The organism is Halomonas piscis, assembly GCF_031886125.1.
In the GTDB taxonomy this organism is placed as follows: Bacteria; Pseudomonadota; Gammaproteobacteria; order Pseudomonadales; family Halomonadaceae; genus Vreelandella; species Vreelandella piscis.
The window spans coordinates 907,579-1,132,759 of the sequence record NZ_CP119391.1; the positions used below are offsets into that span (position 1 = coordinate 907,579).

Sequence of the window (225,181 nt, forward strand, 5' to 3'; positions counted from 1 at the left end):
ACGAAAAGCCGACGGCCGAACGCAAGCGCAAGGCGGCTGCCGCGGTCAAGCGCCACGCGAAAAAGCTTCAGCGTGAGCGCAAGCGGTTCGAACGGCTCTATTGATCCGTACCGGAAGGGTGGCAGGGCCGCTCTTCCTGGAAGGACGCCAAACGGCCGCCGTCCGGTGGCCGTTTGTTTTTTGTTCGTCAATAAGCGCCGGCGGGCTGCGGTGATGCCATAAACGACAAGGTGGCATCACCTCAGCCTGGCAGCATCCCAGGCCCGGCAGGCGCGGGCCGTAACGGTCGGAGGCAGAAGTCCATGGCTGGCCGTATTCCGCAGCATTTTATCGATGACCTGCTCGCCCGGGTGGACGTGGTGGAAGTCGTCGGCGCCCGGGTGCAGCTGAAAAAGACCGGCCGCAACCATTCGGGGCTCTGCCCCTTCCACCAGGAAAAGTCGCCGTCCTTTACCGTTAGCGCCGACAAGCAGTTTTACCACTGCTTCGGCTGCGGCGCCCACGGTAACGCCCTGCGTTTTTTGATGGAATACGAGCGGCTGGGCTTCCCTGACGCAGTGGAGCAGCTGGCATCGAGCCTTGGACTTGAGGTCGAGCGCGAAGGCGCCGACGACCCCCACGCCCGCCAGCGCGAAAAAAAGCGCAAGCAGGGCGCTAACCTGCTGGAGCTGGCCGCGAATTTCTACCGCGAGCGGCGGGTGATGCCCGAAGGCCGGGCGGCGCGTCGCTATCTGGAGCAGCGCGGGCTGTCGGCGGAGGTGATCGACACCTACGGCATCGGCTACGCCCCGGACAGCTGGGAGGCGCTCAAGCGCCACCTTGACGAGCGCGGCGTCAGCGAAGCGGTGCAGATCGAGTACGGCCTGCTGATCCACCGCGAAGACAGCGGGCGCACCTACGACCGCTTCCGCGACCGGGTGATGTTCCCTATTCGCGACGGCCGCGGGCGCACCGTGGCCTTCGGCGGCCGAGTGCTGGGGGATGCCAAGCCCAAGTATCTGAACTCGCCGGAAACCCCGGTGTTTCACAAGGGACGCGAACTTTACGGCCTTTACGAAGCGCGCCGGGCGCCTAAGCGCCCCGAGCAGCTGGTCATCGTCGAGGGCTACATGGACGTGGTGGCGCTGGCCCAGTTCGGCGTGCGCAACGCCGTGGCCACCCTGGGAACGGCCACCACCGAAGAGCACCTGAAGCGGCTGTTTCGCCTGGTCAGCCGGGTGGTTTTCTGCTTTGACGGCGACCGCGCCGGTCGCCAGGCCGCGCGCCGGGCGCTGGAAACGGCGCTGCCGCAGATGCTCGACGGGCGCGAGGCGCGCTTTCTGTTTCTGCCCGAAGGCGACGATCCGGATGACCTGGTCCGCCGGGAAGGCGCCCAGGCGTTTACCGACCGGGTGACCTGTGCGATGCCGCTGTCGGAGTTTCTGTTCGAGCAGGCAGCGGAAGGGCGCGACCTGCAGGCAGTGGAAGGGCGCGAACGGTTTGCCAGCGACGTGCTGGCAGCAGTGAACAAAATGCCCGACGGCATGCTCCAATCCATGCTGCTGGAAGAGCTTGCCGAGCGTAGCGGCCTGCGTCAGACGCAGCTGGAAACGCTGCTGGCCCGCCAGCAGGCCCGGTCCGAGCCCGCCGCCGAGCCGGCATCGTCTTCCCGGCCGCCGCAGGCGGCAGAGCCGGTCGAGGCGGTATCGACGGACACCCCGGCGCTCGAGGTGCTGTCGCCCGAGGAACGTGTGCTGCAGCTGCTCCTGCACGAGCCGCGCCTGGTAGAGGCGCTGCCCGAAACGCTGGAGTGGCTGCCGGAAAGCGCCGCGGGGCAGCTGTGCCGCGAGCTGGTTGCGCTGTTGCAGGCCGGGCGCTATCAAAGCCCCCAGGTGGTGCTGTCGCATTTTCAGGGCAGCGCCCAGGGCCGCACGCTCGGGGCGCTGGCCAGGCGGGAGCTATTGATTCCGCGCTCGGCGCGCCAGGCCGAGCTCGAAGGGCTGGTGGGGTACCTGCAGCGTACGCAGCGGACGCGCTCGCCGCGGGAAGAATACGAGGCCTTGCTGGCCCGGGAGCGGGCCGGAGAGAAGCTGGACAAGGCGCAGAAAGAGCGTCTGGCTAGCCTGCTGGTGGAGCTTGCCGGGACGCAGTAAAAAGGGCCGGCGAGGCGAGCGGCGGACTGCCGGGCGGGCACCGCAAAGTGCACCCGGGGTTGAATTTGCCGCCTTTTGCTACCACATAGTTGACCAATTGCCAGATGCTGGCTAAACCAAACAAGCTAACACACCTGAATAACGGCGCAAATAGACCGTGCTGGCAGCTGCTCGCAGCCGAGGCTATACTGTTCGGCTTTCCGGGCGCTTTGGGCACGTCGCTTGCGCGTCAGGTGCTTCATTCTTCTTCGTCGAGATAGGGTTTCTATGGCTGGAAATGCGCAGCAGCAGTCACGTCTGAAGGAGTTGATCGCGCGGGGTAAGGAGCAGGGCTATCTTACCTATGCCGAGGTCAACGATCATCTACCCGAGGATATCGCCGATCCCGATCAGGTGGAAGACATCATCGGTATGATCAACGATATGGGGATCAGCGTCGTCGAAGTCGCGCCTGACGAAGACACCCTGATGATGTCGGACCAGTCCACCGACGAGTCCGCCGCCGAGGAAGCGGTCGCGGCCCTTGCCGCCGTGGAAAGCGACGTGGGCCGCACCACCGATCCGGTGCGCATGTACATGCGCGAGATGGGCACGGTGGAGCTTTTGACCCGGGAAGGCGAGATCGAGATCGCCAAGCGCATCGAGGAAGGCACCCGCGCCGTGATGTCGGCGCTGGCCTACCTGCCCGGTGCGGTGAGCTCGATTCTTGACGCCTACGACGCCACCCAGGACGAAGAGGCCCCGGGCCGGCTGTCGGACCTGTTTTCCGGCTTCATCGACCCCGACGGCGGGATTCCCAACGTGGCCGAGCCCGAGGATATCGAGCCCGAGCTCAGCGACGATCCCGACGACGAGGAAGAAGAAACCACTGCCAACGAGGGCGGGCCGAACCCGGAAGAGGCCCGGGCGCGCTTCGAGCAGATCCGCGAGAAAAACGCTGCCGTCGAGGAGGCGTTCGAAAAATACGGCCGTGGCAGCGAAGAGCTCAAGGCGCGCCAGGCCCGGCTCGCCGAGCTGTTTTCGCCGATCAAGCTGGTGCCCAAGCACTTCGAGCGCTTGGTGGGCCAGGTGCGTGTCAGCGTGGAGCAGGTGCGCGCCCAGGAAAAGGCCATCATGCAGCTGTGTGTGAAAAAGGCCAAGGTGCCGCGCAAGACGTTCATCAAGACGTTCCCCGGCAACGAGTCGCGCAAGGGCTGGCTGGACGACTTCCAGGAAGCCGCGCCGCGCTACGCCGACCGTCTCGAACCGCTGCGCGCCGATATCCGCCGCCACCAGCGCAAGATTGCCTTCGAGGAAAACATGGTGCATCTGAGCGTTGGCGAGCTCAAGGAAGTCAACCGCAAGCTCTCCATCGGCGAGGCCAAGGCGCGCCGGGCGAAGAAGGAAATGGTCGAGGCCAACCTGCGCCTGGTGATTTCGATTGCCAAGAAGTACACCAACCGCGGCCTGCAGTTCCTGGACCTGATCCAGGAGGGCAACATCGGCCTGATGAAGGCGGTGGACAAGTTCGAATATCGCCGCGGCTACAAGTTCTCGACCTACGCCACCTGGTGGATTCGCCAGGCGATTACCCGCTCGATCGCCGATCAGGCGCGCACCATCCGCATTCCGGTGCACATGATCGAGACCATCAACAAGCTCAACCGGGTGTCGCGCCAGATGCTCCAGGAAATGGGCCGCGAGCCCACCCCGGAAGAGCTGGGCGAGCGCCTGGAAATGTCCGAGGACAAGGTGCGCAAGGTGCTCAAGATCGCCAAGGAGCCGATCTCCATGGAGACGCCCATCGGTGACGACGACGATTCCCACCTGGGCGACTTCATCGAGGACAGCACCATGATGCTGCCAGTTGATCTGGCCACCGGCGAAGGCCTGGTCGAGTCCACGCGCAACGTGCTGGGCGGGCTCACCGCGCGGGAAGCCAAGGTGCTGCGCATGCGCTTCGGTATCGACATGAACACCGACCATACCCTGGAAGAGGTGGGCAAGCAGTTCGACGTTACCCGGGAGCGCATTCGCCAGATCGAAGCCAAGGCGCTGCGCAAGCTGCGCCATCCGAGCCGCTCGGAGCCGCTGCGCTCCTTCCTTGACGAGTAGGGTGCCTTTAGCTCCCGCCTGGCCAACAGCAGAGCGCACGAAAAAGCCCGCCGTGAATTCACCGGCGGGCTTTTTTTACGACGTCCGCTGAGGACGGTGCAACCGCGTCAGCTGCCTGATGCGGCCTGCTGTCGGGCACGGTAAATACGCCGTGCCAGCAGCAAGAGCTCGATCATGGCAAACAGGATCAGGCTGTAGCCGAGCAGCTCCACGACTTCTTCCGCCATGCTTTTGATGTCGCCCAGGTAGCGGTCTTCCATGATGGCCTGCCAGAAGATCTTGCGCCCGTACAGCCGGGAAAAGGCGTAGGTGGTGAAAAGGCCGGCGGTAAACAGCCCCAGCGAAAAACTGTTGCCGTACTCGTAAAGCTCGTCGAGGAAACGCCGCCAGTGAATTCCGACCCACACCACAATGGGCAGAATGACAATGGTGACGAGTATCTTCCAGACGTGCCGGCCGGCGTAGTGGTCGAGCAGGGCGTCCTGCTCGCGGATCAGCGACGAGCCGATAAACGCCAGCAGCAGCAGCGTGACCATGGGCCATACCTTAAGCCGCTGGCGCACATAGAGCAGGATGCCGCAGGAGAGCGCCAGAAATATTGTCTGGTTGAGCTCGGTGAAGCCCAGCTCGGAAAACTGCAGCTTTTTGGGCAGATACAGGGCCTCCATATAGGCCCCCTGGGCAATGGCGCCGGTGACAAGGAGATACAGCGTGGCGCGCAGAAAGAGCGCGCCGGTATGGATGGGCCACGAAGATTGAGAATAGGGCATTATACGTCCTGAAACGCCCACCGGCGCAGGCCGGCGGATCCGGTCGGTGGTTAAACATGCAAAGATGTATGTGAGTATATCGCGTTGTGTTCTGACGCGCATCCAGCCAAGCTGGCAAATTTACCCGCTATCTCGGTGTGAAGGGAAGCGCCTGTAGTACGACTCTGAACGTTAGCCGAAGGCCTGGATAACATCATCGGTTAAAGGCAGGCTTTCGCGGGTAACGCCGGGGCAGGGTCCGTGCCGGTCGGATAAAAGACACCGGGGCCCGGTGCCAGCTGTGTTAGCGTGGTGCTGTGCGGCATGGCTGCAAAAACAGCAAGATGCTGTAATATATAAGGTATATCATGCGCTAATGCCCGGCTTGCAGGCCGTGCCGGGCGGTGCAATCGACGAGGAGACCGATCATGAAATCACGTGCTGCCGTGGCGCTGGAAGCCGGCAAGCCGCTGGAGCTTGCCGAGATCGACGTGGAAGGACCAAAGGAAGGCGAGGTGCTGGTGCGGCTGGCGGCGACCAGCGTGTGCCATACCGACGCCTATACGCTGTCCGGCGCCGACCCGGAAGGCAACTTTCCGTCGGTGCTGGGCCACGAGGGCGCAGGCGTTGTGGAAGACGTCGGCCCCGGGGTCAGCAGCGTCAGGCCCGGCGACCACGTTATTCCGCTGTATACCGCCGAGTGCGGCCAGTGCAAGTTCTGCCTGTCGGGCAAGACCAACCTGTGCGGTGCGGTGCGCGCCACCCAGGGCAAGGGGGTAATGCCCGACGGCACTTCGCGCTTTTCCCTGGACGGTAAAAAGCTCCATCACTACATGGGCTGCTCCACCTTCAGCGAGTATACGGTGGTACCGGAAGTCTCGCTGGCCGTGGTCTCCAAGGAAGCGCCCATGGACAAGATCTGCCTGCTGGGCTGCGGCGTGACCACCGGCATCGGCGCGGTGATGAACACCGCCAAGGTCGAGCCCGGGGCGACGGTGGCCGTGTTCGGCCTTGGCGCTATTGGCCTGGCCGTCATCCAGGGCGCGCTGATGGCCAAGGCCAGCCGCATCATCGCCATCGACGTCAATCCGGAGAAGTTCAAGCTGGCCGAGCAGTTCGGCGCGACCGACTTCGTCAATCCCAAGGACTACAGCGATTCGATCCAGGAAGTCATCGTCGAGCTCACCGACGGCGGCGTGGACTACTCCTTTGAATGTATCGGCAACGTCAACGTCATGCGCTCGGCGCTCGAGTGCTGCCACAAGGGCTGGGGCGAGTCGATCATCATTGGCGTCGCCGGCGCCGGCGAGGAAATCGCCACCCGGCCCTTCCAGCTGGTAACCGGGCGGGTCTGGAAAGGCTCGGCGTTCGGCGGCGTCAAGGGTCGCACCGAGCTTCCCGGCTATGTCGACCAGTACATGAAAGGCGAGATCAACATCGACGATTTCGTGACTCACGACATGCCGTTCGAAAAGATCAACGATGCCTTTGACCTGCTGCACGCCGGTGAAAGCATCCGCACCGTGCTGCACTATTGAGCGTGACGGCTGCCGTCACCCGCGCTTGGCACCAAGCGCCAGTTCCATTCGCGCGGCCGCGTGCCGCGCCTCGCGCATCGCTGCGCCAGGTATCAACAGGAGCCTGCCATGAGCATGAGTGAAACCTTGGAGTTAGTGTCGGAAAATCGTAGTTTCGGCGGCTGGCACAGGCGCTATCGCCACTACTCGAGGGCGCTTGATTGCGACATGATCTTTGCCGTCTATCTGCCGCCCCAGGCCGAGGAGGGCCGAGTGCCGCTTTTGTGGTGGCTGTCGGGGCTGACCTGCAACGACGAGAACTTCATGCAGAAAGCCGGCGCTCACCGGATGGCGGCGGAGCTTGGCGTGGCCATTGTCTGCCCGGACACCAGCCCGCGGGGCACCGACCTCCCCGGCGAGCATGACAGCTACGACCTGGGCTCGGGCGCCGGCTTTTACGTCAACGCCACCCAGCAGCCGTGGAAAGCCCACTATCACATGTATGATTACTTGGTGGAGGAGCTGCCGTCCGTGATGCGCCTGCAGTTCCCGGTGAACGGGCGCGAATCCATCAGCGGCCATTCCATGGGCGGGCACGGCGCCTTGATGCTGGCCCTGCGCCATCCCGGCCGCTTTTGCTCGGTCTCGGCGTTTTCGCCGATGGTCAACCCGATGGACTGCCCTTGGGGGCAAAAGGCATTTACCCACTACCTGGGCGATGACGTTTCACGCTGGCGCCAGTACGACGCCTGCGAACTGGTGGCCAACGGCGCTTCGCGCCAGCGGCTGTTCATCGATCAGGGCGAGGCCGACCAGTTTCTGGAAGAGCAGCTCAAGCCCGAGAACCTGGAAGCGGTGTGCCAAAAGCACGACCATCCGCTGACGCTGCGCCGCCAGCCGGGCTATGACCACAGCTACTTCTTCATTGCCTCGTTCATTGAAGACCACCTGCGCTACCACGCCGAGCAGCTGTATAAATAAACCTCGCAAAGCTCGCAAACCCCAGGCGCCCTCCGCGGCCAAAAAGCCCGGTCACAAGCGCCGCTCAGTGCCGCCGCGGAAAGGGGCAACGCCTCGCCGCGGCGGCGTCTTGCGTCGCCATTCAAAAGGGCTTTTGCGCCGCCTGTGGCGCCTTGCCTGGCGGCTGGCGCTGGCCGTGGTGCTGCTTTCGTTGGCGGCGGTGCTGGTGTTTCGCGTGGTGCCGCTGCCGGGCTCGATGGTGATGGTCGAGCGCAAGGTGCAAAGCTGGTTAGCGCACGAGCCGCTCTCCATCGACTACCGCTGGCGCGGCCGCAGCGCACTCAGCGATACGGCGCGCATCGCGGTGATCGCCGCCGAAGATCAGCGCTTTCCGCGCCACGGCGGGTTTGACTTTATCGAGCTGCGTCGGGCGCTGGCTGCCCGGCTCAACGGCGAGCGTCTGCGCGGTGCCAGCACCCTTAGCCAGCAGACCGCCAAGAACGTGTTTCTGTGGAGCGGGCGCAGCTGGCTGCGCAAAGGGCTCGAGGCCTGGTTTACTCTGCTCATCGAGCTTTTGTGGGGCAAGCAGCGCATTCTCGACGTCTATCTCAACGTCGCCGAATGGGACCGCGGCGTGTTCGGGCTGGAAGCCGCCGCGCAGCACTACTTCGGCGTGTCGGCAAGCCGGCTCGACGTCCGCCAGGCAAGCCTTTTGGCGGCGATTCTGCCAAGCCCGCTGACCCGCAGCGCGGCTACCCCCTCACCGGACGTGGCCCAGCGCAGCCGCTGGATTCGCCGGCAGATGGGCAATCTCGGCGGTACCGGCTATCTCGAGCGCCTGACCCAGCCGTAGCTTTCCCCCTGGTGCGTATGAGTCTGTGACTCGCCCTTGGCAGCGCGGCGGCCGGCTGTCGGGGTTAGCCGCGTTTGCCGGCGGCGGGTGCCGTGCGGGCTACCAGCACCACGCCGCCGATGGCAACGGCCATGCCCGCAAGGCCCGACCAGGGCAGGCGCTCGTCGAACAGCCACCAGGCTTCCAGCGCGGTCACCGGCGGGACCAGATAAAACAGGCTAGCCACCCGCGACGCGGCCCCTTTTTTGATCAGTGCGAGCAGCAGCAGGATCGCGGCGATGGATAAAATCAGCACCAGCCAGCCAAGGGTCAGGATGAAGGTGGGCGTCCAGGTGACCTGGCGCGTTTCGAACAGCCCAGCCCCCAGTGTGAAAAGGGCGCCCGCGGCCAGGTACTGGATGACCGCGCCCGAGAGCAGCGGCATGTGAGTGCAAAAGCGCTTCTGGTAAAGCGTGCCCAGGGAAATGCCCAGCAGCGCGACGGTGACGCTTGCCAGCGCGCCCAGACCAAAGCCCTGAAACAGCGAGTCGCTGAAGTCGAGCTTGCTGCCCAGCACCAGCGTGATACCGACCAGCCCCAGGGCCAGCCCCAGCCACTGCAGCCTGCCCAGCCGTTCGCCCAAAAGCGGCCCGGCGCAGGCCGCCGTCAGCAGCGGCTGCAGGCCCACCAGCAGGGCCGTGAGCCCGGCGGGCATGCCAAGCTCGATGCTGTAGAACACCCCGGCCAGATAGGCGCCGTGGACCAGCAGGCCGGAGACGGCGACGTGTCCCCAAAGCCCAGCGCCCGACGGCCAGGGCATGCGCATGACCAGCACCAGCGGCACCAGAGCAAGGAGCGTAAAGGCGCAGCGTAGCCACAGAAAGGTGAACGGCTCGGCGTAGGGCAGCCCGAACTTGGCGCCGATGAAGCCCGTGCTCCACAGCAGCACGAACAGTCCCGGCATGGCGGCCAGGCCAAGCGCGCCGGGCCGGCGCAGGGAAGGGTGGATCATGTCGCGCGTTGCTCCAGAATAAGAGGGGCCGGCGGCCGGCTTACGCCTGTCCGGCACGGTGATGAGCGGCTTTATTACATTTCGAAACATGAAAGTGGGAACCTGTGCGATAAAGCGCCGTCACAGGGACACATTCAACATGCATCCATGAGGTTTTGTTTCATGCCACGTTTTACTGCCTTGTTCTCCGCAGCCCTGCTTGCCACCGGTCTGATGGCGGGCACCGTCCAGGCGCAACAGTCCGCGGATACTGCCCAGAGCCAGGCGCCCAGCGCCGAAGCGCAGGCACAGAACTTCAGCGATCAGGAGCTGCAGCAGTTCGCCGATGCCTCCCAGGAAATCGCCGTTGTCTCCCAAGAGTATACCGAGCGTCTGCAGTCGGCTGAAGACGAAGAATCACAGCAGGAAGTTCGTGCTGAAGCCAACGAAAAAATGATCGAGATCGTCGAGAACAGCGGTCTGGACGTCGATACCTTCAACGCCATTGGCCAGGCGATCCAGCAGGATCCGGAAATGATGCAGCGCGTCCAGGAGATGGCCGGACAGTCCTGAGGCCTGCCGGCGCCTCGACGCGATTAGCCGGCTGCCACGTTACCACAGGCGACAAGTCGCCGGTACGTTAGCGCAGCGGCAAAGCTCAACCGGCGCCCCTCGCGCCGTGAAGGCCTCCCCCAAGGCTTTGCCTTCGGCAGGGCATGAACCGTCCCGGCGTTTTGCGCCGGGATTTTTTTGTGGGCTTTCCCCGCCGCGCTTTACCGGGGTCGAAAGGCGTTCCAGAATAAGCCCATGCCGTCATCGATAACGCTCAGGAGGCAGTATGGACGCCGAGCTGATGGAAATTCGCCAGCACATGAGCCAGTTCCCGCCCTTTGATGCGCTGAGCGAAGCCCTTCTGGAAGACCTGGCGGGGCACATCGAGGTGCGCTACTTCAAGACGGGCAGCGATATACTGCTGCTGAATGCCGACGTCGACGAGTTCTGCTATATACGCAGCGGCGCGGTCGAGGTCTATCGCCGTCAGGGCGATCTGTATAACCGCCTGGGCGAAGGCGACATCTTCGGCCACTTTCATCTGCTGCGCGATCACGTGGTGAGGTTTCCGGCCAGGGCCATTGAAGACACGCTGATCTATTTCATCCCCGACGCCGTCTTTCAGCGGCTGTGCGACGCCGATGAGCACTTTGCCGACTTTGTCGAGCTGGAGCGCCCGCGGCTCGAGACCGCGGCCGAAGAGCAGCGCGAAGCCAACGACATGATGGTCACCCGGATACGGCGCCTTTTGTCGCGCGCGCCGGTCATGGTCGGCGTGGAGACCAGCGTGCAAAACGCGGCTCTCAAGATGAGCGAGGATCAGGCGTCGGCGCTGCTGGTCACCGAGCCGTGCAGCGAAGACACGCAGCGCTGCTTTCACAACGGCCACGAGATGTGCCGGATTCGCGGCATCATGACCAACAGCGACTTTCGTACCCGCATCGTCGCGCAGGGGCTGCCGGCGCAGACGGCGATAGGCGACGTGGTCTCCCGGGCGCTGATCAGCGTGCAGGCGGACGTCTCGATCTACGAAGCCATGCTGGCCATGCTGCGCAACAACGTGCATCACCTGCCGGTGCTCCACCGCCAGCGGCCCCTGGGGATCGTCCATCTGTCCGACATCATCCGCTACGAAACCCACAGCGGGCTCTACCTGGTGAGCAACATTTTCAGCCGCCTGAGCGTGGAAGGGTTGGCGCGGCTGGCGCCGGACGTGCGCGCGGCCTTTGTGCGGATGGTGCGAGAGGGCGCCAATTCGCAGATGATCGGCACCGCGCTTTCCACCATCGGGCGCAGTTTCACCCGCCGGCTGTGCGAGCTGGCCGAAGAGTCGCTGGGCCCGCCGCCGGTGCCCTATGCGTTCATGGTCAACGGCTCCATGGCGCGCAACGAGCAGGGTATCGTCACCGATCAGGATAACGCCCTGGTGCTCGATAACGCCTTTGATCCGGAAGAGCACGACGACTACTTTCGCCGGCTGGCGACCTTCGTCAGCGACGGGCTGGACGCCTGCGGCTACACCTATTGCAAGGGCGATATCATGGCCACCAACGCCCGCTGGCGCCAGCCGCTGGACGTCTGGAAAGGCTATTTTCGGGAGTGGATCAACGAGCCCACGCCCGAGACCCTGCTGCACAGCTCGATCTTTTTCGACCTGGACAGCGCCTACGGCGAGGCGGGGCTGGTCGAGCAGCTGCAGGACCTGATAACGGAGCAGGCGCCGCGCTCGTCGCGGTTCCTCGCGGCCATGGCGCGCAACGCCCTGAACCGCACGCCGCCGCTGGGCTTTTTCCGCACGATCGTGATGGAGAAGGACGGCAAGCACAACAACTCCATCAACCTCAAGCGCCGCGGCACGGCGCCCATGGTGGATCTGATCCGCATCCACGCCCTGGCCTGCGGCTCAAGCGCCCAGAACACCTTCGAGCGGCTTGACGATATCCATCAGACTCGGCTTCTGGCCTCGGGCGTGAGCGACAAGCTGCGCTATGCCTTCGAGTTTCTGTGCATGTCGCGACTGCGCCATCAGGCCATCGACATTGACAAGAACCGCAACCCGGATAACAACATCGAGCCGGAAAACGTCGAAAGCAGCGAGCGCCACACGCTGAAAGACGCCTTCCAGGTGCTGAGCAACGCCCAGAAGTTTCTCAAGTTCCGCTATCCCATGGCCGGCGGGCAAACGGAGCGGCGCTGATGCTGCCGATTCGGCCGCGTCAGAAAACCGTTCGAGACGATTGGGCTGCCTACATGCGCGCCCGAGCCGATGCGGCCCGGGACGCCGCCGTCAAGCGCTATTTCGCCACGCCGCTGCCGTCGTGGGACACGCCGATAACCGACGTGCCGATGGCGGCGCTGGACATGGAAACCACCGGTCTGGACGAGCGCCGCCATGCCATTGTCAGCCTGGGCGTAGTGCCCTTTACGCTGGCGCGCATTACCCCGGCCCGGCGGCGCTACTGGGTGGTGAAACCGCCCCGGACGCTTTTTGCCTCGTCCATCACCCACCATCACATCACCCACTCGGAAATTGCCGGCGCGCCGGATTTCGACGCCATCATCAACGAACTTTTGTCGCTCATCGCCGGGCGAATCGTGGTGGTGCACTTTCGCAACATCGAACGCCCCTTTCTGGAGGCCGCCGTGCGCGCTCGCCGGGGGGAGGGGGTCATGTTTCCCATGATCGATACCATGTCGCTGGAGGCACGGCTGTACCGCCAGACCTGGTGGGCCCGTTTTCGCCGCTGGCTGGGCCGCTCGCCGGTGTCCATTCGGCTGAATGCCAGCCGCTCCCGCTACCATCTGCCCCTCTATCAGGGCCACCACGCGCTGGTGGATGCCCTGGCCACCGCCGAGCTGCTGCAAGCGCAGGTGGCCACCCACTATCGTCCGGAGACGCCGCTGGGCGATCTGTGGTGCTGACGCCGGCGCCGAGCCAACGGCCAGGCACAAAAAAGGCAGCTCTCAGGCTGTAATGCCAGTCAGTTAACGCTGACTGGCATTTTTCTTAGTGGGGTATTTCTGTGGTCGCCGCCTGACTGAGCGAGGATAAGATCGTTCGCGTCGTTCAGGCAGGACGAAGGAAGGTGCCATGTCCAGCATCGACTGAACCACGCCGGGCACGCGTCCTGGCGAGACCCAGGGCAGGATCGTTAACTCCTTGATGAGCCAGTGAGCAGCCTGATGGAAGCTGAGCTGATTGGGATGCACGGCATCCAGGCTATAGGCCATGCGAGCCATCTGGAAGCGGATCAGGTTATAGGCTAACAACGTGCCCCAGAGCTCCTGAAAGACCATCTCCGGGGTGCGGCTACGCAGTGTCAGGCGGTTACCCAGCAGAGATTGCTTCATTTCCCGGTAGCCCAGTTCGATTTCCCAGCGGTGGCTGTAGAGATCGACGATATCCGCCGCCGGAAAGCGCAGCGGGTCGGTCATCGAGGTCAGGATCTGCACTTCCTTGCCGTTCACCTTGCGGCGTAACAGCCGCGCCGTCATCGTCGGCGGCAAGGCTGGCCACTTCTTGCGCGCCTGAGGTGACGTCGACAGGGTCACCAGGCGATCCTGCCGGCCTAGTGAGCGCTCTTCCTGATACTGTGTTCCCTTCTTTAGAGGAATCAGCCAATGCCGCTGCTCGCCGGCGCTCTGCCAGGCATGCAGCAAACCCAGTGAGTAGAACCCACGATCAAACAGCGTCAGGGAGTGATCCGGGGTGCTGCCGATGAGCTGAGTGGTCAGCTCCATTTCACTGCTCGCGACACTGTCGAAGGCGGATCCCGTCAGCAGGTGGCTGGTCAGCTCCATCTGGCACACCATGCGAATCTGCGGATAGCTCGCCTCCCCCTGAGCATTGCGCGTGCGCGCAAAGGCTGCCTGATTCTCGGGAGAGTCAGGAGTACGCCAGACCACACCATCAACGCCCAGTAACGTCAGACCACTCCAGTGGGGGTGAGGGGTCTGCTGATGCCACAGGGCCTGGGTCTGCTCGAAGACGCGCTTGACGGGCTCCACTCCAAGCCGTTGACGTGCCTGCACCACGGCACTGGGCGCGACGAAGGGACGCTTGCCGGGCAGCATGATGTCGAGGTGATTGACGATCTGCCCCATCGGGATATGCCGAAACAAGGCCATCCCGACAACCGCCCAGACCACCATGTCCAACGGCAGGCGACGCTTGCGCAGTGTGGCCACGCCGGCTTCTTCAAGACAGGTGTCGATCAGTTCAGGGGAGAGCACCTCGGAGAGGCTGGAGAAATCGTCGGGTACCGACTTGGCGATGGCATCAATAGCGTCGCTGAAATGCATGGACCTTCCCGTGTCAGTGTGCCTGACACGGGAAGGTCTCATGATCAACTTATTGAGAACAGGCTTAACTGACTGGCATTAGCTCTCAGGCTGCCTTTTTTGCTTTCTTGCACGCTGCCTTGATTATACGGTGCGCGGCTCGCTCATCAGTGCCTTGATCAGGCCGTAGCAGCCGAACAGCAGCACCACGGTAAACGGCAGGCCGGTGGAAACCGACGCCGCCTGCAGCGCGCTCAGGCCGCCACCCAGCAGCAGCGCAATGGCAATGCCGCCCTCGATGATGGCCCAGAACATGCGCTGGGGCTTGGGCGCATCCACCTTGCCGCCGGCGGTGATCGAATCGATGACCAGCGAGCCGGAGTCCGACGAGGTCACGAAGAAGACGATGACAAGCACGATACCGACGAAGGACGTAATGGCGGACAGCGGCAGCTCGCCGAGCATGGCAAACAGCTGCAGGTCCAGTTCGGCGTCCTGCACGCTGGAGATACCCTGGGTAATGACCTGATCAATGGCCGTGCCGCCAAAGGCGGTCATCCACAGCACGGACACCAGCATGGGCACCAGCAGCACGGCGATCAGAAACTCGCGCACGCTGCGGCCGCGGCTGACCCGGGCGATAAACATGCCGACAAAGGGCGACCAGGAAATCCACCAGGCCCAGTAGAAGGCCGTCCAGCTGTGCACAAAGGCGGCGTCCTCACGGCCGAAGGGGTTGGCCAGCGCCGGCAGGTTCATCGCGTAAGCGCCGAGGTTGCTGAAAAAGCCGGTAGCAATGGCAAGGGTCGGCCCCACGACGATTACGAACACCAGCAGCAGGAAGGCCAGCGTCATGTTGAGCTGGGACAGGCGCTGTACGCCCTTGTCCACGCCGGCCACCACGGAGCCCAGCGCCACGGCGGTAATGCCGAGAATCAGCACCACCATGGTGGTGTTGGTGTTGGGGATATTGAAGAGGTAGTTAAGGCCGGTTGAGGCCTGGGTGGCGCCCAGCCCCAGCGAGGTGGCAAGCCCGAACAGCGTGGCAAACACGGCCAGCGTATCGATGATGTGGCCCGGCCAGCCCCAGATGCGCTCCCCGAGGATCGGGTAGAAGATCGAGCGCATGGTCAGCGGCAGCCCCTTGTTGAAGGCGAAGATGGCAAGGGACAGGCCGACGATGGCATAGGCACCCCAGGGGTGGAGGCCCCAGTGGTAGATGGTCGACGCCATGGCCAGCGTCGCCGAGGCCTCAGCGTTACCCTCGGCACCGCCCAGCGGGGCCGCGTCCGCGCCGCTCATCGCCGTGCCGAAGTGGGACAGCGGCTCGCCCACGCCGTAGAACATCAGGCCGATGCCCATGCCCGCGGCAAACAGCATGGCAAACCAGCCCGCATAGCTGAAGTCGGGCGTGGCCTTGGCACCGCCGATGCGCACCTTGCCCAGCGGCGACAGCACAAGCCCCAGGGCCACCAGGACAAAGACGTTGCCGCCAACCAGAAACACCCAGCTCAGGTTGCCGGTCAAATAGTCAAAGGTGCCGGTGAACATCGGCGCGACCTGATCCTGCAGCGCCAGGGTGATGATCACAAACAGCAAGATCACCAGCGAGGAGACGGTGAACACCACGCTGTGCAGGTCGATGGGGACACCAAACCGGCTGGTGGCAATGTTGTCCTGGCCGATCACATAATCGGTGTCGATCAGGTTAGCCGCCCCCTCCGGTGCGGGAATACCTTCCGAGGCGCTTTGCTCTGACGCCTCCGGCGTTTCTTTGTTGGCCATAAGCGATTTTCCTTCAAAGTGAACAGGAAGTGCGTCGCCCCAGTGCTCTATACGCAAGCGCTCCTTGCGAGAGCGTTACAAACGCCTCAGGCGCGACGATGGATATATCAATGCATGATGGTGCAGGCCCGGCAGTCGGGCAGCTGCTCCGCTCAGCCCTGGTCGTGGCGCAGCAGAAAGACCGATGCGGACGTGCGCGATGCCAGGGTGCCGCCGTGGGCCGGCAGAACGATATCCAGCGAGCGGGGCAGATGGGTGGCCATGATGACCAGATCCGCGCCGACGTCGTCAACGGCCTGGAGCAGCAGGTCATCCAGGTTGGCGATGGGGTCGGTGGAGCGGTAGACCTTCGCCGCGACCGGGCGGCCGTGAGCCGCGTGGCGCTTTTGGGCAAAGGCTTCGAGCTTTTGCTGGTATTCTTCCGGCGTGCGGGCCACGCTGTTGGGCGAGTTGGACGTCACGCCCACGTAGGTGATGGTGGCGTTGTAGTGGCGCGCCAGGTCGGCCACCTTGGCCAGCGCCGGTTCCAGGGTTTCCACGTACCCAAGGTCGATTGGCACCATGATGTGATCAAACATACACGACTCCTTTGCCGGCTTGAGAAAGATGCAAGGCATAAAAACAGCCACGTCGAGGCGTGGCTGTTTCAGCATCGGGCCCGACCTTAGTTGTCAAGCCATTCGTTGACCTTGTCCGGGTTGTTTTCTACCCACTCTTCAGCGGCCGCTGCGGGATCATTGCCTTCTTCCTGCATCAGCATGACTTCGTTCATGTCGTCCGAAGACCACTCGAACGCGTCCAGAATCGCATAGGCGCCGGGCATGTCGTCTTCAAGGCCCTGGCGGGCAATGGTGTGGATCTTTTCGGAGCCGCCGTAGGTTTCCTTGGGGTCGTCGAGGAACTTGAGGTCCCAGCGAGCCAGCATCCAGTGCGGCGTCCAGCCGGTCACGGCGATGTCCTCGTTGCTGTCGATGGCGGACTTGAGCGCGGCAGTCATGGTCGCGCCGCTGCCGCTGACCAGGTCGTAGTCCAGGTCGTATTCGTCGATGGTTTTTTCGGTCAGGCGCATGACGCCGGCGCCCGGATCGATGCCGGTGATCTTGCCGTTGAAGCTGTCGACGTGATCGTTCATGTCTTCGATGGAGTCGACGTCGCTGTATTCGGGCACCACCATGCCGAGCTTGGCGCCCTCAAGGTTGGGGCCGAGATCGTTTAGCTCATCCTCGAGCTCGGCGTAGTAGTCCTCGTGGGTGGCGGGCAGCCAGCCGGCGAGGAAAGCGTCGGTATCGCCGGTCGCAACGGACTGCCACATGGCCGCGGCAGACAGCGAGGAGGTTTCCACGTCGTAGCCGGCCTGCTCGAGGACGACCTTCATGACCTCGGTGGAGGCGACGGTAGAGGCCCACTCGACGTAGGACAGGTTGACCGTACCCTTGTCCTGGGCATGGACGGTGCTGCCGGCCGCCAGGCCTGCGCCGGCGAGCAGGGCAAGCGAAGTTACGCGAATGCGTTTTGTCAGCATTGATGTTGTCATTAGCGTTGCTCCCTTGGTGATAGTCAGGCGCCGCTCAGCGGCGCCCTGGATTTGTGATACAGCAGTGTGTTCGTTGCATCACTCCGGTACAGGATGGCAAGGCCGTCGCGACTTGGCAAGCCGGGGCGCATCGCCATCGATAACGCTTAGCGGCGCAGCGACTGGGTCAGGCGGTCCAGCAGCATGGCCAGAATCACCACGGCGATGCCGGCTTCGAAGCCGTCGCCCGGGCGCAGACGCTGGATCGCACGCCAGACTTCGCTACCCAGGCCGTCAGCGCCGATCATCGCGGCGATGACCACCATGGAAAGCGCCAGCATGATGGTCTGGTTGATACCCGCCATCAGCGTCGGCAGGGAAAGCGGTAGCTGCACCTTGACCAGCTTCTGACCGCGGGTGGCGCCGTAGGCATCGGCGGCTTCGATGAGGTCGCCCGGTACCTGGCGGATGCCCAGGGTGGTAAAGCGAATGGCCGGCGGCATGGAGAAAATCACCGTGGCAAAGATCGCCGAGACCGAGCCGATACCGAAAAACGGAATAGCCGGAATCAGGTAGACGAACGCCGGCATGGTCTGCATGAAGTCCAGCACCGGCATGAGCGCTCGGTAAAGCCGCTCGGAAAGCGCCGCGGCGATTCCCACCGGCACCGCGATGATCACCGCCACCAGGGTGGCGATCACCACCAGCGTCAGCGTTTCGATCATCGGGAACCAGAGCCCCATGTTCCAGATAAGCGCCAGGCCGACGGCCGCGCCGATGCCCAGGCGGATGGAAGAGGCGCGCCAGCACAGCAGCACGATGATCGCCATCAGCCCCCATTCGGGGAGCCACATCAGCGCATCGTTGAGACCGTCGATGCCGCTTTGGGTCACCCGGGAGATGCTCCGGGTGACCACGGAATATTCGCTGGTCAGCCAGTCCAGGCCGCCTTCGATCCAGTCCCCGAGGGGGATGCGTACGATATCCATCATTGATCTCCTGCCCGTGCGAGTTCATCCAGGACGGCGCCTTTCACCACAACGCCCAGCAGGCGCTGCTCGTCGTCTACCACGGCGATGGGAAAGCTCTTCTCGGTGAACAAGGCAAACAGGTTCTGCATCGGCTCGTCGGGCGTAACGCGACGGAAGTCCTGGGTCATGTAGTCAGCGATGGTGTCGGCGCCCTGGTCGACGGCCCGGCTGGCCTCATCGACCTCGAGCAGGCCAAGCAGCTTGCGGTTGCGATCGACGACGTAGATGGAATCGATGCTGTTTTCGCGCATCTTGTGCAGCGCCGTGCGCGGCCCGTCGCTGCTGCGAGCGGTGGAGCGAACCCGGCGCATGGCGCTTTCCGCGGTCAGAATGCGCGACATGTCCACGCCTTCGATAAAGCGGCGGACATAGTCATCTGCCGGGTTGGTAAGAATTTCTTCGGGAGTGCCGATCTGAACGATCTCGCCGCCCTTGAGCAACACGATGCGGTCACCGATGTTGAGCGCCTCGTCGAGGTCGTGGGTAATGAACACCGTGGTTTTCTGGGTTTCGGCCTGCAGCTGCATCAGCTCCTGCTGCATGTCCTTGCGGATCAGCGGGTCAAGCGCCGAGAAGGCTTCGTCCATCAGCAGAACGCTGGCGTCGTTGGCCAGCGCCCGGGCAAGGCCGACACGCTGCTGCATGCCGCCGGAAAGCTGATTGGGGTAGGCGTCTTCCCAGCCGTCTAGGCCGACCTGGTGTAGCGAGTTTCGTGCCAGCTTGTGTCGCTCGGATTTGCTGATGCCGCGAATTTCCAGGCCGAATTCGGCGTTTTTCTGCACCGTACGGTGGGGGAAGAGAGCAAAGTTCTGGAATACCATGGAAAAGTGTCGGCGGCGGCATTCCAGCAGCGCCTTGTCGCTAAGCTTGGGGATGTTTTCGTCGTCAATGACGACTTCCCCTTCGGTAATATCAATCAGGCGGTTGAGGCAGCGAATCAGGGTGGATTTACCCGAGCCCGAGAGCCCCATGATGACCAGCAGCTCACCTTCATACACGTCGAAGTCGATGTTGGAAAGCGCCAGCGTCTGGCCGGTTTTTTCGAGAATTTCGGGACGTCCGAAGCCTTGATCACGCAGTTCCAAGGCGCTTTTGGGGTGTTTGCCAAAAACCTTGCTTAACCCGCGCACCTTTATTTTGACGTCTTGTGTGTCGTCCATCAGCGATGCCTGGTTGGTGAAAAGACAACACGCCCTCATTAGGGCACGGCCCTAGCGCACCGCCCCGGAATCTACCGGACGGCCCGCCTGGCGCCGCGCACCATAATGAAAAAAGGCGTGCAATACATAAACAGTATTATCGTTTATTATACATGGGTGCCGCGACCCTGTCACAACGGCTGGCTAACGGTGGTTGGACGCTGCGCTTAGCGCCTGTCTCATCCCGGCCAGCCGTCGTGCATCTGACTCCAGGGCTAAAATTCAGGGCGGAGCGGTCGACTCGGCGACGCGAACCAATCGCGCATCCAGGGACACGGGAATGGCATTGCGTATATCGTCGTAGCCCAGCAGGGCCAGCACGCTGCGGCCCACTGGATCGCTGCGCACTTCCCGGGCATCCAGCGACAGCGGCTCGGCCTGAGTCACGCGAATGCTTTCCTCATCCAGCCGGCTGAAGCGTAGCCGCACCGGTGCCTGCTGCCCCTGGGCCTGAAACACCACGTTCTCCACCAGCTCGCTGCCCGGCGTCAGGGCATCCAGGCGGCTCGTGTCCACGTTGGCGGACAGTGTGAGTAGCGGCTTGTCCGCCAGCCCGGCAAGCCAGGCCGGCAGCTCGTCAAAGCGGTCCAGCACCTCAAGCTGGCTCAGCCGCAGCGGCAGGCGCAGCGTACCGTCATCGGCGATCTGGCCGTCAAGCCCGCGCAGCCGATGCCGGTGAGCCACCGTATCCGAAGCCGTACGCTCGGTGATCGTGACCCCGACCTGGGAGGCCGATGGCGCCAGCGCCCACTCTGCCTGAGCCGGCAGTACCATACTCATACAGGCGATACCCAGCAAGCAGGCCCGGCGATGACTGTGATGCCACATAGGCAGACTCCTGTGTCCGCTGTTTATCGGAGCGAGAATGACTAGCCTCACCCCACCGTATTCGGTATCATACGCCCCCGCGCAAAGGGCCTATAGCTCAGTGGTTAGAGCAGGGGACTCATAATCCCTTGGTCGCTGGTTCGAGTCCAGCTGGGCCCACCAATGAAATCAGCACCTTATGAATTTTGACTGGTGAGTCCCATAGTCCAAGGGTACAGTTTCGGTACAGTGCCGATCCTTCAGTCCCCTGGAGACTTTCATGGCCACCATCGTCAAGACCCCTGCCGGTAGCTGGAAAGCCGTCATTCGCAAGACCGGCTGGCCCACCACCGCCAAGACCTTCCGTACCAAGCGAGATGCCCAGGACTGGGCACGCCGCACCGAAGACGAAATGGTGCGCGGTGTCTATATCCAGCGCAGCGCCTCGGAGCGTATGACGCTCGAAGTCGCGCTCAAGCGCTACCTGGCCGACGTTACCCCTACCAAGAAGCCCAGCACCCAGAAGAGCGAACGCCACAAGGCCAACACGCTGATTGAGCACTTGGGCAAGTACTCCCTCGCGGCCCTGACGCCGGAGCTGATCGCCAACTTCCGTGACACCCGTCTGAACAGCATTGGCCATCGTGGTCAGCCTATCAGCCCCAACACCGTGCGCCTGGAGCTTGCCTTGCTGGGCCATCTCTACACCGTGGCCATCCAGGAATGGGGCCTGGGCTTGACCTACAACCCCGTCCAGAACATCCGCAAGCCCAGCCCCGGGGAAGGACGCGATCGGCGCCTGAGCCCCGACGAAGAGAAGCGGCTGTTCACGGTGCTGCGTCAGCACAGCAATCCCATGCTGGCCTGGATCGCCAGAATCGCCCTGGAGACGGGCATGCGCTCGTCGGAGATCCTGACCCTCACTCGCTCCCAGGTCGACGTGAAACGCCGCGTGGTGCTCCTCACGGACACCAAGAACAACGAAGCCCGCCTGGTGCCGCTGACCCAGTCCGCCACCGAGGTGTTCAAGCAGGCGCTGAACAATCCGGTGCGACCGCTTGAATGTGACCTGGTGTTCTTTGGCGAGCCTGGAAAGGATGGCAAACGCGGCCCCTGGTATGGATTGACCCGTCAAGGGGTCGGTTGACTCTGCTACGTGTGATTGTCCTCAATGCCTACGGATCAGGAAGCGAGGGGCTATCAGCGACGGTGGATCTCTCTGGTATTCGTGGGTTGGTTACCGACCTGTCATCACTTCGTCGCGGAGCTACCCTGGTCTACGAGCGAGGGTCACCCCGCCCCGCAGGGCGGGGGCCTCATAGGAGCGTCAGGGGTTCTCCCACCGGCCCGACGCTCCCTGAATCGTAGGCACTGAGGCGCGATCATCATGCGGTGGCCCGGCTGCCGTGCGGTTTGCCCATCGCTTCGCAGGCAATCGCCCACAGGAAGCCGGCCATTTCTCGCGCCACCGCCGTGGTGACTTGCTGCTTGGCCTTGCCCGTGGCAGCCAGGCGGCGGTAGCGCCCGCACAGTCGCTTCTGTGCCTCCCAGGCGATCGCCTGCACCGTTGGCGAGGTCTTCTCGGCGCGCTGCTCAATAATGCGCGTCTTGCGGGCCGGGAACCGGTAGCTCCAGGCCGCCTCCACCAGCACTCGTCGCACATGGCCGTTGCCGGTCTTGGTGATGCCGCCCTGGCGCCGACTGCCCCCGCTCGAGTGCTCGCTGGGCACCAGGCCCAGGTAGGCCATCAGCTGGCGGGGCGAGTCGAAGCGACTGATGTCACCCAGCTCGGCCAGCACCGTCATCGCCGTGATCAGGCTCACGCCCCGCATCGCCTGAACGGCCTCGACCACCGGAGCCAGTGACCAGTTTGGTAACACCGCTCTCATCTGTTTTTCGAGACCCGCCACACGGCGCTGGGCATCTTTCACGTTGTCGACGTACTCCTGCAACACAACCTGCTGAACCGGGGTGTCGAAGCGCACCGTCTCCAGCCAGCGGAAGTGTGCCGGTATCCACTTGCTCTTGCCGGGGTAGATCTTGCTGTGCCGCAACAAGAAGGCGTTGAGTCGCTGTCGGGCGCGGAGCTCAGCGGCTTTCATGTCTTCCCGGGCACGCGTCAGATCGCGAATCGCCTCCTGTTCCGGCGTTGGCACCCAGACCGGTGTCAGCTCTCCTGAGCGCGACAGGCGAGCCAGCATCTTGGCATCGCGACGGTCGGTCTTGATGCGATCCCCTGCGCGCTGAGGAATCAGCGTCGGGGCAACGACCTCGCAATCATGGCCGCTGGCCTGAATCTGGTGATAGACCCCGTAGCCACAGGGGCCAGCTTCGTAGCTGAATAACAGCGGCTGCCCATCGAAACGCTGACTCAACTGACGAACCAGCTTATCGATGGCCTGAGGCTCGTTCGGAATTTCGCCGCGGAACTCGGGAGCTTGGCGTCCGGCCTCGGCGATTGCCACGGAGATACTCGCCTTGTGCACGTCCAGGCCAATATAAGCGGCGTGGACGTTGCTGGCAGCACTAACCCGCTGGGCAACAGTGCGCTCGACAATAGCTGGCTGAGTTGCGTTAGACTGTTTCATGACCTGCCTCCCTCAATAGTGGCTCTGTGTTGTTGCCCTACCTCAACATAACCCACGACGTTGAGGTGGGGCAGGTCAATCCATGATGTCTACGCCTACACCAAGCTCTGGAACCAGGCGAAGAAGAAGGCCGGGCTCGATGACTTTCGGTTTCACGACCTACGCCATGAGGCTGTCAGCCGGTTGGTGGAGGCCGGATTGTCCGATCAGGAGGTCGCCGCGATCAGTGGCCACAAGTCGATGCAGATGCTGCGACGGTATACCCACCTGAGGGCGGAGGACTTGGTTATAAAACTGGATCGTATAAGGGATCATTAGTTACGAGTTTTCTAAATCTTGCATGGAGAGTGAAAAATGCTGGGTGTTTCATTAAACGATGGCTACCTAGGCGGTCTCAATGACCAAGTGCAACACATGACCCATCAGGTACGGTGTTGCCATGACTCATTGCTATCGCCATCTCACTGCTGAAGACCGAGCCGCCATCATGATGATGCGAGCGACTCATTCAATCCGATCCATCGCCACTCATCTGGGCCGTGCACCGAGCACCGTGTCGCGAGAACTCGCTCGCCACACGGTCGACCCCCTCAAGGGCTACGATGCCGGCTTGGCGGGCTACCGGGCTCGCCTGACGCGGCATCGGCCACGTCAGCGTCCCAAGCTGCATCCCGACGGGGAACTCTTCGAGGTGGTGGTCTACCTGCTGCGCAAGTACTGGTCACCGGAACAGATAGCCCGCACACTGAAGCGCATGTCTCCTAGGGTGTGTTAACAATCATTAGTTTCGTTTAAACTGATTTAGTATTCATAGATTTTGATGGGCCATGAGTCGGTTGAAGTTACGCGATGATCAGTGGGAGCGAATCGAGCACCTGCTCCCCGGCAAAGCCTCAGACTGTGGGGTAACTGCCAAGGACAATCGCCTGTTCGTGGAAGCCGTGCTCTGGATCGCTCGGACCGGCGCCCCGTGGCGTGATCTTCCCGAATCTTTTGGGCGCTGGCACACCGTCTACATGCGGTATAACCGTTGGTCACGAAAGGGCGTTTGGCAGCGTATTTTTGACACAGTAGCCGACGATCCCGATCTAGAGCAGCTGATGATCGACGGTAGCATCGTCAGGGTGCACCAGCATGGAGCGTCAAAAAAAACACGCAAGACGTCGAAGCCATGGGCAAATCTCGAGGCGGATTGAGCACCAAAATTCATGCCGCAGTCGATGCGTTAGGTAACCCAGTACGATTGGTTCTCACACCGGGCCAGGCGTCGGAGTATGGTGCTGCTCCCGCTCTACTGGAAGGTTTTTCCCCGCAAGCAGTGCTGGGCGACAAGGGGTATGACTCCACTGCTCTGCGGGACATGATTCAGGCCGCAGGTGCCGAGCCGGTGATTCCTCCGAAAAAGAATCGTTTGGCGCGCATTGAAGTAGACTGGCACTGTTACCAAGATCGCAATCTGGTGGAGAGGTTCTTTCAGAAAATCAAGAAGTTCCGGCGGTTATCTACACGCTATGAGCGACTGGCAAGAAACTACCAGTCACTCCTCTGCCTCGTGTCAGCCGCCATATGGCTGGCCTAATTGTTAACGCCCCCTAACGAATCACGTCGACAGGTCTCGCATGAGGCCATCTACAACGCGCTCTATGTGATGCCCCGTGGCAGCCTCAAGAAAGAGCTCATCGCCTGCCTGCGGCAGGGCAACGGCAAGCGTCGGCCACGTAGCCGTGGCAAGGATCGACGCCAGCAGATTCCCGAGCTCGTTAGCATCCATATGCGGCCGCCTGAGATCGAAGACCGCCTGATGCCTGGCCATTGGGAGGGCGATCTCATCATCGGTGCCAACAATCGCTCCGCCGTCGGTACGCTGGTGGAGCGCACCACGCGCTTGGTGATCCTGGCGAAGATGGATGGCACCACGGCCACCGCGGCGGCCGTTGGCTTCAGCGACAAGCTCAATGAGGTGCCGCGAGCTCTGCGCCTGTCCATGACGTACGACCAAGGCAGAGAGATGGTGAAGCATGCCGAGATCACTCAGAAAACCGGTACGGCGATCTACTTCGCTGACCCGCATAGCCCATGGCAGCGAGGCTCCAATGAGAATACCAACGGGCTGTTGCGGCAGTACCTGCCGAAGGGCACGGATCTGTCGGTCTACAGCCAGGAAGAACTCGACGAGATCGCTGACTCACTGAACACCCGGCCGCGCAAGACACTGGACTGGCGAACGCCGCTGGAAGTTTACGCCGAGGTGCTCAAGAAATCCGTCGCCGGTCCGAGCACCCTTCAATAGCGTTGCACTTGGAACTTGAGACCGCCCTACCTAAGGAGATGTACGTTTTCTTGGGAGCTGTTATCGGTGCGGTTGCCGCATACATAACGACAAAAATAACAGTTAGAAATCAGGTAAGGATTGCTGAGATTACTGCCCAAAAGGATGTTGCTCTTCAATCAGATAGATTGCTGCATGAGCGTGTTATGGCAGAAGTGGCCATTGAGAGAGAAGAGTTAAGAAAAATGCATGCGATATTGTCAAGAGTTTCGCTAGAGACATCTCTAACTATGAGTTATATGCAGTCTGATAATAACATGAAACTCCATGAGTTTCGGGATAGATATGTAGAGAGCTGTCATCGGCTTCATGAGGCTAAAGCCATTTCAGATATTTATTATCCTGAGATGAGTGATTCTGTCTGCAAGATTTATGGGCAAGCTAATGTTTTCTGGGGGCACCAAGAGAGCGTTTTGCGAACTGATATTAAAGATGAAAGAGGCGTATGGGAAACTAGTTTGTCCAAAGTGATTAAAACGGGAGATGAAATATCAAGCTATTCTCGCGTTCTTCAAGAAAAGATAGCTACTCGTGGAAAAGAGCTGAAGAATGCGGTGGGGGAGAAAATTGATTAACAGTTGGCTGAGGCTAAGGAAAGCGTGAAGTGACCTGGTGTTCTTCGGTGAACCTAGCGGAGACGGTAAGCGCGGCCCCTATGCCTACACCAAGCTCTGGAACCAGGCGAAGAAGAAGGCCGGACTCGATGACTTCCGCTTCCATGAGCTGCGCCATGAGGCCGTGAGTCGGTTGGTGGAAGCTGGGCTATCCGATCAGGAAGTCGCCGCGATCAGCGGTCACAAGTCGATGCAGATGTTGCGACGGTATACCCATCTGAGAGCAGAAGATCTTGTCTCGAAGCTAGACCGAATTCATATTCAATAGCCAAACTTCTTGACCATTGTTTGCTGCGCGGATGCCGGTGCTTTGTCACCGGTGGTAAAAGGAGTGTTGAGCACCCTGCCAAAAGGAGGATTTCTTTCAGAAATAATAAGAATAATAATGCTATTATTATTCTTATTATTGCTCCGCTTGAGCTCCTTGTCTTCGCGTCTGTGCAATTTGTTAAATTTTGTTATTTATTTAAGTTGCTGTAATGTCTCGTGTTTTTAGTGCGGCTTTTCTTCAAGATAATACACTTTGATCATCAATATCTAGTGCATTGATTGCTATGCAAGAGGCGCGTGCTTGAGCTTTGGCTTTGCTTGGTTAGCATTGATTACGTCGATATGTGATTGATGGAGTGCTAGCCATGAAAGTCGAAGACTATCTTGTTGGTCGGTTCGGCCTACTGATGAGCATAACAGACCTGGCGGATCTTCTTGGTCGTTCGCCCGATGGTGTGCGAGTTTCTCTTTATTCAGATACTGAGGTCTCTCGAAAGCTGAAGCCGACGATGGTGAAGGTAGGGCGTCGTGTCTATTTCCGGACGCTCCAAGTCAAAGACGCTCTGGATTTGGAGCCTTCTGAATATGGCGCGTGTTAGTCCCTCGGTAGTACAGAAGATCCTGGGTAGGGTAGTTGCTTATCATGCCGCATTCACGCTCCTTCCCGGCGTTTCAGTTCCTGGTGCAGTTTTCCTCAGCCAAGCATTTTACTGGACGCGTAACACCAAGGCGGAGGAAAGAGGCGGGTGGTTTTATAAAAATCAGCGTGGCAGAGATAGCTGGGAGTCAGAAACAGGACTGTCTCCAAAGCAGCAGGCTAATGCTAGGAAATCGCTAGTGGAAATTGGCGTATTGGAAGAGGAAAGAAGAGATGTACCTGCAAAAATGTGGTATAGGGTGAACTGCGAGCGCTTGCTTGAGCTTCTGGCGGAGCAATTCGACGACGAGCCTTCTGGAAGTGATTGTAATTCCCAGTTTTTCCCTTTGGTCGATTCTACTATCCCTTCTGGCCAATCTGGTGATCAGGATGGTCAAACCTTGATTCGACCAAAGGGCAAATCTATTACAGAGAATACAACACAGAGTACATCAAGAAATAAAAGCGAGGCGGCCAAGGCCAAGAGTTATCTTGGGTCCGAATCACAATTAACTCGGGCGGAGATGGCTGAGTTATTGGGCCAGCAAAGAGCAGACCTCATAGCCAGGAATTACGGCAGCGACAAGGTTGGAGCTCCTGCAGTAGAAGAAATGCGCAGAACCCTTCGCACATAGAACTCAAGCGGCGCGGAACGGGGGTGATGGCCCCGACCGCGCCTAACCACGACTGCCTGCATAGGAGGCATCCATGGCTAACAAACAGGGTATCACACCCGCCTACACCGATAGTGGGCTGTCGCGGCTGTACCGGTCACACGCGGTCGAACAGCATGCCATCCAGAGCGAGATTCGAGCTCTGGTGATCATCGCCGGCTACGCAAGCGATTTTCTGACCGAGGAGTTGGAAATCCTTCCCGAGGATTTCTTCACCTGCATCGAGGAGATGAAAGAGGTGATGGAGTCCATCGACTTGAAAAGCCTGGATTTTGAAAAACGGTCGCTCACGCTCCAGAGAACGAAGCGGCGTCTGGAGGCCAAGGCGACCCGCCAGAATCGTCAAAAGGAGGTTTGATCATGAGCATCACAATTTCGTGCGCACGAAAAATCGCTGGTGTCGCTCTCGCGGCCACCGTCGGTCTTTCGCAGCCAGCCATGGCGGGCGGGATTCCCGTGATCGACCTGTCGAGCCTGACTCAGCAGATTTTGCAGGTCGAGCACATGCTTAACCAAATCGAGCAACTGAAAAGCCAGCTCGAAACGGCCAACAAAGAGTTGGACAGCATGAGCGGGGTTCGTGGCCTGGGCAACGTCATCGACTCGGCCTATGACACTGCCGTGAACGTCGATCCTAACCAGATGCTGAGCGACGCCGGTATCAGGAGCGCCAACGAACACGGCCTGTCCGGTGACGTGGCGGACCTGTACGACAGCGGCAACCAGAACACGGCGACGTGGCTTGGCCAGTCCCAAAAGTCCCTGGAACAGGCTCAGGAGCGTTTCAGCGAGCTGACCGGCTTGGTGGCTGAGGTCAACAACAGCCCCGACCAGAAAGACGTTCTGGATCTCCAGGCCCGTATCGGCGCCGAACAAGTCATGCTGCAAAACGAGATGGCCAAGCTGTCCATGCTCCGTTCGCAGGCCGAGGCCAACCAGGCGCTTCGCGCTCAGCGGGTTCAGCAGATGCGTGTCGCGTCATCAGGGGAACCGTTCGAACTTGATTGGTAAGGAGGCCTTATGAGTACCAGAAAAATTTCGTGCGCACGAAATATTGCCGTTGTGGTTCTGGTCAGCGTTGCGCAGTCCGGGTGCTTTGATGACACCCCGGATACTGGCCCGGTGCAGACCGTAGACTGGTACAAAGTGCATGACGACGAGCGCAAGGTGACACTGGAGACGTGTGGCAACAACCCTGGCGAACTCCAGGAGGCGCCGAATTGCATTAATGCACTCCAAGCGGAGCGGGCACTGTCTAGCGGTGAGCCCTTCGAGCTCGATCTGTCTAGCCTAAAAAGCGAGGAAGACTCATGAACCTGTTTGAAGGCATGTTCTCCGTGGTTGATCAGGCACTGGACCAGTACATCGTCAAAACGGCTACTGACCTCATCGCTTACATCACGCCAATTTTTACCAGCATGTTGATCGTCTGGATTGCCATCTGGGGCTATTTGATGATGTTTGGCAAAGTCAGTGAGCCCTTGCAGGAGGGTGTTTTTCGCATCCTTCGCATCGGCTTCATCATGACATTGGGACTGACGGTCGGTACCTATATGGGCGTCGTGGTGGACGTGCTGGCTCACGGCCCGGAAAAGGTAGCAGCAGTCATCACGGGGTCCAATGGAGGTGCCGCGGCCATTTTGGACAGCCTGTTCTCCCGCGTTCTCGCCGTAGCTGATCAGGCCTGGGATAAAGCGGGAGTCATGAGTGGTGATTTCGGCATGTATTTAGTGGCAATTCTGATCATGGTGTTTGGTGGTGGTGTTGCCATCGTAGTGGCGTTCCTCTTACTGGCCAGCAAGGTCGCTACCACAGTGCTGCTGGCAATTGGTCCGCTCTTCATCATCGGCCTGCTGTTTAACAGCACCCAACGCTTTTTCGAGAGCTGGCTGGGCATGGTGATCAATTTCGGCATGCTGCTGGTTTTGGGTTCCGCCATTGGGCGCATGGTCATCGATGTCAGCGAAGCGTTCATGAACATCGTGGAATCCTCGGCAGGCAGCATGGCCAGTATGACCACAAGCGCCTATCTGATTGCTTTTTTTGCTCTTGGCATCCTCGTGCTTAAGCAGGTGCCGGGCATTGCTTCTGCATTGGGCGGTGGTGTGGCATTGGCAACTCAGGGCGCTCTGGGCTCTGCTATGTCCGCGATGCGTCCCTCAGCCATCCGCCGTCAGTATCGCGGCGTTCAACGTGATGCACGCTTAGCAGGCAGTGCGGCAACCTCTCCTTACCGTGGCGCCAAGTCTGCCTATCGTGCCTACCAGAAGCGTTTCGGTGCTGGCAACACGATGACAGGAGGCTAAGTCATGAATACCAATATCAAGTGGTTAGATACCTGTCGCGTCCGCTGGGCACGGATAAAGCGAGGCGGTGAGCTAGGACTCTCCGGGATGCTACTGGTGGTGGGTATCCTGCTGTCCGTGGCGTTGCTCCCTGAACTACCTGGCTTGGTCAGTGGCACCCTTGCTGGCGACGGTGATATTGCTAGAACCTTTTTTGTCTGTGCGACAGGTATCGCCGTGTGCGTGCTCCAATGGCGATGGCGCGCAGCGATATATCCCGGGCTCCGGCGTGCTACCCGACAGAAGGAGACACCGTGAGCTACCGACGCTTGACACCCGAGGAGATCGAAGAGCTGCGAGCCGAGATGCGTGCCGCCGGCCATTGGATGAAAGCTGAAATGGCCAGGCGTCGGCGCGTGCGTACTGAAACTGAAGCTTCACCACCGGGAGCCGGACCAACCGAGAGTGTTCAAAGTCCCTTCCCTATGTCTAATGGCAAAGCCTCTGACTCAGCCCCAGGCGACGAGCAGGTGTGAGACAGGTCCGTCCGTATTACTAATGGAGAAGCCCTGCGGGTTGAGGACGATAACGCAGCCTGGAGGGCATGCGGCTTTTCGTGCGCACGAAACGAAGTGGTTATAACGAGGCAAGTCCGGGAAGCTTGAGACAGGACCGTGCGTATTACTAACGGAGCAGCCTAGCACGTCCCCGAGATCTTTTTCGTGCGTACGAAAAGAATGAATGGGTTTAGAGCTAGGGCAGGATTCGCGAAGTGCCAGCACATGGTACCGCCGCCCTATTTGGAGCGTCGAGAGAGTACTGCTGAAGCCAAAATTTCGTGCGTACGAAAAACATAACCGATTCTGAGGCTAGGGCAGGATTCGCAAAGTGGTAGCAGTTGCCGGCAGCGTGCTGGCATTTGGTACCAGATTCGATGGGCAGTACCTGATGAAGGATGACGAAATGACAGAAACAGTAGTGGTCAAGACCAGGCTGAAACCAGCCGAGAAGGAAGCCTGGCAGCGCCTTTGTGATGCATCTGGCCGTTCGGAGTCAGACGTACTACGGGAGATGATTCAGCGCGTCTGCGGGGAGAGCATTGCCGAAGAAGGGCGAGACATGATGCGGGGCCCCAAGTCCTGCAAGTTATCGATTCGACTAACTCGCCAGGAGCAGGAGTTGATCGCAGAGCGAGCCGCCTATGAGGGGTTCCCAAATCGCACTCGTTGGTCTTCGGCACTGATTCGGGCCACGCTGCTACGCCAGCCAGTCATGAACGAGGAAGAGCTCTCGGCCCTGATCCAGGCCTCTCTTTCACTGACTGACGTGATTGAAAACTCGGGCGGCAGACGTTTGGGCTTACCTCGTATGCGGATCAAGGGTCAGAGTGAGGGAGAAATCAGCATCAAGGAGCTACAGGACAGAGTCTGGGAGGTTAACGAGCGCGTGATGGCACTGGTCTCCGGTGGACGAAAGCGTTGGAATCTGGTTTGAGCATAGGAGAATTGCAATGCCGCGATATAGTTTCAAGATCGATCCGTGCCCTCAAGAAGACGGCTATGGCTGGGTCCTGAGGTATTTTGAGGGTGATTGGGAGATCCCAGGATATGAGATCTTTGCTGTACCTCACGATGTTGAGTGGATGAAGAGAGTTGAATACGAAAATGCCAAGTTTTCCGGAGAGCTATGGGTCGAAGAGATGGTAGAAGGAGGAGTGAATGCAGTAGAAGCTCAGGCTGAGAGCGAGCCGGGCCCTAGTCAACTAAGCTTCAAGCTCGAAAGATAATTGAAAGTGTGTCCAAGCTCCCACATTGCTGCCAACTGGGATTGGCATATCAGTCTATGTCCCATAACTGCTTTAGGCGCGTCACTGTATGCTCCCATTTTGGTGTCGTGGGTTTGCAGACAGTGTTCTGATTGCCGAACAGGCCGACTTCGCTGAATGCCTGCGAGGCAGGAAATGAGGCGATCCAGCGGACCGGCACGAGATATTCCGCTGCCTCCTCGTCGTCTTCATCGGTCGCCCGGTGGATCTGCGGATACTCGGTGGCCGTAGTGAGATCCTGGAGTCGCTGACATGCCTGATCAGTTTGCACCGTGAAATGGTCGCCTCGGCAACGCTCTCCGGTCACCTCGGCCACGCCCACATAGCCGGTCTTGGGGATGTTGACCCAGACCCGGTCCCCCTCAGAGAGCATGGCGAGGGTCTTCGAATACCAGGCCGCACCACCGCCGGCAATGAAGCCGTAGCGTCGTGCCAGCTCCCAAGGGCGGTTATCGCCAAAGGAGGCGTAGAATTCGCCGTTCCAAGGCTCTTTACGTGCCTTGCGGGCGGCCGGCTGGGGTGGTTCGTCCGGGTCGATCATCCAGGCGCGGCTCAGGTAATGGTTGCCCTGGTCCTCGAAGGCGGCGAAGAACATGGCGTTGATCGAGAGCTGGGCATGCTCGTTGAGGTAATTGATGATCCGCTCGCTGCTGGCGTCGAGCTGGGTGGCCACGACGACCAGCTGGTGATTCTCGTTGAGGGTGACACTGTCCAGCGTGATGCCGAACTTGGCCTCGAAGGCGTCCTCGAGAGACGCGTGAGGGCGCTGATAGCGTTCGGCGAAGGCCTGGTAGATCTCAATCAGCTGGTAGTCGGCCAGGGTGACGACCCAGGAGGCATAGTCGATGGCCTGAGCCACCACGTCGCGGGGCGTCTTGTCGCGCTTGAGCTCGATGACGATGACCGTGCCGTTGGCGTCGATGGCCAGCAGGTCGATCAGCTTGTCGAAGCCGGTGCGTACCTGCCGACCGATCAGCAGCCAATCCCGGTTGAGGATCGAGACATCCTGCATGATCTGATCTTCCAGCTGCCCCTCGTCGGCGAGCCCAGTGGGCCGCAGCTTCTGCGGCAGCTCGCCCGTAGTACCTGCCAGCTTCCAGATTCCTTGCTCGATGGCCATCCAGGTGCCTCCTTGCGTTTGGTAGAGAAAAGCGTTGCCTCGCCCAGGGTGGTGCTCTATCATAGGTATCAACACGGCCCCCGCCTCTTGGCTCTCACGAGCTTACGCGGGGGTTCTTATTTGTGTTCTCACCGCCTCACTCGGTCCACCAGCGCTCCCAGCCCGGTGGAGCCCCCATGTCCTCCAGCGATAGCCTCCGCCTGGAATGCGGCACCGGGAAACGTTCCAGATGTGCCTGTAGGCGTCGATGCCACTCGGTATTGGGGCAGACCACCAGGGTCATGTGCCGCACGATACTCAATAGCAGGAAGGGGCGGGCGAGGCGCTTTGCGTCTCTGAACCCATCGCACCACGGTACCTCACCCTGCTTGGGCAGCATGGGCTGGTCGATGACGTTGCGATTCCAGAGTCGGCTGTGATGAGCGCAGACGTTACGCAGGTAGTTCAGCGACCTAAGCCAGGTCTGAAAGACCTCCCAGTCTTGCACGCCGTATTTATGCGCTATGTGGCTCTGGTCCGGCACCTTCATCATGGCAAACAGATGTGAGAGGGTGCCGAAGTCCCAAGTCTCGATAGCGACCCAGATCGGCAGTCGCGGCCCGTGCTTCTGCCGATAGTGCTTGACGAAGTCTTCTTTAGAGCGATCTTCTAGCCGTTTGGCATGCCCCTGCCAGCTTACAAAAGCTTCTATACGCTTCTTTCCGACAGGCTTTCGAGCAAAAGACTTGTGGAAAGTGCCTCGGTGAAGATGCGCGAAGGCGTCCCGCTCCCCCAGCCGATAGGCGATATCCACGCGCAGCGAGATCTCGATGCGCTCCAGGGCATCGGTCAGGCGAAGTCGAAGCTCCTTGTCGAAGAGATATAGCCGCACCGCGTCGACGAACTGGGTTTCAGGAACGAAGCTATCCGTTGCGTGGGTGATTGGCCGGTCATGTTGGTCATGACCTACCGTCTCGAAGACCCTGAAGGGGTACCAGTAAGCGCTTAGACGGTAGTAGCCGACGCGTTCCAGGTATTCCAAAGCGGCGCTTTCATCGCCGACCTGCATTCCGCGCTCCATGAGTAGGGCTAACTGCTCTTGAAACGACTTCCAAGGGCGATCGTAGGTCATCAGCTCACCGCCTGTTCCACTACCGTCTCGGCGAGCTGGGACCGGGTCTTGCCGCACTCGCTCAGGCGCGTTTTTAGCTGGTCGCAGAGGGCCATCAGCTCATTGACCTTTTCGACGATACGGTTTTGTTCATTCAATGGTGGAACAGGAATAGCGAGTGCTTCTACGTCACCTACCCTTAGGTGCTTTACTGTTGAACCAATTGCCTTTTCAGTAGCACGATTCAGAAGGTTGGGTTCAGTTAATGCGAGTAGTAAATACTCTTCATTGATGTGATTAAGCATGGGGCGAATCAGCATGGTTCTCTGCCCCAGGCACCACCTTTCGCCTTCTGGAATAATTGCGGCTTCACCCATCGGTGCTTCGCGAGTAAAGATTATGTCTTTTGGTTCGGGAGGGCAGCGCCGTGACCAGTATTCATAGGTCTCCTTGCTAACGTACTTTACGTCATTTAGTCGAAATTCTCTTTCCCTTATATTTGAGGTTCGAATGATAGGAATGCCGGACGGAGTATAAGGTGCGGTCTTGTTATGACAGTCAACAAGTATCTTGCATAGTTGGATTAAATGAGCAGCTGCCCAGCCTGAAGGGAGGTCGAAAGGCGGATTCGGCGAGCTAAGCTTCTTGAGCTTGCGAAGCATCGTTGCGCACTCAGGGTTTTTGTCTTTATTTTCTTCTAACCACGCTTGCCGCTCCTTACTCAATCGAGCCAGCAAGCTACTTGCAGATTCATCATCCGAATTTTGTTCCATCAGCCGCCCCATCACCGCCAGCTGAAGAATGGTCTGCTTAAGCTTTTCGATACTGGCTTCGGTGGTGAAGAGGGTATCGAAATGTTCGGCAACGCGGGCCCAGTTCTCAGCCAGCTCGGTGGCGTCCGACGAGCGAGTCAGGGCATCGAGCAAGGTGTCGACCAGCACCTCATGGGCTTCCAACTGGTTGCCGACCTGCTGCTCTAAGCGGTCGCAGAGGGTCATCAGCTCGTCGACCTTTTTGACGATGCGGTGTTGTTCTGGCAAAGGTGCGAAAGGAAGTGGATCTCCCGCAAAGAAGTCTTTAGGGACACGTTTCTGTCCTGCGGAGCCAGTCATTTTTCGTTCTCCGTTGCTCAGAAAGCGAGGAGATTTTAGACAGAGAAGCACATAGCGAGGGTTCAGTGTATTTCCAAAGGGACGAGCAACATGAAGTTCAGTGGTGCCAGCACCAATACCATTTTTTAAGCTGCTAAAGATTGCTGCCTTGCTGTTTTCGAAACAAGGAGTTATTTTTGCAATGGCAATGTCACCATCAGCAAAGTGTGTGTAGCCTTTTTTCATCTCCCTCCATGGGCGTGGCTCTTGGTCATGTTCGCCATTATATGAAGTCGATATCAGCGGCATGGGGATGAAAGATGCTTGTAAGTCATCTTCAGCATCGTTTCTTGGATTGATTTGACTTATATTGCCAAGCCGTATCCAGGACCAAGTCTCTGGTAATTCAAATGGCTTCTCTTCCTCCGAAATCTCCGGCAGTTTTCTAGGGCCTGTTGACGTTTCATGGCAGGGGTATTGGCAGGATAGGGGCAAGCTCGCAGAATAAAGGTTCCCACACCAACAAACTGCAAGCCTGCCATGCCCCGACAAATGCTCACGGATGAACACTGGTCGAAGCTGAAACCTATCCTGCTTCAACAAGGTATTTATGACAAGGCCGACTTGCGTACCACGATAGAAGGCATCCTTTATCGGATGCGCACCGGCTGCCCGTGGCGGGACCTACCGGAGACGTTTGGCCCCTGGAACACGGTCTACAAGCGTTTTAACGCCTGGTCAGCGAGTGGAAAGCTGATGAGGCTTTTCAGCTCTCTGGTGGAGGAGCCTGATGTTGAGTGGCTGTTCATTGATGGCTCCTACGTCAAGGCCCACCAGGACAGCACCGGAGCTGCCACGGAAGACGCAGAAGCCATTGGCAAAAGTCGTGCAGGCAATACCAGCAAGATCCACTTGACCGTAGATGCCTATGGGCTACCGATAACCTTCAGAATAACCGGGGGTGAGGTGCACGACAGCACGGAAGCCCGGGCATTGATTGACGATTTGCCAGCGGGTGATGCATTGGTGGCTGACAAGGGCTATGACAGCGAGCGTATCCGTGAACAGATCGAAGCCAAGGGCATGGCTGCCGTCATTCCACGCAAACGCAACTCAAAGAAAGGAAATGCCAATCTGGACAGAGGCTTATATCGCTATCGGCATCTGGTTGAGAATGCCTTTGCTCGATTGAAGCCGTATCGCGCCATCGCAACGCGTTACGACAAGCTCAAGCGAAACTACGAAAGCATGGTGGCCTTGGCCTGCGGCTTTTTATGGCTGCCCATGTGAAACGTCAACACGCCCTAGGCTTCTTGATCTTCCCTTCTTTGACCAACCGGGCCTTTTCCTCGGCGATACGGTCCAGTAGCGCGCTGGCGGGTTCGTCACTCGGGTCCTGCTGCACCAACTTGCCGCGCACAGCCAGCTCGAGGATCAGCTCGCGCAGCTTCTTGATGCCGGTGAGCTCGATTTTCCCGTGGTTGCCTCGCCCAGTGCCGCTTTTGTGCTTCACGGCGCCGGTCCAGAGGTCGAGGTGCTCGGTGATCATCTCCTGAGCGCTCATGCCGGCTCCTCCGCTTGCTGCGGTTTGGTCTGGTCTTGCGGCTCATGACTGAGCGCATCGCCGAGCACGGTCTTCAGCTGATCACGCAGCTCCTGGGTCTCGGCCTGCTGGCGAGCGTATTGCGCGAGCAGCTCGTCCGGGTCGTGGCTGACCTGCTCTTCCTGCCAGGGATTCTTGATGTCCAGGTTGTAGTTGCGTGCCTTGATCTCATCGATGCAGACCTTCCAGGCCTGCTCGGTTTCCTTGCGGCTGGCGAAGCCGTCGGCCTCATCGCCCCACCAGTCGATCTCGGTGGCGAACTCCTCGGCGCGCATGGGCTTGGTCTTGCTGTAGTTCTTGTAGCCCTCGGGGTAGGGGTGCTCGTAGTACCACACCTGTTCGGTGGGCTGCCCCTTGGTGAAGAACAGCAGGTTGGTCTTGATGCCGGTGTAGGGGTTGAACACGCCGTTGGGCAAGCGAACGATGGTGTGCAGGTTGCACTCGCTGAGCAGCTTTTCCTTGAGGCGCGTCTTCATGCCCTCGCCGAACAGGAAGCCGTCCGGCAGCACAACGGCGGCGCGGCCGTTATTTTTCAGCAGGCGAATGAACAGCGCCATGAACAGGTCGGCAGTCTCACGGGTGCGGAATTCCGCCGGGAAGTTGTTCTCGATACCGTCTTCCTCGGTGCCGCCGAACGGTGGGTTGGCAACGATCACATCGACCCGCTCCTTCGGGCCCCAGTCCCGGTAGGGACGGTTCAGGGTGTTGTCGTGACGAATCTGGCTGGGGACCTCGATGCCGTGCAGGATCATGTTGGTGGTGGCCAGCAGGTGCGGCAGCGGTTTCTTCTCCCAGCCGTAGATGCTGAGTTGCAGCGTCTGCTCGTCGGCGGGCGTCCGCACATAGTGGTTGCGCTTGTGCTCGATTGCACAGGTGAGGAAGCCGCCGGTGCCGCAGGCCGGGTCCATCACGCTCTCGGCAAGCTTGGGATCGACGCGGTTGACCATGAACTCGGTCACGGCGCGCGGCGTGTAGAACTCACCGGCATTACCGGCGCTTTGCAGGTCCTTGAGGAGCTGCTCGTACATGTCGCCGAAAGCGTGACGCTGCTGAGAGGCGTTGAAGTCGATGCCTTCTTGAATGCGGTTGATCACCTGGCGCAGCAGATGGCCGGACTTCATGTAGTTGTAGGCATCCTCGAACACGCTGCGGATGACGGCGGCGCGGGCGTCGCCGCCGGCATCCAGCTGTTGCAGCCCGGGAAAGAGGGTGTTGTCGATGAAGCTCTTCAGGCCCTCGCCCGTCAGCCCCTCTGGATCGGCGGCCCAGCTGCTCCAGCGCAGATGTTCGGGGATGGGGCTGACGTAGTCGTCGTAGTCCAGCTCCCACTCCTTCTCGCGGTCATCGTAGATCTTCAGAAAAAGCATCCAGACCAGCTGGCCTATGCGCTGGGCGTCGCCGTCGACGCCGACGTCCTTGCGCATGATGTCCTGAATGCTCTTGATGGTGGTGCTGATGCTCATGGGAATCCCGTCTCGATAACCGAAAGCGCGCCGGCATGGCTGCCGGCGCGCAGAATGCGACGTATTGTACCTAGCTGTGTCAGCCGGCTGTAGCGGCGTCGGCGTAGAGGGTTTCCTCGAGGGCTCTCACGGCCTCGCGATAGCCGGCTTTGCCGCCGAAGGCCTTGGCGAGCTCCACGGGGGTACCGAGCCGGTCCAGTGGTGCCAGCTTCAATACCTTGGTGTCCTCGATGGTGGCCACGCCGTTGTCGGCGTACTTGTCGAGCAGGGCGTCCAGCACGGCGCGGGCCTGGCCCTCGTAGCGAGTGAAATAGTCCGACTGTCGGGCCTTGGCCGCGCGCTGGCGACGGGTGAGTGCAGGCTGGCCGTAGACGATGTGCACGATGGCATCGAAGGGGTCCGGTGTATCGCCGAGTGTCTTTTCGACCTCGCTGGTGAGGTCTTCCCAGAACACGCCTTGTTCAGCCAGCTCATCCAGCACGGCCTGCTTGCGGTCGCTGGCCTCCCAACGGCGCAGGAAGTCCTTCAGGGTGGCGTAGTGGGCGCGTACCGTCTTGCGAGTGTAGTCGGTCAGCTCTTCGGTGATCAGCTTGCCGTCCGGCCCCAGGTACTGCACGCGCCGGCCGATGACCGCCACGGTGACGTCATCGACGACGTATCGCTTGGGCGGCTCGCCGATGCCGCCGTCTTCGTCATCCTCCCAGCCCCCTTCGGGGGGCAAGGCGGGATCGCTCGGTGACTCGTCGTCGGGGGATGCGCCGTCTTCGTCAGCGGGCGCGTTTCCATCGACGCTGTCCTCGGTTTCATCGTCGTCGTCCGGTAGTAGCGGGTCGCCTTCGCCGGGTACGTAGACCTTTTCTGGTTCGCCGTCGAAGGCGGGGTCGGCGAAAAGCTCCGTGGCCTTGCGGAAATCGAGGATGGTGAACCAGAACTTGTTGTGGTCGGCGTCAATCCGCGTGCCGCGTCCGATGATCTGCTTGAACTCGGTCATCGACTGGATGCGCTGGTCGAGCACGATCAGCTTGCAGGTCTTGGCGTCGACGCCGGTGGTCATCAGCTTGCTGGTGACGGCGATGACGGGGTAGGGCTCTTCGGGGTCGATGAAGTGGTCGAGCTCGGCCTTTCCCTCGAGCTCGTCGCCGGTGATGCGCATCACGTACTTGCGGTTCTTGGCCACGTGCTGAGGGTTGAGATTGACCAGCGCCTGGCGCATCCGCTCCGCATGATCGATATTCTCGCAGAAGACGATGGTCTTCTGCATCGGGTCGGTCTGGGTCAGATAATCGGTGACGGTTCGAGCGACCAGCTTGGTGCGTTGCGTCAGGATCAGGTGACGGTCAAAGTCGCGCTGGTTGTAGATACGATCCTCGATCACCTCGCCGTGGATGTCGGTCTGGCCGTCGCTGGGGCGCCATCCTTGCAGGTCACGGTCCAGGTCGACCCGAATCACCTTGTAGGGCGCCAGATAGCCGTCGTCGATGCCCTGCTTGAGCGAGTAGGTGTAGATGGGCTCGCCGAAGTAGTGGATGTTGGAAACCTCGGTGGTCTCCTTGGGCGTCGCGGTCAGCCCGATATGGGTGGCCCCGCTGAAGTAGTCCAGGATGGCGCGCCAGGCAGAGTCTTCTGCGGCGCTGCCACGGTGGCATTCGTCGATGACGACCAGGTCGAAGAAGTCCGGACTGAACTGCTTGTAGATGTTCTTTTCTTCCTCGCTGCCGGTGACTGCCTGATACAGCGAGAGGTAGATCTCGTGCGACTTCTCGATCTGGCGCTTGGATATCTTGGTCATGGCCGCGCCGAAGGGCTTGAAGTCGCCACTCTTGGTCTGGTCGACGAGTACGTTACGGTCGGCCAGAAACAGGATGCGCTGCTTGCGGCCGGCCTTCCACAGTCTCCAGATCAGCTGGAAAGCGGTATAGGTCTTGCCGGTGCCGGTGGCCATTACCAGCAGCAGGCGATCCTGCCCTTTGGCGATGGCTTCGACCGTGCGATTGACCGCGACCATCTGGTAGTAGCGGGGCGTGCGGCCGCTGCCGTCATCGTAGAAAGGCTGCTCGACGACCGGGCGTGTCTCTTCACTCAGGCCTTTCCAGCGGCGGTAGCCGTGCCAGAGCGTATCGGGCCCGGGGAGCTGATCGAGCGCCAGGTTGGTCTCGGCCTGATCGAAGACAAGGCGGTGGGGGTCGCTGAACAGGAAGCCGCTGCCGTTGGAGCTAATGGCGAAGGGGACATCGAGCTTCTCCGCGTAGGCCTGGGCCTGCTGCATGCCATGGCCCAGGCTGTGGCTGGCGTCCTTGGCCTCGATGACGGCGATGGGCTGGTTCTTCTGGAAAGACAGCACGTAATCCGCCCGACGCGGGTGAGCCCGGTGGTGCATGCGGCCGCGTACCGTGATGCGGCCATCGCTAACCGGGTACTCTTCACGTACCTGGGTGTGGATGTTCCAGCCCGCCTGCTTGATGGCGGGGGTGATGAACTTGGTGCAGATGTCCCGTTCGCTGAAAGCTTGCCTTGTCATAGCTGCTTCCCTGCTGCGTTCATAGATTACTTATCACTTTTTACGCTAGCTTACGTGAAGCTGAGCAGATACGCATGGGGGAGGAGAGGAGGGGCCGGCAAGCCTCACGATTTTGCGAAGCAGCGCGCCTGGCTGGGATCATCAACCGGCTCAACGACCCCCATGGCACCGAGTTCAGCGACGATAACAAGCTGCTGTTCGGGAAAATTATCAAGCTTTCGGTTTAAAGTTTATAGAGAAAGCGGCCATTTCTGGCGATTCTGTGTTTGAAGATAAACCAGCCTAGTTTATTCTCCTCTCTGAAGACGGAATTTAAGGCCGCTTTTTAACGTGAAAATAAACCAGCTGCTGCACAAGATCCCGTATGGCGCCGTCGTGACGACCGCCTGGCTCGCGTCACACGGCGTCACCTCGGATCAGGCGCGTAAGCTGGCCGGCAGTGGCTGGCTGCAGCGCGTGGGGTATGGCGCCTACTGCCAAACGGGGGAGCCTCTTACCTGGGAGAGCGCTGTTTTCGCCTTGCAGGCGAGCGACGACACGGGCTTACCACCGCTTTGGCCGGGTGGCCAGACTGCCCTCGCACTGCATGGCTTTTCCCACTATCTGCACATGGGGGAGCGCACGACGCACCTGTATCGCAAGGAAGCCGTTCGGCTGCCCCGTTGGTTGAGTGATGCCGAGTGGGCAGGGCGGATGATGCTTCACTCCGAAAAGGGCCTGCCGGTGCAGCTTCCCGGCAGCTTCACGGACTACGCGCCGGATGGCAGGGCCTTCAGCTTGCAGGTATCGACCCCCGAACGAGCGGCCCTGGAGTGGATCGCCGCGACGCCGAATGAGCTGCTGTTCAGCAGTGAGCTGGTGGATACCTTCGGCGGGCTCAATACGCTGCGTCCGCGCCGGCTGCAGGCATTGCTGGAGGGATGCCGTTCGGTGAGAACCAAGCGGGCCTTCCTGGTGCTGGCTCGCCACGCCGGGCATGCCTGGTACGCTCGCCTGGAACCACGCCGACTGAATCTCGGCAAAGGCAAGCGGCAGTTCTGCCAAGGCGGCAGGCTGGATAGGGAATATCACGTGACGGTGCCGGAGGCGTTCCTGCATGCCGATTGAAGCTCGCTACCACGAACAGGTCAGTCTGTTGGTCTCGCTGCTGCCATTTCTCAATGAAGAGCCGTGCTTCGCCCTCAAGGGAGGCACAGCCATCAACTTTTTCGTGCAGCCATTACCTCGCCTATCGGTCGACATCGACCTGGCCTACTTGCCGCTGGAGCCCCGTGACGAGGCATTGCGACGCTGTCGCGAGGCGCTGCAGCGACTGGCAGAGACTTTCAGCGCCCGACTGCCAGGTGTGCAGGCCGAGCTTCAGGATAATCGCCGGGACGAGCTGAGGATCCTGGTGCGCCCTGGGGCGTAGCCAAGTGAAGGTGGAGGTATCGCCCGTACTGCGTGGCACTCTGAACCATAGCGTTGCAGCAAGTACGAAATTAGGTAAAGGGCTTGCAATTCAGGATAAGCAGTGCGAGCTTGGGCATGCGTGCACTCTCCACAATGCTCTTGGTGACGGAGACGTCAGAAGGCGTCGGTGACCGAGGATTGCTGGAGACCAGCGCCTCTTTCGAGGTGGCTGGCCGGATAGTCGCTGTCATGGCTCAACGCGAGCCAAGCGGCACCGGGGAGCGCAAGCAGTCCTTGGCCACTAGCTTTACCTTGACCGTTACTCTCCTCAGAATCGGGGCCTTCCGGGCGGTGATAGAGCTTAAATTTCGGCCAGGCTGTGACGGGTGGCATGCTCGGGACGGAGGCTGTCCGGCCGCTCCAGGAGCGCCGAAATGTCTGTCAGAGATGCTCCGAGAGCCCTGTTTCGGTCCTCGTTTGACGCGGAGGCCCAAAAAGCTACTCTCCGCAAGGGGATCTTTAGTGGAGGCAGGCAGATGTTCGGAGGTTTCACCTGGGCATGCAAAAACGTGCCAACCGTTTGTCGCGGCTCTGCTGGACACTCGGGAAGGCGGCCCTCATCTCCACAATGCTCTTGGTGACGGAGACGTCAGAAGGCGTCGGTGACCGAGGATTGCTGGAGACCAGCGCCTCTTTCGAGGTGGCTGGCCGGATAGTCGCTGTCATGGCTCAACGCGAGCCAAGCGGCACCGGGGAGCGCAAGCAGTCCTTGGCCACTAGCTTTACCTTGACCGTTACTCTCCTCAGAATCGGGGCCTTCCGGGCGGTGATAGAGCTTAAATTTCGGCCAGGCTGTGACGGGTGGCATGCTCGGGACGGAGGCTGTCCGGCCGCTCCAGGAGCGCCGAAATGTCTGTCAGAGATGCTCCGAGAGCCCTGTTTCGGTCCTCGTTTGACGCGGAGGCCCAAAAAGCTACTCTCCGCAAGGGGATCTTTAGTGGAGGCAGGCAGATGTTCGGAGGTTTCACCTGGGCATGCAAAAACGTGCCAACCGTTTGTCGCGGCTCTGCTGGACACTCGGGAAGGCGGCCCTCATCTCCACAATGCTCTTGGTGACGGAGACGTCAGAAGGCGTCGGTGACCGAGGATTGCTGGAGACCAGCGCCTCTTTCGAGGTGGCTGGCCGGATAGTCGCTGTCATGGCTCAACGCGAGCCAAGCGGCACCGGGGAGCGCAAGCAGCTGTGGTCGGGGTGGGTGACCGGAAGACCTCGTTCCCCAAGGGGGAGAAGATATGCAAATTTACAAGGAGCTAAGTAAGTTTGCCACTTTAGAAAAGGCTTGGAAAAGCGTCAGGAAAAATGCTCAAGCTAGCAACTCAGCTAACAAGCCTAAAGGGTTAGATGAGTTTGAAGCAAATACGAGCTCCCGTCTAAAAAGCATCCAGTCAAGAATTGCTCGAAGAAGCTATAAGTTTCATCAGCAAAAAGGTGTCGTTCTGGAAAAAGAAAGTGGCGGATATAGGCCTATAGTTGTATATGCTTTAGAAGATAGGATTGTTCAGCGAGCTATACTCGATGTTCTCCAAGAAAATGTCCCTAAGGTAGAAGAGGTGTTGAGAACACCAACAAGCTTTGGCGCTATTCCTCAGGACTTTTCACCGAGTGGTCCTAGTGGTGTAAAAAATGCCATTGAAGAAGTGATGACCTATTCGAGAAAAGGTTACAGGTTTTTTTACAGAACTGATATACCCGGGTTTTTTACCAAGGTTGAGAAGAGAAGAGTTATAAGATTTATAGAGAATGAGATTGATGATTTTCTGTTCTTAGATATATTCAACAGAGCGCTGGATGTATCTATTGAAGGGGCTGAATCACTGAAAGAAGAGGTTTTTTCAATATTTCCAAGTGAAGAGCTTGGGATTAGTCAGGGGTCTTCTCTTTCTCCTCTTTTGGCAAATATATACTTATATGAATTTGATCGAGCGATGATTGAATCAGAAAATTGTGTCTGCCTTCGTTATTTGGATGACTTGCTTATACTTTCAGATTCTAATGGTGGGTTGCAGAAATCGGTTCATCTTGCGAAAAGGAAGCTAGGAGAAATTGGTCTTTCAATATACTCTCAGCAAGATGGAAATAAAGAAAAGTATTCTTCTGGAGATCTCGCTAAAAGGTCTTTTGAGTTCTTGGGGTGTGATATTACTAACGGTAGTGTTATTCCCTCTAGAAAGAGCAAAGAAAGATTGCTAAGTAAGGTTGAGGCTAAATGTAGAAATTTTAAGTTTGGCCTTTCTATGATGGAGAAAGGAAGTGATAACCTCTCCATGACCTATCCTGAGTTTTTAGAGGGTGTCAGGCGGACTGTGTTGGGCTGGTCCATGAGCTATCGGTTCTGCAATCATGAGCATTATTTTAAGAGTGTCGATAAAAAAGTTGCCGGGAAAGTGCAAGTTGTTGCTAATCAGGTTGGTAGGCTGTCAGGTAACGAGAAGTATTTTTCTTTAATGTATGGCATATCGACGCATAAAAACATTTTTGATTAATATTGGTTTGTTTTAGGTTAGTTGTTTTTTGAGTGGTTTTCTGCTTTTCATAGTTGAGATTGGTGGTATTCTAGGGTTGTTCTTAATTGCTTCGTTCAAATGATCCGTCCACAAGTGGACATAGTACACGGTCGTCTGAATGGATTGGTGGCCCAGGATCTTCTGAAGTGTGAGCAGATTTCCATCGCTCATCATGAAGTGGATCTATGGTAATTTTTGGTGCACGAGAGAAGGTGGGAATAGTGACATATCCTGTCGATTGATAAAGACCAAAAGCTCAATCAACACAAACGGATACGTCATGACCGGTTCTACCCTCTAGACTCTTTCACAACCAGAATCCTAGGGGGCGTTAACAATTAGGCCAGCCATATGGCGGCTGACACGAGGCAGAGGAGTGACTGGTAGTTTCTTGCCAGTCGCTCATAGCGTGTAGATAACCGCCGGAACTTCTTGATTTTCTGAAAGAACCTCTCCACCAGATTGCGATCTTGGTAACAGTGCCAGTCTACTTCAATGCGCGCCAAACGATTCTTTTTCGGAGGAATCACCGGCTCGGCACCTGCGGCCTGAATCATGTCCCGCAGAGCAGTGGAGTCATACCCCTTGTCGCCCAGCACTGCTTGCGGGGAAAAACCTTCCAGTAGAGCGGGAGCAGCACCATACTCCGACGCCTGGCCCGGTGTGAGAACCAATCGTACTGGGTTACCTAACGCATCGACTGCGGCATGAATTTTGGTGCTCAATCCGCCTCGAGATTTGCCCATGGCTTCGACGTCTTGCGTGTTTTTTTTGACGCTCCATGCTGGTGCACCCTGACGATGCTACCGTCGATCATTAGCTGCTCTAGATCGGGATCGTCGGCTACTGTGTCAAAAATACGCTGCCAAACGCCCTTTCGTGACCAACGGTTATACCGCATGTAGACGGTGTGCCAGCGCCCAAAAGATTCGGGAAGATCACGCCACGGGGCGCCGGTCCGAGCGATCCAGAGCACGGCTTCCACGAACAGGCGATTGTCCTTGGCAGTTACCCCACAGTCTGAGGCTTTGCCGGGGAGCAGGTGCTCGATTCGCTCCCACTGATCATCGCGTAACTTCAACCGACTCATGGCCCACCAAAATCTATGAATACTAAATCAGTTTAAACGAAACTAATGATTGTTAACACACCCTAGGTGACAGACCACGCTGCGCGAGCTGTTACGGCAGGGAGTTAGAAACTTGATCGCCAAGGCCGTTGAGGCGGAATTGGCCAGCCTCCTGGAGCAGTTGTGAAGCAGTGTAGATCGACCCCCGTGGATATGGTCTGGAACAGCTGTCGAAGTGGTTGGGTGGCGATGGTGTGGTCGGGTGAGCTGGGGCTGAGCAATGTATTCCTGAGACTAAGCATCAACGTTGCTGAGCTCATGGCTGCTATCGTCACATCGTGGGCTATACCATACCGAGGTGGAATGGTGGTCTAGCTTCAGCTATAAGAGGTGAAAAAAGTGGAAATATATGATAGAGTATATAAATATATTCTATCATTGTTTATAATATTTCAGTGACTTGAAGGTGTTGATGCCAATGATGCGATATAGAGAGCTGGAAAATATATGCCTTTAAGTACGACACAGCTTTCGGCGCTTTCTCGCCTTTTCTCATCGAGTGTTTTCCGAGAGTTGGCAAGAAAGGGGCGTTCCCCACTATTTGCTCGGTTGTTTGCCGAGACTGGGTTGTTGAGTCGATATACGGTTGCTGGTGGTACTGTGAGCTCTGCATTTGAATCTGCATTCGCAGCATTGCGAAAGTCTGGAATTCGTGACGAGTATGTGTATCGTGCAGCATTGACTCATAATATCCTATTGGGGCGTCACTCTCTTAATACGGCTAGCATGTTGACGGAGTTTCGAGTAGGTGCAAGTAAAGCCGATCTTGTTATATTGAACGGCACAGGCACTGTCTATGAGATAAAATCAGACAGGGATTCTTTGTTACGACTGAGCAAGCAAGTTGAAGATTATAAAAAAGTATTCTCCCATGTTTATGTGATAGCTGGCGAAGCGCACATTCCAGAGGTTCTTGATAGTACGCCAAATGATATTGGTGTAATGAGTCTTGTGCGATGGAATCGCATTCGCACCATTCGCAAAGCTGTTGACCGAACAGATTTGGTCTGTCCTGATGCTATTTTTCAGTCACTAAGAATGACTGAGGCTAGTGAAATATTGAAGAGTTTGAATGTAAAGATTCCAGATGTCCCTAATACAATGTTATGGGAAGCAATGCGCGCGTGTTTTTCGGATTTAACACCTGCCGATGTACACCAACAAATGGTTTGGACATTAAAGAAGACGCGAAACTTATCAACACTTAGCTCTTTGGTTGACCAGTTGCCGACGTCGCTCCAACCTGCGGCACTTTCCATTAATGTACGTCGAGCGGATCACAATCGCCTGATCGATGCGGTGCATACTCCACTCTACAAGGCAATGGCTTGGAGATAACTAGATGTACTACCCGTATTTTCGTGGAAAGCAGTTTGAGCTAGTTACTATCCGTGAAATCGCAGAATTGTTGGCTGAGTCAGGATTCGTTCCGGTTATTGAGCCCGTAAAAGAGGCGTTAAATGGTTTGGAACGTACGCTACGTGCAATATGTGATGCGCGAGGCCAAGTGATTGTTATCGTTAATCCTGGCTATGGCGACCATTCTGAAAACGGAGTGGATATTGCTGAACTACTGAATGATAAATTTGCAGATGCGGACGGTGTGTCAGTAGGTGTGTTGTTAAAAAATGATATGAGTGTTGATGATGCTCTTGCGTATTATGAACAGCACAATGATAAGAAACCTTTCTTTATTCATGCGGGTTTCACAGAACCGAAGGCTTTAGCAGAGAGATTAGGCGTTGATCTGGATGATACACAACATATATTTGTAGCAGATCATGCTAAAAAGTTGTACCGGAAGCACTTTCGAGGCAGTCGCCGAATTCTACTGGACGATGGGTTTAGGCGCAGGAGAAATGCTGACCATCCAGAGTCTGAAGATTTTTCCGATCTTCATATTACTTATGAAGACGAGGGAATGGATGGTTTTGGTGACTTTCTTATTGTTGGAGATGATTATAGTGAAGGTGGCGGTCCGGCGTATGCGGTCGCAATTCACTTAACATATATTGATCCTGACCGAGATGATGTGATGTATATTTATCATTTCGTTTCTATAACTAATGATACACCCACTAATCCGGCTGGTAAGTTTGGCCAAGCTCTTGAAAAGCTTATCGAAAAACTTGATTCCGGAGCGTCGAACTTGTTTGAAGGCGAGGCTATCAGAGAGTTTCGGGAGCTACACGCTAAAGGGCATTTTCCGGGCCTTGGGTATGTCAAGAAGCTCTCAATGAAGCATCATGTTGAAACTTTGGCAAATTATTTAGATTGAGTGGTTTTTTATGCCGAAAATGTGTTGCTCAGAGTGTTTTGGTGATCGTGGTCTCCGGAAAAATATTGTTCCTTCCTTGAGCCTGGATCGTGGAAAGTGTAACTTTTGTGGTGCGGCTGATGTTGATTTGGTTGATCCCGGCCAGCTAACTGATTTTTTTGAAATTCTCATTAGTGTTTACGAGCCATGTACCCGCCTTATTCACGAAGACGCTGACTGGGCGGCGTGAAGAGGCTGGCTGGCGGCGTCGCTCATCAGGATCGGCCTCTCCGACGCGAGAGGCCGCTGAGTAATGCCCGAACATGGCTTTCTTCCCGGTTTCTTATAGCTCTTGGGAATCCATTGCGACCGTCAAAGCAGCCGTGACCGCCGGCCGCTGCAGCGGTCGCTCGATTTCAGGTCCTGAAGCCGTCTCGCCGGGCGTCAACTCAGCGCCGTCAGCTTCGGCAGCCCCTTCAGCAACGTCGGCCACCACTTATCGGCGGCGGCACCCAGATGAAGGGTGATCCGCCGGGCATGCAGCTTCAGTGTGGCGGCGACCTTAAGCACCTGCTCGCGCATCCGACTCAGGCTCCAGCCTTGCCGAGTCTGCCGCTCCAGCAGGCAACGCAGACCATGCAGGACCTGGTAAGCATAGAGGCTGAGTAGCAGGCTCACCTCGTTACGCGCCATCACGTCCTGAACCGTGGAGGCGCCACGATCCGTCGACGAGAGGTGTACGTCGAGCGCTGATTTCACCTCGCCCATGTGCGCTTCGGCGCTACCGCGCTTGCGGTACAGTGCCAGGACCTTCTCCGGCGGCCAGTCGAACTTGTTGAGGTTGGTGACCAGGAAGAAGGCATGCAACAGCAGGTCATCGGGTCGCTCTTGCACGACCAGTACCACGCGCCGTGGTTCAGGCCAGGTGCCGGCCTGGTACTCCAGGTCATGACACCATTCCCGTGGCTGCTCGGGCGGCCGACCTCGGGGCCGCTTCAGGTACGGCGCCGCCAGTGTCTGCAGCCCCGTGTGACTGCGCAGCCGGCCCAGGTACTCGATGCCGCGATCTTCCAACGCCTCCAGCGTGTCGTTGTCGGTGAACCCGGCGTCGATACGCACCCGAACCTGGGCGCCGGTGCTTTCGTTGAGCCGCTTCACCAGGTGCGGGATCCAGGTATCGGCGTTCTCGGCCGGGCCGGCGTTGCCTTCGCGTAGTAGGCCGCCCACCATGTCACCGGTTTCGGCCAGCGAGGCGACCAGCGGCGAGTAGATGCGGACCCCGTAAAGGCCATGATAGGCCGAGCCACCTTGGTGACCGTGGACCTCGATCGGCAGGCCGTCGATGTCGAGGGTCAACTGCTTGGGTCGCTCGCCGTTCTTCAGCGAGGTCAGGCGCCAGACTACCAGTCGCAGCAGGCCTTCATGCACGGCATCGATGTTGTCGTTGCGTCCAAGGCAAGTCAGCAGCCGCGACAGCGTGGCTTGAGACGGCCGGTCCTGGGCCAGTGGCGTCATTCCACGCGCATCGCTGCAGGCCAGCTGCCAGAGGGGATCACGCCGCAACGTGTCGGTATCGCTGAGGTCGATCCAGCCCATCGCGCGCTGCAGCACCAGGGTTCGCAGCTGGCTGGCCAGCGAGTGGCGGATGCGTAGCGGGTGGCGTTGATCGACCAGATTGTCTTCGAGCGCCTCGATCACACCGCTGTTGTCGAGGGCTTCACGCAGCAGCAGAGCGCCGCTGTCACTGGTGGTGCGGTGGCCGCTCAGCTCGACACGGACGGAGCCGTTGCACGAGGGCGTCCAGGTAGCCCCCTCTGTCAGCCTAGTTGTCCAGTTGGCGATTTCGCCTGAACCAATATCAGAATGGGCGGCACAGGATGGTTTATGCCACGTTATTCCGAAGAGCGTAAGGCCGCGGTACTCAAAAAATTGTTACCGCCAGAAAGCCGCAGTGTGGCGTCGGTTGCCACCGAGGAAGGCATCGCGAACGCAACCCTGTATGGTTGGCTGAAAGCATGCCGACAACAAGGAGTGCCTGTGCCAGGCAAGCGTAAAACCGGGGATGAATGGACAGCTGACGCCAAGCTGGCCGTCGTGATCGAAACCGCCCCTCTGTCAGCGACCGAGCTGGGCGCCTATTGCCGCGAAAAAGGGCTGTATCCCGAGCAAGTGCAGCGCTGGAAGGAGGCGTGCCTTCAAGGGGCGGGCCAGCAGGAGGCGCAGGAAAAGGCGGCTCGGCAGCAGCGTAAAAAAGATCGTCAGACGATCAAGACCCTACAGTCGGAGCTCCAGAAAAAAGAGCACGTTCTGGCAGAGACAACGTCGTTACTGGTGCTCTCAAAAAAGCTCGAGGCCTTGTACGGGGAAGCCCCGGACAACGAGGACGACTGACGTCGCTGAACGAACGTACAAGGCTGTTGAAGGACTTTGACGAAGCGGTCGCCAGTGGTGCCGCCCGCTACAAGGCGGCAGAGCTGATGGGGCTCAGTCAGCGCACGTTGAAACGCTGGCGGTATGCCAGCGGCCAGGTGGCACCAGACCGGCGCCCACAAGCGGAGCGAGTGACACAGCCTCATCAGCTCACCCAGGCGGAGGAAACGGCCATGTTGACGCTATGCAGCGAACCCGAATATCAAAGCTTGCCGCCGTCACAGATCGTCCCGCGCCTGGCCGACCAGGGCCGCTATCTCGCCTCGGAGTCGTCATTTTATCGGGTACTGAAAAAGCATCGGCAGCTGAATCACCGTGGCCGGATGGCACCGGTCCGTCAGGTGACCCAGCCGACCAGTTTTACCGCGTCGGAGCCAAACCAGGTCTGGAGCTGGGACATCAGTTACTGTCCCTCTGCGGTTCGTGGCGAGCACTGGTACCTGTATCTGATCCTGGACGTGTATAGCCGCAAGATAATCGCCTGGGAAGTGCATGACAACGAGTCCGGTGAGCTGGCGAAGCGGTTGATGGAGCGTGCCCTGTTGCGTGAGCGCTGCTGGCACACGCCGCCGATACTGCACTCGGATAACGGCGCGCCCATGACCTCGTACACCCTGCGCGCCCGGCTGGCAGAACTGGGCATGTTGATGTCGCATAGCCGTCCTCGGGTCAGCAACGACAACCCTTACTCGGAGGCGTTGTTCCGTACGGTCAAGTACTGCCCGGCATGGCCAACAAAGGGCTTCACCTCGCTGGGTGCGGTGCGTCAATGGATGCTGACGTTCGAGCATGCCTATAACGAGCGACACCTTCATAGCGGTATCAACTTCGTGACGCCGGCCGACCGGCATCAAGGTAAAGATAAGCAACGTCTGCTCGATCGAAGAGCAGTCTATGAACGTGCCAAGCGTCAGAATCCCGGGCGCTGGTCAGGCGATATCCGGTGCTGGGAAGCCACTGGATCGGTATCGCTCAACCCAGGCAGGCCGCAGGAAATAGAGGGCAATAAAGAGGCTGCTTAGTGGCAGCCATATGGACAACTAGGTTGAAAACTACCGGTAGATAGGCTTTCACCCATAGCGGATGGCTCTCTTGGTTCAGGTTCTTGGCGGAACACATTGAATTTTCAAGAGAATACCATCCGCTATCTTCGTTTTCAGGCCGGCCTCATGAATAGGCCGGGATGTAATGATGGCAAAACCCTTGCTGAATGGATGAAAGAGGACTGGCAGCTCTTTTCTCACCCTCGCATGGACATTGCGCATGCTAAGGAGCTACTTGCCGAGATCTTTGATGATGGCGATATGGTTAGACGAAATTTTTCACCATCTGAATCTTACAGCAGCGAAGGGCTTGCTCAGTGGGAAACATTGAGGCACGAGCTGTTGCATAGGAACCGCTATTTTCTTGATGAAGAGCTTGACACCTATCGGCTAAAAGAACTTCTCGACCACCTCCTCGCCGATGACATACCGGATACTTGGTATCGGGCGCGTATCATGACCGATAAATCACCTTATTCACTTGAAGAAATGGGAGCTCCCCCCAATCATCTTGCCAACCATGGTCGCGCTAACCCTGTTGGTATTCCATACCTCTATCTTGGATCTCACCCCAAAACAGCCGTGTCAGAAGTGCGTCCTCATACAGGCGAAGTGGCATGTGTTGCAGAGTTCGAAATGCCAAGGCCCTTGGTAGCAGTTGATCTTCGCAACCCACGTAAACTTGTTTCCCCATTTGTCCTTGCCGATGCAGGTGCGATCGGACAACTACGCGCTGACATTCCTTTCTTGGAGAGACTTGGCGAAGAGCTAACCCGTCCAGTTCTTCCTCGAAGTGCTGCGATTGACTACATACCAAGCCAATATTTATGTGAGTTTATTAAAAAGAATGGCTATGACGGCGTAGTGTATCGTAGCTCGGTTCATGATGGTATGAATCTCGCATTATTCAATCCGGAAAAAGCCATGGCTAGGTCAGTATCAACCTACGAAATTAGCCGTGTAACAGTAGATGCTGATGTCATGTAGTGTGACTCGGCTTTACTGATTCTCAAAGCGTATAGGCATTGTGACTGCGGGGGCCTGTAAGGGCTGTTGCCTGTCTAGGCACAGCTAACGTTCTGTCTTGATAGGTACACCACCGGTACACACACCAGCTTCGTGTGCTATCCTCAATCTTCGCTAAGCTACTGATTCCAAAGAACTGTACCTTTCGCTTGATTACGGTTGCTTTTCCTTGTGCGTCAGTAACTTATTGTTTTAAAAGCGAACTCATAATCCCTTGGTCGGCGGTTCAAGTCCGCCTGGGCTTATGAGTCCTTGCCTTCTTGTTAAGCCTCTCCGCTTGTGCATACCGGTTTGGCTAAACGCTGAGGTAGGGCTTTTAGCCCTGTGCGACGGCCTGTTCCAGGCCGGCCGAGACCAGAATGAAGAGCACAAATCCGCCGGTGAACGCCAGCGGCGATATTCGGGTATCGGCCCGGGTTTCGTGAGCTTCGGCGATCATCTCTTCGATGGTGGCTACCGTCAGCAGCCCGGCGGTGAAGGTTAAGGCCGCCAGCTGAAAGCTTTTCGGCTGATGTCTGAGGACAAAATAAGCCAAGAGGGCAGCGGCAAGCACGGGAATAATGAAAAAGGCGAGCAGGAGCAACCGCTTGGGCCGGGGGATGGCCTTGTCTTTCATGTTGGCGATAGTGGCAAAGCCTTCGGGAACGTCGGCGAGTACCTGGCCCGCTGCCAGTATCAGGGCCATGGAGGGCGCGATGGCGGAGCCTGCGCCGATCAACAGGCCGTCGCTGAACAGATCGACAGAGACAGCGATATAGATCATCCACACGCTGGTTTGAGCGCCCGCGCCTCGGTTTTCCTGGACGCTGTCTACCAGTTTTTCCAGACCGACGTAGGCAAGGCCGCCCAGGGCGAAGGCTGCGGCGATCAGCCAGGCCGGAAGCGTTGTCAGCACGGGTGGCATGATTTCTACCGCCACTACGGCCATCACCAGGCCGGCCGCGCCATGCAGGGCGTAATTGAGGTGGCGCCCGGTAGCTCTGCAGACCTCTGCTGCAAGGCCGCCGCTGATATTGCCAAGGGCAGGCATTAATGCCAGTCCTACTACCAGCCAGATGCTATCTGTCAACATGGCAGTTTCAGCTTTTTGCTGTGGCGTTTTAATGGGTGGCGAGGTGCCGGGGTTGGCCCGGCACTGTTCTCGTGGGCCAACCTAAAGCTGCGTAGCTTTATTGGCTGCTGGGCGTGCGTTCTATCGTCTATTTATCGTCTACGGGCTTGAGAGGGTCCCAGTTCTTGCGCGTAGCAAGAAACTCCGGGCGCGGCTTGTTACCGCAGTAGGGGTCGTGAAGCGTATTCTCCACGCTGTTGTAGACGAAGAAGAGGTTACTCCTTGGCCAGCAGGACATGTTGGTATTGGAGCCGTGAAGCGTGTTGCATTCGAACATCACAAGCGAGCCCGATGCGCCCTTGGGTGCCTCGATACTGTTTTCCATCATCAGCTGCTTGAGGCTGGCCGCGTCCGGCACGCCGATTTCCTGGCTTTTCAACGACGCCTTGTAGTTGTTCTCCGGCGTACGCCCTACGCAGGGAATAAAATACTTGTGGGAGCCGGGGATCAGCATCAGCGGACCGTTGAACTCGCCGTTGTCCGTCAGAATGATCGAGCAGCTCAAGGAGCGCATGCGCGGCATGCCGTCTTCGCTGTGCCAGGTCTCGAAGTCGGAATGCCAGTCAAAGCCTTTACCCTTGAAGCCCGGCTTGTAGTTAATGCGCGACTGGTGAATATACACGTCGCTGCCCAGGATTTGCTGCACCATGGCCAGAAGCCGCGGGTCGCGTGTCAGCCGGCTAAAGCGCTCGGAGAGGTCATGGATGCCGAAAATGGAGCGAATTTCCTCCTTGCCCGGCTCCAGGATGGTCCCTTCCGAAAGCTTCAGGTCTTCATCATCCTCGTAATCGCGCAGCTCCTGGATAAAGGCCTGCATGTCGTCTTCGTTAAAGAAGTTTTCGAAGGATAGAAACCCCTTTCTGTCGAACTCATCCAGCTCTTCGGTGCTCAGTGGCCCGTTTGCGCGCTGTTTTTCATCGCTGTGGACAACAGGATCAATGCGCTCAAACATGCCCAGCTTGCGTTCCAAACGGGTCGGAAAAAGATCTTGCGTATCTCGCATGGTTACTTCCTCCTAGTTTGATTAGCCAGGTAAAGCTAACCCAGTGGTCGTCACATATTCAACTACTTGTTGATCCCGGTGGGTTGATATACTGCTTAAAGCGTGACGTGCAGGGTGCGTATCCCGTGGCAGGTCGCTCGGGCACTACTCGTCTGAACTCGGCTGAAGGTGCCGCTTTCTTTCATGTCGGGTTTAACGTATGGGGTGAGGCTGCCTCAAGTTTCAGGCGCAATGCCATGGTCAATTGAGCCGCTGTGGCAATAGGCTTCCGTGCCCGAGATGCCTTTGAGCATGGGTCGAGCAGTGGGCAGGGCCGGAACGGAAAAGCGCATTGCGTTCCGGGCGACCTGCCCTCGCGCTACTATAGGTACGAAGCGTATCGTGTTAACTGACCGCAGCACGCCGCAAGGAGGCCTGAATGCTTCGCTTTCTGCACACCGCCGACTGGCAGATCGGCCGACAGTATGCCCGCTTCGAGGTCGAGGATGCCGCCGCCCTGGCGGAGGCCCGCTTCACCGCGGTGGAGCGCCTGGCCGGGCTGGCGACGGAGGAGCAGGTCAGCGCCGTGCTGGTCGCCGGCGATATCTTCGATGCCCAGGGCCTGAGCAACCGCACCCTGCACCGCACGTTTCAGGCCATGAGCGGCTTTGCCGGCCCCTGGGTGCTGCTCCCCGGCAACCACGATGCCGCCCTGGCCGAAAGCATCTGGAGCCGGGCGCAGCGCATTGGCGCCGTACCGGACAACGTCCATGTGCTCACCCGGCCCGAGCCGCTGCGGCTGGACGCGATCGGCGCCGCTATCCTCCCCGCGCCGCTGACCCAGCGGCAAACCCACGAAGACTTGACCGCCTGGTTTGACGACGCCGCCACGCCCGACGGCCTGGTACGCATCGGACTGGCCCACGGCAGCGTTGAAGGCCAGCTGCCCGAATCGGCGGATTCGCCCAACCCCATCGCCGCCGACCGCGCCGCCACGGCAAGGCTGGACTACCTGGCCCTGGGTGACTGGCACGGCCTCAAGCAGGTCGACGCGCGCACCTGGTACAGCGGCACGCCGGAGCAGGAACGCTTCAAGAACAACGGCGCCGGCCAGGCGCTGCTGGTGGAAATTGACCGCCCCGGCGCCGTGCCGCGGGTCGAGGCCCGGGCGACAGGGCAGTACGGCTGGTATCAGTGGCGCCGCCGCCTGGCTGTGGCCTCGGACCTCGACGCCCTGCTGGAGGAGCTGGCGGCACTGCCCGCGATGTCGGTGATCGACCTGACGCTTGCCGGCGAGCTGGACCTGGCCGGCAAGCAGCACCTGGATCAGGCCTTGAGCGCCGCTGCCGGCCGCCACCGCAGCCTTCAGGTCGACACCGCCGAGCTGGCGCTTTCGCCCACGGCGGAAGACCTCGCCGATCTCCACGCCGACGGCTACGTGGGCCATGTGATCCGCGAGCTTCAGGAGCAGCAGACAGGGGACGGCGAAGGCGCCGATACCGCTCGCCGGGCGCTGGGCATTCTTGCCGGCCTGCTGCGGGAACGGCCGTCCGCCAAGGAGAGCTCCTCATGAAGCTGACGCGCTTGTATATCAACCAGTTCCAGCAGTTTCGCACGCCGCTGGACGTCACCGGCCTCGAGGCCGGCCTCAACCTTTTTGTCGGCCCCAACGAGTCGGGCAAGAGCACCCTGGTGCGCGCCATTCGCGCCGCTTTTTTCGAGCGCCATAAAACCGGCAGCGTGACCGAGCTGCAGCCCTGGGGGGACAGCTCCGCCGGCCCCGAAATCCAGCTGGAGTTTGACTGGCAGGGCAGCCGCTGGACCCTGAACAAGCGCTTTTTGCAAAGCAAACGCTGCGACCTTCAGGGCGGCGGAGAGCACTACCGCGGCGACGAGGCCGACGACCGCCTGGCCGAGCTGCTGGGCTACGAGTTTCCCGGCCGCGGCGCGAGCAAGGCCGAGCACTGGGGCATTCCCGGTCTGCTATGGGTGGAGCAGGGCGCGGTTCAGGAGATGCGCGAACCCGTGGGTCACGCCGGCGAGCACTTGCAGGCGGCGCTGAGCCGCAACCTGAGCGAGGCCCTGGGCGACGTTGCCAGCACCGGCGGCGATGCGCTGATCGCCCGAGTGGAACAGGAGCGCGGCAAGCTGCTGACCGCCACCGGCCGCAGCACCGGCGAGCTCAAACAGGCCGAGCAGGAAAGCGCAAGGCTGGCCGCCGAGCAGGACAGGCTCGACAGCCAGGTAGACGAGTACCGCGAGCTGGTGGATCGCCTCGGCGAGCTTCAGCGCCAGCAGCGAGAGATCGACGCCGCCCGACCCTGGGAGGCGCAGCAGGCCAGGGCGGAAAAGGCCCGACAAGCGCTGGACGCCGTTCAGGCCCAGCAGCAGCGTCAGGCGCAGGAGCGCAGCGAGCTCGACGCCTGCCGGCGCAGCCAGCAGCTTTATCGCCAGCAGCTGCAGGATATGGAAGACCAGGCCCGGCAGCTGGCAAGGCGCGAAGAGGAAAAGGCCCGGGCCCAGCAGCAGCGGGAGCAGCACCGGGCCAACGACGGCGGCATTCGCCAGCGCCTGGAAGATGCCAAGGCCGACTATGCCCGAGCGGAAGAGGCCCTAGCGAGCGCCCGCCAGCACGCGCGCCGGCAAGCGCTGCAGGCAGAGCAGGAGCGGCTGCGCGAGCAGAGCAGCCGGCTTGGCGCGACCCTGGCGGATGCCCGGCGCCTGCGCGATACGCTGCAGCAGCTGAGCGAGCAGCATCAGGCCATCCGCATCGACGACGAAGCGCTGCGTCAGCTGCAGCGCACCGAAGACGAGCGGGAGAAACTCGGCATTCAGCAGCAGGCGCTCGCCACCCGGCTGGCCTATCGGCTGGAAGATGGCCAGCAGCTGATGCTCGGCGATCAGCCGCTAAGCGGCGAAGGCGAGAAAGAGCTGTTGGCGGCTGCCGAGCTGCGCATTCCCGGCGTGGGCACGCTGACCGTCACCCCCGGCGGCAGCGACGTGGCCGAGCTTTCGCGCCGGCAGCAGCGTCACGCCGCGGACCGCGATGCCCTGCTGCATGAGCTGGGAGCGGCGAGCCTGGCCGATGCCGGGGCCCGGGCCAGAAAGGCCGACGAGCTGAACCGCCGCATGGAGCGCGAGCGCGCCGAGCTCAAGGGCCTGGCGCCCCAGGGGCTGGATGCCCTGGAAAGCGAGCAGCGCCTGGCCGAGCAGCGCCAGAAGCAGCTGGCCGACGAGCTGACCCAGCTTTCCGACGCGCCCCGGGCCGCTGCCCCTCTCGATGAAGCGCAGGCGCAGGCCGCCCTAGCCAACGCCGGTGAGCAGCTCAAGGCCGCCGAGCACGCCGAGCAGGCGCACCGCCAGGCGCTTGGCCTGGCGCAGCAGGCGCTGGCGACCGCCGAGGCCGAATGGCAAAGCCTGCACGACGAGCTCAACGCCCCGGACCGCCAGCAGCGCCAGCAGCAGGCCCGGGACGCGCTGACCGACCTCCACGCCCAGGACGAGCGCCTGCAGGCCTCGCTCGAGCGGCGCCAGAGCGAGATCGAGGCCGCCAACCCCGAATTGCTGGAGCAGGACCTGGAGCGCTTCACCCGCGCGGCAGAGGCCCAGCTGCAGCAGGCTCGGGGACGGGAACGCGAGGTTCACGACCTGCAGATTCGTCTGGATACCCAGGGCGCCCAGGGGCTGGACGAGCAGCGTGACGACGCCCGTCGCCAGCAGCAGCAAATACAGCGCCGCCGGGATGAGCTAAGCCGCCGCGCCGAGGCCCTGGACCTGCTGCTGACCCGGCTCAAGCAGCAGCGCCAGACAGTGACCCGCCGCCTGCAGGCGCCGCTGCAGAAACACCTGGGCCGCTATCTGAAGCTATTGTTCCCCGGCGCCGAGCTCACCGTGGATGAAGACCTCAAGCCCGAGGCCCTGATCCGCGACGGCACCGGCGGCGAAGAGCGGGGCTCACTGGAGGCGCTGAGCTTTGGCGCTCGGGAGCAAATGGGCCTGATTACCCGCCTGGCCTACGCCGACCTGCTCAAGGAAGCCGGCCGGCCCACCCTGATCATCCTTGACGATGCTCTGGTGCACTGCGACCGGGCGCGGCGCGAACAGATGAAGCGTATCCTTTTCGACGCCGCCCGGCGCCATCAGGTGCTGCTGTTCACCTGCCATCCGGAAAACTGGCAGGACCTGGGCGTGGCCCCCCGGGAGATGCAAGCGCTCAAGACCGCCGGCAGCACCGCCGACATGCTGGCGCCCCAGGCCGGCGGCGATGCGCCCCGGCCGGGCGTCACCGCCCGCCATGAATAAAATTAAAGTTCATCATGAGAAACTTCAGCTTGCTTCATGCAGCCCCGGTTTCGATAATCCATCGTTGATTTGCCGCGGACGCCTCAGCTGGCGGATGCCTTGGATTCATGCCTTTGGAACCAGGACGGTCATTCTCGATGAACAACGATTTTGCATTTTCCGTCAAGCGGATTCGCTTCGATGAGAACTATCGCCCGGCGGACACTACCCGCATCACCACCAACTTTGCCAACCTGGCCCGGGGGGAGATGCGCGAAGAGAACCTGCGCAACACCCTGCGGATGATCAACAACCGCTTCAACGCCATGGCCGACTGGGACAATCCCAATGGCGACCGCTATGGCGTGGAGCTGGATATCGTCTCGGTGGAAATGGCCGTGGACGCCGCCGCCCGCGACGAGGCCTTGCCGCTCATCGAGATTTTGCAGACCCACATTGTGGACAAGGCCACCAACCAAAGAGTGGAAGGTATCGCGGGGAACAACTTCTCTTCCTACGTGCGCGATTACGACTTCAGCGTGGTGCTCAAAGAGCACAACCGGGGCCGGGAGTCGTTCAGCGTGCCGGAAGACTTCGGCGTGCTGCACGGCCAGCTGTTCCGGGCCTTTCTGCACTCCGACGCCTACCGGGAAAACTTCGCCAAGCCGCCGGTGATCTGCATCAGCGTTTCCAGCACCAGAACCTACTACCGCACGGACAACGTCCACCCGGTGCTGGGCGTGGAGTACCGCAAGGAAGAAAGCTCCCTGACCGATGCCTACTTCCACGAGATGGGCCTGCGGGTGCGCTACTTCATGCCGCCGGGCAGCGTGGCGCCGCTGGCCTTCTACTTCATGGGCGATCTGCTCGGCGACTACACCAATCTGGAGCTGATCAGCACCATCAGCACCATGGACTCCTTCCAGAAGATCTACCGCCCGGAAATCTACAACGCCAACGCGGCGGCGGGTCAAGTCTATCGGCCGAGTCTGGAGGAGCCGGACTACTCCCTGACCCGCATCGTCTACGACCGCGAAGAGCGCACCCGGCTGGCCAGCGAGCAGGGGCAGTTCGTGGAAGAGCATTTCATCAAGCCCAACCGCCAGGTGCTCGAACAGTGGACCGCCCGCCAGGCGTCCTGATTTCCGTCTTACGAGGTTTTTATCATGGCAAGATTGTTACCCACGTCCACCGCCGGCAGCCTGCCCAAACCTTCCTGGCTGGCCGAGCCCGAGGTGCTGTGGTCGCCCTGGAAGCTGGAAGGCGAAGGGCTGGCGGAAGGCAAGCGGGACGCCCTGCGCCTGGCCCTGCACGAGCAGCGCCACGCCGGCATCGACATCGCAAGCGACGGCGAGCAGTCGCGCCAGCACTTTGTCACCACCTTTATCGAGCACCTGAGCGGCGTGGATTTCAACCAGCGCGAAACCGTGCGCATCCGCGACCGCTACGAAGCCAGCGTGCCCTCGGTGGTGGGTGAGGTCTCCCGCCAAAAGCCGGTGTTTGTGGAAGACGCCAGGTTCCTGCGCGGGCAAACCGACCAGCCCATCAAGTGGGCGCTGCCCGGCCCCATGACCATGGTGGACACCCTGTACGACGGCCACTACAAAAGCCGCGAGAAGCTGGCCTGGGAGTTTGCCAAGGCGCTGAACGAAGAAGCCCGGGAGCTGGAAGCCGCGGGCGTGGATATCATCCAGTTCGACGAGCCGGCGTTCAACGTCTTCTTCGACGAGGTCAACGACTGGGGCATCGCCACCCTGGAAAAGGCCATCGACGGCCTCACGTGCGAGACCGCCGTGCACATCTGCTACGGCTACGGCATCAAGGCCAACACCGACTGGAAAAAAACGCTGGGCTCCGAGTGGCGCCAGTACGAAGAAGTCTTTCCCAGGCTGCAAAAGTCCAACATCGACATCGTCTCGCTGGAGTGCCAGAACGCTCGCGTGCCCATGGAGCTCATCGAGCTTATCCGCGGCAAGAAGGTGATGGTGGGCGCGATTGACGTCGCCACCCAGGAGATCGAAACGCCGGAAGAGGTCGCCGCCACCCTGCGCAAGGCGCTTCAGTTTGTCGACGCCGAGAACCTCTATCCCTCCACCAACTGCGGCATGGCCCCGCTGCCGCGCCACGTTGCCCGGGGCAAGATGCAGGCGCTTGCCGCCGGCGCGGCCATCGTGCGCAAGGAGGTCGAAGGTTAAACAAGCCTCCAGGACGGGGCCTCAGGCCCCCGCAAGCGGACGCTGCGGGGGTTTTTGTGTGTCTGGCTTCCCTGCACGCACCCGCGGCGCTGTGTATCATATTGCCCTTTTGTCATTTTTTGCGCGGGCGTCACGCCGCGCGGCCAATGGAGAGGGGTAGCACAGTGGATACCGAGAGCCATTCGCAGCTGGCGGGGTTTATCTGGGCCGTGGCGGATCTGCTGCGCGGCGACTTCAAGCAGTCCCAGTACGGCCGTATCATTCTGCCGCTGACGCTGCTGCGCCGGCTGGAATGCGTGCTGGAGCCCACCAAGTCGCAGGTGGTCCAGGCCGCCGAGACGCACCGCAACAAGGCCGATGCGGTGCGCGACAAGCTGCTGCGCAACGCCGCCGGCCAGCCGTTTTTCAACGCCAGCCCGCTGACGCTGGGCACGCTTTCCGCCACCCAGACCGCCGACGACCTGATGAGCTACGTGCGCGCCTTCAGCGCCGACGCCCGGGAGATCTTCGAGCACTTCGAGTTTGAGAACTACGTCCACCAGCTCGACGCTGCCAACCTGCTGTACGGCGTGGTCGAGCGCTTTGCTGCCACCGACCTGAGCCCCGCGCGGCTCTCCAACTACGGCATGGGGCTGGTGTTTGAAGAGCTGATCCGCAAGTTTGCCGAAAGCTCCAACGAGACGGCCGGCGAGCACTTTACCCCGCGGGACGTGGTGCACCTGACCACCTCGCTGGTGCTCACCGGCCAGGACGACAAGATCAAGACCGGCGGCATCGTCACCGTTTATGATCCCACCGCGGGCACCGGCGGCTTTCTCTCGGAAAGCGACGCCTACATGCAGGAGGTCAGCGGCGGCATGAGCGTCTCGCTCCACGGCCAGGAGCTCAATCCCGAATCCTACGCCATCTGCAAGGCCGACATGCTGATCAAAGGCCAGACCGTGGGCCGCATCAAGCTGGGCAACACGCTTTCGGACGACCAGCTGGCCGACCAGCGTTTCGACTTCATGCTGGCCAATCCGCCGTTCGGCGTGGACTGGAAAAAGGTGCAAAAGGGCGTGGTGGACGAGCACCGGCGCAAAGGCTTTGAGGGCCGCTTTGGCCCCGGGCTGCCCCGGGTGTCCGACGGCTCGCTGCTGTTTCTCATGCACCTGGTCAGCAAGATGCGGCCGACAAAGGAAGGCGGCTCGCGCATCGGCATCATTCTCAACGGCTCGCCGCTGTTTACCGGCGGGGCGGGCAGCGGCGAGTCCGAGATCCGCCGCTACCTGCTGCAGCACGACCTGGTCGAGGCGATTGTCGGCCTGCCCACGGACCTGTTCTACAACACCGGCATTGCCACCTACGTCTGGGTGCTGTCCAACCACAAGACCGCCGAGCGCCGGGGCAAGGTGCAGCTGATTGACGCTACCGCTCGGGGCAGCAAGATGCGCAAGTCGCTGGGTAGCAAGCGCCACTACATCGCCGAGCGCGATCTGGACGAAATTGTGCGCCTTTACGGCCGCTTTGCCGAAAGCGACGAGAGCAAGGTTTTCCCCGTCGAGGCCTTTGGCTATCGCCGCATCACCGTGGAGCGCCCGCTGCGCCTGAACTTCCAGGCAAGCCCCGAGCGCCTGGCCCGGCTGGGCGAACAAAAGCCCGTGCAAAAGCTCGAAGCTGCCGAACGCGAAGCGTTAATCCGCGCCTGCGCAAGCCTGGGCGAAGCGCAAGCATTCACCAACCGCGAGGCGTTTCTCAAGGCGTTGAAGGCGGCCTTTGCCGAGCACCTGCCTGCCGGCATGAAAGTCGGCGCGCCGCTGCAAAGGGCCGTGTTCACTGCGCTTGCCGAGCGCGACGCCGAGGCCGACATCTGCCGCGACAGGAAGGGCCACCCGGAACCCGACACCGGCCTGCGCGACCACGAAAACGTCCCGCTCGACGAGCTGGTGACCGACTATTTCGAGCGCGAAGTAAAGCCCCACGTCCCCGACGCCTGGATCGACAAGGGCAAGCGCGACCCGCTGGACGAGCGCCTGGGTATCGTCGGCTTCGAGATCCCTTTCAACCCTGAGGAATCCCCATGAAATGGGTAATAAAATCAGCATGATAGGATTGAAAAAGCCTGCATGAGTCATGCATGTTGTGAGTTACGACACACAACAACATGCGAAGGAGACCCATGCAGGCCCCTCGATTCTTGCATAACTTGCTGACGTCTTCACTCTCCGTGATCCATGCCAAGCGGCTACAGACCGTCCTCGATACCGTTGGCGCTCTGCTGGGCGAGCGACGTCTGGGATTAACGGCCATTGGCCGTGCGTTGCCGAGCTCGACGGATGCCAAGCACGCCATCAAACGAGTCGATCGACTATTAGGCAACCCTCACCTTCATCAGGAACGACCGCTGTTCTATTGGCTCATGGCCTCGCTGCTGATCGGCCATACAACGCGCCCACTGATTCTGGTGGACTGGTCGCCGATTGATGACCGCGGCAGGCATTTCCTGCTGCGTGCGGCGGTGCCCTTCGCCGGGCGATCGCTGCCCATCTTCGAGAAGGTTCATCACAAGGAAGGATGCCCATACTGTGAAGCCTATCTGCTGGATGCGCTGGCAAGGATCCTGCCCGACAAGGCCACGCCGATCCTGGTGACCGATGCCGGCTTTCGTAACCCGTGGTTTCGGGCCGTTGAAGCGCGCGGCTGGTATATCGTTGGACGGGTCCGTCAGCCCGCCCGTTACCAGGCGTCAGGCGAAGCATGGCAACCCGTGAAGACCCTGTTTCAACACGCGACATCGGAACCGCAGGCGTGGGGCTCCGTCCGGATCGCCGAAAACCATCCGTTCCGCGCTCAGATGGTGCTCTATTATCGACCGCCACGGGGACGTAAGCATCGCAATAAACAAGGCCGGATCTCTCGGGACGGCGGCAGCCGGACGATCGCCCGGCGTCAGCAGGAGCCCTGGGTGCTGGTCAGCAATCTGCCGGACCGCTCAACGCTGGCGAATAAAGTGGTAACGATCTACCGACAGCGCATGCAGATTGAGGAAGGGTTTCGCGATGTCAAAAGTCCCTTGTTCGGGCTGGGCTTCGGCATGCATCAGTCTCGCCAGGGCAAGCGCATCGAGGTCCTGCTGCTGATCGCCATGTTGGCGAACGTGGCCATGATGGTGGCCGGCCTGGATGTCCGAGCCCGGGGGCAACAGCGGCGCTATCAGAGCAACAGTATCCGGCACCGGAGCGTGCTTTCCGTGTGGCGCCTGGGCTTGGAATGTCTTCGTCGTCATCAACCCGACGCCGTGCCTTGGCCTGCTTGGACAACCCTCCGAGCACGACTTCGCGAGGAAGTCAGGGAGCAGAGCCTATGCGGCGAGTAGCAACATATTCGTGGGGATTCGTCAGGGATTACTCCGGTGACGGGGTAGCCTTTCAGAAAGGAGATGTTCTTTTCGGAAAGCTTCGCCCTTATTTGGCCAAAGTTTATCTTGCTGGTGGCTATGGTGAAGCGGTCGGGGACTTTCATGTTATGAGACCGTCCCAAAATATGTCGGGAAGGTTCTCTTTATCCCGGCTTATTCACCGGAACGCTGACTGGGCATCCTGAAGCCCCGGGGAGCCGGTAGCTCGTCGCCGAACGCCGATTTCGAGACGGCACCGTCTTCCGGTGACGCTCTGTCCGGCTGCTATCGCCGTTATTCAGCCCCTTCCCTGCCTTGTCGTCGGTCATCCGGGCAGCCGGAACCGCCGGTCATCGACAGGACCGGCGTCTCACTGTCTTGCTTATGCGACCGCTGAGGCGTCAGCGCAACGCTGTCAGTTTTGGTAGCCCTTTCAGCAGAGTCGGCCACCATTTATCGGCTGCGGCGCCGAGGTGGACCGTGATACGTCGGGCGTGGAGGATCAGGGTGGCGGCCACCTTGAGGACCTGCTCACGCATTCGGATCAGGCTCCAGCCCTGTCGGGTTTGCCGTTCCAGCACGCAACGCAGACCATGCAGCACCTGATAGGCGTAAAGGCTCAGCAGAAGACTCGCCTCGTTGCGATCCATCACGTTCTGCTCGGTGGAGGCGCCGCGATCGGTCGACGAGAGGTGAACATCCAGCGCCGACTTGACCTCGCCCATGTGCGCCTCGGCGCTGCCGCGCTTGCGGTACAGTGATAACACCTTTTCCGGCGGCCAGTGGTACCGACTCAGGTTGGTCACCAGGAAGAAGGCGTGGAGCAACAGGTCGTCGGGGCGCTCCTGAACCACCAGCACGACGCGCCGTGGCTCGGGCCAGCTGTCGGCCCGGTATTCAAGGTCATGGCACCATTCCCGGGGCTGGTCCGGGGGTCGGCCGGGCGGCCGCTTGAGATACGGCGCCGCCAGCGTCTGAAGGGTGTTGTTGCTGCGCAGCCGGCCCAGGTACCCGATATCACGCTCTTCCATGGCCAGCAGCGTATCGTTGCCGGTAAACCCGGCATCGATACGCACTGTCACTGTCGCACCGGTGCCTTCATTGAGGCGCCGTACCAGGTGAGGGATCCAGGTATCGGCGTTCTCGGCAGGGCCCGCGTTACCCTCGCGCAGCAGGCCGCCGACCATGTCACCGGTTTCGGCCAGCGAGGCCACCAGCGGCGAATAAATGCGTGTGCCGTACAGCCCGTGAAAGGCCGACCCGCCCTGACGACCATGGACCTCGATCGGCAGGCCGTCGATGTCCAGCGTCAGGTTATCGGGCTGCTCGCCGTGGTTCAGCGATGCCAGGCGCCAGATCGCCAGGCGCAACAGGCCTTCATGCACGGTATCGATGTTGTCATGACTCCCAAGGCACGCCAGCAGCCGCGACAGCGTCGCCTGCGACGGACGGTCCTGTGCCAGAGGCGTCATTCCGCGTGCATCGCTGCACGCCAGCTGCCAGAGCGGATCGTGACGCAGCGTGTCGGTATCGTCCAGGTCGATCCACCCCATGGCGCGCTGCAACACGACGGTTCGCAGCTGGCTGGCCAGGGAATGACGAATACGCAGTGGATCACGCCGGTCGACCAGGCTTTCTTCCAGCGCCTGGATAACACCGCTGTTGTCGAGGGCTTCACGCAGCAGCAAGGCGCCGCTGTCGCTGGTGGTGCGGTGGCCGCTTAGCTCGGCCCGAACAGAACCATTGCAGGAAGGCGTCCACGACGATAATCTTTCACCCATGGCGAGAGGTCCTCTTGAATCAAGTTCTGGCTGGAACATCCTGATTCTACAAGAGAAACCCCTCGCCATCTTTATTTTCAAGCCAGCCTCATGAATAAGCCGGGTTTATACCAATTTTTACAGTCTCAATTTATGGTTCTTCGTCGTTTCATGTGGATTTGGCCTGATCGAACAGGCGCCCCACCGGGCTGCCAATCAGGTAGATCATGGCGATGAAGTTGGCTTCGTTCCGGTAACCCCGTGCGCGTGACCGAGCCGCCTGAAACAGACCGTTCATGCCTTCCAGTCGTGCGTTCGTCAGTCCCGAAATCCAACGCCTAACCACCGCATCGGCGTGGCGCTCCAACGTCGCCAGGGCCTTTCCCATCGGCTTCAGCAATGGCTTCTCCGAGACCGCCGCCTTCATGACCCTGAGGTAGTGCGTGATGCGCCATCGAGCCGCTCGTGGCGTCGGCGCCTTCTGGATCCAGCGCAGCTTCTCCTTGATCACCCAGGCATCGGACGTGGCGCTCTGGTCAGCCACCAGCTCCTGGAGAGCCGCCAGCTGCTTGGGCGTCAGGTTCTCGTTGTCCAGGCTCTTCAGCAGGGCCCAGCGCAGCGACTTGGGGTGTTCCTGCTCGCGGCGCTCCTTCTTGCGCACCTCGTCTAGCCGCTTGGTGAAGGTCTGCACGATATGGAACCAGTCGACCGTGACCTCGGCCTTGGGAAGGTACTCAGCCACGCCGCTGAGGAAGGCTTGTGACATGTCGCAGACGACCTCGACCACGTTGTCCGGATCGCCGCCATGGGCCGCCAGGAAGGCGCTAAAGGCCTTGATGGCGTCCTTGCCGTGGCCGGGGACGGCGAAGATCACCGGTTCCTGCTTGCGTTGCATATCAAGGAACACCGTCACATAGCGCTGGCCACGCCGGGACGCGGTTTCGTCCACGCCAACGGTGGCCACGTTGCTCAGATCCAGCTGCCCCAGCATCCGACCGACGTAGTGATGCACGATGCGCCACAGCCGCTTGTCGGAGATCTCCAGCTGTCGGGAGACGGCCAACACCGGCATCTCCTTGACCAGTGACATGGCCGCCTGCTCGAACAGCAGGGTGAAGTCGCTGCCCGGCCTCGCCCAAGGGACCTCGATACGCTTGACGCCATGCTCCGGGCACTTGGTACGCGGCACGCGAGCATGCAAGTAGCAGTGATGCTGGAAGAAGTTCAGGTGCCGCCACGTCTTGTCAGCGAAGTCATGAGCCGGACAGGCCTCGCCGCACTCAGGGCAGGGGTAGAGGCTGCCACGCTCGGCCTCGACGTAGAGGTCCAGACGGTGGGGCGATACGGAGGTGTCCAGGTGCTGGTCCTTGAGAATCCAGGGCGCTTCCAAGCCCAGGCCGAGGGTCAGAATCTGGGTGCCGTCCATGTCATACCTCCTGTCGTCGTGGAGGTCATATTCTGGCCCAGCTCAGGGGGCGAATTCCACACCCAACGACGAAGAGCCCAATTTATATCAGCAGTTGATGGGGCCACTTATGGCGCGAAAATGCCACGGGTCGGCTGGGAAACAATGGGTAACATGCCTTATGTTACGCCACCTGAGCACGAGCAAGCTCAGGTAGCCGCCTTCCTCGACCACGAAACCACCCGCATCGACGCGCTGATCGCCGAGCAGCAGCGCTTGATCGCGCTGCTCAAGGAAAAGCGCCAGGCGGTGATTTCCCACGCCGTGACCAAGGGCCTCGACCCCGACGTGCCGATGAAGGACTCCGGCGTGGAGTGGCTGGGTGATGTGCCGGCGCATTGGGATGTTGTGGCCTTACGCCTGACGAATCCCCACGAATATGTTGCTACTCGCCGCATAGGCTCTGCTCCCTGACTTCCTCGCGAAGTCGTGCTCGGAGGGTTGTCCAAGCAGGCCAAGGCACGGCGTCGGGTTGATGACGACGAAGACATTCCAAGCCCAGGCGCCACACGGAAAGCACGCTCCGGTGCCGGATACTGTTGCTCTGATAGCGCCGCTGTTGCCCCCGGGCTCGGACATCCAGGCCGGCCACCATCATGGCCACGTTCGCCAACATGGCGATCAGCAGCAGGACCTCGATGCGCTTGCCCTGGCGAGACTGATGCATGCCGAAGCCCAGCCCGAACAAGGGACTTTTGACATCGCGGAACCCTTCCTCAATCTGCATGCGCTGTCGGTAGATCGTTACCACTTTATTCGCCAGCGTTGAGCGGTCCGGCAGATTGCTGACCAGCACCCAGGGCTCCTGCTGACGCCGGGCGATCGTCCGGCTGCCGCCGTCCCGAGAGATCCGGCCTTGTTTATTGCGATGCTTACGTCCCCGTGGCGGTCGATAATAGAGCACCATCTGAGCGCGGAACGGATGGTTTTCGGCGATCCGGACGGAGCCCCACGCCTGCGGTTCCGATGTCGCGTGTTGAAACAGGGTCTTCACGGGTTGCCATGCTTCGCCTGACGCCTGGTAACGGGCGGGCTGACGGACCCGTCCAACGATATACCAGCCGCGCGCTTCAACGGCCCGAAACCACGGGTTACGAAAGCCGGCATCGGTCACCAGGATCGGCGTGGCCTTGTCGGGCAGGATCCTTGCCAGCGCATCCAGCAGATAGGCTTCACAGTATGGGCATCCTTCCTTGTGATGAACCTTCTCGAAGATGGGCAGCGATCGCCCGGCGAAGGGCACCGCCGCACGCAGCAGGAAATGCCTGCCGCGGTCATCAATCGGCGACCAGTCCACCAGAATCAGTGGGCGCGTTGTATGGCCGATCAGCAGCGAGGCCATGAGCCAATAGAACAGCGGTCGTTCCTGATGAAGGTGAGGGTTGCCTAATAGTCGATCGACTCGTTTGATGGCGTGCTTGGCATCCGTCGAGCTCGGCAACGCACGGCCAATGGCCGTTAATCCCAGACGTCGCTCGCCCAGCAGAGCGCCAACGGTATCGAGGACGGTCTGTAGCCGCTTGGCATGGATCACGGAGAGTGAAGACGTCAGCAAGTTATGCAAGAATCGAGGGGCCTGCATGGGTCTCCTTCGCATGTTGTTGTGTGTCGTAACTCACAACATGCATGACTCATGCAGGCTTTTTCAATCCTATCATGCTGATTTTATTACCCATTTCATGGGGATTCCTCAGGAGTAATCCGATTCTTTCTTTATGTAACGACCAGACCACCCTTCGATATTCTCAAGAGCGATAGGGTTTGCCCGATTGGCAGCGCGATCTGTCACCAAAGTCAGTACATGTTTTAGGCGACGAACCACCCAATGCGCCGGCACTTCACCCAGCCACTCGATACCGGAATCCTTGTATTCGGGGTATGCGGGACGGGTACTCGGGCTATCCCTGCCCTCGCCCTTCGGGCCAGCCGCCTTGCGGCTGTTCAAATTTGCTCCAGACAAATTTGTCATACCGCCATCTCCTCGATCATCTGCTTGATGCGGTCGGTACAGGCCTTGAGGTCGGCGTCGATTTCCTCCAGCGGGCGCGGGGGCTCGAAGGTGTAGAAATGCCGGTTGAAAGCTGACGAATCCCCACGAATATGTTGCTACTCGCCGCATAGGCTCTGCTCCCTGACTTCCTCGCGAAGTCGTGCTCGGAGGGTTGTCCAAGCAGGCCAAGGCACGGCGTCGGGTTGATGACGACGAAGACATTCCAAGCCCAGGCGCCACACGGAAAGCACGCTCCGGTGCCGGATACTGTTGCTCTGATAGCGCCGCTGTTGCCCCCGGGCTCGGACATCCAGGCCGGCCACCATCATGGCCACGTTCGCCAACATGGCGATCAGCAGCAGGACCTCGATGCGCTTGCCCTGGCGAGACTGATGCATGCCGAAGCCCAGCCCGAACAAGGGACTTTTGACATCGCGAAACCCTTCCTCAATCTGCATGCGCTGTCGGTAGATCGTTACCACTTTATTCGCCAGCGTTGAGCGGTCCGGCAGATTGCTGACCAGCACCCAGGGCTCCTGCTGACGCCGGGCGATCGTCCGGCTGCCGCCGTCCCGAGAGATCCGGCCTTGTTTATTGCGATGCTTACGTCCCCGTGGCGGTCGATAATAGAGCACCATCTGAGCGCGGAACGGATGGTTTTCGGCGATCCGGACGGAGCCCCACGCCTGCGGTTCCGATGTCGCGTGTTGAAACAGGGTCTTCACGGGTTGCCATGCTTCGCCTGACGCCTGGTAACGGGCGGGCTGACGGACCCGTCCAACGATATACCAGCCGCGCGCTTCAACGGCCCGAAACCACGGGTTACGAAAGCCGGCATCGGTCACCAGGATCGGCGTGGCCTTGTCGGGCAGGATCCTTGCCAGCGCATCCAGCAGATAGGCTTCACAGTATGGGCATCCTTCCTTGTGATGAACCTTCTCGAAGATGGGCAGCGATCGCCCGGCGAAGGGCACCGCCGCACGCAGCAGGAAATGCCTGCCGCGGTCATCAATCGGCGACCAGTCCACCAGAATCAGTGGGCGCGTTGTATGGCCGATCAGCAGCGAGGCCATGAGCCAATAGAACAGCGGTCGTTCCTGATGAAGGTGAGGGTTGCCTAATAGTCGATCGACTCGTTTGATGGCGTGCTTGGCATCCGTCGAGCTCGGCAACGCACGGCCAATGGCCGTTAATCCCAGACGTCGCTCGCCCAGCAGAGCGCCAACGGTATCGAGGACGGTCTGTAGCCGCTTGGCATGGATCACGGAGAGTGAAGACGTCAGCAAGTTATGCAAGAATCGAGGGGCCTGCATGGGTCTCCTTCGCATGTTGTTGTGTGTCGTAACTCACAACATGCATGACTCATGCAGGCTTTTTCAATCCTATCATGCTGATTTTATTACCCATTTCATGGGGATTCCTCAGGCGTGAACCCTTGCCCACTTGGGTATCAACGTGCTGTCTCACGGCTGTTATGCTCCCAGCAGAATCCCAAACTCCGTAAACAGGAGGGCCGTCACATGACCGATGAGATCAAGCCGCCAGTTCCGCCTTTCGACTCGGCGTCAGCCGCTGAGAAGGTGCGTCTTGCAGAGGATGCCTGGAATACGCGCGACGCCCAAAAAGTGGCGCTTGCTTACACCACGGACAGCCAGTGGCGTAATCGCAATGAGTTTATCAAGGGGCGTGAGCAGATTGTGGCATTTTTGCAGCGCAAGTGGCGTAGGGAGCTGGACTATCGGCTTATCAAGGAGCTGTGGATTGCCGATGGCCATAAGATTGCCGTGCGCTTTGCCTACGAGTGGCACAACGATTCGGGGCTATGGTTCCGGTCCTACGGGAATGAAAACTGGGAGTTCAACGACGCGGGTCTGATGAAGCGCCGCATTGCAAGTATCAACGATCTGCCAATAGAAGAGTCCGAGCGAAAGTTCCGTTGGCCGCTCGGCCGCCGTCCGGATGACCATCCGGGGTTGTCAGAGCTCGGCCTATAGGCGCCCGCTCAGCGTTAACGCCGCTGGCTGTCGCGATAGCGGGGCAGCGGATGCTACAGTTCCACGGAGACCCTGCCATTAGCCGGAAAGGCCTGCCATGCCTATCGAATCGCCCCCCTTGTCCCTTGAACGCCTGAACGCCACCCGAAACAGCCTTCGCGACGCCGTCGTTCATACGGCGCAGTGGCACAACGATGCGCTGTCTGCGACGTTGAACACCTCGCTGGCCTTCAAGTACGAGAACCTGCAGCGCGCGGGCTCCTTCAAGATACGCGGGGCCACCAACAAGATTGCTCGGTTATTGGCAACCGGGGCGCAGGGCAACGGGGTGATCGCCGCCTCGGCCGGCAACCACGCTCAGGGGGTGGCGCGGGCGGCCGGCCTTGCCGGGCTTCGCGCCGTCGTGGTGATGCCGGTCAACGCGCCTTTAACCAAGGTAGAAGCCTGCCGCAAGATGGGGGCGGAGGTTCACCTGCACGGTACCAATCTGGAGCAGGCTACCGAGCTTGCCCAGGAGGTTGCCCGCCGGGATAACCTGGCGTTTCTCTCGCCCTACGATGACTGGGATGTGATCGCCGGCCAGGCCAGCTGCGGTCTGGAAATGTTCGAGGACGACCCGGACGTGACGCTGGCGGTGGTGCCCCTGGGCGGCGGCGGTCTGCTGTCCGGCGTGGCGCTGGCGCTCAAGCTGCAAAATCCGGCCATTCGCGTGGTCGGCGTACAGACCGACACCGTGGCGCCCTGGCGGCGCTTTCTAGCCGATGGCAGCATCGAGGAAGTTGCACCCGATGCCCACACCATCGCCGATGGCATCAAGGTCAAGCGCGCCGGTGAGCTCACCCGCCAGGTCATCGCGCGTTACGTGGACGACATCGTCACCGTCAGCGACAACGCCATCGCCGAGGCCATCGTCACCCTGCTCGAGCATACCCATACCATCGGCGAAGGGGCCGGGGTCATCGGCCTGGCAGCCCTGATGAGCGGCAGGATCCCGGTCAGTGAGCGAGACCGGGTGGTCTGCGTGATCTCGGGAGGGAACGTGGATACCAGCCTGGTAGGCCGCTCCATCGACTACGGCCTCGCTTCCAGCGGCCGCCTGATCAACCTGTCGGTGACCATCCAGGACACGCCGGGCAACCTTGCCCACCTGCTCGATACCGTCGCCAGGCTCAGCGTGAACATCCGTCACGTGGAGCATCGCCGCGGCGAGCTTCACGTGCCTGTGGGCATGACGCAGGTGATTCTCGAAATGGAAGCCCGGGGTCCCGAGCACCAGGAACAGCTGGTTACCCTGTTCCAGGAAGAAGGGCTCCAGGTCAACACGCTGACGACCCGCCAGCCCAAAGGCCAGGCGTGATCTCTCGGCGGCACCCGGTCGACGATGATTCTTTCCCATGTCCAAGGGAGGTTAACGCGCTATGCAATCTGTCGTACTGCTTGATGGCGGCCTGGGTCAGGAGGTTTACCGGCGTGCGCGCGATATAAGCTCGCCGCTGTGGTCGGTTGCCGTGATGCAGGAGCAGCCCGAGGTGGTCACCGGCGTACACGCGGATTTCATCCGTGCCGGGGCCAAGACTCTGACCCTGAATACCTACGCCGCCACCCCGACTCGCTTGCGCAGGCAGGGCATGCAAGAGCAGCTGGCCGGCGTTCATCAGCAGGCCTTTGACGTGCTGAGGCAGGCCATGGACAGCGCGGCAACCGAGGTGGATATCGCCGGGTGCCTGCCGCCCCTGGCGGCGAGCTATCAGGGCCAGCCGGAGCGCTCTTTCGAGGATCTACTGGAAGAGTACGCCCAGCTGGTGGGGCTTCAGGCCGCGGCGGATGTGCTGCTGATCGAAACCATGACCAACACCCTGGAGGCGCGGGCCGCCTGCGCCGCCGCCCGCCGTCTGGACAAGCCCTACGGCGTCGCGTTTCGGCTGGAAGCGAACGGCAGGCTCAAATCCGGCGAGACGCTGGACGAAGCGGTCGCGGCCGTCATCCCTTATGCGCCCACCGCGGTGATGCTGAACTGCTGCGATCCTCAGTGGATAGCCACTGCCATGCCCGCCCTGGCCAACCGCTATGCGTGCGTCGGCGGCTATGCCAATGCCTTCAAGTCCGTGGAGGCCCTGGCCAAAGGCGGCTCGGTGGACGCGCTGGAGGCACGAGAGGACCTTTCCCCGGCGGCGTATCATGCCTATGTCAGCCAATGGCTGGACAGCGGCGCTACGATTGTCGGCGGCTGCTGCGATATCACCCCGGCGCACATTGCGCATACGGCGACGCGGCTCGCGGAGGCGTACGAGATCGTGCCGTTTTCTAGCCTCCGGGATGGTCAGGCCTCCGGCGCCAGCGGGCGATAGTCAGGTGTTGAGCACCACGCCTCCGTTGAGGTGCAGGGTTTGCCCGGTCATGTACGACGATTCTTCGCTTGCCAGATAGACGTAGGCCGGGCCCATTTCGCTGGGCTGGCCGGCGCGGTCCATGGGCACCTGCCCGCCAAAGCTTTCGACCTTTTCGGCATCGAAGCTTGCGGGGATCAGCGGTGTCCATACCGGCCCCGGGGCCACGGCGTTGACGCGGATGCCCTTGTCGACCAGGGAGATGGCCAGCGAGCGCACCAGCCCCTGAATCGCCCCTTTGGTAGCGGAGTAGTCAATCAAGGTGTCGTTGCCCTTGAAAGCGTTGATGGACGAGGTGGCGATGATGCTGTCGCCTTCCTGCATGTGGGGCAGGGCGGCCTTGCTCATATAGAAATGGCTGAAGATGTTGGTCTGGAAGGTGCGCTGGAGCTGATCGTCGGGAATCTGGGTGATGTCGTCCCAGTCGTACTGCTCTGCCGCGTTGTTGACCAGGATATTCAGCCTGCCGAAGGTTTTCAGGGTCTGGTCGACCACCTCGCGGCAGAAGGCGGCTTCGCCCACGTCGCCCTGAAGCAGCAAACAGCGCCGGCCCTCTGCCTCCACCAGGTCCCGGGTTTCATCGAGGTAGGCAAGCACGCAATCGGCGCCTTCGCGGGCGAAGTGCAGCGCTACCGCGCGGCCGATGCCGCTGTCGCCGCCGGTGATGACGGCCACCTTTTGGTGGAGTTTGTGACTGCCGCGGTAGCCGGCGCGGATGTACTCGGGCTCCGGCGCCATGGCGTGCTCTTTGCCGGGCTGATGCGCCTGCTGCTGGGGTGGCTGTTTCCGTTCTGTCATGATAAACACTCCGTTTGACTGTAATTGTTGCTCTGACAGAGAGGGGGGAAGGTCAGTATGCCGGCAAAATCCAAAGCACAGCAAATGGCGGCCGGCGCTGCGCTGGCAGCCAGGCGCGGCGAGCAGAAGGTCAGCGAGCTGGATGGCGCCGCCAGGTCCATGTATGACTCCATGAGCGAAGAAGAGCTGGAGAAAATGGCATCGACCCAGCGTAGCGGCAAGCCCCGGCACGACGCTCAGTCCGACTGAGCCCGGGTGGCGCCCGGCGTTTCGCCTGGCCATCCCTTTCTGCTAGATATTTTTTGCTGTAAAATCGCCGACTTATAGATTGTTTTATTCAGGCGGGCAGCCTAGGCCTGCTTTATGGAGTGACCATGGAAAACGCTTCGGCGGAGCAGACGAAGGCCAGCAAGCGCAATTTGTTGATGTTTGTGCTTCCCTCATTGCTGGGCGTTTTTCTGTTCATGACGCCGGTGAGCTATCAAGGCGAGCTCACCATCATGATAGCGGTGCTGGCAAAAAGCCTGCAGGCTGCCTTGTCGGGGGCACTGCCCAGCATTGTGACCGCCTTGATCTGTGTCTCGGCGGTGATGTCGCTGCTGGTGACCGTGTTCAAGCCAAGGTCGATCGTCAGCTATCCGTTTTTGAACACCTTGTTCAATACGTCGCCGGTGTGGCTGATCAGCCGACTGGTGGGCGCGGCGTTTGTGGTGATGGTTTACGCCCGCCTGGGGCCGGAGATTCTGTATGGCAGCGATACCGGCGGGCTGGTGCTGAACGATCTGCTGCCCGTGCTGTTTGCGGTGTTTGTGTTTGCCGGTTTGCTGCTGCCGCTACTGCTCGATTTTGGCCTGCTGGAGTTTATTGGCACCTTGCTGACCGGCATCATGCGCCCGATTTTTCGCCTGCCCGGCCGCTCCGCCGTGGACTGCATGGCTTCCTGGCTGGGTGACGGCAGCGTGGGCATTCTGCTCACCAGCAAGCAGTATGAAACCAATCATTACACCCATCGCGAGGCGGCGGTCATTGGTACCACGTTTTCCGCGGTGTCGATCACCTTTAGCCTGGTGGTGTTGGCCCAGGTAAAACTGGAACACCTGTTTCTGCCGTTCTATTTTACGGTATGCCTGGCCGGGGTGGTGGCCGCCATCGTCGTACCGCGCCTGCCGCCGCTAAGCTGGAAAAAAGACACCTTTATCAACGGTGAAACCCGTTCACCCGAAAGCGAAGCCACGCCTGCGGGCTATTCGCCGCTAAGCCACGGCTATGCGCTGGCTCTGGCTCGGGCCAGCCGGATTGACAGCCTCGGTCTGGTGGTCCGCACCGGCATTCACAACGCGCTGGATATGGTGCTGGGGGTGTTACCCGTGGTGATGGCGTTTGGCACCCTGGCACTGGTGATCGCCGAGACCACGCCGCTGTTTCACTGGCTGGGCTTGCCGTTCGTGCCGCTGCTCGAATGGTTGCGCATCCCCGAAGCCGCCGCCGCCTCCGAGACCATGGTGGTCGGCTTTGCCGACATGTTTATTCCGGCTATTTTGGCAAGCGCCATCGAAAACGACATGACGCGCTTTGTGATTGCCGCCCTGTCTGTCACTCAGCTGATTTATATGTCGGAAGTGGGTGCCCTGCTGCTTGGCAGCAAGGTCCCGGTCAACGTGATCGAGCTGTTTGTGATCTTCCTGCAGCGCACCCTGGTGACCTTGCCGGTTATAGCCCTGGTGGCACACGGGGTGTTTTAAGCGGCCTTGCGGCTGGCGTTAAGCCGCTGGCGATTCCAGCGGCTTTTGCTGGCGCGCGATGGGCGTAGAAGCGTTCCGTTCCCGCCATCAGACGACTGCCCCGCCCAGCACGTTTTTCACGTGCTCGAGCGCTACCTCGTGGCCGGGCTGGTTGAAGCTGGCCACGCCCTTTTCGTGCACGACGATGTCAAAGCCCTTGTTGTAGGCGTCTATCGCCGTGTGGAGGATGCAGATATCGGTGCACACGCCCACCAGGTGCAGCTCGGTGATGCCGCGCTCGCGCAGCTTGGTCTCCAGCGGGGTGCCGACAAAGGCGCTGTAGCGGGTCTTGTCAGAGTTGTGCACGTGGGGCTTGTCGCGATGCTTCTCGTACGCCTCGGCCAGCTTGCCGTAGAGTTCGCGTCCCGGAGTGCCCATGATGTTGTGCGGCGGGAAGAGCCTGGCTTCCGGGTGGTAGGGATCGTCCGCGAGATGGGCGTCGATGGCGAAGAAGACGTCGTCGCCGGCTTCGATGAAGGCCTCGGTAAGATCGACGATGTCGTCCTCCAGCGCCTGGCCCGGGGCGCCGCAGGAGAGTTTGCCGTCTTCGGCGACAAAGTCGTGGGTGTAGTCGATGTTCAGCAGGGCTTTCTTGCTCATCTTCTACCATAGCGAAGTCGTTCGCGGGCAGAAAGCCGCGCCAAACGCAGCGTCCGCTTTTTCGCCGGAGCCGAGAGGAGGAAATGCCATGCCTATTCCTGCGACCATGCAGGCCGCTTTTATACGCGAAACGGGCGGCACTGATCGCATCGAAATCGGCGAGCTGCCGGTGCCGCCGCTCGGGCCGACCGACGTGCTGGTACGCATGGAAGCCAGCGAAGTCAATCACGTGGATCTGTTCGTGCGCTCGGGGGCGTTTCCCACCCATACGCCGTTTCCCTTTGTCATCGGCCGTGACCTGGTGGGCACCGTGGTCGAAGCGGGATCCGGCGTGGCGGCGTTTGCGGCTAACGACAGGGTGTGGTGCAACAGCCTGGGCCACGACGGCCGCCAGGGCGCGTTTGCCGAGTATGCCGTGGTGAGCGCGGAGCGGCTGTATCCGCTGCCGCCGGGCGTGGCGCCGCTGGAAGCGGCGGCGGTGCTGCACGGGGCAGCGACGGCGCATATCGGCCTTACGCGCGAAGCGAGGCTTGCCGCCGGAGAAACGCTGCTGGTGGAAGGCGCCGGCGGCGGCGTGGGAAGTGCGGTGGTGCAGATGGCCGCGGCCAGGGGCGCGCGGGTGATCGCCACCGCCTCCGCCGAGGATGCGGACTGGTGTCGCCGCTGCGGCGCCGAAGCCGTGTTCGACTATCATCGCGACGACCTTTACCGGCAGGTGCAAGACGCTGCCCCCGAAGGGGTCAACGTCTGGTGGGACTGCAGCGGTCGCCATGACTTTGCTCACTGCCTGCCGCTGATGGCGCCGGGCGGCCGCGCGGTGGTCATGGCCGGGCTGCAGGGAGCGGCACCGGCGCTGCCGGTGGGGGCCATGTACACGCGCGAGATAACGCTGCACGGCTTTGCCCTCAGCAATGCCGGCGTGAGCGATCTGGCTCAGGCCGCCAGAGCGATCAATCGTCTGCTTGCCGCCGGGCGGCTCAAGGGCCGCATCGGCGCGACCTACCCGCTTGCCCAGGCGGCCGCGGCGCACGAGGCCATGGCCGCCGGCGCAGTGCGCGGGCGAATCGCGGTGCGCTCTCCGTGAAGGCAGCGTGCATAAACCCGGGCAAAAGCGGTGAAAACCCGCCATGCGCCTTCAAGTGCGGGGCGGACGTGGTTATGCTCCGACCAGACCGCCGACTGTATACAGCGGCCATAGACAATCTGAGGCATTTACCCGGAGGTTGAGGTAATGAGCAAGTCCATTGTTGTGGGGTCGACGCTCGCCGTATTGGGCCTGGGCGGCCTGGCGTTTGGCGCCTGGCAGATGCAGGATCAGGCCCAGGGGCCGGCGTACGCCGACATCGTCAACGTCCAGGAGATTACCCGTACCGTCGAGACGCCTCGGGAGGTGTGCGAAGACGTGCAGAAGCAGGTGCCCGTCAAGCAGCCGCCGCAGCAAGCCCAAAGCAGCGACCCCAACAAGCTGCTGGGCTCGGCGGCCGGCGCGGTTGTCGGCGGCCTGCTGGGTAACCAGGTAGGCGGCGGCACGGGCAAGAAACTGGCCACCGCGGCCGGCGCCATCGGCGGAGGCCTGGCCGGGCGAGAAGTTCAGGAGCGGGTGGAAAACCGCCAGCGCGCCCAGGCCGGTGCCGGCCAGCCGCAGACGCGCACGGTGACCCGCGAAGAATGCCGCACCGTGGTGGATACCCACCAGGAGTCCGAAGGCTACAAGGTGTCCTGGCGCGACGACAGCGGCACCCATACCACGCGCCTGGAAGAAAGGCCCGAGGGCGACCAGGTAGAGCTCGAGGAAGGCTCGCCCAACTGGCAGAAGACCCGCACTGCCCGGCAGGAAGCCTAGCCCTGACGGCTCACCCAAGTAGTAGCACTACCACCCCGTACGTCGCCACCCCCGCCGCCACCGGCCAGCCCAGCGAGCGCACCCGCCGCCACACGGCCAGGGTCACCAACACTCCGAGCCCCGTGGCCAGCCAGGAGCCGGTATCGGGGTGGCGCGGCACCAGCGAGACGCCGAGCACGGCCGCGATCATCAGCGGGCCCAGAATGCTGAGCCACTGGGGGAGCGCTTCGGCGCCTTCCGAATCATCCAGCCGGCTGAGCCGCCGGCGCATCCACAACAGCGGCAGCAGCCGCAGCAGCAGGGTGCCCAGCGCCGAGGCCAGAACGGCAAGCCAGAGGGCGCTACTCATGGCGGCCTCGCGACAAGCCGGGGCCGTGCTTGACCAGATAGAAGCACAGGGCGCCGCAGAGGGCGGCAAAGGGAATGCCCGGGTTGGTCAGCCCCGCCAGGGCGCTGGCCAGGGCCACACCGATGCTGACGCTCAGCGCCAGCCCCCAGCGCCAGGAAGTGAAGCGCGGCGCCACCAGCACGATAAAGAGCGACGGCAGGGCAAAGGGCAGCACCTCGCCGAGCAGCGGCCAGCGCGACATCAGCCAGCCGCCGGAGAAGGCGCCGAGCGCGGTGCCGCCAACCCACCCGGCCCAGGCGAACAGCGAGACCCCGGCGAACCAGCCCAGACGCTGGTCCACCGGCAGCTGGGGCAGGCGCTGGTGCGCCAGGGCAAAAACCTGATCGGTGAGGCCGTGAATCAGCCACGGCCAGCCGCGGCTCGCCGTCATCCAGGGCGCCAGGTTGGGCGCATAGACCAGGTGGCGGACGTTGATCAGCAGCGTCATGATGATCACCAGCCACAGCGGAGCGCCGCCGGCGACCATCCCCACGAACAGAAACTGCGAGGCGCCGGCGTAGAATAGCGTCGAGATGACAATCGCCTCCCAGGGGGCGAACTCCGCCTGGACCGCAATCAGGCCGAATGAGACGGCAACCGGCACGTAGCCGCCCATCAGGGGAAAGGTCTCGCGTATTCCCGTGAGCGCCGGGCGGGAAGGGGTAGCTTGCAGGGCCAAGAAGCGTCTCCTTGCGCGGCGTGAAACGTCACGCCAGTTTGCCCGAAGCGCCGTCGAAGGGCCAACCTTGGGGTTCGGCAATGAGTGAGGGGAGAGGATGACACGCAAGCGCACGACGCCGCTGAGCGATGGCCATGTGAGTCCCGGCAGCTGTTCGGCCGAGCTGCGCGCGCAGATACTGGGCAATGCGCCGTACTTCCGGGGCTTGCCGACGCCGGCTCGGGAGGCCGTTAACCGTCTTTTCCGCAGCGTCGACTATCCCGCCGGCAAAATGATTTACCACGAAGGCGAGCCCGCCGAGACGCTCTTCCTGGTCGCTCATGGCAAGGTCAAGCTGCTTCAGCACAGTCGCTCCGGCGATGAGGTCGTGCTCGACCTGCTGAGCCAGGGCGACCCCTTCGGCGGGCTGACGGTGCTCGGCCGGCGCCGCTACCCGCAGAGCGCGGTGGCGCAGACGGCGTGCTGCGTGCTTCTGATCACGCTTTCGGACTTCCGCAGTCTGCTGCATTGCTACCCGGCGGTGGCGCTGAGCGCGCTCGACGGCGTGGCGCAGGATCTCGAAGCGGCCCAGGATACCATCCGCTCGCTCAGCACCCTGGCGGTAGAGGCGCGGATCGCCCAGGCACTGCTTGACCTGGCCGAGCGGCTGGGCGAGGCCGACGAGGCCGGCATGCTCATTCAGTCGCCGCTGTCCCAGCAGGACCTGGCCGCCATGGTGGCCACCACCGCGGCGACCGTAAGCCGAGTGATTTCCGACCTGCGGCGCCGCGGCTACGTGGAGACCGGTCGCCAGTGGATACGCCTGCGCGACCGCGAAGGCCTCGCTCGCCTGGTCGAAGAGAGCGAGCCGGGGCGCTGACGTTGCCAGGCGCCCGGATTGCCCGATAAATCGGCCTCCCACAGGGACAGCGCGCTCCTTTTTGCCCTTGTTCTGCCAATCGCTGGAGCAACTTGTTCCGGCGCATGTTGTGTTCCCTCCCTGTCGCGCATCCTGTCTGTGACACGCACAGAGACAGGAGACAAGCGATGAAAACCCTGCTGAGAAGCGACGACCTCAACTGCCCGTCCTGCATCCCCAAGATCGAAAAGGCGCTTGGCCGGCTCGGCGGCGTCACCCACGCCCGGGTGCATTTTGCCACCGGGCGGATCGAGGTCGAGCACGACCCCGAGAGGGTCAAGGCCGAGCGCCTGGCATCAGCGGTGCGCGACGTTGGCTACGAGGCGCGCGTCAGCGCATTTTGAACTGTCCGGGTTGGAGGTAAGCCATCATGACTATCAGACGTTTTTTATCCCGCTGGCGCTCTCCCGCTCGTCGGCGCGGCGCGGTGGCGCTGGTCGCCGGGGCGGCCGGTCTGGGCGGCGTCGCCGGCCATTTTCTCGGCGGCCCGGCCTGGCTCACCGATGCGCTGTGGCTCTTTGCCGCCGCCGTCGCGGGAACCGAGGTCGCCCTGCGGGCGTTTTCCGCGCTGAGGGCGGGCAGCATCAGCATCGAGCTGCTGGTCACCGTTGCTGCCGTAGACATCATGGATTGACCTGCCCCACCTCAACGTCGTGGGTTATGTTGAGGTAGGGCAACAACACAGAGCCACTATTGAGGGAGGCAGGTCATGAAACAGTCTAACGCAACTCAGCCAGCTATTGTCGAGCGCACTGTTGCCCAGCGGGTTAGTGCTGCCAGCAACGTCCACGCCGCTTATATTGGCCTGGACGTGCACAAGGCGAGTATCTCCGTGGCAATCGCCGAGGCCGGACGCCAAGCTCCCGAGTTCCGCGGCGAAATTCCGAACGAGCCTCAGGCCATCGATAAGCTGGTTCGTCAGTTGAGTCAGCGTTTCGATGGGCAGCCGCTGTTATTCAGCTACGAAGCTGGCCCCTGTGGCTACGGGGTCTATCACCAGATTCAGGCCAGCGGCCATGATTGCGAGGTCGTTGCCCCGACGCTGATTCCTCAGCGCGCAGGGGATCGCATCAAGACCGACCGTCGCGATGCCAAGATGCTGGCTCGCCTGTCGCGCTCAGGAGAGCTGACACCGGTCTGGGTGCCAACGCCGGAACAGGAGGCGATTCGCGATCTGACGCGTGCCCGGGAAGACATGAAAGCCGCTGAGCTCCGCGCCCGACAGCGACTCAACGCCTTCTTGTTGCGGCACAGCAAGATCTACCCCGGCAAGAGCAAGTGGATACCGGCACACTTCCGCTGGCTGGAGACGGTGCGCTTCGACACCCCGGTTCAGCAGGTTGTGTTGCAGGAGTACGTCGACAACGTGAAAGATGCCCAGCGCCGTGTGGCGGGTCTCGAAAAACAGATGAGAGCGGTGTTACCAAACTGGTCACTGGCTCCGGTGGTCGAGGCCGTTCAGGCGATGCGGGGCGTGAGCCTGATCACGGCGATGACGGTGCTGGCCGAGCTGGGTGACATCAGTCGCTTCGACTCGCCCCGCCAGCTGATGGCCTACCTGGGCCTGGTGCCCAGCGAGCACTCGAGCGGGGGCAGTCGGCGCCAGGGCGGCATCACCAAGACCGGCAACGGCCATGTGCGACGAGTGCTGGTGGAGGCGGCCTGGAGCTACCGGTTCCCGGCCCGCAAGACGCGCATTATTGAGCAGCGCGCCGAGAAGACCTCGCCAACGGTGCAGGCGATCGCCTGGGAGGCACAGAAGCGACTGTGCGGGCGCTACCGCCGCCTGGCTGCCACGGGCAAGGCCAAGCAGCAAGTCACCACGGCGGTGGCGCGAGAAATGGCCGGCTTCCTGTGGGCGATTGCCTGCGAAGCGATGGGCAAACCGCACGGCAGCCGGGCCACCGCATGATGATCGCGCCTCAGTGCCTACGATTCAGGGAGCGTCGGGCCGGTGGGAGAACCCCTGACGCTCCTATGAGGCCCCCGCCCTGCGGGGCGGGGTGACCCTCGCTCGTAGACCAGGGTAGCTCCGCGACGAAGTGATGACAGGTCGGTAACCAACCCACGAATACCAGAGAGATCCACCGTCGCTGATAGCCCCTCGCTTCCTGATCCGTAGGCATTGAGGACAATCACACGTAGCAGAGTCAACCGACCCCTTGACGGGTCAATCCATACCAGGGGCGCTGTTCATCGGCGAGTACTGGGAATCCGCGGCGGTTACCTTCCTGTTCGTGCTGGGCGGCTATCTGGAGGCGCGGACTCTGGCCAGGACCCGTTCGGCGCTCAAGGACCTGCTGGCGCTGGCGCCCGTTGAGGTGGTCGTGCGTCGGGAGGGCGACGAGGTGACGGTGGCACCCCACGAGGTCGAGCCCGGCGAGACGGTCATCGTGCGGCCGGGCGGGCGCATCGGCGTCGACGGCAGTATTCTCGGCGGCCGCGCCGCCATCGACGAAAGTGCCATCACCGGCGAGCCCATCCCCGCCGAGAAGCAGGAGGCAGACAGCGTTTTTGCCGGCACCGTGAGCCACGACGGCTATCTCGAGATCCGCGCCGAAGGCGTCGGCGCCGACACCACGCTTGCGCGCATCATCCAGCGCGTGGAAGAGGCCCAGGAAGCCAAGGCGCCGACCCAGCGGTTTATCGAGCGCTTCGCCGCCTGGTACACGCCGGCCATTATCGTCATGGCCCTGGGCGCCTACGCGCTCACCCGGGATGCCCCGCTGGCCCTGACGCTGCTGGTGATCGCCTGCCCCGGGGCGCTGGTGATTTCCACGCCGATCTCGGTGATCGCCGGCATCGGCCGCTCGGCCCGCGGCGGTATTCTGATCAAGGGCGGCGAGTACCTGGAAACCGCCGGGCGCATCCGCGCCGTGGCCTTCGACAAGACCGGGACGCTTACCCAGGGGCGCCCCGAGGTCATGACGGTCACGCCGCTTGCCGGTATCCCGGCGCTTTCCGCGGCTGAAAATACGCAGCCGCGCCAGCGGCTGCTGCACTGGGCGGCGCTGGCCGAGAGCGGCTCGGAGCACCCGCTCGGCCGGGCGGTGGAGCGGGCGCTGCCGGCGGACTACGCGGGCCCGCGTGCCGACGATTTCGAGACCGCGGCGGGCGGCGGCATCAGCGCCCGCTGGCGGGGTCGGCGGGTCGAGATCGGCCGCCCGGACTGGCTCGGGGAGCGGGTCGACGAATGGCCCGACGCGGCGGCCGCGGCGCTTGAGGACATCCGCGAGCGCGGCGAAACCGTTGCCGCGGTGGCCGTGGACGGCGCGCTGGTCGGCCTGCTGGGCTTTGCCGACCGCATTCGTCCCGAAGCGGTGGAAGCGCTGAAGGCCCTGCGCGCGACCGGCGTCAAGCGCCTGGTGATGCTGACCGGCGATCACGCCGCCAGCGCCCGGCGCATTGCCCGGGAGCTGGGCATCGAGGAGGTGCAGGCCGGGCTCTTGCCCGAGCAGAAGCTTGAAGCTATCGAGACGCTTCAGCGCGAAAGCGGTACTACCGCCATGGTCGGCGACGGCATCAACGACGCCCCGGCGCTGGCTACCGCGGATATCGGCATCGCCATGGGCGCGGCGGGTACCGATGTCGCCATCGAGAGCGCCGACGTGGCGCTGATGGCCGACGATCTGGGCAAGATCGCCGAAGCGGTGGGCATGGCCAGGGCGACCCTGAACAACATCCGCCAGAACGTGGTGATTGCGCTGCTGACCGTGGCGGGGCTGCTCGCCGGCGTCTTCGCCAACGAGGTGCACATGGCCGGCGGCATGTTTATCCACCAGGTCTCGGTGCTGGTGGTGGTGGTCAACGGCATGCGGCTGATGCGCGCCCGCCCACTTCGCCAGCGTTCGGCGTTAGCCGCCGGAAGGCTGGCGCCGGCTGCCTAGCCGTTCGCGCCCTGTATCGCTGAGACGGGAAGGCCTCGCTGCGGCGAGGCCTGTGTCGTTCAGGGCGCCGGATCTCTCGGCTGGGGCAGTTTTCGCCCGGGCGCGGGTTTCCTCGTCGGCGGTGGCGCAGACCAGCCGGCCGTTGGCAAACTCCAGAATGTACTGCTCGAGCAGGGCGTTCTCGCTTGCCCGCAGCAGCAGCGTCAGCCGGCTGCCGCTGAGCTTGGCCGTTTTTACCCGGGCTTTTCGGCCGTTGCGCCAGGCGCTGGCAGTCACGTGCTGGTATTTCTGCTCGAGCGTGACGCGATACCGTCCGCCGTCCGGGGTCGGCCACTCCCAGGTGCCGGCAACCCGGGCGGGGACTATCCACAGGTAGACGATGGCGCCGCTGAAGGTGCGCCGCTCGTCTGCCTGCCAGTCGCCCATGTTGAAGGCGTGGGAGACGATCCGCGTGCCCGGGGCAAGCTCGCTGAGCAGCCGGGGGCGCAGCTCCACGTTGATTGAGTCGAGCAGATAGAGGGTGACGACGGTGGCTTCGCTGATGTCCGCGCTGAAAATATCGTCCTCGACAAAGTCGACCATGTATTCGACGCCCGCGGAGCCCGCGTACTCCATGGCATCGGCCACGCGCAGCGGGTCAAGCTCGATCCCCACGGCGCGGGCATCGCGCTGCATGGCGGCGGCCACGACGATGCGGCCGTCGCCGGAGCCCAGGTCGTAGAGCACGTCCCGGCGGCCGACGTCGGCCAGACTCAGCATTTCGTCGACGACTTTCTCGTCCGTGGGCACGTAGGGCACATTTAAAAGCAGGTCCGGCTCAACCGAATAGTGATCAAGATCGCTGACTAAATCGCTGAACAATGGCGTTTCCTATGTCGTTATTGGCTTATGTTTCCTCCGTGCCGGGGCAAAACAAGAGGTCGTTGGCTGCCGGGCGGTCGCGCGCCCGGGCGGGGCTCAGAGCGCCGGGTCCTCCACGTACCGGTTTCTGCCCGCCCCGAGCCCGGCAAGGGTCAGCAGCGCATAGACGCCGATCATGGTGATGATGGGCCCGGTCCAGGCGCCGGTGAGGTCGTACAGAAAGCCGATCAGCAGCGGGCCGCTGGCGGCCAGCACATAGCCCACCGACTGGGCCATGCCCGAAAGCTTGGCTGCCAGCACGGCGTTTCGCGTGCGCATGCCGAGAAAGGCCAGCGACAGGCTGATCGACGACCCCGAGGCGAGCCCCAAAATGGTGATCCAGAAGAGGACAAGCGGCAGCGGGCCGCCGAACAGCAGCCCGGCAAAGCCGACGATGCCGCCGCTGCCGATAAGGGCAATAATGCCCAGCTGATGGGGGAATTTCTCGGCGAGTATCGGGGCAAAAAAGGTGCCCGGCAGGCTGATGAACTGAATATAGGAGAGCATCCAGCCCGAGGCGGCTCTCGAAAAACCGAAGTCGTGCATCATCTCCGGCAGCCAGGAGACGAGCACGTAGAAAACGAACGACTGCAGGCCCATGAACAAGGTCACCTGCCAGGCCAGGGGCGACTTCCACAGGCTGACGGGCGGCGGCGGCTGCACCGCCGGCGCCGCAGCGCTGCCGTGGCGTTCGGTACGATCGACGATCACCCATACGGCGACGCCCACAAGCGCCATCAGCCCCCAGGCGAGCAGGGAAAAGCTCCAGCCAAGCCCGCCGAGGCTGGCCAGGGGGACGGAAAGGCCGGCGGCGGTGGCGGCCAGGATGGCCATGGCCGTGGAGTAGAGGCTGGTCGTCCGGCCCACGCGATGGGGCAGCTTGTCCTTGATGAAGGCCGGCAGCAGCACGTTCATCACGGCAATGCCGACGCCGATCACGGCCGTGCCGACAAACAGCGTGGCCGTCCACGGCATGGAGCGCACGGCGATGCCGCCGGCAAGCAGCATAAGGCCGGCAAGGATGCTGCGCGCGTTGCCCAGCCGGCCGCCGATGGCCGGGGCCAGAGGCGACATGACGGCAAACGCGACCAGGGGCAGGCCGGTGAGGATGCCGGCGCTCCAGTTGGCCAGGCCCAGGTGGTCGCGGATGGTGCCGAGCAGCGGCCCCACCGACGTAATGGCCGGGCGCAGGTTAAAGCCGACGAGAATGATGGCCAGCATGACCAGCGCCTGCTGCCGGGACTGCCCCGCCTGTGCCGTCATCGTGATGCCTCCCTGCCGGGTGCCCAAGCGGGCCGAGATATCGGTCGCGGACTCAGCCCAGCAGGGCCTGATAGCGCTCGAACGCTTCCCGGCTCTCGGGGTGGGGGAGGTGAACCACGTCGATGCCCTGATGGCCAAAGTTGCCCTGCATCTGCCGGTACAGCGACTCGGTGGAAAAACCGTAGGGGCCGCCCAGGTCGTCGTCTGCGGCGAACACAATGCGCGCCACGCCGGCCTGGATCATCGCCGCCATGCACATGGCGCAAGGTTTGCCGCTGGCGTACATGGTCGTGCCCGTATGGCTCGCCTGGCGCTGGGCCTTGCCCGCATGGCGCAGCGCCTGGATTTCGGCGTGGGCGGTCAGGTCGTGGTCGATGTGGGCATCGTTGACCCCTTCGGCGACGATCTCGGTCCCCCGGGTCAGAACGGCGCCGAACGGCTCGCCGCCCTTGTCCGCGTTGGTCAGCGCCAGGGTGACGGCCTGATGGATCATTTGCTCATCAAAGCGTGACGTTTCCGAGGTCATCAGCTATTCCTTTTTCTTGAAATACCAACTTTTATTATACGTTAGGGTAATAAAACAGGGCGGGGCTGGCAAACGACCCCGCTCGAGTCAACATATCGATAACAACAGGGTGATAACGATGGCGACCTATCCGGCAGATAAAAACCGCGTTCTCAATAACCACTACAGCAGCAGCGCAAATTTTTATGAAAGCGATCTGATGCTGCAGGATTTTTTAAGGCGCAAGCTCTCCGCTGAAGCCTACGAGTCGGTTGAAGGCAGGCTTGAGCAAATGGGGGAGACGGCAGCCCGGGAAATGGATGCCTTGTCCCTGAAAGCGGATCGTCAGAGTCCCCGGCTTCATAAACGCGACGCCTGGGGGGAAGCTGTCGATCACATCGAGTTTCATCCCGCCTACCATCGGCTGATGGAAATCGCCGCGGAAAGCGGCATGTTCACGGTGAAGTGGAGCCCGGCGTGGAGGCAGCGCTACCCCGATGAGCGCCATCTGCTGAGCTTTGGCATCAGCTCCCTGTACGGCCTGGCGGAAACGGGGGTCTATTGCCCGCTGTGCATGACCGACGGCGCGGCGGTGCTCATCGACCGGTTCTGTGACGAAGCGGATAAAGCGCGCCTGCTGCCCGCTGTTTACGCCTCCTCTCTTGAGGAGATGAAAACGGGCGCCATGTACCTGACCGAAAAGGCGGGCGGCTCCGACGTCGGCGCGACGCTGGCGGTCGCCGAGCATTGGGAGGGCAAAACCTATGCGCTGACCGGGGAAAAATGGTTTTGCAGCAACGCCGACGGCGATATTGCCTTTGTTCTGGCGCGCACTCACTCTGATGATACCCGCCCTGACAAAACCAGCCCTGATAACAGGCGAACGGCAGGGCTTTCGATTTTCCTGGTGGAAAAAGCGCTTCCCGATGGCAAAAGAAATCCGATGGATATCATCCGGCTGAAAGACAAGCTGGGCGTGCGCTCCATGGCCAGCGCAGAAATCATGCTGCAAAAAACCCGGGGGACGCTGGTCGGCGAAGAAGGCCAGGGCTTTAAAATCATGACGGCCATGATCAATCTTTCCCGGGTGTATAACTCGATGGCCGCTCATTCGGCGTCCAAGCGCGCCTTGATGGAGGCCTATCAGTTTTTGCGGGGCCGCGACACCTTTGGCCGTAACGCCCTGGATCATCCGCTTGTTCGCAAAAAGCTCGAGGAGCTGGGCGCCTTGAATACCGCCTGCTTTTATCTGGTGTGGCGGGCCGTCGAAGCGCTGGACAGCGAGGACGAAAAGGAAAGCAGCCTGCTTCGGTTGCTGACGCCCATGGCCAAGAAGTGGTCGGCGGAAATCGGCGTTTACCTGACGCGCGAAGCCATGGAGCTAACGGGCGGTATCGGCTATATCGAAGATCACATCATGCCCAGGCTGATGCGCGACGTGATGGTGCTGCCCATCTGGGAGGGGGCCGGCAATATCATGCTGCTCGATATGCTCCGCGCCTCGGGCAAGTCGGAGGGGCTCGCCGTGATGCTGGAACACATTGCGCGCTCCGTCTCCGATCCGGTGCACGGCAGCTGGGTAAAAAGGGAAAGCGAGGCGCTGAGGGCGTATTCGAAAGAGCTTTTCGCGATGGAGAGCGAGGCCATGCAGTATAACGCCCCCGCCTTTTTCAATCGGCTTACCCGCCTGTTTCAAATGAGCGTGATGATCGAGGCGCGTGACGGCGCCAATGAGCGTTGGATCGATCCGGCGCTTCGGGTGCTGCGCCGTCAAGGCGAAGGCGAAACCCTGGCCCCTGAAGCGGTGCCTTCCAGGGAGGTGATAGAAGACATGTTAGCCTGGAAGGCGTGATTGATACGATAAAGTAATAACGCCGCGGGCGGGAAAGCGGCCACCGTGCGGTTGCCGACCCCGCAGAGCGGCGCGACAAGAGGAGGGCAGAGAGGAGGACGGAATGACACAGACAAACGTCAGACCCTTTTCGGGAAAGGCAGTGATCGATACCGAGGCGCTGCCGATCAAGCTGTGGCTCGACGAAAGCGAGCTGGGGCAGGGGGCGCTGGATCAGGCCCGGGATCTGGCCAATCTGCCCTATGCCTTTCGCCATATTGCCATCATGCCCGACAGCCACCAGGGCTACGGCATGCCCATTGGCGGAGTGCTGGCCACCCGGGACGCCATTGTACCCAACGCCGTGGGCGTGGATATCGGCTGCGGCATGGGCTCGCTGCGCACGGACCTTGACGATATCGGCACGGCGGACCTGAAAGCGATCATGAAGCAGATCCGCAAAACGGTTCCCGTGGGGTCGGCGCACCACAAAACGCCCCAGGATGAAGCCTGGATGCCCGAGCGCAAGGGCGAGCTGCCCGTGGTGGAGGCGCAGTACGACAGGGCGCTTTACCAGCTGGGCACTCTGGGCGGCGGCAACCACTTCATCGAGGTGCAGAAAGGCTCGGATGGCCATGTCTGGATCATGGTGCATTCCGGTTCGCGAAACCTGGGCTTCACCGTGGCGAGCCACTACCACGAGGTGGCCAAAAGCCTGAACGAGGCGGATGGCGACCCGCTGCCGCCGGACCTGTCGCACCTGCCGAAAACGTCCGAATTCTTCGCCCTCTATCGGGACGAAATGAACTACTGCCTCGAGTTTGCCCTGGCCAACCGGCAGCTGATGATGGAGCGCGTCAAACAGGCGTTTGTCGAGGTGATGGGCGACATCGACTTCTCGCACTTTATCAACAAGCCCCATAACTTCGCCGCCGAGGAAGCGCATTTCGGCGAGCGGGTGATGGTCCACCGCAAGGGCGCGACCCGGGCCCGGGCCGGCGAGTGGGGCATGATCCCCGGCTCCCAGGGCACGCGCTCCTTTCTGGTCACGGGCAAGGGCGAGGCCTTTTCCTTCCACTCCTGCTCCCACGGCGCCGGGCGGGTGATGAGCCGTGCCCGGGCGCGCAAGACGCTGGACTTCAAGGCCGAAGCGAAGCGGCTCAAGGAGCAGGGGGTGCTTCACGCCCTGCGCGGGCGCAAGGATCTGGACGAGGCGCCGGGCTCGTACAAGGACATCGATACGGTGATGCGCAACCAGAAAGACCTTGTCGATGTTCAGGTCGAGCTTGCGCCGCTGGCCGTGGTCAAGGGCTGAGGCCAAAGGCTGGGCCAGAGGTACGGCTAAAGTCGATAGGCGAACGGCCAAACCGATAGTTGACCTTTTGGTCAGCTTTGACAGACACTCGGCCTGTCGCCAGTGCACAACAAGACGCCAGAGCGGTATACAAGGCACGGTGACAGACTCCGTAGACAACGACTGCCACCGGCACTATGCAAGGCACCTGAACCACCGAGCCGTGGGTAACCCTTCGTTGCGGTAAAAGGGCGGTCTTTCCCGAGCCGAGGAAAGTTCCATGACTGATAGCTCTCGCACTCTGTGGGTGCGCAATCCGCTGGCCTGCCTGGATAACGAGGCGCGCGGCGGCGTGGTGATACGCGGCACGCGCATTATCGAAAAGGTTGCCGCCGGCGCCCGGCCCCGGGCGCCGATAGACGAGGTGTTCGATGCCTCCCGGCACGTGCTGCTGCCGGGGCTGGTGAACACCCACCACCATTTCTACCAGACCCTGACCCGAGCCTATTCGCCGGCGCTGAACAAGGCGCTGTTCCCCTGGCTGACCACGCTTTACGACGTCTGGGCCAGGCTCGACGAAGATCAGCTGGGCCTGGCAAGCGAGCTTGCCATGGTCGAGCTTTTACTCTCCGGCTGCACCACCGTGGCCGATCACCACTACGTGTTTTCCGGCAAGCTCACCGGCGCCATCGATCGCCAGGTCGAGACCGCCGAGCGGCTGGGCGTGCGCGCTTCGCTGACCCGGGGGTCCATGAGCCTGGGCAAGGAAGACGGCGGGCTGCCGCCGCAGTCCGTGGTCCAGGACGAGGCGTCGATCCTTGCCGACAGCGAGCGGCTGATCGAGCGTTATCATCAGCGCGGCGACGGCGCCATGATCACCGTGGCACTGGCGCCGTGCTCGCCGTTTTCCGTGAGCCGCGAGCTGATGCGCGAAAGCGCTCGGCTGGCGCGGGACAAGGACGTGCGCCTGCATACCCACCTGGCGGAAACCGCCGACGAAACTGCCTACTGCGTAAAGCTCTTTGGCATGCGCCCGCTGGACTACGTGGAAGACTGCGGCTGGCTGTCCGACCGCACCTGGCTTGCCCACGGCATCCATTTCAACGACGACGAGATCGAGCGCCTGGGCCAGGCGGGTACCGGCATTGCCCACTGCCCGTCGTCCAACATGGTGCTGGGCTCGGGGCTGTGCCGCACCCTGGAGCTTGAGCGCGCCGGCGCACCGGTGGGCATCGCCGTCGACGGCTCGGCCTCCAACGACCATTCCAACCTCGCCGAGGAAATGCGCCAGGCCCTGCTGCTCGGACGGCTACATTACGGCCCCGATCAGCTGTCCCACGAGACGGTGCTGCGCTGGGCGACCCAGGGCAGCGCGGCCTGCCTGGGGCGCAGTGACATCGGCGGGCTGGAGCCTGGCCAGCAGGCGGATCTGGCGCTTTTCACCCTGGACGAGGCGCGCTTTTCCGGCGCGGAGAACCCGCTGGCCGCGCTGCTTTTGTGCGGCGCCCACCGGGCCGACCGGGTGATGGTGGCCGGCCGCTGGAAGGTCACGAACGGTGAACCCTGCGGCGTGGATCTTGACGCGCTGCTGCACCGCCACGACGCGGCGGCCCGCCGGCTGACAAGCTGAGGCTCTGCGTCGCGATTTCTTACCGCTAAAGCACGACAACAACAACGCCAATCGGCAGGAGATATAGCCATGTCTGATGCGAACGCAGCACCCGGAGATAACACGGCGCCCGGCTCCGGCCAGAAGCCGGTGCGCAGCACCCACGACGTCAACGCCATGCCGCCTTTGGGGCGTGCCATACCGCTGGGGATCCAGCACGTGCTGGCGATGTTTGTGAGCAACGTCGCGGTTCCCATCATCATCGCCAACGCGGCGGATCTTTCCGAGGCGCGAACCACGTTGATGATCCAGGCGGCGATGTTCGTCGCCGGGGTGGCGACGCTGATCCAGTCGCTGGGGGTTGGCCGCATCGGCGCGCGGCTGCCCATTGTCATGGGAACGAGCTTCGGCTTTGTGCCCATCCTCATCCCCATCGCCGTGGGCATGGGCGTCCCCGCCGCGCTGGGCGCGGCGCTGTGCGGAGGCATCGCCATGGCGGTGGTCGGGCTGCTGCTGCCCTGGTTCCGCTTTCTCTTTCCGCCGGTGGTCACCGGTACCTTCGTGATCATGATCGGGGTGCTGCTGATGCCGGTGGCGTTTTCTCACGTGGGCGGCGGCTTTGGCGTGAGCGACTTCGGCGCGCCCCGCCATATCCTCATGGCGGCAGTGGTGCTGGTCGTGACTCTGGGCATGCACCAGTTCGGCCGGGGCATCTGGTCGGAAATCGCCCCGCTGGCCGGGCTGCTGCTGGGCTATGTGGTCGCGCTGTTGATGGGCGCGGTGGACTTCTCAAGCGTCGGCGAGGCGGCGTGGTTTTCGCTGCCCGTCCCGCTGGCCATCGGCATCGAATTCAAGCTGGCGGCGATCCTGCCCATTGTGCTTTTGTCCCTGGTGACCTGCGCGGAGTCCATCGGCGACATCGTCGGTACCACGGCGGGCGGGCTGAACCGCGAGCCCACCCAGAGAGAGCTTTCCGGCGGCGTGATGGCCGACGGGCTGTGCAGCGTCTTTGCCGCCATCTTCAACGCCTACCCGCAGATCAGCTTCAGCCAGAACGTCGGCGTGGTGGCGCTGACCGGGGTGGTCAGCCGCTACGTGGTGGCCATTGGCGGTAATGCCAGTCAGTTAACGCTGACTGGCATTTTTCTTAGTGGGGTATTTCTGTGGTCGCCGCCTGACTGAGCGAGGATAAGATCGTTCGCGTCGTTCAGGCAGGACGAAGGAAGGTGCCATGTCCAGCATCGACTGAACCACGCCGGGCACGCGTCCTGGCGAGACCCAGGGCAGGATCGTTAACTCCTTGATGAGCCAGTGAGCAGCCTGATGGAAGCTGAGCTGATTGGGATGCACGGCATCCAGGCTATAGGCCATGCGAGCCATCTGGAAGCGGATCAGGTTATAGGCTAACAACGTGCCCCAGAGCTCCTGAAAGACCATCTCCGGGGTGCGGCTACGCAGTGTCAGGCGGTTACCCAGCAGAGATTGCTTCATTTCCCGGTAGCCCAGTTCGATTTCCCAGCGGTGGCTGTAGAGATCGACGATATCCGCCGCCGGAAAGCGCAGCGGGTCGGTCATCGAGGTCAGGATCTGCACTTCCTTGCCGTTCACCTTGCGGCGTAACAGCCGCGCCGTCATCGTCGGCGGCAAGGCTGGCCACTTCTTGCGCGCCTGAGGTGACGTCGACAGGGTCACCAGGCGATCCTGCCGGCCTAGTGAGCGCTCTTCCTGATACTGTGTTCCCTTCTTTAGAGGAATCAGCCAATGCCGCTGCTCGCCGGCGCTCTGCCAGGCATGCAGCAAACCCAGTGAGTAGAACCCACGATCAAACAGCGTCAGGGAGTGATCCGGGGTGCTGCCGATGAGCTGAGTGGTCAGCTCCATTTCACTGCTCGCGACACTGTCGAAGGCGGATCCCGTCAGCAGGTGGCTGGTCAGCTCCATCTGGCACACCATGCGAATCTGCGGATAGCTCGCCTCCCCCTGAGCATTGCGCGTGCGCGCAAAGGCTGCCTGATTCTCGGGAGAGTCAGGAGTACGCCAGACCACACCATCAACGCCCAGTAACGTCAGACCACTCCAGTGGGGGTGAGGGGTCTGCTGATGCCACAGGGCCTGGGTCTGCTCGAAGACGCGCTTGACGGGCTCCACTCCAAGCCGTTGACGTGCCTGCACCACGGCACTGGGCGCGACGAAGGGACGCTTGCCGGGCAGCATGATGTCGAGGTGATTGACGATCTGCCCCATCGGGATATGCCGAAACAAGGCCATCCCGACAACCGCCCAGACCACCATGTCCAACGGCAGGCGACGCTTGCGCAGTGTGGCCACGCCGGCTTCTTCAAGACAGGTGTCGATCAGTTCAGGGGAGAGCACCTCGGAGAGGCTGGAGAAATCGTCGGGTACCGACTTGGCGATGGCATCAATAGCGTCGCTGAAATGCATGGACCTTCCCGTGTCAGTGTGCCTGACACGGGAAGGTCTCATGATCAACTTATTGAGAACAGGCTTAACTGACTGGCATTAGGCCATTGGCGGCACCTTTTTGATGCTCGCCGGGCTCTTTCCCAAGCTCGGCGGCGTGGTGTCGAGCATACCCGATGCGGTGCTCGGCGGCGCCGTGCTGATCATGTTCGGCATGATTGCCAGCGCCGGCATCAAGATGCTCAGCGGCATCGAGTTCAACAAGCGCAACATGGTCATCATTGGGCTGTCGCTGTCGGCGGCGATCGGCCTGCCGGCCCAGGAAGAGCTGTTCGCCACCTATTCGGAAAACGTGCGCGCGATCATCGAGTCGGGGCTGATTCCCGGCGCGCTGATCGCCATCGTGCTCAACCTGGTGCTGCCGCACGACAGGGGCAGCGTCGCTGAAAGCGCCTAGCGGCGCCCGGTGTTTCCATTTGCCTGAACGCAGCGAAAGGGACAGCGCCCGCCGACAAGGCGGGCGCTTCTGGTATCAGCCGCCGGACGGCGTCAGGCGGTATTCCACAATGGTCTGCGACTGGCGCAGGGTCGCCGCCAGCCGGGCCAGGTTCTTGTGGCCGTGGGTTTGCAGCACCATGGAATAGTGAAACAGCTGACCGTTTTCGCTCAGCCGGTAGCTCATGGTCTTGACCTTGCAGCCGTGGCGGGCGATCAGCGCGCGCACCTGGTCTTCGTCTGCCACGGCGTCGATGGGGTAGCACAGCTCGTGGTCGGCAAAGAGCTCGGTGGGGATGAGCGTCTCCACCCGGCGGAAAAGCGACAGCGTCAACAGCGTCGCCGCCGTGGCCACCACCGCCGGCAGGAGAAAGCCCACGCCGTAGAGGATGCCCAGTACCGAGGTCATCCAGATCGAGGCGGCGGTGGTCAGCCCGTGCACCGTGAGCCCTTCCTTGAAGATGACCCCGGCGCCGAGAAAGCCGATGCCGGTCATGATGTCCTGGGACATGCGGGTGGGGTCGGCGCGGATCGACGACATCGGCAGGCTGGGGTCGAGCCACTGGGCCTGGTGGGTGGAAAGCAGCATCAACAGCGCCGAGGCGGCGCACACCAGGGCGTGGGTGCGAAAGCCCGCCGGGCGGCCGTGAAAGCTGCGCTCAAGGCCGATCAGGCTGCCCGCCAGCCAGGCGGCGCCAAGGTAGAGCAGCAGGGTCGTGGTGTCGTCGGACATGGCAAGCTCCTGAAGCGCGCGGAAGAAACGCCGCTTGATCAGCGCATTGGGGTCAGGTCACCTAGGGTGTGTTAACAATCATTAGTTTCGTTTAAACTGATTTAGTATTCATAGATTTTGGTGGGCCATGAGTCGGTTGAAGTTACGCGATGATCAGTGGGAGCGAATCGAGCACCTGCTCCCCGGCAAAGCCTCAGACTGTGGGGTAACTGCCAAGGACAATCGCCTGTTCGTGGAAGCCGTGCTCTGGATCGCTCGGACCGGCGCCCCGTGGCGTGATCTTCCCGAATCTTTTGGGCGCTGGCACACCGTCTACATGCGGTATAACCGTTGGTCACGAAAGGGCGTTTGGCAGCGTATTTTTGACACAGTAGCCGACGATCCCGATCTAGGGCCTGTTGACGTTTCATGGCAGGGGTATTGGCAGGATAGGGGCAAGCTCGCAGAATAAAGGTTCCCACACCAACAAACTGCAAGCCTGCCATGCCCCGACAAATGCTCACGGATGAACACTGGTCGAAGCTGAAACCTATCCTGCTTCAACAAGGTATTTATGACAAGGCCGACTTGCGTACCACGATAGAAGGCATCCTTTATCGGATGCGCACCGGCTGCCCGTGGCGGGACCTACCGGAGACGTTTGGCCCCTGGAACACGGTCTACAAGCGTTTTAACGCCTGGTCAGCGAGTGGAAAGCTGATGAGGCTTTTCAGCTCTCTGGTGGAGGAGCCTGATGTTGAGTGGCTGTTCATTGATGGCTCCTACGTCAAGGCCCACCAGGACAGCACCGGAGCTGCCACGGAAGACGCAGAAGCCATTGGCAAAAGTCGTGCAGGCAATACCAGCAAGATCCACTTGACCGTAGATGCCTATGGGCTACCGATCACCTTCAGAATAACCGGGGGTGAGGTGCACGACAGCACGGAAGCCCGGGCATTGATTGACGATTTGCCAGCGGGTGATGCATTGGTGGCTGACAAGGGCTATGACAGCGAGCGTATCCGTGGACAGATCGAAGCCAAGGGCATGGCTGCCGTCATTCCACGCAAACGCAACTCAAAGAAAGGAAATGCCAATCTGGACAGAGGCTTATATCGCTATCGGCATCTGGTTGAGAATGCCTTTGCTCGATTGAAGCCGTATCGCGCCATCGCAACGCGTTACGACAAGCTCAAGCGAAACTACGAAAGCATGGTGGCCTTGGCCTGCGGCTTTTTATGGCTGCCCATGTGAAACGTCAACACGCCCTAGCAATACCGCCTGCTCGGGCGTGGGATAAAACCGTTCTTTGTAGGCGCGTTTTGTCATGCTGTATAAATATCAGGCTATGCTCAGGATTTCAACCGGGCACCGCATGGCGGTGCGCGCTTATACCACCGCCCGCATTGGGCGATGCTTTACGCGCAGGTTGGTAAAAAATCGCTATCCGGCTCGGCGCTGGCGGCCTTTCTCCCGTGACGCCCCGCGACGACCGCCAGCGCGGCCCTTTGACGTACGTCAAGGAAAGCGCGGATTTTTGAGGCTATCGGCTTTCAAACTACCTCTTTTGGGTTATCTTCAAGGTTAAAAAGACATTAAAGAAGACATTAAAAAAGCACGGCGTGCGATGCTATCGCGCTCGCCTAACGCCCGTGCACCGCACCGTGAAGCATAAAATCAAGGGAGCACTCCATGGCACACCGCACACTGGGCACGCTGGCCGCTGCCGGCCTGCTGGTGATAGCCGCCGGCGCCGGCGCCGACGACCTGCAGCAGCGCGCCGCCAAGCAGTTCAAGCCCATCCCCCAGTACCCGCCGGTGATCGACGGCAACGAAATGACCGACGACAAGATCACCCTGGGCAAAATGCTGTTCTTCGAGCCGCGCCTGTCGGCCAGCCACCTGATCAGCTGCAACACCTGCCACAACGTCGGCATGGGCGGCCATGACTACCTGCCGGTCGCCATCGGCCACGGCTGGCAGAAGGGCCCGCGCAACTCGCCCACGGTGTATAACGCCGTGTTCAACGCCGCCCAGTTCTGGGACGGCCGCGCTGCCGACCTCGCCGAACAGGCCAAGGGCCCGGTGCAGGCCGGCGTGGAAATGAGCAGCACCCCCCAGCGCGTCGAGGACACGCTTTCCAGCATGCCCGAGTACGTCGAGCGCTTCCGCCGGGCCTTCCCCGGCGAAGAGAACCCGGTCAGCTTCGACCACATGGCTACCGCCATCGAAGCCTTTGAAGCCACGCTGATCACCCCGGACGCGCCCTTCGACCGCTACCTGCGCGGCGACACCGGTGCCCTGGACGATCAGGAGCAGCGCGGGCTGGCGCTGTTCATGGACAAGGGCTGCGTCTCCTGTCACAGCGGCATCAACCTGGGCGGTCAGAACTACTATCCGTTCGGCCTTGTGGCCCGCCCTGACGGCAAGATTCTACCCAGCGGCGACAAGGGCCGCTTTGCGGTAACCGAAACCGAGTCGGACGAATACGTGTTCCGCGCCGCGCCGCTGCGCAACATTGCGCTGACCGCGCCCTACTTCCACTCGGGCGCCGTCTGGGACCTGGAAGAGGCCGTGGCGGTGATGGGCACGGCCCAGCTGGGCGCCGAGCTTGGCGAGGAGGAAGTCACCGACATTACCGCCTTCCTGCACACCCTGACCGGCGACGTGCCGAGCATCACCTACCCCGAGCTTCCGCCCAGCACCGACGCCACCCCGCGCCCGGACCCGAGCGCGCCCACGCCGTAACGCCGGCCTTGTGGCACCTTTCATGTACGGGCAGCCTTTTGGCTGCCCGCTTTTTTGGGCGGCACTGGCAGCCGGCGTCACGGCGCATTAAGCTAGGGTCTGTTGACGTTTCATGGCAGGGGTATTGGCAGGATAGGGGCAAGCTCACAGAATAAAGGTTCCTAAGCCAACAAACTGCAAGCCTGCCATGCCCCGACAAATGCTCACGGATGAACACTGGCCGAAGCTGAAATCTATCCTGCTTCAACAAGGTATTTATGACAAGACCGATCTGCGTACCACGGTGGAAGGCATCCTTTATCGGATGCGAACCGGCTGCCCGTGGCGGGACCTACCGGAGGCGTTTGGCCCCTGGAACACGGTCTACAAGCGCTTCAACGCCTGGTCAGCGAGTGGAAAGCTGATGAGGATTTTCATCTCTCTGGTGGAAGATCCTGATGTCGAGTGGCTATTTATTGATGGTTCCTACGTCAAGGCTCACCAAGATAGCACTGGGGCTGCCACGGAAGATGCAGAAGCCATTGGCAAAAGTCGTGCAGGCAATACCAGCAAGATCCACTTGGCCGTGGATGCTTATGGGTTGCCGATCGCCTTCAGAATAACCGGGGGTGAAGTGCACGACAGCACGGAAGCCCAGGCATTGATTGACGGTTTGCCGGCAGGTGACGCGCTGGTGGCTGACAAAGGCTATGACAGTGAACGTATCCGTGAGCAGGTCGAAGCCAAAGGAATGGCTGCCGTCATTCCACGCAGGCGTAACTCGAAAAAAGGAAATGCCAATCTGGACAGAGGGTTATATCGCTACCGGCATCTGGTTGAGAATGCCTTTGCTCGATTGAAACCGTATCGCGCCATTGCGACGCGCTACGATAAGCTCAAACGAAATTACGAAAGCATGGTGGCCTTGGCATGCGGCTTTTTATGGCTACCAATGTGAAACGTCAACAGGCCCTAGCGCAATCGTTTGGCTGTGTGCGTTTTGTCTGGAACAACACCCTGGCATATCGCACCGAGGCCTACCAGGAGCGCGAAGAAACCATCTCGCACTCGGCAGCGGAAAAGCGGCTGGTGGCCCTCAAGGCGGAATACCCATGGCTGCAGGACGTGTCCAGCGTCATTCTGCAACAGGCCCTGCGCGATCAAAATTCCGCCTTCGACAACTTCTTCAACCCAAAGCTGAAAGCGCGGTATCCGCGTTTCAAGGCCAAGGACGGTCGGCAATCCATCCGGCTGACCAGGGCGGCCTTCCGCTATCGGGACGGAGAGATCACTATCGCCAAGACGAAGACGCCCTTGCCGATCCGCTGGAGCCGGCCTCTGCCCAGCGCCCCATCCAGCGTGACGATTTCGCGCGACCGGGCCGGACGCTATTTCATCAGTTGCCTGTGCGAATTCACGCCCGAGCCATTGCCGACCTCTCCCCGCGCCGTCGGCATCGATCTGGGGCTGACCGATCTGTTCATCACCAGCAACGGGCAGAAGGCCGGCAATCCGCGCCACCTCAAGCGGTATGCCGCCAGGCTGGCGTATCGGCAACGCCGGCTGGCGAAAAAGCAGAAGGGCTCGAACAACCGCCACAAAATGCGCCGGAAAGTGGCGCGTCTGCATGCCAAAATCGCGGACTGCCGCCGCGATGCGATCCACAAGGCCACTCGTGCACTGATCAACGAAAACCAAGTGATCTGTGTCGAGTCGCTGAACATCACCGGCATGGTCAAGAACCGTGCCCTGGCCAGAGCTATCAGCGATGCCGGCTGGGGCGAGTTCGTGCGCCAGCTTGCCTACAAAGCCGAATGGGCCGGCCGTCAACTGGTTCAGGTGAGCCAGTGGCTGCCCAGCAGCAAAATATGCCACGGCTGCGGCCATCGAGTCGAAAAGCTGCCGTTGTCGCAGCGCCATTGGCACTGTGATGGCTGTGGCCGAGCCATCGACCGCGACATCAACGCGGCGAACAATATCCGAACCGCCGGACTGGCGGGGCTAGCCTGTGGAGCGACCGGAGCGGGGGCCGTGGCCTAGCCACGGTCTAGTGAAGGCGTGTCGAAGCAGGAAGGTTCTCGGGGTGACCCAAGAACCCTCGCCCAAAGCGCTTGGCGCGGCGGGCGGGGAGTGTCAGCCGCAATAAACATTCGTGGGTGTATGATAGTTGGGCCCCGGCGCTCGGACGCCGGCTATTTTTCGCTTGTCTTTCAGGAAGTCATGCTCATGTTGAAAAAATCTGCCGCGCTGCTGGCGTCGACAGCCGCGCTGTTTGCCTTCAGCCAGAGCGCCCTGGCGCTCAGCGTATCGGCCAATGCCCACCAGGACGGCTACGGCGTCCAGGCAAGCCAAAGCATCCTGCCTACCGTGCGCGCCGGTGCGGGGTACTTCACCTCGGACGACAGCGGTCACCATGCGGATATTTATTCCGGCTCGCTGATGTTTTCACCGCCCCTGCCGGTGGCCGACGTCGACGTCGGCGCCCGCTACCAGTACCAGGACACCTACTACGGCGACGGCGGCGGCGTGGGGATCGGCGGCTCGGTGTTTGTACCCACGCCGGTGCCGCTGCTGCGGGTGGGCGGCTACGGTTTTTATACGCCCGAAGGGTTGACCCACGGCAGCCTCAAGGAAAGCTACGACTACGGCGCCGAAGCGCGTATCCGGCTGACGTCGCACACCTACGCCTTCGGCGGCTATCGCTACTACCGTACGCAGTTTGACCACCAGAGCACCCGCACCCTGGACCGCGGAACGGTCTTTGGCATCAGCGTAGGCTTTTAAGCCGGCGCCGCGGGGTGGTTGACGCCGGGGTGGACGTCTGCGACATATGAGGGTTCACAACAAAACCGCAATCCGTGAAGGGAACCATTCATGAGTGCAGTCATTATATTGGCGCTGGGCCTTGCCGTGATGGCGCTCGGGTACCTGGTGTACTCGAAGCTGATCGTCGAGAAAATATTCCGCCTGGATCCGGACTTCAAAACCCCGGCCCACGAGTTCGAGGACGGCGTGGACTTCGTGCCCACCAACCGCTATGTGCTCTGGGGCCACCACTTTACCTCGGTAGCCGGAGCCGCGCCCATTGTGGGGCCCGCCATTGCGGTGATCTGGGGCTGGCTGCCGGCCTTTCTATGGGTGGTCTTCGGCACCGTGCTGTTCGCCGGCGTGCACGATACCGGCGCGGTCTGGGCCAGCGTGCGCAACAAGGCGCGCTCGGTAGGGGCGCTGACCGGCGACGTGGTCGGCAAGCGCGCGCGCAGCGTGTTCATGATCGTGATCTTTTTGCTGCTGCTGATGGTCAACGCGGTGTTCGCCGTGGTCATCGCCGGGCTGATGATGAAATACCCCAGCGCCGTGGTGCCGGTGTGGGGGGCGATTGCGGTGGCGCTGGTGATCGGCCAGCTGATCTACCGGCGTATTCTCAGCCTGGCCGTGGTCTCCCTTCTCGGCGTGGTGGCGCTTTACGCCCTGATCGGCATCGGCCCCTCGGTGCCGGTGCAGATGCCCGAGCAGGTGGGGGCGATGTCCGGCAACGCGGTGTGGATTCTGATCCTGTTCGGCTACGCCGCCGTGGCCTCGCTGTTGCCGGTGTGGATGCTGCTCCAGCCCCGGGACTACATCAACGGCCTGCAGCTGTTCATCGGCCTGATCATCCTTTACGGCGCGCTGGTGGTGTTCAACCCCACGCTGGTCGCGCCCATGGTCAACGCCGACGTGCCCGAGGGCACGCCGTCCATGCTGCCACTCTTGTTCGTGACCATCGCCTGCGGGGCGATCTCGGGTTTCCACGGCCTGGTGGCCGGCGGCACCACCTCCAAGCAGCTCGACAAGGAAACCGACGCGCGCTTTGTCGGCTACTTCGGCGCCGTGGGCGAGGGCATGCTGGCGCTGGGGGCGATTCTTGCCGCCACCGCGGGCTTTGCCACCTACGGCGACTGGAGCGCGATGTACGACGCCTTCGGCAAGGGCGGGGTCAACGCCTTTGTCGACGGCGGCGCCTACATCATCAACAACGGCATGGGCCTGCCGGAAACCACCGCGGCGACGCTTCTCACCGTGATGGCCGCGCTCTTTGCCGGCACCACCATGGATACCGGCCTGCGCCTGCAGCGCTACATCTTCCAGGAGTGGGGCGAGATCTATAACCAGCAGTGGATGAAAAAGCCGGCGGTGGCCACCCTGCTGGCCGTGGGCACCTGTCTGGTGCTGGCCTTCGGCGCGGGAGCCGACGGCTCCGGCGGGCTGCTCATCTGGCCGCTGTTCGGCACCACCAACCAGCTGCTGGCGGGGCTGACCCTGCTGGTGGTCTCGGTGATGCTGATGCGCCTGGGCCGGCCGGTGTGGTACACCCTGGCGCCGCTGATCTTTTTGCTGGTGATGACGGTGCTGGCGCTGTTCACCCAGCTGAAGAGCTTCTATGAAGCGGAAAACTACTTCCTGCTGGGGCTGGATATCGTGGTGCTGATCGCCTCGATTCTGGTGGCCATGGAGTGTGCCGCCACGCTCAAGCGCCTGCGCCAGGAAAAGGCCGAGCAGGTCGGCTGATCGCGGCGACGCCGCGCTGGCGACTTGTTCCACTTCAAGGGCGGCCTGCGGGCCGCTCTTTTGCGTTATCCTGTTCGATGAACTGACCCCTGGGGGAGGACGCATGTCTGACGACGATCTGTCACGCGGCGAAAAGCTCAAGGCCTGGCTGGGTCGCGCCCGCTATCTGGCCGAGGAGTACTACAGCGCGCCGTACCGGGGCGCCATCGCCCGCGCCAAGCGCGACGAAGACGATCTTTTCATGCTGATGGTGTTTTCCGAGCTCATGGGCGTGCCCAACCCGGTGGGGTATTACACCCTGGAGCTGCAGCCGCTGATGCTCGAGCGCTTTCACGACTGGCATCTGCGCATGGGCATGGAGCATTCGCCCCTGGACGAGATGCGCTGCTGCTGACCCACCGTGCCCCATTGTTTGAGAGAAAAAGGCCAACCATGAAACAACTTCTCGAGCGCCGCCTGCTGTGGATAGGCGGCAAGGGCGGCGTGGGGAAAACCAGCGTCGCGGCGGCGCTGGCGCTTGTGGCCGCTCGGCGCGGGCGCAGAACCCTGGTGGTCTCCACCGACCCGGCCCACAGTCTGGGCGACGTGTTCGACCGCGAGCTGGGCGATGCGCCGCGCCGGCTGGTGCCGGGGCTTGACGCCATGGAGATCGACCCCGATGCCGAAGTCGAGGCGCACCTGAAGCGCGTTACCGGCCAGATGCGCCGCTTTACCGTGCCGCGGATGATGGACGAGATGGAGCGCCAGATGCGCCTGTCGCGCCAGTCGCCGGGCACCCAGGAGGCCGCGCTTTTGGAGCGTATCGCCCGGCTGGTGGTGGACGAAGGCGCCGATTACGACCTGATCGTGTTCGACACCGCGCCCACCGGCCACACCCTGCGCCTTCTAAGCCTGCCCGAGGCCATGGCCGCCTGGACCGACGGGCTTCTGTCCCACAGCCGCAAGTCCGAGGAGCTGGGCAAGGTGCTCAAGCACTTGACGCCCAAGGGCGGCCAGGACGTGGCCTCGCCCTTTGCCGACCCGGCCAGCGAAGGCGAAAGCGACCTTGATGACCGCGCCCGCTCCATCGCCGAGACGCTGAAAGACCGCCGACGGCTGTTCCTCCAGGCCCGCCGGGCGGTAGAAGACAAGGGCGTGAGCAACTTCGTGTTCGTGCTGACGCCGGAGCGGCTGCCGATTCTGGAAACCGTGCGCTCGGTCGAGGCGCTGAAGGAGGCGGGGATTCCGGTGGCGGCCACCCTGGTGAACCGGGTGATACCGGCAAGCGCCGACGGCGAGTTCTTACGCCGCCGCCGGGCGCAGGAGGCGCAGTACCTGGCGCGCATCGACCGCGAGCTTGAAGGCTACCCGCGCCCGCGGCTGCCCCTGCTTGAAACCGACGTCCAGGGGCTCGAGGTGCTCGAAGCGCTGGCCGGCCATCTGGAAGCCGCCGGCTTTTGACCGCCGCGCGGCCCTAAAACCACTTGGCTGCCATCTGGAGCATGGATTCGCGGATAACGTGTTTGGCGTCGCTGTCACCGCTGGCCATCGAGCTCATGAAGCTCTTGGCCTGGTCAAGGCTGATGTGCGGCGGCAGCGGCGCGATTTCGGCGTCGGTATAGGCATTGATGACCACCGGGCGGTCGGCGGCCAGCGCTTCGGCCCAGACGCGCTCGATATCCTCCGGACGTTCCAGCCGCAGCCCCTTCAGCCCCAGCAGCTCGGCATATTCGTCAAAGGCGAAGTCGGGCAGATCCTGGGAGGTGTCAAAGCGGGGCTCGCCTTCCATGACCCGCTGCTCCCAGCTGACCTGGTTCAGGTCGCGGTTGTTGAGCACCAGCACAATCGCCGTGGGGTTTTCCCACTCCTGCCAGTATTTGGCCAGGCTGAGCAGGCCCTGATTGCCCAGCATCTGCATGGCACCGTCGCCCACCATGGCAACGCCCGGACGGTCGGGGAAGGCAAACTTGGCGGCGATCAGATAGGGCACGCCGTTGCCCATGGAGGCAAGCCCCCCGGAGACCGAGCCCATTACCCCGCGCTTGATTTTCAAATGCCGGGCATACCAGTTGGTGCCCGAGCCCACGTCGCAGGCAAGCAGGGCGTTTTCCGGCATCTGGCGCGATAGCCCGGCAAACACCGCCTGGGGGTTGATGGGGCTGGCCCTGACCTGTGCCCGCTCGTCCATCAGCGCCCACCAGTCGCGGGTTTTCTTGATCAGCTTTTCCTGCCACTGGCGGTCTTTCTTGTGTTCGATCCGCTCGCTCAGGGCCGCCACCGTGGCGCGGGCATCGCCTGCCAGGTTGACCTCGGTGGGGTAGCGCAGCCCCAGCGCTTCGGCGTCAATATCGATTTGCACCGCCCGAGCCTGGCCTTCCACGGGCAGAAACTCGGCGTAGGGAAAGCGGGTGCCGATCAGCAGCAGGGTATCGCAGCCGGCCATCATGTCGGCGCTGGGCTCGGTGCCGAGCAGGCCTACCGTGCCGGTGACGTACTCCACGTCGTCGGGGATCATGGTCTTGGCCAGAATGGCCTTGGCCACGCCAGCGCCCAGCTTGTCGGCCAGGGCGAGCACTTCGTCGACCGCATGCTTGCAGCCGGCGCCGGCGAGAATGGCGACCTTGTTGCCGGCATTGAGCACCTCGGCGGCCTGGTCAAGGTCAGCGGCGTCGGGGAGGGTGTGGGGCGTGCGGTAGCCGCTGCCGGAAAACACCGCGCCGTGCTCGTGGGGCGGGTCGGCCATGGGCAGATCCTGAACGTCGTTGGGCACGACAATGGCCGTTACCGTGCGCCGGGCAATGGCGATGCGGATCGCCTGGTCGATGAGATGGCGCGCCTGCGCCGGCTCGCTGACCATGTGCACATAGTCACCGGCGACGTCCTTGTAAAGCGAGACCAGGTCGATTTCCTGCTGGTAGTCGGTGCCCAGGCTCATGCGCGCCTGCTGTCCGACAATGGCCACCGCCGGCATGTGATCCTTCTTGGCATCGTAAAGGCCGTTGAGCAGGTGCACCGCACCCGGCCCGGAAGTAGCAATGCACACGCCCACCTCGTCGGTGAACTTGGCGTGGCCGCTGGCCATGAAGGCGGCCAGCTCCTCGTGGCGTGGCTGCACCATGCGCGGATTGCCGTCGGCGCGGCGCAGCGCGGCCATCATGCCGTTGATGCCGTCGCCGGAGTAGCCGTAAACCCGGTGGATGCCCCATTGCCGAAGCCGTTTGACGATAAAATCGCTGACGGTATCACTCATGTACTGCTCCTTTTTCAGCGGATGAAGGTTCAGTGGTGAAGGCGGCATGGCTCAAAAGTGCTCGGCCCGGGCCATCTCCCAGGCCTCGGCGTACTCCACCGGCACCTCGCCCTTGAGGAAGTCGCCGGATTGCACCCGTGGATGGAGAAAGGTGCAGGAGCGCGACGGGCCTTTCAGCGAACGGCGATACACGTGCTGGGGGCCCAGCTCGTCGGGGCTGTCGAGCCCCAGCGTGCCGACGATATCCATGAACGAGGCCACGGTGGCCTTGTGATAGTTGTGCACCTGCTTCGACTTGGCCTCCACGTCCAGCGAGCGGCTGCGCGCCGGATCCTGAGTGGCGACCCCGGTGGGGCAGGTGTTGGTGTGGCAGCGCAGCGCCTGGATGCAGCCCACCGAGAACATGAAGGGGCGGGCAGCGTTGCACATGTCCGCGCCCAGGGCGATTTTTTCCACCATGTCAAAGCCCATGGCCACCTTGCCGCTGGCGATGACGGTAACGTCGTCGCGCTTGCCGATGCCCACCAGGCAGTTGTGCACAAAGGGCAGCGCTTCGTTGATGTAGGTGCCGATAAAATCGGAAAACTCCGTGGGCGCCGCCCCGGTGCCGCCTTCGGCGCCGTCCACGGTGATGAAGTCGGGGACGATACCGGTTTCCAGCATGGCCTTGCACACCGCCATGAACTCGTGGTGGCGGCCCAGGCACAGCTTGAAACCTGCCGGCTTGCCGCCGCTGAGCTCGCGCAGGCTCTGGAGAAAGCGCAGCATGCCCGCGGGCGTGTCGAACTCCGGATGGCTCGCCGGCGAGGCGCAGTCGCGGCCCACCGGGATATCCCGGGTGCTGGCGATTTCGCGGTTGACCTTGGTGCCGGGCAGAAGCCCGCCGTGCCCCGGCTTGGCTCCCTGGGACAGCTTGAGCTCGATCATCCTGACCTGGTCGCGAGTGGCCTTTTGCGCGAAACGCTCGGCGTTGAACGTGCCGTCGTCGTTGCGACAGCCAAAGTAGGCGCTGGCAATTTCCCAGATCAAGTCGCCGCCGTGGGCCTCGTGGTAGGGGCTGATGGCCCCTTCGCCGGTGTCCTGGGCAAAGCCGCCGAGCCTGGCCCCCTTGTTCATGGCGGCTACGGCGTTGGCGGAAAGCGAGCCAAAGCTCATCGCGGAGATGTTCAGCCGCGAAGAGCTGTAGGGCTGGGTGCACTGGGCATTGCCGATGGTGAGCCGCGCATGGCGAACAGGCACCGCTTTCGGGGCCATGGAGTGCTGCACGAAGTGAAAGCCGGTATCTTCCATGTCACGCCGGGTGCCGAACGGCGAGGTGGAGCCTTCCCCCCGGGCCCGGGAGTAGACGATTTCACGCTGTTCGCGGTTGAACGGCCGTCCGCTCAGGTCAGACTCGAAGAAATACTGGCGCAGCTCCGGGCGGATGAACTCGAACAGGTAGCGCAAATGGCCGACGACGGGGTAGTTGCGCAGGACGTTGCTGTGAGAGTTGAGGTCCCACGCCCCCAGCGCGGTAAGCGCCGGCAGCACGCACCAAAGCCACAGCCACTGAGGCGCCTGAAAGGCGAGGACGATCCCCAGCAGGGCCGAAAGTGCCAGAAACGCGTAGTAAATCAACCTTGGATTGCCGAACATGGGTCTCCTCAAGCGGCGGTATGGAACGGGCGGGTAACAGGGTCTGGATATAGTGCGCGTCTCGGCGAAAACCTTCAATTCATCGGTTTCCCGCCATAAAAAAAGCGGCCGCTGGGGCCGCTTGGGTTGGCGTTTTGCTGGCTGGGCGGTGGCGCCTAGCCCATTACGAGAAGGCTTGCCGCGCCGCCGCCGCCGATCAGCAGAGCGAAGAGGATCAGGCCGAGAATAAACGGGCGGATGCCCAGCGCCCGAAGCTTTTCGATGCGGGTTTCAAAGCCCAGCGCGGCCATGGCCATGGCCAGGCCGAGCTGGCCGGCGAGCACCAGGGCGTTGTGGAGCAGGGCAGGAAGGGGCAGCACGCTGTTGACCCCGACCATGGCCATGAAGCCGAAGGCAAACCAGGGGATCGGCAGCTTGGCCGCCTCGCCGCTCTCGGTGGCCCGGGCTTCATTCTTGCGCAGCCACCACTGGCCGACAATCAGCAGGAAGGGAATCAGCAGCATCACCCGCACCAGCTTGACCACGATGGCGTTGGTCAATGCTTCGGGGCCTACCGCGTCGCCGGCGGCGACTACCTGGGCCACTTCGTGAACGGTGGCGCCGATGTACACGCCGTAGAGGCCCTCGGCCATGTGCAGAACCGAATAGAGCAGCGGGTGGATCAGCATGGCCAGCGTACCGAACAGCACCACCGTGGCCACCGCCATGGACGCCGCTGCCGGCCGCGAACGAATGGTGGTTTCCGTGGCCAGCACCGCCGCCGCGCCGCAGATCGCGCTGCCGGCGCTGGTCAGCAGGGTGGTTTCCCGGTCCATGCCCAAAAGGCGCGTGCCGATGAAGTAGCCTACCACCACCACGCAGGCGATCACGATCGCATCGAGCAGGATGATTTTCGGCCCCAGATGAAAAATCTGCTGCACGGTGAGCGAGAAGCCGAACAGCACGATACCGCCGCGCAGCAGCCAGCGGGTGGCAAACTTGAGCCCCGGCTGTGCAGAAGCGGCAAGCCCGCGGGCGGCGGGCAGGTTACCCAGCACCAGCCCCAGCAGCAGGGCAAACACCAGCGGGCTGATGCCGCTCTCGGCGATGCCGGGCAGTATGGAGATACCAAAGCCCGCAAGGGTCAGGACGGCGCACAGAAACAGGCCTTGCCACATGACGTTACTCCTGAAAAGTGAAATCTGCGGCACAGTCTATGCGCTGACGGGTTATATGATTATCGTAAAATAACCATATGACTATTCGGTAAAAGCGATAAGCTTGATGATTCGTCGTTGCCTTTTGCCGATCAGCTACGCCACTTACTGCCTCCGGAGAGCGCGCCGCCATGCGCCACGCCGTCACCTTTCGCCAGCTGGAAGTCTTCGTTGCCGTCACCCGGGAGGGCACGGTGGTGGCCGCCGCCCGGGCGCTGCGCCTGTCCCAGTCGGCCACCAGCCAGGCGCTTGGCGACCTGGAGCGCCACCTGGGCGTGGCGCTGTTCGAGCGGCTGGGCCGCCGTCTGCGGCTCAACGACATGGGGCGGGCGCTGCTCCCCCGGGCCGAGCGGCTGCTCGACGGCATGGCGGACTTCGTCGCCGCCGCCGAAGAGCCGGACGGCACGCTGCAGGGCACGCTCAACGTCTCGGCCAGCGCTACCGTGGGCACCTATCTGCTGCCGCCCCTGGCCGGGCGCTTCAGCGATACGCACCCGGGCGCCGATCTGCGGCTGAAGCTGCGCAACACCGGCGAGGTCGTCAACGACCTGCTGCGCTTCGATGCCGATCTGGGGCTGATCGAAGGGCTTTGCCACGAACCTCGGCTGCAAAGCGAAGCCTGGTGCGAGGATCGGCTGGTGATCATTGCCGCGCCCGGGCATCCGCTGGCGCAAAAGCCCGCGCCCCGGGTCAGCGATGCCGAGCTTGCCAGGGCCCAGTGGATCCTGCGCGAGAACGGCTCGGGCACTCGGGAGATCTTCGAGTCGGCGGCGCTTGGCCACGTCAAGCAGCTCAACGTACGCATGGAGCTGAGCCAGCACGAGGCTATCAAACAGGCGGTCAAGGCCGGGTTCGGGCTGGGCTGCCTGTCCCGGCTGAGCGTGGCCGGCGAGCTGGCCCGGGGCGAGCTGGTGGCGCTTGAAAGCGAGCTTGCGCTGTCGCGGACGTTCTCGCTGGTGTGGCATCCGGAGCGCTACAGAAGCCCCCTGTGGCAGGCGTTCAAGGTGTTTCTGGTCGAGCAGCGCGACACCGTGCTAGCGGCGTAGGGCGCGGTAGCCGCCCCACAGACGGGTAGCGGTGGTGACCAGGCAGGCCAGGGCAAACAGCGTGGCAAGCCAGGCAAAGTGCCCGGGAAAGAGGCAGAACAGCGCCAGAGCGGCCAGGGTTTCGGTGCCTTCGGTGAGCCCTTCCATGTAGTAAAAGGCCTTTTGCGGAAAGCGCGGGCGCCGGATGCCGCGCCGGTTGGCGGCGATGGCAAAGGCCAGAAACGACGTCCCGGTGCCGATAAAGGCCAGCAGCAAAAACGCGGCGGCGAGCGCATTGGCCGCCGGGTCGGCCAGGGCAAAGCCGAACACCACCGCGGCGTAGAAAACGAAATCCAGCCCGATGTCGAGAAAGCCGCCGGCATCGCTGGTTTCGCCGGCAAGCCGGGCAAGCGCCCCGTCCAGGCCGTCGCCCAGACGGTTGAGCGCAATCGCCACAAGCGCGGCGCCGTAGTACTCAAGCGCCAGCAGCGGCAGGGCGATTATGCCCACGACAAAGGCTCCGAGGGTAACCTGGTCCGGCGTCAGCCGGCCGTAGAGCCGGCGGGCGAGCCGCTCGAGCGGGCGTTGGGTCAGCGGCATGGTAAAGCGGTCGAGCATAGGGTATTCCTGTAGCGTAGCGGTTGAACGTACGATCGTAGTTTCGACATGCGTGCATGATGCACTGACAGACGACGGTGGGAAGGAGAATGCCATGAATGCGAGCCAAATATTTCAGCAGGTGATGAAGCAGGCCGGCGGCCAGGGCCGCAGCCAGGACAGTGCCCAGAGCGGCAGCGGCTCGGGGGTCAAGGACATGGTAGACGGCCTTTCACGGCAGCTGAGCGGCGGCGGCTCCGGCAGCGGAGTGGACATGAAAAGCCTGCTGGGCGGCGGTACGCTGGGCGCGCTGCTGGGCTCCAAAGGCGGGCGCAAGATGGGCGGCAAGGCGCTCAAGTACGGCGCCATTGCCGGGGTCGGGGCGCTGGCCTGGAAGGCCTGGAAAAGCTCGCAGCAGTCTTCCTCTGGCGACGAGAACGGCGAGAATGACGGCGCTGATCGTGTCGAGGTGCTCGACGGCGATGGCCAGGAGCGGCGCAGCCTGGAGCTGCTCAAGGCCATGATCATGGCCGCCCGGGCGGATGGCCACATCGACGAAGACGAGCAGGCGCTGATTTCCGGACAGATCGAAGACATGGGCGCCGACGAGGAGCTCAGCCGCTGGGTAGAGCAGACGCTCAAGGAACCGCTGGATGCCAAGGCCCTGGCCAGCGAAGCCGATTCGCCCCAGGCCGCCCGGGAAATGTACCTGGTCAGCGTGGCCGTGGTGGATGAGCAAAACCCCATGGAGCGCGCCTGGCTGGATCAGCTGGGCAGCGCCCTGGAGCTTGGCGATGACGTTACTGCCGAGCTCGAGCGCCAGGCGCAGCAGGCCGGCTGAGTGGACACCTTGACGCTATGGCTGGCAACGGGGCTGGGCGTCGGCTTTATGCCGGTGGCCCCGGGCACGTTCGGTTCGCTGTGGGGGCTGCCGCTGGCATGGTGGCTGGGCGATAAAACGCCCGGGCGCCAGGCGTCCCTTGTCGCGATCATGGCGCTGCTGGCGGTACCGATATGCCACTGGGCCTCGGTCACGCACTTTGCCGGCGGCGACGCCGGGAGCATCGTGCTCGACGAGATCGTGGCGTTTCCGCTGGCGCTGCTGGGGCTTGCCTTCACGGGGCGGCCCGCCGCGCGGCAGCTTTCCTGGCTGGCGCTGGCCTTCGCGCTGTTTCGCGCCTTTGATGCGCTCAAGCCGCCCCCGGTCAGCTGGGTGGAAACGCTGCCCGGCGGGATCGGCATCGTCGCCGACGACCTGGTGGCCGCCGGGCTTGCCTGGGGTTGCATGGCGTTGATCATGCGCGCCGGGCAGCGCTATCGCCAGGCCTGACGGGGTTGGCGCGAGCTAGTCAAACGTGGGGCCGCCGGCCTCGTCGCCCCAGATCTCTTCCAGGCGGTCATCGCGGCCGCAGCGGAAACGGTAGAACTTGTAGCGCAGCGGGTTTTTCTCGTAATAGTTCTGATGGTAGTCCTCGGCTTCCCAGAACGTGCCGGCGGGGGCAATTTCGGTAGCGATGGCCCGGTCGAAACGCTCCTGCATCTCGGCCAGCGACGCTTCGGCAAGCTCCCGCTGGCGGTCGTTTCGGTAGAAAATGGCCGAACGATACTGGGCGCCGGTGTCGCAGAACTGGCGATCTTCGGCGAAGGGGTCGACGTTGCGCCAGAAAATCTCCAGCAGTTCGGCGTAGCCGATCTCGTCGGGGTCGTAGGTGATCCTGACCGCCTCGGCGTGGCCGGTGCCGCCGCCCGAAACGGTTTCATAGTCGGGGTTTTCCCGCTCGCCGCCGGTGTAGCCCGAGGTGGTCGCCGTGACGCCGGGCTGGCGGTCATAGGGCGGCTCCATGCACCAGAAGCAGCCGCCGGCAAAAATCGCCGTGGCGAGGTCCTCGGCGGCGCTGTCGGCCGGCGCCTCGGGGCTATCGGCGGCGTGCGCCGTGGGGAAAGCCAGGCCGGCGGCGAGCAGCCCGGCAAGCGGTAGGGAGCGAAGCAATAGTGAACGAAGCAACAGCGGCATAGGGGCTCCTGTGGCGCAGCGCGCCGGCGCAGGGTGTCAGGGTGAGCCGAAAGTGTACGGCTTTCTTGCTATGTATCATATTTGTATATGAAAGGGGATGGCAACAATATTTTGCGGTTTGTGTTGACGCGGGTCCGGGGAAAGGCCATGATGCCTCTCAGTTGGTTAGCAAGTGGAACGTTGTCAGCAGCATCGAAGCGCCTCAAGCGTTGAGTCTGGTGAAAGTTTCTTGTTCTACCCACTGCAATTCGGGTATTACCCGGCTCTATATTTCGCTACATCGAGGATATCGATCATGGCAACTGGTACCGTCAAGTGGTTCAACGACACTAAAGGCTTCGGCTTTATTTCTCCGGACGACAACGGCGACGATCTGTTCGTCCACTTCTCCGAAATTCAGGCTGAAGGCTTCAAATCCCTGCAGGACGGCCAGAAGGTTTCCTTCGACGTCACCCAGGGCAAGAAAGGCCTTCAGGCGTCCAACGTCGTAGCCGAAGACTAAGCGCTACGCCGCTAACGGCCAGCATCAGGCCGGCTGGACAAGAAAACCCCGCTACGGCGGGGTTTTTTGCTGTCCGGCTTTTGGCCGGTGAGGCATTGCGCTAGGGTAGCGTGGACAATGCGAGTCAAGAGGGGAGAGATACCGAGCCATGACGCAACAAAGTGAGCTGATTATCGAACCGTTGTCGGGGCGGCCGGCCAACGCCTGCGTGTTTATCCTGCACGGGCTGGGCGCCGACGGCTACGACTTCGAGCCGCTGGTGCCCCAGCTTGACCTGCCCGCCGGCGCCGAGGTCCGCTTTGTCATGCCCCATGCGCCGCGGCTGGCGGTCAGCGTCAACAACGGCATGACCATGCCGGCCTGGTACGACATTCTGTCCGTGGATCTGGGGCGCGAGGTGGATAGCGGACAGCTGGCAAGCTCGGCAGAGCGCATCCAGCAGCTGATGCGGCGCCAGATCGAAGGGGGAATCGACAGCCGGCGCCTCGTCGTTGCCGGGTTTTCCCAGGGCGGCGCGGTAGCCTATCAGGCCGCGCTTACCTTTGAGCAGCCGCTTGCCGGGCTGCTGGCCATGTCCACCTACCTGGCCGACCGCGACGTGCCGGGCCCGGGTGACGGCGCTGCGCTGCCCATTGAGGCGCACCACGGCACCGCCGATCCGGTGGTGCCCGAAAGCCTCGGCCGGCAGAGCGTCGAGACGCTGCGCGCGCTGGGTTACGCGGTGGAGTATCGCACCTATGAAATGGCCCATGCGCTGTGCCCGGAGCAAATCGGCGACATCAGCCGCTTTTTGGGCGCGCGGCTCGCGTAGGCGATGGGCGGCGCATCGCGAGGGCGCAACGCCCGTCACCCCGAGCAGATCCCGCGGCGCGGCTGGCGCGACGTCGCCTGGCGCGTGTATCACGAGGCCGGGCAGGATCGCATTACCCTGCTGGCGGCGGGCGTGGCGTTCTACGCGCTGCTGGCGCTGTTTCCCGCTATTGCCGTGGTGGTCTCCGTCGGCGGGCTGCTGTTCGACCCCTATGAAGCCGGGCAGCAGCTGCGCGATCTGACCCGCTTCATGCCGCCGGACGCCGCCGGGCTGATTGCTCGCCAGGCGCAAAAAGTGGCCCAGAGCGCGGAAGATCGCGGCGGCGTGGCGGCGCTGATCAGCGGGGTAGTGGCGCTGTTCGTGGCGTCGAAAGGCGTGCGCGGGCTGATCGCGGGGCTCAACGTGGTATACGGCGAAGGCGACAAGCGCAGCCGCGTCAAGCGCAGTGCGATGGTGATGGCGCTAACCCTGGGGATGATCGTGATGACGCTTTTGACCCTTGGGTTTATCGCGCTGGTGCCGTTTGGCATGGCGTACATGCCGCTCTCGTCGCTCATGGAGCGGCTGCTTTACTGGCTGCGCTGGCCGGTGTTGCTGGTGGTGATGAGCCTGGGCATTGCGCTGCTGTACCGCTTTGCGCCGTATCGGCGGGCGCCGCGCTGGCAGTGGCTGAGCGTGGGTACGCTGCTGGCGACGGTGCTGTGGCTGCTGGGCTCGGGCGGGCTTTCGCTTTACGCGCGGTACTTTTCCCGCTTCAGCGAGCTGTACGGCTCGCTGGGGGCCGTGGTGGTGTTGATGCTGTGGTTCTGGTTGTCGGCGTTTGTGGTTTTGCTGGGGGCGGAAATCAACGCCCAGATGGAGCGCCAGACGCGCAGGGATACCACTGTGGGGCGCGAGCGCCCCATGGGCAGCCGGCGTGCCCACGCAGCCGATACGCTGGGCGCGGAGCACCCCTGGCACGCGGATGCGAGCCCTGACGGAATGAACCATGAGGACAGCGACAAGAGCCGGGAAAAAGCCGATGGCGAAAAACCGGGAGCGAAGCAGCCGCCACAAGCCTGACCGCGCGTGGCGCGGTCAGGAAGTCGCAAGCAGGGCTGGCTACAACAGTTCTTCGGCGGCCAGCGCCAGGCGCGAACGCTCCACGCTTTTCAGCGTGATGTGGCCGGCGTGGGGCCAGTCGCGAAAGCGCTCGACCACGGCGGCCATGCCGCAGGTATTGGCGGTGAGGTAGGGCGTGTCAATCTGGCCGACGTTGCCCAGGCAGACGATCTTGGTGTTTTTCCCCGCACGGCTGATGAGCCCCTTGAGCTGCTTGGGAGTGAAGTTCTGCGCTTCGTCGATAATCAGCAGCGTATCGTTGAGCGTGCGTCCGCGCATGAAAGTGGGCGAGCGGATTTGCACCCGAGAGCCGATCAGCTGGCGGGTGGCGCTGTCGTCCCAGCTGGACTCGCCTTCCTCGCTGCGCAGTAGATTATCCATGTTGTCGTGGAAGGCGCCCATCCACGGTGACATTTTCTCTTCTTCGGTGCCGGGCAGAAAGCCGATGTCTTCCCCCATGGCAATGGGCGCGCGAGTAAACACGATGCGCTCGAAGTCACGATGATCCAGTGTCTGCTGGAATGCCGCGGCGAGTGTCATGAATGTCTTGCCGGTACCCGCGTTGCCGGCGATGGTAACCAGGTCAATGTCTTTGTCCATCAGCAGGTTGAGGGTAAAGTTCTGCCGGCTGTCATGGGCGTGAACGCCCCATACGCCGCCGTGATGGCGGTAGTTGGTGAGCAGTTCAAGACGTGCGGTGGAGGGAGATATATCGCGCACGATGGCTTCGAATTCGGCGCCGTTTTCGCTGTCCGATACCAGCATGCCCGCATGCCATTCCTTGGGAATGTCGCCTTTCATCTGGTAAAAGGTGCGCTGTTCCACGCGCTCGACGTTGACCTGCACATCCAGCGTCTCCCACAGCGGGGCAGCGTGTTGGTCGCGGCTGTAAACCGCCGCGCCTTCGATCATGCTGTCGCTGTCGTCGAAGGCGCGGTCGCTCAGGTAGTCTTCTACCGGAACGTTCAGGGCCGCTGCCTTGATGCGCAGGTTGATGTCTTTCGACACCAGAATCACCGAGGCATCGGGGCGCTCATCCCGCAACCGGCAGGTTTCCGCCAGCAGGCGGTTGTCGGCGCTGGAGAACAGGCGCTCAAGCGGCTTCAGGTCGTCGTAGCATAAAAAGCGCAGTCGGCCGGGTTCGCCGGTGGCGCGGGGGAGAGGGATGCCGCGTTCAATATCGGCAAAGCTGGCTCGGTGGGTCAGGTCGGACAGCGTGCGGCTGACCTGACGGGCAGTGCGGGCAATATCACGGATGCCGTTTTTGTGCTTGTCCAGCTCTTCAAGCACTGTCATGGGGATCACCACGTCGTGCTCGTCAAAGTGGTAAAGCGCCATGGGGTCGTGGATCAGTACGTTCGTGTCGAGCACATAAAGCCGTGTGGCTTTCTTTTCGAGTCGGACCATCGTTGGAAGCACTCCTGCGTTGACAGCAACATCGACACGGGCGAGGCCGTTGGCATGGCCGTGTCGTTCCCTGGCGTGTTCCGGTGGCTCCTTCTTCTGTGGGTTCTGTGGGGCCTGGTGTCACAGGCCGTTGCCTGTGAAGCACATGGAGGCGGTTGACTCAGTTCTAGTGTCGGTCAGCGCCAACGCTTTTACCATACCGCGCCAGGCGAAAGGCTTAAAGGCAATGTGTTCACGGCGGGTGTTCGTCCGAATAATGTTCCCTGATATCGTCGGATCAGCGATAATAGTGTTGCAATGATGCGTTTTTTTCAGGAGATATTACGGTGAGTGCCGTAACGATTGAGCGTCGCGCCCTGCGGTTTTCCGCTATTTCTGCCGCGGTGTTTGCCTTTTCCGGGCTGGCGCTGGGTGTGGCCAGCGGCTCCATGACCATTCTGTTTGACAGCGGCTATTCGCTGATGAGCCTTGCGCTGGTGGTGCTGTCGCTCTGGGCGCACCGCTGTGTGCAGCGCCCGGCCTGCGGGCGCTACCCCTTTGGACGCCTGACGGTGGAGCCGCTGACGGTGCTGCTCAAGGGCGTGATGATCGGGCTGGTGTGTCTGGCATCGCTGGGTGCTGCCCTGTGGAGCCTGGCGCACGGCGGTCGCACTGTCAGCCTTGACCTCGCGCTGGCGTTTGGCGTGTTGAACGTGGTGGGTTGCGCACTTAGCTGGGGGTACCTCAAGCGCTGCGCAGCAAGGGTTAACGCACCGCTGCTGGCGGCCGAGATTCGCCAGTGGCAAATGGATACCTGGCTGAGCGCGGCGGTGCTGATCGGCTTTGCCGTGACCTTTCTCCTCAGCCTGACGCCCTGGGCGGCATGGGCGCGCTTTGCCGATCCGGTGATGGTGCTGCTGATCGTGGGATATTTCCTGCCGATCCCCTGGCGCATGAATCGCGACGCGCTGCGTGAAGTGATGCTGGCAACGCCCGGCGATGCCCTGCGTCAGGCGCTGATAGCGCAGGATACGCTGGCGGTAGCGCCCGAGAATATCCGGCTGGCGCAGGTAGGCAGTTTCATGCTGCTGGATATCAAGCTCGCCAAGGATGAGCTCAAGGATGCCGATAGTATCGTCGCCACGCTGGAGCAGCGCTGTCGCCAGCTGGAGCTGCGGCCGGTCACTTCGATTACCCTGACTTGAAGCCTGGAGGTTAGCCATGACACCGGCCATTGACGCCGCCAAAAAAGCTCGCGTCGCCTTTGCGACTCACACCTACACCCACGATGAAAGCGCGGTCTCTTACGGCCTCGAAGCGGCGGAGAAGCTGGGCGTGACACCCGAGTGCATCTTCAAAACGCTGGTGGTGCTGCTGGACGGCAAGCGCTTGGCGGTAGGCATCGTGCCGGTCGAAAGCCAGCTTGGCTTAAAACAGCTCGCCCGGGTGGCAGGCGCGAAAAAAGCCGCCATGGCGCCACCTGCCGAGGTCGAACGTGCCACCGGCTACGTGCTGGGTGGAGTGAGCCCGCTGGGGCAGAAAAAGCGCCTGCCCACGTTTATTGATACGTCGGCCGAGGCGCTTGAGCAGGTCTATGTGAGTGCCGGCAAACGCGGGCTTGAAATCGCTCTGGCCCCGGCGGATCTGGCGGGGCTCATCGGGGCAGAGTTTGCTTCGCTTGCCGTATAGCCGCGAGCTTTTCTGGTAAACTGCGGGGCATTGGCGGCGATCTCTATGGGGTAGCCGCTCCCTTCTTCAGATGCCCTCTTTTTTCAGGTAACTCTTTTGTCGATCACTGCTTTCTCGCGTCTGGCCCTGCCCGACGCTTTGCTTTCGAATCTGGATTCGCTTGGCTATAACGCCATGACGCCGGTACAGGCCCAGGCGCTGCCCGCCGCCCTTGAGGGGCGCGACGTGCTGGCCCAGGCGCAAACCGGCTCGGGCAAAACCGCCGCCTTTGGCCTTTCGCTGCTGGCTCGTTTGGATTTAGCCTCATCCCGCGTCCAGTCGCTGGTGCTGTGCCCCACCCGGGAACTCGCCGATCAGGTAGCCGAGGCGCTGCGCACGCTTGCCCGCAAGCTACCCAACGTCAAGGTGCTCACCCTTTGCGGCGGGGCGCCCTTTGGCCCCCAGCTGGCCTCCCTGGAGCACGGCGCGCATATCCTCGTGGGAACGCCGGGGCGGGTGGAGGACCATCTGCGCAAGGGCACGCTCAGGCTGAATGGCCTGACGACGCTGGTGCTCGACGAAGCCGACCGCATGCTGGACATGGGCTTTCAGGCCGCCATTGACGATATCGTGGCGCAAACGCCGGCCCGCCGGCAGACGCTTTTATTCAGCGCCACTTATCCGGCCGACGCGACCGAGGGCGGGCTCTCAGGCTTTACCCGGGGGCTTCTGCGCGAGCCGCATATCGTCCGGGTGGAAGACACCCACGACGATGCCACCATCGAGCAGCACTTTTATCGCCTGGATAAAGGGCGAACAATGGATGTCGAGGCCGCGCGGCTTGATGCGCTGCTGACGCTTTTGTTCCACTACCGGCCGGAAAGCGGGGTGGTGTTTTGCCATACCAAACGTGACACCGTACGCGTGGCGGATAGTCTGAGCGCGGCGGGCATGCAGGCGCTTGCGCTCAACGGCGATCTGGAACAGAAGGACCGCGAGCGCATTCTGGTGATGTTTGCCAACCAAAGCGTGACGCTGCTGGTGGCCACCGACGTCGCCGCCCGGGGGCTGGATATCGACGGCGTGGACGCGGTATTCAACTTAGGCATCGCCCGGGAGCTTGAGGTGCACACCCACCGCGTGGGGCGCACCGGCCGGGCCGGCGAGCGCGGCGTGGCCTGTACGCTGGTGAGCGAAAAAGAGCGCTATCGCCTGTTGCAGCTGGGCGAGAGGCTGGGCGTCGAGTACGAAATGGAGCCGCTGCCCGAGGTAGCTGACACCCGCCCGCTTGCCGCCCCCATGGCCACGCTGCAGCTGGGCGCGGGCAAAAAGGACAAGCTGCGCCCGGGAGATATCCTCGGCGCGCTCACCGGCGACGGCGGCATTGCCGGTGAGCAGGTAGGCAAGATCAAGGTGCTCGCCCGCAGCGCCTACGTGGCGGTGGGGCGGGGCGTGGCCCAACAGGCGCTTGCCAAGCTTGAGCGCGACAGGCTCAAGGGGCGTAACGTTCGCGTGCGCCGCGTGACTCAATAGAATCCGGGAGACACTGACCGATCCATGAAAATCCCCAAGCGATTACAGCCGCTGATCGACGACGGCCTGATCAGCGCGGTCGAGCAGCAGCTGATGAGCGGCAAGGAAGCCCAGGTATACGTCGTGCGCTGCGGCGACGAGCGACGCTGCGCCAAGGTGTTCTAGGAAGCCAGGAAGCGTAGCTTCAAGCAGGCGGTGCAGTATCAGGAAGGCCGCCGGGAGCGCAACAGCCGCCGGGCCCGGGCCATGGCCAAAAAGACCCGCTACGGCCAGCAGCAGCAGGAGCAGGCCTGGCTCACCGCCGAGGTCGATGCCCTCTATCGGCTGGCCGCTGCCGAGGTGCGCGCGCCAAGGCCCCACGGCTTTATCGACGGCGTGCTGCTGATGGACATGATCGTTGATGCCGACGGCGACGTGGCCCCCAGGCTTGACGACGTGGCGCTTGACGCCGACACCGCCCGGGCTTACTACCAGAGCCTTTTGGGCGACGTGGTGAAGATGCTCTGCGCCGGGCTGATCCACGGCGACCTGTCCGAGTTCAACGTGCTCGAAGACGCCCAGGGCCCGGTGATCATCGATCTGCCCCAGGCCGTCGACGCCGCCGGAAACAACAGCGCCGAGGCGATGTTCAAGCGCGACGTCAACAACATGCGCGGCTACTTTGCTCGCTTTGCCCCGGCGCTTGGCGAGACCTACTACGCCGAGGAAATCTGGGCGCTTTATGAAGCCGGCGAGCTGCATCCGGATTCGCCGCTCACCGGCGAGTTTACCTTTGCCACGCACCTGGCCGACGTCGAGGAGGTGCTGGACGTGATCGACGATGCCAAAGAGGAAGAGGCCGAGCGCCTGGAGCGCCTGCGCGACGCCGAAGACGACAGATCCTGGTAGCTGTTATAAGGAGCACGCGGCCCCATGTACGACACTCTGGGCACGGTCGCCGGTCAGTTTTTTGGCCTGGTAGCGCTGATACTCAGCGTTCTGGCTTTTTCCAGCCGGCAGGACGATCGGTTGATGGTACTGCTGCTCTCCGCCAACGTGGCCTTCGCTTTACAGTTCGCCATGTTCCAGAGCTGGACAGCCGCCGCGCTGTCGTTGCTGGTGCTCGCGCGCATCGAGTGCGCGCGCCGCTACCCGCGCAGCAAGATGGCCATGGCCGCCGTGTTGACGGCAAGCCTGGTGGCCGCCTGGCTCACCTGGCAGAGCTGGGCGGATCTGCCCGCCGTTGCGGCCATGGTGCTGGGAACGGTAGGCATGTTCTTGCTTAGCGGTATCCCCATGCGTGTCTTGCTGGGACTGGCGGCGGTGGCCTGGACCCTCAGCCATCTTATCGTGGGCTCGGTTGGCGGGGCGCTGGCCGAAATGATGATCATCGTGACCAACGCCGTCACCGTGTATCGCCTTTATCGAATCCGGCAGCGCTATCCGGGCGTTATCGACTAGCCCTTACAGGTTTGTTTTCCACAGGAGACTCCATGTTCAGGCGTGTGTTGCAGCCGCTGTTCGACTATTTTGAAACGCGTATCTATCCGTATCCCGAAGGCAGCGTGAGCACACCGCCCCGGGGGCTTTTGCCTTTTCTCTGGCACTTTTCACGACCCCTGTTACCCATGCTGTTGTGGATGTCGCTGTTCACCGCCATGGTGTCGGCCTCCGAAGTGGTGTTTTTCCACTACATGGGCGAGCTGGTCGACTGGCTGGCCGGCGTCGAACGCGAGGGCTTCTGGCAGACCCACGGTCTGACGCTCATCGGCCTTGGGCTTTTGGTGCTGGTTGGCCTGCCGCTGCTGGTACTTTTGCAGTCGCTGGTGACCAACCAGAGTATTTTCGGCAACTATCCGATGATCGGCCGCTGGATTTCCCACCGCCACATGCTCAGCCAGAGCCTGGCGTTCTATCAGGACGAGTTTGCCGGCCGGGTCTCACAGAAGGTCATGCAGACCGCGCTTGCCATGCGCGAGACCGTGACCAAGGTGATGGATCTTCTGGTCTACGCCATCGTCTACTTTACCGGCGCGGCGTTTTTGCTGGTGCAGGCGGATATCTGGCTGGCGGTGCCGCTGCTTTTGTGGCTTGCCGGCTATCTGGCCATCATGCGCTTTTTTGTTCCCCGCCTGCGCCGGGTGTCCATGGCCCAGGCCAACGCCCGCGCGGTCATGACCGGGCGGGTGGTAGACAGCTACAGCAATATCCAGACCATCAAGCTGTTCGCCGATACCCGGCACGAGCAGAACTACGCTCGGGATGCCATGCGGGGCTTCATGAAAACGGTGCACGGCCAGATGCGCCTGGTCACGCTTCTGAGCGTGTGTTTGACGCTGCTCAACACGCTGCTGCTGGTGGGCATGGCGGCGACGGTGCTGGTGGCCTGGTATACCCAGGTCATTTCGCTCGGGGTGCTGGCCATCGCCATTGCCCTGGTGATGCGCGTGCGCTTCATGTCCGACTGGATTCTGGACGAAGTCGCCCGGCTGTTTGAGAACATCGGCACCGTCCAGGACGGCATGAACACGATCGCCAATACGCCCCAGGTGCTGGACGCGCCCGACGCCGGCGAACTTGTCGTCCCCCGGGGCGAAATCCGTTTCGAGGACCTGCACTTTGGCTACGTCGAGGCGGACGGCGAGTACAAGTCGGTGTTCGACGGGCTGGATCTGACCATCGCCTCTGGGGAAAAGGTCGGCCTGATCGGCCGCTCCGGGGCGGGCAAGTCGACGCTTGCCAACCTGCTGCTGCGTTTTTACGACCTCCAGGGCGGAGCCATCCGCATCGACGGGCAAAACATTGCCGAGGTCACTCAGGCTTCGCTGCGCCACCAGATCGGCATGGTTACCCAGGATACGTCGCTTCTGCACCGCTCGCTGCGCGACAACATTCGCTATGGCAGCCCCGAGGCCAGCGACGAGGCCGTCTGGGCCGCCGTGTGTCAGGCCCACGCTGACGAGTTCATCGATGACCTGGTGGACCCCCAGGGGCGCCGCGGGCTGGACGCCCACGTCGGCGAGCGGGGGGTGAAGCTCTCCGGGGGCCAGCGCCAGCGCATCGCCATTGCCCGGGTGCTGCTGAAAAACGCGCCGCTTCTGGTGCTGGACGAAGCCACCTCGGCGCTGGACTCCGAGGTCGAGGCGGCGATCCAGGAGCAGCTCGAGCACTTGATGCAGGGCAAGACGGTGATCGCCATCGCCCACCGGCTATCCACCATCGCCATGCTCGATCGGCTGCTGGTGGTCGACGAAGGGCGCATTGTCGAAGCTGGCAGCCACTCGGAGCTGCTGGCCAAGGGCGGTATCTACGCCCGGCTGTGGCAGCACCAGTCGGGCGGGTTTATTGGCCTGGGCGAAGAGGACCAGGCAGAAGGCAGGGAAAGCGCTTAGGCTCCGGCGCTCTCTTCTTCCCCCTCGGGAAACTCGGCGTTGTGGTAGATGTTCTGGACGTCGTCGAGGTCGCGGAGCATCGCCAGCAGCTTTTCCAGCGCCGCCACGTCGTCGCCTTCAACGGGCGTGGTGGTCTGGGGCAGAAACTGGATGTCGTCGGCCTCGAAGTCCAGCTCGCCGAAGGCGTCCACCAGCGCCTGGCGCGCCCTGGCGTACTCGGTGTGCGGGGCGAAGACGGTGATATGGCCGTCTTCGTGCTCGATATCGGTAACGTCGACGTCGGCTGCCATCAGCGCTTCCAGCACGGCCTCTTCGTCGTCACCGGCGAAGGCGAAAATCGCGCAGTGGTCGAAAAGGTGGCTGACGCTGCCCGGCGTGCCGATCTTGCTTTTGGCCTTGGTGAAGCAGCCGCGGACGTCGCCGATGGTGCGGTTGGCGTTGTCGGTCAGGCACTCGATGATGAGCATCACGTTGCCCGGGCCGAAGCCTTCGTAGCGCGCCGGGGAAAAATCCTCGCCGCCGGCGCCGGCGGCCTTGTCCAGCGCCTTGTCGACGACGTGGGCGGGCACCTGGTCCTTCTTGGCGCGGTCAAGCAGGGCGCGCAGCGCCAGGTTGCTGTGAGGGTCGGGGCCGCCGGATTTGGCGCAGACGTAAATCTCGCGCCCGTACTTGCTGTACACCTTGGTCTTGGCGTCGGCCGTTTTGGCCATGGATTCCTTGCGGTTCTGATAAGCCCTACCCATGTTGCAGTCCTGTGTTGGTTCAACGTGGCGGCCGGAAGATCGGCGCGGCATAAAGGTGCCCCGATTTTACGCCACAGCCGCCGGCGAGGCCATGCCGGGTCCGGGAAGCGCTGGCCGGCCGCTGGCCAATGACTGGCCCATGCGCTATGGTCAGACCTGCATGACACGGGGTGTCCCGCCAGCGGCGGGGCTGAGAGAACACCCGCCGAACCTGATCCAGTTCATACCGGCGAAGGGATGTCAGCGCAGTGCTCGCCCGAGCACCCGGCGTGCGCCCTTCGCTGCCACCGTTACGCTAAGGGCCACATCATGAGTACCGCTCCCCACGCCACTTCTTCCACTACTGCGCTGCCGCTCGATCAGCAGATCGTGCTGATCACCGGTGCCGGCCGCGGGCTGGGCGCAAGCCTGGCGCGGGCGTTTCTGGGTGCCGGCGCCCGAGTGGTGATCAACTATCGCCACAGCGCCGCCGGCGCCGAAGCCGTGGCCGCCGAGGCGCCCGATCGGGCGCTGGCAGTCCAGGCCGACGTCTGCGATGCCGAGGCCGTCCAGGCCATGTTCGTTGCCGCGCGTAGACATTTCGCCGCGCCGGTGACCACGGTGGTGAATAACGCGCTGCCGGATTTCTCGTTCAACGGCGATGCCCGCCCGGACGCCGACTCGCTGACCTGGGAGCGGCTCGAGCAGCAGTTCAGAGGGGTGAACGAGGGCGCGCTCAACGTGATTCAGGCGGCCCTCGGCGGCATGCGCGAGCAGGGCTTCGGCCGCGTGATCAACGTCGGCACCAATCTCTTCCAGAATCCGGTCGTGCCGTACCACGACTATACCGCCGGCAAGGCCGCACTCTTGTCGCTGACCCGCACCTTTGCCCATGACCTGGGCCCGGACAACATCACCGTCAACATGATTTCCGGCGGGCTTCTGCGCACCACGGATGCGTCTTCGGCCACGCCGGACGAGGTCTTTGAGCTGATCGCCGCCAACACGCCGCTGCGCCGGGTGGTCACGCCGGACGAATTTGCCGACGCCGCGCTGCTGTTTGCCGCGCCCTGGAGCCGGGCGGTCACCGGACAGAACCTGGTGGTCGACGGCGGACTGGTGAAAAACTGATGGCGACACCTTCGATGCACCTCAATCTTTTCATTATGGGCTGCGGCCATCACCGCGCCGCCTGGCGCCACCCGGACTCCGCCGCCGAAAAAATGGGCGATATTCGCCACTTCGAGTCGCTGGCGCGCACCGCCGAGCGGGGCAGATTCGACGCCGTGTTCTTCGCCGACGGCCACGCCGCGGGCAACGTCGCCGGCGGGCCGCTGTGGTTTCTGGAGCCCTTGACCGCACTGTCCGCCATGGCCCGGGCCACCGAGCACATCGGCCTGATCTCGACGATTTCAAGCACCTTTTATACGCCGTTTCATGCCGCTCGGCTGCTCGCTTCGCTGGACCATATTTCCGGCGGGCGCATGGGCTGGAATCTGGTCACCTCGATGTTCGACACCGAAGCGCGCAATCACGGCCATACGGCCATGCCGCCCCACGCCGAGCGCTATGCCCGGGCCGAGGAGTTTGCCAACGTCGTGCTTGAGCTATGGGACAGCTGGGCCGACGATGCCCTGACGCTTGATCGCGCCGGCAACTTCGCCGATCCGCACAGGGTGCGGCCGATTCGTCATCACGGCGAGCACTTTCTGGTGGATGGTCCGCTCACCGTGCCGCGCCCGCCCCAGGGCAGGCCGGTGCTGTTCCAGGCCGGCGCGTCCGACCAGGGCCGGGACCTGGCCGCCCGCTACGCCGAAGCAATCTACGCCGTGGCCTATGACCTGGCGTCGGCGCAGGATTACTACCGCGATATCCAGGCGAGGGTAGCCGCTGCCGGCCGGCCGCCGGTGGCCATCATGCCGGGTCTGGTGACCTACGTGGGTTCCACCATGGACGAGGCAAGGGCCCGCCAGCGCGAGCTGGATGAGCTTTTGCCCACGGCGGATTCGCTGCAGCAGCTTGCCACCTTCATCGGCCAGGACTGCAGCGACTGGGAGCTTGATGCGCCGGTGCCCGCGCTTCCGCCGCTTGAGGACTTCACCGGGCCGAAAGGGCGCTACGCGACCATTCTGCGCATCGTCGAGTGCGAAAAGCCCACGCTGCGCCAGCTTTTGGGCCGGCTCGCCGCCGGCGGCGGGCACTGCACCATGATCGGCACGCCGGAGAGCATCGCCGACGAAATGCAGCGCTGGGTGGAAAACGGCGGCGCCGACGGCTTCAACCTGATGCCGCCGGCGCTGCCGTCGAGCATCGACGACTTCGTCGATCAGGTGGTGCCGGTGCTGCAAGAGCGCGGGCTCTTCCGTCGCGAGTACACGGCGACTACCCTGCGCGGGCATTTGGGGCTTGAGCGCCCGAGGGCGTGAGGCGTTGCATTCTTGTGTCTGTGCTGTCGCGAACGCTGTTTGCATCTGTGTCATTGCGTATAGGGACTCCTCCCCGGTTGCAAGCCTCGAAAGCCTGAAAAACACAGCCGATGCGTGCGTATAGTCGGTCTTTATACGGGGTCGCTATCCCCTGACCCTGATGAACGTCGCGCACCTTCTCTCCTCAACGAGCATTAGGCCTTTCAGCCATCGCAATGATCAGGTTTTGAGAAGGTCGGTCTGACCTGTTTTTCATCCCTCGTGGCTCGGCAACAAGGTGATGGCACTAGCGTGCCAGCATCCCCTGTACTGGTGGCCAACCGGCCATCAGCACTGGAATTCGGTGTCTACATAATCCGCCCGGTACGTCGTGTTGCCGTGCAGCAGCGCCCAGGCCACTCGCACGGTTTTGTTGGCCAGGGCAACGGCCGCCTTGTTCTTGCCCACGCGGTCGACCAGCGCTCTCAGCCAGTGGCTTTTGCTGTCCTGCTTGTCGCCCAGCCGCTGGATTACCGAATGCGCCCCGCGGATCAGCGCGGCCTTGAGGGAGAGCTGGCCGGTTCGGCCTATCCCCGTCATGGCCACCTTGCCGCCGCTGCTGAACTGGCGCGGTGTCAGGCCCAGGTAGGCCGACGCCTGTCGTCCTTTGCTGAACGCCTTGCCGTTACCCAGGGCGCTGTAGAGCTGGGTGGCAACGACGGGGCCGACGCCTTCCACGGCCTGCAGCCGCTGACACGCCGGAATGGCGCGGCTCAGCTGCTCCATTTGCTTGTCCAGGCGGTGAATGCGCTCATTTTGATGGTCCAGCTCGGCCATTTGGTCGGCCAGCAGCTCGCGTATCGTGAACGTCAGTTCGTTCTCCGCGTCCTCCAGCACACGCCACAGGGTCCGCTTCAGGGCCGCCTGACCGCGCCCGGAGACAATGCCGTATTCCTGCAGCAGGCCATGTACCTGGTTGATCAGCTGGGTGCGCTGTTTGATGTAACGATCTCGGATGCGATGCAGGCTCTGCAGGTCCTGCTGCTCCAGGTTTTTCTGAGGCACAAAACGCATGTGGGGTCGCAACCCGGCCTCCACGATCGCCAGCGCATCGTTGGCATCGGTCTTATGCCCCTTGCGAAACGGGGTGACAAACTGCGGTGCAATAAGCCGTACCTCATGCCCCATGGCCTGGAACTGCCGCGACCAGTGATGCGAGCCGCCGCAGGCCTCCATGAAGACGCGACAGCTTGGCTGACGCCGCAGGTAATCCAGCAGCTCCGCGCGCTTCAGCACTTTGTTGGTACGAACGCGTTGTTGACGGGTATTCACGATGCACACCTGAAACGCCTGCTTTGCCAAATCAATGCCAATCGCCGTATGCTGGTTCATGACTCTTCCCCCTCTTTTGGTGGTCTCAACGCCATTCTGCCCGATGAGGCATCGGAGTGGGGAGGAGTCCCTTTCATTGAGCGTAGCGAAGCAATCTCGGGGTTCTTGCCAGCGGCACCGCAAGGAGACCGCCGCGCTGTCGCTCGCGGTGACACGTAGCGAAAGCGCGGCATGAATCATGACTACGACGCCCGCCCAAAGCGGCGCACCAGCGTAGCCAGCCGTGCAAAGTCGTAATGCTCCCGGGCGGGCATCACCCGCATCAGCACCGCCGAGGCGGCTATCGGCACCAGGGCGGCGAGCAGAAAGCTTTCCAGCAGCGTCTCGGTGCCGGCCCCCGGCGCAGGGAACATGGCAAGCCCGGCAGCAAGCCCGCAGGCGGTGCTGATCACGGCCTGAAGGCCGCTGTAGCGGCGGCTGAACAGGCCGAAAAACACCGGAAACGCCGCCGCCGAGCACAAAAGGTCGGCGAGCAGAAACAGGTAGAGCACGCTGAAACCCTGGGCGGCGACGATGGTGATCGGCACCGCGGCGGCGACGATCAGCCAGCGGGCCAGGCGCATCAGCGTGGTCTCGCTTGCCTCGGGCAAAAGCCGGTGCATGTCCACCGCGATAATGCTCGAGGTGGCGTTGATGGTGGAGTCGGCGCTGCTCATCACCAGCGCCAGCCCCAGCGGAATCAGCGCCAGCGCAAACCACAGCGGCACGCTGTCCAGCAGCACGCTGAACAGCGCCACCGAGCCGTCGCCTTCCAGGCCCAGGCCCACAAAGGCCAGCCCGAAAAGTCCCATCATGATCACGATCGGCAGGTTCAAAAGCCCGCTGATCCAGAAGCTTCTGCGCAGCACGCCAACGTTTTTGGCAGCGTAGATGCGCTGCCAGGTGCCCTGATAGAAAAGCCCCGTGAGTACCACGGCGATAAAGAACGTCAGCCCCGCGCGCACCCCGCCGGCGTCGGTGATATCCAGAAGCTGCGGGGCGTTCTGCTCAAGGCCCTCCAGGGCGGGAGCCACGCCGCCGGCGGCCTGCCAGCCAAAAATCAGCAGGCAGGCGAGCAGCGGGAGAATTACCCCCATCTGCACCTTGTCGGTAAAGATCGAGGCGCGCAGGCCGCCGTAGAAGGTGTAAAGCACCGTGGCCGCCATCACCACGCCTGCCGTCAGCCCCAGCGGAATCGGCGCCAGCAGGGCGACCATGCGCGCCACGGCGGTGAGGCTCGCGGCAAGCCCGATGAACAGATAAAACAGCATGATCGAAAGCGTAAAGGCGTACATGACCCGCCCGTAGCGGTGAATCACGAACTCGGTGAGCCCGTGGCCTTCGGGGATCAGCTGGCGCATGCGCCGGCCCAGCGGAATCATGATCAGCCGCGGCACACAGGAGCCCAGTGCATAGCCCAGAAGCGCGCTGATACCGCCCCAGGTGGCGGCCTGGGCCGGGCCGAACAGCACCCAGGTGCCGAGGGTAGTGGCCAGCAGGGTCATCACGGTAGCTCGGGTACTTTGGGTATTGCGCGCGGCGATATAGGTGTCCAGATCGTCGCGCTGGCGGCGAGCGTAGAGCAGGCCGGGCACGGCAAAGGCGAGGGCGCAGAGCACAAGCCACAGCGCCGTCCAGACGGGATCAAGCTGCATGAAGGTGTGTCCTCTTTCCTTGTGGCAGCCGGGTTCCGGGCGTGTGTCGTATGGTGAATACGTTCGGGAAAGAGGCGCGTTGGCGTGTGCTGTCCTTCCCTGCGCCGGCATGACCCGGATCAGGTTCGAAGGGTTACCGGCGCAAAGCGGCGGATTCTCAGCCCGTCAAGGCTCCCCCAGGAAAACCTGAGCCTAGGCAGGGGCGGCGGCGTTGTCAAATTGGCGTTCAGGCTATCAATTAGGGTGTTGCGCAAGTTTTTAGCTATCGGCTATCGACAGGATAGTGCACTTTTGGGCAGGAAAAGAGTAGCCTGTGGGTATGGCAGTCAGCACTGCCGTACCAACGACTACCTACAAGGAGGCGCTAACGTGGCCGAAGACCCGCGCAAACCAACGACCAACGATGCCGGCAACCCCGTGGCAAGCGACGAATATTCGCTGACCGTAGGGCCAAACGGCCCCATCGTGCTGCACGATCACTATCTGATCGAGCAGATGGCGCAGTTCAACCGCGAGCGCATTCCCGAGCGCCAGCCCCACGCCAAGGGCAGCGGCGCATTCGGTCGCTTCGAGGTGACGGAAGACGTTAGCCGCTACACCCGGGCGGCGGTGTTTCAGCCGGGCACCGAAACCGAGGTGCTGATGCGCTTTTCCACCGTGGCCGGCGAGCGCGGCAGCCCGGATACCTGGCGCGACCCCCGGGGATTTTCCATCAAGTTCTACACCAGTGACGGCAACTACGACATGGTGGGGAACAACACCCCGGTGTTTTTCATGCGCGACCCGATGAAGTTTCAGCACTTCATTCGCTCCCAGAAGCGCCGGGCGGACAATAACCTGCGCGACCACGACATGCAGTGGGATTTCTGGTCGCTGTCGCCGGAGTCGGCCCACCAGGTGACCTGGCTGATGGGCGATCGCGGCATTCCCAGGACCTGGCGGCACATGAACGGCTATTCCAGCCACACCTACCTGTGGGTGAACGCCGAGGGCGAGAAGTTCTGGGTCAAGTATCACTTCAAGACCGATCAGGGGATCGAGTGCCTGACCCAGGAGGAGGCCGATCGCCTGGCCGGGGAAGACAGCGACTACCACATGCGCGATCTCTACGCCGCGATTGACCGGGGCGAGCATCCCAGCTGGACGCTGTACATGCAGATCATGCCGTTCAGGGAGGCCGAGACCTACCGCTTCAACCCCTTCGATCTGACCAAGATCTGGCCCCATGAGGACTACCCGCTGATCAAGGTGGGCAAGCTTACGCTGGACACCAACCCGGTGGACAACCACGCCCAGATCGAGCAGGCGGCGTTCGAGCCCAACAACCTGGTGCCGGGCATCGGCCTGTCCCCGGACAGAATGCTGCTGGCCCGCGGCTTTTCCTACGCCGACGCCCACCGGGCGCGGCTCGGGGTGAACTACAAGCAGATTCCGGTCAACGCGCCCAAGGTGCCGGTGCACAGCTACACCAAGGACGGCGCCATGCAGACGCGCACGGTAACCGATCCGGTGTACGCGCCCAACTCCAAGGGCGGCCCCCGGGCCGATGGCGAGCGCTACCCCGACGACACCACCTGGGAGACCGACGGCGACATGGTGCGCACGGCCTATACCCTGCGCGAGGACGATGACGACTTCGGCCAGGCCAACGCCCTGGTCAACCAGGTGATGGACGAGCCCGCTCGGGAGCGGCTGGTCAGCAACGTCGTCAAGCACCTGCTCGACGGCGTCACCCAGCCGGTGCTCGAGCGCGCCTTCGACTACTGGCGCAGCGTCGACGCCGAGATCGGCGAGCGCATCGCCCGGGGCGTGCGCGAGAAGCAGTCTTAAGCAAGCCAGGCGCTACACAAGCCTGACGCAGCCTGAGCGGCCCGCCGGCAATTGCCGGCGGGTTTTTTTGTGCTCGCCGTGTTGGTCAATGCCTTGCGCTGACGCATACTGGGCCCCTCTTTTCTAGGCGGCTGATGCGCGGCATCCGGCGCGACGTATATTTTTCAGGAGACTTGATGCCGATTTCCCTATGGCTGTCGCTGGCTGCGATATGCGCTGCCGGGGCGATGTCGCCGGGGCCGAGCCTGGCGCTGGTGCTGCGCCATACCCTGGGCGGCGGCCGATCGCCGGGGGTGGTCGCCGGGGTGTTTCATGCGCTGGGCGTGGGCTTCTATGCGCTGCTCACGGTGTTGGGGCTGGGGGCGCTGATGGCGCGCTTTCCGCTGGTGTTCGAGACCATTACCGTGGTCGGCGCGGGGTATCTTGCCTGGCTCGGGATCAAGGCGCTTCGGGCCGGCAGGGCAGCGGCGCTCGATCCCGACACGGCGGCTACCACCCGGCGCCAGGCGGCCCGGGAAGGGGTGCTGGTGGCCCTTGCCAACCCCAAGCTGATTCTGTTTTTTATTGCGCTGCTGAGCCAGTTCGTGCACCCGGAGATGAGCGCCACCGCCCGAGCAATCATCGTCGCCACGGCGATGGTCATCGACGGGGCCTGGTACGTGCTGGTAGCGGTGGCGCTGTCGCAGTCCCGGGTGCTCGAGTGGCTGCGCCTGCGTTCGCACTGGATCAACCGCGCGACCGGCGTCATACTCATTGGCTTGGCGCTGCGCGTGGTCTGGGGACTCTGGGCCTGAGCGCGATCAGGCCGCTTCGCCCCGCGCGACGACCAGCCGGTTCATCAGCTCCTGCCAGCGGTGGCGCACCATCATGGTCGTCAGGCCGGAGAACAGTGCCCAGCCCTTGCGCCGCCAGCCCTTGAGCCGCAGGTTGTGCCCGACGAGCTGCTTCATTAGCCGGTAGTCGTCGAACTGGCGCCATTCGCTGGTAATCGATAGCTGGTGGCGCGACATCACCGGCGCCAGCTCCAGACGGAAAATCCACTCAAGCTCGTGCAGGCCAAGACCGTGGTGCTCGATGGTGTTGACCATTATCGCGTAGTCGCGCTCGCCGGGCTCGCGATCCAGCCACAGCGGCGCCAGAGCAAGCCATAGATCGCCGCGCTCGTCGACCAGTTGCTGTGCGTTCATGTGTGCCTCGGGTTGTATGCCCGGCCGTAGCCGGGCAGAAAATGCGCTCATCCAGCCGGATATTATCCTGCCGCATGGGGCGGCTCGCAAGGCGGGCCTGCCCGGCGGCGCTGGGTGGCATGAAGCGGGCGGCGCCCGTCAGGGCTGCTGGAATGACGCCAGCGACCATGTTTTACTGCTTTATTAATGACTTGAACAGCGAGGTGTAACGTGATTATCAAGCCCAAGGTGCGCGGTTTTATCTGCACTACCACTCATCCCACAGGCTGCGAGCAGAACGTGCGCGAGCAAATCGAGGCGACCCGCGCCCGGGGCCTGGATAAAAGCCGGGGGCCGAAAAAGGTATTGGTGGTCGGCGCGTCCAGCGGCTACGGCCTGGCGGCAAGGATTACTGCGGCCTTTGGCTACGGCGCCGATACCCTGGGCGTGTTTTTTGAAAAGCCCGGCACCGAGAAGCGTCCCGGCACCGCCGGCTGGTACAACTCGGCGGCGTTTGACAAGTTTGCCAAGGAGGAAGGGCTTTACAGCAAGGCGATCAACGGCGATGCCTTCTCTCACGAAGCCCGGGAAAAGGCCATCGAGCTGATCAAGGAGGATCTGGGCGAGGTGGATCTGGTGGTCTACTCGCTGGCCTCGCCGGTACGCAAGCTCCCCGACAGCGGCGAGGTCAAGCGCTCGGCGCTCAAGCCCATCGGCGACGTCTACCGCGCCACGGCGATCGATACCAACAAGGATGCGATCATCGAAACCGAAGTCGAGCCTGCTACCCAGCAGGAAATCGACGACACCATCGAGGTCATGGGCGGCGAAGACTGGGAGCTGTGGATCCAGGCGCTGGACGAGGCCGGGGTGCTGGCCAAGGGCGCCAAAAGCGTGGCCTTCAGCTATATCGGCACCGAGATCACCTGGCCGATCTACTGGCACGGGGCGCTGGGTAAAGCCAAGGAAGACCTCGACCGCGCCGCCGGCGAGATCGACAAGCGCCTCAGGCAAAGCGGCGGCGGGGCCAACGTCGCGGTGCTGAAGTCGGTGGTCACCCAGGCGAGCGCGGCCATACCGGTGATGCCGCTCTATATCGCCATGGTCTATCGCATCATGAAGGAAGAGGGGCTCCACGAAGGCACCATCGACCAGCTCAACCGCCTGTTCGGCGAGCGCCTCTACGCCGAAGGCCCCGCGCCTACCGACGATCAGGGTCGCCTGCGGCTGGACGACCGGGAGCTGCGCGACGACATCCAGCAGTCGTGCAAGGCGCTGTGGCCCGAAGTCAACACCGACAACCTGTTCGAGATCACCGATTACGCCGGCTACAAGCGCGAGTTTCTCAAGCTGTTCGGCTTCGAGCGCGACGACGTCGACTACGACGCCGACGTCAGTCCGGTGGCGGAGTTCGACGTGGTGAGTCTATAGTAGAGACAGCGCCTCGGGTTTTCCCGGTACGGCGCAACCCCTGTGCGGCCGGCTTGGCGCCGGCCCGTTGAAGGAGGCGTCATGGATACTCGAGAAAGCAAGACCCGCGAAGAGCAGGAAGAGCTGGTCAAAGGTCAGCGCGAACCCGAGCACGGCGTCGATTCGCATCCCGAGGAGCAGCCCGAAGCCCGGCGCTCGGGGCGCGGCATGCACCGGCTGCTACCCATAGCGGTGGCGGTGGCCGTGGTGCTGATTCTCGCGTTCTGGCTGTTTGGCGGCACCCGCTAGCACGCCGCTCACCTTCCTCTTGCCCCGGGCCGGCCCGGGGCGTTCCCTCCGGCTTTTCGTGCGCTGCTATCCGCCGCCGAATGGCGTAAGATGAAGCTTTGTCGAGCTTGAATGAGGCGCCATGCCTGACCGCCACGCCGTTTCCCTGCCGGCCAATGCCCGGTGTCGGGTTGCGTTCTTGTTGCTGCCCGGGTTTTCGCTGCTGGCCCATGCCTGCGCGCTCGAGCCGCTGCACATGGCCAACCAGCTAAGCGGGCGCATGCTGTATCTGACCCGCACGGTGGGACTCGAGGCGGCCGCGGTACGCAGCGCCGGCCAGCTGGAGCTCGCCACCCCCGAAGGGCTGGAAACGCCGCCGGGCGATATCGACATGCTGCTGGTGTGTGCGCCCACGCCGCTGTCCTACCCGCTACCCGCGCGGCTGAACGACTGGCTGCGGCGCCTGGACAGCCGTCGGGTGCTGCTGGGCGGCATTGCCGGCGGCACCGAAGTGCTGGCGCGCTGCGGGCTTTTGGAAGGTTATCGCGCCACGCTGCCCTGGCCGCGCTTTGGCGCCTTTCGCCAGGCCTACCCCGAGGTAGCGCTGTCGCGTCAGCGCTATGAGCTTGACCGCCGCCGGCTGACCTGCGGCGCGGGCACCGCCGCGCTCGACATGATGCTTGAGCTGGTTGCCCTGACCCACGGCGCCGGCCTTGCCGGCGAAGTCTCCGAACACCTGGCCGGCGAGCGTAGCCGCGCAGCCGAGGAGCACCAGCAAGCGGCGCGGCAAAACGGCATCGGCTACGCACCGGAAAGCCTGCGCGACGCCGTGGCGCTGATGGAGGCCAACGTCGAAGAGCCGCTGTCAACCCTGGAGCTGGCCGAGTACCTGGGGATTTCCCGCCGCCAGCTGGAGCGTCTGTTCAAAAAGCATCTGCAGGCGGTGCCCAGCCGCTATTACCTCGACCTGCGCCTGCAGCGGGCGCGCCGGCTGCTGCGCAAGAGCGAGCGCCCGGTGGGCGATATTGCCCTGGCCACGGGGTTTTCGTCCGGCGCGCACTTTTCTACCGCCTATCGCCAGCGTTTCGGTATTGCCCCCCGGGAAGAGCGGCTGCTCTAACGTGGACGGACGGCAAGGCGGTTTTCACAACTCGGCGTCACATTAGTGAAAGCGTAGCGCCGGCGGGGCACCGTATACTGACCTTGTCTACTACTAATCCTATCCACTACTCAACCTATCCACTACTGACCCTTTCCACCCGAACAAACACGGAGACATCCATGAGCACGACCCCGACCCGGCAGGACTTCGACCAGTACATGATGCCCAACTACGCGCCCCAGTCGGTGATTCCCGTGCGTGGCGAAGGCAGCCGCCTGTGGGATCAGGACGGCCGCGAGTACATTGACTTTGCGGCGGGCATCGCGGTCAACGCGCTGGGCCATTGCCATCCGGCGCTGGTGAACGCGCTCGAGTCCCAGGGGGAAACGCTCTGGCATCTGTCCAACGTCTTTACCAACGAGCCGGCGCTCAAGCTGGCCAAAAGCCTGGTCGAGCGCACCTTCGCCGACAAGGTGTTTCTGTGCTCTTCGGGCGGCGAGGCCAACGAGGCCGCGCTCAAGCTCGCGCGCCGCTACGCGGTGGACCACCACGGCGAGCACAAGGACAAGATCATCTCGTTTTACCAGTCGTTCCACGGCCGCACCTTCTTTACCGTCAGCGTCGGCGGCCAGCCCAAGTACTCCCAGGGTTTTGGCCCGGTGCCGGGGGGCATTCTCCACGCCGACTACAACGATCTGGAGAGCGTGCGCCGGCTGATGGGGGACGACACCTGCGCCATTGTGGTCGAGCCCATGCAGGGCGAAGGGGGGCTGATTCCGGCCGACCCCGACTTTCTCCAGGGCCTGCGCGATCTGTGCGACGAGCACGGCGCGCTGCTGGTGTTTGACGAAGTTCAGACCGGCGTGGGGCGTACCGGCAAGCTTTATGCTTACCAGCATTACGGCGTGACGCCGGATATTCTTACCAGCGCCAAGGCCCTGGGCGGCGGCTTCCCCGTGGGCGCGATGCTCGCCACCGACGAGGTGGCCACTTCCCTGGGTCTTGGCACCCACGGCTCGACCTACGGCGGCAACCCGCTGGCCTCAAGCGTGGCACTGGCGGCGCTTGAGTTCATCGATACGCCTGAAGTACTGGAAGGCGTGCAGGAGCGCCACGCGCTGCTGCGCGAGCACCTGGAGCGGATCAACCGGAAACACGGCGTGTTCAGCGATATTCGCGGGCTCGGCTTGCTGATGGGCGCACAGATGTCCGAGGCCTGGGCCGGGCGGGCCAAGGATATTCTGCCGCTGGCGATCGAAGAGGGTGCCATGGCGCTGGTGGCCGGGCCCAACGTGCTGCGCCTGGCGCCGTCGCTGGTGATACCCGAGGCCGACATCGACGAAGGCATGGCTCGGCTCGAACGCGCCATCGAGCGCCTGGTGGCCCAGGGCTGAAGGCGTACCCCCGCGACAGCAAGAGGAGCCGGCGATGCTGATGATTCGACCCGTAGAACCAGCGGACCTGCCCGCGCTTGAAGCGCTGGCGCGGGAGGCCGTGCCGCCGTTGACCAACCTGCCGGCGAACCGCGAGCGGCTGGAGCAGCGCATCGCGCGCTCGCTGGCGGCGTTCGGCGACGAGGTGGACCACCCCGGCGACGAACACTATACCTTCGTGCTGGTGAACACCGCCCCCGAGAAGGAGGGGGAGCGGGAAGTGCTGGGGACCGCTACCGTGCGGGCCCGGGCCGGTGCCCGGGAGGCCTACTATACCTACCGCCAGGAAACCCTGATTCACGCCTCCCAGCAGCTCAACGTGCGCCGGGAAGTGCAGACGCTGGCGCTCTCCCACGAGGTGTCCGACGCGACGCTGCTGTGCGCCATGTCGATCCATCCGCGGTACAAGGGCACCAGCGCAGAAAGTCTGCTGCGCCGGGCGCGGCTGATGTTCATCGCCCAGTACCCCGAGCGCTTTGCCGACGTGCTGGCGGCGGCCTTTCCCGGGTACCTGGATGCCAACAAGGCCTCGCCGTTCTGGGAAAGCGTCGGCCGGCATTTCTTTGCCCGCAGCTACCAGGAGATCAACCATATCGCCGGGGTGCGCTCGAAAAGCTTCATTGCCGAGGTCATGCCCCAGTTTCCGCTGTACCTGCCGCTGCTGACGCCGGCAGCGCGGGCGGCCATCGGCCGCGAGCATCCGGCCCACGAGCCGGCGCTTGGCGAAATGCTCGCCGAGGGCTTTGCGCGCTCGCGCCACGTGGATATCTTCGATGCCGGCCCGGTCATCAAGGCCGACCGCAGCGGGCTTGCCACCGTGCGCCGGGCCGCCTGGCACCCGGTGCGCATTCGCCCCGAGCATGCGCTGCCCGACGCCGAGCCGGCGCTGGTGGCCAACCAGAGGCGCAGCGGCTTTCGCTGCGTGGTGGCGCGCTATGCGCGCTCGCCCACCGGCCAGCTGATGCTGACCGCCGATCAGGCCGAACAGCTGGGCGTGGAAAAGGGCCGCGCCGTGCTCGCCGCGCCGCTTGGCCTGCCCGCTGCCGAAGACCGGTATGATGAAGGAGAGATGTGATGCGCATTCGACCCATTGCGCGCAACGATCTGGACGGGCTTCAGGCGCTTGCGCAGCAGGCCGGCGTCGGCTTTACCTCGCTGCCGGACAACCGCGAGTTTCTCGCCGGCAAGATCGAGTCGGCGGTGAGCGCCTTCGAAGAGCGCACGGCCGAAGACGACCGCCTTTACTTTTTTGTGCTCGAGGACGAAGCCAGCGGCGAGCTCGCCGGCTGCTGCGCCATTGTCGGGCAGGTCGGCCACGAGGTGCCGTTTTACCACTACCGGCTGGGCACGCTGGCGCATTCGTCGGTGCAGCTGGACCTGCACCGCACCCTGGACACGCTGTTTTTAAGCTCGGATCACACCGGCAACGCCGAAGTCTGCTCGCTGTTCGTGCGTCCGGAATACCGCGGTGAGGCCAACCGCCATCTGCGCAACGGCGCGCTGATGTCAAAGGCGCGCTGGCTGTTTATCGCCGAGTTTCGCGACCGTTTTCCCGACAAGGTGCTGGCGGAGATGCGCGGGCTCTTCGACGACGACAACAAAAGTCCGTTCTGGGAGAGCCTGGGCCGGCATTTTTTCCCCATGGACTTTGACGAGGCCGACCGCCTGACCGGGCTGGGGCAGAAGAGTTTCATCGGCGAGCTGATGCCGCGCTTTCCGATTTATACCACCTTCATGCCCGAAGCGGCGCGCGCCTGTATCGGCCAGGTCCACCGGGATACGCGCCCGGCGCTTGCCATGCTCAAGAAGGAAGGGCTGCGCTGGGAAGGCTACATCGATATCTTCGACGGCGGCCCGACGGTGGAAGCCTACATCGACGACGTCCGCGCGGTGCAGCAGTCGCGGCGCTGCCGGGTCGAGATAGACGCTAACGCCGCTGAGGAAAGCGTCAGCCGCTGGCTGGCCGGCACCACCTCCATGCAGCAATTTACCGCCGCCTGGGTCGGCCGCGCGCCCAAGGACGAGTGCATCGTCCTGACCCCGGCCGAGGCCCGGCGGCTGAACGTCAGCGCAGGGGATGCCCTGCGTCTGCTGGAAACCTGACGCTGATACCTTTGAGGCTTGAACCAGGCCTGCACGGTCAAGGGAGACGAATATGCACGCCACGCAGCAGCAGCTGATCAACGGAGAATGGGTAGACGGCCGCGCGCCGACGCTGGCCAAGCACGACGGTGTGTCCGGCGCGCTGCTGTGGCAGGGCGCCGGTGCCGATGACGCCCAGGTAGCGGCGGCGGTGGGCGCCGCCCGGGACGCCTTTGCCCGCTGGGCGAAAACGCCCTTTGCCGAACGCCGGGCGCTGGTCGAGCGCTTTGCCGAGGTGCTGACAGAGCGCCGGGAGCCCCTGGCCGCGGCCATCGCCGGAGAAACCGGCAAGCCGCTTTGGGAAGCGCGCACCGAAGTCGGAGCGATGATCGGCAAGGTCGGGTTTTCGCTTCAGGCCTACGCCGAGCGTACCGGCGAACGCGAAAAAACCGTGGGCGAGGCCCGGGCGGTGCTGCGCCATCGGCCCCACGGCGTCATGGCCGTGTTTGGCCCCTACAACTTTCCTGGCCACCTGCCCAACGGCCATATCGTACCGGCGCTTTTGGCGGGCAATAGCGTGGTGTTCAAGCCCAGCGAACAGGCGCCGCTCAGCGCGGATCTGACCCTGCAGTGCTGGCTGGAGGCCGGCCTGCCCGCCGGCGTGATCAACCTCGTCCAGGGCGGCGTGCCGGTAGGCCAGGCGCTGGCCGGCGCTCCGGACATCGACGGCCTGCTGTTTACCGGCAGCGCCAGGGTCGGCGGTATGCTGCACCGCCAGTTTGCCGGCCAGCCGGACAAGATTCTGGCGCTGGAGCTGGGTGGCAACAATCCATTGGTGGTCAAAAGCGTTCCCGACCAGCGCGCGGCGGTGCTCACCATTCTGCAGTCGGCGTTTGCCTCCGGCGGCCAGCGCTGCACCTGCGCCCGGCGCCTGCTGGTGCCCGAGGGCGAGGTCGGCGATCGGCTCATCGAGGCGCTGGTAGATGCGGCAAGCAGGCTGCGGGTAGCCGAGCCGTTCGACGAGCAGCACCCGCCGTTTTACGCCGGGCTGGTCAGCGCCGCCGCCGCCGACGGTCTGCTCGAGACCCAGCGGGCGCTGGAAGCGCAGGGCGCCACGGTGCTCAGGCGCATGGAGCGCCTGGTCGACGGCACCAGCCTGGTCAGTCCCGGGATTGTCGACGTTACCGGCCTGGACGTACCCGACGAGGAGCACTTCGGGCCGCTTCTGACGGTGCACCGCTACCCCGACTGGGACGAGGCCGTCCGCCTGGCCAACGCTACCCGCTACGGGCTTTCCGCCGGGCTCATCGGCGGCGCGCGGGCCGACTGGGACGACTTTCTGCTGCGCATCCGCGCGGGCATCGTCAACTGGAACCGCCAGACCACCGGTGCCTCGGGGGATGCTCCCTTCGGCGGCGTGGGCGACAGCGGTAACCATCGCCCCAGCGCCTACTACGCGGCGGACTACTGCGCCTACCCGGTGGCGTCCCTGGAAACCGAGTCCCTGGCGCTGCCCGAGAAGCTGCCGCCCGGAGTGACGCTATGAGCGGTGCGATGGAGGTCAACGCCGACGAAGTAAACTTTGACGGCCTGGTAGGGCCTACTCATAACTATGCCGGCCTGGCGGCGGGCAACGTCGCCTCCAGGCGCCACGCGGGGCTTGTGTCGAACCCGCGGGAGGCCGCGCTTCAGGGGCTTGAGAAAATGCATGCGCTGAGCCAGGCCGGCTATGCCCAGGGGGTGCTCCCGCCCCAGCAGCGCCCGGATCTCGGCTTTCTGCGCCGGCTGGGCTTTGCTGGCAGCGACGCCGAGGTGCTGGCGGCGGCGGCCAGGCAGGCGCCGGCCATGCTGCGGGCGGCGTGCTCGGCATCGAGCATGTGGACGGCCAACGCCGCCACGGTAACGCCGGGGGCCGACGCCCCGGACGGGCGAGTGCACTTTACTCCGGCCAACCTGCAGTCCGGTCTGCACCGCTGCCTGGAGCCCGCGACCACCGGGCGCGTTCTGCAGGCGATATTTGCCGATCCCGCGCATTTTGCCCACCATGGGCCGCTGCCGGCGACCCCGGCGCTGGCCGACGAGGGCGCAGCCAACCACACCCGGCTCTGTGCCCGCTACGGCGAGCCCGGCGTGCATCTGTTCGTTTACGGGCGCGACGCCTTCGGCCTCGAGCCCGCTCCGACGCGTTTCAGCGCGCGGCAAACCCGGGAGGCCAGCGAGGCAATCGCCCGCCAGCACGGTCTCGCCGCGGCGCAGACGGTATTCGCCCGCCAGCACCCGGACGCCATCGACGCCGGGGTGTTTCACAACGACGTCATCGCCGTGGGCAACGGCCCGGTGATGCTGTACCACGAGATGGCCTTTGCCGACGAAGCCGCCGTGCTCGACGAGCTGCGGGCAAAGATGCCCGAGCCGCTGATCCCCGTGCGCGTGCCGGCAGAGGCGGTGAGTCTCGACGAGGCCGTGGCGACCTATCTGTTCAACTCCCAGCTATTGTCCAACGCCGACGGCAGCATGACGCTGGTGGTGCCCGGCGAATGCGGGCACCATGAGGCGGTGTGGCGCACGCTGCAGGACCTGGTGCTGGGCGGCCACAACCCGATCGGCGAAGTTCGGGTCAAGGACGTCAAGCAGAGCATGCAGAACGGCGGCGGTCCGGCCTGCCTGCGCCTGCGGGTGGTGCTAAATGACGCCCAGCGCGCGGCGCTTTCCGGCCGGGTGCTGATGGACGACGCCCTCCACGACGCGCTTGCCGACTGGGTGAGGCGTCACTACCGCGATCGCCTGGCGCCGGAAGACCTTGCCGACCCGCAGCTGTTGGCAGAGTCGCTTGCCGCGCTGGACGAGCTGAGCGACATCCTGCAGCTGGGCGCGATATATCCGTTTCAGCGTGAAGCCCGAGTAAAAGGAGTCCCCAACGCGTGAGCCAACTGGTGTACTGGCTGGACATGGCCGGAGTGATCGTCTTTGCGCTGTCCGGGGTGGTGCTGGCGTGCCGCAAGCGCATGGACCCGGTGGGCATGCTGGTGCTGGCGGCGGTGACCGGCATCGGCGGCGGCACCCTGCGCGATTTGGTGATGGGCGTGCGTCCGGTGTTCTGGGTAAGCGACCCCACCTACCTGTGGGTGATCGTGATAACGGTGGGCCTGGCGCTGCTGGGCTTTCACTATATTCACCGACTGTCGCGCGGGTTCATGCCGGTGGCCGACGCCTTTGGCCTGGCGATCTTCACTGCGCTTGGCAGCCACAAGGCGCTGGCGCTGGGCTATGCCGGCGAAGTCGCCACGCTGATGGGCATGATGACCGGGGTCGCCGGCGGGATGATCCGCGACGTGCTCGCCCAGCGCATGCCCATGGTGCTGCGCGAGGAAATCTACGCCACCGCGGCGTTTGCCGGCGGCGTGGCGTACGTGGCGCTGTACAGCCTGGGCGCCCCTGCAGCGTTGACCATCGGCGCCTCGGTGGCGGCCACCCTCGGCCTGCGGCTGCCGGCGATTCACTGGGGGCTGGCGCTGCCGGTGTTTGCCTGGGTCAGCATACCGCCCAAACCGGTGGAGGACGGCGAGGTCGCGGCGCAAAAGGCCCGGGAACGGGTACGAATGATTCGTCGGGCGCGCAAGCGTCGCTGAGTGCCCGCCCGGGCGGCGGCTCACGCGTGTTTGGCTGCCAGGCGCTCTACGGCGCGCCGGGCCAGTGGGTCAAGCTCGGCGGCAATGATGTCAAGATCGGCGACGATACGACGTTTCATGGGCCGGGCCCAGAACTTTTCCATATGGTTGTGAATCTGCTCGACGGCGACCTCTTCGCTGGCGCCGTGGCGCAAGTTATCGGCAATCTGATTCGCCATGTAAGTTAGACTGCTGCGCTGTTCGCTTGCCATCCAGAAACCCCTTAGCCGGTGACAATGGCCGTTGATCCCGCGCCAGCGGTGGCGGGATGGTGATAAATAACGTGCCGTCCCGGGCGAGCAAACCCCACCAGCGTCAGCCCTGCTTCCCGTGCAAGTTCAACGGCCAGCGTGGTAGCTGCCGAGACGGCGACCAGAGCGCCGATGCCGGCGCTGGCGCTTTTGTGAACCATTTCATAGCTGGCCCGGCTTGATACCAGTACGAAGCCATCTTCGTTCCTGCTATGCGCGGACAGGGCGCCAATCAGCTTGTCCAGAGCGTTGTGACGTCCGACGTCTTCGCGTACCAAGCGAATATGGCCGCTGGCGTCACACCAGGCGGCGCCGTGGCTGGCGCCGGTGGCCGCCTGCAAGGGCTGGTGGTCGGCAAGGGCCATCAGCGCGTGCTGGATCGCGCTATCGCTTAGCGGCGGCGCCTGTACCCGGGCAATAGGCTGAATTGCCTGCTCCAGCGACTCGGTGCCGCACAGGCCACAGCCTGTGCGGCCAGCGAGGCTCCGGCGGCGCTGCTTGAGCTCCATCAGCCGCTGTGTGGCAATCTCCAGATGCACGGCAAGGCCCAGCGCTTCCTCGTGGACCCTCAGGTCATAGCATTCGTGGGGGTGCGCCAGGATTCCTTCCGAAAGGCTAAACCCCAGCGCAAAGTCGGCCAAATCGGCCGGGCTTGCCATCATTACCGCGTGGGAGATGCCGTTATAGACCAGCGCTACCGGGATCTCCGCCGCCAAGGTATCTTCAACCCGAGTGCCACCCCAGTTTGCTGTGCCGAGGCGCACATCGACGCTGTGATGCCGGGTCGGCAAACCGATCTCGCCGCGTTTCAAGGCGCGGCCGCCCCTGCGGGCCGATCGGACCTGGCCGTGGCCAGATGCTTTTGCTGCCGGCGGTCGAAGTCTTTGAAACGCTCCTGCCAGGCTGAAGGGCGGCTGACTTTTTCCACCTGGACTGCGGTAACCTTGTATTCGGGGCAGTTGGTCGCCCAGTCAGAACTATCGGTAGTAATCACGTTCGCCCCGCTGTCCGGATGGTGGAAGGTGGTGTAAACCACGCCTGGCTGCATGCGCTCGCTGAGTCTGGCGCGGAGCACCGTATGGCCGGCTCGGCTGGTGATACCCAGCCAGTCGCCGTCCTTGATGCCGCGCACTTCGGCATCAGAGGGGTGCAGGTCCAGGATGTCTTCGTCATGCCATACCTGGTTGTTCGTCCTTCGTGTTTGGGCGCCGACGTTGTACTGGCTGAGGATGCGGCCGGTAGTCAGCAGCAGCGGGAAGCGGCGGCTGGCGCGCTCTTCGGTTGCCATATATTCGGTGATGGTGAAGCGACCCCGGCCGATGGGAAAATCGACCTCGTGCATGGTGGGCATGCCCAGTGGGTACTCGGCGTTACAGGGCCACTGTAGGCTGCCTTGCTCATCCAGCTTGGCGTAGCTCACGCCGGCAAAGCTCGGCGTGAGCCGGGCAATTTCATCCATGATCTCGGAGGGGTGGGCGTAGTCCATGGGATAACCCATGGCGTGAGACAGCTCGAGAGTGACCTCCCAGTCGGCCTTGCCGCCAAGCGGTTCCATAACCTTGCGTACCCGGTTGATGCGCCTCTCCGCGTTGGTGAAGGTGCCGTCCTTTTCCAGAAAGCTGGAACCTGGCAGCAGGACATGGGCATATTTGGCGGTTTCGTTGAGAAAGATATCCTGAACGATCAGGCAGTCTAGGGAGCTAAGTGCCCTCTCTACGTGCTGAGTATTGGGGTCCGACTGAGCAATATCCTCGCCCTGGACGTAGAGCGCCTTGAAGCTTCCGTCAATGGCGGCATCGAACATGTTGGGAATGCGCAGCCCGGGCTCGTCATCAATCGGTGTGCCCCACTCGGCTTCAAAGCGCTCGCGCGCCGTCGTGTCGGCTACGTGCTGGTAGCCGGGCAGCTCGTGGGGAAAAGATCCCATGTCGCAGGATCCCTGGACGTTGTTCTGGCCGCGTAGCGGGTTGACGCCCACGCCTTCACGGCCGAGGTTGCCGGTGGCCATGGCCAGGTTGGCAATACCCATCACCATGGTCGAGCCCTGGCTGTGCTCGGTGACGCCCAGGCCGTAGTAGATCGCACCGTTGCCGGCATTGGCATAAGTGCGTGCAGCATGTCGTACGTCGACGGCCGGCACGCCGGTAATGTCCGCGGTGGCTTCGGGGCTGTGGCGCGTATCGGCGATAAACTGACGCCAGGCTTGGTAGGCCGGGGTATCGCAGCGTGCGGCGATGAAGTCGTGATCCCCCAGGCCTTCATCGACTACTACGTGGGCCAGGGCGTTAACCAGTGCCACGTTTGTACCGGGGCGCAGCGGCAGGTGCTGACCGTCTTTCAGGTGCGGGGTGTTAAGCAGGTCAATGCGCCGCGGGTCGGCGACAATCAGCCTGGCTCCCTCGCGCAGCCGGCGACGCATCAGCGAGCCGAAGACCGGGTGAGCATCAGTAGGATTGGCGCCGATGACGATGATGGCGTCGGCCTTCATCACCGAATCAAAGGTCTGGGTGCCGGCGGATTCGCCTAGTGTTGTCTTGAGTCCGTAACCGGTGGGGGAGTGGCAGACTCGGGCGCAGGTATCGGTATTGTTGTTGCCGAAGGTAGCGCGCACCAGTTTCTGTACCAGATAGGTTTCCTCGTTAGTACAGCGCGACGAAGTAATACCGCCGATGCTCTCGCGGCCATATTGGGCCTGGGTAGCCTTGAGCCGCTCGGCGGCAAAGCCGATGGCTTCCTCCCAGCTGACTTCGCGCCAGGGCTGGTCAATGCTGTCGCGGATCATCGGCGTGGTGATGCGGTCCGGGTGAGTCGCGTAGCCAAACGCAAAGCGGCCCTTGACGCAGGAATGGCCATGGTTGGCGTCGCCTCCCTTGTAGGGCACCATCCGCACCACCTTGTCGCCTTTCATCTGCGCTTCGAAGGAGCAGCCCACGCCGCAGTAGGCGCAGGTGGTGATAACGCTGTGTTCGGGCTGGCCCTGTTCGATCACGCTTTTTTCCATCAGCGTTGAAGTGGGGCAGGCCTGTACGCAAGCGCCGCAGGAGACGCAGTCGGAGTCCATGAAGGCATCGTCTTGGCCGGCCGTGATGCGTGAGTCAAAGCCTCTACCATCAATAGTCAGCGCAAAGGTGCCCTGAATTTCGTCGCAGGCGCGCACGCAGCGCGAGCAGAGAATGCAGCGGCTGGGATCAAAGCTGAAATAGGGGTTGGAATGGTCCTGCTCGGCGGAGATGTGGTTTTCGCCGTCGAAGCCGTAACGAACCTCGCGCAGGCCCACTGCGCCGGCCATGTCCTGAAGCTCACAGTCGCCGTTGGCCGGGCAGGTCAGACAGTCCAGCGGGTGATCGGAGATATAGAGTTCCATGACGTTGCGACGCAGCCGGGCGAGCCGCTCGTTCTGGGTGGTAACCCGCATGCCGGCAGTTACAGTGGTGGTACACGCCGCTGGCGTGCCGCGCTTGCCCTCGACCTGAACGGCGCATAGCCGGCAAGAACCGAAGGGCTCCAGGCTATCGCTGGCGCAAAGTTTGGGGATGTTGATATCGGCCAGCGCTGCGGCGCGCAGCACCGACGTACCCTCGGGTACCGTAATTGCAACACCGTCGATCTCGAGGTCCACGGGTGGGCCATCTTGAGCCGGCGTACCCAGGTCCCTGGTTTGCTGAGGATCAAACTGCTGAATCATGCTTGTTCTCCTTCCGCCTGGCGCAGAAAGTCGTCGGGGAAGTGGGTGAGCGCACTTTGTACCGGATAGGGCGTCATGCCGCCCATGGCACACAGCGAGCCGTCTTCCATGGTTTCGCAGAGTTCGCTGAGCAGTGCCAGATTGCTGTCGCGGTTGTCGTTGCGGCGGATGCGGTCAATAACTTCGACGCCGCGGGCCGAGCCTATACGACAAGGCGTACACTTGCCGCAGGACTCGATGCGGCAGAACTCCATGGAAAAGCGCGCCTGCTCGGCCATGTCGACGCTGTCATCGAACATAACTATGCCGCCGTGGCCGACTACGGCGTCATCAGCGGCGAAGGTTTCGTAGTCCAGTGGCAGATCCCACTGGCTTTCGGGAAGATAGGCGCCGAGGGGGCCACCAACCTGGACGGCGCGTAGCGGCCGGCCGCTTAGGGTACCGCCGCCATAATTTTCCATTAGTTCGCGCAGAGTGGTGCCAAACGCCAGCTCTACCAGGCCGCCGTATTTGACGTTGCCCGCCAGTTGTAGTGCCAGAGTGCCCCGGGAACGGCCCATGCCGTAGTGGGCGTACGCCCTGGCTCCTGACGCGATTATGTAAGGCACGGCGGCCAGTGTCAGCACGTTGTTGACCACGGTGGGCCGACCAAAGAAGCCTTCGATAGCGGGAAGAGGCGGCTTGAAGCGCACCTGCCCGCGCTTGCCCTCAAGGCTTTCCAGTAGTGAAGTTTCTTCGCCGCAGATATAGGCGCCGGCGCCGAGCCGTATTTCAAGATGAAAGGTGTGCCCGCTGTCGCCAATATTGTCGCCCAGGTAGCCGGCTGCCTCGGCGCGGGCGATGGCCGCCTCGAGAATTCGGTGGGCGAGGGGGTACTCGGAACGCAGGTAGATATAGCCCTGGGTGGCGCCGACGGCGAGACCGGCAATAGCCATGCCTTCAATCAGCAGGTAAGGGTCACACTCCATCACCAGGCGATCGGCAAAAGTGCCCGAGTCGCCTTCGTCGGCGTTGCAGACGATATATTTCTGCTCGGCCGGCGCGTCGAGCACAGTTTGCCACTTGATGCCAGTGGGAAAGGCAGCGCCGCCACGGCCGCGAAGGCCGGAATCCTTGACCTCGTCGACCAGATGCTGCGGCGACTCTGCCAAGGCTTTGTCCAGGCCCCGGAAGCCGTCATGGGCCCGGTAGTCGTCAAGGGAGAGCGGATCTGTCACGCCGATACGAGCAAAAGTCAGACGCTGCTGGCGGGCAAGCCAGGGAATGGCGTCGGTGCGCCCCTGAGACAGGGGGTGTTCTGTTCGACCTTCCAGCAGGCCAGCGTCAAGAAGCGATGGCACATCTGCCGAAGTCACCGGGCCGTAGGCCATGCGTCCCTGGGACGTTTCTATTTCCACCAGCGGTTCCAGCCAGGCCATGCCGCGGGAGCCGTTGCGTATCAGCGTAACCTCCAATCCGCGCTCGGCCGCTTCGTATTCGAGCCGTTGCGCTACGCTATCGGCGCCCAGCGATAGTGCAGTGGTGTCGCGGGGAATAAAAATACGCGCGCTCATCACATAATCTCCAACGGCTGGGTACGCAGTTCATCGACCAGGGCATCAAAAGACTCGGGCGTGACTCGGCCGTGCACGCTGTCATCAAGGCGTAGTGAGGGGCCGCAAGCACAGTTGCCCAAACAGTAGACTGCCTCCAGGGTGATTTCCCCGTCGGCTGTGGTCTGATGGTAGTCCACCCCCAAGCGCGCTTTGGCGTGTGCCTCAAGAGCGCGGCTTCCCACCGCCTGGCATGCTTCGGCACGGCAAACCTGCAGTACGTGGTTGCCTGGAGGAGCGGCTCGAAAGTGGTGGTAAAAGCTGATCACGCCGTGCACTTCGGCACGCGTTTGGCTCAAGCCGGCGGCGATGATCGGCACTGCCTCTTGGGGTATAAAACCGAATCGATCCTGAATGGCGTGAAGAATTGGCAGCAAAGCGCCGGGCTTGTGCTTCAGGGCGTCGGTTTCTGCCTGAATCAGCGATGGCGTCCATTCAGGATAAGCGCTCATGAATATCACCTGGATCGTTATTTATTAAATAAGTATTTAGCTACATATTATGAGATATGCGTGCATCACAGCTCCAGTAAAGCTAGCATCGACATCAAAAAGGCAAAATATGAAAATTTATTCACATGAAAAAGATCCAAATTGCCCCGGTATGGCGCTTCAGCGATGAAGCCGGTAACCAGCTCGATCCCAAGCTGTTTGAGCTGCTTAAGGCGGTGCATCGGCATGGCAAGCTCACCCTGGCTGCTGATGATGTGAGTATTTCCTACCGCCATGCCTGGAACATGCTTAAACGCTGGCACGAGTTTTTTGGTACTGCGCTGGTTGAGCTTCAGCGCGGGCGAGGAGCTCGATTGCTGCCGCTAGGTGAAAAACTGTTGTGGGCCGAACAGCGGATGAGCGCCCGGTTGGGACCGCAACTGGAAAGCCTGGCATCGGAGCTCAACCTGGCCATTCAGCAGTCGCTCGAAGGCATCAAGCCGGTGCTTCGCTTGCACGCCAGTCACGGCTATGCCGTTGAGTTGCTGCCGAATTATCTTGAGGAGCTGAGGCTTGATCTACAGTACTGCACCCCTCGGGAGGCGTTGGCGGCGCTCAACCGTGGTGGCTGTGATCTAGCCGGCTTTCATCTGCCCAGAGGTGAAGTAGGCGCGGCGGTGAGCCGCGACTATCGGGATCTGCTCAAGCCGCGAAGTCACCGAGTGGTGCGTTTTATCACGCGTCGTCAGGGGTTGATGGTGGCCGCGGGCAACCCGCTTGCCGTTCAGGGACTGGATGACCTGGCCCGCAGGGAGGTGCGCTTTATCAACCGGCAAGCGTCCTCCGGCACGCGAGCGCTTCTGGACGGCTTGCTGGCGTCGGTCGGCCTGCCGGCAGAAAAGGTTTCCGGCTATGAGCTGGAGGAATATACCCACTCAGCTATCGCGGCCTATGTGGCTGCCGGAATGGCAGATGCCGGTTTCGGCGTGGAAGCCGCCGCACGGCGTTTTGGACTAGCGTTTGTGCCTCTGGCGCTTGAGGACTATTTGCTGATTTGCCACCGTCGCAGCTTATATGAGTCAAGGCTTGAGCAGCTACGTGCCATGTTGGCCGGGCAGGCGTTTCAATCAGCGGTGGCAGCACTACCGGGCTATTTTCCCGATCGCTGTGGCGAGGTAGGCGGTCTCGAGGGGCTGCTGCCTCGCTAGGGAGTGGCGGCGCGGGCAGGAGGGAGGTAGCGCCATAAGGCCTGCTTCTGAATAGTTTTTATTTATCCTAAAAGAATAATAATAATATTTTAATTAACTAGGCCGGATCTCTAGTCTCTGGGGCAGTCAATAAAAGACACAAATTAGGTAGCACATAGAACAACAAGGAGTTCTTCAATGACGACCACGACCCCTGATTCTTCCGGAAAGACAGTTACCGATACCCTGATCGTGGGTGGCGGGCAAGCTGGTATTGCCATGAGCGAACACCTTGGCAAGCTGGGTGTCCCTCACCTGGTCCTGGAGCGGAGCCGCATTGCCGAGCGCTGGCGTTCGGAGCGGTGGGATTCGCTGGTGGCCAACGGGCCGGCCTGGCATGACCGTTTTCCCGGAATGGAGTTTGATAAGGGCCGAACAGATCCCGAAGGTTTTGCTTCAAAAGAGAACGTTGCGGCATATTTTGAGAAGTATGCCCAAAAGATCGAGGCACCGATTCGCACCGGCGTTGAGGTCAAGAACGTGGAGCGTAACGTCGGCCGTCTGGGTTATACCATTGACACTTCTGAAGGTATCGTGGAGGCCAATCGCATCGTTGCCGCGACTGGTCCTTTCCAACGGCCTGCTATTCCGCCCATTGCTCCCAAGGATGACGCTCTCTATCAGATGCATACGTCGGATTATCGCAACCCCGATCAGCTTCCCGAAGGAGGGGTGCTGGTAGTAGGGGCCGGTTCTTCAGGCGTGCAAATTGCTGAAGAACTGCAGCGCGCCGGCAAACAGGTCTACCTGTCCGTTGGGGCGCATGACCGTCCTCCGCGTTCCTATCGCAACCGCGATTTCTGCTGGTGGCTGGGCGTTCTAGGCGAATGGGATGCGGAAACCATCAAGCCAGGAATGGAGCATGTCACTATCGCCGTTAGCGGTGCGCACGGCGGCAAGACGGTCGATTTTCGTGCGCTTGCCCATGAGGGCGTAACGCTGGTGGGGCTGACAGAGTCCTTCGACAATGGGGTGGTACGCTTCAAGCCCGACCTTGCGGATAATATTCGGCGTGGCGATGAGAACTACCTGTCCCAGCTGGATGCGGCCGATGACTATATTGCGCGCAACGGGCTTGATCTGCCAGAAGAGCCCGATGCTCGCACGATTCTTCCGGATCCCGAGTGCGTGAAAGACCCCATCCTGGAGCTTGACCTAGAGAAAGCCGGCGTCAAGACGATTGTCTGGGCAACCGGATTTTCCGTCGATTACAGCTGGCTTAAAAACGTGGATGCCTGCGATGAAAACGGCAAGCCAAAACATCATCGGGGTGTGTCAAGCGAGCCGGGCATCTACTTTTTGGGCCTGCCGTGGCTGTCACACCGTGGTTCCAGCTTTATCTGGGGCGTTTGGCATGATGCCAAGTATCTTGCTGATCAGATTGCCAAGCAGCGCAAGTATCTGGAATATCACAATGCTGTCCAAGGCGTAGCCGAGTTCGAGACTGAGTCCGAGTAATATATGAGCACGTTAATGATGATTTATCCTCACAGTCGGGCATAATTCATGGAGGTTCGCTGATGCCTACGCATACTCGAATTCGGATGTTCAATACGAAAGAAACCTACCCCAACCAGGCGCTAGACAATGATTTGTGCCAGGCGGTACGTGCCGGCAATACGGTCTACGTACGTGGTCAGGTAGGTACCGACTTTAACGGTAACCTGGTAGGTTTGGGTGATCCGGGTGCTCAGGCAAAGCAGGCGATGAGCAACGTCAAGCAGCTGCTTGAAGAGGCCGGTTCTGATCTCAATCACATCGTCAAGACGACGACCTATATCACTGACCCGCGTTTCCGCGAGCCGGTTTACCGTGAAGTGGGTGATTGGCTCAGAGGTGTCTTTCCGATCTCTACCGGCCTGGTTGTGTCAGGGCTTGCTCAGCCTGAGTGGCTCATGGAGATCGATGTTATTGCCGTCATACCGGACAAGGAGGAAGCGTAATGACTTTTTCTGTTGCTGGCTTTTGTCGTGAGACCGGCCAGTTTGGTACCGCAATTAGCTCTTCCAGTATTTGCGTTGCCAGCCGCTGTTCTTTTGTAGCTCCTGGGAAAGGCGTTGTGCTGACGCAAAACGTTACTAACCCGGCGCTGGGTCAACTCGGTGTTCAATTGCTAGAGAAAGGCCAGGGAGCTGACGACGTGCTCACGCAGCTGTGTGAGCATGAAGAATTTCCCGAGTGGCGACAGCTGCAGGTGCTGGATGGCAAGGGTGAGAGCGCTGTGCACAGCGGCGAGGAAACGCTGGGCATCTATGCGACGCACCAGGGAAAAGACTGCGTTGCCGGTGGCAACATGCTTGCCGACAAGGCGGTTATCCGAGCTATGGTGGAAGCCTTTGAGGCGCATGAGGGCGAACTTGCTGAGCGTCTACTGGCCGCGATGGATGCCGGCCTGGCCGCCGGGGGTGAGATGGGGCCTGTTTATTCGGCAGGATTGAAAGTAACCGATCAGGCTAGCTGGCCGGTGGTTGATCTGCGAGTAGACTGGCACATTTCTCCACTGAGCGAGCTGCGTATGGTCTGGGAAAACTACCTGCCCCAGCGCGATGCCTATGTGCTCAGGGCGTCGCGGCCCGATCAGTCCCCTTCTTACGGCGTGCCGGGCGATGAGCGTTAAGCAAGCTCGGTTCTTAGAGTTCGCATATTAGTTAAGCAATTAAGAGCAGGGCGGCCATCGAGCTGCCCGTTTTTATTGTTGATGATTCGGTGCTGCCATGTCCCAAACTTCTGTGGTCGATTTGCTTGCCGAGCTGGTGGCCTTTGATACCACCAGCCACCTCACCAATTTACCGCTCATCGATTTTGTTGCAGACTATCTGGCAAGTCACGGTGTGGCGTCGCGACGTATTGTTGATGAAACGGGCGAAAAGGCAAATCTTTACGCAACAATTGGCCCTGCGGAACGAGCTGGCGTCATGCTTTCCGGCCACACCGATGTCGTGCCGGTAAGCGGCCAGAACTGGAGTGTTGACCCCTTTCAGCTAACCGCTGACGGTGAGCGCCTTTACGGCCGCGGCACCGCCGACATGAAGGGGTTTCTCGCCGTTGTGCTAGCTGCCGTACCCGCCTTGGTCGAGGCTAAGCTGGCTGTGCCGGTCCACCTGGCCTTTTCTCACGACGAAGAGGTCGGTTGCCTGGGAGTGCGGACACTGCTCGACGATCTGGCGCATCAGCCGGTTCGACCTGCGGCCTGTCTGGTTGGTGAACCAACCTCAATGCGACTGGCAACCAGCCACAAGGGCAAGCTTGCCGTGCGCCTCCATCTGCGGGGCAAGGCATGCCACTCTGGTATGGCACCCGAAGGCGTTAACGCCATTCATGCCGCTTCGCACCTGATTGGCTGGGTAGAAAACAAGGCCCGGGAGAAGGCGGCAGAAGGACCGTTCGACGAGCGCTTTGCCATTGCTCATACCACTTTGCAGGTGGGCACCGTTCAAGGCGGTGCAGCGCTTAACATCGTGCCTCAAAACTGCTCTTTTGATCTCGAAATACGCAACGTCCCCGAGGATGATGCCGAAGCTTTGCTCGCTGAGCTGATGGAGCTTGCTTCGTCGCTGGAGAAGCAGATGCGTTCCTCACACTCTGAGGCCGGTATTCACCTGGAGCGTTTGACAGATTATCCGGGGCTATCAATGGATGATGATCATGGGATGGTGGAGTTCATCCTTGCCCTGCTTGGCGAGCGTACTCGGGAGCGTATTGGTTTTGGTACCGAGGGAGGGCTCTTTCAACGAGAGCTGGGCTTGCCGACGCTGGTTTGCGGGCCGGGAAGCATGGCACAGGGGCATCAGCCCGATGAGTTTGTAACGCGCGAACAGCTGACACGCTGTGAGAATTTTTTGGCCGGATTGATCGCAGCGCTAGAGGATCCCGAGGCGCGGCGGCTGGTCGAGAATGGCTTTTCAACGGCAGCTAAAGCATAGCTGAGTGGCGGGTAAATCGATTCCTTCCTTTTGGTTAGCCGGGCAAAGTGCCTGTCGCACAAGACGAAAATAGGGGCGCATGATAAGCTCATACCGCTCATCCTGCGCCTAGCGTGGGGCCCCACCATCCGTCCTGTAACGGTGATAATGACCCGATGCGCCAACTTACCCTTAAGCAGCTGCGCTATTTTACGGTAGCCGGAGAGCTATCCAGCGTGACTCAGGCGGCTAAAAAATTACATGTTTCCCAGCCGTCTATTTCGGCAGCGATCCAGCATATAGAAGAAGTTACGGGCCTGCAGCTGTTTGTCCGCCATCATGCCCAGGGTCTTTCCTTGACCCCTACCGGAAAGCTGCTGTTGGATAGGGCTCGCCAGTTCCTGCGTGATGCTGAGGGACTGGAGAAGTTCGCCATCTCCATGGGCGAAAATGTAGGCGGTGAACTTCGGCTGGTCTCTTTTCCTACCTTTGCGCCCGTTTTTCTGCCCCGGCTTCTGCGTTTTTACGCCGACCGCCATCCGACAGTGAGTCTTTACTGCGACGAGATGAACCAGGTAGATATCGTCCGCGGTCTGAATCAAGGAGACTATGAGCTGGCATTCACTTATGACCTTGATATTCCCGGAACTATTGATTTTACCCCACTGTATCGCCTTCCCCCTTATGCCGTCGTTTCCGTTGACCATCCTCTTGGCAATCGCGACAGCATTACCTTAAAAGAGCTGGTGACGCACCCCATGGTGCTGCTGGACTGGCCGTTGAGCCGCGAGTACTTTCTGTCGATTTTTACACATTACGGATTAACACCCAGCGTGGCACACCGTGCCAAGTCGATGGATATGCTGCGCGGACTCGTGGCTAACGGCTTCGGGTTTTCGCTGTTCAATACGCCGCTTGATGCCCTTGAGCACTTCGGTGGTGATCACTTGAAGGCGCTCGCCCTGGAAGATGAAGCGCTCCCATTGACTCTGGGTATTGCCTGCCTGAGCGAGCTACGCTTGCCCCCTAATGCAGAAGCGATGCTTCGTCTGGTTGAAGATGCCGAAGCCCAGACGGCGGTATTTGAGCGCTTTGAGGCGCTGCGCATCAGAAAGGTGTGACGCTTAGGCCTGTGATACTTCCTCTATATCCGCCCCGTCTGCCTTGCCGTCTGAAGCTTTGGATTGGTACCAAACGGTGCTTCATCTACCTGCCCGGCTGGAAAATATAGGTGGCACCGGCCTAAGGCCTGGTATGAGAGCGTTCTCGCCATGGCTTTTGGATAGGATAAGCTGTTCCAGAGGTTAATATAATAATATTTTAGTTAACTACCGCCGTAGGGATATGGTGATTTTCACGGTCGTTCTCTTTGCCGACACGGCCTTTTTATAACAACACTCTGGCCCATGGAGTAGCACTCAATGGCGGTACCTGATCCTCATTACTGGCACGATTTCCGATCCCGCTTGGTGATTCCCAGCGAGGCTTTTATTGATGGCCAAAACACCCCGGCCAGCGATGGCCAAACGCTGACGAATCATAACCCGGCTACCGGTGATGTTCTGGCAGATGTTGCGGCCTGCAGTAGCGAAGATGTGGATCGTGCTGTAGCCGCTGCCCGCAAGAGTTTTGATGCTGGTGAATGGTCCCTGGCCGCCCCGGCAGAGCGCAAGGCAGTACTACAGCGCCTGGCTGCCCTGATGATGGAGCATCAGGAAGAACTGGCGCTGCTCGAGACGCTGGATACAGGCAAGCCGATTCGCGATGCGTTTGAACTTGATATTCCCGGTGCATCGGGTTGTTTTGGTTGGTACGCCGAGGCTATTGACAAGCTCTACGGCGAAGTAGCGCCTACCGATGGTAGCAATCTGGCCACGATTACCCGAGAGCCGGTAGGCGTTGTGGCAGCTGTCATCCCCTGGAACTTTCCCCTCGATATTACCGCCTGGAAGATGGCGCCGGCACTGGCCGCAGGGAATAGCGTCATCCTGAAACCAGCCGAGCAGTCGCCGCTGACAGCGCTGCGCCTGGCTCAGCTGGCCAAGGAGGCTGGCATTCCTGACGGTGTTTTCAACGTGCTGCCCGGTCATGGCCACATTACCGGGCAAGCGCTTGGCCTACACAGCAACGTTGACTGCCTGGCCTTTACCGGCTCCACAGCTACCGGCAAGCGCTTTTTGGAATATTCTGCCCAGTCGAACATGAAGCAGGTTTGGCTGGAGTGCGGTGGCAAGAGCCCCAACCTGATCTTTGCCGATAGTGACCTGGATGAAGCCGCGAAAGTTGCGGTGCAGGGCATTTATTTCAATCAGGGCGAAGTGTGCTCGGCTAATTCGAGGATTCTTATCCAGCGAGAGGTCAAGGATGCGTTTGTCGAACGCTTTGTCGCTGCAGCTTCCCAGCTGAAGGTAGGCGATCCGCTGGATCCCTCTACCGATATAGGCTCGCTGATTGATGACAATCACGCAGGTAAGGTACGCGGCTATATCTCGCTGGGTCTGGAGGAAGGGGCGCGGCTGGCATTGGGCGAAGCGCCGGATGGCAAGGAAAAAGGCGCCTTTGTGACGCCGACCCTGTTTGAGGGCGTGACCGCAGAAATGACGATTGCCCGGGAGGAGATATTTGGTCCGGTGGCGGCGCTGATTGAGTTTGCCGATGAGGATGAAGCAGTAGCGATCGCCAACGACTCTATCTATGGTCTGGCTGCCTCAGTCTGGACCGAGAATCTGTCTCGGGCTCATCGAATTTCTCGCCGCCTGCAGGCCGGTACTGTATCGGTCAATACCGTAGACGCTATCGACTTCATCACGCCGTTTGGCGGCTATAAACAGTCGGGCTTTGGTCGTGATCTTTCTTTGCACGCGCTGGACAAGTTCACTCAGCTCAAGACTACCTGGGTTCGCCTATGATGCGGGCGCAATAAGACCCTGATGACACGCTCGTCTGACTCCCCTGCAGGCGAGCGGTTAACCCCCCCCCCCGACAACAATAATGAGGGTTATTATGAGTCAACAACAGACAGCTGCAGTGAAAGCGACTGCGGCAGCGAACGGTGGTGACGCTACGCAAGCTCGCGGCGCGTTAGGTATCAAATCCCTGATTGCCGTTGCCGTTGGCCTGGTTGTGTCCCAAGGCGCAATGGTGATCATGCTCCAGGGTGTGGGCATTGTCGGCGCTGCCTTCATTGTGCCACTAGCCATTGCCTGGGTGCTGGCACTATGTTACGCCGCTTCATTCTCTGAGCTGGCACTGCTGGTACCTCGAGCCGGAAGCTTGAGTGCCTATACCGAGGTGGCGCTGGGGCATTTCCCGGCTATTCTCTCAGTCTTTTCCGGCTATGTAGTAGTGGCGATGTTTGCGCTTTCGGCCGAACTATTGCTGGTCAATTACTTTCTTGGCGTGCTTTATCCGGCCGTGGAGAGTACCAATTACGTCGCCTTCGGTATTCTCGCCGTGTTTACTGTGCTCAATCTGATGGGCATTGATGTATTTGCCAAGCTGCAATATGTCCTGGCGTTTGCCATGGTGGTAGCGTTGCTGCTGCTTGGCGTAAGCGCGCTAAGCGGTGGCTTTGCACCCCATACCTATAGCGTTTCCAAGCTGGCGGAAGGCTTTAACCTCGGCGATGGTGCTCTCACGCTGATTGCGCTGGCGATCTGGGGCTATGTCGGTGCCGAGTTCGTTTGTCCGATGGTCGGTGATGCACGTAATCCCGCGCGCAATATTCCACGCTCCATGTACATTGGCTTAACTACCATTTTTGTAGTTTTTGCCATCTATTGCCTGGGAGCGCTCTTCTATGTGCCGCGTGACATCCTGACTTCTGCCGAGCTGCCGCACCTGGAATACGCCAGTGCAACCTTTGGCGGATCAGGCACCTTTCTGCTAGCGGTGGCAGCAGTAACTGCGACTTGCAGTACCGTCAATACTTCCTTGGCAGCGGTGCCACGCATGCTGCAGGGGATGGCGGATCAGGGTCAGGCCTTTCCCATGCTTGGTTGGCTGACCCGCACCAGTCGGGTGCCGTGGGTAGCCGTATTGTTTATTGCCGGTGTCACCGGGTTGCCGCTGCTGGTATGGGGTAATGATGCAAGCACCGTGGGCCTGCTGCTGACATCAGCCGCTATCTCCTGGCTTTTGGCCTACATTATCGCGCACATGAACGTGATTGCACTGCGCATCCGCTACCCGAATGTCAAGCGTCCGTATCGCGCACCTTTCTATCCCTTGCCACAGCTCCTGGGCATTGTCGGCATGGTTTACGCCATCGTCTATGCCTCACCGGCTCCGGAACTGACGGTAAAGATCTTCACCAACGCCGGTGTAGTGCTGGGCATCGTCAGTTTGATTGCCGTGGTCTGGATCAAGCTGGTGATGAAAAAGCCGCTATTTAAACCTGAACCCCTGGATGAAATTGCCAGGCTCTAACAATAATCTTTACAGGTAAGCAAAGAGAGAAGAGTCCATGAATACAGGTATCGTCTTACAAGAAGACTACTTTTGGTATGACAGTCTGGGTCAGCCGTTTCCGCCTTTTAAGGCAGAGCCGGGAGCTAACTACGACAGCCCAGAGGTCAAGAAGCGGTTTTATAATCTGCTGAGACAATGCAAAATTGTTGACTCACTGGAAAATTTATTCCCTAGCGAAATAAACGACGAAGATATTTTGCGTGTTCATTCCGCAAGGTATCTTGAAATGCTGAAACAGGAAAATGAAAAGAAAAGTGCCTATGCAGGTCCTGGCGCTGTTTTTGCCGGCGGGGATTTTTCCATAGCTCGACTATCTTCAGGTGGAACGGTTGAAGCGGTTAAAAACGTATTGGAAAATCGAGTTAGCAACGCATTTGCACTAGTGCGTCCCCCAGGGCATCATGCAGAAACCGATCGTGGAGCTGGTTTTTGCGTTTTGAATAATGTTGCTATTGCTGCTAGATATGCGCAGGCCGTTAGCGGTATTGATAAAGTAGCTATTATTGACTGGGATGTTCATCATGGAAACGGTGCCCAGGAAATTTTCTGGGAGGATGCGAGCGTACTGACTATTTCGCTCCATCAGGATTATTATTTCTTAGAGGAGAATGTTGGTACTTCAGAGTATAGCGGTGAAGGTAAAGGGAGCGGATATAATATTAATGTGCCGTTGCCACCCGGTTCGGGAAACGGCGTGTACTCTGCCGCAATAGAACAGGTAGTTGAGCCGGCTGTCAGGAATTTTGAGCCAGATTTGATTATTGTCGCTTCGGGGCTTGATGCAGGCTGCTATGACCCGCTAGGGAGAATGGCGCTGACGCCGTCGGGCTTTAAATCTATGACAGAAAAAGTCAGGCAGCTTGCCGAGGAAGTTTGCAATGGAAGGCTTGTTTTATCTCAAGAAGGTGGATATGACGCAGCTTCAACTCCTTATATGGGGCTTGCCGTAGTCGAAGGGTTATCCGGTATGGATATGCAGATAAGTACGCCTTTTGAGCTATTTGGCACTACAATGAGATATACGAATGACGTGTTTGAGCATCACCAGGCGGTGCTGAATGAGGCTGCGAAGAAAGCCAAGAAAATAAAAGCATAGCTATTGATAGAAAAGATGCATGAGGCAGACTCCAAGTTACCTTCGAATAATGCTAAATAAGGAAGTATGCCATGGGTGTAGAATCAGGTGAATGTTTAAAAAAGGAATCGCCTGAAGGAGTATTTGGCGCAGCACGCGGGCATCCTAAAGGACTCCTTACTCTTGCAAGCGTTGAGCTATGGGAAAGGTTGAGTTTCTATGGCTTACAGGTAATTCTTGCTTATTATCTTTATTATGCGGTAAACGATGGTGGCTTAGGCCTTCCTCAGGAACAAGCCTTGGCCATCACCGGAGCTTATGGGGGTTGCGTATACCTTATGCAGCCCGTTGGAGCCTGGCTTGCCGACCGGGTTTTCCCCGTTCGCCTAGTGGTGCTCGTTAGTGGCTGTTTGATCATGGCTGGACATATAACTATCGCATTAGCACCCGGACTTCAAGGTTTGCTTATGGGGCTAGGGCTGATTGCCTTGGGTACTGGCGGGCTTTTTCCTAATGTAATTGCAATGGTAGGCAAGCTATATAAAGATAAGCCAGTTAGGCGTGACAGTGGCTTTTCACTTTTTTACACAGGAATAATGTTTGGAGCGCTGGCTGGGCCTTTTATAACAGGCTATTTGCATAGCCATTTTGGATTCCACTATGCCTTTACCGCTGCTGCTGTAGGGATGGCTATCGGTCTCATTATCTATGTCGCTAGATGGAGCACGTTACCTGAGGATGCAAAGAGAGTACCAAGGCCACTTGGTCGTAAAGATAAGATAAAGGCCCTGGCGCCAGTTTTCACTATAGCAGCTGCGGCTTTTTTTGCAGGAATAGGAGGCTGGATCACGTTAGATAATGTGGATCTTGTCGTTCTTTTAGCTATTGGTTTGGTGACATTTGCCTATTTTTCGGTCATGATAGCATCAAGCTCAGTAGATAAATCAGAGCGCCGAAAGATTTATTCTTTCATACCTGTTTATATTGCTGCCATTATATTCTGGACAATGGTTCTTCAGTTATTTACAACATTTGCTGTATATGCTGATACACGAGTTGATTTGAGAATTGGATTTTGGGAAATACCACCGGCCTATATCAGCGTTTTCCAAGTGATTGCTGGAATCATTGCAGGACCATTTATCGCCGCTGCCTGGCAGAAAATGGGGGAGCGTCAGCCAAGCACAGCTAGCAAAATGGCAATTGGCTTGGTGGTGATGGCGGCTGCATACGCCACTTTCGCATTGCTGCCGCTTTTGCACGAAGGCTATATTGGTCTCGTCCCGGTTATTATGGGCATGGTGATTTTTGGTATAGCAGAGGTCACCTTTGCACCTTTAATTTTCTCAGCATCGTCGCAGTTAGCGCCTCGTGCCTTTTATTCTCAGATGGTTTCATTGTCAGGGCTGGTTATTGGCGCAGGAGCTAGCCTTTCGGGGTTTGTGGGAAAGTTATATAATGCTTCTTACGAATCAGTATTCTTTAGTGTCATTGCAGCATGCGTGTTAGGAGCTGCTCTGATGCTTTTTCTACTGAGATCATGGCTGCAGCGATGTGGCTTGGGATAATGGTAAAGTTGCCCTGACCAATATGATGATGGGTAGCTACTGATATTAAGATCGTAAAATGAGAGGACTAAGCAATGCGCGACTCACGCTATGACATACTCTTTGAGCCGACCAAAATTGGCCCTTTGACTGCCAAGAACCGGTTCTATCAAGTTCCGCACTGTAACGGCGGCGGTTATCGTGACCCATCGGCAGCGGCTGAAATGCGCAAGATAAAGTCCGAAGGTGGTTGGGGTGTTATTTTCACAGAGCAGTGCGAGATGCACCATACATCAGAGATAACGCCGTTTATCGAGCTAAGGCTATGGGATGACAACGACATTCCGCAGCTGAGGAAGATGTCTGACCGGATGAAGGAGCACGGGGCCCTGGCGGGTATCCAGCTGGCCTATTCCGGTATCAACGGGCCGAACCTCTATACGAAAGAGGTTCCCATGGCGCCATCAGCGCTGCCGATTCGTACTTTTACCAACGATCCGGTTCAGGCGAGGGCTTTGAGTAAGCGCGATATCCGCGATCTGCGCCGCTGGTTTGTTAACGCTGCCAAGCGTTCAAAAGAGGCAGGGTTCGACCTCATTAACCTTTACGGTGCCCATGGCTTCGGTATTTTCCAGCATTTTCTGAGCAGAGCTACCAACCAGCGTACGGATGAATACGGTGGCAGCCTGGAAAATCGGGCACGGTTTTCTCAGGAAGTCATCGCCGATATCCGTGACGCGGTGGGTGACACCATGGCAATTGCCCTGCGCGTAAGCCTTGACGAAACGATCGGAGAATTGGGTTTTTCCAACGCCGAGCTGCGGGACTATGTCGAAATGAACAAGGACCTGCCGGATCTCTGGGATTTGGCACAGGGTACTTGGGAAGATTGTTCAGGGCCGTCGCGCTTCAAGGCGGAAGGTGCCCAGCAGGAGCTGGTGCGCGGCATTCATGAGCTGACTGACAAGCCTATTGTTGGCGTGGGCCGTTTTACCAGTCCCGACGTTATGGCCAAACAGGTGCGCTCAGGTGTGCTTGATTTCATTGGCTGCGCACGCCCGTCAATTGCTGATCCATTCATGCCGAAGAAGATCGAAGAAGGGCGAATTGAGGATATTCGCGAATGTATCGGCTGCAATATCTGCATTACCGGCGACATGACCATGTCGATTAGCCGCTGCACCCAGAATCCCACTTTCATGGAGGAGTGGCGTAAAGGATGGCACCCCGAAAAGATGAATCCCAAAGGCGATAGTGACAACGTGCTGGTGGTTGGTTCTGGGCCGGCTGGCCTGGAGGCAGCTTGGGCACTGTGCCGCCGTGGCTACCAGGTGGCCGTAGCCGAGTCCCGTACGGAAATCGGTGGTCGCGTGACGCGGGAGTCTAAACTTCCCGGACTCAGTGAATGGGGGCGGGTAGTCGACTATCGCCAGTATCAGCTTTCACAGCGTTCTGATGTTGATATCTTCCTGGATAGCAAGCTGAGCGCGGACGATATCATGGAATTTGGCTTCGAGAACGTAGCTATAGCTACCGGTGCTACCTGGCGCCGCGACGGTGTAGCGCGTCAGCATGTAGTACCTCTGCCCATGTCTTCAGATGCCAGGATATATACGCCGGACGACCTAATGGATGGAAATATACCTGAAGGTAAGGTGATTGTTTTTGACGATGACCACTACTATATGGGCGGCGTAATGGCGGAGCTGCTGGCGAAAAACGGCGCCGATGTCACGTTGATTACGCCGGCGGCCTATGTGTCCGACTGGACACGCAACACGCTGGAACAGGTCGCGATTCATCCCCGTCTGGTAGAAGCCGGTGTAGATATCGTGCTTAACCGAGGCATTACGGAAATTGCAGCCGACCACGTTGTCAGCAACTGTGTTTATACTCAGTATACTCAGAAATTTGACGCTGACTCTGTGGTGATGGTCGCCGGCCTCAAGGAAAACAATGAACTGTACGAAGCCTTGTTGGAGCGTGAAGACGAGTGGGAAGACGCGGGCATCAAGTCGGTAAAGCTTATCGGTGACGCCAATGCGCCGGGGCCGATTGCCTGGGCAACCTATGCCGGGCATCGCTATGCTCGCGAGTTGGACAGCGAGGATATCGGTGACGAGCTCCCCTTCCGCCGTGAAATCACCGCAGTCGCTGTGGACTAGGAAGCTTAAATATAAGCTAGCGTTTATTTTAAAGGCCCGCCAGGTTAGGGCGGGCATATCTGAAGTGGAAAGTATACTAACAGCGCTATTGCACGTTGGGAGAAATATCAACTTTTGCTTCTATTCAACCGTCTCTACTTATACGTACTTTATCACTGGTTCTGATTGGGAATGCATCTATGAAAGTACTCGTCGCTGTCAAACGCGTCATTGATTACAACGTCAAGATCCGCGTCAAGCCGGATAACTCCGACGTTGACCTAACCAACGTCAAGATGGCCATGAATCCCTTCTGCGAGATCGCCGTGGAAGAGGCGGTACGCCTGAAAGAGAAGGGGGTGGCTACCGAGGTGGTCGCCGTTACTGTTGGGCCTAAAGCGGCTCAGGAACAGCTGCGAACGTCATTGGCACTGGGTGCGGATCGGGGTATCCATGTACAAACCGATGAGCGCGTTGAATCATTGGGCGCTGCCAAGGCGCTGGCCAAGCTGGTTGAGGAAGAGCAGCCGGAGCTGATCATTCTTGGGAAGCAGGCCATCGATACCGATAACAACCAGACGGGGCAGATGTTGGCGGCGCTGACCGGACGCCCTCAGGGCACCTTTGCGTCCGAGATTACCGTGGAAGACGGCAAGCTGCAGGTGACCCGCGAAATCGACGGCGGCCTGCAGACGCTTGAGCTGGTTTTGCCCGCGGTGGTGACCGCCGATCTGCGTTTGAATGAGCCGCGCTATGCCAAGCTGCCGGATGTCATGAAAGCCAAGAAGAAACCGCTGGACGTCAAAACCCCGGAAGAGCTGGGCCTCGACGTGGCCAGCAAGTTGGCTCTGATCAAGGTTGAACCACCGGCCGAACGTGAAGGTGGCATAAAGGTGGGCTCAGTTGATGAGCTTGTGGACAAACTCCAGAACGAAGCCAAGGTGATTTCATGAGTATTCTGGTTTTGGCAGAGCATCAGGACGGTGAGCTGGACAGTGTGACTGCCCATGTCGTTGCTGCCGCCCAGGCGATCGGCGGCAATATTGATCTGCTGGTAGCCGGCGACAACGTTGACGCCGTGGCGGAGGCGGCCGCCAAACTCGACGGTGTGACCAAGGTGCGCGTGGCCGATAGTAACGTTTTTGCCCACCAGCTGGCCGAGCCGCTAAGCGAACTGCTGGCCATGCTGGCCGATGACTATAGCCACGTATTGGCGGCGGCTTCGACGAATGGCAAAAATGCGCTGCCTCGGGTTGCCGCTTTGAAAGACGTAGCGCAGATATCTGATATCATTGCCGTGGAATCCGCCGATACCTTCAGGCGACCGATCTATGCAGGTAACGCCATCGCCACCGTGCAGAGCAGCGATGCCCTAAAGGTTATCACGGTGCGTGCTACCGGCTTTGACCCGGTGGCCGCAGGTGGCAACGCAAGTATCGAGGCAGTCGAACAGAGCATCGAGAATCGCATATCGGCTTTCGTCAAGGAGTCCTTGGCTGAGAGCGATCGTCCCGAGTTGGGTGCCGCGCGAGCGGTCGTTTCCGGCGGTCGCGGTATGGGAAGTGCCGACAACTTCAAGCTGCTTAACGGCATCGCCGACAAGCTAGGTGCCGCGATTGGCGCTTCCCGAGCCGCGGTGGACTCCGGCTTTGTGCCCAACGACATGCAGGTAGGGCAAACCGGCAAGATCGTTGCCCCCGATCTGTATGTCGCGGTGGGGATTTCCGGCGCCATTCAGCATCTGGCGGGGATGAAAGACGCGAAAGTGATTGTGGCAATCAACAACGATGAGGACGCGCCGATTTTCCAGGTAGCGGATTATGGCCTGGTGGCAGATCTGTTTGAGGCCGTACCGGAGCTTGAGCAAAAACTATAATCGCCCCTCGCCTTGTCACTTTTCTGATTGCCGGCAGTGAATCATGGTGATCATCACTGCCGGCCATTTTCCTAGTGGGTGTCCTATGACTGAGGAAACCGAACGCGACTGCATGGAGTTCGATGTGGTCATCGTTGGCGCCGGCGCATCAGGACTGGCGGCGGCCTGTCGATTAATGCAGCAGGCCAACAGCGCAGAGCGCGAGCTGAGCGTTTGCGTGGTGGAAAAAGGCTCCGAGGTAGGGGCGCATATCCTCTCCGGTGCGGTGTTCGAAGCGCGCGCGCTGGATGAACTGTTTCCCGACTGGCAAGAGCGCGGCGCGCCGCTGACGACGCCCGCTACGCGCGATGAGCTCTATCTGCTGAAAGACGCCGAAAAGGCGCAGAAGCTGCCCCATGCCCTGGTGCCCAGGGCCATGCACAATACCGGCGGCGAGCAGTCGCGCTACGTCACCAGCGCCGGCAATCTGTGCCGCTGGCTCGGCGAGCAGGCCGAAGCGCTGGGCGTCGATATCTTTCCCGGCTTTGCCGCCCAGGACATCCTTCAGGATGAGCAAGGTGCCGTACGCGGCATCGTCACCGGCGATATGGGCGTCGACGCCGACGGCAAGCCCAAGGATGGCTATATGCCGGGCATGGAGCTGCGCGCCAGGTACACGCTGTTTGCCGAAGGCTCCCACGGCCACCTGGGCAAGCGCCTGATCGAGTACTTCAACCTGAATGAAGGGCGTGACCCACAGCATTACGGCATTGGTCTCAAGGAGCTGTGGGACATTCCGGCAGACAGGCACGAACCCGGCCTGATACTGCACGGCTCGGGCTGGCCGCTGGACAAGCACGCCCACGGCGGCTGGTTTCTTTACCACGGCGAGGATAATCAGGTCATGGTTGGGCTGATCATGGACTTGTCCTATCAGAACCCCTGGCTATCGCCCTTTGACGAGTTCCAGCGAATGAAGCACCACCCGGTGTTGGCCAGGCACCTGGAAGGCGGCAAGCGCGTTGCCTACGGCGCTCGCTCCATCACCAAGGGCGGTTTCAACTGCCTGCCCAAGATGACGTTCCCCGGCGGTTTGCTGATCGGCTGCGATGCCGGCACCCTGAACTTTGCCAAGATCAAGGGCCTGCACACGGCGATGAAATCCGGCATGGTCGCCGCGGAAGCCGTATTCGACGCCATCGCCAACGACAGCGAAGGCGGAGAGGAGCTGACCGCTTTCACCGAGAAGTGGGAGCAGAGCTGGGCCTACGCCGAGCTCAAGGAAAGCGCAAGCTTCGGCCCGGCCCTTCACAAATACGGCACCGTGGTGGGTGGCGCCTACAATTTTATCGACCAGTTGCTGGGCGGCGGCAAGCTGCCCAACATCCACGACACCACGCCGGACTACGCCGCTCTCAAGCCGGCGGCCGAGTTCGAAAAAATCGACTATCCCAAGCCTGATGGCAAGCTGTCTTTCGACAAGCTCTCTTCGGTTTATTTGTCCAATACCAACCACGAAGAGAATCAGCCCTGCCATCTCAAGCTTTCCGATCCGGCTGTGCCGATTCGCGATAACCTGCCGGAATACGCCGAACCGGCGACCCGCTACTGTCCTGCCGGCGTCTATGAAGTGGTCGAAGACGACGACGGCCAGCCGCAGTTTCGGATCAATTTCCAGAACTGCGTGCATTGCAAGACCTGCGACATCAAGGACCCGGCGCAAAACATCACCTGGGTGGCACCGGAAGGCGGGGGCGGGCCGAACTATCCCAACATGTGAATAGCAACGCCATGGTTGCCACTGAGCTTAGCTTAATGGATGACCCTGAGCGTAGCATCTTATCTGCATGTCGGCTGCTGTTCACTTTTTCTCCTGAACGCGTCAAAGGCAGGTTCGTTGAGAAGTACCTGCCTTTGGGCTGCTGGGCAGCAGCAAAGAAGAAACTCCCGATGCTTGAAGAGGTGGATAGGATATACTGACTCACAGATTAGAATAATAATATTTTTCCTAATTGCTCTTCCAAGGCTATGGTGGTTCCCTGCCGTGGCGCATATCGGCACGGCGTTACAATAACAAAACCCTGACCAACGGAGTTTTCTATCATGACACCCAGCCTTTTCAATACCATTGCTCTGCCCGTAGGGACCGTGCGTTATAGCCAGGGAGCTCTAGGGGGCGTTAACAATTAGGCCAGCCATATGGCGGCTGACACGAGGCAGAGGAGTGACTGGTAGTTTCTTGCCAGTCGCTCATAGCGTGTAGATAACCGCCGGAACTTCTTGATTTTCTGAAAGAACCTCTCCACCAGATTGCGATCTTGGTAACAGTGCCAGTCTACTTCAATGCGCGCCAAACGATTCTTTTTCGGAGGAATCACCGGCTCGGCACCTGCGGCCTGAATCATGTCCCGCAGAGCAGTGGAGTCATACCCCTTGTCGCCCAGCACTGCTTGCGGGGAAAAACCTTCCAGTAGAGCGGGAGCAGCACCATACTCCGACGCCTGGCCCGGTGTGAGAACCAATCGTACTGGGTTACCTAACGCATCGACTGCGGCATGAATTTTGGTGCTCAATCCGCCTCGAGATTTGCCCATGGCTTCGACGTCTTGCGTGTTTTTTTTGACGCTCCATGCTGGTGCACCCTGACGATGCTACCGTCGATCATCAGCTGCTCTAGATCGGGATCGTCGGCTACTGTGTCAAAAATACGCTGCCAAACGCCCTTTCGTGACCAACGGTTATACCGCATGTAGACGGTGTGCCAGCGCCCAAAAGATTCGGGAAGATCACGCCACGGGGCGCCGGTCCGAGCGATCCAGAGCACGGCTTCCACGAACAGGCGATTGTCCTTGGCAGTTACCCCACAGTCTGAGGCTTTGCCGGGGAGCAGGTGCTCGATTCGCTCCCACTGATCATCGCGTAACTTCAACCGACTCATGGCCCACCAAAATCTATGAATACTAAATCAGTTTAAACGAAACTAATGATTGTTAACACACCCTAGGTATCTCTCGGCCAGACTGCCGTGACGCGCGAGTGACTTTCGTACTGCCATAGACGAGGCTTTCCGCTATCTCGTATATGGTGTCTGGTATTTGTCTTTATTGAATAAGATTGAGAGATGGTAAAATGGAATCCTGGACTTTTGTTGCCTTTGGTATCAGCTCTTTTCTGACGTTGACCCTAGGGTGTGTTAACAATCATTAGTTTCGTTTAAACTGATTTAGTATTCATAGATTTTGGTGGGCCATGAGTCGGTTGAAGTTACGCGATGATCAGTGGGAGCGAATCGAGCACCTGCTCCCCGGCAAAGCCTCAGACTGTGGGGTAACTGCCAAGGACAATCGCCTGTTCGTGGAAGCCGTGCTCTGGATCGCTCGGACCGGCGCCCCGTGGCGTGATCTTCCCGAATCTTTTGGGCGCTGGCACACCGTCTACATGCGGTATAACCGTTGGTCACGAAAGGGCGTTTGGCAGCTGACGAATCCCCACGAATATGTTGCTACTCGCCGCATAGGCTCTGCTCCCTGACTTCCTCGCGAAGTCGTGCTCGGAGGGTTGTCCAAGCAGGCCAAGGCACGGCGTCGGGTTGATGACGACGAAGACATTCCAAGCCCAGGCGCCACACGGAAAGCACGCTCCGGTGCCGGATACTGTTGCTCTGATAGCGCCGCTGTTGCCCCCGGGCTCGGACATCCAGGCCGGCCACCATCATGGCCACGTTCGCCAACATGGCGATCAGCAGCAGGACCTCGATGCGCTTGCCCTGGCGAGACTGATGCATGCCGAAGCCCAGCCCGAACAAGGGACTTTTGACATCGCGGAACCCTTCCTCAATCTGCATGCGCTGTCGGTAGATCGTTACCACTTTATTCGCCAGCGTTGAGCGGTCCGGCAGATTGCTGACCAGCACCCAGGGCTCCTGCTGACGCCGGGCGATCGTCCGGCTGCCGCCGTCCCGAGAGATCCGGCCTTGTTTATTGCGATGCTTACGTCCCCGTGGCGGTCGATAATAGAGCACCATCTGAGCGCGGAACGGATGGTTTTCGGCGATCCGGACGGAGCCCCACGCCTGCGGTTCCGATGTCGCGTGTTGAAACAGGGTCTTCACGGGTTGCCATGCTTCGCCTGACGCCTGGTAACGGGCGGGCTGACGGACCCGTCCAACGATATACCAGCCGCGCGCTTCAACGGCCCGAAACCACGGGTTACGAAAGCCGGCATCGGTCACCAGGATCGGCGTGGCCTTGTCGGGCAGGATCCTTGCCAGCGCATCCAGCAGATAGGCTTCACAGTATGGGCATCCTTCCTTGTGATGAACCTTCTCGAAGATGGGCAGCGATCGCCCGGCGAAGGGCACCGCCGCACGCAGCAGGAAATGCCTGCCGCGGTCATCAATCGGCGACCAGTCCACCAGAATCAGTGGGCGCGTTGTATGGCCGATCAGCAGCGAGGCCATGAGCCAATAGAACAGCGGTCGTTCCTGATGAAGGTGAGGGTTGCCTAATAGTCGATCGACTCGTTTGATGGCGTGCTTGGCATCCGTCGAGCTCGGCAACGCACGGCCAATGGCCGTTAATCCCAGACGTCGCTCGCCCAGCAGAGCGCCAACGGTATCGAGGACGGTCTGTAGCCGCTTGGCATGGATCACGGAGAGTGAAGACGTCAGCAAGTTATGCAAGAATCGAGGGGCCTGCATGGGTCTCCTTCGCATGTTGTTGTGTGTCGTAACTCACAACATGCATGACTCATGCAGGCTTTTTCAATCCTATCATGCTGATTTTATTACCCATTTCATGGGGATTCCTCAGGTTTGGCAGCGTATTTTTGACACAGTAGCCGACGATCCCGATCTAGAGCAGCTGATGATCGACGGTAGCATCGTCAGGGTGCACCAGCATGGAGCGTCAAAAAAAACACGCAAGACGTCGAAGCCATGGGCAAATCTCGAGGCGGATTGAGCACCAAAATTCATGCCGCAGTCGATGCGTTAGGTAACCCAGTACGATTGGTTCTCACACCGGGCCAGGCGTCGGAGTATGGTGCTGCTCCCGCTCTACTGGAAGGTTTTTCCCCGCAAGCAGTGCTGGGCGACAAGGGGTATGACTCCACTGCTCTGCGGGACATGATTCAGGCCGCAGGTGCCGAGCCGGTGATTCCTCCGAAAAAGAATCGTTTGGCGCGCATTGAAGTAGACTGGCACTGTTACCAAGATCGCAATCTGGTGGAGAGGTTCTTTCAGAAAATCAAGAAGTTCCGGCGGTTATCTACACGCTATGAGCGACTGGCAAGAAACTACCAGTCACTCCTCTGCCTCGTGTCAGCCGCCATATGGCTGGCCTAATTGTTAACGCCCCCTAGCTTTAACCGCTTTGGTTTTTTCTAAAATAAGATAAAGCTATTTTATCGAGCATAAAATTAAAAAGATAAAGAGGCCCTCCTGATGTTTAACTGGTTTTTATTAATATTTTCCGCTGCGGTTCTGATCGGCTTATCACTTTACTCTATGCGTGCAGCAGGGGATAAGGATGAGTCAGGTTTTCTCGTCGCCAATAACTCCCTGGGGCCTTTTGTGGCTGCCGCCACGTTAGTAGCTACTGGCTACAGCGGTTTTGTCTTTATTGGCTCTCCCGGAGTGGCCTATGAGTATGGTTCTCTTGAGCTTTTTTCGAACACTTTTTATTCGACTGCCTTTCTGATTGCCACGCTTTTCTTTGCCAATATATTAAGACGCAAAGCATCAACATTGGGTAGTCGCACCATTCCTGAATATATCGCTCAGATCCACTCGGGTGGCTCGGCAGGTCGCTGGCTGCAAGGTATCGTAGCGCTGATCATGGTGCTTTTATTAGGCGTATTTCTGGTATCGCAGATCAAAGCGATCGGCTTGCTGGTATCCGGTTGGTTAGGGGTATCTCCAACGACAGGCTCTCTCCTTATTACGCTTCTGGTTATTGGCTACACGATGTTTGGCGGTCTGCGTGCGGTTGCCTGGACCGATGCCGCCATGATTGTGGGTATGTCGATAGGTTCCTGCGTCATTGCCTATGTGGTTTTTGTTCAGGTAGGGCTCGGTGAACTGATTGGGCGCCTTGACGCTATAGATCCGACCATTGCTAATCCGAAGACGGGTGCGCCTTATGGCGACAGCCCGTCAGCTGCGCTTCTACTGCTACCCTATGCATTTTTGTGGGCAGTTGCCTTGCCTTTCATGTCGGTACGCTTTCTAGCTATCAAGCAGGGCGTAAGCATGGCTCATGTGGGTATCTGGGTGGCGATTCTTGGTGCGCTGCTCAATTTCACGCCGCTGGCGGGCCTCTACGCCAAGGCTTATTTTCCTGACTTAGCCTCTCCTGATCTGGCTATGCCAACTTTTCTTGAGCACGGTGTCAACCCATTAATTTCCAGCTTTATTACCCTGTTTATTCCCTTCGCCATGAAGTCGACGGCTAATTCCCTGATGCATACCGTGTCGACAGCGCTATCGTATGACCTGCGCTCAGCATTGGGGAAAGACAGGGGCTTTATAACTTCAATGACCTTTAACCGGCTGATGGTGTTAATCGTCGGCATTTGCGGATTCGTTGGCATGGCTTATTTGCCGCCCGTCATGATTTTATGGCTGGGCATTCTCGGCAACGGCACTTTGATGGCAGCGCTGTTTGGCGTGACCTTCTGCTCCACTTTTTGGCAGGGTAGCAGTATGGGCGCTCTCACATCGATTGCCGTCGGTTTTGCACTAGCGCTTACCTGCTTTTAGGGACTGACTTAGGATGGGTGCAAGGACCACTTTACGGCTGCGTGGCTTCAGCCATCATCTATATCGGGGTTAGCCTGGTGACTCGCCGTACAGCCGTGCCTGCTGAAGCCTAGCTATAAAGCTTGCTCAACCAGGTAGGTGTTAACTTTTGAACCTGTGTGATGTAGGTTCTCGGGCGCTTCCTAGCGTGAATGGCTGCCTTAATACGTTTGCGGAGCGCCCGGCAATGAGGTTTAGCCTAACCTGAAAGCGAAATTTTATGCGCCAGCCGGCCGTTTTATGGCATGATGCGCGACGTTCAAGAGGGGCTTTCAACAACAACGTTAGGCAGGCAGTTAACGCCATGTTCAAGGATTTTTACACCCAGCACGGCGATACCGTGATCATCTCCGCCGAGCAGGCCAGCCGCTTTGCCAAGGGCGTGGCCGGTGACTATAACCCGATCCACAATCCCGATGCGCGGCGTTTCTGCGTGCCCGGTGACCTACTGTTTGCTCTGGTGCTCGAACGCTTCGGGCTGTCCCAGCACATGGAGTTCTATTTTCTCAGCATGGTCGGCGCGGATACGCCGCTCATGTTCAGTCAGGCGGCCAGCGGCGATATCCACGTGGTCGACGAGGCCGGCAAGCGCTACCTGGAGGTGGTTCGCAGCGGCGCGACGACGTTCGACGGTACCGCCGTGGATGCCTTTACCCGCTGCTACGTGGCGTTTTCGGGGAAAAACTTCCCGCACTACTTGAAGCCGCTGATGGAGGCCCACGGGGTGATGTTCAATCCCAAGCGCCCGCTGGTGATTTACCACAGCATGAGCTTTACCCTGGAGCGGCTTGACGGCTTTGCGCCGGATCTGGCGCTGTCGCGCTCTTCGCTCGAGGTTCAGGGCAAGCGTGCCGATGCGCTGCTCGAATTTGCCATCGAGTCCGCCGGCAAGCCGGTGGGAGTCGGCTCCAAAAAGCTGGTGGTCAGCGGCCTGTGCGACTACGACGCCGGCGAAATGGATGCCATTGTCGACGAGTTCTACCGGCTCAAGGCGGCTTGGGAGACGGCGTAGCGCCTGCCAGCCATTATGCACGATGTGAATACCCTATAAGTTAAATGGCTAAGCGGGCTGGCGCTGTGCTAGGGCCTGTTGACGTTTCACATTGGTAGCCATAAAAAGCCGCATGCCAAGGCCACCATGCTTTCGTAATTTCGTTTGAGCTTATCGTAGCGCGTCGCAATGGCGCGATACGGTTTCAATCGAGCAAAGGCATTCTCAACCAGATGCCGGTAGCGATATAACCCTCTGTCCAGATTGGCATTTCCTTTTTTCGAGTTACGCCTGCGTGGAATGACGGCAGCCATTCCTTTGGCTTCGACCTGCTCACGGATACGTTCACTGTCATAGCCTTTGTCAGCCACCAGCGCGTCACCTGCCGGCAAACCGTCAATCAATGCCTGGGCTTCCGTGCTGTCGTGCACTTCACCCCCGGTTATTCTGAAGGCGATCGGCAACCCATAAGCATCCACGGCCAAGTGGATCTTGCTGGTATTGCCTGCACGACTTTTGCCAATGGCTTCTGCATCTTCCGTGGCAGCCCCAGTGCTATCTTGGTGAGCCTTGACGTAGGAACCATCAATAAATAGCCACTCGACATCAGGATCTTCCACCAGAGAGATGAAAATCCTCATCAGCTTTCCACTCGCTGACCAGGCGTTGAAGCGCTTGTAGACCGTGTTCCAGGGGCCAAACGCCTCCGGTAGGTCCCGCCACGGGCAGCCGGTTCGCATCCGATAAAGGATGCCTTCCACCGTGGTACGCAGATCGGTCTTGTCATAAATACCTTGTTGAAGCAGGATAGATTTCAGCTTCGGCCAGTGTTCATCCGTGAGCATTTGTCGGGGCATGGCAGGCTTGCAGTTTGTTGGCTTAGGAACCTTTATTCTGTGAGCTTGCCCCTATCCTGCCAATACCCCTGCCATGAAACGTCAACAGACCCTAGGGTTTCTGCCTTGCTTTTTCACCTGTCAACCTAACGGTAAACAATAATAGCCCTTGCTTATGACGACATCAGAGAGTTTTTCTGTAAAAAACGGCGCCACTCGGGAAGAGAAGGATCTGCTGGGCCACCTGAACGTGCCCGCCGATGCCTATTACGGTATCCAGACCCTGCGCGCGGTGAACAACTTCCATCTGAGCGGCGTGCCGCTATCGCATCACCCTCAGCTGATCGTCTCCCTGGCCATGGTCAAAAAGGCGGCCGCAGACGCCAACCATCAGCTGGGCGAGCTCGAAACCCGGCGCTTCGAAGCCATTGAGCACGCCTGTCAGCGCCTCATTGACGGCGAGCACCACGACCAGTTCGTGGTCGACATGATTCAGGGCGGCGCCGGCACCTCGACCAACATGAACGCCAACGAGGTGATCGCCAACCTGGGCCTTGAGTATCTGGGGCACGCCAAGGGCGACTACCAGCATCTGCATCCCAACAACGACATCAACATGGCGCAGTCGACCAACGATGCCTATCCCACGGCGATCCGCCTGGGGCTGCTGCTGGGCCATGACGACCTGCTGGAAAGCCTGTCGCATCTGTGCGAGTCGTTTTCCCGCAAGGGCGACGAGTTCGGCGATATCCTCAAGATGGGGCGCACCCAGCTACAGGACGCGGTGCCCATGACCCTGGGCCAGGAATTTCGCGCCTTTGCCACAACGCTGGGCGAAGATCATCGCCTTCTGGCAAAGCGCGTGCCGGAGCTACTGCACGAGGTGAACCTTGGCGGTACCGCCATTGGCACCGGTATCAACACCGACGCGCGCTACCAGAAGCTCGCGGTAGAGCGCCTGGCGGCCATCAGCGAGCATGAGCTGTCCCCGGCCCACGACCTTATTGAAGCCACCTCGGACATGGGCGACTTCGTGATGTTTTCGGGCATGCTCAAGCGCCTGGCGGTCAAGCTATCGAAGGTCTGTAACGATCTGCGCCTGCTCTCCAGCGGGCCGCGTGCCGGCTTCAACGAAATCAACCTGCCGGCCCGCCAGCCGGGAAGCTCGATCATGCCTGGCAAGGTCAACCCGGTGATCCCCGAAGCCGTCAACCAGGTGGCGTTCGAGGTCATCGGAAACGATCTGTCGCTGAGCCTGGCGGCGGAAGGCGGCCAGCTCCAGCTCAACGTCATGGAGCCGCTGATCGTCTACAAGATCTTTGATTCCATTCGCCTGCTGACCCGGGCCATGGACATGCTGCGCGAGCTGTGCGTGGACGGCATTACCGCCAACGAGGCCCACTGCCGCGAGCTGGTCGAGCGCTCCATTGGCCTGGTGACGGCGCTTAACCCGCACATTGGCTACGAGCACGCCACTCGCATTGCCCAGAAGGCGCTGGCAACCGGCCGCGGCGTGCTCGAGCTGGTCCAGGAAGAAAACCTGTTGGACGAAGACACCCTGGCCGAGGCGCTGCGTCCGGAGAACATGGTGATGCCCCGCCAGGTTTTCTAGCGTGTGGCGTGGCGGGCTTCGTGGGCAAGCAGCCACTTCTTGCGCGCAAGCCCGCCGGAATAGCCGGTGAGCCGGCCGTCGGCGCCCACCACCCGGTGGCAGGGCACCACAATAGCCAGCGGATTTTTGCCGTTGGCCATACCCACCGCTCGAGACGCGGTGGGCTTGTCAAGCGCAGCGGCAATCTCGCCGTAATTTCGCGTTTCGCCGTAGGGAATCTCCCTGAGCGCCTGCCATACTGCCTGCTGAAACGCCGTGCCTTCCGCGGCCAGCGGCAGATCGAACGCCGTGCGCGTGCCGGCAAAGTATTGTGCCAGCTGTTCCTTGCAGCGCTCGAGAATCGGGTGTTCGCGCCTGGTGCCCAAAAGCCCCCGAGAAAAATCCACCGCGGTCAGTCCGTCCTCGCTTGCGGTCAGCGTCAGCCATCCCAGTGGCGAGTCCGCCGGCGGTTCGAAATAGTCCAGATACATGCCCCGGCTCTCCCGGCTTTAGTCAAAACGTAACTTTGGTATCGTGATAGCTGAGCTGCCCCTGGGGCAGCCATCCATCGCGGATGGCTGTCAGTATAGCGGCTGCCATCCTCGTCCTGCCAAAGGAGTTTGCCATGCATCGTTCCGCCATGCCCAACGCTCTGCCCGAGACCATGGCCGCGATGTCCCTGACCGGACACGGCGGCGTGGAAAAGCTGGTTTACCGTCAAGACGTGCCGGTGCCGTCTCCGGGGCCAGGCGAAGTGCTGGTTCAGGTGACCGCAACGGCCAAGAACAACACCGATCGCAAGGCTCGGGAAGGGCTTTATCCCACCGAGGACAAGGCTGACGTAACCTCCTTTGCCATGGGCGGCGAGGCCACGCTGACCTTTCCGCGTATCCAGGGGGCAGACGTGGTGGGACGCGTTGCCGCCGTGGGCGAAGGCGTGGAGGATTCGCGCATCGGCGAGCGCGGCCTTTTGGACTTCAACCTCTATCCGAACGCGTGCCGCCATCTGAACCTGACCCCGGACTACTACGGCCACGGCGCCGACGGCGGCTTTGCCGAATACGTGGCCGTGCCCGCCGACCAGTTTCACGCCGTGAACAACCCCGAGCTTGCCGACGCCGAGCTTGCCGCCTTGGGAATGTGCTCCTACCAGACCGCCTACCACATGCTCACCGCCTCCGAGGTGAGCGCCGGCGAGCGCGTGCTGGTCACCGGCGCCAGCGGCGGGGTGGGCACCGCGCTGATTCAGCTGTGCCGCATTATCGGCGCCGTACCCTACGCCGTGAGCACGCCCGCCAAGGCCGACGACCTTCAGGCGCTGGGGGCCGAGGCGGTGATCGACCGTCACGACCTGCCAACTTTCGTCGAGCGGGTGCTTGAAGTCACCGACGGCGCGCCCGTTGATGCGGTGATGGATCTGGTCGGCGGCGAGATGACCACGCTGTTCATCGACACCATGATCCAGAACATGGCGCGCCGAGAGACCTATCCGCGGCTCTCCATTGCCGGGGCCAGCGGCGGCAACGTCAGCGAAATCCTGTGGACGCGGATTTATCTCTACCAGGTGCGCATCAGCGGCGTCTCCCACGGCACCCGCGCTGAGGCCGAGCAGCTAATCGGCTGGATTCGTGAGGGGCAGCTCAAGCCCGTTCTCCACGGCGCGTTTCGGCTCTCGGCGCTTCACGAGGCCGAGCATTACTTTGTCAATCGCGGCAGCGGCTTTCTGGGCAAGATCGTCATCGTGCCCGACAGCCAGTGGGAAACTCACGGCGCGCCGTTTGCCCTGGATCACAAGGAAAGCGGTTCATGAATCGTCCCCATCAGTTTCAGCTAATGGATACCCATGCCGGCGGCGACGTCAGCCGTATCGTCACCGGGGGCATCGATCTTCTGCCCGGAAGCAGCGTGCGCGAACAGATGGAATACCTGCGCGACAGCGCCGACGGCCTGCGCGAGCTTTTGCTCTTTGAGCCCTACGGCATTCCGGAAATGTCGGTGGATCTGCTGGTGCCGGCCACGGACCCGGCCGCCGCCGCGGGCTACATCATCATGGAGGTCATGGGCTACCCGATCTATTCCGGTTCCAACACCCTGTGCGCTGCCACGGCGGTATTGGAAGCCGGCATTGTGCCCAAAAAGGAGGGGCTCTCGCGGTTCAAGCTGGAAGCGCCGGCAGGCCTGGTGCAGATCGAAGCCCGGGTGCACAACGATATAGTCGAATCGGTGACCTGTGAGGGCCTGCCAAGCTATATCGACACCTACCGGGCCACCGTCAACGTGCCGGATCTAGGGGCGGTGGTCTATACGGTAGCTTACAGCGGCGGGTTTTATGCGCTCATCGACGCCCGGGACCTTGGCTTCAACCTGGTGCGCGACGAAGAGCGAGCGCTGGCCGACTGCGCCTATAAAATTGTCGAGGCGATTCAGGCCGAGCGCGGCTTTTCCCACTACACTCTGGGCGACGTGGGGCCGCTGCCGTTTCTTCACTTCATGGGGCCCGAAGAGCACGTAGGAGAAGGCTACTACCGCTCACGCTCGGCCACCTATGTGCACCCGGGGGTGATCTGCCGCAGCACCACCGGCACCGGCACGTCCGCCCGGCTGGCGCTGATGCACTACGAAGGCCGACTTCAGGCCGGCGACCGGCTGGAAACCATTTCCCTGCGCGAAACCGGCTTTATCGGTACCGTTACCGGCATCCGTCAGGAAGACCAACTTCAGGTGGTGGATAACACCATCACCGGGCGCAGCTATGTGCTGGCCCACTCCGACGTAGTGATCAACTGCGACGACCCGCTGGTGGGGTGCGACGGGCTGCATCATATTCTCAGCGACCGCGACACTTCATTGCCGGATAACGCCTGACGCCAAGACCGGCGCCTGTTTTCATGGCTTGGAGCTATAGCTTGACCCTGCCGCGAAGCGCCTTGGTCTGGCCGCGGCGGGTCTTGTTGTCCAGCCGCCTGCGCCTGGCGCTGCGGCTGGGGCGCGTGGGGCGGCGCTTTTTCTGCTCCACCGCTGCGCTTTTGATCAGCGCTTTCAGCCGCGCCAGGGCGTCTTCCCTGTTCCGCTCCAGGGTGCGGTGTTTTTGTGCCTTGATCACGATCACGCCGTCTCGGGTGATGCGCTGGTCGGCGAGCGTCAAAAGCCGCTCCTTGTAAAAGGTCGGCAGCGTCGAGCGGTGAATATCAAAGCGCAGGTGTACCGCCGAGGCTACCTTGTTGACGTTCTGCCCGCCGGGGCCCTGGGCGCGCACCTGCTCGATGTGGATTTCTCGGTCGGCCAGCGTCACGTTGTTGGATATTCGTAGCATGCCACCTCCCATCAGATTGCCGGGCGACCATACGATAGCTGTTTGCCAGGCGCCTGTCCGGTTGACACCCGTGCCGTTCAGCCTCACCTTTGATCAGTGGCAGCGGCTGATGCGGGCCGTGTGCCGGACCATGCCACAGGAGGCAACATGACGACACTGGTAATTGGGGCCAACGGCCAGATCGGCAAGCAGTTTTGCGAACATGCCCACGAGGCAGGCGAGCCGATCAGAGCAATGATTCGTCACGAAGACCAGGCCGACTGGTTCGCCGGACGCGGTATCGAGACGGTCGTGGCTGACCTGGAAGATGACTTTGCCCACGCCCTTGACGGCTGCGACCAGGTGGTATTCACCGCCGGCTCCGGCCCCGATACGGGGCCGGACAAGACGCTGCTGATTGATCTTTACGGGGCTATTCGCGCGGTGGATATTGCCGCGGAAAAGGGTCTTGAGCGCTTTCTCATGGTCAGCGCCATGCGCGCCGAAGACCCCATGACCGCGCCGGAAAAGCTGCGTCCCTACATGGCCGCCAAGTTTGCTGCCGATTCTCATCTGCGCCGGAGTGCGCTGCCTTACGTCATCCTCAAGCCCGGCCGGCTCACCGACGAGGCGGCCACCGAACGCTTTGCCGAAGGCGTCGACGAAGCCGGCGACAACCGGATTTCCCGGGCCAACGTGGCGCTGGCGCTGGTTCATGCGGTGCAGGACAAGGCGCTGCAAAACGCCGAATTCACCCTGCTCGACGGCGAGCGCGGTATCGCCGACGTCATGGTGTGATCAGCGCCTGATCAGCCCTTCCCCAGCCGCGCCTCGAGCGACTCGAGAAAGTCGTGCACGCGCGCGGCGTTGGTGCCCACGTCGCTTTTGCCCAGCCGCGAGGCCGAACGCATGTCCACCCGGGTGGCGTCGTCTTCTTCGCTCAGCCGCACCACGACGTCATCCTTGAAGCCGAACCAGCGCGTGGTGGCCGTGGCCTCGATGCGCCGGGCGCCGACGTCGGCGATCTGCCAGCCGGCGTCCTGCATTTCCGCCTGGGCCGCGGCGAGCACCGTCTTGAGCGGCGCGTCGAGCTCAAGCGGCTGAACCTCGGGATAGGCGGCGCGCTGCTGCTCGGCGGTGCTCTCGCCGGGATAGTCCACCTCGTTGGGCGCTTCTTTCCGGGCCTCGGCGACCGCCTCGAAGGCCGGCGGGTTATCCATGTCGGTGGTAATGTCGTGAATTGCCGGCACCGCCTGGGCGCGCTGCCAGTGCTGCCAGGGCACGTACAAAAGAGCGACGGCGGCGGCCATGACCAGCACCGCGGTAAAGCCCGAGCCGAAGCGGCGCTTGAGCGCAGCGGTAATCAGCGTCACAAGTCCCAGCGCGGCGGCGGCCACGGCGGCGTAGGTGGCGTAGCGCAAAAGGCTGAAGGCGTTGCCCAGTGCCAGCACTTCCATGCGGTAGGCAGGCCCTGCCGCGGCGATCAGCACCGCTGATGCCAGCAGCAGAATCACGCTCAGCCAGGCCAGCCGACGCGGCCAGCGGCTTTTGGCAGGGCGATCAATAATCGGTTGGTGGGCCATGGTGACTCCCGGTTATTGGATAAACGCTTGTATCGTGCAGATGGTAGCTGTGCATAGCTTGGCATCTGACTGCCGTAATTGCACGCCCGAGCGGGCTATGTGGCTGGTATGGCATCACTATTCGCTAACACTCGCCGCCTGGATGCGGCCCTCGTAGCGCCGGGCGAGAAAGGCGCCGACCAGAATCTGGATCTGGTTGTAGCACATGATCGGCAGCACGATCATGCCGAATCCCGGGTTGCCGGCGAACAGCACCTTGGCCATGGGAAGCCCCGAGGCCAGGCTTTTCTTCGAGCCGCAGAACACCACCGCGGCCTCGTCGGCCAGGGTGAAGCCAAAGCGCCGGGAGGCCACCTGGGCGATGACGATCACTACCGCCAGCAGCAGGCCGCACAGGAGGATAGCGGCAAGGATCGCCAGCAGCGGCAGTTTCTGCCACAGCCCGTCGGCCACGGACTGGGAAAAAGCGGTATAGACGATGAGCAGGATCACGCCCTGGTCGTAGCGTCCGGTCAGCGACCGATGGCGGTTGAGAAATCCGCCGATCAGCGGGCGCACGGCCTGGCCGGCGGCGAAGGGCAGCAGCAGCTGCAAAAAGATGTCGCGCAGCGCCTCGCCCACCGCAAAGCTTCCCCCGGACGAGCTCACCAGCAGGATCAGCAGGAAAGGTGTGAGCATCATGCCGAAGACGTTGGACGCCGCGGCGCTGCAGATCGCCGCGGGGACGTTGCCCCTGGCCATGGCGGTAAAGGCAATGGACGACGAGACCGCCGAGGGCAGCACGCCCAGGTACAGAAAGCCTACCGCCAGGTCGTCGGGGATCAGTTCCGGGGCCAGCAGCGTGGTCGGCACCACCAGCAGCGGAAAGACGATAAAGGTAAGCGTGGCAATCACCAGGTGCAGCCGCCAGTGCATGGCGCCGTCGAGGACTTCGTTCCGGGACAGCGCCGCGCCGTGGAGGAAGAACAGCATGGCCACGGCAAACACCCCGGCGTGGTCGAGCCAGCCGTCCAGCGGCGGCCGGGCGGGGAAAAACGAGGCGACGGCGATGGTAGCCAGCAATATCAGCGTAAAGGGATCAAGACGGGCGCGCATGGGGGCTCCTTGTGTCGGGCTTTGCCACCCTGGGTTGCTCAGGAAGTGTCGCTCAGGGCGCTGAGGCTGGGTGCCAGCATGGTTCGGGCAATGTGCTCGGCAGCGTCGGCGCGGCCGGCTTCGATGGCCTCGAGCAGCGCCACGTGCTCGGCGTGGCTGGGCTCGGGCAGATGGCGGTTGCGCTCGGTCTGCTCGATGGTGTGCCCGACAGAGCAGGCGAAGTATTCGTAGAGCGTGGCCAGGGCGGCGTTGTGCGTGGCCCGGACCACGGCCAGGTGAAAGCGCTGGTCGTGTGTGATGCGCGCGTCGATATGCCTGCCGGCGGCTTCGCGGGCGTTGAGGGCCTCGCGCATAACGGCGAGATCCTCGTCGCTGCGGCGCAGAGCGGCCAGCCGGGCGGCCTCGGCTTCCAGCGTCTGGCGGACTTCCAGCTGGTCGCGTAGCCGGGCGCGCTCGACCTCGCGCAGGGTATCGCCGGCGCCGCGCAGGGCCCGTACAAAGGTGCCCGCGCCCTGGCGGGTTTCCAGCACGCCGGTATGGCACAGTACCCGCACCGCCTCGCGGACGGTGTTGCGGCTGACGCCAAAATCCTCGGCCAGGGCGGCCTCAACCGGCAGGCGTTCGCCCACCGCCCAGCGGCCCTGCTGGAGCGCCGACTTGAGGTGGGCAATGACGTCATCCACCAGCGAAGGCCGGTGGCGGCGAGATTGAGCCATGATGAGTACCTTGATTCATGGGATGATTGGTCATCCTATGATTTTTTGCCGGCGAAGGCTAGCCCAGCCCGCTGGCGCGCAGTACCTGGCGGTCGATGGCCTCGCCGAGGATACCGCGGCGGGCTTCGACCAGGCTGAGCCACTGCCGGGCCCGGGTCAGGCCGGTGTAGACCAGCTCCCGGGTGAGCACCGGGGTCATCCGGTCGGGCAGCAGCAGGGCGGCATGGCGAAACTCCGAGCCCTGGGATTTATGCACGGTCATGGCAAACACGGTGTCGATGGCGTCGAGTCTCGAGGGCAGCACCCAGCGCACGGGCGTCTCCGGCTCGCCGCTGGGAAACGCCACGCGCAGCCGTGCCCCACCGGCTTCCACCACTTCGAGCGCGATGCCGATGTCGCCGTTCATCAGCCCGAGGCCGTAGTCGTTTTGGGTGACCAGTACCGGGCGGCCTTCAAACCAGCCGTGCTCCAGGGCGGCGTCGCTTGCCTGTAGCAGCTTCGCCTGGCGCAGCGTCCGGGCAATGCGCAGGTTCAGCTCCTCGATGCCCCAGGGCCCCTTGCGCAGAGCGCACAGCAGCTGGAAGTCGCCGTAGGCGTCAAGCACTGCCTCGGCCCAGGCGCTGTAGGCCTCGGGGCGGCGGGTAAAGTCGGCGTTCTCGTTCGGGCGCCGGGCGTGCATGACGCTTAAATAGTGGCGGTAGCCTGCCGGCCTTGGGGTAGCGGTGGTCGCCTCGCGGGTGGCGCTGCCGTTCCGCACCAGCGAGTCGAGCGCGGGATCACTTTCGCCGCCAAGTACCCGGTGACGCAGGTCGGTATAGCCCTGTTCGAGAACTTGGCGGGCCTCGTCCGGCGCCGAGCGGTTGACCGCCCGCGCCAGCCGGCCGATGCCGCTGCGGGCGCCAAAGCGGTAGCTCTCGCGGAGCATGGCAATGGCCTGATCCAGCGGCCGCCCGTCCGGGTCTCTGTAGCCTTCCGGCAGCGCCTGGCCGGTGGCCTGCGCAAGCCATGCGGCGGTGGCGGGAGTGTAGTGGCCGCCCTCGGCCCGGCGGCACAGGTCGCCCAACACAGAGCCCGCCTCCACCGAGGCCAGCTGGTCCTTGTCGCCGAGCAGGATCAGCCGCGTTCGGGCCGGCAAGGCGCTGAGCACGGCGGTGAGCATCTCGATATCCACCATGGAGGCTTCGTCAATCACCAGGACGTCAAGGCTCAAGGGGTTGTCGGCGTGGTGGCGGAAGTGGCGGGTGTCCGGCCGGGCGCCGAGCAGCCGGTGCAGGGTGGTGACCTCCACGGGGATGGTGGCGCGCAGCGCCGGGCCAAGCGGCAGATCGTTTACCTGATGGGTGATGGACTCGCCAAGCCGGGCGGCGGCCTTGCCGGTGGGCGCGGCCAGGCGAATGGCCAGCGGCTCGGCGTCGCTTGCGGCCTGGCAAAGCGTCTGCAACAGCGCCAGCAGCCGCACTACGGTGGTGGTCTTGCCGGTGCCCGGGCCGCCGGTAATGATGGCAAAGGGGCTCTGGGCGGCCAGCGCGCAGGCGGCTTTCTGCCAGTTGAAGCCGCCGGAGGCTTCGGGATCGGCGCCGGGCGTGCCAAACAGCGTATCCAGGGTGGCGCGAGTCAGGGACGCATCCGGGGCCGTATCGGTCGAGTCGGCAAGCGCCAGCCGCCGGTCAACTTCCGCATGCAGGGTCTGTTCGTACTGCCAGTAGCGGCGCAGGTAGAGCCTTGTGGTAGTGCCGTCATCCCGGCGCACCAGCGGCGAGCTGCCGGGGCCCTGGCCCACCAGCTCGGCGTGTTCGAGGCCGTCCCGCCACTGTGCCAGGGTGAGCGTTTCCAGCACCTCGCCGGGTAGCGGCGGCGGGTCGCTCATGTCGTCGCCCTCCGGCGGCAGCGACAGCGCCAGGGTGGGCGCTTCAAGGGTGGCGGCCAGATCCAGACAGACGTGGCCGTGGCCCAGCTGATGGCTGGCAAGGGCCGCACCCAGCAGCAAAAGCGGGGGCGCGTCTTCCACCTCGGCGTGCAGAAAGCGCGCCAGCGCCCGGTCCAGATCGCGCAGCCAGCCGCGCGCCACCCAGCGCTCAAGAAGCCTAAGCAGCGCCCGGGCGTCGCTTAGTGCCGGATGGGGCCGGGGGGCGGCAGGCGGTGGTTGATCGAACAGATCGGCAGTGTAGGGGATGTCGCTCATCGACCGGCCTCCTGGCGAGTGGCGTCGGGGGAAAACAGATTGTCCAGAGCGCCTACCAGCGCCGCCGAAGCGGGCGCGGCGTGAACGCCCCGGGACGGCGTGCGGCTGCCGCGCAGAAATACCGTCATCGCCCCGCCCAGGTGGCGGGCCGGATCGTAGTTCGGCAGACGCGCCTTGAGCAGCCGGTGCATGGCCAGCAGGTACAGCGCCGACTGCACGTCGTAGCGCTTGTCCAGCACCGCTCGGCGCATGGCCTCAGTGCCGTAGGCGGCGTCGTCCCGGCCCAGGTAGTTGGACTTCCAGTCGAGCACGTAAAAGCGCCCCTGGTGGGCAAAGGCCAGGTCGATAAAGCCCTTGAGCATGCCGTTGAGGGTGTCGCGCTCAAGGGCCGGGCGCTCGATGCCGGGCATCAGGTGGGTGCAGACGAGGCGGTCCAGCTCGCGGGTGTCGACCTGATCGGCGGCGAACCAGAATTCCAGCTCCACCTGGTAGTCGCCAAGCTCGGTGAGCGCAACGGTCGAAGCGCCGGCGCCTTCCGGCGCTGGCAGCGGCAGCGAAGCGGCGACAAGCTCACTCAGCCAGTGGGTCAGCACGCCATGCCAGCGCTGCCAGCCGCGCAGCTGCAGGCGTCGGCGCAGGGTATCGTCAAGCGCTTCGCCGTCGCTGAGCGCGGCGGCAAAGCCTTCGCGGCCGGCCCACTCCAGAAGCCCGTGCAAAAAGGTGCCGGGGCCGGGCCCGCGGGGGAAGCGGTGCAGGTGGGCGCTGTCAGTCTCTGCCTTGTCGTCCCGAGGCTCGTCCAGCACTTCAAGCGCCGTGGCCTCGCGCGCGGTGGCCGGCTCGGCGGCCGCGGGCGGCATGTCGGCGGGGCGGGTCAGCGCCCCGGACAGCGCCAGCGCCGAATAGCTGGCGATCCACCAGTGTTCTTTAGCGTGGCGGGCCGGGGTGCGCGCCGAGGCAAGCGCGGCGTTGCCGGCCGGCGGCACAAAGCATTCGTCACTGGCTTCGGGGGCGGGCTTCAGCGCAATGTCGCTACCTTCGACCAGCGCTTCCAGCCCGCCGTCTTCCACGGGCTGGCCGCCCAGCAGGTGGCCCACGGCGCGCGCGTCCATGTCGCCCAGCGGGGCAAGTCCCAGCCAGACGGCGTGGCTGGCACGAGTCAGCGCCACGTAGAGCTTGCGCATGTCTTCGCCCAGGCGCTCGCGGTCGGCGGCGGCGAGCACAGCCTCGTCGGGGGCAAGGCTCAGGCGCGGCGTGCCGTCGGCGGCGTGCCAGCGCAGCGGTGTGTCGGTCGCCTTGGTAGGCCGGTGGTTGGCGATAAACGGCAGAAACACCAGCGGGTACTCAAGCCCCTTGGCCTTGTGAATGGTAACCACTTTGACCAGGTCGGCGTCGCTTTCCAGGCGCAGCCGGTGGCTGTCGCCGTAGCCGTCCGGGTCGGCCATGGCTTCGTGAAGAAAGCGCAGCAGCGCGTGCTCGCCGTCGAGCTCCTGGCTTGCCTGCTGTAAAAGTTCGCCCAGGTGCAAAAGATCGGTGAGCTGACGCTCGCCGCTGTCGCCGGCGCCTCTTTGGGCCAGCAGGCGGGCGGGGATGGCAAAGTCCACCATCATCCGGCGCAAAAGCGGCAGCACGCCTTGGCGCTGCCAGAGGCGGTGGTAGTCGCCGAAGCGCTCGATCTGCTTTTCCCAGGCCAGCTCGTCGCGGGCCAGATGCTCGAGGTCCGCAAGATCAAGCCCCAGCGCCGGGGTGGCGAGCGCGGCGCGCAGCCGGCTCTGGGCCTGGCGGGAGCTTGCCAGGGGCTCGCTGCAGGCGGCGAGCCAGCGCGCCACCTGGGCGGCCATGGGCGAGCTGAAGACCTTGTCCTTGTCCGATAGATAGACGCTTTTGACCCCGCGCCGGGCAAGCGCATCGCGGATCAGCCCGGCTTCGGTGCCGTTGTTGACCAGCACCGCCATGTCCGACGGCCTGAGCGGCGTGAGGCCGTCGTCGCCCTCAAAGCCCGCCTGCCGCCGCTGGCCGGCGTTGAGCAGACGGACCATGTGGCTGGCGCAGCCGTCGGCCATGGCGTCTTGATACTCGCCCTTGCCCAGCGGCTTGCCGTCGTCGCTGTCCAGGTGCCAGAGCGTCATGGCGCTAAGGGTCTCGCCGTCGAGGGTCAGCCGCTCCGGCCGCCCCCGGGCGCGCACCGGAATAAACGGCAGCGGGCTGTCGTCGTCGCTGCTGCCGTCGCCGTCGCGGAACAGAAAAGCGCCGCCGGCGTGACGGTCGGCATAGGCAAAGCAGTGGTTGACCGCCTCGACCATGGCCTGGGTGGAGCGGAAGTTCTTGCCCAGGGTAACGTGGCGTCCGGCGGTGTCTTCCCGGGCCTGGAGGTAGGTGAAGATATCCGCTCCGCGAAAGGCGTAGATGGCCTGCTTGGGATCGCCGATGAGCATGATGGCGCGATCCTCGGCGGGGGTGGCGACGTCGTAGACGGCGTTGAACAGCCGGTACTGTACCGGGTCGGTGTCCTGAAACTCGTCGATCAGCGCCACCGGGAACTGGCGGCGAATCTGCTCGGCCAGCGCTTGGCGGTTGGGTCCCTTGAGCGCGCGGTCAAGGTGGGTGAGCAGCTCAGTGGGCCCCATTTCCGCTCGGCGCTCCTGTTCGCGCTCAAGGCGCGCTCGGCACCAGTGCACGGCGTGGGCGAGCAGTTCGGCGTATGGCCTGGGCAGCTGGGCAAGCGCGGCGGGCAGCGCCTCAACAGCGGCCCAGGCTTCCGGGAAAGGGGGATCGCCGTCTTTCCAGATGTCTCGCATGCCGTCCGGAGTCAGGCGTTCCCAGCCTTTTTTCAGGTCGGGACGGTCGGCGTCGCTTTCGGCCCATTCGCGCAGCGCGCCGAGCCAGGTTTTCCGCCAGTTCTTTTTCAGTTTGGCTCGTTGAAAAGCATTATCCACATCGGCCTGTTCCAGCGTCGGTTCGATTTCGTCGAGCATGGCCGGCCAGGGGGCTTTCAGCTCGGCCAGCATGCGCGCGCGACTCTCCCGCGCGCGTTTGAGAATCGCGCCGGGAGGCGGCGGACAAGGCAGCGCCTCGCTGTCGGCCAGCAGCTTTTTGAGACTTTCGTGCAGCGCCTCGGGCGAAGCCCAGAAGCCGCTGATCTGCCCCAGGCTGTCGGCGTCCAGCGGGTAGTAAAAGCAGCGCCAGTAGTCGCGCACGACTTCCAGCTCCAGCTCTTGCTGGTCGTGCTCAAGCTCCAGCGAGAACAGGCTGCCGCTGTCGAAGGCGTGCTCGCGCAGCATGCGGTAGCACCAGCTGTGAATGGTCGATACCGCGGCTTCGTCCATCCATTCGGCGGCAAGCGCCAGGCGGCGGGCGCAGGCGGTCCAGACGCTGCGCGGATACTGCGCGCGCAGCTCGAGAAGCAGCGAATCGTGGGCGCTGTCGTCCCCTTCCGCAAGAAACGCCTCGGCGGCTTCCACCAACCGCCGGCGGATGCGTTCGCGCAGCTCCTGGGTGGCGGCGTTGGTGAACGTCATCACCAGTATTTCCGGCGGCGTCAGCGGGCGGGAAAAGGCGCTGGGATCGTCGGTATCGCTGCCGCCGAGCACCAGGCGTACGTAGAGCAGGGCAATGGTGAAGGTCTTGCCGGTGCCGGCGCTGGCTTCGATCAGGCGGCTGCCGTGAAGCGGCAGCGTCAAGGGGTCGAGAACGGCGGTGGTCATGGCGTGTCTCCCGAGTCGGCCTGCTTCGGCGCTTTCTTGACGTGGTGGAACAGCGGAGCGTAAAGAGCGTCGGCCAGGCCGGCAAAGGTGTGTCCGTGCTCGCTTTCGGCGGCGCACAGCCGGGCAAGGTCCGGCCACTGGCGAGCGAGATAGGGGCTTTGCCCGACGTCGCCCGAGTGCTTGTGACCGCCTTCATAGGCGCTGCGTGCGGCGTCCAGCGGGTCCTTTTTGCTCCTGCCCTTGTGGGCGCTGTGGTGGGCCTGTAGCCAGGCAAAGGCGGTGCGCGGCGCCAGCGGCAGCGGGGCATCCATGCCGTCCTGCCAGCAATGCGCCAGCGTCTGCATCAGCGCCCGGGCATCGGCGGCGGCCAGCGGTTCCAGGCGCACGTTGCCGGCCTTGGATATCAGCTGCGTGGTCATCGGCGCGTCGGCGTTGCCGGCCAGGTGCGCAACCCAGGGGCGCAGCAGGTGCTGCCAGCGGTATTTTGTCTCGCTGGCTTTGGGGTCGATCAAATTCGAGCTTGACAGCACCAGCCGGCAGCGGCGGCCGTCCGGCGCCTCACGCAGTTCGTCCAGGCGGCCGTCAAGGACGATATCCGGCCTGTGGTCGCCTGCGGCCAGGGTGAGCTGCACGAGTTCGCCGCCTGCTACGGGCCGGGGCCACTCTTCCTGCGCTTCGGCGTAGGCGGCAAACAGCGCCTCCATGGGCTCGGCCAGCGCCGCGCGCATGCGTTCGCCCATGGCGCCGTGGGCCAGTACGCCCTGGCCGGCAAAGCGCTCAAGGGTGGCGTCGAGCGCTTCGATGCGCGAGTCGCCGCGATCCACCGCCCGGCGCTGGGCGGCAATCAGCCGGTCCTGCAGCTGCCAGTTTTCCAGGCCGTTGAGGGTGAAGGGCTCCACGTCAAGCTCGGCGGTCTCCTCCTGCTCGAAGTAGACGCCCAGCCGCTCGTGGAAAAAGGCCCGGGCCGGCTCGCGCAAAAAGCGCGCCAGCTTATCGAGGGTCAGCGTGGCGTCGGCAGCGTCCGCCGCTGCCGGCCGGCGCGTTTCGACCTCCGGCGCGGCTGACTCGGCAGAAGGGAACGAATCCCGGTGCGCCTGGCGCCATTCATGGGCGTAGGTAAACAGCCGGGCGCTGGCCGGCGTGGGCTGGGCCGGCGGCTGAAAATAGGCGCGGCTGAACGGCTGCAGCGGGTGCTCGGTAGTCAGGGCGTCAAGCAGCGGCGTCTCGCCTTCCGCCTGCCAGCCGGCGGCGAGGTGATCGCGCAGCTGGCCTACCAGCACCGAGGGCGGCAGCGCCTCGTTGTCGAGCTGGCTGCGGCCCTTCCAGCTGATGTAGAGCTGGTCCCGGGCCGAGAGCAGCGCTTCGAGAAACAGGTAGCGGTCGTCTTCCCGCCGGGAGCGATCGCCGGGGCGGTAGTCCTGGCCCATGAGATCAAAGTCCAGCGGCGGCTGGCTGCGCGGGTAGTCGCCGTCGTTCATGCCCAAAAGGCACACGCGCCGGAAGGGAATGGCGCGCATGGGCATCAGGGTGGCGAAGTTCACCGCGCCGGCGAGAAAGCGTTGGGAGAGGCTGTGCTCGTCCACCTGGGAAAGCCAGTGTTCGCGCACCATGGAAAGCGGCAGCTCGGCGTCGAGGCGCGCTTCCTGAGTGCTGTCATAAAGCTGCTCAAGGCCGGCTTCCAGCCGGGCGATCAGCGCGATTTCGCCGGGGTCCTCGGTGGAGAAAAACGTCTCCAGCAGGGTGCGCAGCCGGGCTACCCATTCTTCGGCGCTGGCCGGCTGGCACAGGGTTTGCCAGGTCTCTTCGAGCTTTTCCAGCAGAGTGGCCAGGGGGCCCGCCACGGCGGCTTCCAGCCCGCCGATGTCGTCGTAGGGTTCGATACCCTGCCAGCGCTCGCCGCCGCCAACGGCGTAGCCCAGCAGCAGCCGGCGCAGACCGAAAGCCCAGGTGTTGTGCTTAAGCCCTTGTGGCAGGTCAAGGCGCTCGCGCTGCTCGGCGTTGAGCCCCCAGCGAATGCCGGCGCCCTCGATCCAGCGGCCAAGCACGGCCAGGTCGCGCTCGCCAAGCCCGAAGCGCTGGCGCAGCGCGGGCACTTCCAAAAGCGTCAGCACGTCGCTCACCGAAAGGCGAAGCTCGGGCAGGCGCAACAGCGTCTCCAGGGCGATCATCAACGGCTGGCGTCGGCGGCTCGACTGGTCCGAGAGCGTATAGGGAATATGGCGAGTGTCGTTTTGGGGGTACTGGCCGAACACCGCCTGAATGTGCGGCGCGTACTGATCGATATCCGGCACCATGACGATGATATCCCGCGGGCGCAGGGTGTCGTCGGCGCTGAAGGCGGCGAGGAGCTGGTCGTGGAGGATTTCCACCTCGCGCTGGGCGCCGTGGGCCACGTGAAAAACCACGGAGTCGTCGTGGCCGGCCTCCACTGCCGGCCAGTCGCGGCGGGTTTCTTCCAGCGGGCGCAGCTCGCGGATGTCGTCCTGCAGCTGGTGGAGCAGGCGCGGAGCGTGGGCATCGCCAAACGGCTCGAAGATATCGATGCGCAGCGACTGCTGCTCAAACAGGCGCTGATAGTCGCCGGTATCGTCGTGCTCGTCGAGCAGGCGCAGGTAGTCTCGCCCCTGCTTGCCCCAGGCGGCGAGCAGGGGCTGGGCGTGCAGGTGCAGCGCCTCGTCGGCGTCGCCCGTGCCCAGCACGTCGAGCTCGCCGGGCATGCCGGCCTTGCGCGCCTGGCGGTAGCGGGTGGCGCGCAGCAAATCCTTGTGCTCGATGATGTCCGCCCAGTAGAACTGGCAGGGGTTGTGCACGCAGAGCACCACCTGGCAGCAGCGCGAAAGCGCCGCCAGCGCTTCCAGAGTCTGCTGGGGCAGCGAGGAGATACCGAAGATGATCAGCCGGCGGGGCAACGCCGGCGGTCGCGTTTCCGGGGTCAGCGCCTCGGCGGCGGCAAGAAAGCGCCGGTGAACCTCGGCGCGGCTGCCGGCAAGCCCGGCTTCGCCCTGGGTAGCGGCGACGTCGTCGCGCAGGGCGCGCCACAGCGCCGGCTGCCAGCGCTGCTGCTCGCCAAGCGCCACCGCCTGGCCCCGAGCGCTGATCAGCACGTCGTCGCCCCGGGCCCAGGCGTCCAGCCAGTCGGCGCGGTAGACCTGATACTGGTCGAAAAGATCCGCCAGCCGCTCGGCCAGCTGGAAGCGCTTGCGCTGATCGCGATCGACTGCCAGAAAGCGTCTCAGCGGGGCGAAGGTCTCGTCTTCCACAAGGGTGGGCAGCAGGCGCAAAAGCCGCCACACCAGCCGGGACTTGTCGAACGGCGAGGTTTCCGGCACGCCGGCGTGATCGCCGGGGGCGTGCTTGAGCACGGTGCGGTAGGACTGCCATAAAAAGCGCGCGGGAAGCGTCACGTCGAGGGCGGCGGCAATGCCGGCGCCGCCGTCGTCTGGGTCCGCCGCCAGCGCCAGCTTGAGCCACTGGCCGATGCCGTTGCTCTGTACCAGCAGGGTTTCGTTTTCCAGCGGGGCCAGCGGGTGGCGGCGCATCCACTCGATGGCCAGGCCGCGCAAATCTTCCAGACGATTGGCGTGCACCACCATAAAACCGGGGGTAAGCGGCGGGGCGGACAACAGCGGCATGCGGCGTTCCTTCACGGCGTGGGCAACAAACGGCTATGGTGCCACAGACAGGCGCTTTGCGGCAGGCGAGGTATGGCGCCAGGCCATGGCGCTGCGCGATACTAGCCATGGGCAATAGCCACAAGAGTCACCAAGGAGACCAATAGATGACCGACCAGTCCGACAGTACCCGCCGCCATTCCTCCCCGGTGGTCGACGGCCCGGGCAAGTCCGCCAGCCGCGCCATGCTGCGCGCGGTGGGCTTTAGCGACGACGACTTTCAAAAGCCCCAGGTGGGCGTGGCCTCGACCTGGAGCATGGTGACGCCGTGCAACAGCCACATTGGCGAGCTGGCTGAGCACGCCCGGGACGGCGCCGACCGCGCCGGCGGCAAGGGCGTGATCTTCAACACCATCACCATCTCCGACGGCATCGCCAACGGCACCGAAGGCATGAAGTATTCGCTGGTCTCCCGGGAGGTGATCGCCGACTCCATCGAGACCGTGGCCGGCTGCGAGGGCTTTGACGGCCTTGTTGCCATCGGCGGCTGCGACAAGAACATGCCCGGCTGCATGATGGGGCTTTCGCGGCTTGATCGGCCCAGCGTATTTGTTTACGGCGGCACCATTCTGCCCGGCGAAGGCCACACCGATATCGTCTCGGTGTTCGAGGCCATGGGCGCGCACTCCCGGGGCGATATCGACCGCATCGAGCTGAAAAATATCGAAGAGACGGCGATTCCCGGCCCCGGCTCCTGCGGCGGCATGTATACCGCCAACACCATGGCCTCGGCGATTGAAGCGCTGGGCATGAGCCTGCCAGGAAGCTCCGCCCAGAACGCCGTGTCCAACGACAAGCGCGACGACTGCGAAGCCGCCGGCGAGGCGGTGCTCGAGCTTTTGAAGCGCGATATCAAGCCGTCCGACATCATGACCCGGGAAGCGTTTGAAAACGCCATTACCGTGGTGATTGCGCTGGGCGGCTCCACCAACGCCGTGCTTCATCTGGTCGGCATGGCCCGGACCGCCGGCGTGGAACTGTCCCTTGACGACTTCACCGCCATCGGCAAGCGCGTGCCGGTGGTGGCCGACCTGCGCCCCAGCGGCCACTACATGATGAGCGAGCTGGTGGCCATCGGCGGCATTCAGCCGCTGATGAAGCTTTTGCTCGACGCCGGCCTGCTTCACGGCGACTGTCTGACCGTGACCGGCAGGACGCTGGCGGAAAACCTTGCCGAGGTGGAAGGTTACCCCGACGCTCAGGACATTATCGCGCCGCTTGGCGAGCCGGTGAAGGCGGAAAGCCACCTGCGCATTCTCTACGGCAATCTCGCCCCGGAAGGCGCGGTGGCCAAGATCACCGGCAAGGAAGGCACCCACTTTCGCGGTACGGCGCGGGTATTCAACTCCGAGGAAGAGGCCCAGGCGGGCATCAACGACGGCACCGTGGTCGCCGGCGACGTGGTGGTCATCCGCTACGAAGGCCCCAAGGGCGGGCCGGGCATGCGCGAAATGCTCACGCCCACCTCCGCCATCATGGGCCGGGGGCTGGGCAACGACGTGGCGCTGATCACCGACGGTCGCTTCTCCGGCGGCAGCCACGGCTTCGTGGTGGGCCACATGGCGCCCGAAGCCTTCGACGGCGGACCGCTGGCGCTGGTGGAAGACGGCGACGTGATCACCATCGATGCCGAAGCCAACACCATCGACGTGGCCGTCGGCGGCGAGGATATCGAGCAGCGTCACGCCGCCTGGCAGCGCCCGGCGCCGCGCTATACCAAAGGCGTGCTGGCCAAGTACGCAAGGCTTGTCAGCTCGGCCAGCACCGGGGCGGTGACCGACGACGACTGACGCCGCGTGGCGCCAGCCGGCCGGATTATCCTTCTACGCGGCTGACACGGACGGGCAGCCCCTGGCGCACGGAGGCGCCGCTGACGCCCTCAAGCCAGGTGCCCGCCACCCGGCGGGTGGGATCGGCAAAGCCCAGATCGTTGATGTTGATACCGGCGCCGACCCACTGGTTGCCGGAGAAGGCTTCGCCGTCCACCTCGTGCTCGCTGGCGCCAAGCTCGGTATGGCCGAAGCTGTGCTCGATGCCAAGCGCGCCTTTCATCACGCCGTTGCTCACCAGCGCCAGCGCTTTCACCGCCCGCCCCGGGCTTTCGATGCGCACGGTATCGCCGTGGGCAACCCCCGCCCGTTCGGCGTCGTCGGTGTGCATCAGCACCGGGTTGTACGGTTTGATCATGCGCAGCCGCTCAAGGCCGATGGCGTACGAATTCATCAGGTTGGACTTGTAGGAAAACGCCAGCAGCGGCCAGTCGTCTTCGGAGTACACCTCGCGCATGGGCGTGCCGTCAGCCATTTTCGGGGCCTGCAGACAGGGCGTGCCGGACAGGCGCTCGCCGGTCTGGCTGTTGACGGTGGTACCCACCTGGGGGTTATACACGCACAGCGCTCGAGTCCAGGCGTGGGCGAGCTTCTTGTCGCCGTCGAAGGCGTCCTCGTGGTCTTCAAAGCGCCCGCCCCGAGCGTAGAGGTAGGCCACCCGGGCTCGCTCTTCTACCGGCAGGGTGCGCGTGAGTTTGGGCAGCAAAGGCTCGATGCCGCTGTGCATGACGTCGCTCTTGTCGGCCTCGGGCAGGGGCTCGCCCGTATAGGCAATGTTGGCCGCCGCGCGCAGGAAGAAATCCTCGGCGCGGTTGAGCGGGTAGAGCTTGCCGTCGGCGCCGGGGATGGCGTCGTTGCCGAAGCCCGGCAGCCCCAGCCGCTTGGCGGTGGCGATGAAAAAGCTCTCCATGCTGACGGGTTCGCCGTCGGCGGTCTTGTCCTGGCGCGGCTCGATAATCGGCCAGCAGGCGGTGGTCATTTTGGTCAGGGTGCCGCTCCAGGCGCCGGTAAAGCCCCAGACCTCGTACATCACCGAGTCCGGCACGATGTAGTCGGCAAAGCGGTTGGTTTCGTTGATAAAGCCGTCCACCGCCACGTAAAGCCCGAGGTTTTTGGGGTCCTTGAGCTTGTCGACGATCGTATCGTGGAGACCCGCCTGGCCGTACAGCGGGTTGGCCATGCAGCCGATCACCGCCTTGATGGGGTAGGGGTAGCCGTCCAGCGCCGAGGCCAGCTGCTCGGTGAGAATCGGCGGCGCAAGCGGGCGCCAGGGGGCCTTGGCCGGGTAAGGATTTTCCCCGGCCTCCACCTTGCGTCGATACTCCGAGGTGTCCTCGTAGGCAAAGCGCGTGCGCGAGACGAACACGCCCTGGGGGCCGCGCTTGCCGGGGAAGTCGGCGAGATCGTAGCGCGGACCGCTGCCGGTGCCGTTAAACTTGCCGCCGCCCAGCGCGGCGCCGCCCTGGCGGTTGAAGCTGCCGGCGAGCAAGTTGAGCATCATAAGGCCGTAGGCGCCGTAGAAGCCGGTGGCCGACATCATGCCGCCGTGGGTATCTACCACGGCATCGCGGCCGTAGGCGGCAAAGCGCTCGGCGATGTGCTTGATCACCCGGGCGTCGATGCCGCAGTGCTCGGCGTAGTCTTCCAGGCTGTGCTCGTTGGCGGTGTCGCGCAGCTTGGCGAGGCTGCTCTTGACGCGGAGGGTGCCGTCGGCTGTCTCGACGTCGCGCTCGACGAACAGCTCGGCCTTGCGCACCTCGCGGCTGGGCCGAAGCTCGCCTCGGGCATCCACCACCATGACGTCGTCGGCGTCGCTTCCGGCCTCGACGCTACCCTCGAGCGCGCCCAGGTCCGAGCGGCGCAGAAAGTGGCCAAAGCGCGGATGGTCTTCGTTTTCGATGACCAGGTGAGTGGCGTTGGTGTGGCCGTTTTCGCCGGCAGCGTCCACCGCCTCGGGGCTGGGCATCGCCAGGTAGTCGGCGGCGTAGGCTTCGTGCTCGATGAGCCACTGGATCATCGCCATGGCGAAGGCAGTGTCGCTTGCCGGGCGGATGGGTACCCAGCGGCTGCGCTCGGCGGCAGCGTGGGAGGCGCTGGCGTTGAGCCCGGGGTCGATGACCACGTAGTCCAGGCTGCCGGTGGCTCGGGCCTCGGCCAGCAGCCGGCCCTGGCGCTTGAAGGGGTTGCCCGCCTGGCTCGGTGCGGTGCCGATGAACAGCGCGAACTTCGCCCGGGTGTAGTCGGGCTTGACGTGGGCAAACTTGGCCATGTCGTCCATCAGCGCGCCGGAGCCCATGCGGAACGCCAGCCCGCAGTAGGAGCCGTGGTGGCCGTAGTTGCGGGTGCCGAAGGCGTTGAAACCAAAGCGTTTCAAGATCGCCGAGCGGCCGTAGTCGGTGGCCTCCATCAGCAAAAGCTGGTTGGCCTTGGGGCCGTACTCGGGGTTGTCGGCGTCTACCGGCTCGTCGTGGTTGTGAATGGCGCGCAGGCCGTCGACGTGGCCTTCGCCGAACAGGTCGCCGCCTTCGCAGATTTCCTCGATCAGCGTTTCAAAGGAGATGCGCTCCCAGCGCCGCTCGCCGCGCTCGCCCACGCGCTTCAGGCAGTGGGTGACCCGGTGGGGGCTGGTAATTTGCCCGATCATGGCGTTGCCCCGGGCGCAGGCGGTGGAACGCCCGGCAAGCCCCTGCTCGTCAAGGGCGCTGACGTGCTTGAGCGCGTCCACTACCGGGGTGCGCATGGGCAGGTGCGGCTCGCTGGAAAGCGGGTGGTAAGGGTTGCCAATAGTGCGCAGCACTTCGTCGGTATTGTTGTCCACGCGCACCCGTACGCCGCACTTGGTGGTGCAGCCGTAGCACACGGTAAAGGCGGTGCGCTGGTCCGGGTTCAGGGTCAGCTCGCCGGACTTGAGGTCGACGCGGTATTCCGGCGCCAGAGCGTTGCCGTAGATGTTGTGTTCGGGCTTGTCCCCGGCGCTGCCGGTGACCCCCTTGGCCATCTTGACCAGCGGGCCGGAGTAGCCCGCGGCGAAGGCCGCAGCGCCGCCGGTGGCAGCGGCGCCCTTGAGCAGGCGACGACGTGAATTATCCATGGCGAACTCCTTGGGTCGCGGGAGAAACGGAAGCGCTGGGAGCAGGCGCGGCGGAAGTGTCGGCCGGGGCGTCGCGCTCGGGGTCAAGCGAGGCGTCGCGCCAGGGAACGAACAGCTCGATGACCAGCAGGGCGGTGAGCCAGAGGCCAAAGATGCCGATAATGCCGGTCAGCCCGTAGGAGCCGAAGGCCACGTGGTAGTCGTGAAAGCCGGCGCTGTTGCGGGCCACGGTCTGCACGTTCATCAGCACCACCCAGCGGAACATCCAGGCTACGTGCAGGGCGAGCAGGCCCAGCGCCCAGCCGAACAGTTTGCGGCGCGCGGGGCCACGACGCGCCATGAAGGCCAGTACGGCCAGCAGCACGCCGGCAATGCCGCCCTCCACGGCGGTAGAGCGCCAGGCCGCGCTCTGGTCGATGGAGTCAAGCGCAGCGGCCACCGAGCCGTATACCGCGTTGGCGCCGTCGAGGAGCCAGGTCAGGGCGATAAAGCCCGCGGCCACGCAGGCGCCGACGAGAATCGCCAGCATCTGGCGGTTGGTGTCGGCGCTGCGGATGCCGGACACGCGGTTAAGCAGCAGAATCAGCCCGCAGACGCCAATGATGCCGGTGGCGACGAACATGAACGGAAGCCAGGCGGTGTGCCACAGCGGCCGACCCTTGACGATGGCCACCTCGGCGCCGGTGTAGACCATCATGCCGACCGAAGTGGCAAGCGCGGCGAGCCCCGCCAGTATCATGACGCGGCGCGAGACCTGCCAGTCGCCCCAGGCGATCCAGCCGGCAATGCGCGAAAACCAGCCGTCGTCTGCCTGGGCGCGGGCCTTGAGCGCCGGGCGCCAGGCAAGCCAGGCCAGCAGCACCGTGGCGACCAGATGCAGCGGCAGCAGAAAGCTGCCCAGCGACATCCACGACCAGGGTGTGGGGTGGGCGTAGAAGTGCCAGAAGCGCAGCGGCTGGTGCAGGTCGGCCAGAAGCGCTACCGGCGCCACCAGGGTAGTAGAGACGCAGGCGAGAAGCGCAAGCCTCGAGGTGGCAAGCCAGCGCTGCCTGCCCAGAATGATCCCCGGCGCGGCAACCCAGAGGCTTGAGTAGGACAGCGCGATCAAAAAGAAGTACTGCACCGCCCAGGGGTACCAGGCAATGCCGTAGCGCGGCACGACGACTTCAGTGACCAAACTCATAGTCCATCTCCTTGCCCGCCTCGTTGATGATGTCCCAAATGCCGGGGGCGGCTTCGGGGCGCTGGGTAAAGCGCTCGTCCATGCCCAGGTAGAACACCTGGGGGTGGGTGCCTTTTTCCGGCTGCAGCACCATGAGCTCGTCGCGGTGCTCGGCCATCATGCGGCTGATGTGGCTGTCCGGGTCGCGCATGTCGCCGATGATCCGCGCCCCGCCCACGCAGGATTCCACGCAGGCGGGCAAAAGCCCGGCTTCCAGGCGGTGGACGCAGAAGGTGCACTTGTCGGCGGTCTGGGTCTTTTCGTTGATAAAGCGCGCGTCGTAGGGGCAGGCGTTGACGCAGTAGGCGCAGCCCACGCAGCGGTCGCTGTCCACTACCACGATGCCGTCCCGGCGCTGGTAGGTGGCCTGCACCGGGCAGACCGGTACGCAGGGCGGGTTGTCGCAGTGGTTGCAAAGCCTGGGAAGCATGAAGGTAGCGAGCTCACCCGTGTTTTCTTTCTCCACCTCAAACTGCGACACAACCGTGCGGAAATTGCCCAGCGGCGCGTCGTTTTCGATATGGCACGATACTGTGCAGGCCTGGCAGCCGATGCACTGGCGCAGGTCAATGAGCATGCCGTAGCGTTTTTCCGGGTCGCCTTCCCGGCGCGGCGGCTGATCGTTGATGCCGGCGCTGGCGACGCTTGAGAGCGGTACCATGGCGGCACCCGCGCTCAGGCGCGCCAGCTGGCCGAGAAGTGAGCGGCGTATGGGGTCCATGGCGCCTCCTGTGGTTACGGGCAGCGCAGCGGGCTGCCCTGAATGAATCGTCGGGGTAGATTCAGGGTAAGCCCCAGGAGGTACCTAAAAATTGATACGCATCAAGGAAGAGGAAAGGTAATTTAATACTGTCTTAATGCGTCTTTAAATCTTTGATTATATTGGTTAATTATTGAAGTAAGGCAAAGGAGGCGGGCATAAAAAACCAGCCCGGCGGCTGGTTTTGGCTTTCTCGGCGCTCGTGCGCCTTTTTCTGCGGGGAGAACCCATGGCCGGCTCAGTGCAATGGCGCCTCCGGTTCCAGCGTGCGGCGCAGGACGTTGAGCTCGTCGGCGTTCAGATGCTCAAGCCTGCCGGCCAGCAGGTCGCTGACCTTTTGCACGGGCAGCCCGGCACGGCGGGCAATATCGCGGCTGCCAAGCTCTGAAATGGCCATTAGCCGGGTAATGATGCGCATCAGACGCGTACGTTTTTCCAGTTCCCTGACGTCAAAGTCGTCAGGGCCGGTTCGGGGAGGGTCAGTCAGCTCTGCGTGGGCAGACGAACGTGCCGTGCTCATGAGTCTCCATCAATGGGAAGTGACAGTATCAACAATGCCGCCAAGCAGGGCGCTTTGCAATGCCCGGGGCATGAAAATTTACCGCCACGGCAATGTTCGCAGGCAGGGAGGGGCTGGTAAACTCATGACTTCTTTTCCAGGCGGCTGGTTTGGCGGCCTGTTTCGACGCTTTTTTATCACCCGTCACCCGGAGAGCACAGAATGGCCTCAGAAAGCCCCCCCGTTGTCGGCGTCATCATGGGATCGCAGTCGGACTGGCCGGTCATGGAACACGCCGTTGCCATGCTCGAACGCCTGGGTGTGGCCTACGAAACCCGGGTGGTGTCGGCCCACCGCACGCCGGATCTGCTGTTCGACTACGCCAAGGGTGCCGCCGCGCGGGGGGTCCGGGTGATCGTCGCCGGGGCCGGCGGAGCGGCGCACCTGCCGGGCATGGTCGCCTCGCAAACGCCGCTGCCGGTGTTTGGCGTCCCGGTGGAATCCAGGGCGCTCAAGGGGCTGGATTCGCTTTTGTCCATTGCCCAGATGCCCGGCGGCGTGGCCGTAGGGACGCTTGCCATCGGCAAGTCCGGGGCCACCAACGCCGGACTTTTGGCCGCCCAGGTGGTAGGACTGGCCGATGCACAAGTGCGCGCCAACGTCGAGGCGTTTCGCGCCGAGCAGACGCAAACCGTGCTCGACAACCCCGATCCCCGGGCCGGGGCCTGATCATTGACGCCTGATCCGGGCGCCATCCCTTATTGGCAATGAGACTTGCGGAGACGATACATGAACATTGGCATCCTCGGTGCCGGCCAGCTGGGGCAGATGCTCGCCCTGGCCGGCTATCCGCTGGGCAACCGCTTTACCTTTCTCGACACTACCGGCGGCCATAGCGCAGCCATCGGCGAGATCATCAGCGATCCGCAAAACCGCCGCCTGGGCGACTTTCTTGAGCGGGTCGACGTGGTCACCTACGAGTTTGAACACCTTCCGGTGGCCCTGATCCGCGAGATCGAGGCGCACCGGCCGGTGTACCCAAGCAGCCGCGCCATTGCCGTGTGCCAGAACCGCGTGGAGGAGAAGGCGCTGTTCGACCGGCTGAGTATCCCCACCCCCGAGTACCGCGTGGTGGAAAGTGCGGCGGCGCTGGAAGAGGCCGCGCGCGCGCTGGGCTGTCCGGCGGTGGCCAAGTCCACCACCGAAGGTTACGACGGCAAGGGGCAGGCGGTGCTGAAAACGCCCGACGACGCTCCCAGGGCCTGGGATGAGATCGGCCACTCGCAGCTCATCGTCGAGGCGTTCGTGGATTTTGTCCGCGAGGTCTCGATTATCGCCGTGCGCGGCCGGGACGGCGAGGTGCGCTTTTATCCCATGGCGGAAAATCGCCACGCTGACGGCATTCTGCGCTACTCCGTGGCGCCGCTGCCGGATTTGGACGATAGCGTTCAGACAACCGCCGACGGCTACATTCGCGCGCTGCTCGACGAGCTGGACTACGTGGGCGTGCTGGCCCTGGAACTGTTCCAGACCCGTGACGGCCGGCTGCTGGCCAACGAGATGGCCCCCAGGGTGCACAACTCCGGCCACTGGACCATGGACGGCGCGGTGACCAGCCAGTTTGAAAATCACCTGCGCGCGGTGCAGGGCCTGCCCCTGGGCGATACCCGGGCGCGCTTTCCTACCTGCATGGCCAACGTGATCGGCCGGGAGCCGGATAGCGGCGAGGTGCTGCGCCAGGCCGACGTGCACCTGCACCGCTACGGCAAGGCCGAGCGGCCCGGGCGCAAGCTGGGCCACGTCAATCTGGTGGCCCAGGACCACGCCGAGCTGGCGCGCCGGCTTGACGCTTTGGCGTCATTGCTGCCCGACGCGCCGGCCCCGAGGTTCAGCTTCGTTACCTGATGCGACTCGGCGGCGCTACTCGGCGTCGTCAAAGTAGCGTGCCCTGATTTCGTCGTAGGTGCCGTTGTCCCTGAGCGTTTCCAGCGCCTGGTTGAACTCGTCGGCAAGATCGCGGTCGCGCTGGCGGAAGGCGATGCCGAAGCCGTCGCCGAAGTACTGTTTCGGCTCGGTGATCATGTCGCCCACCACCCTGTAGTCGCCGCTGTCGCTTTCCAGCAGCGTTGACTGGCCCACGGGATAGTCGAGGAAGACGATGTCCAGCCGCTCGGCGTCCATGTCCAGCACCATGTCGTCGGCGGTGGAGTAGCGGTTGATGTCGGCCACGCTGCCGTACATGTCGGTGGCGTAGTTATCCTGCAGGGTGCCCCGCTGCACGCCGATAGCCAGGCCGTCGAGAGACGCCTCGCTGGCGCTTTCGAGCTGGCTGTCAGCCGGGGCGAACCAGGCCGAGGGCGGGGTGAAGTAGGGCTCGGAGAAGAGCACCCGTTCGCGCCGTTTGTCGTTGATGGTCATCGACGACATGATGGCGTCGTACTTGCGCGCCATGAGACCGGGGATGATGCCGTCCCAGCCTTGCACGATCCATTCGCAGTCCTTGTTCATCTCGGCGCACAGGGCGTTGCCAAGATCGATATCGAAGCCGGTGAGTTCGCCGCTCGGGGTGCGGTATTCCATGGGCTCGTAGGGCACGTCCACGCCGATGCGGATCTGATCGTCGTTGCGTGCCTGGGCGCTGGTAGCGGCGACGGCAAGGCTCAGCAGGGAAAAGGTCAGCCATTTTTTCATTGTAAGTATCTCCTTGCGAAGGGAAGACACCGCCGGGCGGTGATCCCCCACAACTTACCTTCGCCGGGAAGGCGGGGCAAAGGCTTTTTCCGTCTCGGGTGCCCTCGATCGGCTAGGATGCCGGCTTGAGGTGGCCCAGCAGGCGCTTTTCCAGAAAGCGGAAGAAGTAAAGAGTGGCAAACGTCAGGCACAGGTAGATCGCCGCGACGAACAGAAACGCATCAAAGGGCGCATAGAAGCGCGCGTAGACAAAGCGCGCCGCGCCGGTCAAATCCATCAGCGTAACGACGCTGGCGATGGCGCTGGCGTGAAGCATGAAGATCACTTCGTTGCCGTAGGCCGGCAGCGCCCGGCGAAAGGCGCTGGGCAGCACGATGCGCCTGAGCGTCAGCGCCGGCGACATGCCGTAGGCCCGGGCGGCCTCGATTTCACCCTGGGGCGTGGCCTTGATTGCGCCGCGAAATATTTCCGTGGTGTAGGCCGCCGTATTCAGAGTAAACGCGACGAGCGCGGGCACGAACGGATCCTTGATCAGCGGCCACAGCCAGGACTCCTGCACGCCTTCGACGAACACCACGCCGTAGTAGATCAGATAGAGCTGCACCAGCAGCGGAGTGCCGCGAAATACATAGGTATAGGCAAAAATCGGCCAGTTGATCAGCCGGTGGCGCGAGCAGCGGCCCACGGCCAGCGGCACCGCCAGCACCAGGCCGATGATCAGCGAAAGAAAGACCAGCTGCACGGTGGTAACAAGCCCGTCGCCGTAGTAGGAAAGGGTCTGCAGGGTGAAGATGCTGTTGTCGGCGAGCAGTGCATCGAGTCGCTCAAGAAGTGCCTGCATTATTTACCCTCCCCGTAGCCGATGCTGTAGCGTTTCTGCAGCCGGGCAAAGATCCATTCAGACACGCTGGCGATCAGCAGGTAAATCACGGCCACGACCATCATGAAGGTAAACGGCTCCCGGGTGGCCTTGGAGGCCTCGGCGGCAATGCGCACCATGTCGGAAAGCCCGATAATCGAGACCAGTGCGGTGGTCTTGAGCAGCACCATCCAGTTGTTGGACAGCCCCGGCAGGGCGTGGCGCATCATCTGCGGGAAGCGGATGCGCCAGAACACCAGACGGCTGTTCATGCCGTAGGCCTTGCCGGCCTCGATCTGGCCCTGGTCCACTGCCATGAAGGCGCCGCGAAAGGTTTCGCCCATGTAGGCGCCGAAAATCAGCCCGATGGTGACCACGCCGGCGACAAACTCGTTGATGTTGATGAAGATGTCCACGCCATAGGCGTCGTAGAGCCAGTCGGTGGCGGCGTTGACGCCGATCTGGCCGCCGAAGAACAGAAGCATCATCAGTACCAGATCGGGCACGCCGCGGATCAGCGTGGTGTAAAGCGTCGCGGTGCGGTGGGCGATGACGCTGCGCGACACCTTGGCGCTGGCGGTGACCAGCCCCAGCGCGATGGCCAGCGCCAGCGACAGCACGGCAAGCGACACGGTGACGCCGGCGCCTTCCAGCAGCCGGGGGCCGTAGCCCTGTAAATCCAGCATGGGGAGTCTCCGGATTTTTCGAAAGTCAGTGCCTGAGTCAGTACTTGGCTTGAAGCAGGCAGTACCTGGCTTGAATCAGTATTTGGGCGCCAAGAACTGCTTGAGGCGCGGCGATTGCGGAGTGTCGAGCACCTCGGCGGGCCTGCCGGCTTCTTCCACCCGGCCTTCGTGGAGGTACATCACCTGGCTTGCGACGTTGCGGGCGAAGCTCATTTCGTGGGTGACCACCACCATGGTGCGGCCTTCGTCGGCGAGATCGTGCATGACCCTGAGCACGTCACCCACCAGCTCCGGATCCAGCGCCGAGGTGGGCTCGTCGAACAGCATCACTTCAGGATCCATGGCCAGCGCCCGGGCGATGGCGCCGCGCTGCTGCTGGCCCCCGGAGATCTGCGCCGGGTAGGCGTTGGCGCGGTGGCTCAGACCCACGCGCTCGAGCAGCGCCTCGGCGTGTTCGACGGCGTCCCTTTTCGACTTGCCGAGCACGTGGATCGGCGCCTCGATGATGTTCTCGAGCACCGTCATATGCGCCCAGAGGTTGAACCCCTGAAACACCATGGAAAGCTTGGCGCGCATGCGCACCACCTGCTTCCAGTCGGCGGGTTCGCGCCCTCTGGCGGTGTCCTTGAAGCGAACGGTTTCGCCGTGAACGATCAGCTCGCCGGCGTCGGGCTGTTCGAGCAGGTTCATGCAGCGCAGAAAGGTGCTTTTGCCCGAGCCGGAAGCGCCGATCAGGGTAATGACGTCGCCCTTGCGGGCTTCGAGAGAAAGCCCCTTCAAGACGTCCGTATCGCCAAAGCGCTTGGTAATGTTGCGCACTTCAAGGGGCAGAGGAGTGGCGGCCATAGCAGAGGCTCCAGAACAGGGATGGTGGCAGCAACCGTCGCCTATCGATCAGGGAAAAGCGTAGCAGCGCACGAAAAGCAGGCGATTTTAACAGGCCGCTCCGGCCTGGCGCGTCCTGTGTGAAGGCATGTTTATTCGACCTTGGTGTTGGGCGGCGCGGCCGCCGTTGCCAGCAGGGCCGCCCGAGCGCCGATTTCCACCCGGGCGTTGGGAAAGACCACGTGCAGCGGCGTGTGGTCCACTACCGTATCGCCGGTGCGGGCGTCCCGGGCCAGCCGCGTGCCCGGGGCAAAGGCGGTGAAGTTGGGCGTGTCGTCGGCAAAGCATAGGCAAAATTCGTCGCTTTCGCGCCTGACCTCCCGCTCAACGCGGAAAAAGTCCATGGTGTCGGCGGGTGCCCGGGCGGGGATGGCACCGCCGGCCAGCGCTTTGAGCAGGCCAAGCATGGGCCCAAGCGCTGCCAGGTCATTGCCGCCGAAGGGGGCGACTCGGCCAAGCTCCAGGGTAAAGGCCTGCGCGCCGTGGTAGTGGCGGCTGTAGTGGGAAAGGGTCCAGCTGTGACAGTGCTGGTCGAGCACCGCCTGAATGCCGGCGGCGGCAAGCCACTCCCACTGCTCCGGCGCCGTGGGAGTGGAAGAGTACGGCACCACGGCAAAGCGCGGGTAGAGGCTTTCGCGTATGGCGGTGTGCAGATCGTAGTGCAGCGGCGGCAGCGCTGAGTGGCGGGCGTAGAACGCATCGACCCGGGCGATGAGCTCCCGGGCGCGGTCGGGTTCACTGCCGGCGGTGTCCAGGCCGCGCTTGAAGAGCCGGTTGAGATTGGTAGTGATATAGCGCGTGCCGGCGCGCAGGGCCGGAATATTGCCGAGCATCACCAGCAGCGGCGCGCCCAGGCGCAGCGTGCCGGCTTCAATCGCGGCGAGCAGCTCGCCGATGAGCTCTACCGGCGCGGTTTCGTTACCGTGAACGGCGGCGGAAAATACGCAGGCCCGGGCGTTGGTCGCCCGGGTGTCGGGCACCAGCTCCAGCACGCCCGGGGCGTGTAGCCGGTAGCTGGCCGAGGCCAGCGCGCCTGAGTAAACCGGCGGCGCTTTATCGTTCAGCGTCATGTCCAGCCATTGATCGAGCATCACTATTCCCTCGGGCCTGGCGTTTGATTGTTAAATCGCGCTAATTTTTTTACTCAAAACCATATTTATTGCTATTTTGTGCCGGGCGTCAAACAGGGGTAGGCCGCATGGGGGAGCACGGCCCGCGCAGCGCCACGCCTGCGTTTCTGCGCCCGGTATCTGCCATCGCTGCTGTCCGGATGGCGTCATTCAGGCAGACTTCACTACCACACGCAAACGGACACACGTCATGGACAACGCTTTTTTTGCCACTTTTACCGGGCTGGTCGATGCCGGCAACGGCCTTTTATGGGGTAGCGTGCTGATTTATCTGCTGCTGGGTGCCGGCCTTTACTTCACGGTCATGACCCGGGGCATCCAGCTGCGCTATTTCGGCCACATGTTCAGCCTGCTGCGCCGATCCCGAGAGTCGGACGGGGGGATCTCTTCGTTCCAGGCGCTGTCCACCAGTCTGGCGGCGCGAGTGGGTACTGGCAACCTCGCCGGCGTGGCCGTGGCAATTTCCCTCGGCGGCCCCGGGGCAGTGTTCTGGATGTGGATGACAGCAATGGTGGGCATGGCCACCAGTTTCATCGAGTCGACTCTGGCTCAGGCGTTCAAGACAGACCACGGAGACGGAACTTTTCGCGGTGGTCCGGCGCGCTATATCGAGCGCGGTCTGGGACTCCGCTGGCTCGCCGCGGCGTTTTCGGTGTGCCTGATCATCGCCTTTGGTCTGGCGTTTAACAGCGTTCAGGCCAACTCCATTGCCCAGGCCATGGAGCAGGCGTTTGCTGTGCCTACCTGGGCCATCGGCGTGCTGCTGGTTGCAGTAGTTACTCCGATCATCTTCGGCGGGCTCAAGTCCATCGCTCGGGTGGCCGAGCTCATCGTGCCGCTGATGGCGCTTTTGTACCTGATTCTGGCGTTGGCAGTAGTCGCCATGAACGTCACCGAGCTGCCCGGCGCCATTGGCACTATTGTCAAGAGCGCCTTCGGCCTGGAGCAGGCCGCTGGCGGTGCCGTGGCCTACGCCGTGTCTCAGGCGATCATGAACGGTATTCAGCGCGGGCTGTTTTCCAACGAGGCAGGCATGGGGTCGGCGCCCAACGCTGCGGCCACGGCGACCACCAAGCCCGATCATCCTGCTGCCCAGGGGTTTATTCAGATGCTCGGGGTGTTTCTGGATACGCTAGTGATCTGCACCGCCACCGCGGCGATTATCATCATGGCCGGCCCGGAGCTGCTGGCCGGCGACGAGGCCAGCGGCATTCAGCTGACCCAGATGGCGCTTTCCAGTCACGTGGGCCGGTGGGGCGGCATGTTTGTCGCCGTGGCGATCCTGCTGTTTGCCTTCACCTCGGTGATTGCCAACTATTCCTACGGCGAAGTGAACGTTGAGTATCTGGCCGGCCGCCGTGCGCCGGCGGCGGTACTGATCTACCGGCTGGCGGTACTGGCCATGGTCATGGTCGGCTCCGTGGCGAGTCTTGGCCCCATCTGGAACTTCGCCGATTTGTCCATGGGCATGATGGCTATTATCAACCTGATAGCCATTTTGCTGCTGTCGCCGGTGGCTTTCGCTCTTTTCCGCGACTACGAGCGACAGCTCCGGGCCGGGGCAGAGCCGGTTTTCAATCCGGCGCAGTTCCCCAGGCTTGTTGACAGAGTGGATGCGGACGCCTGGCCGGCTCGCGGGGCGAAGCGCGAGTAGAGGATAAAACGCATCAGTCCAAGAGTTCATCAGTGGCGGGAGGTGACATGGCGCGCTCTGAGCTTCTGGAGCAGATCCATACCGTGGTGGCGCAGATACCGCCGGGGCGGGTCACCACCTACGGCCGCGTGGCGAAAATGACCGAAGGGGCGACGGCGCGAATGGTCGGCACCGCCATGCGCAAGCTGCCGGCGGGCAGTGATTTACCCTGGCATCGAGTGGTGGCAGCCACCCGCAAGCCGGCCGACCACGGCGGCGCCGATCGCCAGCGCGACAGGCTCATGGACGAAGGCGTCGTGTTCGATGCGGCCGGGCGTATCCCGGCGCATCTGCTGTGGCCCTGAGCTGTCCGCGGCGGCTAGTCGCCGTCGTGTTCCAGATTGGCGCCGGATTTCCATGACCAGTCCCGCCAGCGCAGGTCGAACAGGTCCTGGCGGCGGTCCTTGAGGTTGGTCACCGAGCCCTCGGCACGCACCACGGTGAGCCGGGTGAGGTCGAGATCGGAAAAGAAGATCATTTCGGTATTGGGCGTGGTTTCCGCCAGCACCGCGTCGTGGGGGAAGGCAAAGTCCGAGGGCGAAAATACCGCCGACTGGGCGTACTGGATATCGAGATTCTCGATGGACGGCAGGTTGCCTACGCTGCCGCACAGCACCACGTAGCACTCGTTCTCGATAGCTCGGGCCTGGGCGCAGTGGCGCACTCGCAGGTAGCCGTTCTTGGTGTCGGTCCAGAAAGGCACAAACAGGATATCCATGTCCTGGTCGGCCAGCAGGCGCGACAGCTCCGGGAACTCCACGTCGTAGCAGATCAGAATACCCACCCGGCCGGCGTCGGTGTCGAATACCCGGAGGTCATCACCGCCCTCGACCATCCAGTCGCGGCGCTCCTGGGGCGTAATGTGCAGCTTGGCCTGGCGCTCGACGCTGCCGTCGCGGTGGAACAGATAGGCAATGTTGTAAAGCCGGTCGTCGTCGCCGACCTCGACCATGGATCCGCCGATAATATTGATGTTGTAGGCCACTGCCATGCGCGAAAGTTCTGTCTTGAAAGGCTCGGTGAAGCCGGCCAGAAAGCGAATGGCGCCGATGGGGTCCTGCTGGGCGGCGCGATCCTGAAGCCCGATCAGCGGGGCGTTAAAAAGCTCCGGAAAGACGGCAAAGTCGCTCTGGTAGTCCGACAGCGCATCGACGAAGTACTCGATCTGCTGCAGCGCGGCCTCCACGGAGGAAAACTCGCGCATCTGCCACTGTACCGCGCCCACGCGCACCTGGGTGGGGCGGGTGTTGAGCACGCGCTCGGCGGGCTCAAAGAGAATGTTGTTCCATTCGAGCAGGGTGGCGTAGCCCCGGGACTGGGCGTCTTCGGGCAGATACTTGCGCAGCAGCCGCTTGACCTGGAAGTCGTTGGCCAGCTGGAAGGACAGAATCGGGTCGTAGAACTCCTTGCGCGCGACTTTTTCGATGTACTCGCTCGGGGCCAGCGCGTCGGCGTGCTCGTGATACCGGGGAATACGACCGCCGGCCAGAATGGCGCGCAGGTTCATCGAGCGGCACAGCTCCTTGCGCGCTTCATAAAGCCGTCGCCCCAGGCGGTAGCCGCGGTAGTCCGGGTGGATCAGCACGTCCAGCCCGTACATGGCGTCGCCGTCGGCGTTGTTGAGGACAATCTCGCGCTGGTCGATCAGGTCGTCGTAGCGGTGGGGGTTGGAAAACGCGGCGTAGTCCACCTGGACGGTCAGCGCCACGCCGACGATCACGCCGTCGTTTTCAATCGCGATCTGCCCGTCGGGGAAGGCCTGGATCAGCGTGTCGACGGTGCGCTTGGGCCAGGCGCCGCCGAGGCTGTGGTACACGGCGTCCATCAGGGTCTTCAGCTGCGGATAGTCCGCAGGCGCCAGGTTGCGCAGGTTCAGATGCAGGTCTTCAAGCGACATGGCCAGGTCCCGGGAGTCATAAAGGCGCTGAATATAGTAGCACGCGCGTCGAGCGGGACGCAGTCACAGGACGATACAAAAAAACCCGGCTGAAAGCCGGGTTTCGTTCAGGCGATGCAAAGGCGCACCAACGGTAGGGGCGAGGCGTTATTCGTCCAAGGGGACGTTGTCGGAGTTGACGCCGTGGTCCTCGTCCAGGCCGTCATTTTCCGGCAGTTCACCGTTGGGCGACGGCGTGTCGCTGGGGTCGCTTGCGCTGTTGGTGCTGTCCGCGGGGTTGACAGTTGGCTCGTTGGGATCCACCTGGCCCTGGCCCTGCGTCCTGTTCTGCACGTCTTCCGGGTTGTTGGCGGAGTCCGTGGCCTGGTCCGGGTGTACGGCGTTTTGGGGATCGTTGCCGGGCTCGGCGGCGAGCGCCATGCCGGACGCCAGGCTAAAGGCACTGGCAACGGCAACTGTCTTGAGACCATACTTGAGTGACGTTTTCATGGACACCTCTTGTCGTGCGGTTGTTAAGACACTGGTGCTGTAGCGCCGACCCTGCTTGAGGGACGGGCTTGCGTCCACTTACCCTATCAACATAGGCCTTACAAAAAATATTTCAAGTATAGATATTGCAAAAAATAAGGCTTTGCTTTTTTACCCGGCGTCAATCTCGGGCCCACCGTATCTCGTTGAGACCCCGGGTGAAAGCTTTCGTTCACGCCGGTTATCCGCAGCGTTCCTGGACCAGGTGTACGTTTGCCCGTCGATGTCATACGCTTGTTTGAATATGGCCGCAAGGAGAGTCTGATGACGACCTATCCCGGGCTTTTCCAGCCGCTTCGGCTGGGCCCGCTCGAGCTTGAAAACCGCGTGCTGATGGGCTCCATGCATACCAACCTGGAAGAGGCGCCGAACGGCTTTGCACGCCTGGCGGCGTTCTACGCCGAACGCGCTCGGGCCGGCGTTTCGCTGCTGGTCACCGGCGGCATGGCGCCGAATGCGGAAGGTGCCGTGTTTCAGGGTGCGCACGCCTTGACCGGCGACGATCAGCTGGCGGATCACCGCCGGGTGGTGGATGCCGTGCACGCCGAGGGCAGCCATATCTGCCTGCAGATTCTGCACGCCGGACGCTATGCCTATTCGCCGGACGCGGTCGCACCGTCGGCCATCCAGGCGCCGATCAGCCCCTTTGCGCCCCGGGCGCTTGCGGATGATGAAGTCGAGCAGCAGATACAAGACTACGTGCGCTGTGCCGAGCTGGCGCAGCGGGCCGGCTACGACGGCGTCGAGGTCATGGGCTCCGAGGGTTATCTGATCAACCAGTTCCTCTGCCGGCGCACCAATCGACGTACCGACGCCTGGGGCGGAAGCTTTGCCAACCGCATCCGCTTTGCCGTGGAGATCGTGCGCCGCATCCGGGAAGCGACCGGCGACGGCTTCGCGCTGATCTTTCGCCTGTCCATGCTCGACCTGGTGGAGGACGGCAGTACCTGGGAGGAGGTCGTGGCCCTGGGGCGCGCCGTTGAAGCCGCCGGCGCCGATGCGATCAATACCGGTATCGGCTGGCACGAGGCCCGGGTGCCGACCATTGTCACCAGCGTCCCCCGGGCGGCGTTTGCCCGGGTCACCCGGCGCATGCGAGCGGAGCTTGCCATTCCGCTGATTGCCACCAATCGTATCAACATGCCCGACGTCGCCGAGCGCATCGTTGCCGAGGGCCAGGCGGACATGGTCTCCATGGCGCGGCCGTTTCTGGCCGATGCCGAGTGGATTGCCAAGGCCAGAGCCGGCAAGGCGGAAGAAATCAACACCTGCATCGCCTGCAACCAGGCCTGCCTGGACCACGCTTTCGCCGGCAAGCTGACTTCCTGTCTGGTCAATCCGCGCGCCTGCCACGAAACCGAGCTTGTCGTCGAGCCGACGCCGGCGGCGAAAACCGTTGCCGTCGTGGGCGGCGGGCCCGGGGGGCTGGCTGCCGCGGTAACCGCGGCCAGCCGGGGGCACCGAGTGGTGCTGTTTGAGCAGCAGAGCGCGCTTGGCGGCCAGTTCAACTACGCGCGGCAGATTCCCGGCAAGGAGGAGTTCAGCGAAACGCTGCGCTATTACCGCGTCATGCTGGAAAAATACGCCGTGGACGTGCGCCTGAACGCCGCCGCTAACGTCGAAACCCTGGGGGAGTTTGACGAAGTGATACTGGCCACCGGAGTGCGCCCGAGGGAGATTGCGCTGCCGGGCCTGGCGGAAGCCAGAAAAAGAGGTCAAATGCTGACCTACGCGGAGGCCATCGAGCACCCGGAGCGAGTCGGGCAGCGAGTGGCGATCATCGGCGCCGGCGGCATCGGGTTTGACGTCGCCGAGCGGCTGGTCAGTCAGGCGGCGACCGCGCTGGACGTTGACGCCTGGTGCCGCCAGTGGGGGGTGGACCTGAGCGTCGGGGAGCCCGGCGGTTTGCAGGCGCCCAGGCCGCCGCGGGTGCCGCGCCGGGTAACGCTGCTGCAGCGTAAAACCAGCAAGCCGGGCAAAGAGCTCGGGGCAACCACCGGCTGGGTGCACCGGGCGTCGCTCAGAAAGCACGGCGTGACCATGCTCGCCGGGTGCGAGTATCTGAGGGTGGACGTCGCGGGACTGCACATCCGGCGCGACGGCCGGTCAGAGGTATTGGCGGCGGATACCGTTGTGGTATGCGCCGGCCAGGAGCCGGTTCGCGAGCTGTTGGCGCCGCTCGAGCGTCGGGGCAGCCGGGTTCATCTGATTGGCGGCGCCGACCGGGCCGTTGAGCTCGACGCCAAGCGGGCCATCGAGCAGGGCACGCGTCTGGCGGCCGCGCTGTAAGCCGAACCGCGGTGACGGTGGACGCCTGCGGGACTCAGCCGGCCTCGGTCCAGGACTGGCACCAGCCGCCGGAGGCCACGCTGTGCTGGGGAAACAGCTGGCAGCCCTGGGTGTCAGCGGTATAGAACATGCAGTTGGCACACGTCTGGCCCGGCTCGTAGGCCGGATGATCGCTGGCGTCGCTGGCCTTTTCCACGTAGTTGAGCGCCCGGGCGTTGCTGCTGGACGGATCCAGCCGCGGCAGGGACTGTGCCAGCGCTGTGCGCGGCAGAACGCCGGCGCCCAGCGGCAGAGCGGCAAGCCCCAATGCGCCTTGGCGCATGAAACGACGACGGTTTTGATCGGCCATGGTGTCTCCTTGACGGTGTCGTTGGGTAGATAGCGGCCGTGACAGGTTCTGACGACGGTTTCTCATGCTAGCGGAACCGCGCACCGGGTGCGAGCACTCGCAGCGACATCGCCGCCAGATATTGAGCTCCCGGCTTGAGCCGCCAGCAGGGCTGCGAGGGGCGCCATGAATTCACCCCTGGACGCATCAGCTGCGATAGCCCCAGCCGGCGGCTGCGCGGCTCAGCGCCGTGCTGATATACTCGCTGCTATCGCCACTAGGCGTTCGACAGGCCATTTGACACAGCGCTGCGCCAGAGGCGTGCGCGAGAGGAAGCTATGCAAAACGCAGTCATCCTGATCAACACCGAGAAAGGCCAGGTCAAGCCCGTCGCCGAGCGGCTGGCGGAAGTGGAGGGCATCAGCGAGGTGTACTCCACCTGCGGCCGCTACGACCTGGTTGCCATTGCCCGCACCCGGGACTTCGAGAGCCTGGCCGAGCTGGTCACCGAGCGGCTGAACGCCGTGGAAGGCATCAGCGATACGGAAACGCTCAACGCCATGCAGGTGCATTCCCGCCACGACCTGGAAAGCATGTTTTCCCTGGGCTGGTAGCCGGCCCGCCTGTGCTGACAAGGAGCCCGACGTGGCCAAGCCGTTACGCTTTCGACGACACGGACGTCGCCTGGGGATCACGCTGTTATTCGTGGCGGTGATCACGGGGCTCTGGCAGTACCAGGAGCGCCAGTATCGCGACGACTATACCTGGATGGGCGTGCCCACCTGGGACGAGCTGACGCCGACCAGCGTCCACCGCGTGCTGCGTAACGACGGCTATCTGGCGGGCTGGTCCGACGTGCGCGCCGGCGCGCTCTGGGTGAGCTATCAGGTCGAGGCCGTGGACGATAGCCGGATCGGCTCGCGGCCGGGTTTCCGGGCCGACTGGCGCGCGCTCTGGCCGATCACCCCGGCAAGCTACTCGGGCAGCGGCTACGATCGCGGCCATCTGGCCCCCAACTACGCCATTGCCGCGGTGCACGGCCGCGATGCCCAGGTCGATACCTTCCTGATGAGCAACATGCTGCCCCAGACCCCGGAGCTCAACCGCCAGCTCTGGCAGCGCCTGGAAGAGGCGGTCATGGATCACTTCGCGCCGCGTTTCGAGCGGCTGCAGATAGTGGCAGGACCGGTTTATCCGCCCGATTTCATGAGTAACGTGCTCAACCGCGTGGGGCTGGTGGAAGTGCCCGCCGCCTTTTACAAGATTATCGTGGCGCCGAACGGCGGCGACCCCAGAGCGCTGGCGTTTATCATGCCCCAGGACGTGCGGGGCAGCGAACCGCTGGATGAATACCTGGTAAGCATTGACGAGGTAGAGGCAAAAACCGGGCTGGATTTTTTTCCTGAGTTGCCAAAGAGCACGGAAAAGCGTCTGGAAGGGCAGAAAAGCACGGACGGCTGGGCGTTGGACGCGGTGGCGCGCAAGCCCGGGCGTTTTCAATAAGGCAGCAAAAAGGCAGCGCCTGGGGCAGGCGATAAGCGTCTGTGCGGTAAAAAGCGTGAGCGGGAGAAAGCCTGAACAAGAGGGATGATCAGGGAAGACAGATATAGCCTGATGCGCGGGCCGCTATCTTGGCCATGGTGCCCGGGAGAGGACTTGAACCTCCACATCCGCGAGGATACCAGCACCTGAAGCTGGCGCGTCTACCCATTCCGCCACCCGGGCGCATCGTTGACTTGGAATACCTGCTTTGCGGCCGTATTCGCGTGGTGCCCAGGAGAGGACTTGAACCTCCACATCCGCGAGGATACCAGCACCTGAAGCTGGCGCGTCTACCCATTCCGCCACCTGGGCGAATACAACCTTGTGCACCAATGCATGAGCGGCAGCGTAATGAATCATGCTGTCCGTCGATGAATTGGTGCCCGGGAGAGGACTTGAACCTCCACGTCCATACGGACACTAGCACCTGAAGCTAGCGCGTCTACCAATTCCGCCACCCGGGCAAGTGGCGCGTATGATACCGCTGTGATGACAAAACGCAAGCCTTTTTTATCTAGGACAGGCTATCAAGGGCAAGCTGTCGGGCGCACGGCGGCCCGCCGCTATGCGTGTCGAGCATGCCGATCAAAACGAAGCCGCCAGGCGCCGGCCGAGCGGCGAGAGCATTTGGCGGTTGGGTGATGGCGCAGGCAGCGCTATACTGCCCGCATGATGAAAAGAACACTGTCCATGAAAATATCCGAAAGAATGCTTTCTTTCGCCAGCGCCCCGGGCGCTGACCATCGCGGCTCGCCGCGCTCTGCGCCTGCCAGGCTTCACTGCCTTCCATGCACGCCCTCAAGGATGCTTACCGCATGAAAGAATGGACGTTAAGTGATGACGCGCACGCCAAGCGCGAAGCGCACAAGTATCCCAACCCGGCGCCCAGCCGCGAATATCTGCTGGCAGCCCTTGAAGCCTACGGCAAGCCCATCACCCATGAGAACATGAGCCGCATGCTCGGTCTGGATGATGAAGAGCTTCAGGAAGCCGTGCGCCGCCGGCTGGCGGCCATGGAGCGCGACGGCCAGGTGCTGCGCAACCGCGGCGGAGCCTATGCGCTGATCGACAAGCTTGACCTGATCAAGGGCAAGATCATCGGCCACCGCGAAGGCTTCGGGTTTCTGCTGCGCGACGACGGCAAGAAGCCCGACCTGGTGCTCCAGCCCCGGCAGATGCGCCGCGTCTTCCACGGCGACTACGTGCTGGTACGCATCAGCGGGCGCGACCGCCGCGGGCGCGACGAGGCCACGATCGTCGAGGTGCTGGCGCGCAACACCCAGAGTCTGGTGGGCATTTATCGCCGCAACACCCCCGAGTTCGGCGTGCTGATCCCGGAAAATCCGCGTATCACCCAGGAAGTCATCGTGCCGCACAGCGCCTGCGCCGGCGCCCAGGACGGGCAGGTGGTCTCGGTCAACATCACTCAGCAGCCCGAGACTCGGGTGCAGCCGGTAGGCGAGGTGGCCGAAGTGCTGGGCGAGCGCATGGATCCCGGGATGGAAATCGACATTGCCATCCGCAGCTACGAGATTCCCGCCGAGTTTCCGCCCGAGGTGCTCGACCAGATCGCCACAATTCCCGCCGAGGTCGAGGAAGACGACAAGCGTCATCGCATCGACCTGCGCGACGTGCCGCTGGTCACGATCGATGACGAGACCGCCAAGGACTTCGACGACGCCGTCTGCGCCTGGCAGACCGAGGCCGGGGCATGGAAGCTGCTGGTCGCGATTGCCGACGTCTCGCACTACGTGCGTCCGGGAACGCCGCTGGACGCCGAAGGTCGCCGGCGCGGCAACTCGGTCTACTTCCCCGGGCAGGTGGTGCCCATGCTGCCGGAGCTCTTGTCCAACGGGCTCTGTTCGCTGAACCCGAAGGTCGACCGCCTGGTGCTGGTCTGCGAGATGAACATCACCGCCGCGGGAGAAGTGGGGGGGTATCGCTTTTACGAAGCGGTAATGAACTCCCACGCCCGGCTGACCTATAACAAGGTAGCGGCGATCCTCGACAAAAACAGCGACGACGGCGAGGCCCTGCGCGAGGAGTACGCCGACCTGGTCAAGCCCCTGGAGCAGCTGCACGCGCTGTATCGCGTGCTGCGCGAGGCCCGGGAGGCTCGCGGCGCCATCGAGTTCGATACTACCGAAACCGAGATTGTGTTCAACGACGAACGCAAGATCGAAAAGATCGTGCCGCGCAGCCGCAACGATGCCCACAAGATGATCGAGGAGTGCATGCTGGCGGCCAACGTCGCCACCGCGCGCTTTCTCGACACCCACGATCTGCCGGGGCTTTACCGCATTCACGAGAAGCCCTCGGCCGAGCGGCTGGAGAAGCTGCGCCTGTTTCTTAACGAGCTGGGGCTGACCCTGCCCAACGGCGACGATCCGACGCCTCAGGACTTTCAGGCGCTGCGGGAAAGCATCGCCGACCGGCCCGACGCCGACGTCATCCAGACGGTGATGCTGCGCTCGATGAATCAGGCGGCCTATTCTCCCCAGAACGAAGGCCACTTCGGGCTGGCCTACGAGGCCTACGCCCACTTTACCTCGCCGATTCGCCGCTATCCTGACCTGCTGGTGCACCGCGCCATCCGTTCGGTCATTCGCGGGCCGCGCAAGACCGCTACCGTGCTGCGCGCCGAGGGCGCGCCGGTGGAACCGCCGAGCCAGTGGTGCCCCTATACGTTCGAGCAGATGCTCGAATTCGGCGAACACTGCTCGATGACCGAGCGCCGCGCCGACGACGCCACCCGGGACGTGGAAAGCTGGCTCAAGTGCGAGTTCATGTCCGACAAGCTGGGGGAAACCTTCGACGGCAGCGTGGCGGCGGTGACCCAGTTTGGCCTCTTCATTCGTCTGGACGCGTTCTTTGTCGAGGGGCTTTTGCATATCAGCTTGCTGCCCTCGGACTATTACCATTACGAGGCCGAGAAGCACCGCCTCAAGGGCGAGCATACCGGCACCACCTATCGGCTGGGCGACAGCGTCACCGTGCAGGTAGCGCGGGTCGACATGGACGAGCGCAAGATCGACTTCAACCTCGCCGACGAGCGCCCGCCGCGGCCCCGGCGCCCTTCGCGCCGTCGCCGTAGCGGCTCGGACGGAGCGTCGAGCAAGCAGGAAGGTTCGGCGTGAGCGCGAAGTCGTCCGCCCCGCGGCCCCCGAAAGGGCTGGATCACGTCTTCGGCGTCCACGCGCTCGAAAGCCTGCTTGCGCGCGGCGAGGCGCCCCGGGAGCTGTGGGTTCAGCAGGGCGCGGGCAAGCGTCTGCAGGCGCTGATCCGTCGAGCCACTGATAGCGGAGCGACGGTGAAGGAGCATCCCCGAGAGACGCTCGACCAGCTCACTCGAGGGGGCGCCCACCAGGGCGTGGTGGCGTTCTGCCCGCCGCTGGTGGCGGAAAACGAATCCTCGCTCAAGCTCAAGCTCAAGGCCTGGCCCGGCGATGCGCCGCCGCTACTGCTGGTGCTCGACGGCGTCACCGACGTGCACAACTTCGGCGCTTGCCTGCGAAGCGCCGACGCCGCCGGCGCCCACGGCGTGATTGTGCCCAAAGACCGCGCTGCACCGCTTAACGCTACGGTGCGCAAGGTGGCCTGCGGCGCGGCGGAAAGCGTACCGGTCTATCAGGTCACCAACCTGGCGCGTACGCTTGGCGCCCTGCGAGACGCCGGCGTGTGGATTACCGGCACCGCCGGCGAGGCCGACGCCAGCGTCTACGATATCGACTTCAGCGGCCCGATAGCGCTGGTCATGGGCGCCGAGGGCAAGGGCATGCGCCGGCTCACCCGGGAGGCCTGCGACTATCTGGCCAAACTGCCCATGGCCGGGCAGGTCTCGAGCCTCAACGTCTCCGTGGCCACCGGCATTTGCCTGTTCGAGGCGCTGCGCCAGCGCCGGCTTGCAAGTCAAGCCTCGCTTCCCTAGAATGCCTGCGCCCGCTTTTTACCGGCGGGCATTTTATCAGTTCTGCTTGATGCCCGGCAGCGCCCCGCGCGTGCCCGGCGCATTCTAGTATGACTCCTTGCTTCCTTGAGGCTTCGCGCCCAATGGAAGCTGCCAAACCGCAAGGAGATTCCATGCGTCATTATGAAATCGTGTTCATGGCCCACCCGGACCAGAGCGAGCAGGTGCCGGCCATGGTCGAGCGCTACACCGGCATCGTCACCGAAAATAGCGGCACCGTGCATCGCCTGGAAGACTGGGGCCGTCGCCACCTGGCGTACCCGATCAACAAGATCCACAAGGCTCACTACGTGCTGATGAACGTCGAGTGTGAGAGCGAAACGATCGAAGAGCTGGAAAATATCTTCCGTTTCAACGACGCCATCATTCGCAGCCTGGTCATGCGCTGCAACGAAGCCATTACCGAAGCGTCGCCGATGATGAAGCCGGTGGAAGAGAAGCGCCAGCGTCGTGACGACAAGCCGCGTGACGACAAGCCGCGCAGCGAATCCGCGTAACGAATCTGCGTAACACCGCCACGGCTGCTCGACGCGGCCAGCGCCTTACCCCTGCACGCACTCAAGGAGCTATTCCATGGCACGTTTTTTCCGTCGCCGCAAGTTCTGCCGCTTTACCGCTGAAGGCGTCAAGCAGATCGACTACAAGGATCTGGACACGCTGAAGGCTTACATCACCGAGACCGGCAAGATCGTACCCAGCCGCATTACCGGTACCAAGGCGCGCTATCAGCGCCAGCTCGCCGGCGCCGTCAAGCGGGCGCGCTACCTGGCCCTTTTGCCCTATACCGATAGCCACCAGTAAGCCGTCGACGCCATGCTGGCCTTTGCCCGTTGGCTGATGCAGCGCCCGAGCTACGCCGCCGGCGCGGCCGTGCTGGCCTCGTTGGTGCCCTGGCTTTTCTGGCTCGGCGCCGCGATTGCCGCGCTGGTGACGTTGCGCAAGGGGTTTGCCGCCGCGCTGCCGGTGATTCTGGCCGCGGCCATCCCGGCGGGCTGGTGGTGGACCCAGGGCGACGTAGTGCCGCTCTCGAGCATCCTGCTGGCAACGCTGATGAGCGTGGTTTTGCGCGAGCGGATGCGCTGGAGCGAGGCGCTGATCGTCGGCACGCTGGCCTGCGCCGCCATGGTTCAGCTGGGCATTTTCAGCCCGCCCGGCGGCAGCGACGCCATGCTGGAACAGCTGCGCCAGAACTCTGCCGAGTTCGATCGGCTGGTCACCGAGCTTGGCCGTACGGGGTACGACACTTCGCTGCTGGCCGACCTGGTCATCAACGGCGTCACCGGGCTGGTGGTGATACTGCTGGCGGTTGCCTGTCTGGCGCTGGCGCGCAGCTGGCAGGCGGGGCTTTATAACCCCGGCGGCTTTCGCCAGGAGTTTCACGCCCTGCGCCTGACTCCCCGGGAGCTTGCCCTGCTGGTTGGGCTCGGCGCCGTCAGCATGCTGTTCGATATCGCCGGCTTTGCGCTGGTGGGCTGGGTACCGCTGCTGATTGCCGGCGTGGCGCTGGTACACGGTATTATTGGATTAAAGGAGATGAACGGGCTGTGGCTCGGCGCATTTTACCTGCTGCTGATTACCACCTGGCCCATGATTCTCATTGTGCTGCTGTCAGGGCTGATTGATTCGTTCGCCAACGTTCGCGCACGCCTTGCCCGCAGCAACTGACAGTAGCAACTGACAAGAGGTTTACGAGATGGAAGTCATTCTGCTCGACAATATTGGCAAGCTGGGCGGCCTGGGAGATCAGGTCACCGTCAAGCCCGGCTATGGACGCAACTACTTGATCCCTTACGGTCATGCCGTACCGGCCACCAAGGACAACATCGCTGCCTTTGAAGCCCAGCGCGCCGAGCTCGAAGCCCAGGCCGCCGAGCGCCTGAGAGAAGCCGAAGCGCGCGCCGAGCAGCTCAACGATATCGAGCTGTCGCTGGTCTCCAAGGCCGGTGTGGAAGGCAAGCTGTTCGGCTCGATCGGGCCGCGCGACCTGGCCGACGCGATCTCCTCTGCGGGCATCGACGTGTCCAGAAGCGAAGTGCGCATGCCCGAAGGGCCGCTGCGTCAGACCGGCGAATACGACATCACCCTGCACCTGCACGCCGAAGTCGACGCCGTGGTGCGCATTGTGGTGGTGGGGGAGTGATCCCTTGACCGCATAAGCACCGCCGCGCTCCTGCGAGCGCAACAGCGGCGCCTGGCATGACGCTGCAAGGGCGCGGGGAACTCCCCGCGCCCTTTGTGTTCCCGGCTCCCGGCCGGATGCCGTATCCTCTCGTTGATCGTAATGCCAAGGAGCTTCCCATGCCGGACGCCACCCATGAGGCGCTGCCCGTGGATCAGGAAACCGCGGCGCTGAAGCTGCCGCCCCATTCCCTGGAGGCCGAGCAGTCGGTGCTCGGCGGGCTGATGCTCGACAATCCGGCCTGGGATCATGTCGCCGATCACCTGGCGGCGGATGACTTCTACCGCTACGAGCACCGCCTGATCTTCAACGTCATGGCGCACCTGGCCGACGCCGGTCAGCCCCTGGACGTGGTCACGCTCTCCGAGGCCCTGGAAGCTCGGGACCAGCTGAGCGCCGTGGGCGGGCTCGGGTTTCTTGCCGAGCTGGCGCGCAACACGCCCTCGGCCAGCAATATCCGCGCCTATGCCGAGATCGTGCGCGAGCGGGCCACGCTGCGCAAGCTGATCCGCGCGGCCAATCAGATTGCCGACAGCGCCTTTGCCTCCCAGGGCCGCCCGGCGGATGAGCTGCTCAACGAAGCCGAGCGCCTGGTGTTCCAGATCGCCGAGGAGCGCCCCAAGGCCGGCGGCCCCATCGGCATGAGCGATCTTTTGACCAAGGCCGTCGATCGCATCGACGAGCTTTTTAATCTCAAGGGCGAGATGACCGGGCTGCCCACGGGCTTTCGCGATTTCGACGAAATGACCACCGGGCTGCAGCCCTCGGATCTGGTGATCATCGCCGGAAGGCCCTCCATGGGCAAGACCGCCATGGCCATGAACATGGTCGAGCACGCGGTCATTTCCAGCGACAGGCCGGTGATGGTGTTTTCCATGGAGATGCCCGCGGAATCGCTGATGCTGCGCATGCTCTCCTCGCTTGGGCGGATCGACCAGACCCGGGTGCGCACCGGCCAGCTGGAAGACGAGGACTGGCCGCGGCTGACCTCGGCGGTGAATATCCTCAAGGACAAGCAGCTGTTCATCGACGATACCGCGGCGCTGTCGCCCAACGAGATGCGCTCGCGGATTCGCCGGGTGGTGCGCGAGCACGGCAACATGGCGCTGATCATGATCGACTATCTGCAGCTGATGCAGATCCCCGGGTTTGCCGAAAACCGCACCGGCGAGATTTCGGAGATTTCGCGTTCGCTGAAGGGACTGGCCAAGGAGTTCGGCTGCCCGGTGGTGGCGCTTTCCCAGCTCAACCGCTCGCTGGAGCAGCGGCCCAACAAGCGCCCGGTGATGTCGGACCTGCGTGAATCCGGCGCCATCGAGCAGGATGCCGACGTCATCGCCTTTGTCTATCGGGACGAGGTCTACAATCCCGACAACCCCGACAACCAGGGGCTGGCCGAGCTGGTGATCGGCAAGCAGCGTAACGGCCCGATCGGCACCGTCCACATGGCGTTCATCGGCAAGTACACGCGCTTTGAGGACCTGGCGCCGGACAGCTACGGCGAAGCCTTCGGCGAGTGAGCGCCCGGCCCGGACGCTTGAGACTCGCCGGCCGGCACGTATAATGCCCGGCCCGTTGACGACGGCGCCGGTATTTAATCCATACATCATCAAGAGGAAGCACCATGGCAGGTGGTTTTCGCCGCGGTAAACGCACGCCCAAGCTGGAAGCTCGGGGAGAGCTTCAGGCCGTGGAGCGCGAAGGGCCGTTCCAGGAATGGCTGGGCATGCCCGATCTGTATCGCTATACGCTGACGGTAGACGGCGAGGAATACAGCTACCAGACCGAAGACGCGGAGCTTCCCGTGGCCATTGGCGATCGGGTGGTATTTCGCTACAAGGAAACCAAAGCCGGCAAGTGGGTGGATCGAAACTCGCTGGGCAAGGCCATCGACCCGTCCGAATATCAGTAGCCCGGACGTCGCTGAACGCCGTTCGGGAACTTCGCGGCATTTTGACCGTCGCAACAATAATATACCGGTGTCATGGCCGGTCAGCCGGGCGCTACCCTGTAGCGCCCGGCAGTGTCATGACCCGGCGTCGCTTTTTGCTGACAAGCGTGTAATCCACAGGAGGGAGCTTATGGAACTGAAAGAGCTCAGGCAGTTTGCCAGCCAGCACGACAATTTCGATATCCGCGTGATTACCCATACGGGCAGCCAGCTCTACCAGGTCGAACTCGAGGACGTGGAAGGGCGCCGTCACCTGCTGATGCAGGGCAACAAACCCATGCTGTTTCGGGCCCTCGACGAGGTCTATGCCGAGCTCAGACGCGCCGGCATTCGCCGCGCCTGTCTGATCCAGTATATTCCCCACGCCGAGCTGGTCGGCCACGATGCCTTTCACCACAGTCCGGCGGCGGAGCGCCTGCCGCTGACCTTTTAGCGGCGCCTGGGGGTTTCCGAGGTTTGCCAATAGTTATACATCATTAAATCAAGGCACAAGTTTGTGCCGCACTCTGCGGGAAAAATGCTATCATTCGTGCTCATGACTTCGCCGGATTCAGGAGAGACGCCATGAGTACCACGATAGCCAAGGATCAGCCGGGTGAAGGCCGCCTTGAGCATGCCCAGAGTGACCATCCTCCCATTGCCCGGGCGAAAGTCGGCGTGGTGCTGGTTAACCTCGGCACTCCGGACAATACCGACTACGGATCCATGCGCCGGTACCTGAGCGAATTCCTGTCCGACCAGCGCGTGGTGGACTACGCCCGCTGGAAGTGGCAGCCGATCCTGCAGCTGATCGTGCTCACGCGCCGGCCGTTTCTGTCGGGCCAGGCCTATAAAAGCATCTGGAATACCGAGAAGGACGAAAGTCCGCTGCTCACCATTACCCGGGCGCAGACGGAAAAGTTCGCCGCGCAAATGCAGTCGCTTTACGGCGATGAAGTGGTCGTGGACTTCTGCATGCGCTACGGCAACCCCTCGACCGAAAGCGTGCTGACGCGGCTGATGGAAAACGGCTGCGAGCGCATCCTGTTCTTTCCGCTGTATCCGCAGTACGGCTCGCCGACCACGGCCACGGCCAACGATCAGGCCTTTCGGGCGCTGATGAAAATGAAATGGCAGCCGGCCATTCGCACCGTGCCTGCCTATTTCGAGCATCCGGGCTACCTGCGCGCGCTGGCCACCTCCGTGACCGATGTTTATGAGCCGCTGAGCGAGCGGCCGAGCAAGCTGGTGGCCAGCTACCACGGCGTGCCCGAGCGCTTTTTGCACGAGGGCGACCCCTACCATTGCCAGTGCCAGAAAACCACCCGTCTGCTGCGCGAAAAGCTGGGCTGGGAGAAGGGCAGTATCGACACGGCGTTTCAGTCCAAGTTCGGCCCGGAAAAATGGCTAGGGCCGGCGACGGTGGATCATGTGGCCGAGCTTGCCAGGCAGGGCCATAAGCATATTGCCGTGATTTCGCCGGCGTTTACCGCCGACTGCGTGGAGACCCTGGAAGAAATCGAGGATGAAATCCGCGAAAGCTTCATCGCCGCCGGCGGCGAGACCTTTACCTATATTCCCTGCTTGAACGACCGCGACGATCACATCGAAGCGCTGGTGGACATCGCCAACAATGAGCTTGGCGGCTGGGTATTGCCCGTGTCGAGCACGGCCTGACCGGCAGAGAGGCCGCGTTGAGAATGGCGATCTGCGGTCAGGGGTGGTGTTCGCCGCCGTTGTAAGGGATCATCGCTCCTTTGCCCGTTACGCGAGGAGCGCCATGTTGTCTTGTATCCAGGGATTGTCTAGTGCACGGCCGCTTGTCGTCAGACGCCGCTTTGTCCGGGCGTCGCTGCTGGGGCTTGTACTCGCCGCGGGGGCGGTGCAGGCCGACAGCGGGCTGATGAGCGAAGTCGACGCCCGCGCGGCTGACAAGGCTCCGATGGATGAGCGGCAGCGCGCCAGCTTTGAGCAGTGGCTGGCCGATTTTCGTCGCCATGCCGCCGCCGAGGGCATCAGCGAGCAGGCGCTGGCCCGGGCGTTTGACGGCGTGCGCTACCGGCCCAGCATCATCGAGCATGATCGCCACCAGCCGGAGTTTGTTCAGCCTATCTGGGAGTATCTGGATACCGCCGTTTCCAGCACCCGGGTGACCACCGGGCGCGACAAGCTGGCCGCCCACCGCGATACCGCCCGGGAAATGGAGCGTCGCTACGGCGTGCCCGCCGAAGTGATCGTGGCAATCTGGGGCATCGAGAGCAACTACGGCAGCCATTTCGGCGACTACTCCGCCCTGGACGCCTTTGCCACCCTAGCCTTTGACGGCCGCCGGCGCGACTTCGCCCGCCGAGAGCTGCTCGCCGCGCTCAGGATCGTCGACGCAGGCGATATCCCCGCCCGCGACATGGTGGGCTCCTGGGCCGGCGCCATGGGGCATACCCAGTTTATCCCCTCGAGCTTTCGCGCCTACGCCGTCGACGGCGACGGTGACGGCCGGCGCGATATCTGGCACAGCATTCCCGACGTCATGGCCTCCACGGCCAACTACCTCAAGCAGGCCGGCTGGCAGGCGGGGGAACCCTGGGGCGCCGAGGTTCGCCTGCCGGACGGCTTCGACTACGCTCAGACCGGGCGGAAAAGCACTGCAAAATGGCGCCGCCAGGGCATGCGCGCCGTTAGCGGCGCGCTGCCCGAATTCTCAAGCGCCGAGGTGATCGTCCCCGCCGGCGCCCAGGGGCCGGCGTTTCTTACCGGTCCCAACTTCCGCAGCATTCTGCGCTACAACAACGCCACCAGCTACGCGCTGGCCGTGGCCAAGCTCAGCGACGCCATCGCCGGGCGCGACGGCATCGTCCAGGGCTGGCCCCGGGAACAGGCGCCGCTGACTCGGGACGACGTGACCCGGCTTCAGCGGTCGCTCAACCGGCTGGGGTACGACGTCGGCGGTGCCGACGGCATCATGGGCCCCAACACCCGCAAAGGCCTGCGCGCTTTCCAGCGCGATCAGGGGCTGACAGCGGACGGCTTTGCGACCCAGGCGCTGCTCGCGCGGCTGGAAAACGCCTGACGCTGCCGTCAGCTACCTCTCCCTGAAGGGAGAGGCTTGTGAAAGCAAGCCCGGCTGACCAGGGAAAGCGGTAGTCAACCCGCTACGTTGGTAACAGGTCGCCAAGCCCCACCCCGCCGTGCTTCCTCAGCGGCGGGCTCTGGAAGGTCAGGATCATGCTGGCGCAAGGTAAAACGCCGAAGGTCTTGATCGCTGCCGTCAGGCAGGAGCCGGTTATCGACATTCCCGAGGGGAGACGGATCGAACGATCCGCGACACCAGGCCCGTAAGGGCATTAACACAGGAGAAAATCGCATGGCGGTTTTCGTATTGGACAAACAGAAACGGCCCCTGATGCCGTGCAGCGAGAAGCGCGCCCGGTTGTTGCGGGAACGCGGTCGCGCTGTGGTGCATAAGCGCTATCCGTTCACGATCCGGCTCAAGGATCGGGTGGAGGGTGACACCCAGCCGCTGCGACTCGGCATCGACCCCGGCAGCAAGACCACCGGGCTGGCGTTAGTGCGCGAGGATGCCGAGGATCGTCACGTGCTGTGCCTGTTCGATCTTGTCCATCGTGGCTTTCAGATTCGCAAGGCGCTGGAGCAGCGCCGAGCCTTTCGTCGCCGTCGTCGCCGTCAGAACCTGCGCTACCGGGCGCCACGCTTCAACAACCGCACCCGACCCAAGGGCTGGCTGGCTCCCAGCCTGCAGCACCGTGTCGATACCATCACGGCTTGGGTGAACCGGCTGACTCGTCTGGCGCCGGTCACTGCCATCAGTCAGGAGCTGGTGCGCTTCGATACGCAGAAGCTGGACAACCCGGAGATCAGCGGTGTCGAGTACCAGCAGGGCTCGCTGCTCGGCTACGAGGTGCGCGAATACCTGCTGGAAAAGTGGGGGCGCGAGTGCGCCTACTGTGGTGATACCGACACCCCACTGGACGTCGAGCATGTGGTACCTCGTGCTCACGGTGGCTCGCACCGCGTCAGTAACCTGACGCTGGCCTGCCACGCCTGCAACCAGGGCAAAGGCAACGGCACGCTGGACACTTTCTTCACCACCGACAAGGGGCTCAAGAAGCGACTCAAGGCTAACAACCTGTCGGCGGATGCTCGACAGGAGCGCGTGCAACGTGAGCTCAAGCGCCCGTTGCGGGATGCCA

203 protein-coding genes, 4 tRNA genes, 4 pseudogenes and 2 riboswitches (2 of these 213 running past the window's edge) are annotated in these 225,181 nt (G+C 62.2%); of the genes and pseudogenes, 134 read left to right on the forward strand and 77 right to left on the reverse strand.

Annotated elements, in window-relative coordinates:
* The 3 genes from rpsU to rpoD form a co-directional block, all read left to right on the forward strand.
* Positions 1-104 carry the 3' end of a 30S ribosomal protein S21 gene (gene rpsU / locus P1P91_RS04310; RefSeq protein ID WP_017430978.1) on the forward strand. Its footprint begins 112 nt before the window's first position, so 104 of the gene's 216 nt are visible here — the last part of the coding sequence; the start codon falls outside the window, past its left edge; its stop codon occupies positions 102-104.
* Between the two features lie 198 nt (positions 105-302).
* The gene (gene dnaG, locus P1P91_RS04315) at positions 303-2,132 is read left to right on the forward strand and encodes a DNA primase (protein WP_311884774.1); all 1,830 of its coding nucleotides are present in this window, start codon (positions 303-305) and stop codon (positions 2,130-2,132) included.
* Positions 2,133-2,399: 267 nt separating this feature from the next.
* Positions 2,400-4,226 (forward strand): RNA polymerase sigma factor RpoD, encoded by a 1,827-nt coding sequence (gene rpoD, locus P1P91_RS04320; protein ID WP_311884776.1) that lies wholly within the window; start codon positions 2,400-2,402, stop codon positions 4,224-4,226.
* A gap of 107 nt (positions 4,227-4,333) precedes the next feature.
* Here rpoD and P1P91_RS04325 read toward each other — a convergent pair whose 3' ends face one another.
* Positions 4,334-4,996, reverse strand: a complete 663-nt coding sequence (locus P1P91_RS04325; RefSeq protein ID WP_311884778.1) for a hypothetical protein — start codon at positions 4,994-4,996, stop codon at positions 4,334-4,336.
* Positions 4,997-5,403: 407 nt separating this feature from the next.
* On the opposite strand from P1P91_RS04325, the gene P1P91_RS04330 reads away from it, so the two are divergent.
* The 3 genes from P1P91_RS04330 to mtgA all read left to right on the forward strand — a co-directional run bounded on the left by P1P91_RS04330 (position 5,404) and on the right by mtgA (position 8,305).
* A complete protein-coding gene (locus tag P1P91_RS04330; protein ID WP_311884780.1) occupies positions 5,404-6,513 on the forward strand; it encodes an S-(hydroxymethyl)glutathione dehydrogenase/class III alcohol dehydrogenase in 1,110 nt (369 codons plus the stop codon).
* A 108-nt stretch (positions 6,514-6,621) separates the two neighbouring features.
* The gene (gene fghA, locus P1P91_RS04335; protein WP_311884782.1) at positions 6,622-7,473 is read left to right on the forward strand and encodes an S-formylglutathione hydrolase; all 852 of its coding nucleotides are present in this window, start codon (positions 6,622-6,624) and stop codon (positions 7,471-7,473) included.
* Positions 7,474-7,582: 109 nt separating this feature from the next.
* The gene (gene mtgA, locus P1P91_RS04340) at positions 7,583-8,305 is read left to right on the forward strand and encodes a monofunctional biosynthetic peptidoglycan transglycosylase (RefSeq protein WP_311884784.1); all 723 of its coding nucleotides are present in this window, start codon (positions 7,583-7,585) and stop codon (positions 8,303-8,305) included.
* 64 nt (positions 8,306-8,369) lie between these two features.
* Here the strand turns inward: mtgA and P1P91_RS04345 are convergent, their stop codons facing one another.
* Positions 8,370-9,296 carry a DMT family transporter gene (locus P1P91_RS04345; protein WP_311884786.1) on the reverse strand — a complete coding sequence of 309 codons (927 nt, stop codon included), beginning with the start codon at positions 9,294-9,296 and terminating at the stop codon, positions 8,370-8,372.
* Positions 9,297-9,458: 162 nt separating this feature from the next.
* Here P1P91_RS04345 and P1P91_RS04350 point away from each other — a divergent pair, with 162 nt between their 5' ends.
* From P1P91_RS04350 to P1P91_RS04360, 3 genes are all read left to right on the forward strand, one after another.
* Positions 9,459-9,848, forward strand: coding sequence for a DUF4168 domain-containing protein (locus P1P91_RS04350; RefSeq protein WP_311884788.1), 390 nt, complete (start codon positions 9,459-9,461; stop codon positions 9,846-9,848).
* Positions 9,849-10,113: 265 nt separating this feature from the next.
* Positions 10,114-12,024, forward strand: coding sequence for a DUF294 nucleotidyltransferase-like domain-containing protein (locus tag P1P91_RS04355; protein WP_311884790.1), 1,911 nt, complete (start codon positions 10,114-10,116; stop codon positions 12,022-12,024).
* Positions 12,024-12,749: a 3'-5' exonuclease gene (locus P1P91_RS04360; RefSeq protein ID WP_311884791.1), complete on the forward strand. Its 726-nt coding sequence runs from the start codon at positions 12,024-12,026 to the stop codon at positions 12,747-12,749. Before P1P91_RS04355 ends, P1P91_RS04360 begins: the two co-directional genes overlap by 1 nt.
* Positions 12,750-12,812: 63 nt before the next feature.
* On the opposite strand, the gene P1P91_RS04365 is transcribed toward P1P91_RS04360, so the two are convergent.
* The 7 genes from P1P91_RS04365 to P1P91_RS04395 all read right to left on the reverse strand — a co-directional run bounded on the left by P1P91_RS04365 (position 12,813) and on the right by P1P91_RS04395 (position 20,416).
* Positions 12,813-14,129 carry an IS4 family transposase gene (locus P1P91_RS04365; RefSeq protein ID WP_311882673.1) on the reverse strand — a complete coding sequence of 439 codons (1,317 nt, stop codon included), beginning with the start codon at positions 14,127-14,129 and terminating at the stop codon, positions 12,813-12,815.
* Positions 14,130-14,252: 123 nt separating this feature from the next.
* Complete coding sequence (locus P1P91_RS04370; RefSeq protein ID WP_311884792.1) at positions 14,253-15,893, reverse strand: BCCT family transporter; 1,641 nt, start codon at positions 15,891-15,893, stop codon at positions 14,253-14,255.
* A gap of 152 nt (positions 15,894-16,045) precedes the next feature.
* The gene (locus P1P91_RS04375; RefSeq protein WP_311884793.1) at positions 16,046-16,471 is read right to left on the reverse strand and encodes a universal stress protein; all 426 of its coding nucleotides are present in this window, start codon (positions 16,469-16,471) and stop codon (positions 16,046-16,048) included.
* An 86-nt stretch (positions 16,472-16,557) separates the two neighbouring features.
* The gene (locus P1P91_RS04380) at positions 16,558-17,427 is read right to left on the reverse strand and encodes a glycine betaine ABC transporter substrate-binding protein (protein ID WP_311884795.1); all 870 of its coding nucleotides are present in this window, start codon (positions 17,425-17,427) and stop codon (positions 16,558-16,560) included.
* Between the two features lie 146 nt (positions 17,428-17,573).
* The gene (locus P1P91_RS04385; RefSeq protein ID WP_311885695.1) at positions 17,574-18,395 is read right to left on the reverse strand and encodes an ABC transporter permease; all 822 of its coding nucleotides are present in this window, start codon (positions 18,393-18,395) and stop codon (positions 17,574-17,576) included.
* Positions 18,395-19,597 carry a quaternary amine ABC transporter ATP-binding protein gene (locus P1P91_RS04390; RefSeq protein ID WP_311884796.1) on the reverse strand — a complete coding sequence of 401 codons (1,203 nt, stop codon included), beginning with the start codon at positions 19,595-19,597 and terminating at the stop codon, positions 18,395-18,397. Before P1P91_RS04390 ends, P1P91_RS04385 begins: the two co-directional genes overlap by 1 nt.
* A 261-nt stretch (positions 19,598-19,858) precedes the next feature.
* The gene (locus P1P91_RS04395; RefSeq protein WP_311884797.1) at positions 19,859-20,416 is read right to left on the reverse strand and encodes a hypothetical protein; all 558 of its coding nucleotides are present in this window, start codon (positions 20,414-20,416) and stop codon (positions 19,859-19,861) included.
* Between the two features lie 134 nt (positions 20,417-20,550).
* Between P1P91_RS04395 and P1P91_RS04400 the strand changes: the two genes are divergently transcribed.
* Positions 20,551-20,626, forward strand: a tRNA-Ile gene (locus tag P1P91_RS04400).
* Between the two features lie 97 nt (positions 20,627-20,723).
* Positions 20,724-21,590: a tyrosine-type recombinase/integrase gene (locus P1P91_RS04405; protein ID WP_311884798.1), complete on the forward strand. Its 867-nt coding sequence runs from the start codon at positions 20,724-20,726 to the stop codon at positions 21,588-21,590.
* A 238-nt stretch (positions 21,591-21,828) separates the two neighbouring features.
* On the opposite strand, the gene P1P91_RS04410 is transcribed toward P1P91_RS04405, so the two are convergent.
* Positions 21,829-23,031: an IS110 family RNA-guided transposase gene (locus P1P91_RS04410; RefSeq protein ID WP_311883720.1), complete on the reverse strand. Its 1,203-nt coding sequence runs from the start codon at positions 23,029-23,031 to the stop codon at positions 21,829-21,831.
* A gap of 60 nt (positions 23,032-23,091) precedes the next feature.
* On the opposite strand from P1P91_RS04410, the gene P1P91_RS04415 reads away from it, so the two are divergent.
* From P1P91_RS04415 to P1P91_RS04480, 14 genes and pseudogenes are all read left to right on the forward strand, one after another.
* A complete protein-coding gene (locus tag P1P91_RS04415) occupies positions 23,092-23,349 on the forward strand; it encodes a tyrosine-type recombinase/integrase (protein ID WP_311884800.1) in 258 nt (85 codons plus the stop codon).
* 121 nt (positions 23,350-23,470) lie between these two features.
* Positions 23,471-23,794, forward strand: a pseudogene (locus tag P1P91_RS04420) (transposase); the annotation flags it as partial.
* Positions 23,795-23,858: 64 nt separating this feature from the next.
* Positions 23,859-24,610, forward strand: a protein-coding gene (locus tag P1P91_RS04425; protein ID WP_407650536.1) for an IS5 family transposase whose coding sequence is annotated in 2 segments (ribosomal slippage) — positions 23,859-24,174 and positions 24,174-24,610 — 753 coding nt in all. Because the reading frame shifts where the segments join, the coding sequence is not laid out codon by codon here.
* A gap of 33 nt (positions 24,611-24,643) precedes the next feature.
* Positions 24,644-25,321, forward strand: a pseudogene (locus P1P91_RS04430) (IS30 family transposase); the annotation flags it as partial.
* 8 nt (positions 25,322-25,329) lie between these two features.
* Positions 25,330-25,935: a hypothetical protein gene (locus P1P91_RS04435; RefSeq protein ID WP_311884803.1), complete on the forward strand. Its 606-nt coding sequence runs from the start codon at positions 25,330-25,332 to the stop codon at positions 25,933-25,935.
* Positions 25,936-25,972: 37 nt separating this feature from the next.
* Entirely contained in the window at positions 25,973-26,242 is a 270-nt protein-coding gene (locus P1P91_RS04440; RefSeq protein WP_311884805.1) for a tyrosine-type recombinase/integrase, read from the forward strand.
* Positions 26,243-26,609: 367 nt separating this feature from the next.
* On the forward strand, positions 26,610-26,843 hold the full coding sequence (locus tag P1P91_RS04445; protein WP_311884807.1) for a plasmid-related protein: 234 nt from the start codon (positions 26,610-26,612) through the stop codon (positions 26,841-26,843).
* Positions 26,830-27,516: a hypothetical protein gene (locus P1P91_RS04450; protein WP_311884809.1), complete on the forward strand. Its 687-nt coding sequence runs from the start codon at positions 26,830-26,832 to the stop codon at positions 27,514-27,516. Before P1P91_RS04445 ends, P1P91_RS04450 begins: the two co-directional genes overlap by 14 nt.
* 73 nt (positions 27,517-27,589) lie before the next feature.
* Positions 27,590-27,913, forward strand: coding sequence for a hypothetical protein (locus P1P91_RS04455; RefSeq protein ID WP_311884811.1), 324 nt, complete (start codon positions 27,590-27,592; stop codon positions 27,911-27,913).
* A 2-nt stretch (positions 27,914-27,915) separates the two neighbouring features.
* Entirely contained in the window at positions 27,916-28,566 is a 651-nt protein-coding gene (locus P1P91_RS04460; RefSeq protein ID WP_311884812.1) for a type IV secretion system protein, read from the forward strand.
* A 9-nt stretch (positions 28,567-28,575) separates the two neighbouring features.
* The gene (locus tag P1P91_RS04465; protein WP_311884814.1) at positions 28,576-28,869 is read left to right on the forward strand and encodes an EexN family lipoprotein; all 294 of its coding nucleotides are present in this window, start codon (positions 28,576-28,578) and stop codon (positions 28,867-28,869) included.
* Positions 28,866-29,861: a type IV secretion system protein gene (locus P1P91_RS04470; protein WP_311884815.1), complete on the forward strand. Its 996-nt coding sequence runs from the start codon at positions 28,866-28,868 to the stop codon at positions 29,859-29,861. Before P1P91_RS04465 ends, P1P91_RS04470 begins: the two co-directional genes overlap by 4 nt.
* A gap of 867 nt (positions 29,862-30,728) precedes the next feature.
* Positions 30,729-31,334 carry a hypothetical protein gene (locus tag P1P91_RS04475; protein ID WP_311884816.1) on the forward strand — a complete coding sequence of 202 codons (606 nt, stop codon included), beginning with the start codon at positions 30,729-30,731 and terminating at the stop codon, positions 31,332-31,334.
* Positions 31,335-31,350: 16 nt separating this feature from the next.
* Entirely contained in the window at positions 31,351-31,626 is a 276-nt protein-coding gene (locus P1P91_RS04480; protein WP_311884817.1) for a hypothetical protein, read from the forward strand.
* 49 nt (positions 31,627-31,675) lie between these two features.
* Here P1P91_RS04480 and P1P91_RS04485 read toward each other — a convergent pair whose 3' ends face one another.
* The 3 genes from P1P91_RS04485 to P1P91_RS04495 all read right to left on the reverse strand — a co-directional run bounded on the left by P1P91_RS04485 (position 31,676) and on the right by P1P91_RS04495 (position 35,536).
* Positions 31,676-32,785 (reverse strand): hypothetical protein, encoded by a 1,110-nt coding sequence (locus P1P91_RS04485; RefSeq protein ID WP_311884819.1) that lies wholly within the window; start codon positions 32,783-32,785, stop codon positions 31,676-31,678.
* A gap of 136 nt (positions 32,786-32,921) precedes the next feature.
* Positions 32,922-33,896, reverse strand: a complete 975-nt coding sequence (locus P1P91_RS04490) for an Abi family protein (protein WP_311884821.1) — start codon at positions 33,894-33,896, stop codon at positions 32,922-32,924.
* Complete coding sequence (locus P1P91_RS04495) at positions 33,896-35,536, reverse strand: restriction endonuclease subunit S (protein WP_311884823.1); 1,641 nt, start codon at positions 35,534-35,536, stop codon at positions 33,896-33,898. Before P1P91_RS04495 ends, P1P91_RS04490 begins: the two co-directional genes overlap by 1 nt.
* Between P1P91_RS04495 and P1P91_RS04500 the strand changes: the two genes are divergently transcribed.
* Positions 35,507-36,256 (forward strand): IS5 family transposase, encoded by a 750-nt coding sequence (locus P1P91_RS04500; RefSeq protein WP_311881892.1) that lies wholly within the window; start codon positions 35,507-35,509, stop codon positions 36,254-36,256. The two genes, P1P91_RS04495 and P1P91_RS04500, sit on opposite strands and share 30 nt — an antisense overlap.
* Before the next feature lie 4 nt (positions 36,257-36,260).
* Here the strand turns inward: P1P91_RS04500 and P1P91_RS04505 are convergent, their stop codons facing one another.
* The 3 genes from P1P91_RS04505 to hsdR form a co-directional block, all read right to left on the reverse strand.
* The gene (locus P1P91_RS04505) at positions 36,261-36,530 is read right to left on the reverse strand and encodes a hypothetical protein (protein ID WP_311884825.1); all 270 of its coding nucleotides are present in this window, start codon (positions 36,528-36,530) and stop codon (positions 36,261-36,263) included.
* Positions 36,527-38,032 carry a type I restriction-modification system subunit M gene (locus tag P1P91_RS04510; protein WP_311884827.1) on the reverse strand — a complete coding sequence of 502 codons (1,506 nt, stop codon included), beginning with the start codon at positions 38,030-38,032 and terminating at the stop codon, positions 36,527-36,529. The genes P1P91_RS04505 and P1P91_RS04510 overlap by 4 nt, the downstream gene beginning before the upstream one ends.
* 79 nt (positions 38,033-38,111) lie before the next feature.
* Positions 38,112-40,550, reverse strand: coding sequence for an EcoAI/FtnUII family type I restriction enzme subunit R (hsdR, locus tag P1P91_RS04515; RefSeq protein WP_311884829.1), 2,439 nt, complete (start codon positions 40,548-40,550; stop codon positions 38,112-38,114).
* Positions 40,551-40,880: 330 nt separating this feature from the next.
* Between hsdR and P1P91_RS04520 the strand changes: the two genes are divergently transcribed.
* The 3 genes from P1P91_RS04520 to P1P91_RS04530 all read left to right on the forward strand — a co-directional run bounded on the left by P1P91_RS04520 (position 40,881) and on the right by P1P91_RS04530 (position 44,486).
* A complete protein-coding gene (locus tag P1P91_RS04520; RefSeq protein WP_311884831.1) occupies positions 40,881-41,657 on the forward strand; it encodes a type IV toxin-antitoxin system AbiEi family antitoxin domain-containing protein in 777 nt (258 codons plus the stop codon).
* Entirely contained in the window at positions 41,647-41,961 is a 315-nt protein-coding gene (locus P1P91_RS04525) for a nucleotidyl transferase AbiEii/AbiGii toxin family protein (RefSeq protein ID WP_311884832.1), read from the forward strand. Before P1P91_RS04520 ends, P1P91_RS04525 begins: the two co-directional genes overlap by 11 nt.
* A 1,274-nt stretch (positions 41,962-43,235) precedes the next feature.
* Positions 43,236-44,486 carry a reverse transcriptase domain-containing protein gene (locus P1P91_RS04530; RefSeq protein ID WP_311884834.1) on the forward strand — a complete coding sequence of 417 codons (1,251 nt, stop codon included), beginning with the start codon at positions 43,236-43,238 and terminating at the stop codon, positions 44,484-44,486.
* A gap of 359 nt (positions 44,487-44,845) precedes the next feature.
* Here the strand turns inward: P1P91_RS04530 and P1P91_RS04535 are convergent.
* A protein-coding gene (locus P1P91_RS04535; RefSeq protein WP_407650535.1) for an IS5 family transposase occupies positions 44,846-45,597 on the reverse strand; the annotation gives its coding sequence in 2 pieces (ribosomal slippage) (positions 44,846-45,262 and positions 45,265-45,597; 750 coding nt in all).
* A gap of 486 nt (positions 45,598-46,083) precedes the next feature.
* On the opposite strand from P1P91_RS04535, the gene P1P91_RS04540 reads away from it, so the two are divergent.
* Both P1P91_RS04540 and P1P91_RS04545 read left to right on the forward strand, forming a co-directional pair.
* Positions 46,084-46,974 carry a sce7726 family protein gene (locus P1P91_RS04540; RefSeq protein WP_311884836.1) on the forward strand — a complete coding sequence of 297 codons (891 nt, stop codon included), beginning with the start codon at positions 46,084-46,086 and terminating at the stop codon, positions 46,972-46,974.
* A 4-nt stretch (positions 46,975-46,978) separates the two neighbouring features.
* Complete coding sequence (locus P1P91_RS04545) at positions 46,979-47,914, forward strand: sce7725 family protein (RefSeq protein ID WP_311884838.1); 936 nt, start codon at positions 46,979-46,981, stop codon at positions 47,912-47,914.
* Between the two features lie 423 nt (positions 47,915-48,337).
* Here P1P91_RS04545 and P1P91_RS04550 read toward each other — a convergent pair whose 3' ends face one another.
* Positions 48,338-49,750, reverse strand: coding sequence for an IS1380 family transposase (locus tag P1P91_RS04550; RefSeq protein WP_311885697.1), 1,413 nt, complete (start codon positions 49,748-49,750; stop codon positions 48,338-48,340).
* A 27-nt stretch (positions 49,751-49,777) separates the two neighbouring features.
* Here P1P91_RS04550 and P1P91_RS04555 point away from each other — a divergent pair.
* Positions 49,778-51,345 (forward strand): IS3 family transposase gene (locus P1P91_RS04555; protein WP_376717216.1). Its coding sequence is split into 2 segments (ribosomal slippage): positions 49,778-50,231 and positions 50,231-51,345, totalling 1,569 coding nucleotides; the frame shifts between segments, so codons are not numbered across the junction.
* Between the two features lie 96 nt (positions 51,346-51,441).
* On the forward strand, positions 51,442-52,353 hold the full coding sequence (locus tag P1P91_RS04560; protein WP_311884839.1) for an RES family NAD+ phosphorylase: 912 nt from the start codon (positions 51,442-51,444) through the stop codon (positions 52,351-52,353).
* Positions 52,354-52,708: 355 nt separating this feature from the next.
* Here the strand turns inward: P1P91_RS04560 and P1P91_RS04565 are convergent, their stop codons facing one another.
* Both P1P91_RS04565 and thpD read right to left on the reverse strand, forming a co-directional pair.
* Positions 52,709-53,464, reverse strand: coding sequence for a ZIP family metal transporter (locus P1P91_RS04565; protein WP_311884840.1), 756 nt, complete (start codon positions 53,462-53,464; stop codon positions 52,709-52,711).
* A 127-nt stretch (positions 53,465-53,591) separates the two neighbouring features.
* On the reverse strand, positions 53,592-54,506 hold the full coding sequence (thpD, locus tag P1P91_RS04570; protein WP_311884841.1) for an ectoine hydroxylase: 915 nt from the start codon (positions 54,504-54,506) through the stop codon (positions 53,592-53,594).
* A gap of 418 nt (positions 54,507-54,924) precedes the next feature.
* Here thpD and P1P91_RS04575 point away from each other — a divergent pair, with 418 nt between their 5' ends.
* From P1P91_RS04575 to P1P91_RS04600, 6 genes are all read left to right on the forward strand, one after another.
* A complete protein-coding gene (locus P1P91_RS04575) occupies positions 54,925-56,058 on the forward strand; it encodes a metallophosphoesterase family protein (RefSeq protein WP_311884843.1) in 1,134 nt (377 codons plus the stop codon).
* The gene (locus P1P91_RS04580; RefSeq protein ID WP_311884845.1) at positions 56,055-58,787 is read left to right on the forward strand and encodes an AAA family ATPase; all 2,733 of its coding nucleotides are present in this window, start codon (positions 56,055-56,057) and stop codon (positions 58,785-58,787) included. The genes P1P91_RS04575 and P1P91_RS04580 overlap by 4 nt, the downstream gene beginning before the upstream one ends.
* A gap of 137 nt (positions 58,788-58,924) precedes the next feature.
* A complete protein-coding gene (locus P1P91_RS04585) occupies positions 58,925-59,908 on the forward strand; it encodes a DUF1852 domain-containing protein (RefSeq protein WP_311884846.1) in 984 nt (327 codons plus the stop codon).
* 24 nt (positions 59,909-59,932) lie between these two features.
* The gene (locus P1P91_RS04590; RefSeq protein WP_311884848.1) at positions 59,933-60,961 is read left to right on the forward strand and encodes a methionine synthase; all 1,029 of its coding nucleotides are present in this window, start codon (positions 59,933-59,935) and stop codon (positions 60,959-60,961) included.
* Positions 60,962-61,125: 164 nt separating this feature from the next.
* Positions 61,126-63,024 (forward strand): type I restriction-modification system subunit M, encoded by a 1,899-nt coding sequence (locus tag P1P91_RS04595; protein ID WP_311884849.1) that lies wholly within the window; start codon positions 61,126-61,128, stop codon positions 63,022-63,024.
* A 95-nt stretch (positions 63,025-63,119) separates the two neighbouring features.
* On the forward strand, positions 63,120-64,316 hold the full coding sequence (locus tag P1P91_RS04600) for an IS4 family transposase (protein ID WP_311882096.1): 1,197 nt from the start codon (positions 63,120-63,122) through the stop codon (positions 64,314-64,316).
* 422 nt (positions 64,317-64,738) lie between these two features.
* Here the strand turns inward: P1P91_RS04600 and P1P91_RS04605 are convergent, their stop codons facing one another.
* Both P1P91_RS04605 and P1P91_RS04610 read right to left on the reverse strand, forming a co-directional pair.
* Positions 64,739-66,157 carry an IS1380 family transposase gene (locus P1P91_RS04605; RefSeq protein WP_311883841.1) on the reverse strand — a complete coding sequence of 473 codons (1,419 nt, stop codon included), beginning with the start codon at positions 66,155-66,157 and terminating at the stop codon, positions 64,739-64,741.
* A 109-nt stretch (positions 66,158-66,266) separates the two neighbouring features.
* Positions 66,267-67,523, reverse strand: coding sequence for an ISL3 family transposase (locus tag P1P91_RS04610; RefSeq protein ID WP_311881765.1), 1,257 nt, complete (start codon positions 67,521-67,523; stop codon positions 66,267-66,269).
* A 153-nt stretch (positions 67,524-67,676) separates the two neighbouring features.
* Here P1P91_RS04610 and P1P91_RS04615 point away from each other — a divergent pair, with 153 nt between their 5' ends.
* Positions 67,677-67,976 (forward strand): restriction endonuclease subunit S domain-containing protein, encoded by a 300-nt coding sequence (locus tag P1P91_RS04615; RefSeq protein ID WP_311884850.1) that lies wholly within the window; start codon positions 67,677-67,679, stop codon positions 67,974-67,976.
* Here P1P91_RS04615 and P1P91_RS04620 read toward each other — a convergent pair.
* The 3 genes from P1P91_RS04620 to P1P91_RS04630 all read right to left on the reverse strand — a co-directional run bounded on the left by P1P91_RS04620 (position 67,948) and on the right by P1P91_RS04630 (position 70,865).
* Positions 67,948-69,144: an IS4 family transposase gene (locus P1P91_RS04620; protein WP_311882096.1), complete on the reverse strand. Its 1,197-nt coding sequence runs from the start codon at positions 69,142-69,144 to the stop codon at positions 67,948-67,950. The genes P1P91_RS04615 and P1P91_RS04620 overlap by 29 nt on opposite strands.
* 108 nt (positions 69,145-69,252) lie before the next feature.
* A complete protein-coding gene (locus P1P91_RS04625) occupies positions 69,253-69,531 on the reverse strand; it encodes a hypothetical protein (protein ID WP_311884851.1) in 279 nt (92 codons plus the stop codon).
* Between the two features lie 137 nt (positions 69,532-69,668).
* Positions 69,669-70,865 (reverse strand): IS4 family transposase, encoded by a 1,197-nt coding sequence (locus P1P91_RS04630; protein ID WP_311882096.1) that lies wholly within the window; start codon positions 70,863-70,865, stop codon positions 69,669-69,671.
* A gap of 207 nt (positions 70,866-71,072) precedes the next feature.
* Between P1P91_RS04630 and P1P91_RS04635 the strand changes: the two genes are divergently transcribed.
* From P1P91_RS04635 to P1P91_RS04645, 3 genes are all read left to right on the forward strand, one after another.
* Positions 71,073-71,546 (forward strand): nuclear transport factor 2 family protein, encoded by a 474-nt coding sequence (locus P1P91_RS04635; RefSeq protein ID WP_311884852.1) that lies wholly within the window; start codon positions 71,073-71,075, stop codon positions 71,544-71,546.
* Positions 71,547-71,643: 97 nt separating this feature from the next.
* Entirely contained in the window at positions 71,644-72,903 is a 1,260-nt protein-coding gene (ilvA, locus tag P1P91_RS04640; protein WP_311884853.1) for a threonine ammonia-lyase, read from the forward strand.
* 61 nt (positions 72,904-72,964) lie between these two features.
* Entirely contained in the window at positions 72,965-73,894 is a 930-nt protein-coding gene (locus tag P1P91_RS04645; RefSeq protein ID WP_311884855.1) for a homocysteine S-methyltransferase family protein, read from the forward strand.
* On the opposite strand, the gene P1P91_RS04650 is transcribed toward P1P91_RS04645, so the two are convergent.
* The gene (locus tag P1P91_RS04650; protein WP_311884857.1) at positions 73,895-74,731 is read right to left on the reverse strand and encodes an SDR family oxidoreductase; all 837 of its coding nucleotides are present in this window, start codon (positions 74,729-74,731) and stop codon (positions 73,895-73,897) included. It lies immediately after the preceding gene.
* Positions 74,732-74,788: 57 nt separating this feature from the next.
* Here P1P91_RS04650 and P1P91_RS04655 point away from each other — a divergent pair, with 57 nt between their 5' ends.
* A complete protein-coding gene (locus P1P91_RS04655; protein WP_311884859.1) occupies positions 74,789-74,980 on the forward strand; it encodes a DUF3008 family protein in 192 nt (63 codons plus the stop codon).
* Positions 74,981-75,105: 125 nt separating this feature from the next.
* Complete coding sequence (locus tag P1P91_RS04660) at positions 75,106-76,473, forward strand: YjiH family protein (protein WP_311884860.1); 1,368 nt, start codon at positions 75,106-75,108, stop codon at positions 76,471-76,473.
* A gap of 87 nt (positions 76,474-76,560) precedes the next feature.
* Here the strand turns inward: P1P91_RS04660 and P1P91_RS04665 are convergent, their stop codons facing one another.
* A complete protein-coding gene (locus P1P91_RS04665; RefSeq protein ID WP_311884862.1) occupies positions 76,561-77,112 on the reverse strand; it encodes a cysteine hydrolase family protein in 552 nt (183 codons plus the stop codon).
* Positions 77,113-77,200: 88 nt separating this feature from the next.
* Here P1P91_RS04665 and P1P91_RS04670 point away from each other — a divergent pair, with 88 nt between their 5' ends.
* A complete protein-coding gene (locus P1P91_RS04670) occupies positions 77,201-78,196 on the forward strand; it encodes an NADPH:quinone reductase (protein WP_311884864.1) in 996 nt (331 codons plus the stop codon).
* Between the two features lie 147 nt (positions 78,197-78,343).
* Complete coding sequence (locus P1P91_RS04675) at positions 78,344-78,955, forward strand: glycine zipper 2TM domain-containing protein (RefSeq protein ID WP_311884866.1); 612 nt, start codon at positions 78,344-78,346, stop codon at positions 78,953-78,955.
* Positions 78,956-78,965: 10 nt separating this feature from the next.
* On the opposite strand, the gene P1P91_RS04680 is transcribed toward P1P91_RS04675, so the two are convergent.
* Complete coding sequence (locus P1P91_RS04680; RefSeq protein WP_311884867.1) at positions 78,966-79,304, reverse strand: AzlD domain-containing protein; 339 nt, start codon at positions 79,302-79,304, stop codon at positions 78,966-78,968.
* A complete protein-coding gene (locus P1P91_RS04685; protein ID WP_311884868.1) occupies positions 79,297-80,022 on the reverse strand; it encodes an AzlC family ABC transporter permease in 726 nt (241 codons plus the stop codon). Before P1P91_RS04685 ends, P1P91_RS04680 begins: the two co-directional genes overlap by 8 nt.
* 97 nt (positions 80,023-80,119) lie before the next feature.
* Between P1P91_RS04685 and P1P91_RS04690 the strand changes: the two genes are divergently transcribed.
* From P1P91_RS04690 to P1P91_RS04710, 5 genes are all read left to right on the forward strand, one after another.
* Positions 80,120-80,881 carry a Crp/Fnr family transcriptional regulator gene (locus P1P91_RS04690; RefSeq protein ID WP_311884870.1) on the forward strand — a complete coding sequence of 254 codons (762 nt, stop codon included), beginning with the start codon at positions 80,120-80,122 and terminating at the stop codon, positions 80,879-80,881.
* A gap of 167 nt (positions 80,882-81,048) precedes the next feature.
* Complete coding sequence (locus tag P1P91_RS04695; protein ID WP_311884872.1) at positions 81,049-81,264, forward strand: heavy-metal-associated domain-containing protein; 216 nt, start codon at positions 81,049-81,051, stop codon at positions 81,262-81,264.
* 26 nt (positions 81,265-81,290) lie between these two features.
* Positions 81,291-81,554, forward strand: coding sequence for a hypothetical protein (locus P1P91_RS04700; protein WP_311884873.1), 264 nt, complete (start codon positions 81,291-81,293; stop codon positions 81,552-81,554).
* Between the two features lie 75 nt (positions 81,555-81,629).
* Positions 81,630-82,832, forward strand: a complete 1,203-nt coding sequence (locus P1P91_RS04705; RefSeq protein ID WP_311883720.1) for an IS110 family RNA-guided transposase — start codon at positions 81,630-81,632, stop codon at positions 82,830-82,832.
* A 250-nt stretch (positions 82,833-83,082) separates the two neighbouring features.
* The gene (locus P1P91_RS04710; protein ID WP_311884874.1) at positions 83,083-84,807 is read left to right on the forward strand and encodes a heavy metal translocating P-type ATPase; all 1,725 of its coding nucleotides are present in this window, start codon (positions 83,083-83,085) and stop codon (positions 84,805-84,807) included.
* Here the strand turns inward: P1P91_RS04710 and P1P91_RS04715 are convergent.
* From P1P91_RS04715 to P1P91_RS04725, 3 genes are all read right to left on the reverse strand, one after another.
* Entirely contained in the window at positions 84,775-85,668 is an 894-nt protein-coding gene (locus P1P91_RS04715; protein ID WP_311884875.1) for a class I SAM-dependent methyltransferase, read from the reverse strand. The genes P1P91_RS04710 and P1P91_RS04715 overlap by 33 nt on opposite strands.
* Positions 85,669-85,764: 96 nt before the next feature.
* Complete coding sequence (locus P1P91_RS04720) at positions 85,765-86,970, reverse strand: CynX/NimT family MFS transporter (protein WP_311884877.1); 1,206 nt, start codon at positions 86,968-86,970, stop codon at positions 85,765-85,767.
* 52 nt (positions 86,971-87,022) lie between these two features.
* On the reverse strand, positions 87,023-87,496 hold the full coding sequence (locus P1P91_RS04725) for a nucleoside deaminase (RefSeq protein ID WP_311884879.1): 474 nt from the start codon (positions 87,494-87,496) through the stop codon (positions 87,023-87,025).
* A gap of 118 nt (positions 87,497-87,614) precedes the next feature.
* On the opposite strand from P1P91_RS04725, the gene P1P91_RS04730 reads away from it, so the two are divergent.
* The 4 genes from P1P91_RS04730 (at position 87,615) to P1P91_RS04745 (ending at position 93,391) form a co-directional block, all read left to right on the forward strand.
* On the forward strand, positions 87,615-89,327 hold the full coding sequence (locus tag P1P91_RS04730; protein WP_311884881.1) for an acyl-CoA dehydrogenase family protein: 1,713 nt from the start codon (positions 87,615-87,617) through the stop codon (positions 89,325-89,327).
* Positions 89,328-89,430: 103 nt separating this feature from the next.
* Positions 89,431-90,621: an RtcB family protein gene (locus P1P91_RS04735; protein ID WP_311884884.1), complete on the forward strand. Its 1,191-nt coding sequence runs from the start codon at positions 89,431-89,433 to the stop codon at positions 90,619-90,621.
* A 259-nt stretch (positions 90,622-90,880) separates the two neighbouring features.
* On the forward strand, positions 90,881-92,230 hold the full coding sequence (locus P1P91_RS04740; RefSeq protein WP_311884885.1) for an 8-oxoguanine deaminase: 1,350 nt from the start codon (positions 90,881-90,883) through the stop codon (positions 92,228-92,230).
* A gap of 69 nt (positions 92,231-92,299) precedes the next feature.
* Positions 92,300-93,391, forward strand: a complete 1,092-nt coding sequence (locus tag P1P91_RS04745; RefSeq protein WP_311884886.1) for a uracil-xanthine permease family protein — start codon at positions 92,300-92,302, stop codon at positions 93,389-93,391.
* Here the strand turns inward: P1P91_RS04745 and P1P91_RS04750 are convergent.
* On the reverse strand, positions 93,335-94,651 hold the full coding sequence (locus P1P91_RS04750; RefSeq protein WP_311882673.1) for an IS4 family transposase: 1,317 nt from the start codon (positions 94,649-94,651) through the stop codon (positions 93,335-93,337). The genes P1P91_RS04745 and P1P91_RS04750 overlap by 57 nt on opposite strands.
* A gap of 103 nt (positions 94,652-94,754) precedes the next feature.
* On the opposite strand from P1P91_RS04750, the gene P1P91_RS04755 reads away from it, so the two are divergent.
* Complete coding sequence (locus P1P91_RS04755) at positions 94,755-95,087, forward strand: solute carrier family 23 protein (RefSeq protein ID WP_311884887.1); 333 nt, start codon at positions 94,755-94,757, stop codon at positions 95,085-95,087.
* A 75-nt stretch (positions 95,088-95,162) separates the two neighbouring features.
* Here P1P91_RS04755 and P1P91_RS04760 read toward each other — a convergent pair whose 3' ends face one another.
* Positions 95,163-95,858 (reverse strand): MgtC/SapB family protein, encoded by a 696-nt coding sequence (locus tag P1P91_RS04760; RefSeq protein ID WP_311884889.1) that lies wholly within the window; start codon positions 95,856-95,858, stop codon positions 95,163-95,165.
* Between the two features lie 127 nt (positions 95,859-95,985).
* Here P1P91_RS04760 and P1P91_RS04765 point away from each other — a divergent pair, with 127 nt between their 5' ends.
* Both P1P91_RS04765 and P1P91_RS04770 read left to right on the forward strand, forming a co-directional pair.
* Entirely contained in the window at positions 95,986-96,309 is a 324-nt protein-coding gene (locus P1P91_RS04765) for an IS5 family transposase (protein WP_407650587.1), read from the forward strand.
* A 32-nt stretch (positions 96,310-96,341) separates the two neighbouring features.
* Positions 96,342-97,091, forward strand: a complete 750-nt coding sequence (locus tag P1P91_RS04770; protein WP_311882126.1) for an IS5 family transposase — start codon at positions 96,342-96,344, stop codon at positions 97,089-97,091.
* On the opposite strand, the gene P1P91_RS15165 is transcribed toward P1P91_RS04770, so the two are convergent.
* Positions 97,074-97,166, reverse strand: a complete 93-nt coding sequence (locus tag P1P91_RS15165) for a helix-turn-helix domain-containing protein (RefSeq protein ID WP_407650588.1) — start codon at positions 97,164-97,166, stop codon at positions 97,074-97,076. The genes P1P91_RS04770 and P1P91_RS15165 overlap by 18 nt on opposite strands.
* A gap of 363 nt (positions 97,167-97,529) precedes the next feature.
* Between P1P91_RS15165 and P1P91_RS04775 the strand changes: the two genes are divergently transcribed.
* From P1P91_RS04775 to P1P91_RS04805, 7 genes are all read left to right on the forward strand, one after another.
* The gene (locus tag P1P91_RS04775) at positions 97,530-98,585 is read left to right on the forward strand and encodes a cytochrome-c peroxidase (protein ID WP_311884890.1); all 1,056 of its coding nucleotides are present in this window, start codon (positions 97,530-97,532) and stop codon (positions 98,583-98,585) included.
* Positions 98,586-98,772: 187 nt separating this feature from the next.
* Complete coding sequence (locus P1P91_RS04780) at positions 98,773-99,522, forward strand: IS5 family transposase (RefSeq protein ID WP_311881913.1); 750 nt, start codon at positions 98,773-98,775, stop codon at positions 99,520-99,522.
* The gene (locus tag P1P91_RS04785) at positions 99,495-100,604 is read left to right on the forward strand and encodes an RNA-guided endonuclease InsQ/TnpB family protein (protein ID WP_311884891.1); all 1,110 of its coding nucleotides are present in this window, start codon (positions 99,495-99,497) and stop codon (positions 100,602-100,604) included. The genes P1P91_RS04780 and P1P91_RS04785 overlap by 28 nt, the downstream gene beginning before the upstream one ends.
* A gap of 186 nt (positions 100,605-100,790) precedes the next feature.
* Entirely contained in the window at positions 100,791-101,348 is a 558-nt protein-coding gene (locus P1P91_RS04790; protein ID WP_311884892.1) for a YfaZ family outer membrane protein, read from the forward strand.
* Positions 101,349-101,438: 90 nt separating this feature from the next.
* Positions 101,439-103,112 (forward strand): carbon starvation CstA family protein, encoded by a 1,674-nt coding sequence (locus tag P1P91_RS04795; protein WP_311884893.1) that lies wholly within the window; start codon positions 101,439-101,441, stop codon positions 103,110-103,112.
* A gap of 103 nt (positions 103,113-103,215) precedes the next feature.
* Positions 103,216-103,506, forward strand: coding sequence for a cory-CC-star protein (locus P1P91_RS04800; RefSeq protein ID WP_311884894.1), 291 nt, complete (start codon positions 103,216-103,218; stop codon positions 103,504-103,506).
* 38 nt (positions 103,507-103,544) lie between these two features.
* On the forward strand, positions 103,545-104,552 hold the full coding sequence (locus tag P1P91_RS04805; RefSeq protein WP_311884895.1) for an ArsA family ATPase: 1,008 nt from the start codon (positions 103,545-103,547) through the stop codon (positions 104,550-104,552).
* A 13-nt stretch (positions 104,553-104,565) separates the two neighbouring features.
* On the opposite strand, the gene P1P91_RS04810 is transcribed toward P1P91_RS04805, so the two are convergent.
* The 3 genes from P1P91_RS04810 to P1P91_RS04820 all read right to left on the reverse strand — a co-directional run bounded on the left by P1P91_RS04810 (position 104,566) and on the right by P1P91_RS04820 (position 109,133).
* Entirely contained in the window at positions 104,566-106,341 is a 1,776-nt protein-coding gene (locus P1P91_RS04810) for a thiamine pyrophosphate-requiring protein (protein ID WP_311884896.1), read from the reverse strand.
* Positions 106,342-106,392: 51 nt separating this feature from the next.
* Positions 106,393-107,976 carry an FMN-binding glutamate synthase family protein gene (locus P1P91_RS04815; RefSeq protein ID WP_311884897.1) on the reverse strand — a complete coding sequence of 528 codons (1,584 nt, stop codon included), beginning with the start codon at positions 107,974-107,976 and terminating at the stop codon, positions 106,393-106,395.
* A gap of 155 nt (positions 107,977-108,131) precedes the next feature.
* Positions 108,132-109,133: a YeiH family protein gene (locus tag P1P91_RS04820; RefSeq protein WP_311884898.1), complete on the reverse strand. Its 1,002-nt coding sequence runs from the start codon at positions 109,131-109,133 to the stop codon at positions 108,132-108,134.
* Positions 109,134-109,303: 170 nt separating this feature from the next.
* Between P1P91_RS04820 and P1P91_RS04825 the strand changes: the two genes are divergently transcribed.
* The gene (locus P1P91_RS04825; RefSeq protein ID WP_311884900.1) at positions 109,304-110,218 is read left to right on the forward strand and encodes a LysR substrate-binding domain-containing protein; all 915 of its coding nucleotides are present in this window, start codon (positions 109,304-109,306) and stop codon (positions 110,216-110,218) included.
* Here the strand turns inward: P1P91_RS04825 and P1P91_RS04830 are convergent.
* Positions 110,207-110,815 (reverse strand): CDP-alcohol phosphatidyltransferase family protein, encoded by a 609-nt coding sequence (locus tag P1P91_RS04830; protein WP_311884903.1) that lies wholly within the window; start codon positions 110,813-110,815, stop codon positions 110,207-110,209. The two genes, P1P91_RS04825 and P1P91_RS04830, sit on opposite strands and share 12 nt — an antisense overlap.
* A gap of 94 nt (positions 110,816-110,909) precedes the next feature.
* On the opposite strand from P1P91_RS04830, the gene P1P91_RS04835 reads away from it, so the two are divergent.
* Positions 110,910-111,635 carry a tellurite resistance TerB family protein gene (locus P1P91_RS04835; protein ID WP_311884904.1) on the forward strand — a complete coding sequence of 242 codons (726 nt, stop codon included), beginning with the start codon at positions 110,910-110,912 and terminating at the stop codon, positions 111,633-111,635.
* Positions 111,636-112,124: a phosphatidylglycerophosphatase A family protein gene (locus P1P91_RS04840; RefSeq protein ID WP_311884906.1), complete on the forward strand. Its 489-nt coding sequence runs from the start codon at positions 111,636-111,638 to the stop codon at positions 112,122-112,124.
* Positions 112,125-112,139: 15 nt separating this feature from the next.
* Here P1P91_RS04840 and msrA read toward each other — a convergent pair whose 3' ends face one another.
* Entirely contained in the window at positions 112,140-112,808 is a 669-nt protein-coding gene (gene msrA / locus P1P91_RS04845) for a peptide-methionine (S)-S-oxide reductase MsrA (RefSeq protein ID WP_376717176.1), read from the reverse strand.
* Between the two features lie 295 nt (positions 112,809-113,103).
* On the opposite strand from msrA, the gene P1P91_RS04850 reads away from it, so the two are divergent.
* The 3 genes from P1P91_RS04850 to P1P91_RS04860 all read left to right on the forward strand — a co-directional run bounded on the left by P1P91_RS04850 (position 113,104) and on the right by P1P91_RS04860 (position 115,183).
* Entirely contained in the window at positions 113,104-113,310 is a 207-nt protein-coding gene (locus P1P91_RS04850; RefSeq protein WP_311884908.1) for a cold-shock protein, read from the forward strand.
* 148 nt (positions 113,311-113,458) lie between these two features.
* Positions 113,459-114,121: an alpha/beta hydrolase gene (locus P1P91_RS04855; protein ID WP_311884910.1), complete on the forward strand. Its 663-nt coding sequence runs from the start codon at positions 113,459-113,461 to the stop codon at positions 114,119-114,121.
* 3 nt (positions 114,122-114,124) lie between these two features.
* Positions 114,125-115,183 (forward strand): YihY/virulence factor BrkB family protein, encoded by a 1,059-nt coding sequence (locus P1P91_RS04860; protein WP_311884911.1) that lies wholly within the window; start codon positions 114,125-114,127, stop codon positions 115,181-115,183.
* 39 nt (positions 115,184-115,222) lie between these two features.
* Here the strand turns inward: P1P91_RS04860 and P1P91_RS04865 are convergent, their stop codons facing one another.
* Positions 115,223-116,629 carry a PhoH family protein gene (locus tag P1P91_RS04865; RefSeq protein WP_311884913.1) on the reverse strand — a complete coding sequence of 469 codons (1,407 nt, stop codon included), beginning with the start codon at positions 116,627-116,629 and terminating at the stop codon, positions 115,223-115,225.
* 326 nt (positions 116,630-116,955) lie between these two features.
* Here P1P91_RS04865 and P1P91_RS04870 point away from each other — a divergent pair, with 326 nt between their 5' ends.
* The 6 genes and pseudogenes from P1P91_RS04870 (at position 116,956) to P1P91_RS04895 (ending at position 123,180) form a co-directional block, all read left to right on the forward strand.
* Entirely contained in the window at positions 116,956-117,813 is an 858-nt protein-coding gene (locus P1P91_RS04870; protein ID WP_311884915.1) for a cation transporter, read from the forward strand.
* Positions 117,814-117,829: 16 nt separating this feature from the next.
* Complete coding sequence (ybaK, locus tag P1P91_RS04875; protein WP_311884917.1) at positions 117,830-118,297, forward strand: Cys-tRNA(Pro) deacylase; 468 nt, start codon at positions 117,830-117,832, stop codon at positions 118,295-118,297.
* Positions 118,298-118,393: 96 nt separating this feature from the next.
* Positions 118,394-119,809 (forward strand): ATP-dependent RNA helicase DbpA, encoded by a 1,416-nt coding sequence (gene dbpA, locus P1P91_RS04880; protein WP_311884919.1) that lies wholly within the window; start codon positions 118,394-118,396, stop codon positions 119,807-119,809.
* A 24-nt stretch (positions 119,810-119,833) separates the two neighbouring features.
* A pseudogene (locus P1P91_RS04885) lies at positions 119,834-120,697 on the forward strand (PA4780 family RIO1-like protein kinase).
* Positions 120,698-120,721: 24 nt separating this feature from the next.
* Positions 120,722-121,249 carry a YgjV family protein gene (locus tag P1P91_RS04890; RefSeq protein WP_311884921.1) on the forward strand — a complete coding sequence of 176 codons (528 nt, stop codon included), beginning with the start codon at positions 120,722-120,724 and terminating at the stop codon, positions 121,247-121,249.
* Between the two features lie 32 nt (positions 121,250-121,281).
* A complete protein-coding gene (locus P1P91_RS04895; protein ID WP_311884923.1) occupies positions 121,282-123,180 on the forward strand; it encodes an ABC transporter ATP-binding protein in 1,899 nt (632 codons plus the stop codon).
* Here the strand turns inward: P1P91_RS04895 and P1P91_RS04900 are convergent.
* Positions 123,177-123,923, reverse strand: a complete 747-nt coding sequence (locus tag P1P91_RS04900; RefSeq protein WP_311884924.1) for a YebC/PmpR family DNA-binding transcriptional regulator — start codon at positions 123,921-123,923, stop codon at positions 123,177-123,179. The genes P1P91_RS04895 and P1P91_RS04900 overlap by 4 nt on opposite strands.
* Positions 123,924-124,079: 156 nt before the next feature.
* Positions 124,080-124,178: riboswitch (TPP riboswitch) on the forward strand.
* 54 nt (positions 124,179-124,232) lie between these two features.
* Here P1P91_RS04900 and P1P91_RS04905 point away from each other — a divergent pair.
* Both P1P91_RS04905 and P1P91_RS04910 read left to right on the forward strand, forming a co-directional pair.
* Positions 124,233-125,033 (forward strand): 3-oxoacyl-ACP reductase, encoded by an 801-nt coding sequence (locus P1P91_RS04905; protein WP_311884925.1) that lies wholly within the window; start codon positions 124,233-124,235, stop codon positions 125,031-125,033.
* Positions 125,033-126,328, forward strand: a complete 1,296-nt coding sequence (locus P1P91_RS04910; protein ID WP_311884927.1) for an LLM class flavin-dependent oxidoreductase — start codon at positions 125,033-125,035, stop codon at positions 126,326-126,328. The genes P1P91_RS04905 and P1P91_RS04910 overlap by 1 nt, the downstream gene beginning before the upstream one ends.
* A 327-nt stretch (positions 126,329-126,655) precedes the next feature.
* Here P1P91_RS04910 and P1P91_RS04915 read toward each other — a convergent pair whose 3' ends face one another.
* Together P1P91_RS04915 and P1P91_RS04920 are read right to left on the reverse strand one after the other, a co-directional pair.
* The gene (locus P1P91_RS04915) at positions 126,656-127,699 is read right to left on the reverse strand and encodes an IS110 family RNA-guided transposase (RefSeq protein ID WP_311882070.1); all 1,044 of its coding nucleotides are present in this window, start codon (positions 127,697-127,699) and stop codon (positions 126,656-126,658) included.
* A 182-nt stretch (positions 127,700-127,881) separates the two neighbouring features.
* On the reverse strand, positions 127,882-129,333 hold the full coding sequence (locus P1P91_RS04920) for a sodium:solute symporter family transporter (RefSeq protein WP_311884929.1): 1,452 nt from the start codon (positions 129,331-129,333) through the stop codon (positions 127,882-127,884).
* Between the two features lie 79 nt (positions 129,334-129,412).
* Positions 129,413-129,521: riboswitch (TPP riboswitch) on the reverse strand.
* 181 nt (positions 129,522-129,702) lie between these two features.
* Between P1P91_RS04920 and P1P91_RS04925 the strand changes: the two genes are divergently transcribed.
* The gene (locus P1P91_RS04925) at positions 129,703-131,163 is read left to right on the forward strand and encodes a catalase (RefSeq protein WP_311884930.1); all 1,461 of its coding nucleotides are present in this window, start codon (positions 129,703-129,705) and stop codon (positions 131,161-131,163) included.
* 176 nt (positions 131,164-131,339) lie between these two features.
* Entirely contained in the window at positions 131,340-131,957 is a 618-nt protein-coding gene (locus P1P91_RS04930) for a LysE family translocator (RefSeq protein ID WP_311884932.1), read from the forward strand.
* 6 nt (positions 131,958-131,963) lie between these two features.
* Here P1P91_RS04930 and P1P91_RS04935 read toward each other — a convergent pair whose 3' ends face one another.
* Positions 131,964-132,350: a DUF7079 family protein gene (locus P1P91_RS04935; protein WP_311884934.1), complete on the reverse strand. Its 387-nt coding sequence runs from the start codon at positions 132,348-132,350 to the stop codon at positions 131,964-131,966.
* A gap of 210 nt (positions 132,351-132,560) precedes the next feature.
* Here P1P91_RS04935 and fabV point away from each other — a divergent pair, with 210 nt between their 5' ends.
* The 9 genes from fabV (at position 132,561) to P1P91_RS04980 (ending at position 142,273) form a co-directional block, all read left to right on the forward strand.
* Positions 132,561-133,760 carry an enoyl-ACP reductase FabV gene (gene fabV, locus P1P91_RS04940; protein ID WP_311884935.1) on the forward strand — a complete coding sequence of 400 codons (1,200 nt, stop codon included), beginning with the start codon at positions 132,561-132,563 and terminating at the stop codon, positions 133,758-133,760.
* Between the two features lie 81 nt (positions 133,761-133,841).
* Positions 133,842-134,048 (forward strand): hypothetical protein, encoded by a 207-nt coding sequence (locus tag P1P91_RS04945; RefSeq protein ID WP_311884937.1) that lies wholly within the window; start codon positions 133,842-133,844, stop codon positions 134,046-134,048.
* Between the two features lie 121 nt (positions 134,049-134,169).
* Positions 134,170-135,147, forward strand: a complete 978-nt coding sequence (locus P1P91_RS04950; protein ID WP_311884938.1) for a GlxA family transcriptional regulator — start codon at positions 134,170-134,172, stop codon at positions 135,145-135,147.
* A gap of 161 nt (positions 135,148-135,308) precedes the next feature.
* Entirely contained in the window at positions 135,309-136,523 is a 1,215-nt protein-coding gene (locus P1P91_RS04955) for an aspartate aminotransferase family protein (protein WP_311884939.1), read from the forward strand.
* Positions 136,524-136,557: 34 nt separating this feature from the next.
* Positions 136,558-137,637: an arginine N-succinyltransferase gene (locus tag P1P91_RS04960; RefSeq protein WP_311884941.1), complete on the forward strand. Its 1,080-nt coding sequence runs from the start codon at positions 136,558-136,560 to the stop codon at positions 137,635-137,637.
* Positions 137,637-138,665, forward strand: coding sequence for an arginine N-succinyltransferase (gene astA / locus P1P91_RS04965; RefSeq protein WP_311884943.1), 1,029 nt, complete (start codon positions 137,637-137,639; stop codon positions 138,663-138,665). The genes P1P91_RS04960 and astA overlap by 1 nt, the downstream gene beginning before the upstream one ends.
* Before the next feature lie 52 nt (positions 138,666-138,717).
* Positions 138,718-140,190, forward strand: coding sequence for a succinylglutamate-semialdehyde dehydrogenase (gene astD, locus P1P91_RS04970; protein ID WP_311884945.1), 1,473 nt, complete (start codon positions 138,718-138,720; stop codon positions 140,188-140,190).
* Complete coding sequence (gene astB / locus P1P91_RS04975; protein ID WP_311884946.1) at positions 140,187-141,569, forward strand: N-succinylarginine dihydrolase; 1,383 nt, start codon at positions 140,187-140,189, stop codon at positions 141,567-141,569. Before astD ends, astB begins: the two co-directional genes overlap by 4 nt.
* Positions 141,566-142,273, forward strand: a complete 708-nt coding sequence (locus tag P1P91_RS04980; RefSeq protein ID WP_311884948.1) for a trimeric intracellular cation channel family protein — start codon at positions 141,566-141,568, stop codon at positions 142,271-142,273. The genes astB and P1P91_RS04980 overlap by 4 nt, the downstream gene beginning before the upstream one ends.
* Before the next feature lie 20 nt (positions 142,274-142,293).
* On the opposite strand, the gene P1P91_RS04985 is transcribed toward P1P91_RS04980, so the two are convergent.
* The 5 genes from P1P91_RS04985 to P1P91_RS05005 are packed head-to-tail and all read right to left on the reverse strand — an operon-like array spanning position 142,294 to position 148,292.
* Complete coding sequence (locus P1P91_RS04985; protein ID WP_311884949.1) at positions 142,294-142,491, reverse strand: formate dehydrogenase subunit delta; 198 nt, start codon at positions 142,489-142,491, stop codon at positions 142,294-142,296.
* A 44-nt stretch (positions 142,492-142,535) separates the two neighbouring features.
* Positions 142,536-143,327 (reverse strand): formate dehydrogenase accessory sulfurtransferase FdhD, encoded by a 792-nt coding sequence (gene fdhD / locus P1P91_RS04990; protein ID WP_311885701.1) that lies wholly within the window; start codon positions 143,325-143,327, stop codon positions 142,536-142,538.
* Positions 143,328-143,371: 44 nt separating this feature from the next.
* Positions 143,372-146,248, reverse strand: a complete 2,877-nt coding sequence (fdhF, locus tag P1P91_RS04995; RefSeq protein ID WP_311884950.1) for a formate dehydrogenase subunit alpha — start codon at positions 146,246-146,248, stop codon at positions 143,372-143,374.
* Positions 146,245-147,801 (reverse strand): formate dehydrogenase beta subunit, encoded by a 1,557-nt coding sequence (locus tag P1P91_RS05000; RefSeq protein ID WP_311884951.1) that lies wholly within the window; start codon positions 147,799-147,801, stop codon positions 146,245-146,247. The genes fdhF and P1P91_RS05000 overlap by 4 nt, the downstream gene beginning before the upstream one ends.
* Positions 147,801-148,292 carry a formate dehydrogenase subunit gamma gene (locus tag P1P91_RS05005; protein WP_311884953.1) on the reverse strand — a complete coding sequence of 164 codons (492 nt, stop codon included), beginning with the start codon at positions 148,290-148,292 and terminating at the stop codon, positions 147,801-147,803. Before P1P91_RS05005 ends, P1P91_RS05000 begins: the two co-directional genes overlap by 1 nt.
* Positions 148,293-148,417: 125 nt before the next feature.
* Here P1P91_RS05005 and P1P91_RS05010 point away from each other — a divergent pair, with 125 nt between their 5' ends.
* The 14 genes from P1P91_RS05010 (at position 148,418) to P1P91_RS05075 (ending at position 166,291) form a co-directional block, all read left to right on the forward strand.
* Positions 148,418-149,479 (forward strand): substrate-binding domain-containing protein, encoded by a 1,062-nt coding sequence (locus P1P91_RS05010; RefSeq protein WP_311884955.1) that lies wholly within the window; start codon positions 148,418-148,420, stop codon positions 149,477-149,479.
* Between the two features lie 177 nt (positions 149,480-149,656).
* Complete coding sequence (locus P1P91_RS05015) at positions 149,657-150,976, forward strand: flavin-containing monooxygenase (protein ID WP_311884957.1); 1,320 nt, start codon at positions 149,657-149,659, stop codon at positions 150,974-150,976.
* 62 nt (positions 150,977-151,038) lie between these two features.
* The gene (locus P1P91_RS05020; RefSeq protein WP_311884959.1) at positions 151,039-151,461 is read left to right on the forward strand and encodes a RidA family protein; all 423 of its coding nucleotides are present in this window, start codon (positions 151,039-151,041) and stop codon (positions 151,459-151,461) included.
* The gene (locus P1P91_RS05025; RefSeq protein WP_311884961.1) at positions 151,461-152,135 is read left to right on the forward strand and encodes a DUF1028 domain-containing protein; all 675 of its coding nucleotides are present in this window, start codon (positions 151,461-151,463) and stop codon (positions 152,133-152,135) included. The genes P1P91_RS05020 and P1P91_RS05025 overlap by 1 nt, the downstream gene beginning before the upstream one ends.
* A 97-nt stretch (positions 152,136-152,232) precedes the next feature.
* On the forward strand, positions 152,233-153,441 hold the full coding sequence (argE, locus tag P1P91_RS05030) for an acetylornithine deacetylase (RefSeq protein WP_311884962.1): 1,209 nt from the start codon (positions 152,233-152,235) through the stop codon (positions 153,439-153,441).
* A 155-nt stretch (positions 153,442-153,596) separates the two neighbouring features.
* Positions 153,597-154,541 carry a LysR family transcriptional regulator gene (locus P1P91_RS05035; protein ID WP_311884963.1) on the forward strand — a complete coding sequence of 315 codons (945 nt, stop codon included), beginning with the start codon at positions 153,597-153,599 and terminating at the stop codon, positions 154,539-154,541.
* A 300-nt stretch (positions 154,542-154,841) separates the two neighbouring features.
* The gene (locus tag P1P91_RS05040; protein WP_311884964.1) at positions 154,842-156,329 is read left to right on the forward strand and encodes an aldehyde dehydrogenase; all 1,488 of its coding nucleotides are present in this window, start codon (positions 154,842-154,844) and stop codon (positions 156,327-156,329) included.
* Positions 156,330-156,423: 94 nt separating this feature from the next.
* Positions 156,424-157,848, forward strand: coding sequence for an APC family permease (locus tag P1P91_RS05045; protein WP_311884966.1), 1,425 nt, complete (start codon positions 156,424-156,426; stop codon positions 157,846-157,848).
* Positions 157,849-157,885: 37 nt separating this feature from the next.
* The gene (locus tag P1P91_RS05050) at positions 157,886-158,986 is read left to right on the forward strand and encodes a class II histone deacetylase (protein ID WP_311884968.1); all 1,101 of its coding nucleotides are present in this window, start codon (positions 157,886-157,888) and stop codon (positions 158,984-158,986) included.
* 71 nt (positions 158,987-159,057) lie between these two features.
* Positions 159,058-160,533 carry a peptide MFS transporter gene (locus P1P91_RS05055; RefSeq protein ID WP_311884969.1) on the forward strand — a complete coding sequence of 492 codons (1,476 nt, stop codon included), beginning with the start codon at positions 159,058-159,060 and terminating at the stop codon, positions 160,531-160,533.
* A 74-nt stretch (positions 160,534-160,607) separates the two neighbouring features.
* Complete coding sequence (locus P1P91_RS05060) at positions 160,608-162,677, forward strand: oxidoreductase (RefSeq protein WP_311884970.1); 2,070 nt, start codon at positions 160,608-160,610, stop codon at positions 162,675-162,677.
* A 179-nt stretch (positions 162,678-162,856) separates the two neighbouring features.
* The gene (locus P1P91_RS05065) at positions 162,857-163,609 is read left to right on the forward strand and encodes an electron transfer flavoprotein subunit beta/FixA family protein (RefSeq protein ID WP_311881901.1); all 753 of its coding nucleotides are present in this window, start codon (positions 162,857-162,859) and stop codon (positions 163,607-163,609) included.
* The gene (locus tag P1P91_RS05070) at positions 163,606-164,532 is read left to right on the forward strand and encodes an electron transfer flavoprotein subunit alpha/FixB family protein (protein WP_311884971.1); all 927 of its coding nucleotides are present in this window, start codon (positions 163,606-163,608) and stop codon (positions 164,530-164,532) included. The genes P1P91_RS05065 and P1P91_RS05070 overlap by 4 nt, the downstream gene beginning before the upstream one ends.
* Before the next feature lie 85 nt (positions 164,533-164,617).
* Positions 164,618-166,291, forward strand: a complete 1,674-nt coding sequence (locus P1P91_RS05075) for an electron transfer flavoprotein-ubiquinone oxidoreductase (protein WP_311884972.1) — start codon at positions 164,618-164,620, stop codon at positions 166,289-166,291.
* 406 nt (positions 166,292-166,697) lie between these two features.
* Here the strand turns inward: P1P91_RS05075 and P1P91_RS05080 are convergent.
* A protein-coding gene (locus P1P91_RS05080) for an IS5 family transposase (RefSeq protein ID WP_407650535.1) occupies positions 166,698-167,449 on the reverse strand; the annotation gives its coding sequence in 2 pieces (ribosomal slippage) (positions 166,698-167,114 and positions 167,117-167,449; 750 coding nt in all).
* 311 nt (positions 167,450-167,760) lie between these two features.
* On the opposite strand from P1P91_RS05080, the pseudogene P1P91_RS05085 reads away from it, so the two are divergent.
* A pseudogene (locus P1P91_RS05085) lies at positions 167,761-167,985 on the forward strand (transposase); the annotation flags it as partial.
* A 28-nt stretch (positions 167,986-168,013) separates the two neighbouring features.
* On the opposite strand, the gene P1P91_RS05090 reads toward P1P91_RS05085, so the two are convergent.
* The gene (locus tag P1P91_RS05090; protein WP_311882096.1) at positions 168,014-169,210 is read right to left on the reverse strand and encodes an IS4 family transposase; all 1,197 of its coding nucleotides are present in this window, start codon (positions 169,208-169,210) and stop codon (positions 168,014-168,016) included.
* A 97-nt stretch (positions 169,211-169,307) separates the two neighbouring features.
* Between P1P91_RS05090 and P1P91_RS05095 the strand changes: the two genes are divergently transcribed.
* The 4 genes from P1P91_RS05095 to P1P91_RS05110 all read left to right on the forward strand — a co-directional run bounded on the left by P1P91_RS05095 (position 169,308) and on the right by P1P91_RS05110 (position 172,322).
* Positions 169,308-169,472, forward strand: coding sequence for a hypothetical protein (locus P1P91_RS05095; protein ID WP_311884973.1), 165 nt, complete (start codon positions 169,308-169,310; stop codon positions 169,470-169,472).
* Positions 169,448-169,855 carry an IS5 family transposase gene (locus P1P91_RS05100; protein WP_311884069.1) on the forward strand — a complete coding sequence of 136 codons (408 nt, stop codon included), beginning with the start codon at positions 169,448-169,450 and terminating at the stop codon, positions 169,853-169,855. The genes P1P91_RS05095 and P1P91_RS05100 overlap by 25 nt, the downstream gene beginning before the upstream one ends.
* 99 nt (positions 169,856-169,954) lie before the next feature.
* Entirely contained in the window at positions 169,955-171,271 is a 1,317-nt protein-coding gene (locus P1P91_RS05105) for a sodium:solute symporter family protein (RefSeq protein ID WP_311884974.1), read from the forward strand.
* A 343-nt stretch (positions 171,272-171,614) separates the two neighbouring features.
* Positions 171,615-172,322: a DUF3581 family protein gene (locus tag P1P91_RS05110; RefSeq protein ID WP_311884975.1), complete on the forward strand. Its 708-nt coding sequence runs from the start codon at positions 171,615-171,617 to the stop codon at positions 172,320-172,322.
* Between the two features lie 86 nt (positions 172,323-172,408).
* Here the strand turns inward: P1P91_RS05110 and P1P91_RS05115 are convergent, their stop codons facing one another.
* Positions 172,409-173,158 carry an IS5 family transposase gene (locus tag P1P91_RS05115; protein ID WP_311881913.1) on the reverse strand — a complete coding sequence of 250 codons (750 nt, stop codon included), beginning with the start codon at positions 173,156-173,158 and terminating at the stop codon, positions 172,409-172,411.
* A 154-nt stretch (positions 173,159-173,312) separates the two neighbouring features.
* Here P1P91_RS05115 and P1P91_RS05120 point away from each other — a divergent pair, with 154 nt between their 5' ends.
* Positions 173,313-174,749: an aspartate ammonia-lyase gene (locus P1P91_RS05120; protein WP_311884977.1), complete on the forward strand. Its 1,437-nt coding sequence runs from the start codon at positions 173,313-173,315 to the stop codon at positions 174,747-174,749.
* On the opposite strand, the gene P1P91_RS05125 is transcribed toward P1P91_RS05120, so the two are convergent.
* Complete coding sequence (locus P1P91_RS05125; protein ID WP_311884979.1) at positions 174,746-175,219, reverse strand: methylated-DNA--[protein]-cysteine S-methyltransferase; 474 nt, start codon at positions 175,217-175,219, stop codon at positions 174,746-174,748. The two genes, P1P91_RS05120 and P1P91_RS05125, sit on opposite strands and share 4 nt — an antisense overlap.
* A gap of 134 nt (positions 175,220-175,353) precedes the next feature.
* On the opposite strand from P1P91_RS05125, the gene P1P91_RS05130 reads away from it, so the two are divergent.
* Both P1P91_RS05130 and P1P91_RS05135 read left to right on the forward strand, forming a co-directional pair.
* Entirely contained in the window at positions 175,354-176,538 is a 1,185-nt protein-coding gene (locus P1P91_RS05130) for an alcohol dehydrogenase catalytic domain-containing protein (protein ID WP_311884980.1), read from the forward strand.
* Positions 176,535-177,593: a proline racemase family protein gene (locus P1P91_RS05135; protein ID WP_311884981.1), complete on the forward strand. Its 1,059-nt coding sequence runs from the start codon at positions 176,535-176,537 to the stop codon at positions 177,591-177,593. Before P1P91_RS05130 ends, P1P91_RS05135 begins: the two co-directional genes overlap by 4 nt.
* 34 nt (positions 177,594-177,627) lie before the next feature.
* On the opposite strand, the gene arfB is transcribed toward P1P91_RS05135, so the two are convergent.
* Positions 177,628-178,041 carry an alternative ribosome rescue aminoacyl-tRNA hydrolase ArfB gene (arfB, locus tag P1P91_RS05140; RefSeq protein WP_311884983.1) on the reverse strand — a complete coding sequence of 138 codons (414 nt, stop codon included), beginning with the start codon at positions 178,039-178,041 and terminating at the stop codon, positions 177,628-177,630.
* Positions 178,042-178,188: 147 nt separating this feature from the next.
* Here arfB and P1P91_RS05145 point away from each other — a divergent pair, with 147 nt between their 5' ends.
* The gene (locus tag P1P91_RS05145) at positions 178,189-178,818 is read left to right on the forward strand and encodes an SDR family oxidoreductase (RefSeq protein WP_311884984.1); all 630 of its coding nucleotides are present in this window, start codon (positions 178,189-178,191) and stop codon (positions 178,816-178,818) included.
* A gap of 11 nt (positions 178,819-178,829) precedes the next feature.
* Here the strand turns inward: P1P91_RS05145 and P1P91_RS05150 are convergent, their stop codons facing one another.
* The 6 genes from P1P91_RS05150 to recC form a co-directional block, all read right to left on the reverse strand.
* Entirely contained in the window at positions 178,830-179,603 is a 774-nt protein-coding gene (locus P1P91_RS05150) for a DUF1499 domain-containing protein (protein ID WP_311884985.1), read from the reverse strand.
* Between the two features lie 117 nt (positions 179,604-179,720).
* The gene (locus tag P1P91_RS05155; protein WP_311884986.1) at positions 179,721-180,698 is read right to left on the reverse strand and encodes a bile acid:sodium symporter family protein; all 978 of its coding nucleotides are present in this window, start codon (positions 180,696-180,698) and stop codon (positions 179,721-179,723) included.
* Positions 180,699-180,736: 38 nt separating this feature from the next.
* Positions 180,737-181,414: a FadR/GntR family transcriptional regulator gene (locus tag P1P91_RS05160; protein WP_311884988.1), complete on the reverse strand. Its 678-nt coding sequence runs from the start codon at positions 181,412-181,414 to the stop codon at positions 180,737-180,739.
* Between the two features lie 58 nt (positions 181,415-181,472).
* On the reverse strand, positions 181,473-183,596 hold the full coding sequence (recD, locus tag P1P91_RS05165) for an exodeoxyribonuclease V subunit alpha (protein ID WP_311884990.1): 2,124 nt from the start codon (positions 183,594-183,596) through the stop codon (positions 181,473-181,475).
* Complete coding sequence (gene recB, locus P1P91_RS05170; protein WP_311884991.1) at positions 183,593-187,297, reverse strand: exodeoxyribonuclease V subunit beta; 3,705 nt, start codon at positions 187,295-187,297, stop codon at positions 183,593-183,595. Before recB ends, recD begins: the two co-directional genes overlap by 4 nt.
* Entirely contained in the window at positions 187,294-190,929 is a 3,636-nt protein-coding gene (gene recC / locus P1P91_RS05175) for an exodeoxyribonuclease V subunit gamma (RefSeq protein WP_311884992.1), read from the reverse strand. Before recC ends, recB begins: the two co-directional genes overlap by 4 nt.
* Before the next feature lie 146 nt (positions 190,930-191,075).
* Here recC and ilvD point away from each other — a divergent pair, with 146 nt between their 5' ends.
* Complete coding sequence (gene ilvD / locus P1P91_RS05180; RefSeq protein ID WP_311884993.1) at positions 191,076-192,758, forward strand: dihydroxy-acid dehydratase; 1,683 nt, start codon at positions 191,076-191,078, stop codon at positions 192,756-192,758.
* A gap of 25 nt (positions 192,759-192,783) precedes the next feature.
* Here the strand turns inward: ilvD and P1P91_RS05185 are convergent, their stop codons facing one another.
* From P1P91_RS05185 to P1P91_RS05200, 4 genes are all read right to left on the reverse strand, one after another.
* Complete coding sequence (locus P1P91_RS05185) at positions 192,784-195,888, reverse strand: molybdopterin dinucleotide binding domain-containing protein (protein ID WP_311884995.1); 3,105 nt, start codon at positions 195,886-195,888, stop codon at positions 192,784-192,786.
* Complete coding sequence (gene nrfD, locus P1P91_RS05190; protein WP_311884997.1) at positions 195,881-197,071, reverse strand: NrfD/PsrC family molybdoenzyme membrane anchor subunit; 1,191 nt, start codon at positions 197,069-197,071, stop codon at positions 195,881-195,883. The genes P1P91_RS05185 and nrfD overlap by 8 nt, the downstream gene beginning before the upstream one ends.
* Entirely contained in the window at positions 197,055-197,831 is a 777-nt protein-coding gene (dsrO, locus tag P1P91_RS05195; RefSeq protein ID WP_311884999.1) for a sulfate reduction electron transfer complex DsrMKJOP subunit DsrO, read from the reverse strand. The genes nrfD and dsrO overlap by 17 nt, the downstream gene beginning before the upstream one ends.
* A gap of 277 nt (positions 197,832-198,108) precedes the next feature.
* Positions 198,109-198,390: a hypothetical protein gene (locus P1P91_RS05200; RefSeq protein WP_311885001.1), complete on the reverse strand. Its 282-nt coding sequence runs from the start codon at positions 198,388-198,390 to the stop codon at positions 198,109-198,111.
* 201 nt (positions 198,391-198,591) lie between these two features.
* Between P1P91_RS05200 and purE the strand changes: the two genes are divergently transcribed.
* Together purE and P1P91_RS05210 are read left to right on the forward strand one after the other, a co-directional pair.
* Entirely contained in the window at positions 198,592-199,098 is a 507-nt protein-coding gene (gene purE / locus P1P91_RS05205; RefSeq protein WP_311885003.1) for a 5-(carboxyamino)imidazole ribonucleotide mutase, read from the forward strand.
* Between the two features lie 60 nt (positions 199,099-199,158).
* The gene (locus P1P91_RS05210) at positions 199,159-200,274 is read left to right on the forward strand and encodes a 5-(carboxyamino)imidazole ribonucleotide synthase (protein WP_311885005.1); all 1,116 of its coding nucleotides are present in this window, start codon (positions 199,159-199,161) and stop codon (positions 200,272-200,274) included.
* A gap of 15 nt (positions 200,275-200,289) precedes the next feature.
* Here P1P91_RS05210 and P1P91_RS05215 read toward each other — a convergent pair whose 3' ends face one another.
* From P1P91_RS05215 to P1P91_RS05235, 5 genes are all read right to left on the reverse strand, one after another.
* Positions 200,290-201,060: a transporter substrate-binding domain-containing protein gene (locus P1P91_RS05215; RefSeq protein ID WP_311885006.1), complete on the reverse strand. Its 771-nt coding sequence runs from the start codon at positions 201,058-201,060 to the stop codon at positions 200,290-200,292.
* Positions 201,061-201,172: 112 nt separating this feature from the next.
* Positions 201,173-201,901, reverse strand: coding sequence for an ABC transporter permease (locus tag P1P91_RS05220; protein WP_311885007.1), 729 nt, complete (start codon positions 201,899-201,901; stop codon positions 201,173-201,175).
* Entirely contained in the window at positions 201,901-202,605 is a 705-nt protein-coding gene (locus P1P91_RS05225) for an ABC transporter permease (protein ID WP_311885009.1), read from the reverse strand. Before P1P91_RS05225 ends, P1P91_RS05220 begins: the two co-directional genes overlap by 1 nt.
* 75 nt (positions 202,606-202,680) lie before the next feature.
* Entirely contained in the window at positions 202,681-203,451 is a 771-nt protein-coding gene (locus tag P1P91_RS05230; RefSeq protein WP_311885011.1) for an ABC transporter ATP-binding protein, read from the reverse strand.
* 131 nt (positions 203,452-203,582) lie between these two features.
* Positions 203,583-204,581 (reverse strand): succinylglutamate desuccinylase, encoded by a 999-nt coding sequence (locus P1P91_RS05235; protein WP_311885013.1) that lies wholly within the window; start codon positions 204,579-204,581, stop codon positions 203,583-203,585.
* A gap of 229 nt (positions 204,582-204,810) precedes the next feature.
* Here P1P91_RS05235 and P1P91_RS05240 point away from each other — a divergent pair, with 229 nt between their 5' ends.
* Positions 204,811-206,274: an alanine/glycine:cation symporter family protein gene (locus P1P91_RS05240; RefSeq protein ID WP_311885014.1), complete on the forward strand. Its 1,464-nt coding sequence runs from the start codon at positions 204,811-204,813 to the stop codon at positions 206,272-206,274.
* 47 nt (positions 206,275-206,321) lie between these two features.
* Complete coding sequence (locus P1P91_RS05245; RefSeq protein WP_311885015.1) at positions 206,322-206,618, forward strand: MGMT family protein; 297 nt, start codon at positions 206,322-206,324, stop codon at positions 206,616-206,618.
* A 14-nt stretch (positions 206,619-206,632) separates the two neighbouring features.
* Here P1P91_RS05245 and P1P91_RS05250 read toward each other — a convergent pair whose 3' ends face one another.
* The gene (locus P1P91_RS05250) at positions 206,633-208,210 is read right to left on the reverse strand and encodes a bifunctional GNAT family N-acetyltransferase/carbon-nitrogen hydrolase family protein (protein WP_311885017.1); all 1,578 of its coding nucleotides are present in this window, start codon (positions 208,208-208,210) and stop codon (positions 206,633-206,635) included.
* Between the two features lie 147 nt (positions 208,211-208,357).
* Positions 208,358-208,699, reverse strand: coding sequence for a hypothetical protein (locus P1P91_RS05255; protein WP_311885019.1), 342 nt, complete (start codon positions 208,697-208,699; stop codon positions 208,358-208,360).
* Between the two features lie 303 nt (positions 208,700-209,002).
* Between P1P91_RS05255 and P1P91_RS05260 the strand changes: the two genes are divergently transcribed.
* Positions 209,003-211,027 (forward strand): NADPH-dependent 2,4-dienoyl-CoA reductase, encoded by a 2,025-nt coding sequence (locus P1P91_RS05260; protein WP_311885021.1) that lies wholly within the window; start codon positions 209,003-209,005, stop codon positions 211,025-211,027.
* A gap of 34 nt (positions 211,028-211,061) precedes the next feature.
* On the opposite strand, the gene P1P91_RS05265 is transcribed toward P1P91_RS05260, so the two are convergent.
* Positions 211,062-211,376, reverse strand: a complete 315-nt coding sequence (locus tag P1P91_RS05265; RefSeq protein WP_311885024.1) for a high-potential iron-sulfur protein — start codon at positions 211,374-211,376, stop codon at positions 211,062-211,064.
* A 317-nt stretch (positions 211,377-211,693) separates the two neighbouring features.
* Here P1P91_RS05265 and P1P91_RS05270 point away from each other — a divergent pair, with 317 nt between their 5' ends.
* Together P1P91_RS05270 and P1P91_RS05275 are read left to right on the forward strand one after the other, a co-directional pair.
* Positions 211,694-211,969 carry an Lrp/AsnC family transcriptional regulator gene (locus P1P91_RS05270; RefSeq protein ID WP_311885025.1) on the forward strand — a complete coding sequence of 92 codons (276 nt, stop codon included), beginning with the start codon at positions 211,694-211,696 and terminating at the stop codon, positions 211,967-211,969.
* Positions 211,970-212,000: 31 nt separating this feature from the next.
* Positions 212,001-212,858, forward strand: a complete 858-nt coding sequence (locus P1P91_RS05275) for a DNA/RNA non-specific endonuclease (RefSeq protein WP_311885026.1) — start codon at positions 212,001-212,003, stop codon at positions 212,856-212,858.
* A 135-nt stretch (positions 212,859-212,993) separates the two neighbouring features.
* On the opposite strand, the gene P1P91_RS05280 is transcribed toward P1P91_RS05275, so the two are convergent.
* The 3 genes from P1P91_RS05280 to P1P91_RS05290 all read right to left on the reverse strand — a co-directional run bounded on the left by P1P91_RS05280 (position 212,994) and on the right by P1P91_RS05290 (position 213,361).
* Positions 212,994-213,080 (reverse strand) — tRNA-Leu (locus tag P1P91_RS05280).
* A gap of 42 nt (positions 213,081-213,122) precedes the next feature.
* A tRNA-Leu gene (locus P1P91_RS05285) sits at positions 213,123-213,209 on the reverse strand.
* Between the two features lie 65 nt (positions 213,210-213,274).
* Positions 213,275-213,361, reverse strand: a tRNA-Leu gene (locus P1P91_RS05290).
* A 351-nt stretch (positions 213,362-213,712) separates the two neighbouring features.
* Here P1P91_RS05290 and rnr point away from each other — a divergent pair.
* From rnr to P1P91_RS05345, 11 genes are all read left to right on the forward strand, one after another.
* The gene (gene rnr / locus P1P91_RS05295) at positions 213,713-216,034 is read left to right on the forward strand and encodes a ribonuclease R (RefSeq protein WP_311885027.1); all 2,322 of its coding nucleotides are present in this window, start codon (positions 213,713-213,715) and stop codon (positions 216,032-216,034) included.
* Positions 216,031-216,825 carry a 23S rRNA (guanosine(2251)-2'-O)-methyltransferase RlmB gene (gene rlmB / locus P1P91_RS05300; protein ID WP_311885028.1) on the forward strand — a complete coding sequence of 265 codons (795 nt, stop codon included), beginning with the start codon at positions 216,031-216,033 and terminating at the stop codon, positions 216,823-216,825. The genes rnr and rlmB overlap by 4 nt, the downstream gene beginning before the upstream one ends.
* 152 nt (positions 216,826-216,977) lie before the next feature.
* Positions 216,978-217,361, forward strand: a complete 384-nt coding sequence (rpsF, locus tag P1P91_RS05305) for a 30S ribosomal protein S6 (protein WP_311885030.1) — start codon at positions 216,978-216,980, stop codon at positions 217,359-217,361.
* 76 nt (positions 217,362-217,437) lie between these two features.
* Complete coding sequence (gene rpsR, locus P1P91_RS05310; protein ID WP_179928855.1) at positions 217,438-217,665, forward strand: 30S ribosomal protein S18; 228 nt, start codon at positions 217,438-217,440, stop codon at positions 217,663-217,665.
* Between the two features lie 12 nt (positions 217,666-217,677).
* Positions 217,678-218,529, forward strand: coding sequence for a hypothetical protein (locus P1P91_RS05315; RefSeq protein ID WP_311885033.1), 852 nt, complete (start codon positions 217,678-217,680; stop codon positions 218,527-218,529).
* Positions 218,530-218,557: 28 nt separating this feature from the next.
* A complete protein-coding gene (rplI, locus tag P1P91_RS05320; RefSeq protein WP_311885035.1) occupies positions 218,558-219,004 on the forward strand; it encodes a 50S ribosomal protein L9 in 447 nt (148 codons plus the stop codon).
* Positions 219,005-219,162: 158 nt separating this feature from the next.
* Positions 219,163-220,563, forward strand: coding sequence for a replicative DNA helicase (gene dnaB, locus P1P91_RS05325; protein WP_311885036.1), 1,401 nt, complete (start codon positions 219,163-219,165; stop codon positions 220,561-220,563).
* Between the two features lie 104 nt (positions 220,564-220,667).
* Complete coding sequence (locus P1P91_RS05330) at positions 220,668-220,955, forward strand: hypothetical protein (RefSeq protein ID WP_311885037.1); 288 nt, start codon at positions 220,668-220,670, stop codon at positions 220,953-220,955.
* Between the two features lie 169 nt (positions 220,956-221,124).
* Positions 221,125-221,427, forward strand: coding sequence for a DUF6482 family protein (locus P1P91_RS05335; protein WP_311885039.1), 303 nt, complete (start codon positions 221,125-221,127; stop codon positions 221,425-221,427).
* 131 nt (positions 221,428-221,558) lie between these two features.
* The gene (hemH, locus tag P1P91_RS05340; RefSeq protein WP_311885041.1) at positions 221,559-222,650 is read left to right on the forward strand and encodes a ferrochelatase; all 1,092 of its coding nucleotides are present in this window, start codon (positions 221,559-221,561) and stop codon (positions 222,648-222,650) included.
* 103 nt (positions 222,651-222,753) lie between these two features.
* A complete protein-coding gene (locus P1P91_RS05345; RefSeq protein ID WP_311885043.1) occupies positions 222,754-224,040 on the forward strand; it encodes a lytic murein transglycosylase in 1,287 nt (428 codons plus the stop codon).
* A gap of 82 nt (positions 224,041-224,122) precedes the next feature.
* Here the strand turns inward: P1P91_RS05345 and P1P91_RS05350 are convergent, their stop codons facing one another.
* Complete coding sequence (locus tag P1P91_RS05350) at positions 224,123-224,263, reverse strand: hypothetical protein (protein WP_311884200.1); 141 nt, start codon at positions 224,261-224,263, stop codon at positions 224,123-224,125.
* Between the two features lie 71 nt (positions 224,264-224,334).
* On the opposite strand from P1P91_RS05350, the gene iscB reads away from it, so the two are divergent.
* On the forward strand, positions 224,335-225,181 hold the 5' portion of the coding sequence (iscB, locus tag P1P91_RS05355) for an RNA-guided endonuclease IscB (protein ID WP_311885045.1). It continues 521 nt past the right edge of the window; only the first 847 of its 1,368 coding nucleotides appear in the window; it begins with the start codon at positions 224,335-224,337; its stop codon lies beyond the right edge, outside the window.

Bases quoted from the DNA above. Each gene is read 5' to 3' on its own strand.
- P1P91_RS05115 (WP_311881913.1), bottom strand. From the start codon at position 173,158: ATGCCCCGACAAATGCTCACGGATGAACACTGGCCGAAGCTGAAATCT.
- rplI (WP_311885035.1), top strand. From the start codon at position 218,558: ATGGAAGTCATTCTGCTCGACAATATTGGCAAGCTGGGCGGCCTGGGA.
- P1P91_RS04460 (WP_311884812.1), top strand. From the start codon at position 27,916: ATGAGCATCACAATTTCGTGCGCACGAAAAATCGCTGGTGTCGCTCTC.
- P1P91_RS04790 (WP_311884892.1), top strand. From the start codon at position 100,791: ATGTTGAAAAAATCTGCCGCGCTGCTGGCGTCGACAGCCGCGCTGTTT.
- recD (WP_311884990.1), bottom strand. From the start codon at position 183,596: ATGAGCGACATCCCCTACACTGCCGATCTGTTCGATCAACCACCGCCT.
- P1P91_RS05210 (WP_311885005.1), top strand. From the start codon at position 199,159: ATGAACATTGGCATCCTCGGTGCCGGCCAGCTGGGGCAGATGCTCGCC.
- P1P91_RS04865 (WP_311884913.1), bottom strand. From the start codon at position 116,629: ATGGTCCGACTCGAAAAGAAAGCCACACGGCTTTATGTGCTCGACACG.
- P1P91_RS05160 (WP_311884988.1), bottom strand. From the start codon at position 181,414: ATGGCTCAATCTCGCCGCCACCGGCCTTCGCTGGTGGATGACGTCATT.
- msrA (WP_376717176.1), bottom strand. From the start codon at position 112,808: ATGCCGCTGTTGCTTCGTTCACTATTGCTTCGCTCCCTACCGCTTGCC.
- P1P91_RS04480 (WP_311884817.1), top strand. From the start codon at position 31,351: ATGCCGCGATATAGTTTCAAGATCGATCCGTGCCCTCAAGAAGACGGC.
- P1P91_RS04805 (WP_311884895.1), top strand. From the start codon at position 103,545: ATGAAACAACTTCTCGAGCGCCGCCTGCTGTGGATAGGCGGCAAGGGC.
- rpsF (WP_311885030.1), top strand. From the start codon at position 216,978: ATGCGTCATTATGAAATCGTGTTCATGGCCCACCCGGACCAGAGCGAG.
- P1P91_RS05105 (WP_311884974.1), top strand. From the start codon at position 169,955: ATGTTTAACTGGTTTTTATTAATATTTTCCGCTGCGGTTCTGATCGGC.
- P1P91_RS04905 (WP_311884925.1), top strand. From the start codon at position 124,233: ATGAGTACCGCTCCCCACGCCACTTCTTCCACTACTGCGCTGCCGCTC.
- P1P91_RS15165 (WP_407650588.1), bottom strand. From the start codon at position 97,166: ATGACAAAACGCGCCTACAAAGAACGGTTTTATCCCACGCCCGAGCAG.
- P1P91_RS04985 (WP_311884949.1), bottom strand. From the start codon at position 142,491: ATGGCGAATCAGATTGCCGATAACTTGCGCCACGGCGCCAGCGAAGAG.
- astA (WP_311884943.1), top strand. From the start codon at position 137,637: ATGCGCATTCGACCCATTGCGCGCAACGATCTGGACGGGCTTCAGGCG.
- fdhF (WP_311884950.1), bottom strand. From the start codon at position 146,248: ATGATTCAGCAGTTTGATCCTCAGCAAACCAGGGACCTGGGTACGCCG.
- P1P91_RS04445 (WP_311884807.1), top strand. From the start codon at position 26,610: ATGAAAGTCGAAGACTATCTTGTTGGTCGGTTCGGCCTACTGATGAGC.
- P1P91_RS04765 (WP_407650587.1), top strand. From the start codon at position 95,986: ATGAGTCGGTTGAAGTTACGCGATGATCAGTGGGAGCGAATCGAGCAC.
- P1P91_RS05215 (WP_311885006.1), bottom strand. From the start codon at position 201,060: ATGAAAAAATGGCTGACCTTTTCCCTGCTGAGCCTTGCCGTCGCCGCT.
- P1P91_RS04850 (WP_311884908.1), top strand. From the start codon at position 113,104: ATGGCAACTGGTACCGTCAAGTGGTTCAACGACACTAAAGGCTTCGGC.
- P1P91_RS05055 (WP_311884969.1), top strand. From the start codon at position 159,058: ATGGGTGTAGAATCAGGTGAATGTTTAAAAAAGGAATCGCCTGAAGGA.
- P1P91_RS04490 (WP_311884821.1), bottom strand. From the start codon at position 33,896: ATGACCTACGATCGCCCTTGGAAGTCGTTTCAAGAGCAGTTAGCCCTA.
- P1P91_RS04630 (WP_311882096.1), bottom strand. From the start codon at position 70,865: ATGCAGGCCCCTCGATTCTTGCATAACTTGCTGACGTCTTCACTCTCC.
- P1P91_RS04860 (WP_311884911.1), top strand. From the start codon at position 114,125: ATGGGCGGCGCATCGCGAGGGCGCAACGCCCGTCACCCCGAGCAGATC.
- P1P91_RS04770 (WP_311882126.1), top strand. From the start codon at position 96,342: ATGCCCCGACAAATGCTCACGGATGAACACTGGTCGAAGCTGAAACCT.
- P1P91_RS04960 (WP_311884941.1), top strand. From the start codon at position 136,558: ATGCTGATGATTCGACCCGTAGAACCAGCGGACCTGCCCGCGCTTGAA.
- P1P91_RS04720 (WP_311884877.1), bottom strand. From the start codon at position 86,970: ATGACGGCACAGGCGGGGCAGTCCCGGCAGCAGGCGCTGGTCATGCTG.
- P1P91_RS04390 (WP_311884796.1), bottom strand. From the start codon at position 19,597: ATGGACGACACACAAGACGTCAAAATAAAGGTGCGCGGGTTAAGCAAG.
- P1P91_RS05090 (WP_311882096.1), bottom strand. From the start codon at position 169,210: ATGCAGGCCCCTCGATTCTTGCATAACTTGCTGACGTCTTCACTCTCC.
- P1P91_RS04795 (WP_311884893.1), top strand. From the start codon at position 101,439: ATGAGTGCAGTCATTATATTGGCGCTGGGCCTTGCCGTGATGGCGCTC.
- P1P91_RS04910 (WP_311884927.1), top strand. From the start codon at position 125,033: ATGGCGACACCTTCGATGCACCTCAATCTTTTCATTATGGGCTGCGGC.
- P1P91_RS05130 (WP_311884980.1), top strand. From the start codon at position 175,354: ATGCATCGTTCCGCCATGCCCAACGCTCTGCCCGAGACCATGGCCGCG.
- P1P91_RS04615 (WP_311884850.1), top strand. From the start codon at position 67,677: ATGCCTTATGTTACGCCACCTGAGCACGAGCAAGCTCAGGTAGCCGCC.
- P1P91_RS05335 (WP_311885039.1), top strand. From the start codon at position 221,125: ATGGAACTGAAAGAGCTCAGGCAGTTTGCCAGCCAGCACGACAATTTC.
- fghA (WP_311884782.1), top strand. From the start codon at position 6,622: ATGAGCATGAGTGAAACCTTGGAGTTAGTGTCGGAAAATCGTAGTTTC.
- P1P91_RS05060 (WP_311884970.1), top strand. From the start codon at position 160,608: ATGCGCGACTCACGCTATGACATACTCTTTGAGCCGACCAAAATTGGC.
- P1P91_RS04855 (WP_311884910.1), top strand. From the start codon at position 113,459: ATGACGCAACAAAGTGAGCTGATTATCGAACCGTTGTCGGGGCGGCCG.
- P1P91_RS04950 (WP_311884938.1), top strand. From the start codon at position 134,170: ATGCCTGACCGCCACGCCGTTTCCCTGCCGGCCAATGCCCGGTGTCGG.
- P1P91_RS04455 (WP_311884811.1), top strand. From the start codon at position 27,590: ATGGCTAACAAACAGGGTATCACACCCGCCTACACCGATAGTGGGCTG.
- P1P91_RS04610 (WP_311881765.1), bottom strand. From the start codon at position 67,523: ATGGACGGCACCCAGATTCTGACCCTCGGCCTGGGCTTGGAAGCGCCC.
- P1P91_RS04655 (WP_311884859.1), top strand. From the start codon at position 74,789: ATGCCGGCAAAATCCAAAGCACAGCAAATGGCGGCCGGCGCTGCGCTG.
- P1P91_RS04465 (WP_311884814.1), top strand. From the start codon at position 28,576: ATGAGTACCAGAAAAATTTCGTGCGCACGAAATATTGCCGTTGTGGTT.
- arfB (WP_311884983.1), bottom strand. From the start codon at position 178,041: ATGCTACGAATATCCAACAACGTGACGCTGGCCGACCGAGAAATCCAC.
- P1P91_RS04780 (WP_311881913.1), top strand. From the start codon at position 98,773: ATGCCCCGACAAATGCTCACGGATGAACACTGGCCGAAGCTGAAATCT.
- P1P91_RS05020 (WP_311884959.1), top strand. From the start codon at position 151,039: ATGCCTACGCATACTCGAATTCGGATGTTCAATACGAAAGAAACCTAC.
- P1P91_RS05225 (WP_311885009.1), bottom strand. From the start codon at position 202,605: ATGCTGGATTTACAGGGCTACGGCCCCCGGCTGCTGGAAGGCGCCGGC.
- dnaB (WP_311885036.1), top strand. From the start codon at position 219,163: ATGCCGGACGCCACCCATGAGGCGCTGCCCGTGGATCAGGAAACCGCG.
- hemH (WP_311885041.1), top strand. From the start codon at position 221,559: ATGAGTACCACGATAGCCAAGGATCAGCCGGGTGAAGGCCGCCTTGAG.
- P1P91_RS05235 (WP_311885013.1), bottom strand. From the start codon at position 204,581: ATGCTCGATCAATGGCTGGACATGACGCTGAACGATAAAGCGCCGCCG.
- P1P91_RS05040 (WP_311884964.1), top strand. From the start codon at position 154,842: ATGGCGGTACCTGATCCTCATTACTGGCACGATTTCCGATCCCGCTTG.
- P1P91_RS04395 (WP_311884797.1), bottom strand. From the start codon at position 20,416: ATGAGTATGGTACTGCCGGCTCAGGCAGAGTGGGCGCTGGCGCCATCG.
- P1P91_RS05065 (WP_311881901.1), top strand. From the start codon at position 162,857: ATGAAAGTACTCGTCGCTGTCAAACGCGTCATTGATTACAACGTCAAG.
- P1P91_RS05270 (WP_311885025.1), top strand. From the start codon at position 211,694: ATGCAAAACGCAGTCATCCTGATCAACACCGAGAAAGGCCAGGTCAAG.
- P1P91_RS04820 (WP_311884898.1), bottom strand. From the start codon at position 109,133: ATGTGGCAAGGCCTGTTTCTGTGCGCCGTCCTGACCCTTGCGGGCTTT.
- P1P91_RS05150 (WP_311884985.1), bottom strand. From the start codon at position 179,603: ATGGCCCACCAACCGATTATTGATCGCCCTGCCAAAAGCCGCTGGCCG.
- P1P91_RS04575 (WP_311884843.1), top strand. From the start codon at position 54,925: ATGCTTCGCTTTCTGCACACCGCCGACTGGCAGATCGGCCGACAGTAT.
- P1P91_RS04355 (WP_311884790.1), top strand. From the start codon at position 10,114: ATGGACGCCGAGCTGATGGAAATTCGCCAGCACATGAGCCAGTTCCCG.
- P1P91_RS04625 (WP_311884851.1), bottom strand. From the start codon at position 69,531: ATGACAAATTTGTCTGGAGCAAATTTGAACAGCCGCAAGGCGGCTGGC.
- astB (WP_311884946.1), top strand. From the start codon at position 140,187: ATGAGCGGTGCGATGGAGGTCAACGCCGACGAAGTAAACTTTGACGGC.
- P1P91_RS04755 (WP_311884887.1), top strand. From the start codon at position 94,755: ATGCTCGCCGGGCTCTTTCCCAAGCTCGGCGGCGTGGTGTCGAGCATA.
- P1P91_RS04585 (WP_311884846.1), top strand. From the start codon at position 58,925: ATGAACAACGATTTTGCATTTTCCGTCAAGCGGATTCGCTTCGATGAG.
- P1P91_RS04540 (WP_311884836.1), top strand. From the start codon at position 46,084: ATGCCTTTAAGTACGACACAGCTTTCGGCGCTTTCTCGCCTTTTCTCA.
- P1P91_RS05245 (WP_311885015.1), top strand. From the start codon at position 206,322: ATGGCGCGCTCTGAGCTTCTGGAGCAGATCCATACCGTGGTGGCGCAG.
- P1P91_RS04760 (WP_311884889.1), bottom strand. From the start codon at position 95,858: ATGTCCGACGACACCACGACCCTGCTGCTCTACCTTGGCGCCGCCTGG.
- P1P91_RS04580 (WP_311884845.1), top strand. From the start codon at position 56,055: ATGAAGCTGACGCGCTTGTATATCAACCAGTTCCAGCAGTTTCGCACG.
- P1P91_RS04700 (WP_311884873.1), top strand. From the start codon at position 81,291: ATGACTATCAGACGTTTTTTATCCCGCTGGCGCTCTCCCGCTCGTCGG.
- P1P91_RS05240 (WP_311885014.1), top strand. From the start codon at position 204,811: ATGGACAACGCTTTTTTTGCCACTTTTACCGGGCTGGTCGATGCCGGC.
- P1P91_RS04485 (WP_311884819.1), bottom strand. From the start codon at position 32,785: ATGGCCATCGAGCAAGGAATCTGGAAGCTGGCAGGTACTACGGGCGAG.
- P1P91_RS04325 (WP_311884778.1), bottom strand. From the start codon at position 4,996: ATGCCCTATTCTCAATCTTCGTGGCCCATCCATACCGGCGCGCTCTTT.
- P1P91_RS04380 (WP_311884795.1), bottom strand. From the start codon at position 17,427: ATGACAACATCAATGCTGACAAAACGCATTCGCGTAACTTCGCTTGCC.
- rpoD (WP_311884776.1), top strand. From the start codon at position 2,400: ATGGCTGGAAATGCGCAGCAGCAGTCACGTCTGAAGGAGTTGATCGCG.
- P1P91_RS04375 (WP_311884793.1), bottom strand. From the start codon at position 16,471: ATGTTTGATCACATCATGGTGCCAATCGACCTTGGGTACGTGGAAACC.
- P1P91_RS04835 (WP_311884904.1), top strand. From the start codon at position 110,910: ATGAATGCGAGCCAAATATTTCAGCAGGTGATGAAGCAGGCCGGCGGC.
- P1P91_RS04645 (WP_311884855.1), top strand. From the start codon at position 72,965: ATGCAATCTGTCGTACTGCTTGATGGCGGCCTGGGTCAGGAGGTTTAC.
- P1P91_RS05110 (WP_311884975.1), top strand. From the start codon at position 171,615: ATGTTCAAGGATTTTTACACCCAGCACGGCGATACCGTGATCATCTCC.
- ybaK (WP_311884917.1), top strand. From the start codon at position 117,830: ATGACACCGGCCATTGACGCCGCCAAAAAAGCTCGCGTCGCCTTTGCG.
- P1P91_RS04345 (WP_311884786.1), bottom strand. From the start codon at position 9,296: ATGATCCACCCTTCCCTGCGCCGGCCCGGCGCGCTTGGCCTGGCCGCC.
- P1P91_RS04745 (WP_311884886.1), top strand. From the start codon at position 92,300: ATGTCTGATGCGAACGCAGCACCCGGAGATAACACGGCGCCCGGCTCC.
- P1P91_RS05010 (WP_311884955.1), top strand. From the start codon at position 148,418: ATGAAAAAGATCCAAATTGCCCCGGTATGGCGCTTCAGCGATGAAGCC.
- P1P91_RS05050 (WP_311884968.1), top strand. From the start codon at position 157,886: ATGAATACAGGTATCGTCTTACAAGAAGACTACTTTTGGTATGACAGT.
- P1P91_RS04350 (WP_311884788.1), top strand. From the start codon at position 9,459: ATGCCACGTTTTACTGCCTTGTTCTCCGCAGCCCTGCTTGCCACCGGT.
- P1P91_RS04915 (WP_311882070.1), bottom strand. From the start codon at position 127,699: ATGAACCAGCATACGGCGATTGGCATTGATTTGGCAAAGCAGGCGTTT.
- P1P91_RS04405 (WP_311884798.1), top strand. From the start codon at position 20,724: ATGGCCACCATCGTCAAGACCCCTGCCGGTAGCTGGAAAGCCGTCATT.
- P1P91_RS04530 (WP_311884834.1), top strand. From the start codon at position 43,236: ATGCAAATTTACAAGGAGCTAAGTAAGTTTGCCACTTTAGAAAAGGCT.
- P1P91_RS04385 (WP_311885695.1), bottom strand. From the start codon at position 18,395: ATGGATATCGTACGCATCCCCCTCGGGGACTGGATCGAAGGCGGCCTG.
- P1P91_RS04660 (WP_311884860.1), top strand. From the start codon at position 75,106: ATGGAAAACGCTTCGGCGGAGCAGACGAAGGCCAGCAAGCGCAATTTG.
- P1P91_RS04955 (WP_311884939.1), top strand. From the start codon at position 135,309: ATGAGCACGACCCCGACCCGGCAGGACTTCGACCAGTACATGATGCCC.
- P1P91_RS04545 (WP_311884838.1), top strand. From the start codon at position 46,979: ATGTACTACCCGTATTTTCGTGGAAAGCAGTTTGAGCTAGTTACTATC.
- P1P91_RS04670 (WP_311884864.1), top strand. From the start codon at position 77,201: ATGCCTATTCCTGCGACCATGCAGGCCGCTTTTATACGCGAAACGGGC.
- P1P91_RS04775 (WP_311884890.1), top strand. From the start codon at position 97,530: ATGGCACACCGCACACTGGGCACGCTGGCCGCTGCCGGCCTGCTGGTG.
- P1P91_RS04650 (WP_311884857.1), bottom strand. From the start codon at position 74,731: ATGACAGAACGGAAACAGCCACCCCAGCAGCAGGCGCATCAGCCCGGC.
- thpD (WP_311884841.1), bottom strand. From the start codon at position 54,506: ATGCGAGATACGCAAGATCTTTTTCCGACCCGTTTGGAACGCAAGCTG.
- P1P91_RS05075 (WP_311884972.1), top strand. From the start codon at position 164,618: ATGACTGAGGAAACCGAACGCGACTGCATGGAGTTCGATGTGGTCATC.
- P1P91_RS04890 (WP_311884921.1), top strand. From the start codon at position 120,722: ATGTACGACACTCTGGGCACGGTCGCCGGTCAGTTTTTTGGCCTGGTA.
- P1P91_RS05135 (WP_311884981.1), top strand. From the start codon at position 176,535: ATGAATCGTCCCCATCAGTTTCAGCTAATGGATACCCATGCCGGCGGC.
- P1P91_RS04920 (WP_311884929.1), bottom strand. From the start codon at position 129,333: ATGCAGCTTGATCCCGTCTGGACGGCGCTGTGGCTTGTGCTCTGCGCC.
- P1P91_RS05015 (WP_311884957.1), top strand. From the start codon at position 149,657: ATGACGACCACGACCCCTGATTCTTCCGGAAAGACAGTTACCGATACC.
- P1P91_RS04825 (WP_311884900.1), top strand. From the start codon at position 109,304: ATGCGCCACGCCGTCACCTTTCGCCAGCTGGAAGTCTTCGTTGCCGTC.
- P1P91_RS05095 (WP_311884973.1), top strand. From the start codon at position 169,308: ATGGGGATTCCTCAGGTTTGGCAGCGTATTTTTGACACAGTAGCCGAC.
- P1P91_RS05220 (WP_311885007.1), bottom strand. From the start codon at position 201,901: ATGCAGGCACTTCTTGAGCGACTCGATGCACTGCTCGCCGACAACAGC.
- P1P91_RS04330 (WP_311884780.1), top strand. From the start codon at position 5,404: ATGAAATCACGTGCTGCCGTGGCGCTGGAAGCCGGCAAGCCGCTGGAG.
- purE (WP_311885003.1), top strand. From the start codon at position 198,592: ATGGCCTCAGAAAGCCCCCCCGTTGTCGGCGTCATCATGGGATCGCAG.
- P1P91_RS04500 (WP_311881892.1), top strand. From the start codon at position 35,507: ATGCCCCGACAAATGCTCACGGATGAACACTGGTCGAAGCTGAAACCT.
- P1P91_RS04450 (WP_311884809.1), top strand. From the start codon at position 26,830: ATGGCGCGTGTTAGTCCCTCGGTAGTACAGAAGATCCTGGGTAGGGTA.
- P1P91_RS05000 (WP_311884951.1), bottom strand. From the start codon at position 147,801: ATGAGCGCGCGTATTTTTATTCCCCGCGACACCACTGCACTATCGCTG.
- P1P91_RS04600 (WP_311882096.1), top strand. From the start codon at position 63,120: ATGCAGGCCCCTCGATTCTTGCATAACTTGCTGACGTCTTCACTCTCC.
- P1P91_RS04945 (WP_311884937.1), top strand. From the start codon at position 133,842: ATGGATACTCGAGAAAGCAAGACCCGCGAAGAGCAGGAAGAGCTGGTC.
- P1P91_RS04785 (WP_311884891.1), top strand. From the start codon at position 99,495: ATGCGGCTTTTTATGGCTACCAATGTGAAACGTCAACAGGCCCTAGCG.
- ilvD (WP_311884993.1), top strand. From the start codon at position 191,076: ATGACCGACCAGTCCGACAGTACCCGCCGCCATTCCTCCCCGGTGGTC.
- P1P91_RS05330 (WP_311885037.1), top strand. From the start codon at position 220,668: ATGGCAGGTGGTTTTCGCCGCGGTAAACGCACGCCCAAGCTGGAAGCT.
- P1P91_RS04800 (WP_311884894.1), top strand. From the start codon at position 103,216: ATGTCTGACGACGATCTGTCACGCGGCGAAAAGCTCAAGGCCTGGCTG.
- P1P91_RS04525 (WP_311884832.1), top strand. From the start codon at position 41,647: ATGCCGATTGAAGCTCGCTACCACGAACAGGTCAGTCTGTTGGTCTCG.
- P1P91_RS04680 (WP_311884867.1), bottom strand. From the start codon at position 79,304: ATGAGTAGCGCCCTCTGGCTTGCCGTTCTGGCCTCGGCGCTGGGCACC.
- P1P91_RS04705 (WP_311883720.1), top strand. From the start codon at position 81,630: ATGAAACAGTCTAACGCAACTCAGCCAGCTATTGTCGAGCGCACTGTT.
- P1P91_RS05255 (WP_311885019.1), bottom strand. From the start codon at position 208,699: ATGAAAACGTCACTCAAGTATGGTCTCAAGACAGTTGCCGTTGCCAGT.
- P1P91_RS05265 (WP_311885024.1), bottom strand. From the start codon at position 211,376: ATGGCCGATCAAAACCGTCGTCGTTTCATGCGCCAAGGCGCATTGGGG.
- P1P91_RS05025 (WP_311884961.1), top strand. From the start codon at position 151,461: ATGACTTTTTCTGTTGCTGGCTTTTGTCGTGAGACCGGCCAGTTTGGT.
- P1P91_RS04605 (WP_311883841.1), bottom strand. From the start codon at position 66,157: ATGTTCCAGCCAGAACTTGATTCAAGAGGACCTCTCGCCATGGGTGAA.
- P1P91_RS04830 (WP_311884903.1), bottom strand. From the start codon at position 110,815: ATGCTCGACCGCTTTACCATGCCGCTGACCCAACGCCCGCTCGAGCGG.
- hsdR (WP_311884829.1), bottom strand. From the start codon at position 40,550: ATGACAAGGCAAGCTTTCAGCGAACGGGACATCTGCACCAAGTTCATC.
- P1P91_RS04815 (WP_311884897.1), bottom strand. From the start codon at position 107,976: ATGTTCGGCAATCCAAGGTTGATTTACTACGCGTTTCTGGCACTTTCG.
- astD (WP_311884945.1), top strand. From the start codon at position 138,718: ATGCACGCCACGCAGCAGCAGCTGATCAACGGAGAATGGGTAGACGGC.
- P1P91_RS05315 (WP_311885033.1), top strand. From the start codon at position 217,678: ATGCTGGCCTTTGCCCGTTGGCTGATGCAGCGCCCGAGCTACGCCGCC.
- P1P91_RS05045 (WP_311884966.1), top strand. From the start codon at position 156,424: ATGAGTCAACAACAGACAGCTGCAGTGAAAGCGACTGCGGCAGCGAAC.
- P1P91_RS04695 (WP_311884872.1), top strand. From the start codon at position 81,049: ATGAAAACCCTGCTGAGAAGCGACGACCTCAACTGCCCGTCCTGCATC.
- P1P91_RS04635 (WP_311884852.1), top strand. From the start codon at position 71,073: ATGACCGATGAGATCAAGCCGCCAGTTCCGCCTTTCGACTCGGCGTCA.
- P1P91_RS05155 (WP_311884986.1), bottom strand. From the start codon at position 180,698: ATGCGCGCCCGTCTTGATCCCTTTACGCTGATATTGCTGGCTACCATC.
- P1P91_RS05100 (WP_311884069.1), top strand. From the start codon at position 169,448: ATGGGCAAATCTCGAGGCGGATTGAGCACCAAAATTCATGCCGCAGTC.
- rpsR (WP_179928855.1), top strand. From the start codon at position 217,438: ATGGCACGTTTTTTCCGTCGCCGCAAGTTCTGCCGCTTTACCGCTGAA.
- P1P91_RS05260 (WP_311885021.1), top strand. From the start codon at position 209,003: ATGACGACCTATCCCGGGCTTTTCCAGCCGCTTCGGCTGGGCCCGCTC.
- P1P91_RS04730 (WP_311884881.1), top strand. From the start codon at position 87,615: ATGGCGACCTATCCGGCAGATAAAAACCGCGTTCTCAATAACCACTAC.
- P1P91_RS04410 (WP_311883720.1), bottom strand. From the start codon at position 23,031: ATGAAACAGTCTAACGCAACTCAGCCAGCTATTGTCGAGCGCACTGTT.
- nrfD (WP_311884997.1), bottom strand. From the start codon at position 197,071: ATGAGTTTGGTCACTGAAGTCGTCGTGCCGCGCTACGGCATTGCCTGG.
- P1P91_RS04470 (WP_311884815.1), top strand. From the start codon at position 28,866: ATGAACCTGTTTGAAGGCATGTTCTCCGTGGTTGATCAGGCACTGGAC.
- P1P91_RS05145 (WP_311884984.1), top strand. From the start codon at position 178,189: ATGACGACACTGGTAATTGGGGCCAACGGCCAGATCGGCAAGCAGTTT.
- P1P91_RS04690 (WP_311884870.1), top strand. From the start codon at position 80,120: ATGACACGCAAGCGCACGACGCCGCTGAGCGATGGCCATGTGAGTCCC.
- P1P91_RS05230 (WP_311885011.1), bottom strand. From the start codon at position 203,451: ATGGCCGCCACTCCTCTGCCCCTTGAAGTGCGCAACATTACCAAGCGC.
- P1P91_RS04725 (WP_311884879.1), bottom strand. From the start codon at position 87,496: ATGACCTCGGAAACGTCACGCTTTGATGAGCAAATGATCCATCAGGCC.
- P1P91_RS05070 (WP_311884971.1), top strand. From the start codon at position 163,606: ATGAGTATTCTGGTTTTGGCAGAGCATCAGGACGGTGAGCTGGACAGT.
- P1P91_RS04370 (WP_311884792.1), bottom strand. From the start codon at position 15,893: ATGGCCAACAAAGAAACGCCGGAGGCGTCAGAGCAAAGCGCCTCGGAA.
- P1P91_RS05200 (WP_311885001.1), bottom strand. From the start codon at position 198,390: ATGAGCACGGCACGTTCGTCTGCCCACGCAGAGCTGACTGACCCTCCC.
- P1P91_RS04675 (WP_311884866.1), top strand. From the start codon at position 78,344: ATGAGCAAGTCCATTGTTGTGGGGTCGACGCTCGCCGTATTGGGCCTG.
- P1P91_RS04930 (WP_311884932.1), top strand. From the start codon at position 131,340: ATGCCGATTTCCCTATGGCTGTCGCTGGCTGCGATATGCGCTGCCGGG.
- argE (WP_311884962.1), top strand. From the start codon at position 152,233: ATGTCCCAAACTTCTGTGGTCGATTTGCTTGCCGAGCTGGTGGCCTTT.
- P1P91_RS04750 (WP_311882673.1), bottom strand. From the start codon at position 94,651: ATGCATTTCAGCGACGCTATTGATGCCATCGCCAAGTCGGTACCCGAC.
- rnr (WP_311885027.1), top strand. From the start codon at position 213,713: ATGAAAGAATGGACGTTAAGTGATGACGCGCACGCCAAGCGCGAAGCG.
- P1P91_RS04590 (WP_311884848.1), top strand. From the start codon at position 59,933: ATGGCAAGATTGTTACCCACGTCCACCGCCGGCAGCCTGCCCAAACCT.
- P1P91_RS04935 (WP_311884934.1), bottom strand. From the start codon at position 132,350: ATGAACGCACAGCAACTGGTCGACGAGCGCGGCGATCTATGGCTTGCT.
- P1P91_RS04365 (WP_311882673.1), bottom strand. From the start codon at position 14,129: ATGCATTTCAGCGACGCTATTGATGCCATCGCCAAGTCGGTACCCGAC.
- P1P91_RS05350 (WP_311884200.1), bottom strand. From the start codon at position 224,263: ATGTCGATAACCGGCTCCTGCCTGACGGCAGCGATCAAGACCTTCGGC.
- P1P91_RS04740 (WP_311884885.1), top strand. From the start codon at position 90,881: ATGACTGATAGCTCTCGCACTCTGTGGGTGCGCAATCCGCTGGCCTGC.
- P1P91_RS05185 (WP_311884995.1), bottom strand. From the start codon at position 195,888: ATGGATAATTCACGTCGTCGCCTGCTCAAGGGCGCCGCTGCCACCGGC.
- P1P91_RS04565 (WP_311884840.1), bottom strand. From the start codon at position 53,464: ATGTTGACAGATAGCATCTGGCTGGTAGTAGGACTGGCATTAATGCCT.
- P1P91_RS04505 (WP_311884825.1), bottom strand. From the start codon at position 36,530: ATGAGCGCTCAGGAGATGATCACCGAGCACCTCGACCTCTGGACCGGC.
- P1P91_RS04620 (WP_311882096.1), bottom strand. From the start codon at position 69,144: ATGCAGGCCCCTCGATTCTTGCATAACTTGCTGACGTCTTCACTCTCC.
- P1P91_RS04895 (WP_311884923.1), top strand. From the start codon at position 121,282: ATGTTCAGGCGTGTGTTGCAGCCGCTGTTCGACTATTTTGAAACGCGT.
- P1P91_RS04810 (WP_311884896.1), bottom strand. From the start codon at position 106,341: ATGAGTGATACCGTCAGCGATTTTATCGTCAAACGGCTTCGGCAATGG.
- recB (WP_311884991.1), bottom strand. From the start codon at position 187,297: ATGACCACCGCCGTTCTCGACCCCTTGACGCTGCCGCTTCACGGCAGC.
- recC (WP_311884992.1), bottom strand. From the start codon at position 190,929: ATGCCGCTGTTGTCCGCCCCGCCGCTTACCCCCGGTTTTATGGTGGTG.
- P1P91_RS05005 (WP_311884953.1), bottom strand. From the start codon at position 148,292: ATGAGCGCTTATCCTGAATGGACGCCATCGCTGATTCAGGCAGAAACC.
- dsrO (WP_311884999.1), bottom strand. From the start codon at position 197,831: ATGGACCCCATACGCCGCTCACTTCTCGGCCAGCTGGCGCGCCTGAGC.
- P1P91_RS04360 (WP_311884791.1), top strand. From the start codon at position 12,024: ATGCTGCCGATTCGGCCGCGTCAGAAAACCGTTCGAGACGATTGGGCT.
- P1P91_RS05120 (WP_311884977.1), top strand. From the start codon at position 173,313: ATGACGACATCAGAGAGTTTTTCTGTAAAAAACGGCGCCACTCGGGAA.
- P1P91_RS04900 (WP_311884924.1), bottom strand. From the start codon at position 123,923: ATGGGTAGGGCTTATCAGAACCGCAAGGAATCCATGGCCAAAACGGCC.
- ilvA (WP_311884853.1), top strand. From the start codon at position 71,644: ATGCCTATCGAATCGCCCCCCTTGTCCCTTGAACGCCTGAACGCCACC.
- P1P91_RS04510 (WP_311884827.1), bottom strand. From the start codon at position 38,032: ATGAGCATCAGCACCACCATCAAGAGCATTCAGGACATCATGCGCAAG.
- dnaG (WP_311884774.1), top strand. From the start codon at position 303: ATGGCTGGCCGTATTCCGCAGCATTTTATCGATGACCTGCTCGCCCGG.
- P1P91_RS05345 (WP_311885043.1), top strand. From the start codon at position 222,754: ATGTTGTCTTGTATCCAGGGATTGTCTAGTGCACGGCCGCTTGTCGTC.
- P1P91_RS05125 (WP_311884979.1), bottom strand. From the start codon at position 175,219: ATGTATCTGGACTATTTCGAACCGCCGGCGGACTCGCCACTGGGATGG.
- P1P91_RS05035 (WP_311884963.1), top strand. From the start codon at position 153,597: ATGCGCCAACTTACCCTTAAGCAGCTGCGCTATTTTACGGTAGCCGGA.
- P1P91_RS04735 (WP_311884884.1), top strand. From the start codon at position 89,431: ATGACACAGACAAACGTCAGACCCTTTTCGGGAAAGGCAGTGATCGAT.
- P1P91_RS05250 (WP_311885017.1), bottom strand. From the start codon at position 208,210: ATGTCGCTTGAAGACCTGCATCTGAACCTGCGCAACCTGGCGCCTGCG.
- P1P91_RS04665 (WP_311884862.1), bottom strand. From the start codon at position 77,112: ATGAGCAAGAAAGCCCTGCTGAACATCGACTACACCCACGACTTTGTC.